General features: G+C 55.0%; 177 protein-coding genes, 1 tRNA gene and 3 pseudogenes (2 of these 181 only partly in view). 83 read left to right on the forward strand and 98 right to left on the reverse strand.

What is annotated here, in order from left to right; genetic code table 11:
• Positions 1-846, reverse strand: the beginning of a protein-coding gene (locus tag BLT38_RS10850; RefSeq protein WP_156785092.1) for an SLBB domain-containing protein. The gene continues 3273 nt to the left of window position 1, outside the view; the window shows 846 of its 4119 coding nt (coding positions 1-846); the start codon lies at positions 844-846; the stop codon falls past the left edge of the window.
• 301 nt (positions 847-1147) lie between these two features.
• Here BLT38_RS10850 and BLT38_RS10855 point away from each other — a divergent pair, with 301 nt between their 5' ends.
• Together BLT38_RS10855 and BLT38_RS20785 are read left to right on the forward strand one after the other, a co-directional pair.
• Positions 1148-2092, forward strand: coding sequence for a hypothetical protein (locus BLT38_RS10855; protein ID WP_083345189.1), 945 nt, complete (start codon positions 1148-1150; stop codon positions 2090-2092).
• Positions 2093-2368 (forward strand): c-type cytochrome, encoded by a 276-nt coding sequence (locus BLT38_RS20785; RefSeq protein ID WP_156785093.1) that lies wholly within the window; start codon positions 2093-2095, stop codon positions 2366-2368.
• A 5-nt stretch (positions 2369-2373) separates the two neighbouring features.
• On the opposite strand, the gene BLT38_RS10865 is transcribed toward BLT38_RS20785, so the two are convergent.
• The 5 genes from BLT38_RS10865 to BLT38_RS10885 form a co-directional block, all read right to left on the reverse strand.
• Positions 2374-3048: a hypothetical protein gene (locus BLT38_RS10865; RefSeq protein WP_083345190.1), complete on the reverse strand. Its 675-nt coding sequence runs from the start codon at positions 3046-3048 to the stop codon at positions 2374-2376.
• Positions 3048-4499 (reverse strand): hypothetical protein, encoded by a 1452-nt coding sequence (locus BLT38_RS10870; protein ID WP_231966423.1) that lies wholly within the window; start codon positions 4497-4499, stop codon positions 3048-3050. Before BLT38_RS10870 ends, BLT38_RS10865 begins: the two co-directional genes overlap by 1 nt.
• On the reverse strand, positions 4496-6187 hold the full coding sequence (locus BLT38_RS10875; protein ID WP_083345192.1) for an ATP-binding protein: 1692 nt from the start codon (positions 6185-6187) through the stop codon (positions 4496-4498). The genes BLT38_RS10870 and BLT38_RS10875 overlap by 4 nt, the downstream gene beginning before the upstream one ends.
• 107 nt (positions 6188-6294) lie before the next feature.
• Positions 6295-7032, reverse strand: coding sequence for a response regulator transcription factor (locus BLT38_RS10880; RefSeq protein ID WP_331711374.1), 738 nt, complete (start codon positions 7030-7032; stop codon positions 6295-6297).
• Positions 7033-7222: 190 nt separating this feature from the next.
• Positions 7223-8287 (reverse strand): LacI family DNA-binding transcriptional regulator, encoded by a 1065-nt coding sequence (locus tag BLT38_RS10885; RefSeq protein ID WP_231966425.1) that lies wholly within the window; start codon positions 8285-8287, stop codon positions 7223-7225.
• Between the two features lie 401 nt (positions 8288-8688).
• Between BLT38_RS10885 and BLT38_RS10890 the strand changes: the two genes are divergently transcribed.
• The 5 genes from BLT38_RS10890 (at position 8689) to BLT38_RS10910 (ending at position 17200) form a co-directional block, all read left to right on the forward strand.
• Positions 8689-11949 carry a TonB-dependent receptor gene (locus BLT38_RS10890; protein ID WP_172838228.1) on the forward strand — a complete coding sequence of 1087 codons (3261 nt, stop codon included), beginning with the start codon at positions 8689-8691 and terminating at the stop codon, positions 11947-11949.
• A 52-nt stretch (positions 11950-12001) separates the two neighbouring features.
• Positions 12002-13111, forward strand: coding sequence for a GRP family sugar transporter (locus BLT38_RS10895; RefSeq protein WP_231966882.1), 1110 nt, complete (start codon positions 12002-12004; stop codon positions 13109-13111).
• A gap of 34 nt (positions 13112-13145) precedes the next feature.
• Complete coding sequence (gene rbsK / locus BLT38_RS10900) at positions 13146-14096, forward strand: ribokinase (RefSeq protein ID WP_083345195.1); 951 nt, start codon at positions 13146-13148, stop codon at positions 14094-14096.
• 235 nt (positions 14097-14331) lie between these two features.
• On the forward strand, positions 14332-16413 hold the full coding sequence (locus BLT38_RS10905; RefSeq protein ID WP_231966427.1) for a formylglycine-generating enzyme family protein: 2082 nt from the start codon (positions 14332-14334) through the stop codon (positions 16411-16413).
• Between the two features lie 298 nt (positions 16414-16711).
• Positions 16712-17200 (forward strand): cupin domain-containing protein, encoded by a 489-nt coding sequence (locus BLT38_RS10910; RefSeq protein WP_083345197.1) that lies wholly within the window; start codon positions 16712-16714, stop codon positions 17198-17200.
• 55 nt (positions 17201-17255) lie between these two features.
• Here BLT38_RS10910 and BLT38_RS10915 read toward each other — a convergent pair whose 3' ends face one another.
• The 3 genes from BLT38_RS10915 to BLT38_RS10925 all read right to left on the reverse strand — a co-directional run bounded on the left by BLT38_RS10915 (position 17256) and on the right by BLT38_RS10925 (position 21121).
• Positions 17256-18623, reverse strand: a complete 1368-nt coding sequence (locus tag BLT38_RS10915) for an NAD-dependent succinate-semialdehyde dehydrogenase (RefSeq protein WP_083345198.1) — start codon at positions 18621-18623, stop codon at positions 17256-17258.
• 156 nt (positions 18624-18779) lie between these two features.
• Positions 18780-20657, reverse strand: a complete 1878-nt coding sequence (locus tag BLT38_RS10920) for a hypothetical protein (RefSeq protein ID WP_083345199.1) — start codon at positions 20655-20657, stop codon at positions 18780-18782.
• Complete coding sequence (locus tag BLT38_RS10925) at positions 20657-21121, reverse strand: hypothetical protein (RefSeq protein ID WP_083345200.1); 465 nt, start codon at positions 21119-21121, stop codon at positions 20657-20659. The genes BLT38_RS10920 and BLT38_RS10925 overlap by 1 nt, the downstream gene beginning before the upstream one ends.
• A 528-nt stretch (positions 21122-21649) precedes the next feature.
• Here BLT38_RS10925 and BLT38_RS10930 point away from each other — a divergent pair.
• Positions 21650-22627: a hypothetical protein gene (locus BLT38_RS10930; protein WP_156785094.1), complete on the forward strand. Its 978-nt coding sequence runs from the start codon at positions 21650-21652 to the stop codon at positions 22625-22627.
• Between the two features lie 76 nt (positions 22628-22703).
• Here the strand turns inward: BLT38_RS10930 and BLT38_RS10935 are convergent, their stop codons facing one another.
• From BLT38_RS10935 to BLT38_RS10975, 9 genes are all read right to left on the reverse strand, one after another.
• Positions 22704-24092 carry a PP2C family protein-serine/threonine phosphatase gene (locus BLT38_RS10935; protein ID WP_083345202.1) on the reverse strand — a complete coding sequence of 463 codons (1389 nt, stop codon included), beginning with the start codon at positions 24090-24092 and terminating at the stop codon, positions 22704-22706.
• Between the two features lie 160 nt (positions 24093-24252).
• A complete protein-coding gene (locus BLT38_RS10940) occupies positions 24253-25230 on the reverse strand; it encodes a phospholipase D-like domain-containing protein (protein ID WP_083345203.1) in 978 nt (325 codons plus the stop codon).
• The gene (locus BLT38_RS10945) at positions 25215-27053 is read right to left on the reverse strand and encodes an ABC transporter ATP-binding protein (RefSeq protein ID WP_083347048.1); all 1839 of its coding nucleotides are present in this window, start codon (positions 27051-27053) and stop codon (positions 25215-25217) included. Before BLT38_RS10945 ends, BLT38_RS10940 begins: the two co-directional genes overlap by 16 nt.
• Positions 27054-27345: 292 nt before the next feature.
• On the reverse strand, positions 27346-27966 hold the full coding sequence (locus BLT38_RS10950) for a response regulator transcription factor (protein ID WP_083345204.1): 621 nt from the start codon (positions 27964-27966) through the stop codon (positions 27346-27348).
• Positions 27963-29060: a sensor histidine kinase gene (locus tag BLT38_RS10955; protein ID WP_083345205.1), complete on the reverse strand. Its 1098-nt coding sequence runs from the start codon at positions 29058-29060 to the stop codon at positions 27963-27965. Before BLT38_RS10955 ends, BLT38_RS10950 begins: the two co-directional genes overlap by 4 nt.
• 11 nt (positions 29061-29071) lie before the next feature.
• Positions 29072-29872 carry an ABC transporter permease gene (locus BLT38_RS10960; RefSeq protein WP_083345206.1) on the reverse strand — a complete coding sequence of 267 codons (801 nt, stop codon included), beginning with the start codon at positions 29870-29872 and terminating at the stop codon, positions 29072-29074.
• A gap of 11 nt (positions 29873-29883) precedes the next feature.
• Positions 29884-30807, reverse strand: a complete 924-nt coding sequence (locus BLT38_RS10965; RefSeq protein WP_083345207.1) for an ABC transporter ATP-binding protein — start codon at positions 30805-30807, stop codon at positions 29884-29886.
• 195 nt (positions 30808-31002) lie between these two features.
• Positions 31003-32529 (reverse strand): PQQ-binding-like beta-propeller repeat protein, encoded by a 1527-nt coding sequence (locus tag BLT38_RS10970; protein WP_083345208.1) that lies wholly within the window; start codon positions 32527-32529, stop codon positions 31003-31005.
• Positions 32526-34121: a PQQ-binding-like beta-propeller repeat protein gene (locus BLT38_RS10975; protein WP_197674881.1), complete on the reverse strand. Its 1596-nt coding sequence runs from the start codon at positions 34119-34121 to the stop codon at positions 32526-32528. The genes BLT38_RS10970 and BLT38_RS10975 overlap by 4 nt, the downstream gene beginning before the upstream one ends.
• Positions 34122-34432: 311 nt before the next feature.
• Between BLT38_RS10975 and BLT38_RS10980 the strand changes: the two genes are divergently transcribed.
• Positions 34433-34912: a helix-hairpin-helix domain-containing protein gene (locus tag BLT38_RS10980; protein WP_083345209.1), complete on the forward strand. Its 480-nt coding sequence runs from the start codon at positions 34433-34435 to the stop codon at positions 34910-34912.
• A gap of 89 nt (positions 34913-35001) precedes the next feature.
• Here BLT38_RS10980 and BLT38_RS10985 read toward each other — a convergent pair whose 3' ends face one another.
• The 3 genes from BLT38_RS10985 to BLT38_RS10995 all read right to left on the reverse strand — a co-directional run bounded on the left by BLT38_RS10985 (position 35002) and on the right by BLT38_RS10995 (position 41270).
• Positions 35002-37539: a hypothetical protein gene (locus BLT38_RS10985; protein ID WP_156785095.1), complete on the reverse strand. Its 2538-nt coding sequence runs from the start codon at positions 37537-37539 to the stop codon at positions 35002-35004.
• A gap of 511 nt (positions 37540-38050) precedes the next feature.
• The gene (locus tag BLT38_RS10990; RefSeq protein ID WP_083345211.1) at positions 38051-40651 is read right to left on the reverse strand and encodes a serine/threonine-protein kinase; all 2601 of its coding nucleotides are present in this window, start codon (positions 40649-40651) and stop codon (positions 38051-38053) included.
• Positions 40644-41270, reverse strand: a complete 627-nt coding sequence (locus tag BLT38_RS10995; protein ID WP_172838229.1) for an ECF-type sigma factor — start codon at positions 41268-41270, stop codon at positions 40644-40646. The genes BLT38_RS10990 and BLT38_RS10995 overlap by 8 nt, the downstream gene beginning before the upstream one ends.
• 146 nt (positions 41271-41416) lie before the next feature.
• Between BLT38_RS10995 and BLT38_RS11000 the strand changes: the two genes are divergently transcribed.
• Both BLT38_RS11000 and BLT38_RS11005 read left to right on the forward strand, forming a co-directional pair.
• On the forward strand, positions 41417-42022 hold the full coding sequence (locus BLT38_RS11000; RefSeq protein WP_083345213.1) for a hypothetical protein: 606 nt from the start codon (positions 41417-41419) through the stop codon (positions 42020-42022).
• A gap of 433 nt (positions 42023-42455) precedes the next feature.
• Positions 42456-44240, forward strand: coding sequence for a hypothetical protein (locus BLT38_RS11005; RefSeq protein ID WP_156785096.1), 1785 nt, complete (start codon positions 42456-42458; stop codon positions 44238-44240).
• 502 nt (positions 44241-44742) lie between these two features.
• On the opposite strand, the gene nqrF is transcribed toward BLT38_RS11005, so the two are convergent.
• The 7 genes from nqrF to BLT38_RS11040 all read right to left on the reverse strand — a co-directional run bounded on the left by nqrF (position 44743) and on the right by BLT38_RS11040 (position 53062).
• The gene (gene nqrF, locus BLT38_RS11010) at positions 44743-47019 is read right to left on the reverse strand and encodes an NADH:ubiquinone reductase (Na(+)-transporting) subunit F (protein WP_083345215.1); all 2277 of its coding nucleotides are present in this window, start codon (positions 47017-47019) and stop codon (positions 44743-44745) included.
• Positions 47016-47876, reverse strand: coding sequence for a sugar phosphate isomerase/epimerase family protein (locus BLT38_RS11015; protein WP_083345216.1), 861 nt, complete (start codon positions 47874-47876; stop codon positions 47016-47018). Before BLT38_RS11015 ends, nqrF begins: the two co-directional genes overlap by 4 nt.
• Before the next feature lie 78 nt (positions 47877-47954).
• Complete coding sequence (locus BLT38_RS11020) at positions 47955-48854, reverse strand: LysR family transcriptional regulator (protein ID WP_172838230.1); 900 nt, start codon at positions 48852-48854, stop codon at positions 47955-47957.
• Entirely contained in the window at positions 48851-50092 is a 1242-nt protein-coding gene (locus tag BLT38_RS11025) for an MFS transporter (RefSeq protein ID WP_172838231.1), read from the reverse strand. The genes BLT38_RS11020 and BLT38_RS11025 overlap by 4 nt, the downstream gene beginning before the upstream one ends.
• Before the next feature lie 68 nt (positions 50093-50160).
• Positions 50161-51009: a sugar phosphate isomerase/epimerase family protein gene (locus BLT38_RS11030; protein ID WP_083345219.1), complete on the reverse strand. Its 849-nt coding sequence runs from the start codon at positions 51007-51009 to the stop codon at positions 50161-50163.
• Positions 51002-52321: a Gfo/Idh/MocA family protein gene (locus BLT38_RS11035; protein ID WP_083345220.1), complete on the reverse strand. Its 1320-nt coding sequence runs from the start codon at positions 52319-52321 to the stop codon at positions 51002-51004. The genes BLT38_RS11030 and BLT38_RS11035 overlap by 8 nt, the downstream gene beginning before the upstream one ends.
• 9 nt (positions 52322-52330) lie before the next feature.
• On the reverse strand, positions 52331-53062 hold the full coding sequence (locus tag BLT38_RS11040) for a 3-keto-disaccharide hydrolase (protein ID WP_083345221.1): 732 nt from the start codon (positions 53060-53062) through the stop codon (positions 52331-52333).
• 348 nt (positions 53063-53410) lie between these two features.
• Between BLT38_RS11040 and BLT38_RS11045 the strand changes: the two genes are divergently transcribed.
• The 6 genes from BLT38_RS11045 (at position 53411) to BLT38_RS11070 (ending at position 62325) form a co-directional block, all read left to right on the forward strand.
• Positions 53411-54001, forward strand: a complete 591-nt coding sequence (locus tag BLT38_RS11045; RefSeq protein WP_083345222.1) for an ECF-type sigma factor — start codon at positions 53411-53413, stop codon at positions 53999-54001.
• A gap of 69 nt (positions 54002-54070) precedes the next feature.
• Entirely contained in the window at positions 54071-56797 is a 2727-nt protein-coding gene (locus tag BLT38_RS11050; RefSeq protein WP_083345223.1) for a serine/threonine protein kinase, read from the forward strand.
• A 132-nt stretch (positions 56798-56929) separates the two neighbouring features.
• A complete protein-coding gene (locus BLT38_RS11055; RefSeq protein WP_083345224.1) occupies positions 56930-60478 on the forward strand; it encodes a choice-of-anchor tandem repeat GloVer-containing protein in 3549 nt (1182 codons plus the stop codon).
• Between the two features lie 523 nt (positions 60479-61001).
• On the forward strand, positions 61002-61376 hold the full coding sequence (locus BLT38_RS20520; RefSeq protein ID WP_156785097.1) for a hypothetical protein: 375 nt from the start codon (positions 61002-61004) through the stop codon (positions 61374-61376).
• Positions 61373-61768 (forward strand): hypothetical protein, encoded by a 396-nt coding sequence (locus BLT38_RS11065; RefSeq protein WP_156785098.1) that lies wholly within the window; start codon positions 61373-61375, stop codon positions 61766-61768. Before BLT38_RS20520 ends, BLT38_RS11065 begins: the two co-directional genes overlap by 4 nt.
• Positions 61769-61818: 50 nt before the next feature.
• Positions 61819-62325 carry a hypothetical protein gene (locus BLT38_RS11070; RefSeq protein WP_083345227.1) on the forward strand — a complete coding sequence of 169 codons (507 nt, stop codon included), beginning with the start codon at positions 61819-61821 and terminating at the stop codon, positions 62323-62325.
• Between the two features lie 309 nt (positions 62326-62634).
• On the opposite strand, the gene BLT38_RS11075 is transcribed toward BLT38_RS11070, so the two are convergent.
• Complete coding sequence (locus BLT38_RS11075; protein ID WP_083345228.1) at positions 62635-63687, reverse strand: YncE family protein; 1053 nt, start codon at positions 63685-63687, stop codon at positions 62635-62637.
• 185 nt (positions 63688-63872) lie between these two features.
• On the opposite strand from BLT38_RS11075, the gene BLT38_RS11080 reads away from it, so the two are divergent.
• The 3 genes from BLT38_RS11080 to BLT38_RS11090 are packed head-to-tail and all read left to right on the forward strand — an operon-like array spanning position 63873 to position 68548.
• Positions 63873-64547, forward strand: a complete 675-nt coding sequence (locus BLT38_RS11080; RefSeq protein WP_083345229.1) for a response regulator transcription factor — start codon at positions 63873-63875, stop codon at positions 64545-64547.
• Positions 64544-65962 carry a sensor histidine kinase gene (locus tag BLT38_RS11085; protein WP_172838232.1) on the forward strand — a complete coding sequence of 473 codons (1419 nt, stop codon included), beginning with the start codon at positions 64544-64546 and terminating at the stop codon, positions 65960-65962. The genes BLT38_RS11080 and BLT38_RS11085 overlap by 4 nt, the downstream gene beginning before the upstream one ends.
• 18 nt (positions 65963-65980) lie before the next feature.
• Positions 65981-68548, forward strand: a complete 2568-nt coding sequence (locus BLT38_RS11090) for a TonB-dependent receptor (protein WP_083345231.1) — start codon at positions 65981-65983, stop codon at positions 68546-68548.
• A gap of 105 nt (positions 68549-68653) precedes the next feature.
• Here BLT38_RS11090 and BLT38_RS11095 read toward each other — a convergent pair whose 3' ends face one another.
• The 8 genes and pseudogenes from BLT38_RS11095 to BLT38_RS11125 all read right to left on the reverse strand — a co-directional run bounded on the left by BLT38_RS11095 (position 68654) and on the right by BLT38_RS11125 (position 80419).
• Positions 68654-71113 carry a TonB-dependent receptor gene (locus tag BLT38_RS11095; RefSeq protein ID WP_231966429.1) on the reverse strand — a complete coding sequence of 820 codons (2460 nt, stop codon included), beginning with the start codon at positions 71111-71113 and terminating at the stop codon, positions 68654-68656.
• 226 nt (positions 71114-71339) lie between these two features.
• The gene (locus BLT38_RS11100; RefSeq protein WP_083345233.1) at positions 71340-72101 is read right to left on the reverse strand and encodes a phosphatase PAP2 family protein; all 762 of its coding nucleotides are present in this window, start codon (positions 72099-72101) and stop codon (positions 71340-71342) included.
• A gap of 69 nt (positions 72102-72170) precedes the next feature.
• Positions 72171-75200, reverse strand: a complete 3030-nt coding sequence (locus BLT38_RS11105; protein ID WP_083345234.1) for a TonB-dependent receptor — start codon at positions 75198-75200, stop codon at positions 72171-72173.
• A gap of 113 nt (positions 75201-75313) precedes the next feature.
• Positions 75314-77014, reverse strand: coding sequence for a pyrroloquinoline quinone-dependent dehydrogenase (locus BLT38_RS11110; RefSeq protein WP_231966430.1), 1701 nt, complete (start codon positions 77012-77014; stop codon positions 75314-75316).
• Between the two features lie 39 nt (positions 77015-77053).
• A pseudogene (locus tag BLT38_RS21180) lies at positions 77054-77317 on the reverse strand (c-type cytochrome); the annotation flags it as partial.
• A 6-nt stretch (positions 77318-77323) separates the two neighbouring features.
• Entirely contained in the window at positions 77324-78493 is a 1170-nt protein-coding gene (locus BLT38_RS11115; RefSeq protein ID WP_083345236.1) for an FG-GAP repeat domain-containing protein, read from the reverse strand.
• Positions 78494-78536: 43 nt separating this feature from the next.
• The gene (locus BLT38_RS11120; protein WP_083345237.1) at positions 78537-79376 is read right to left on the reverse strand and encodes a ThuA domain-containing protein; all 840 of its coding nucleotides are present in this window, start codon (positions 79374-79376) and stop codon (positions 78537-78539) included.
• 143 nt (positions 79377-79519) lie between these two features.
• Positions 79520-80419 carry a sugar phosphate isomerase/epimerase family protein gene (locus BLT38_RS11125; protein ID WP_172838233.1) on the reverse strand — a complete coding sequence of 300 codons (900 nt, stop codon included), beginning with the start codon at positions 80417-80419 and terminating at the stop codon, positions 79520-79522.
• Between the two features lie 121 nt (positions 80420-80540).
• Between BLT38_RS11125 and BLT38_RS11130 the strand changes: the two genes are divergently transcribed.
• The 3 genes from BLT38_RS11130 (at position 80541) to BLT38_RS11140 (ending at position 84756) form a co-directional block, all read left to right on the forward strand.
• Positions 80541-81218 carry a response regulator transcription factor gene (locus tag BLT38_RS11130; protein WP_083345239.1) on the forward strand — a complete coding sequence of 226 codons (678 nt, stop codon included), beginning with the start codon at positions 80541-80543 and terminating at the stop codon, positions 81216-81218.
• A gap of 413 nt (positions 81219-81631) precedes the next feature.
• Positions 81632-82609: a sensor histidine kinase gene (locus BLT38_RS11135; protein ID WP_172838235.1), complete on the forward strand. Its 978-nt coding sequence runs from the start codon at positions 81632-81634 to the stop codon at positions 82607-82609.
• A gap of 65 nt (positions 82610-82674) precedes the next feature.
• Entirely contained in the window at positions 82675-84756 is a 2082-nt protein-coding gene (locus BLT38_RS11140) for a PQQ-binding-like beta-propeller repeat protein (RefSeq protein ID WP_156785101.1), read from the forward strand.
• Between the two features lie 151 nt (positions 84757-84907).
• Here BLT38_RS11140 and BLT38_RS11145 read toward each other — a convergent pair whose 3' ends face one another.
• From BLT38_RS11145 to BLT38_RS11170, 6 genes are all read right to left on the reverse strand, one after another.
• Entirely contained in the window at positions 84908-85450 is a 543-nt protein-coding gene (locus BLT38_RS11145; RefSeq protein WP_172838236.1) for an acid phosphatase, read from the reverse strand.
• Between the two features lie 172 nt (positions 85451-85622).
• Complete coding sequence (locus BLT38_RS11150) at positions 85623-86663, reverse strand: YncE family protein (protein WP_231966431.1); 1041 nt, start codon at positions 86661-86663, stop codon at positions 85623-85625.
• 18 nt (positions 86664-86681) lie between these two features.
• Positions 86682-89732, reverse strand: coding sequence for a TonB-dependent receptor (locus tag BLT38_RS11155; RefSeq protein WP_083345244.1), 3051 nt, complete (start codon positions 89730-89732; stop codon positions 86682-86684).
• Positions 89733-89817: 85 nt separating this feature from the next.
• A complete protein-coding gene (locus tag BLT38_RS11160; RefSeq protein WP_083345245.1) occupies positions 89818-91284 on the reverse strand; it encodes a YncE family protein in 1467 nt (488 codons plus the stop codon).
• 165 nt (positions 91285-91449) lie between these two features.
• Positions 91450-92865: a sensor histidine kinase gene (locus BLT38_RS11165; RefSeq protein WP_231966432.1), complete on the reverse strand. Its 1416-nt coding sequence runs from the start codon at positions 92863-92865 to the stop codon at positions 91450-91452.
• A gap of 2 nt (positions 92866-92867) precedes the next feature.
• The gene (locus tag BLT38_RS11170; RefSeq protein WP_083347050.1) at positions 92868-93545 is read right to left on the reverse strand and encodes a response regulator transcription factor; all 678 of its coding nucleotides are present in this window, start codon (positions 93543-93545) and stop codon (positions 92868-92870) included.
• 766 nt (positions 93546-94311) lie between these two features.
• Between BLT38_RS11170 and BLT38_RS20965 the strand changes: the two genes are divergently transcribed.
• The 3 genes from BLT38_RS20965 to BLT38_RS11190 all read left to right on the forward strand — a co-directional run bounded on the left by BLT38_RS20965 (position 94312) and on the right by BLT38_RS11190 (position 96853).
• Entirely contained in the window at positions 94312-94554 is a 243-nt protein-coding gene (locus BLT38_RS20965; RefSeq protein WP_331711423.1) for a DUF417 family protein, read from the forward strand.
• Between the two features lie 475 nt (positions 94555-95029).
• The gene (locus tag BLT38_RS11185) at positions 95030-95851 is read left to right on the forward strand and encodes a helix-turn-helix domain-containing protein (RefSeq protein ID WP_197674882.1); all 822 of its coding nucleotides are present in this window, start codon (positions 95030-95032) and stop codon (positions 95849-95851) included.
• Positions 95852-95950: 99 nt separating this feature from the next.
• Entirely contained in the window at positions 95951-96853 is a 903-nt protein-coding gene (locus BLT38_RS11190) for an NAD(P)H-binding protein (RefSeq protein WP_083345248.1), read from the forward strand.
• Positions 96854-96868: 15 nt separating this feature from the next.
• On the opposite strand, the gene BLT38_RS11195 is transcribed toward BLT38_RS11190, so the two are convergent.
• Positions 96869-97696, reverse strand: a complete 828-nt coding sequence (locus tag BLT38_RS11195; RefSeq protein WP_231966433.1) for a hypothetical protein — start codon at positions 97694-97696, stop codon at positions 96869-96871.
• Between the two features lie 116 nt (positions 97697-97812).
• Here BLT38_RS11195 and BLT38_RS11200 point away from each other — a divergent pair, with 116 nt between their 5' ends.
• Positions 97813-99273: a PLP-dependent aminotransferase family protein gene (locus BLT38_RS11200; RefSeq protein ID WP_083345250.1), complete on the forward strand. Its 1461-nt coding sequence runs from the start codon at positions 97813-97815 to the stop codon at positions 99271-99273.
• 197 nt (positions 99274-99470) lie between these two features.
• Here BLT38_RS11200 and BLT38_RS11205 read toward each other — a convergent pair whose 3' ends face one another.
• Entirely contained in the window at positions 99471-103673 is a 4203-nt protein-coding gene (locus BLT38_RS11205; RefSeq protein ID WP_083345251.1) for an Ig-like domain-containing protein, read from the reverse strand.
• Between the two features lie 216 nt (positions 103674-103889).
• Between BLT38_RS11205 and BLT38_RS21185 the strand changes: the two are divergent.
• The 4 genes and pseudogenes from BLT38_RS21185 to BLT38_RS11220 all read left to right on the forward strand — a co-directional run.
• A pseudogene (locus BLT38_RS21185) lies at positions 103890-104057 on the forward strand (two-component regulator propeller domain-containing protein); the annotation flags it as partial.
• Between the two features lie 12 nt (positions 104058-104069).
• Positions 104070-106862 carry a ligand-binding sensor domain-containing protein gene (locus tag BLT38_RS11210; protein WP_231966434.1) on the forward strand — a complete coding sequence of 931 codons (2793 nt, stop codon included), beginning with the start codon at positions 104070-104072 and terminating at the stop codon, positions 106860-106862.
• A gap of 180 nt (positions 106863-107042) precedes the next feature.
• Positions 107043-107390 carry a response regulator transcription factor gene (locus tag BLT38_RS11215; protein WP_172838238.1) on the forward strand — a complete coding sequence of 116 codons (348 nt, stop codon included), beginning with the start codon at positions 107043-107045 and terminating at the stop codon, positions 107388-107390.
• A gap of 85 nt (positions 107391-107475) precedes the next feature.
• Positions 107476-108120, forward strand: a complete 645-nt coding sequence (locus BLT38_RS11220; protein ID WP_083345254.1) for a response regulator transcription factor — start codon at positions 107476-107478, stop codon at positions 108118-108120.
• Between the two features lie 194 nt (positions 108121-108314).
• Here BLT38_RS11220 and BLT38_RS11225 read toward each other — a convergent pair whose 3' ends face one another.
• On the reverse strand, positions 108315-112481 hold the full coding sequence (locus tag BLT38_RS11225) for an Ig-like domain-containing protein (protein WP_172838239.1): 4167 nt from the start codon (positions 112479-112481) through the stop codon (positions 108315-108317).
• A 101-nt stretch (positions 112482-112582) separates the two neighbouring features.
• Positions 112583-113692: an alpha/beta hydrolase family protein gene (locus tag BLT38_RS11230; RefSeq protein ID WP_172838240.1), complete on the reverse strand. Its 1110-nt coding sequence runs from the start codon at positions 113690-113692 to the stop codon at positions 112583-112585.
• A 274-nt stretch (positions 113693-113966) separates the two neighbouring features.
• Between BLT38_RS11230 and BLT38_RS11235 the strand changes: the two genes are divergently transcribed.
• Both BLT38_RS11235 and BLT38_RS11240 read left to right on the forward strand, forming a co-directional pair.
• Positions 113967-115739 (forward strand): winged helix-turn-helix domain-containing protein, encoded by a 1773-nt coding sequence (locus tag BLT38_RS11235; protein ID WP_083345257.1) that lies wholly within the window; start codon positions 113967-113969, stop codon positions 115737-115739.
• Between the two features lie 800 nt (positions 115740-116539).
• The gene (locus BLT38_RS11240) at positions 116540-119386 is read left to right on the forward strand and encodes a sensor histidine kinase (protein ID WP_083345258.1); all 2847 of its coding nucleotides are present in this window, start codon (positions 116540-116542) and stop codon (positions 119384-119386) included.
• 68 nt (positions 119387-119454) lie between these two features.
• Here the strand turns inward: BLT38_RS11240 and BLT38_RS11245 are convergent, their stop codons facing one another.
• Together BLT38_RS11245 and BLT38_RS11250 are read right to left on the reverse strand one after the other, a co-directional pair.
• The gene (locus BLT38_RS11245) at positions 119455-120942 is read right to left on the reverse strand and encodes an FAD-dependent monooxygenase (RefSeq protein ID WP_083347051.1); all 1488 of its coding nucleotides are present in this window, start codon (positions 120940-120942) and stop codon (positions 119455-119457) included.
• A 363-nt stretch (positions 120943-121305) separates the two neighbouring features.
• A complete protein-coding gene (locus BLT38_RS11250; protein ID WP_231966884.1) occupies positions 121306-121704 on the reverse strand; it encodes a winged helix-turn-helix transcriptional regulator in 399 nt (132 codons plus the stop codon).
• A 109-nt stretch (positions 121705-121813) separates the two neighbouring features.
• Here BLT38_RS11250 and BLT38_RS11255 point away from each other — a divergent pair, with 109 nt between their 5' ends.
• On the forward strand, positions 121814-123106 hold the full coding sequence (locus tag BLT38_RS11255; protein ID WP_269456813.1) for an MFS transporter: 1293 nt from the start codon (positions 121814-121816) through the stop codon (positions 123104-123106).
• A gap of 386 nt (positions 123107-123492) precedes the next feature.
• On the opposite strand, the gene BLT38_RS11260 is transcribed toward BLT38_RS11255, so the two are convergent.
• Together BLT38_RS11260 and BLT38_RS11265 are read right to left on the reverse strand one after the other, a co-directional pair.
• Positions 123493-124392: a hypothetical protein gene (locus tag BLT38_RS11260; protein WP_083345260.1), complete on the reverse strand. Its 900-nt coding sequence runs from the start codon at positions 124390-124392 to the stop codon at positions 123493-123495.
• Between the two features lie 375 nt (positions 124393-124767).
• The gene (locus BLT38_RS11265; RefSeq protein WP_083345261.1) at positions 124768-126999 is read right to left on the reverse strand and encodes a helix-turn-helix domain-containing protein; all 2232 of its coding nucleotides are present in this window, start codon (positions 126997-126999) and stop codon (positions 124768-124770) included.
• Positions 127000-127177: 178 nt separating this feature from the next.
• Between BLT38_RS11265 and BLT38_RS11270 the strand changes: the two genes are divergently transcribed.
• Both BLT38_RS11270 and BLT38_RS11275 read left to right on the forward strand, forming a co-directional pair.
• Complete coding sequence (locus tag BLT38_RS11270; RefSeq protein ID WP_083345262.1) at positions 127178-127576, forward strand: hypothetical protein; 399 nt, start codon at positions 127178-127180, stop codon at positions 127574-127576.
• Between the two features lie 616 nt (positions 127577-128192).
• A pseudogene (locus BLT38_RS11275) lies at positions 128193-128510 on the forward strand (tyrosine-type recombinase/integrase); the annotation flags it as partial.
• 46 nt (positions 128511-128556) lie between these two features.
• On the opposite strand, the gene BLT38_RS11280 reads toward BLT38_RS11275, so the two are convergent.
• The 5 genes from BLT38_RS11280 to BLT38_RS11300 all read right to left on the reverse strand — a co-directional run bounded on the left by BLT38_RS11280 (position 128557) and on the right by BLT38_RS11300 (position 132977).
• Positions 128557-128631 (reverse strand) — tRNA-Asn (locus tag BLT38_RS11280).
• Positions 128632-128738: 107 nt separating this feature from the next.
• Positions 128739-129488, reverse strand: coding sequence for a CAP domain-containing protein (locus BLT38_RS11285; protein WP_156785104.1), 750 nt, complete (start codon positions 129486-129488; stop codon positions 128739-128741).
• Positions 129472-130434: a GDP-L-fucose synthase family protein gene (locus BLT38_RS11290; protein ID WP_083347053.1), complete on the reverse strand. Its 963-nt coding sequence runs from the start codon at positions 130432-130434 to the stop codon at positions 129472-129474. The genes BLT38_RS11285 and BLT38_RS11290 overlap by 17 nt, the downstream gene beginning before the upstream one ends.
• Positions 130435-130445: 11 nt before the next feature.
• On the reverse strand, positions 130446-131534 hold the full coding sequence (gene gmd, locus BLT38_RS11295) for a GDP-mannose 4,6-dehydratase (RefSeq protein WP_197674972.1): 1089 nt from the start codon (positions 131532-131534) through the stop codon (positions 130446-130448).
• Positions 131535-131591: 57 nt separating this feature from the next.
• On the reverse strand, positions 131592-132977 hold the full coding sequence (locus BLT38_RS11300; protein WP_083345266.1) for a glycosyltransferase WbuB: 1386 nt from the start codon (positions 132975-132977) through the stop codon (positions 131592-131594).
• A 190-nt stretch (positions 132978-133167) separates the two neighbouring features.
• On the opposite strand from BLT38_RS11300, the gene BLT38_RS11305 reads away from it, so the two are divergent.
• Positions 133168-133974: an ABC transporter permease gene (locus BLT38_RS11305; protein ID WP_083345267.1), complete on the forward strand. Its 807-nt coding sequence runs from the start codon at positions 133168-133170 to the stop codon at positions 133972-133974.
• Between the two features lie 167 nt (positions 133975-134141).
• On the opposite strand, the gene thrB is transcribed toward BLT38_RS11305, so the two are convergent.
• Entirely contained in the window at positions 134142-135038 is an 897-nt protein-coding gene (thrB, locus tag BLT38_RS11310) for a homoserine kinase (protein ID WP_083345268.1), read from the reverse strand.
• A gap of 2 nt (positions 135039-135040) precedes the next feature.
• Positions 135041-136390 (reverse strand): threonine synthase, encoded by a 1350-nt coding sequence (thrC, locus tag BLT38_RS11315; protein ID WP_083345269.1) that lies wholly within the window; start codon positions 136388-136390, stop codon positions 135041-135043.
• Positions 136391-136413: 23 nt separating this feature from the next.
• On the opposite strand from thrC, the gene modA reads away from it, so the two are divergent.
• Complete coding sequence (modA, locus tag BLT38_RS11320; RefSeq protein ID WP_083347054.1) at positions 136414-137199, forward strand: molybdate ABC transporter substrate-binding protein; 786 nt, start codon at positions 136414-136416, stop codon at positions 137197-137199.
• Positions 137200-137203: 4 nt separating this feature from the next.
• On the opposite strand, the gene BLT38_RS11325 is transcribed toward modA, so the two are convergent.
• Positions 137204-137932 carry a TIGR03435 family protein gene (locus BLT38_RS11325; RefSeq protein ID WP_083345270.1) on the reverse strand — a complete coding sequence of 243 codons (729 nt, stop codon included), beginning with the start codon at positions 137930-137932 and terminating at the stop codon, positions 137204-137206.
• A gap of 59 nt (positions 137933-137991) precedes the next feature.
• Between BLT38_RS11325 and modB the strand changes: the two genes are divergently transcribed.
• Both modB and BLT38_RS11335 read left to right on the forward strand, forming a co-directional pair.
• The gene (gene modB, locus BLT38_RS11330) at positions 137992-138660 is read left to right on the forward strand and encodes a molybdate ABC transporter permease subunit (RefSeq protein WP_083345271.1); all 669 of its coding nucleotides are present in this window, start codon (positions 137992-137994) and stop codon (positions 138658-138660) included.
• 31 nt (positions 138661-138691) lie between these two features.
• Positions 138692-139351, forward strand: a complete 660-nt coding sequence (locus tag BLT38_RS11335) for an ATP-binding cassette domain-containing protein (protein WP_419865774.1) — start codon at positions 138692-138694, stop codon at positions 139349-139351.
• Here BLT38_RS11335 and BLT38_RS11340 read toward each other — a convergent pair.
• Positions 139326-140351: a family 43 glycosylhydrolase gene (locus BLT38_RS11340; protein WP_083345273.1), complete on the reverse strand. Its 1026-nt coding sequence runs from the start codon at positions 140349-140351 to the stop codon at positions 139326-139328. The two genes, BLT38_RS11335 and BLT38_RS11340, sit on opposite strands and share 26 nt — an antisense overlap.
• Before the next feature lie 47 nt (positions 140352-140398).
• Positions 140399-141508 (reverse strand): UDP-N-acetylmuramate dehydrogenase, encoded by a 1110-nt coding sequence (locus BLT38_RS11345; RefSeq protein WP_331711376.1) that lies wholly within the window; start codon positions 141506-141508, stop codon positions 140399-140401.
• Between the two features lie 42 nt (positions 141509-141550).
• On the opposite strand from BLT38_RS11345, the gene BLT38_RS11350 reads away from it, so the two are divergent.
• The 4 genes from BLT38_RS11350 to BLT38_RS11365 all read left to right on the forward strand — a co-directional run bounded on the left by BLT38_RS11350 (position 141551) and on the right by BLT38_RS11365 (position 145042).
• A complete protein-coding gene (locus BLT38_RS11350) occupies positions 141551-141976 on the forward strand; it encodes a BrxA/BrxB family bacilliredoxin (protein ID WP_083345274.1) in 426 nt (141 codons plus the stop codon).
• Positions 141977-142083: 107 nt separating this feature from the next.
• Entirely contained in the window at positions 142084-142287 is a 204-nt protein-coding gene (locus BLT38_RS11355; RefSeq protein ID WP_083345275.1) for a helix-turn-helix domain-containing protein, read from the forward strand.
• A gap of 49 nt (positions 142288-142336) precedes the next feature.
• Positions 142337-144136, forward strand: a complete 1800-nt coding sequence (locus BLT38_RS11360; protein WP_083345276.1) for a DUF885 domain-containing protein — start codon at positions 142337-142339, stop codon at positions 144134-144136.
• 84 nt (positions 144137-144220) lie between these two features.
• A complete protein-coding gene (locus BLT38_RS11365; protein WP_083345277.1) occupies positions 144221-145042 on the forward strand; it encodes a sugar phosphate isomerase/epimerase family protein in 822 nt (273 codons plus the stop codon).
• 10 nt (positions 145043-145052) lie between these two features.
• On the opposite strand, the gene recO is transcribed toward BLT38_RS11365, so the two are convergent.
• The 12 genes from recO to BLT38_RS11425 all read right to left on the reverse strand — a co-directional run bounded on the left by recO (position 145053) and on the right by BLT38_RS11425 (position 157344).
• Complete coding sequence (gene recO / locus BLT38_RS11370; protein ID WP_083345278.1) at positions 145053-145796, reverse strand: DNA repair protein RecO; 744 nt, start codon at positions 145794-145796, stop codon at positions 145053-145055.
• A 72-nt stretch (positions 145797-145868) separates the two neighbouring features.
• Entirely contained in the window at positions 145869-146129 is a 261-nt protein-coding gene (locus tag BLT38_RS11375; protein WP_047488873.1) for a 4Fe-4S dicluster domain-containing protein, read from the reverse strand.
• 128 nt (positions 146130-146257) lie between these two features.
• The gene (locus BLT38_RS11380) at positions 146258-147157 is read right to left on the reverse strand and encodes an inositol monophosphatase family protein (RefSeq protein WP_083345279.1); all 900 of its coding nucleotides are present in this window, start codon (positions 147155-147157) and stop codon (positions 146258-146260) included.
• Between the two features lie 17 nt (positions 147158-147174).
• Positions 147175-148098 (reverse strand): VWA domain-containing protein, encoded by a 924-nt coding sequence (locus BLT38_RS11385; protein ID WP_231966436.1) that lies wholly within the window; start codon positions 148096-148098, stop codon positions 147175-147177.
• Positions 148099-148170: 72 nt separating this feature from the next.
• Positions 148171-148926 (reverse strand): molybdenum cofactor biosynthesis protein, encoded by a 756-nt coding sequence (locus BLT38_RS11390; protein WP_231966438.1) that lies wholly within the window; start codon positions 148924-148926, stop codon positions 148171-148173.
• A complete protein-coding gene (gene pcaD / locus BLT38_RS11395) occupies positions 148902-149654 on the reverse strand; it encodes a 3-oxoadipate enol-lactonase (RefSeq protein ID WP_083345281.1) in 753 nt (250 codons plus the stop codon). The genes BLT38_RS11390 and pcaD overlap by 25 nt, the downstream gene beginning before the upstream one ends.
• On the reverse strand, positions 149651-151351 hold the full coding sequence (locus BLT38_RS11400) for a hypothetical protein (protein ID WP_172838241.1): 1701 nt from the start codon (positions 151349-151351) through the stop codon (positions 149651-149653). The genes pcaD and BLT38_RS11400 overlap by 4 nt, the downstream gene beginning before the upstream one ends.
• Positions 151352-151554: 203 nt before the next feature.
• Complete coding sequence (locus BLT38_RS11405; RefSeq protein ID WP_083345283.1) at positions 151555-151971, reverse strand: energy transducer TonB; 417 nt, start codon at positions 151969-151971, stop codon at positions 151555-151557.
• Between the two features lie 245 nt (positions 151972-152216).
• Positions 152217-154262, reverse strand: a complete 2046-nt coding sequence (locus tag BLT38_RS11410; RefSeq protein ID WP_083345284.1) for a CocE/NonD family hydrolase — start codon at positions 154260-154262, stop codon at positions 152217-152219.
• A gap of 83 nt (positions 154263-154345) precedes the next feature.
• Positions 154346-155317, reverse strand: coding sequence for an ABC transporter ATP-binding protein (locus tag BLT38_RS11415; protein ID WP_083345285.1), 972 nt, complete (start codon positions 155315-155317; stop codon positions 154346-154348).
• Between the two features lie 3 nt (positions 155318-155320).
• Positions 155321-155980, reverse strand: coding sequence for a molybdenum cofactor guanylyltransferase (gene mobA, locus BLT38_RS11420; protein ID WP_083345286.1), 660 nt, complete (start codon positions 155978-155980; stop codon positions 155321-155323).
• Positions 155977-157344 (reverse strand): dipeptidase, encoded by a 1368-nt coding sequence (locus BLT38_RS11425; protein ID WP_083345287.1) that lies wholly within the window; start codon positions 157342-157344, stop codon positions 155977-155979. Before BLT38_RS11425 ends, mobA begins: the two co-directional genes overlap by 4 nt.
• Before the next feature lie 69 nt (positions 157345-157413).
• On the opposite strand from BLT38_RS11425, the gene BLT38_RS11430 reads away from it, so the two are divergent.
• Entirely contained in the window at positions 157414-158196 is a 783-nt protein-coding gene (locus BLT38_RS11430; protein WP_083345288.1) for a class I SAM-dependent methyltransferase, read from the forward strand.
• Positions 158197-158329: 133 nt separating this feature from the next.
• Positions 158330-159502: a trans-sulfuration enzyme family protein gene (locus BLT38_RS11435; RefSeq protein WP_156785105.1), complete on the forward strand. Its 1173-nt coding sequence runs from the start codon at positions 158330-158332 to the stop codon at positions 159500-159502.
• Positions 159503-159511: 9 nt separating this feature from the next.
• Here the strand turns inward: BLT38_RS11435 and BLT38_RS11440 are convergent, their stop codons facing one another.
• Positions 159512-160111, reverse strand: a complete 600-nt coding sequence (locus tag BLT38_RS11440) for a TetR/AcrR family transcriptional regulator (protein WP_172838242.1) — start codon at positions 160109-160111, stop codon at positions 159512-159514.
• Positions 160112-160183: 72 nt separating this feature from the next.
• Between BLT38_RS11440 and BLT38_RS11445 the strand changes: the two genes are divergently transcribed.
• The 4 genes from BLT38_RS11445 (at position 160184) to BLT38_RS11460 (ending at position 164814) form a co-directional block, all read left to right on the forward strand.
• Complete coding sequence (locus BLT38_RS11445; protein WP_172838243.1) at positions 160184-161605, forward strand: TolC family protein; 1422 nt, start codon at positions 160184-160186, stop codon at positions 161603-161605.
• Positions 161602-161850, forward strand: coding sequence for a YtcA family lipoprotein (locus BLT38_RS11450; protein WP_083345292.1), 249 nt, complete (start codon positions 161602-161604; stop codon positions 161848-161850). Before BLT38_RS11445 ends, BLT38_RS11450 begins: the two co-directional genes overlap by 4 nt.
• An 11-nt stretch (positions 161851-161861) precedes the next feature.
• The gene (locus BLT38_RS11455; protein WP_083345293.1) at positions 161862-163043 is read left to right on the forward strand and encodes a biotin/lipoyl-binding protein; all 1182 of its coding nucleotides are present in this window, start codon (positions 161862-161864) and stop codon (positions 163041-163043) included.
• 70 nt (positions 163044-163113) lie between these two features.
• Positions 163114-164814, forward strand: a complete 1701-nt coding sequence (locus tag BLT38_RS11460; RefSeq protein WP_172838244.1) for an FUSC family protein — start codon at positions 163114-163116, stop codon at positions 164812-164814.
• Here BLT38_RS11460 and BLT38_RS11465 read toward each other — a convergent pair.
• Both BLT38_RS11465 and BLT38_RS11470 read right to left on the reverse strand, forming a co-directional pair.
• Entirely contained in the window at positions 164811-165761 is a 951-nt protein-coding gene (locus BLT38_RS11465; RefSeq protein WP_083345295.1) for a carbohydrate kinase family protein, read from the reverse strand. The two genes, BLT38_RS11460 and BLT38_RS11465, sit on opposite strands and share 4 nt — an antisense overlap.
• Positions 165761-166966 carry an SIS domain-containing protein gene (locus BLT38_RS11470; RefSeq protein ID WP_083345296.1) on the reverse strand — a complete coding sequence of 402 codons (1206 nt, stop codon included), beginning with the start codon at positions 166964-166966 and terminating at the stop codon, positions 165761-165763. Before BLT38_RS11470 ends, BLT38_RS11465 begins: the two co-directional genes overlap by 1 nt.
• A 164-nt stretch (positions 166967-167130) precedes the next feature.
• Between BLT38_RS11470 and BLT38_RS11475 the strand changes: the two genes are divergently transcribed.
• Entirely contained in the window at positions 167131-168180 is a 1050-nt protein-coding gene (locus BLT38_RS11475; RefSeq protein ID WP_083345297.1) for an amidohydrolase family protein, read from the forward strand.
• Here the strand turns inward: BLT38_RS11475 and BLT38_RS11480 are convergent, their stop codons facing one another.
• Genes BLT38_RS11480 through rfbF form a run of 3 tightly spaced genes read right to left on the reverse strand, consistent with a single transcriptional unit; the run spans position 168181 to position 171301 of the window.
• A complete protein-coding gene (locus BLT38_RS11480) occupies positions 168181-169362 on the reverse strand; it encodes a diphosphate--fructose-6-phosphate 1-phosphotransferase (protein ID WP_172838245.1) in 1182 nt (393 codons plus the stop codon).
• A 48-nt stretch (positions 169363-169410) separates the two neighbouring features.
• Positions 169411-170487, reverse strand: coding sequence for a CDP-glucose 4,6-dehydratase (rfbG, locus tag BLT38_RS11485; protein WP_083345299.1), 1077 nt, complete (start codon positions 170485-170487; stop codon positions 169411-169413).
• A 43-nt stretch (positions 170488-170530) separates the two neighbouring features.
• Positions 170531-171301 carry a glucose-1-phosphate cytidylyltransferase gene (gene rfbF, locus BLT38_RS11490; RefSeq protein ID WP_083345300.1) on the reverse strand — a complete coding sequence of 257 codons (771 nt, stop codon included), beginning with the start codon at positions 171299-171301 and terminating at the stop codon, positions 170531-170533.
• Between the two features lie 48 nt (positions 171302-171349).
• Between rfbF and rfbH the strand changes: the two genes are divergently transcribed.
• Positions 171350-172690 (forward strand): lipopolysaccharide biosynthesis protein RfbH, encoded by a 1341-nt coding sequence (gene rfbH / locus BLT38_RS11495; protein WP_083345301.1) that lies wholly within the window; start codon positions 171350-171352, stop codon positions 172688-172690.
• Between the two features lie 66 nt (positions 172691-172756).
• Here rfbH and BLT38_RS11500 read toward each other — a convergent pair whose 3' ends face one another.
• From BLT38_RS11500 to BLT38_RS11510, 3 genes are all read right to left on the reverse strand, one after another.
• Positions 172757-173740 carry a glycosyltransferase family 2 protein gene (locus BLT38_RS11500; protein WP_083345302.1) on the reverse strand — a complete coding sequence of 328 codons (984 nt, stop codon included), beginning with the start codon at positions 173738-173740 and terminating at the stop codon, positions 172757-172759.
• Positions 173740-174648: an NAD-dependent epimerase/dehydratase family protein gene (locus BLT38_RS11505; RefSeq protein WP_269456814.1), complete on the reverse strand. Its 909-nt coding sequence runs from the start codon at positions 174646-174648 to the stop codon at positions 173740-173742. Before BLT38_RS11505 ends, BLT38_RS11500 begins: the two co-directional genes overlap by 1 nt.
• Before the next feature lie 74 nt (positions 174649-174722).
• On the reverse strand, positions 174723-175211 hold the full coding sequence (locus tag BLT38_RS11510) for a GtrA family protein (protein WP_172838246.1): 489 nt from the start codon (positions 175209-175211) through the stop codon (positions 174723-174725).
• A 278-nt stretch (positions 175212-175489) separates the two neighbouring features.
• Between BLT38_RS11510 and BLT38_RS11515 the strand changes: the two genes are divergently transcribed.
• From BLT38_RS11515 to BLT38_RS11530, 4 genes are all read left to right on the forward strand, one after another.
• Positions 175490-176344, forward strand: a complete 855-nt coding sequence (locus BLT38_RS11515) for an RNA polymerase sigma factor (RefSeq protein ID WP_083345305.1) — start codon at positions 175490-175492, stop codon at positions 176342-176344.
• A 27-nt stretch (positions 176345-176371) separates the two neighbouring features.
• Positions 176372-176776, forward strand: coding sequence for a hypothetical protein (locus BLT38_RS11520; protein WP_083345306.1), 405 nt, complete (start codon positions 176372-176374; stop codon positions 176774-176776).
• 54 nt (positions 176777-176830) lie between these two features.
• Positions 176831-177601: a DUF3106 domain-containing protein gene (locus BLT38_RS11525; RefSeq protein ID WP_083345307.1), complete on the forward strand. Its 771-nt coding sequence runs from the start codon at positions 176831-176833 to the stop codon at positions 177599-177601.
• Positions 177602-177851: 250 nt separating this feature from the next.
• Complete coding sequence (locus BLT38_RS11530; RefSeq protein ID WP_172838247.1) at positions 177852-179144, forward strand: TlpA disulfide reductase family protein; 1293 nt, start codon at positions 177852-177854, stop codon at positions 179142-179144.
• Between the two features lies 1 nt (position 179145).
• On the opposite strand, the gene BLT38_RS11535 is transcribed toward BLT38_RS11530, so the two are convergent.
• Entirely contained in the window at positions 179146-179616 is a 471-nt protein-coding gene (locus tag BLT38_RS11535; protein ID WP_172838248.1) for a flavin reductase family protein, read from the reverse strand.
• A 209-nt stretch (positions 179617-179825) separates the two neighbouring features.
• Here BLT38_RS11535 and BLT38_RS11540 point away from each other — a divergent pair, with 209 nt between their 5' ends.
• The 4 genes from BLT38_RS11540 to BLT38_RS11555 all read left to right on the forward strand — a co-directional run bounded on the left by BLT38_RS11540 (position 179826) and on the right by BLT38_RS11555 (position 184175).
• Positions 179826-180290, forward strand: coding sequence for a MarR family winged helix-turn-helix transcriptional regulator (locus BLT38_RS11540; RefSeq protein WP_083345310.1), 465 nt, complete (start codon positions 179826-179828; stop codon positions 180288-180290).
• 149 nt (positions 180291-180439) lie between these two features.
• Entirely contained in the window at positions 180440-181432 is a 993-nt protein-coding gene (locus tag BLT38_RS11545; RefSeq protein WP_172838249.1) for a glycosyltransferase, read from the forward strand.
• Positions 181429-183174, forward strand: coding sequence for an ArnT family glycosyltransferase (locus BLT38_RS11550; protein ID WP_083345312.1), 1746 nt, complete (start codon positions 181429-181431; stop codon positions 183172-183174). Before BLT38_RS11545 ends, BLT38_RS11550 begins: the two co-directional genes overlap by 4 nt.
• A gap of 32 nt (positions 183175-183206) precedes the next feature.
• Entirely contained in the window at positions 183207-184175 is a 969-nt protein-coding gene (locus tag BLT38_RS11555) for a segregation/condensation protein A (protein ID WP_083347057.1), read from the forward strand.
• 12 nt (positions 184176-184187) lie between these two features.
• Here BLT38_RS11555 and BLT38_RS11560 read toward each other — a convergent pair whose 3' ends face one another.
• Both BLT38_RS11560 and BLT38_RS11565 read right to left on the reverse strand, forming a co-directional pair.
• On the reverse strand, positions 184188-184700 hold the full coding sequence (locus BLT38_RS11560; RefSeq protein WP_083345313.1) for a cytochrome P460 family protein: 513 nt from the start codon (positions 184698-184700) through the stop codon (positions 184188-184190).
• Between the two features lie 57 nt (positions 184701-184757).
• Entirely contained in the window at positions 184758-185279 is a 522-nt protein-coding gene (locus tag BLT38_RS11565; protein ID WP_083345314.1) for an O-acetyl-ADP-ribose deacetylase, read from the reverse strand.
• 95 nt (positions 185280-185374) lie between these two features.
• Here BLT38_RS11565 and scpB point away from each other — a divergent pair, with 95 nt between their 5' ends.
• Positions 185375-186619, forward strand: coding sequence for an SMC-Scp complex subunit ScpB (gene scpB, locus BLT38_RS11570; protein WP_083345315.1), 1245 nt, complete (start codon positions 185375-185377; stop codon positions 186617-186619).
• A gap of 8 nt (positions 186620-186627) precedes the next feature.
• Here the strand turns inward: scpB and adhP are convergent, their stop codons facing one another.
• The gene (adhP, locus tag BLT38_RS11575) at positions 186628-187662 is read right to left on the reverse strand and encodes an alcohol dehydrogenase AdhP (protein ID WP_083347058.1); all 1035 of its coding nucleotides are present in this window, start codon (positions 187660-187662) and stop codon (positions 186628-186630) included.
• A gap of 100 nt (positions 187663-187762) precedes the next feature.
• Here adhP and BLT38_RS11580 point away from each other — a divergent pair, with 100 nt between their 5' ends.
• Both BLT38_RS11580 and BLT38_RS11585 read left to right on the forward strand, forming a co-directional pair.
• The gene (locus BLT38_RS11580; protein ID WP_083345316.1) at positions 187763-188713 is read left to right on the forward strand and encodes a pseudouridine synthase; all 951 of its coding nucleotides are present in this window, start codon (positions 187763-187765) and stop codon (positions 188711-188713) included.
• 143 nt (positions 188714-188856) lie between these two features.
• Positions 188857-189705, forward strand: a complete 849-nt coding sequence (locus BLT38_RS11585; protein WP_083347059.1) for an aldo/keto reductase — start codon at positions 188857-188859, stop codon at positions 189703-189705.
• Positions 189706-189774: 69 nt separating this feature from the next.
• Here BLT38_RS11585 and BLT38_RS11590 read toward each other — a convergent pair whose 3' ends face one another.
• Positions 189775-190749 (reverse strand): SDR family NAD(P)-dependent oxidoreductase, encoded by a 975-nt coding sequence (locus BLT38_RS11590; RefSeq protein WP_083345317.1) that lies wholly within the window; start codon positions 190747-190749, stop codon positions 189775-189777.
• Between the two features lie 138 nt (positions 190750-190887).
• On the opposite strand from BLT38_RS11590, the gene BLT38_RS11595 reads away from it, so the two are divergent.
• A complete protein-coding gene (locus BLT38_RS11595) occupies positions 190888-191469 on the forward strand; it encodes a TetR/AcrR family transcriptional regulator (RefSeq protein ID WP_083345318.1) in 582 nt (193 codons plus the stop codon).
• Between the two features lie 12 nt (positions 191470-191481).
• Here BLT38_RS11595 and BLT38_RS11600 read toward each other — a convergent pair whose 3' ends face one another.
• The gene (locus BLT38_RS11600) at positions 191482-192378 is read right to left on the reverse strand and encodes an AraC family transcriptional regulator (RefSeq protein ID WP_083345319.1); all 897 of its coding nucleotides are present in this window, start codon (positions 192376-192378) and stop codon (positions 191482-191484) included.
• Positions 192379-192482: 104 nt separating this feature from the next.
• Between BLT38_RS11600 and BLT38_RS20525 the strand changes: the two genes are divergently transcribed.
• Positions 192483-192653 (forward strand): hypothetical protein, encoded by a 171-nt coding sequence (locus BLT38_RS20525; RefSeq protein ID WP_156785107.1) that lies wholly within the window; start codon positions 192483-192485, stop codon positions 192651-192653.
• Between the two features lie 6 nt (positions 192654-192659).
• On the opposite strand, the gene BLT38_RS11605 is transcribed toward BLT38_RS20525, so the two are convergent.
• The gene (locus BLT38_RS11605) at positions 192660-195284 is read right to left on the reverse strand and encodes an ABC transporter permease (RefSeq protein WP_083345320.1); all 2625 of its coding nucleotides are present in this window, start codon (positions 195282-195284) and stop codon (positions 192660-192662) included.
• Between the two features lie 9 nt (positions 195285-195293).
• Complete coding sequence (locus BLT38_RS11610; RefSeq protein WP_083345321.1) at positions 195294-195638, reverse strand: PadR family transcriptional regulator; 345 nt, start codon at positions 195636-195638, stop codon at positions 195294-195296.
• Between the two features lie 141 nt (positions 195639-195779).
• Between BLT38_RS11610 and BLT38_RS11615 the strand changes: the two genes are divergently transcribed.
• From BLT38_RS11615 to moeB, 4 genes are all read left to right on the forward strand, one after another.
• The gene (locus BLT38_RS11615) at positions 195780-196685 is read left to right on the forward strand and encodes a pyridoxamine 5'-phosphate oxidase family protein (RefSeq protein ID WP_156785108.1); all 906 of its coding nucleotides are present in this window, start codon (positions 195780-195782) and stop codon (positions 196683-196685) included.
• 99 nt (positions 196686-196784) lie between these two features.
• Positions 196785-198440 carry a CTP synthase gene (locus tag BLT38_RS11620; protein ID WP_083345323.1) on the forward strand — a complete coding sequence of 552 codons (1656 nt, stop codon included), beginning with the start codon at positions 196785-196787 and terminating at the stop codon, positions 198438-198440.
• Positions 198441-198545: 105 nt separating this feature from the next.
• A complete protein-coding gene (locus tag BLT38_RS11625; protein WP_083345324.1) occupies positions 198546-198974 on the forward strand; it encodes a Mov34/MPN/PAD-1 family protein in 429 nt (142 codons plus the stop codon).
• 62 nt (positions 198975-199036) lie between these two features.
• On the forward strand, positions 199037-200530 hold the full coding sequence (gene moeB / locus BLT38_RS11630; protein WP_083345325.1) for a molybdopterin-synthase adenylyltransferase MoeB: 1494 nt from the start codon (positions 199037-199039) through the stop codon (positions 200528-200530).
• Between the two features lie 57 nt (positions 200531-200587).
• On the opposite strand, the gene BLT38_RS11635 is transcribed toward moeB, so the two are convergent.
• Entirely contained in the window at positions 200588-200977 is a 390-nt protein-coding gene (locus BLT38_RS11635; RefSeq protein WP_083345326.1) for a nuclear transport factor 2 family protein, read from the reverse strand.
• A gap of 3 nt (positions 200978-200980) precedes the next feature.
• On the reverse strand, positions 200981-201445 hold the full coding sequence (locus BLT38_RS11640; RefSeq protein ID WP_083345327.1) for a nuclear transport factor 2 family protein: 465 nt from the start codon (positions 201443-201445) through the stop codon (positions 200981-200983).
• Positions 201446-201541: 96 nt separating this feature from the next.
• On the opposite strand from BLT38_RS11640, the gene BLT38_RS11645 reads away from it, so the two are divergent.
• Positions 201542-201994: a sulfur reduction protein DsrE gene (locus tag BLT38_RS11645; protein ID WP_083345328.1), complete on the forward strand. Its 453-nt coding sequence runs from the start codon at positions 201542-201544 to the stop codon at positions 201992-201994.
• 70 nt (positions 201995-202064) lie between these two features.
• Here BLT38_RS11645 and BLT38_RS11650 read toward each other — a convergent pair whose 3' ends face one another.
• Positions 202065-203354 (reverse strand): ectonucleotide pyrophosphatase/phosphodiesterase, encoded by a 1290-nt coding sequence (locus BLT38_RS11650; protein ID WP_083345329.1) that lies wholly within the window; start codon positions 203352-203354, stop codon positions 202065-202067.
• Positions 203355-203416: 62 nt separating this feature from the next.
• Positions 203417-203821, reverse strand: coding sequence for an L-rhamnose mutarotase (locus tag BLT38_RS11655; RefSeq protein WP_231966441.1), 405 nt, complete (start codon positions 203819-203821; stop codon positions 203417-203419).
• A gap of 26 nt (positions 203822-203847) precedes the next feature.
• Here BLT38_RS11655 and BLT38_RS11660 point away from each other — a divergent pair, with 26 nt between their 5' ends.
• From BLT38_RS11660 to BLT38_RS11680, 5 genes are all read left to right on the forward strand, one after another.
• Entirely contained in the window at positions 203848-204702 is an 855-nt protein-coding gene (locus BLT38_RS11660; RefSeq protein WP_083345330.1) for an amidohydrolase family protein, read from the forward strand.
• Between the two features lie 54 nt (positions 204703-204756).
• Positions 204757-206091, forward strand: a complete 1335-nt coding sequence (fucP, locus tag BLT38_RS11665) for an L-fucose:H+ symporter permease (protein ID WP_083345331.1) — start codon at positions 204757-204759, stop codon at positions 206089-206091.
• 63 nt (positions 206092-206154) lie between these two features.
• A complete protein-coding gene (locus BLT38_RS11670) occupies positions 206155-207468 on the forward strand; it encodes an L-fuconate dehydratase (protein ID WP_083345332.1) in 1314 nt (437 codons plus the stop codon).
• A gap of 17 nt (positions 207469-207485) precedes the next feature.
• On the forward strand, positions 207486-208247 hold the full coding sequence (locus BLT38_RS11675; protein WP_083345333.1) for an SDR family NAD(P)-dependent oxidoreductase: 762 nt from the start codon (positions 207486-207488) through the stop codon (positions 208245-208247).
• A 28-nt stretch (positions 208248-208275) separates the two neighbouring features.
• Entirely contained in the window at positions 208276-209076 is an 801-nt protein-coding gene (locus BLT38_RS11680; protein WP_083345334.1) for an SDR family oxidoreductase, read from the forward strand.
• Here the strand turns inward: BLT38_RS11680 and BLT38_RS11685 are convergent.
• On the reverse strand, positions 209073-209996 hold the full coding sequence (locus tag BLT38_RS11685; protein ID WP_083345335.1) for a LysR family transcriptional regulator: 924 nt from the start codon (positions 209994-209996) through the stop codon (positions 209073-209075). The two genes, BLT38_RS11680 and BLT38_RS11685, sit on opposite strands and share 4 nt — an antisense overlap.
• Before the next feature lie 182 nt (positions 209997-210178).
• On the opposite strand from BLT38_RS11685, the gene katG reads away from it, so the two are divergent.
• The 7 genes from katG (at position 210179) to BLT38_RS11720 (ending at position 224262) form a co-directional block, all read left to right on the forward strand.
• The gene (katG, locus tag BLT38_RS11690; RefSeq protein ID WP_083345336.1) at positions 210179-212464 is read left to right on the forward strand and encodes a catalase/peroxidase HPI; all 2286 of its coding nucleotides are present in this window, start codon (positions 210179-210181) and stop codon (positions 212462-212464) included.
• Between the two features lie 111 nt (positions 212465-212575).
• Positions 212576-213604, forward strand: a complete 1029-nt coding sequence (locus BLT38_RS11695) for a LacI family DNA-binding transcriptional regulator (protein ID WP_083345337.1) — start codon at positions 212576-212578, stop codon at positions 213602-213604.
• 167 nt (positions 213605-213771) lie between these two features.
• Complete coding sequence (locus BLT38_RS11700) at positions 213772-214980, forward strand: MFS transporter (protein WP_172838250.1); 1209 nt, start codon at positions 213772-213774, stop codon at positions 214978-214980.
• Positions 214977-217271: an FAD-dependent oxidoreductase gene (locus BLT38_RS11705; RefSeq protein ID WP_083345339.1), complete on the forward strand. Its 2295-nt coding sequence runs from the start codon at positions 214977-214979 to the stop codon at positions 217269-217271. Before BLT38_RS11700 ends, BLT38_RS11705 begins: the two co-directional genes overlap by 4 nt.
• Before the next feature lie 188 nt (positions 217272-217459).
• Positions 217460-218887, forward strand: a complete 1428-nt coding sequence (locus tag BLT38_RS11710) for a hypothetical protein (protein ID WP_083345340.1) — start codon at positions 217460-217462, stop codon at positions 218885-218887.
• 44 nt (positions 218888-218931) lie between these two features.
• Entirely contained in the window at positions 218932-222462 is a 3531-nt protein-coding gene (locus tag BLT38_RS11715; protein WP_083345341.1) for a carboxypeptidase-like regulatory domain-containing protein, read from the forward strand.
• A 93-nt stretch (positions 222463-222555) separates the two neighbouring features.
• On the forward strand, positions 222556-224262 hold the full coding sequence (locus BLT38_RS11720; protein ID WP_083345342.1) for a glycoside hydrolase family 2 protein: 1707 nt from the start codon (positions 222556-222558) through the stop codon (positions 224260-224262).
• Here the strand turns inward: BLT38_RS11720 and BLT38_RS11725 are convergent.
• Both BLT38_RS11725 and BLT38_RS11730 read right to left on the reverse strand, forming a co-directional pair.
• Complete coding sequence (locus BLT38_RS11725) at positions 224243-225493, reverse strand: MFS transporter (RefSeq protein ID WP_156785109.1); 1251 nt, start codon at positions 225491-225493, stop codon at positions 224243-224245. The genes BLT38_RS11720 and BLT38_RS11725 overlap by 20 nt on opposite strands.
• Before the next feature lie 21 nt (positions 225494-225514).
• The gene (locus BLT38_RS11730; protein WP_083345344.1) at positions 225515-227818 is read right to left on the reverse strand and encodes an FAD-dependent oxidoreductase; all 2304 of its coding nucleotides are present in this window, start codon (positions 227816-227818) and stop codon (positions 225515-225517) included.
• Positions 227819-227958: 140 nt separating this feature from the next.
• Between BLT38_RS11730 and BLT38_RS11735 the strand changes: the two genes are divergently transcribed.
• On the forward strand, positions 227959-230157 hold the full coding sequence (locus BLT38_RS11735) for a TIM-barrel domain-containing protein (RefSeq protein WP_172838251.1): 2199 nt from the start codon (positions 227959-227961) through the stop codon (positions 230155-230157).
• A 47-nt stretch (positions 230158-230204) separates the two neighbouring features.
• Here BLT38_RS11735 and BLT38_RS11740 read toward each other — a convergent pair whose 3' ends face one another.
• Positions 230205-230686, reverse strand: the final stretch of a protein-coding gene (locus BLT38_RS11740; protein WP_083345346.1) for an HAD family hydrolase. 520 nt of this gene lie beyond the right edge of the window; the window shows 482 of its 1002 coding nt (coding positions 521-1002); its start codon lies off the right edge, out of view — the gene reads right to left on this strand; the stop codon is at positions 230205-230207.

Here is a 230686-nt window from a genome sequence, read left to right on the forward strand (position 1 = left end):
TCGTTCATGCTCGCGAGCCACCGTGTGCCGGCGAAATTCCAATAGATGCGCTACGCGAAAGAATTCTGAATGAATGTGCTTGAATAGATGCAAACCTTGTCCTAGATAAAGATCAGCAGGATGTAACACGGGCATGTCCACATCCTGAAAGCGCTCCCAACGAATGCGAGGCAACAATGGATGCGCAGCATCACGAGCTTCTACATGTAGCTCAACGATGCGTGCGGCTATTGGCTGATATTGATCTCGCCAGCCCAGGACAGCGCTTTCATTTGCCTTAAATTCCCAGCTTCGGCCACTTACCGCGCGCAGATGATAACCACGTACTTCGAGAAGTTGCTTTGCTTGGAGAATGTCATCCTCAGCAACCAGAAAGTCCAGGTCTATCTGCGAACGCAACTCCATTCGCGGGACCGAAAGAGGCACCAAAGAAAAGCCTTTGAGCGTTGCGTAACAGACGTGTCCACGCTGAAACGCAGAATGTATGGCGCACGACTCTGTCGCCAACTCTTTCATGCGCTGCACATTGTCCCGAAGATTACGCTGCCAACGCGATTGAATCTCTGCCGGAAGAAATGTTTCCGCTCCCTGCTGGGCCATGGCATCGTGCAGGCTCAGTGCGATACCACCCACATCAAGCCAGCGCAGATGCTGTTTCCATCGCCGCGGCTCCCAGGTCAGTAGTGTTCCCATGTTTTTCGCCGGGTCGCAGATGGCGTTCAACAACGCTAACCGCTGCTGCTGAACCGCAGACTGTGGCCGGTCCGTAGTCTGTCGACGCGCGCCTGGACGCTCGGCCGCCAGTGAAACGGAGAGATCACGATCTATCTGGGAAGGTGCTTGCATCACGAACCAGAGAGTAGGTCACACGGTCCCCGATGCTTGTCATGTGGCTGTCAGGTAAATGTCATCGCATTGTTGCCATCTGGAAAGGCGCAATGACATCTCCGTGACGTTATGACATCACGCGTTTTCTCTCTTCAGTGACAAGGTGCTTACAAACACCTGACGGCTTTGGGACATACATCATGGCCAGGGTCGCTACCGTATCACCATGCAATGGACGAAATGGCACAGCCTCGTTTCCCCTGTCGCGGTACTTTTGCTTGCGTCATGTGCAGGTTCACTGCATGCGCAGGAAACACCCTTGATCTCAGGTGGAATGGGTTTCTTCAGCAGTACGAATGGTGGAAACACAACCTATCTTCCGCTGATCGAACCGCTCATCATGGCGCCTCTCGGTAAGAGAGTTCAGATTGAATCACGCGCCGCCATCGGTGAGGACTTCTTTCACACGCCGGGGACACAAGGTTATGACCACTCCCACTTCGCGTCCTTCACGTATGCGCAGGCAGACATCTTCCTGAACAAGCACATGACGTTGGTCGCAGGTGATTACCTTATCCCTTTCGGCACATACAACGAACGCTTGTCTCCTCTTTGGATCGGCAATTTTCAAAGCGGGCCGTTGATTGGCAGCCTTGGCAACATGGGCTCCGGTTCAGGCCTAGGTGGGCAGTTGCGCGGCTCCGCGGTCTCGCGAAAGAAGTATTCCATTGATTACGCCGCGTACTACTCTGCGCGCTCAGGCAATGAACAATTCACCGCGCAGCGTGCCTTTGGAGGACGATCCAGCCTCTATCTGCCTGAGAAGCGTCTTGAAATTGGCATCAGCTATGGCAGAGTGCTACAGGGGACGCATGAGAACTTCTACGGCGGACATTTGTGGTGGGAGCCGGCGAACACGGACTTCCGCATGCGCGGCGAATTTGCTCGTGGACATCACGCGCAGGGCTATTGGGTTGAGTTTGATTATCGCGCCAGACGTCTCGCGCAGATTTCGCCATGGCTTGGTGGATTTGAGCCAGTGTTCCGCATGCAGCAGACATGGCGGCGCGACACGATCGTGAGTGACACGCTTCCCTTCAAAAACACCAATCGCGCTGACTTTGGCCTGGACTATAACCTGCCACACAACGCACGCATCATCAGTAGCTATTCACGTCAGTTCGCATACCAGGGCAACGTCAACATCTGGCAGACGGGAATTGTGTATCGCTTCCTGTTTCCCGCCTGGAAAGGAAAGAAATAGATGAGAACGCTTGCACTTGCAACCATAGCTGTACTGGCTTCCACCGCGGTTGGTCAGACTCCTACACAGACCAAAGCGCCGACTCAGGCAGCGGTGCATAAGGCTCCGAAGGTCAATGAGGGCCAGCGCGTCTTTGAGCAGAACTGCTCACGGTGCCACAATCCTCCGGATGGATTTTCGCCTCGTATTTCCAGCACTGTTGTGCGTCACATGCGGGTACGCGCAAACCTCAGTGAGGAAGACGCGAAAGCACTGATGAAGTTCTTTCACCCCTAACGCATTTAATAGGACGGATGAGATGCATCGTAGGGCTTGCCAAACTTATTCAGATGGTTCTGCGGTTCCTCCCGCTGGCCAGTCTCAATATCTCCCAGGTTTGTGCTGCCCTGCGATACGTGTATGCGGCGCGGAGGCTTTTCTCCGCGCCGTCCCTCCACCCATGCATGCAATTCGTAGTCGCCTTCGGGAACATCGGCGATGTGAAAGTTGTTACTCGCATCCGCGACCGCATAGTACGGAGTTACCAGCGACAGCACCACCGCGCTCATGTCTGGATGGATATTGCAGAAGATATAAGAGATCCCCTCACGGGTGAACGCAACAGTCCGCGTCGATCCCGCCTCATAAAGTCCAAGATCAAAACGACGACCGTCAAACATCGAAAACACGTTATGGAAAAACGGATCAGCGTTCGGAAAACTCACCGTACTGCCCACCGGAACCACCAACAAATGCGGATGAAACATCTTGTTCTTCTGCAGCAACGTAAAGTTGCTGGAAGGAGGAAAGTCCACTTTCCCCTGTAACGGCTTGAGCCAGATGGCAGCTGGAGGAATGCGTTCCTTCCCATTGCCGTTCCCTGATTGCACAAGTCGCGCCGTCACCTCAGCAGCAGTTACGAGGCGCGCAGAAAAAAGCATCCCCCACAAACAGATTGCGTACAGGAGAGTCTTCATCAGAAGCGGTACCCCGCTGCCAGACCAATCGCGTCCGAAAGACGCAACACATTGTTGACATAGTTCGTCCACAGCCTGCGGTACTCAAGCGAGAACTCTAAATACTTGCTTGGAGACACGATCACATTTCCGAATGCACCGCGGTTTTTAGACAGTCCTGTGTAGGTCGTTGATCCTGCCAGCGAGGAACGGATGTCCGCAGCGAATGGGTTGTCTATGCCATATCCTGCGTTGAATTGCAGACGTTCGGCCGGACGGAACTTGAACTGCGCCCATCCGCCAACATCATTCAGTGCTTGCGCAGCGTCGTCCGTGCCTGTTGGATAAAAGTAGTCCACGTAGCCGCCGCCCCCCAAACCGCCAAGGCCTGCGCCTCGATAAACATTCGAAGTAAGCTGCATGCGACGTCCTAAAGGAAGCCGAAGATCACCGCTGATGGCCCACGCATTAAAGCGATACCCTTCGGAAGTCCGATGCGGACTGAAGTATCCACCAACACCAACTGCTGCGCCCTCATCCTGTTGCCCTGCAGCATATCCTATGCGTCCTTCCAGGCCCGGCCAGCGGCTGCGTTCCGCTCGCGTTACCGTCGCTGTGGATGTGGCATTTGGCAATAGCGGATCCTGCACATCAAGGAACGCTCCCGCAATTTCAAGGCGCTGCGAGGACTTCAGCGAGATGCTCTGTCGCACTCCAATCTGCGGATTCCACGTCCACAGATCGCCACTCCATGACAAGTTCGGTTGCGCCGTGGACACAAGGGATGTGGGAATATTCGGCGCTAGTAGCGAGCGGTCTTGCGCGAAGAACGCTTCCGTCTTATCCCACACCAGGGAAGCATGAGCCGTCCGTAGACGCAGGATGCCTGAAGCTCCGTAGGTCTGCTGTGATCCGTTCGCAAAAAAGTCAATGCGCAGGTCTGCATGGCTTGTTGCACCCAGCAAGTGCGGTCCGGTCGCGTCAAAACCGAGGATTGTTTGACGCACGGAGAAACCGGTGTTGCCATCGCCATTCAGTGCGTATGTTGGGTCAATTGCATCATCGACTCGATGCGTATTAATGAAGCCGTTGAAGAGGATTAGACCGGTCAGGCGCAGTGGATACTTTGATTCTGTCTCCACCTTGGTCTGTTCATGCGTCGCGATTTGCGACTCCGCAATTGCCTGCCGCTCCTGGATCTCCTCTGTCGTCTGAGCGACGGGTGGCTGAGCCACCTGCGATGGGCTGGCTACTGCTTCCGTAGGCCGATTACCCAACTCTTTCTGCAATGCGTCAATCTGCTGTTGCAGTTCCAGCAATTGTTGCTGGTATGCCTTCATCTGCGATTGAACCTGCGTCACCGCGGTGCTCAAACGCTTCAGCCGCTGTTCTGGCGTCTCCGGTGTTTGCGCCGGAAGCATTCGTCCCAGCACTAGCGTGGCAAGTATCGGCATTGTCCATGCGTGCTTCATAGGATCACCAGGTCATCCATATGCGTTTGTGAAACCGAACCTTGCGCGCGGCGGTGCAACGTCAAACGAAAGATCGTCTCGCCAGGACGACTGCTCACTAACTCAACACAGCCATCATGCTCCTGGGCCACACTGTGTGCCAGGGTAAGACCAAGACCAGTTCCCTTCTGTTTTCCTTTGCTCACAAAGGGATCAAAGAGACTGTGGCGAATTCCGTCCGGAACGCCGGGTCCAGAATCCTGCACCGTTACGGCGATCGTATCCTGCAGGCCGGTAATAGAGATCACTACGACGTGTGCGTCTGCACCTTCGGCTGCAGCCTGACTTGCATTCAGCAGCAGGTTATAAATTGCGCGTTCCACCTGGCGGGCATCGATGTCTGCGGTGGTATCTTCGCTCACTTCCGACATCTTGAACGTGACTCGCTCTGCATCCGGATGCGATCGCACAAGCAATATCGCCCGCTCTACCACCGAAGCAACCGATGCCGGACTGCGCCGAAGTGAAGATCCCGTGTTGCCAAAGAGAAGAAGGGCGTCCAGCATATCCGTCGTACCATTCACTGCAAGGCGAATCTCCTCAAACAATTCCGCTCGTTCTTCGGGAGGCATTGTGGGAGAAGCGAGGAACTCTGAGTTGGCATAGATCGCGGCTAGATAGTGACGCAAATCGTGCGACACGGAATTTGCCATGCGCCCGATGGTAGCCAACCGTTCTGCTTCCAGCAGCGCTGTGTTCTTCCTCTGAATTTCCTCTCGCATCTCCGCTAATGTGGCACTGAGGAAGCGCACTTCTCGGGGGCCACCTGAAGGCAGCACGTAGTCGCGATTCCCTTCTGCAAAGGCCTGCACCGCAGAAGCCAATCTTTCCAACGGTGCGGTGACGCTGCGTGCAAGCAGCAGCATCAGAACACAGCCCACGCCAATCGAAAGCAGACCCGCGAACAAAATTACACTGCGGATTTCAGCCTCAGCACGATCCACGGCAACGAGCGATTTCAACACCACCAGATGTACGGGCACGTCCGCTCGAGACGAAAGATCGCTGCTGGCAGCCAGATAACGCTGTCCGTTGAGCTGCAAAAGCACCGGCGCTGTTCCCTGGGAGGTCTCCACAGGAAGCAGCGCATTCTGCTGCACATTCGGGAGCGTACTTGCAGCCACCCGGTGATCCACCAGGAAAATGGCCTCGGCACCTGCGCCGCGCCCCACTTCCTGCAGCAGTTCATGATCGATTCGGTAGCCACCAATCACATAACCAAGAAGAGTGCCGCTTTCCTTCGCTCCGAAATAGATGGGCGTCACTGCAAACTCAAACAAGTTGCCGCCAGATGTTAGGTAATGCTTGCCAGGGGCAAACAATACCTTCTGCAAGGAAGCGCTCAACTCGTCGTGTTCGTTCTGTACCGTGGAGTAGGTCGCCAGTACGCGACCATCCTGGTCGGCTAGTGCGAACAAATCGTTGCCACTCAACTTCCAGAAGTCTCTCGCCCCATCCGAGATCGTGATCGTGTCACGCGCAATCATCAGGGCGCGAAGCGTGGGAAGTGCCGCCAACAGCGTGTTCTCACGTTGCAAAGCTGCTCGTTGCCGGGCCTGCAGATCCTGAAATGTCTGAATGGAGTGCTGCAGGTCCGTTTGCAGCGTTTCCTTTGCATGTTCCCGGAGGCGGCCTCGAACGACCAACATGCTTAACAGCAACGTGGCCGCAACAATGCACGCTACTGATATTTGCAATAGCAGCCGTGTGCGGATTCCGGAAGTATGTCTGTCCGAAGGCAAGGGTGAGCGCTACCTTATGGAACAAACTTATACCCTGCGCCATGCACCGTGCGCAGGTATCGCGGCTCTGCCGCATCCGGCTCCAACTTCTGTCGAAGCTTCAGGAGCTTGTTGTCCACGGTACGTGTTGTCGGGTACGAGTTATAACCCCAGACCTCGTTCAATAGCTCTTCACGGCTCAGCACGCGTTCCGGATTGGCGATAAAGTAGCGCAGTAGCTTGAACTCATGCGCGGTTAGCGTAATGGGAACGCCGTTCCGCTTCGCGCTCATCTTGCTGAAGTCCACCTCGCAATCGCCAAAGGAATACGTGGCCACCTTCGGAGTTTTCTGCATGCGACGCATAGCGGCTTGCACCCGCGCCATCAGTTCGCGCGGGCTGAACGGTTTGGTCACATAATCGTCTGCACCAAGCTCCAACAAGAGCACCTTGTCCGCTACTTCCCCGATCGCGCTGACAATCACCACCGGCGTCTCTGGACGCTCAGACTTCAGCATGCGGCACAGGTCGCGTCCAAAAATGTTGGGCAGCATCAGGTCCAGAACCACAGCGGCCGGTCGCGTCGCGCGAAATGTGTCCAACCCGGACTGGCCGTCGCCACACACGCTCACGGAATAGCCACTCTCACGAAATAGCCGATACAGGATCTTCTGCATCCGCACATCATCTTCCACCACCAGAATCTGTGCCTCCGGTCCCATCGACAGGACACCGGGGTTGCGGTCGGACGAGGTTTGAGCCATGGTCTGCATTATTCCCACATTGTCATACCAAAACAGGGCATAAATCGTGGATTTTCGGCCATCGTGACAAAGTAATGACTTTTGGGACACGAAAACGGGACTTTGTCAGCGCAAACAAGGCTTCAGATGCCAGGCTTTAAACCTAAACAGGGTGGAAGGATAACGGATCGTTGAAGCCGAAGGCAGCCGCTTTGGCTCCTCAGGTTCGCTTTCGTTTCGTTCCGCGTTTCACCGTCGGCGCACTCGCCTGCAGTGCCTGAGACGGGGGCGCCACCGAATGTCTTAGTTTCAACAACGTCTCGAGAACAATATGCTTTGCGGGACCATCGTCGCCTTGTCTGCGATCTAGCAATAGACGAGCAGCAGTTGTGCCAAGCTGATACCCCGATTGCGACACCGAAGACAGCGATGGATTCGTTGTCTCGCCCAGATCCAGATCGTCGAAACCGATGATGGAAATATCCTCAGGACAGCGAAGGCCCGACTCGCGAACGGCGAGCAGGACGCCCAAGGCAATCATGTCGTTGCCGGCAAAGATCGCTGTCGGACGTGGGATCAAACGCAATAGAACTTGAGTCTTCGAATATCCCCCCTGCTTGTCGAAGCTTGTCTCTTGAGCGTATTCCGGGGCAAGCGACAGTTTCGCCTCTTTCATTGCTCGTTTGAAGCCTTCGAGACGCTCCTTCGCATTGGTGAGGTGCAATGGTCCTGTGATCGTTGCAAGCTGGGTGTGTCCAAGCTGAATTAAATGCCGCGTCGCGTTATACGCGCCGGTCTTGTTATCCGCGGTGACACTGTCTCCACTCCAATGCTTGGGGAGTCGATCAATGCAAACGACACCTGTGCCCGCGCGTCGATAGGACTCGGCCTGCGCCGTGAGATCGCTGAAATTCGATGGGATCACGATGAGGCCGGTCGGCAGGTAAGTCCGCAATTCGTTCAGGTGGACGATCTCTTTGGAGTGATCGTTGTCGGTGTTGCAGAGGATAAGACGATATCCATTTGAGAACGCCACATCCTCGGCACCGCGAACAACCGAAGGGAAAAACGGGTTCGTGATGTCAGGAATAATCATCCCGATCATGTTGGTCGTATCGCGCCGCAAGCCACGCGCCAACTGGCTGGGTTGATATCCGGCCTCCTGTACTGCTTCAAGCACCCGTGTGCGCTTCGGCTCGCGCACTTTGGCGGAATTGTTGAGCACATTCGAAACCGTGCCCAAGGAAACGCCTGCCCTCTTAGCGATCTCATGCATGTTGGCCATTGGCGCTTTTCTCCGTTAAACCTCAAAAGTCTACTTGAAAGAACTACGATCCTACACCCTGGCTATTGGCTCTATTTGAAACATTTCAGCCATTTTCAAAGCACTGCCGCAAACCTTTTCCGGGCTGTTACACCACATTTCTTCAGTGCTCACAATAGTTTTAGATTATCTGAAAATTACATCTTGACAACGACCTCCAGAGAGCTGTAGTTTCTCGCCTGTCTTTTTGAAACCTTTCAAAATCATCGCGAAATAGATGCTTCGTCTTGTTTTCAGAAAGGAAACTCGCAGCGCCCAGGAGGTTGCACATGTATTTGCTACGACATCGGGGGCTACCGCCCACATCAGTTCTCGCTATACCGCTATTCGCTATTGCCGCGACTTGTGCAGGAAATTTTGCGATGGCGCAGGCTACGAATGCTCAGATTGGAGGACGCGTCATGGATCAAACTGGCGCCGTGGTTCCCAATACAAGCATCGTTGTCCTGAATGTAGGCACTGGCTTGGAACGCACAGTCACAACCTCATCTCTGGGTGAATACACCATCCCTTCCCTTCCTGTGGGCACGTATAAATTGACGGCCACTTCGGCAGGATTCAAGAGCTACGCTCAATCCGGTATCACTCTTGAGAACGGACAGAGTGCCCGACTCGATGTCACTTTGGAAATTGGAAGCACGAACGCAACGGTCGAAGTTACATCATCAGTCGTGCAGGTGGACACGAGTTCAGCGGCTATCCGTACTGAGATCGATAGCACGCAGATCAAAGAGCTTCCGCTCAATACGCGTAATACGCTACAACTCATCACTCTTGTGCCTGGTGTGGGCAGTGCTTCCCTTCCCGCCGCGGTGATCAACCAGCGTAACGGGCCCACATTCAGCGTGAATGGAAGCCGCGTGAACGGCAGCCAAGTCTCACTCGATGGCGCCATCTTAGTAACCGGTCTTTACAATCGCCCAGCGAATCTGACGAACCCCGACTCCATTGGCGAATTTTCGCTGCTCACGAATAGCTACGGCGCTGAATTTGGACACGCATCGGGTGGCGCATTTGTTGCGGTGAGCAAGGCGGGCACTAATACTTTCCATGGATCTGCATGGGAGTTCCTGCGCAACGATGCGCTCAACGCAAGAAACTGGTTCGCGCCTCCTCCGGCTGCGAAACCGATCTTGAAACAAAATCAATTTGGCGTTGCAGGCGGCGGACGAATCCTGAAGGACAAAGCCTTCTTCTTCGGAACCTATGAGGGATTGCGGATTCATCAGGTCACTCTCGAAAACCTCGCCACGATAACGCCTGCTCAACGCAATGGAGACTTCAGCTCTGTTGCAACGCAGCTTCACGATCCTTACAACACGACATGCAACACAAGCGGTAGTTTGCCGGGTACTGGAACTACTGCATGTAATTACACCGCCGCCAATGGATATCCGGGGAGAAATCTAATTCCTCAAAATGAGTGGGACACAATGTCGGTGAACTTCATGAACACCTACATCCCCGCTCCAACTCTGCAGCCTTCTGGACTGTGGGCTTATACGGACCAGGTTCCAACACCGACGAGCGGCAATCAGTACACCGTCAGGGGAGATTATCGCCTGACGAAGAACGATCAGATGTACGTTCGTTACTTCCACATGGCTACTTCCGCTGTAACTGGACCGCCTTATTCATCCATCATTTCTTCTAAGTACTACGACAACTTTACGAATACCAACTGGGGCACCACGGTTAGAGACACACACACGTTCACGCCTAACCTGATTGGCGACTTCGGATTTTCAGATACGAATCTCAACACCGTCGGGACCCCCGAGGGACTCATCGTGACGGGTTCGCAGATGGGAGCCAAATACAACACCGGCGGATACAACGTATCGCCGCAAGTGTCAGTATCTGGCGTGACAAGCTTTGGCTCTGGCAATCCGTGGTATGAAAACACGGCGTTGAAGCAAGCCGATGCGAAGCTTTCCTGGGTGAAAGGAAGACACCTATGGCAGTTCGGTGCGATGGGCCTTCGTGAAGCGGAACACATCGAATGGACCAGCACAAACTCTGCAGGCAACCCGACCTTTAGCGGTGTCCAGACGGGAAACAATTGGGCTGATTATCTAATTGGTAAGCCCATCAGCTTCGGACAGTACACCCCCTATTACGGCAACGAGCATTCGGTGGAATCAGGATTCTATGGTCAAGACACATACAAAGTATCGTCACGACTGACACTGAATCTTGGCCTGCGGTGGGATCTCTTCTATCCTTGGGTGGAGTTTAACCATAACTCTCCTACCGTTACGTTTGATCCCAGCTTCCATTCCACACGATTCCCAACCGCGCCTCCGGGACTTGCGTTTCCTGGCGATCCGGGGATTCCGCCTGGAACCATCTTCATGGACAAGGGTGACTTCGCTCCACGGCTTGGGTTTGCCTACGACGTCTTCGGTGATGGCAAGACATCGGTGCGTGGCGGCTATGGCATCTTTTATAACGCGCCCGGAGCCATCACAATGGCGAATGAAATTGAGGCTCCGCCATTCGAGACTCAGCTAATTTTCACACCAAACACTTTCACCGATCCCTACGGAGGGACGGGTTACACCAATCCATTCCCATACCCTTACCTCAACCCCGGACCGAATCCGCTTTGGCCATTTCCGGCGCAGTTTTACTCACCTGATCCGCATATCAAGAATGCGTTCACGCAGCAGTACAACTTCAACGTACAGCGTGAATTTCCGAAGGACCTGATGGTGCAGGTCGGCTATGTAGGAAGCCACGGAGACCGGTTGTGGAATGGAAACCAGGCAAATGCGGCACCGTACTCTGCAGGCGGAACTGCAGCGAACGCACAGTCGCGGCGTCCTTTCTTGCCGCAGTATTATGCCGGCATTACACGGATCTCCAACTTGGGATCCTCCAACTACAACTCTCTGCAAGTGACCGCACGAAAGCGCTTCTCAGAGGGTTACACCATGCAATTCGCGTACACATTCGCGAAGTCCCTCGATTCGGGATCTGTTGCCGATGCTGATGGTGGAACCGCGCAAAATCCAGCCAGCCCCATTCTCGGCGAATATGCTCGGTCCGACTTCAACCAGAAGCATCTGCTACGCGTGAACGGCGTATGGAATCTCCCGAAGTTTGAGAACTTGGGCGTTGCGAAGTATGTCGTGGGTGGGTGGATGCTCTCAGGAATTGTCGCCTACAGCAGTGGAACTCCCTTCTCTGTGAGCACTGGCTCTTCGGCACCATGGCTAGGCGGGGGCCGAGACATGGGAGCTCTACGCCTAAACACAACGGGCATCAATCCCTGCGCAGGATGCGGAGGAAAAGACTCGTGGGCTCGAACCGGATATTTCAATACCGCCGCCTACGCTTCACCACTCCTCGCTCCCTATACGTACGGAACCTTTGGCAATAGCGGACGCAATAGCCTTACGGGACCTTCGTTATTCGATACCGACATGAGCCTTGCGAAGAACTTTTCGTTCTTACCCCGCGAAGGTTCGAAGATTCAATTCCGTGCTGATGTCTTCAATCTGTTCAACAACGTGCCTTTCAACAACCCAACAACTTCGTTAGCTTCGTCTGTCTTCGGAAAGATCACTTCCGCTGGAAATGCAAGGCAGATTCAGCTTGCGCTACGGTTAGATTTCTAATCTCTGACCATGTCTGATGCCGGGGAGGAGTGACGTTTGAAACTGGTTCGTGATGTCGCGGGATGGCAGCTATCCCAGTGGGCTGAAAGCATTCAAACCAGTCGCAAACGGATACTCTTACCCGGCAGAAGAATTGACTTTATCCGCCTCATTGAAAAGGAAGCGTTCAATGTATCAGCCTGAAACATACGGAATTGCACTTCTGTTCATGATCCTTAGCATGCTGTGCTGGGGATCATGGGCAAACTCGATGAAACTTTGCCCTGGTTACAGATTCCAGCTGTTTTACTGGGACTACGTCATCGGGCTGATCGCTGGAGCAGTCGTGTGGGGCGTGACTTTCGGAAGTCATGGAGCCGCAGGACGGCCGTTCTTTTCTGATGTAGCTCACGCCGGGCCGCACTCGATTCTTCTCGCTATGGCGGGTGGTGCCATATTCAACATTGCCAACCTATTGCTTGTCGCAGCGATCGACATCGCGGGACTCGCCGTGGCGTTTCCAGTTGGCATTGGTCTGGCATTGATCGTAGGTGCCGTAAGTACCTACGTCATTTCGCCTAAGGGAAACCCTCTTCTTTTATTTATCGGTATTGCTCTAGTAACGGCGGCAATCGTATTCGATGCCATCGCCTATAGGTTGCGCGAGACCGAGCACGCAGCTATGAGCCGTCGCGGCATCATCATTAGCTTGATCGCAGGGCTCTTGATGGGAACCTTTTATCCCTTCGTTTCAAAAGCGATGACGGTAGAAGATGCTTCAGGGCCTTACGCTGCGCTTCTCTTCTTCGCACTTGGCGTTGCTATCTGCGCTATCCCTGTGAACTATTTCTTTATGCGCTTTCCGCTTGATGGCCGGGAGCCCGCATCGATGCGAGGTTATTGGCAGGCAAGCGGTTCGTGGCACCTATGGGGTGTTCTCGGAGGAGTCATCTGGTGCACAGGCGCAATGGCCAATTTTGTAGCTTCGCGCGCCAACATTGTTGGACCTACGGTTTCTTATTCCATTGGACAGGGCGCCACCATGATCTCCGCCTGCTGGGGAGTGTTCGTCTGGCATGAATTCCGTACAGCTCCTGCACGTTCCAAAACCATTCTGAGATGGATGTTTGTGTTTTTCCTTTGCGGCTTGACGGCGGTTGCCTGCGCTCCGCTGTTTTCGTAAACCCCTTCATCGTTATTTTTTGAGGAGAGACACAATGTCGGCGCAAAAGCCTATTGTCGTGGTCGGCAGTATCAATACCGACCTGGTCGCGGTGACAAAACGAATGCCAGCTACAGGGGAGACGGTCATTGCATCCGACTTTCAAACCCACTCAGGAGGCAAAGGCGCGAATCAGGCCGTAGCTGTTGCACGGCTTGGATATCCAGTGCGACTCATAGGGCGACTGGGGAACGATGCGTTCGGTGATGAGTTGCGAACCCAGTTGCAAGACGCAGGTGTTGACATAACGGGTGTCTCGACGAGTGACAGTGTTTCTGGCGTTGCCTTAATCGTTGTTTCAGAAAGCGGCGATAACAGCATTCTGATAGCCCCAGGGGCAAATTCTAAAGTGACGCCAGCGGACCTTGACGCGAATATCTCCATCTTGCGAGGTGCGGGCATCGTCCTTACGCAGCTTGAAATACCTCTTGAAACGGTTGATCATCTGGCACGCATCTGCGCACGGGAGAATGTGCCTTTGATTCTTGATCCCGCTCCCGCGCTGGAATTGCCGCCGGATATCTTCCAACACATCGCATGGTTGACGCCCAACCAGACAGAGGCGGCTTTCTATCTGGGGGATGACGATTCCAAATCAAGTTCACTTCCACCTGCGGAAACAGCGAAAGTGTTTCTATCCAAGGGCTGCCACGGAGTTGTGTTGAAGATGGGAGCGAATGGAAGCTATCTGTCATCACAGGATGGCATTAACAAACAGGTTCCCGCGTTTCCAGCCAAAGCGGTGGATACCACAGCAGCGGGAGATGCGTTCAATGCGGGCTTCGCCACAGCGCTCATGCTGGGAAAGTCTCCTTTGGAGAGTGCAAGTTTTGCGGCTGCGGTTGCTGCTATCTCTGTGACGCGAAGAGGCGCTCAGCCCTCAATGCCCAGCATGGATGAGGTAGAGGCATTCATGGAAGCCGCAAGTGGCTTAGCCCAGCATTAGTTCTCTTTTGAATCACGCCAATGCTGCGATCCTCTTCTTTCGCACCGGCCAATAAACATCTTGAACCCATCTGCACGAAAGGAACTACGACATGAAAGCTCAACTTCGAACGATGTGGAGTGCCGCAGGTCTCTCTCTTCTTGCTGTTCTCTGCTCTGCCCAAGGCAATGCCCAGTTTGGAAATCCTCAAGGCCAGCTCATTCTCGCTCCACAATGTTTGGCGGGAGGGCCAATCATGCGGCCTGGGGCTACTGCATGTACTCCATCCACGCATCGGGATTGGCTTGCCGATAACATTCATTGGCGCACGGAACGCCGCATTCGTATCGGCTACGACGGATCGCGATACGGTCTGCCTCAGCTGCAATGGGCGCAGCACAGCTTTATCCAGCCTCAGATGATGGTGCATGACCGCTATTTGTACGATCCCGTCACGGGCAAATACACCGTCGATCGTTATCTTGATGACTTGCAGAAGCGTTATGGCGGCATTGATGCGGTGCTCGTCTGGGCGGTCTATCCAAACGTAGGCATCGACGACCGGAATCAACACGACATCACGCGCACAATGCCCGGTGGCACGGAAGGTCTGAAGCAGATGGTTGCAGACTTTCACAAACGCGGCGTGAAAGTTCTGTTTCCCATGATGATGTGGGATCAGGGGACGAGAGATCCGGGAACGGATTGGCCAACAGCCTTTGCACAATTCATGAAAGAGATCGATGCCGACGGCGTAAACGGTGACACGCAAGATGGCGTTCCGCTGGCGTTCTCACTTGCTGCTGAGAAGGCTGGACATCCTTTGGCGTTTGAACCGGAAAACGGGCCCAGCGACGAAGGTCTTGCATGGAACGTGCTGACATGGGGCCAATACCAGTACACATTTGCTCCCGGCGTCGACAGATACAGGTGGCTGGAACCGCGGCATCAGGTGAACATTCAGGGGCGGTGGGATCGCGATAAAACGAACGCTTTGCAGTACGCCTTCTTTAACGGTGAAGGCTGGGAAAGTTGGGAGAATGTCTGGGGTATCTGGAACGGAGTAACTCCGCGAGATGCTGAGGCAACGCGCCGCGTAGCAACGATTGAGCGCGCCGTAGCTCCGTATTTCGCGAGCGATGGATGGGAGCCGTACTATCCGACGTTGCGCTACGGTGTCTTTGCAAGCCGCTGGCCGCTGGCGGATCAGACCGTGTGGACCATCGTGAACCGTAATGAATATAACGTCGATGGAAATCAGATGACCATGCCCCATAAGCAAGGCATGCGCTACTTCGATCTCTATCACGGCGTAGAACTCAAGCCTGAAATTAAGGGCGATCAGGCGGTTCTTTCTTTCTCGACTGAAGCCCACGGCTACGGAGCGATCGCCACTACTAACGGAGAGTTGGATCCCAAGCTAAAAGAGCTGATGGGAAAGATGAAGGAGATGACTGCCAAGCCATTGTCCAGCTATTCGCACGAGTGGCACTTCCTGCCACAACAGATGGTGGAGATCGCATCTTCAACGCGCGCTTCCTCTGCACCCGAAGGAATGGTTCGCATCGACGGTGCTGACTATCTCTTCCGCGTACAAGGAATCGAGATTGAAGGCAGCGATGATGTTGGCGTTGATGTTCAGTACGGATGGGAAGATAGCCCACGCCGTTTTCATGAACACCCCATGCAGATCAAACCATTCTTCATGGACAAGTATCCGGTGACCAATGCGGAGTTCAAGAAGTTCATGGATGCCACGCATTATCAACCCAAAGACAGCCTCAATTTCCTGAAGGATTGGAAGAACGGTTCCTATCCCGAAGGATGGGCTAATAAGCCGGTCACTTGGGTATCGATGGAAGATGCTCGTGAATATGCCAAGTGGGCCGGCAAACGACTCCCACATGAGTGGGAGTGGCAGTACGCTGCGCAAGGCAATGATGGCCGCACATTTCCATGGGGCAACTGCGATTGGCTTGGAGGAGCGCGTGGCGGAGGTCCACTTGGCTGCCCTGCAGATCCTAAGGCCCTTGCGCCTGCCCTGGATAGCGGTCGCACACTGCCGCCTCCCAGCGATGTCGATTCACATCCTCAAGGAGCAAGCCCTTTCGGCGTGATGGATATGGTGGGCAACGTATGGCAGTGGACTGACGAGTATCAGGATGATCACACCCGCGCCGCTATTATTCGCGGCGGTAGCCACTATCGCGCAGCGGGTTCGCTCTGGTACTTCCCCGAAGCATACAGAAACGATCAGCATGGAAAGCTACTGTTAATGGCTCCAAGCATTGACCGTTCAGGCACGCTCGGCTTCCGCTGTGTGAAGGACGCACAGTGAAATAAACGCGAGCAAATCCTGATGCTCTACACAGTGAGCAGCTACTCGCTGGTAGGGAGTAGCTATAGAGCTGGATTTGAAGATGTTCTTCCGAAAGACCACAACTGGCCGTCGCAGGTCTACAAGACTGCGGCGGCCAGTTGTAGCTTTGGGCGAATTCTGGGCCTGTTCGATTTGTGCACTTCCACACGTTCCCTCGTGTAGCGCCCGCTATGTTTTCTGTACGCCCGAAAAGATAGCCTTTCTTCAGATTCAGTCTGCATAGTCTTACAATCGCAATTCCGGAGAATCAGCATCTATGGTTTCGATATCGTCCAGTGTCAATCTAGAAACCGCACCCGCGTACTGGTTTCTTAACTCTCTTCATCTTCTCTTGGCTCTAAATGAAACGGAAGAGGGTGCTTATTCTCTACTCCATCTCACCGCTCCACCTCAGTTCGAAACGCCCTACCACCTTCATCACGATGAAGACGAAGCGTTCTACATTCTTGACGGTGAGGTGACAGTCATTCGAGACGGAGAAGAGATCGTGGCTGGACCTGGAAGCTACATCTTCCTACCTCGCGGCGTACCCCACGGATTCAAGAGCAGCAGCGACAAAGATTCACACGTACTCATCCATGCAATTCCGGGCGGCAAGGTCGGGTTTGTCGCGATGATGCTAGCGATGGCCACCCCAATTCAAGATCGCCACAAATTGCCTGAGCCCACGCCCTCGGACTTCAAAAGGCTTGCAGAACTTTGTGAGCAGAACAAGATCAGCATCCTCGGTCCCCTTCCCAGCTGAAGGGAAACCGCTTCTAACAAGACCAAGCTTGGATCATGATGTCGTTGACGCGTGCCTAGTGCGAATACAGCACCGTCTTGGCATTCATGAATTCGTGCAGTCCCAATGAACCTAACTCTCGCCCATGACCTGACCGCTTGATGCCTCCGAAGGAAACCTCAGGCATAGACACCAAGATTTGATTGAACGCAGTCATCCCGGCTTCTATCTCACGAGCAAAACGTCCCTGTTCCGCAAAATCATTCGTCCACACCGAAGACCCGAGACCGTACGGAACATCATTCGCGATCTCAATTGCCTCATCAATATTTTCCGCTTTCAGGACAATTGCTATAGGTCCAAAGATCTCTTCTCGCATGAGAGAACTGTTGGTTGGCAAATCTACCAAAACTCCAGCAGATAGATAGGCCCCCCTGCCCTCAAGAACTTCGCCACCTACGAGGAGTCGCGCCCCCTCCTGCTTCGCTTTCTCAATCTGTTTCAAGATAAGATCGCGTTGCGCAAGGCTTGAAAGCGGCCCCATGTCAGTGTCCGGCTTCAGAGGGTCACCAGCCTTGACTGCTTTCATCGCGGAGACAAATCTCTCCAAGAACTCGTCATAGATATCCGCATGCACAATCATCCGCTTGCCACAGATGCAGGACTGACCAGTGTTTTGAATTCGCGCCTTCACTGCCTGGGGGACAGCTTCGTCAAGATTCGCAGAGGGCATTACGATGAAAGGGTCGGACCCACCTAGTTCAAGGACAACTTTTTTCAGCGCTCCACCAGCTTGAGCCCCTACCGCACAACCTGCTCTTTCGCTCCCAGTAAGAGTCACTGCTGCGACGCGATCGTCAGCGATCAAATCTGGAATCACTGATAGCTGAATTGGAAGATTCTGGAAAACTCCAGTCGGTGCCCCGGCCGTTTGAACCACCTCCTCAAGGAGTGCTGCGCAACCTTGAACATTAGGCGCATGCTTCAGCAACCCTACGTTGCCGGCCATAATTGTCGGAGCAATGAAACGGGCAACCTGCCAATAGGGGAAGTTCCAGGGCATGATCGCGAGTATGGCTCCGAGGGGAAGCCAGATTGTCTCAGCGGTCTTCCCGCTCGGTAATTTCGTTGTTGTGCTCTGCAGTAGTTCAACACCGTGTTGAGCGTAGTACCGAAATACAGCGGCACATTTTTCCGCTTCGGCAATCGCGGATGAGTAGGTCTTGCCCATCTCCGTCGTTGCCATCGCTGCCAGGCGATGCTTATTTGTCTCGAAATTGTCTGCAATCCTGGTGAGTAGTTCCTGCCGCTCCGTCATCAAGGATGTTCGCCAGGATTCGAAGGCAGAGGAAGCCAGCACAAGACGGTTCTCCAGTTCCACCAAATCGATTTCTTCGTACATTGCCACTTCGACGCCGGTAGCGGGATTGATGCTTGTGAACATGTTTCTCCTCTTCACACTTCGTCAAGATGGCTTTCGTAAATGCTGGCGTTGATCGTAGTTCGGATTTTATCTAGCTGGTTGAAGAAGTTATCCAAATTGTTAAGCGACTCGCACTCATCAAGACGTGCGAGTCGATTAATGGTACTCACACAGGAATCAATGGGTCACTGTGGTCTGCTGAGTGTTTTCGAACATTAGCAAGCTCATCGCATTGCCATCCAACTCAATCGCCATTACACGGTTTTTATCAATCGGGTAGTACGCGTACCCACTGGACATGATTAACGAGAGGGAGTTCAATCCGGTCAGTTGGAACAATCCTGAAGAGCTTTCTGTTCCAGTCACTCCAGTGTTGGAGTACGTATCGAACGGGGTTGGAGCAAAGCTCAAGAGATTCTGGTCCTGTGATGTGTAGTCGGTAAAGCCGCTTACATTGTCATTGCTGATAGTGACTGGGCCCACAGCTCCGAATGGTTGTTCGTACGTGGGACCATTCAAGAAGCCGACACCTGAGAGCGCATAAGTTCCCTCATAGTCGCTCAGACCGTTCTGCGCAAATGCCAGCCCGCTGGTTTCCTGAATGCTGTCCGCACCAATCTCCACTGCATTGCCGCTTCCGTCTAGGTAGAGAATGAACGTGAAGGTTGCGTTTGAAAATGCGTCCGGCACAATGTTGCTCACCACAACGCGACCTAAAGGGCTCACCGTGTATGCTGCGCCGGAGTAGATACCCCGTCCTGTGTTCGTAAGGTCATTCACAACCAGATGACCTGAGACCGAGCCGTCGCTGGCGAAGGTGTGATAACCACCGAACGTCACGGGGCCGTTGACATCTTGTCCGATCGTGCCATGTGCATAGGTCGTGTTGGCAACACTGGCCGTACTGAATTGGCCAGCATTTGATCCTTGCGCAAGCATGGTTCCACCGAGGTCTGCGTTCAAGCTGTCCGACTGGCTTTCCAGCACTTGAATTGTCTTGCCATCGAGTACATAACCGGTCAGTACGAAAGGCTTCACAACGCTCGAGTTCGGTGTCAGGCTGATCGAGATTCGTCCGTATTGATCAGGAGTGCTGACTGTGCCCGACGTAAAGCTCTGTCCTAACAGGACAAATGCACTTCCAGTGTTCTGGTTATCATTCGCATCGTTGAAATCGAAGATGCTGACGGTCGTATTGAGCACTCCGTTGTTGAAGTTCAAAATGCCGCCGACACTGAGCTGATTCTCATCCGAGGTGGAATCGACACCAGTCGTTGCAAATGCATATCCGCCAGTGGGTGTTGCCGTACTCGTTTGAAGATCCATCGATCCCGTTGCCGCGCCAAAGCTATCGAACTCTGACAGGATGAATCGTGTTGCTGAAACCTGAGTACCGCGCAATGTCAGAACACCGTTCACACCGATGTTTGGATCGGATGTAGCCAATACAAACTGCGTGTTGCCGTTAGTGAAGGTGATGCTCGAGCTCGCAGGAATTAATGGGTTTGAGCCGAGATTGTTGGAATCTGTATAGTCTTCCTCGCCACCTACGATCGCGCCGCTTTTGACTGTCAGGGCTCCGCCTACGTAGTAGGACATGTTGTTATCTTGCCCGGATAGGTGATAGACGTATGTGCCGTCAGCGATCTTCGGTGTGGATGGTGCTGCAATCGCTACGGTTGCACTAGCGGACTTGGTCTTATCCGTCACCGAAGTTGCCGTAATGGTTACCGTGGAAGCCGAAGGAACAGCACCCGGTGCAGAATACGTGGTCGATGCACCGTTTGTAGTGGTGGTCGGATTGAAGCTGCCACAGGATGAACTTCCACAACTTACGCTCCAGCTTACGCCGCCGTTTGCTGCGTCATTATTCACTGAAGCTGCAACGCCAGCGGTTCCGCCTGTCACCAATGACGATGGTGGAGCAGTCACAAATACCACATTAATCGGATTGGTTGGCGAGGGACCCGAGCCAGAACCGCCGGCGCTGCACCCTGCAAGTATGACGGCAGCAGCAGACGCAAATGCGACATGGAGTATCTTATTGAGATTCATTAGAGCGCTCCATTCTGCACGGACTGCGCCTGAGTGCGAATCTTTGTCCGGTGACGAAGAACGACGCCCCGGTCATTGCGAATCGTGAATGTTTCGTTATTCAAAACGAGCTGCTTGGCAAAGAGGTAGTTCTTGCCGTTTACGGTTTCCATCTTGCCCGTAACCTGCAGCTTGTTGCCTACAGAAATTTCGCGAATCGCCTTGGGAGCGTAGGGTCCCGCAGCAACGTCCAGTTGACCTTGAGCGGTACCCAGAATCAGGTGCAAACCTGCGGGACTGCCGGTCACGCCGTTGTTTATCACCTCTGTGACAAACGCCGTGGCGGTTACGTCGTTACCTGGTGTAGATGCGGCCCAATGTCCCGCAAATCTTCCGGTGTTATTACCGGTAGCAGAGCTTTGCGCAACGACACACATCGCGCAGAAAACCCATGCAATCAAAGCAAAAGCAACTCTCAGCTTCATGGTTAGAGCCTCTTCAGGAATATCGGGCTCAGATCAAGAAGTCACACTCGAAGAGCCCCAGCGAACAACACTGAGACTAAGCAAGAGAGATGCTCAAAGACATAGAGGTCATTACACGGTGTGACTGTGTGGTACTACATAGATCGCTGCCTGCGCCGGGTAGGGCCATTGAAAATATGAGAACCCATAGATGCGAGGGAGTTCTTGACCTAACTAATTTTCAATTTTTTCGATATGCATCGTCGCCATCTCTGCGGAACCACCACAACCGGAGTTTCAGCAGTTGCAGTTCAGAGGAAATTGAGTCTCCAGAATGCGGTCGAAACGCCCAACGGAACAATCTGACGGTGGTGACAAGAAAGCATTCCATCTTTGATGGGATCAGGTATCCCGCCAAAGTTCTCATATCCGTTCCGATGACACCGCGCAACAACTGGTGGCGATCAATAGATCATGGGCAAGGTCATATTTTTTCAAGCAGTACTGCCCAACTCCTAAGCTAAGATGTCCAGCACGAGGTTTGTCGCGATGAAGTTTGATGAACTTACAAAATCTGTCATCGCTCTTTGGAGCTTTCTTGCTTATCCCATAGGCGAGATCCTCGCTTTGAGCGGGATAGCTAGGGTTGTTTGGGGCCCTGGTCCGTTTCAACGGCTTAGCGGCTTTATAACAACCCATGCGTCCGTTGTGAACAATCCCCCGATGCACGCAATGATGGACACATATGGGATAACGAAATTGCTCCCAATTGTCTCTCTTGTGATCATCACCCTTTCCCTTTACCTCTTTAGTAGAGTCATTGCGACGACGATGAATATGCTTCCGCCGCAATTTTTGACTCGCTCACCACATATCCTCCAGGCCGTCGATGATGAAACGAAGTCGTTCCTGTGGATTGGGCTGCGCGCTAACGGAATCCATGAGCTTGAGTCACAGGTAGGCATTGTCGTAGAAGAAGCAAGAGCAAAGAAGAGCTGGATCGTCGAACAATATCTTACCTGGCCTGAGAAGCGTTTGGACGCAGCTCATTTCAGGTTCAGCTTCCTCAAGCTTCTAATTCTTTGGACTCTTATATGCGTTGTGTTTTCCCGACCGATGGCCGACGTACAACACACCCATGTTGGTTCAGCCCTCATGATCGTTACTGCTCTTCTCCTAGCCCTGATCACGCAGTTTCTGTTGATCATTCAGTATTCGGAGATGGCTTTGGCGGCAAAATTTCGAGTTGCAAGAGCATTGCTACAAAGCAAAGAAGACTTCGGGCCACCAGAGCTCTCCGCTATTCGAGAAAAGCAGACAGAAGTGGTTCTTGAATCCACCTTCGACCGCTGGTGGGGTTTCACCTACTTTGGCGACGGCATCATCTCCCATTGGAAGAACCGCAGGGAGCGGATTCACTGGGGGAAAGAGTATCAGGACACCGTAAGGAAACAACGACTCGCCAAGATCAAAGCTGCAGCGAACGTTCAGCAAGCTGAAAGTATAGATAAAGACTTCTCTCCTTAGGATCAGTCTGCGAGACTCGACGTGAACCGGAGAATCCAAATAAAGAGAACCTTGATCCTCCGAACCGTGACCTTCTCTATGCGGCAAGTGGCACGCGCTTGATGACTACAGCAGTCAGATCGTCCATCTGTTTTGTGCCTGCGGCGAAGTCTCTCACCGCATGATAGAGCTCAGCGATGATCTCTTCTGGAGCGAGATGACGCGCCTTGCGAACTGCGTGCTCTAGGCGCTCCAACCCGAACTGCTCACCTGATGCGTCTTCCCACTCGAAGAAGCCATCCGTAGCCAGCACTACCATATCCCCTTCATCCAGATGCAGCACGATGGGTTCGGCGGAGTTCAACTCTGGCAGTAGGCCGAGCGGAATCGCCTGCGCACCGAATTGGGCAAAGGTGTCTTGCGCCGATGAGTAAACGAACAACGGCCCATGCCCTGCCGATAGCAGTTCAACCTTCGCCTCCTCAGTCGAGCACACTGCCGCCACAAACGTCGCAAACTTTCCGGCTGGAAGGTCTTCGCCGAAGAAGCGATTGATGTGCTGCATGGCGTGCCCTACATCCGCATGTATGTCGAAACTTGATCGCGCATAAGCACGGCATAACGATGCGAGCAACGCAGGGCCTATTCCGTGCCCCGTCACATCCGCCAAAGTCACGACGACGCGTCCATCGCGTAGCGGCGTCCAGTCGAAGTAGTCGCCACCCGTTGCATCCGCTGGAAGGTTCCACCCACTGATCTCAAGTCCATTCACGGTCGGTCGTATCCGCGGTAACAGTGACTGTTGAATGGATCGCGCGATCTCCAGGTCATGTTCCACCTGCTTTAGCTGCCTCTCGACTTCTGCCTCATGCAATGCGGCTTCTACATGACTCCGGACCTCGCTGCTTACCATGCCGGCAATGAAGCCGCTTGCAAGTAGCACGGCTGCATAGAAAATTACGGCGGTCTCCGCAGCCGTATGTGCACGCAGCTCTTGTAAGTTGAGCCGCCACCCCAGATAACAGGCGCTCGCCAAAAAGCCGCATGCAGCTATGAAACCAAGCACCCGAGAGACCAGCGGATTGAGGCGTAGTACAGACAGCATGATGAGTGGAAACAATGCGAGCACCCAAGGTGTCGCCACAGCCCTATAGTCGACCGCCAGCAATGGACTGGAGAAGTAGGCCACGCCCAAAACCGGCACCGCGACCTCAGCCAGTATGTTGAACCACAGCAACCAATCCGAAAGATCCTGGCCCGTTTCAAGCGCCCTACCGACCTTGTGGAGTATCCACAACTCGTAAGCCACTACAACCAATAGAAACACCGCTCCCCATGGGCTCATGTGGGAGCTGAAGACTAGGACCCTCGCTATGATGGCGATGGCGAATATCAACAAAAAAGCAGTTACGCCGAGGATGCGGCGACGCTCACTGGCGAGAAGCGCTGTACGAAAAGCCCGCGATGCGATCTGCAGATCGTTCATGATCCCACTTATCTTGTGGATAGGCTTTGAAGATATTGTTCAGAGGAAAGATAAATCGACGGCGACGCATAGTAAAGAACAAAGCTCGGGCTTGTACTTTCGATGCATTTTCTAGAATGGTCCGGTTAATACTGACGTTGTGATCTCGCTCCTGCGATGACTAGAGTGCGAGGGATTCCTTCACATCATCATCCACCCCGCTCAGCTCTGCCAGCAGGCCCTTGTCGGATAGATCCATCGGCTTAGAGTTAGCCCAGTCGTGATGAAGCACGGATTCGATGCGTGTTACCAACGGTTTATCGTCAAGTGCAATGGCAAGTTCGCGGCGGCTGTCAAAGCTGCCTGGAGCCAGATTGATGGAACCGATGATGGCTCGCTTGCCGTCGGCGAGCAACAATTTGGCATGTAGTTTGAGATGACGCATCCGATGAACTTTCACACCGACATCATGCAAGATACGCAGACCGCTTACGCCTTCGACCAGCTTGTCTTTCTTAAGCGTGTGGGGGGCGCGAGCCATCAAATGAATCTTTACCCCGCGCTGCGAGGCGCGTACGAGGTGTTCGATGATAACGGGGTCCTGGTAGCGTTCGTTTTGCAACCACAAGGAATGCTTCGCGTCGTCAATGAGCTGCGCGAGTCGCTCGCGGCCATTGCCCACGCACCAGATTAAGCGCGAGCGGTCCCCTGCGAGAAATTCCGTCCGATGCCAGTCTGCCTCAAAACATTCGATGATTTCTGCAACCTCGTGACGATGGTGCGTTACCACAGCATAGTCGCGCGTGACGGTGAGGTTCTTCGTCTGCCAGTTCAACGATTCTACGAACGCTACCTCATCGTCTATGACCATGGACTTCTCATGAGTCAGGTCGTATGCAGGATTGCTATCAATAACATTCACTCCAGCATCAACGAGCATCTTTCTAGAAGCCTCGTTCTCTTTTTGCCCATTGCGGCGCGACGGGTTGAGCATGATGCGCACTTTTACTCCACGGCGATGTGCAGCAATTGTGCTGGCAAGTAGCTGCGGATCCGAGAAGATGAACATCTTGATACGAATGGAACTGCGAGCGCCTGCGATGGCATCAAGGATCGGCTGTGCGGAGTCATCGGGTAAAACAACTAGGGTACGGGACATTCGATATTCCTCGTCTGATCGATAGGAGACGATATCTCCGTTGCGGTTTCTGATGCCGCGTTGAACTGTACGTGATACAGCCCAGCATAGATACCGTTCCGGGATAATAACTCTTCGTGCGTTCCGCTTTCTGCGATAACGCCATTCGCAAGCACAAGGATCAGGTTGGCGTTGCGGATCGTGCTGAGTCGGTGTGCGATGGCGATAACGGTCTTGTCGCGCATGAGCTTCTCAAGCCCGTCGATGACGAGCTTTTCCGATTCCGTATCGAGCGCCGCGGTGGGTTCATCGAGCAACAGGATCGGGTTACGACGGATCATGACACGGGCGATACCGATGCGCTGGCGCTGGCCGCCCGAGAGTGTCGAGCCGCGTTCGCCGACAACAGTGTCATAGCCAAGTGGCATGCGCGTGATGAACTCATCCGCATTGGCAAGCTTCGCGGCCTCAATGGCATCATCACGCGTTGCTCCTGGGTGGCCGAAGAGGATATTGTCGAGAATCGTTCCTCGAAAGAGAATCGTCTCCTGCATAACGTAGCCGATTTGATTGCGGAGCCATGCGAGCTTGTACTTACGCACATCTTCACCATCGACGAGTAGCTCGCCCGAGCTAACGTCATAAAAGCGCGGCAACAGGCTCATCAACGTGGACTTGCCGCTGCCGGTCATGCCGACAACGCCGACAAAGTCGCCCGGCTTGATCGTGACGGAAACGTCCGACAGGACCTTTGTTTCCGCGTCATAGCCAAACGCCACGTGACGCATCTCAATCTCGCCGCGTAAGGATTCCGGCTCTATGCCATTTGGGTCATCGGGGATAGAGCCGTCTGCATCCAGAATGGCGCGCACACGCTCTGTACCAACAGAGACCTGTGCGATGGCGTTTGTGGTTGTTGCGAGATCCTTCACTGGCTTGAAGAAACGGCTGAGATAGGCAAGATAGACGGTGAGCGAGCCGATGCTCATTGAACCAGCGAGAATGAGGGCCGAACCGCGCCACAGAACAAGAGCAGTGCAGGCGGCGACAGTAATGCTTACCACCGGCGACAAGAGCGACTTTACGCTGCGAGCTTTCAACGCCGCATTGACTGCGGATTGGCTGACATCGGCAAGCATGCGTTCCTCGGTCTTTTCCTGACCGAAGGCCTCCACCACCTGCATGGATTGAAGGCCCTCCTGCACAACGGAGACAATCTCACTTTGCTGTTTGCGGACCTCGTGCGTAGCCGCCTTGACGGATTTCTTGAAACGAGAGACGAACAGCAGAAGGAACGGTGTGACCGCCAGCGCAATAAGCGTGAAATCCCAGTTCAGCCAGAACATAAGTCCAAGCATGCATACGATCGTGAGCATGTCGACCAGGATGTTCAGCGTTTGTGAAGATGCAAACCCCTGGATTGTCTGGATGTCCGTGGTAAGTGTGCTCAGGATGGAGCCCGTCTCGTGCGTACTGTAATAGCCGAGCGAAAGCCGCTGTAAGTGCGTATAGACCTTCAGTCGAAGGTCATACGCAACCCACTGACCAACGCTTTCGGTGTAGTAGTTATCGATGTAGGAAGCGACACTGCCGAGGATCGCGATCACAACAAACAAGATGGCGATAACGGCCGCGAAATGCATTGGATCGCCATGCGCGAAATGGTCGTACATGAACCTGGAAATGCCGGTCGGCTGGCCATGCTTTTTCACCACATCGTCGAGGATGATCTTCAACGGCCACGGCGCTGCCAGGCTCATGCCCGCTTCCACCAGCATGGCAAGGAAGATGACACACAGCGTGCGGCGGTAGGGTTGGATCAGGGCTCGGATGAACTTCAGCATGGTGCTTCCAGTTCCTTGGTTGACGTTATCGCTTTTGTCTGTGACTTCGCCGGGGAGACCCTCGGATAACAGCGTCAATCCCCGTCACAAACGAGTAACTCAAATCTTCTTCCGATAGTAGGGATTTTTAGGCGATAACTCCACGGAAAAGATATTGCGATCCGACTTAAGATCGCCCTCGCCATGTGTGATGGATTGATCGAACGGCTCCGCAGCACCAAGGACCAACTAACTGAACCCCGCCCCTGCTGGGTCACGAGCCGACAAATCGGATGCATTTGGGGGAAGCAGCTTACAACCACCCACGGGTGCGGGCGATGCGGGCGGCGTCAGTCCGATTGGCGGCGCCCAATTTGGCGATGGCTTCCGAGAGGTAGTTACGCACGGTTCCTTCGGACAGATGTAGCTCTGCGGCAATATCGGCAGAACTACGGCCATCGCCCGCTCTCTGCAGAATCTGCCGCTCGCGATCGGAGAGTGGATCTGCATCTGCGGACCATGCTTCAGCCGCGAGTGCGGGATCGACCGCACGCAGACCCGAGTGGACCCGACGGATGGCTTCAGCAAGTTCCGACGCAGGACGGTCTTTGAGCAGGTAGCCTCGTGCACCGGCGTCGAGAGCGCGGCGGAGATAGCCGGGACGCGCGAAGGTGGTGAGGATGATAACGCGGGATTGCGAGCCTGTGTCTTTCAGATGAGCTGCAAGTTCGAGACCAGTCATCTGCGGCATCTCAATGTCGGTGACAACGATGTCGGGATGGTGCTCGCGTTCGAGGCGTTGCGCTTCGCGGCCGTCGGCTGCCTGAGCTACGACGTGAATATCTCCTTCCAGTTCGAGGAGAGCAGCGAGGGCTCCGCGGAGCATCGTTTGATCTTCGGCAATTAGAACGCAGATGGTGTTTTCAGTCTTCATTGGGGAAGTTGTAGTTCGAGACGCGTACCGGTATCGCGGCTAAGAAGAAGTTGGCCGCCAAGTGACTCCACTCGTTCTCGCATGCCGCGAAGGCCATTACCTTCGCGCGCTTCAGCGTGTTGGCCGTCGTCTTCAATGATGAAGCGGCGCTGGCCGTTGCTGGTGACAAAGCGCAGGCGGCAGGTGTGTGCATGGGCATGTCGAACGATGTTGGTAACGGCTTCACGTAACGCCAATGCAAGGACGCTTTCTTCGGTTGCAGTGAGTTTGGTTTCCGTGGAATCGGCGGCTTCTACATGAAGTGTGACTCCTGCCGTGTTGAGGGTCTTGCGGGCGGCTTCAATCTCCGCGGCCAGGCCGCGGGCGCGATAGCCTCCAATGGCTTCTCGCACTTCGGCTAAGGCAGTACGAGCGGTGCGTTCCACCTCAGTGATTTCTTCCGTGGCGCGCTGCGGATTGGTGGCGATCAAGCGTCCAGCTAGTTCACTTTTCAACACGATGAGTGAGAGCGTGTGACCAAGAACATCGTGCAGATCGCGCGCGATGCGTTCGCGTTCTGCGACGGCGGCAAGTGCTTCAATCTCTTCCTGCGCCATGCGAAGTTTCACGTTGGACTTGCGCTGCTTGGCGAAGAAATAATTGCTGCCGCCTACGATGAGTGTGAGGAGTGAACCCATCCAGCCGCTGATTGGGGAGACACGCCAGCCGATAGAGTGCAGCCAGTAGGTCTCGGCAAGCATAATGACGCACTCAAGAGCAACGAAGCCGAAGGTCAGGTAGGCGTTGTCGCAAACGAAAGGAAGAAAGGCAGCCGCGTAGATGAAAAAGGTGATGCCACCTGAGTTCCACGGCAGTGTGATGAGGCCGAGGGAGAAGATGATAGCCACCATCGCATAGCGTAGCTTCTGATCGCATGTGATTGCGTAGCGGTAGAAGGCGACAAGGAAGACCAGAAAGACGGCGAGTGTTCCGAGCCAGAGACGAAAGCTGGGGTTGAAAACAGGATCGATGAAAATAAAGGCGCTGTAGGCTATCCACACGAAGGTGGCTGCCTTATTGTCCATCGTTGGTCGCTTGGTCTTCTGATCTTCCATGTGGATTCCGGTTATGCATTGTCTGCGCGGCGCTGATAGGCGAGCCAGGTGATGCCAAGCATGATAAGCGTAAAGCCTAAAAGTCCGAGGATGTGCGTCATAAATGTGCCCTCTGACGGTGCGCCGAGCGTTGCGTACATCATCTGAGCAAGATGATACGTGGGGAAGACGGGCGCAATCACTTGCAGCGCGTGCGGCAGGAATTTGAGCGGTACCCAAAGGCCAGAGAGAAAACTCATGGGCAGGTAAACAAGGTTGGCAATGCCACCTGCTGCTGTCGGTGGAACAAGGAATGCCAGAGCCAGGCCGAGGCAGGAGAAAGGAACTGCGGCAAGCGCGGCAATGCCCATGATCCGCAGGTATTCCGAGAGCGTGATATGAACGTGACCGAAAGCGATGCCGAGAATGGTGAGGATGGACACGATGATCAGCGAGAAGGCCACGGCCATGCATCCTTTGGAGAGTACGTAGGCGAGTGGAGGCATGGGGCTTGCCTGCTTGAGTTCAAGCCAGCCTGCAGAGCGATCGAGTGCAACGCCCACGCCAATGCCAAAGATGGCTGCACCGAGCGACCCGAAGATGGAATAGCCGCCGAGCAGGTACTTGGTAACGTCGACTGCCCCAATGGTCTGATTGCGATTCATCATGAGGCCGAAGAGGCAATAAAACATGATGGGAAAGCCGACTGCCGAAAGCGAGAAGGCACGTGTGCGGAGAGCCCGCAGGACTTCGTACCGAATCTCCGTAAGAAAGACACGGAAGGCGCTTGGCGCAGATGCAGAGACGATGGGTAATGTAGCGGTGGTGGACATGGCTGGCTCCGTTAGTTGTGCGAGGTGAGGGCAAGGAAAGCGTCTTCCAGCGCGGGGCTTTCGACTTCAAGCGCGCTGAGGGATTGATCAAGCGCGAGCATTTCGCGCAGAGTGTCTTCGGGCTGCTCGCTGGTGATTTCAGTGAGTGAGCCAACGCGAACCACGGCGACGACGCCAGGCATCGCTTGCAGATGATCCGCGGTGAGGGTCGTGTTGCAGCGAATGATCTTAACGCTCTTTGCTGTAGTGGAACGGCTGCCGCTGCCCATCGACTTCACTTCGGCAGGTGTTCCTTCACAGATAACCTTGCCCTTGTTGATGACGATGATGCGATGCGCGAGAGCGTCTGCCTCTTCCAGATAATGCGTGGTGAGCAGTACAGTTTTACCGCGTGCGGCAAGCGCGCGAATCTCTGCCCACATGGTGCGGCGAGATTCGATGTCGAGGCCGACGGTGGGCTCGTCGAGGAAGATAAGATCGGGATCGCCTGCAAGTGCAATGGCGAAGAGGACACGCTGCTTCTGTCCGCCGGAAAGTTGGCCGAAGAAGCGGTCCTCAATACCCTCGAGTCCCGCTGCCTTCACTAAGGCGGCGTAAGACGCGGGGTTGGGGTAGTAGCCACGAAATATGTTGACGTGTTCGCGAACGCGCAGCATCTCAGGAGCGCGGCCTACTTGCAACATCACGCCAGTCCGAAGGCGTGTGTGCGGATCACGCGGGTCTGCACCGAAGATCCCAACGCTACCGGAGGTGGGCGCGGTGAGGCCCATCATGAGCTTGACGGCGGTAGACTTCCCCGCGCCGTTGGGGCCAAGCAGAGCGATGATTTCCCCTCTGTGCAGATCAAGCGAGAGGCCATCGAGCGCGGTAACGCCGTTCTTGTAGCGCTTGGTGATGTTGTTTAGTGATGCGACGGTTTCCACTGCAACAGGCATTGGGGACTCCTCAGAAACGTCCTGACTACGAGACTGAGTATGGAAGCCCTGCGGCAGTGATTTGAGTGCAGTGTGTCAGGAATCGGTTATGACGTTTGTCATGCTGGGAGGGCAGTTGATGAGAGGACCGGTGATCGGCAATGATCGAACCTCGATGAGTGCATTCGGTAACGCACTCATCGAGGTTCGTTTTAGCTACTGGTGCGGCTCCGGGTGGCCGAACGTATAGAGCGTGTTGTCGAAGGTTGGGATGAACAACTCACTTTCGTTAAAAGCCATTTGCCCCGTACTCACAAAAGAGGTCATTGCACCTCCGCTATCCCACAAAGGCTTTCCAGTGAGCGCGTCCAGAGCGTAAAGGGTCGCATGTGTACCCTTCGTTGGAGGCTTTCCGTTCGTATGGCTTCGATCCGCCCCCGTAGCAAGTGCGAACACAACACCGCCAACGACGATAGGCCGTCCTGGCGACGCCATGTCCGCGGACTTCCAAACTTCGGTGAGCGTTGGCTTGCCGCCCTCTTCTGCCATTTTGTAGGCGTGGACTGCGCCGCTGTTCTTTGTGATATCGGTAGCCAAAAGCCAGTGCGCGCCCTTTTCATCGTCGAAGGTGGCAAGTGCGGTTGGCGTGAAGCTCGTAGTGATCGAAATGGGCGTTGAGGCTCCTCCAGACGCATCCAGCAACACAATGCTTCCACTTTTCGTTCCCGCAGCCACCCACTCCGCGGTTTTCCCAGTGATAACAACCGGCGTCGAAGACAATGGCACGTCAGCGACCTTTGTACTTTCAAGCATCTTGGGTTTAAGGGCGAAGAGTGCGGAGTCGGTGGAGACAAACAGGGTTCCCTCTTTATTGAAGGCAGGGGCGCCTAGAATGTTTCCACCTTGAGACTTCCAGGTACCTTCTGGAGTCATGTCCTTCGTCTTTACATCAAGCGCATACATCGTGTTCGGCGAAGAGCCACAACCCGGCATAGTGGCGGCGTAGAGCGTATCCTGCACCACAATCAAGTCAGATGGCGCACTTCCCGGTGGAAGAAATGCAACGGGCTTGAACACTTCTTTACCGGAGTCAAACGTAATTGCATGGGCCATGCCATCACTGGTAACGAGGAATATCGGCACAGAGAAACGGATGCCCGGCGGAAGTTGCTGCGCGGGAGCAGCAACTCGTTGACCTGGACCTCCGGCGCCTAACTGACCACCCATCGCAGCAGAGAGTGGTATGCCTTCGTGCGGTTTGCCAGTAACCGTGTGATACCCAACCGAGGGACGAGGCATGCGTGGCGGAATGGGTGTCAAAGAGGACAGCTTGCCAATCGATGAGCCCCACGATGCGCACGTCGGCGCCTTGGAGGCCGTTCCATAGTGCTTGCTCCAGAAAGGAACTCCGAGATCGTAGTCCACGGTGTAGATCGAATCAGGACCGCCAACTACAGTCAGGGCTTTGAAGCCGCGATAACCGATATACGTTGAGATCAAGATCGGCTCGGCTGCCTTCCCTGCCGTATTGTCCATCGTGACCTTCCATAACAACTTGAATGCGTCAGGCTTCACCATCTTCGCGGGCGTGACCTGTGGATCGGAGCGAACCCAGGATGTTCTTTGTGGGTCTCCGGCAGAAGTGGTCCAATCCGGCCCGCCACGTTGTGCACTAGCGGAGGATGCCATTAGTGTTACGGCGATAATGCCGATCGTTGGAAGAGAGATTCTGGTCACGTTCATTGGCCGACTCCAAACGCATAGACGTTGCCGTCGTAGGTGGGTAGATACACCTTGCCGTTTGCGGCAGATATGCCACTGAAATGACTCCACCCCGTTATCTGATTGCCACTCGTCCAGAGTTGCTTTCCGGTCGTAGCATCAAGTGCTAGCAGCACGGCATGACGTCCACCAGCGATACGCATCGTAGACTGTGCCGATACAGGACCGGCAGCAGGCACCGGCGGTTGTGGTTCCGGAGTTTCGTTCCAGGCGCGATCGATGTGAGATTGCCGCGTGTCCTCGCCGCTGCCGTAGACGAACATTACCCCGTTGGCGATGAGGGCTTCATCGGCCATGTCAATGTCGACCGACAGCCATTGCGGAGCGAGCGCCCACTTGCCATCTCGCTCTTCAACTTTGAAGGCTGCCACACCACCATTCGTCGGGCGACTGAATTCCTTAGGCGCATGGAATCGCTTGGAGACTGGACCGTTGAATGGCACCGCAATCCAAGGAACACCTGCCGAGTCCTTCCAAACACTCAGGGCTCCCCAAACTCCCGTTCCTGCGTAGTTCGGCTCATCATTGCAGATCAGACCGGTATCCGCGAGATCGGTGCGATGGTCATCGCCACCGAAGTTGTCCCGATCAAGCAACCAGACACGGCATTCTTTACTGGTGCCGATCAGAAGCTTCTTGCCTTTGTATTCAAATGCGACCGGAGTAGTGTTCACATCCAGGTCGCGCTTAAAAAGAAATGCGGCGTTCGGAGGCGAGAAATAATCCGTCAGTTTTAACTCGCCCTTGCCATCAATCTGAGCGGCAACGATCCCATTACCGAGACGACCATTTTCCGCATCCCACAGCCCGTCACCTGTCCCCATGTAGACGACACCTTCTGGACTCACAGGCGTTCCGCGGCGTCCCCAAAGTCCGCCACCGCTCGGCAGAAACAGGCTGGTGACGTGTGTATCAAGGTTGTAGGAATAAATGCCATTGATGAGGCCCCCACATCCCTGCGCGGTGCTCGTGTAGATAACATTTTTGAAAATGTTCAGGGCATAGGGCTTGCCGTTGGGTGGCATAAACTTCTCAACCGGTTCAGCATCCGTTCCATCGGCCGGATTGATCGTATGCAGCCGACCATCCCAGGAGATGGCGTAGACCTTGTAGGTTCCTGGTCCAGTCTTCAGCATGGCAGGAACCGCCGTCTGACCACCGGGGCACAGAGTGGCAGCAGGACGCCCGCCCGTCGGATTAGGACTCTTGAAGTTGATATGCCATAAGGTCTGACCATTCTTGGCATCCAGTCCAAACAAGTCATCGGAAGCACCAGCAAAAATGGCAACTTCCTTCTTCCCCGCAGGTGTATCCACGCTGTCTGCAATCAAAGGCGGAAAGAGGTTCGTCATTTCATGTGGCTTGCTGTCCAAATGGACCTTCCAAACCAGCTTCATGCCGCTGACGTTGGTCAGATTGAAGGACTTGTCATCCTTAAGCCAACCCGTTCGGGAGCTATCGACGCCCTCAGTCAAGTAATCAACAGACCATGCCGCGCTAAATGTCGCTAGCAACATTGCCCCCACTGCTAAGAACTTCTTACGGTGCTCCATAACGAAGCCTCCTTCGGTCCCTTACCGAGCCCATCTGTGTGCTTCCAGCCCGATATTTTGAGACGTTTCATCTACTCAATAAAGCGAACATCTACAACGGTTCCCACGACGGTACAGGGTGGGTGATAGAGATGCTTTTAAGAGGAGCTTATCGTCGCGCCGCCAAACTACAGCCAGCGAGATAAAACCGTCAAGTCGTAAATTAAGTGGGGCCAAGATGGCGCGGCCCGTGGTTTCATCGATCTCCCCCGCACATGCGAAACAAGACTCCTTGAGAATTTCTATGCGCAATTGCTAGAATTCCCCGCATTATGACCAACCACACGGCCCGCGTTGTTCGACGTTGCGCATACCTCGGATTTGTATTTTTCCTGACGGGCGCTCACGCGCAACAGATGGCCGACGGTCCTGATAAGGACCTCTTCGTGAAAACTTGTTCCAAGTGCCATGAGATTGAACGAGTCCTCTCGAAGCGCCAGGACAAGAGCGGCTGGCAGGACACCGTCACCAAGATGCAGGGGTATGGCTTGGTCGCAGACGACTCTGATCTGAAACGTATCATCGACTATCTGGCGGTTAATCTACCAGCAGAAACGATGCTCAAACTCAACATCAACACAGCGACTCGAATCGATTTCGAGTCGACGCTATCTGTAAAACGATCTGTCGCCATAGCCATCATCGAGTATCGAGATAAGAATGGTGGCTTCAAGTCCGTGGAAGAGCTAAAGAAGGTGCCCGGCGTAGATGCCGACGTGGTGGACGCAAAGAAAAACGGGCTTACCCTCTAGGTGAATAAGTCCATTTCATCGCGAAGCTTATCACGCCCGGTGCGGGAACCAAACGTAGCCTTCGCCTCCACCGCGGTTGTGAATAAGCTTCACTGCAGCTGCGGAGCTGGCGGCGCGGATGCGGGTGACGCAGCTGCATGCGCCGGTGATGGCAGCTTGATCATCGCGACCGCATTGGGATCGTCTCTCAACTTCAGGTACAGCGTCGCACCATCGGAAGGCGTCGGTACCGCAAGCTCACCCTGCGCATAGCCTGTTGGCACATCCGCTGTTTTGGCAAAGTCTTTGCCCGCTCCAAACGTCTGCACCAGGAATAGATTCTTACCATCCACTGTGCACGTCGGTGCATCAGCACCCGTGCATTTCACATCGCTGATCTCCGGTGTACGCACCAGAACACCCAGTCGTATCCAATCGCCCGTGGTCCCATCCGCTGTTATTGGCCGAATCGCGAGTGGCCCGAATGCTGACTGCCCAAATGCTTTTAGCGGATCCAGGGTCGCAATCGCTGTGTGCTGATCCTGTAGCACCAGGTTGTTCTCTGCGAGCGACAAAGTCGTCTTAAAGCTCTCCTTATCGGTTGCCACCTCAATCTTCTGCGTGGAGGGAAACGCATCCTTCGTCGTGACCACGAATGTGAGCTTGCCATGGAGTGGAATTTCATCCTTGCCACTCAGCATCACTGGTAGCGTTCCGCCTTCCTGCGCCGGAGTCGCATTCATCGACACCAGCGTCAGTCCCGGCCTCGCTTCTGACGCCGCCACCTTCACTGGCAACACGCGTCCATCCTTCAGCTTCGCCTTCGCCTCCTCGCCATCCTTCGGCGTCACGCCTGCTTTCGCCTCCAGATGCATCGTCGCGTCATTGCTGCCCGCGGTTGGCGTAAACGTCTGCCCATCTAACTCCAGCGAAACCACACTGCCCAGCCCCTTGCCCGTAAGCTCCGCCGTCTGATCACCCGCATGAATCCTGATGGCATCCAGCCGAATCTCCGCGTTATACGCCGTCAGTGGCACGCGTTCCTCATTGGCATCACCAAACTGCTTAATCCCCAGCGAATATCCGCCCGGTTCCACATTCTTCAGCGATACATTCAGCGCCAGCGTATTCTTCTGCGGCTTGCCGCCATCGCCCTTTGCTTGCTCGTACTTCACATCCACATCTTTGGCGTCCTTCGCTCCCTGCGCAGGGTTCAGTGCGATGTGCTCCACGCAAGCAGTTCCATTTCCAGTGAGAGTCAGCTTGCTGTCCTGGCCTGCCATCAACTGTGGATTTCCAACCACCTTCCAGTCCTTGCCATTCACTTGCTGCAGCGTCACAGTGGGTCCCTGAAAATGATCAAATCCCCAGAACCCCGTGATCGTTCCTGTGATCGTCAGGTCTGTGTCCGAACCCAGCTTGCCTTCCAGCTTGATCGCGTCATTCGCACTCGTATCATCCAGTGGTCTCCGTGTACTCTGCGCGGCCAACACCAACCCGCCCTGCTCGGCATCGGCCTGTAGCGGAAGATCCATAGCATCGCCTGTACGATTCAGGTGCAGCACCAGGTCGCGCGCCAGTGCCGTCGAATATACCAACGGAGCACCTTCAATCTGCATCACCATCTTCGGATTCTTCAAACACGGAACCACATCCGTATTCGTCACCTTTAATGGAGGCAGCTTCGCAGCCTGTACAGCAGGCAGCGCAATCACAACCACCGATTTCGGATTAATGAATGACACCGGTGCGTTGAGCTTCAGATTCAGTGCCGTACCATCTGGAGTCGCAAGTGCAGGGATGTACTGATACTGTGCCGTACGCAACGAACTCACAATGTGAATCGCATCCATCACCACACCCACATACGCGGAATACAACCCCGCGCCCGCCTGCGGTGTATAGGAAGCATTGGCTGCCAAATCCTGTGCGGTGCCTGATGAAATTGTCTCCGTCACGCCCATCGAGTGCCCATCGTTCAGCAGCAACGGAGCCGTACCTTGAGTCAGACACGTCACCTGTTGCGACACCGGCTGTTTGAAGCAATCTGGATTCGGCTTCAGTCCCAGTGTCGTCGCCAGCTTCGATGACTGATCTGAAATCACCTTGGCGTCTTTCGAATCCACCTTCTTCATCGCGTCCAGATAACGCTGTACTCGCTGCTGCTCAAACGATGCCTCATTCAGCTCAGCATCCGCGCGAATAAACAGCCCAGGACGCCCGCGCACCGCACCACGCAGCGTCTTAAAATCCCCGCCCGTCTCGGGTGCAATAAACATCAACGCCTGCTCCGCGCCCTCCGGCACAACAATGGTCGTGCCTTCCCGCGTCTTCTTGTCCCAGGTGTCAATCTCGTGGAACCAATCCTCAGGCGGCTCATTGGTGGTTCCGCGCAGAAACGCAACGATCAGCAATAGATGATTCGACTGTGTCGAAGGCAGATCGGCTTTGACGAAGAGTTTGTCGCCCGCCTGAAGATTCGGCACCTGTGCAATTGGCAGCGTTACACTTCCACGCTGCACATGCACATCCACCTTAGGGCCAGCCAGATCGAACTTCACAGGATCGTCTGCCCACGAGCGCGTAAGCACTCCTCCCAAAACCATCAATCCAGCTGTGAGGCAAGCCACACGAATCGCACGCTTCATTGCCATCTACCCTGAGTCAGTTACTCGACATTAGTAGATGCCCGTAATTCCGCCGCCGTTGTGCCGCCGTTGCACGTCGAAACTTGGCCCGATGGTTCTGTAATTCTTGTGAATGTGAGGGATGCACCCTCCAGCAACTTTTGGCAATATAACTTGCCCAGCCGCAGCCTCGTCCTAATGCCTGGCAAAGGTTCGCAATCTGGACGCGTACGTTGGAATCTTCGGCTGCCAAACCGGCCATGCAAACTCCATAAATTCTTGGGGTGTCCAAGGGGATATCATTCCATCGCTTCAGAAGGATTTGTCGGAACTGGCAAATCTCTATCTGTTAATGCGCGAAAAGCATCAAAATGCCTTCACATGAACTCAGAAAAATGATTGAAAAGAGGAAAAGGATAAGAGTTCGGATGGTTTTGCGAATCGCACTGGATAAGGCATACGGACAGCCGCGAGTGCTAGCGACTCAAGAATTTTCGTCTTTTACCGATCCCGGCGGCGAAACGTTTGCTGCTCAATCGCGAAAAGATCTTCCCTTTTCAGGCTGACCAGTCTCGCTGTAGATGAGTGCAAGATCGTGGCGTGCTCCCTTGACGAAGCCGGATGACGGGGATTGTTGCCTGCTAACGATCGTATATCCCGCAAGAGTGTGCGGCTCAGCGTCACGATAGCGATGTTCTGCGATAAAGACGCGGCCCAGCTTGATCTGCGCGATTCCAATGTTGATATTGTCCGCGGAAAGCGACTTCTCGTAGTTGTGGATGACTTCCTCAAAAAGGTGTTCCGGCTCGGCGTAGCGATTTTCGTGAAGTAGTACTCCCGCCAGATTGGAAACAGCGATGGCTACCCGATAGTCGTTCGCGCCGTAGGCCAAGCGGTAGATATCGGCCGTTCGCCTATAGTCATCCTCGGCAACCTGAAAGTGTTTCTTGTAGCCTTCGACCCCAGCCAATGAATTCAATACGAACGCAACGTGTGGACTTGTGTCTCCATATACGGTTTCTTGAGTATGTAGAGCTTTCTTGAGAAGCGTTTCAGCCTCAAGGTAATTGTTTTCGTAAATCAGGGTGCTAGCCAGAGAAGTCTCGACGACTGCCGTCTTAGGGTTGTCTTCTCCATACCAGGTTTGATCGATATGGAGGGCCTGACGTCCATGTCCCTCAGCGTCACCATATCGTCCCCACATCTCCTCCACTTGGCTAAGATTCTGCAGGTCTTCTGCAATTCTCGGATGGTTCGCCGGATACCACCCACTATCAAGCTTTAAAAGCCGATTGGTTATTGCCGCTGCCTGCGTATAGTGGCCAAGATATAGATGTGCCGTCGAAAGGTTAGAGAGCGTGTTGGACAGTTCAGAGGCTGACTGTTGGGGTGCCTCTAACGCTGCAGCTTGCTCCAGCGCTTCGACCGCCAGAGTATATTTGCCACGGTTGACGAGTACCTGTCCAAGAGCCGTGAGCGCTCTTGCCTGCGCCGCAGCTTGCAGGGGACTTTTGCCGCTGACCAGGTTGAGGGCCCGGCGAACAAGTTGTTCAGCTTCATCCGGCTTGCCCCGTTCTGAGCGTAGGAGCCCTTGAACCATCAATGTTTCCGCCAGCGCGACGTCATCAGTTTCGGATTGTTGAAGCGATAGCGCAGACTGCAACATAGCTTCGGCGCGGTCTAATTTGCCGAGCTTCATGTACATGGTGCCGAGTGTGTAGTAAAGCTCAGCCTGCACGGCTGGCTCTGTGCTGAGGGTATGAGCTGCCGGAGAACCTCTGTCCAGTAGCGTGACGACCTTAAGGTCTTGTCCTGGTCCGGCTTCCTTGTCGTCGCCTTCAAACAGATTGAAGATAAAGCGCTGTATTTGTTGAGCCCGTTCCGCTTGGACAAGAGCTGCCGTGCGAGCTCGAGCGAGACGCCAAGTAAAGAAAGCTGTCGATCCCACGATCAGTATCAGGGCAGCGCCTGCGGCCAAAACTGCATTGCGATTACGTCGAATAAATTTCTTTGCCCGGTAGAGTGCGCCTTCCGGACGTGCCTCCAACGGTTCCGCGTACGTGTAGTGATCGATGTCGCGGATGAGTGCCTCGACCGACGGGTACCGTTGAGAGGGATCTGCATGAACAGCTTTGAGGCAGAGCAAATCGAGATCGGCCCACGCGTCTCTGCCAAACCCCGCGACAGCTGATGGGTATGGAGTAGAGTTCTTTTTCAGAACAGAGACGATTGACGACGGATGTGTAATCGTCGTTCCCTCAGCGGTACCGGCCGACTCAGGAAACGAAACCCCTGTCAGCATTTCGTAGAAGATGACCCCTAGGGAATAGATATCGTTGGAGGCCGCGACAATTCCCTGCTCTTTCCATTCGGGAGCGGCGTATCGCAGCGACATGAATCGAAGTTGCGGTGCAGTCGCTTGGCCATCATCGTTCACGCTCTGCAGCTCCCGGGAAATGCCAAAGTCAAGGAGCTTGGGGGTTCCATCGGGCTGAACAAGGATATTGGAGGGCTTGAGGTCCCGATGAACAATCAGCTGCTGGTGGGCGTGTAGCACTGCTTCGCAGATACGCCGGAAGAGTTCAATCAACTCAAGAGGAGTACGGGCATCTTGGCGACAGTAGGAGGTGAATGAAATTCCTCTCACATACTCCATTACCAGCCACGGGGTCCCATCGGACAAAGTCCCCGCGTCATACATGTGCGCTATATATGGATGATTGAGTTTCGCCAGATTTCGGACCTCGCTAGCAAATCGTTCGCGCCGGACTGGCGAGAGCGCAGCGTGCAGGAGAAATTTCATAGCGACTTCATTGCCCGCATCGGTTCGTTCCGCAAGCCAGACAACTCCCATGCCTCCCTCGCCCAGATATTCCTTAAGCTGATAGGGGCCGATCAATAGAGAATTGTTGAGGTCGGATGAGGCGTCAAAGATTTCAGCCACCACTTGCTGAATGTCTGTATTGAGAAGAGCGTCCTGATTCCCATCCGAGGAAAGCATGGAAACAGCCTGTTCGAATAACTCGAAATCATTTCCGCACGCATGGAGCAGGTAGTCGCGCCGTTCTGCCGCCTGGAGATCCACGGCGGTGAGAAAAACAGTCTGAAGGCGGTCCCAACGGACTTTATCCATCGAGTTCAGCGCTCGAACTGCCGCCAACAGCCAAACTAAGCCATGCTTTGGCTACTCTCCAGTCCCTCTCTATAGAGGATTCAGACAAGTTGAGGCTCGTGGCCGCTTCGGGTACGCTCATTCCCAGAAAGTAACGGCACTCGACAACCGTCGCCTGGCGAGGATTCCACTGTTGGAGCTTTGTGAGTGCCCGGTCAAGATCAAGCAGTTGAACGGAGCGAGGGTAGGTGCGCCCTGAAAGGTCATCCAACTCCGTGAAAATGATCTCGCCTGAGCCACCTCGTTTGAGTGCGTGACGCTTTCTTGCGCCATCGACGAGAACCTGCCGCATGGCATGAGCCGCCAAGGCGATGAACTCTGGTTGAGGAAGCGCCGCGAGTCCTCCTGAGTCCTTAAGCTTCAGCCAGGCTTCATGTACCAGAGTGCCAGTGCGCTGAGTGGCGCCCGGGTCTCTTCTGCGGATCGAGGAAGCTACCCGCCAGAGCTTTTCATAAAGCTCACTAAAGAGATCATCCAGCTCGCGGCGCCCCATGGCTGCATGTCCCTCTGATTGCGATGTACTGCCCTCTTCGAGGTTTTCTGCCGACACAGTGAAGGGTTTTGTCTCCGGATCACGCATTACCATATGTAACCCAAAACAGATTTAAGGATTGCCGGATTGTACCAAGTGATCCGGGGAGAAATCTTTAATTTCGTCGCGCTCCATCTGTCGACGAGATAAACGCACCTGCTTTAACCAAACCTCTTCTTCCACTAAGGATAAAAATGACCAGACAATTTAAATTCGTCGATCATCTTTCAAATACCTGCACCGTTGTGGCAGGGACCATCGTTCTGACACTTTCCATCGTGAGTGCAACCGGCAATGCCCAGACGGCTCCCAAAATACAAGAACCTGAATATGCAAATTCCTTCTTCCGGAGTGAGGCAGATGGGACGTTGATCCCCTTGGAGCGCAAACCCGTAACCATCGGAATGAAGACAAAGGCGCTTGGATTCGGCGGCGCGGATGCAACGTACCAAATTCAGGAAGAGCATTCACCAGTTCGGGTGAAGGCGGGCACGCCTTTGAATCTTGTGGTGCGGCTTGAAAAGCAGGATGTCGACCCTGCAACGCAGGTTCTTCTTTACACTCTGAAAATCGAAAAGGGACAGCGCAAGCTTCTGATCAATGGCGTCGGAGCCTTTGGCATTCACTCTAAAAGTGACCTAGCGACCAAACAATCGCAGTTGACCTTTCTGAAATACGGTCAGGCGTCTCTGAAGATTGAGCCCCAGACTCCCCTGTCTCCTGGGGAGTATGCCGTTGTGGTGCAGTCGCAGAATCCGCAAATAACCGCATACTGCTTCGGCGTCGATGCTGCAAACTGAAGCAGTTTCGATCCGGTGATCATCCTGACTCCCACACAGCAATCGTGTGCGAGTTAAGAATCTTTCCAGTCACCGCGGCTGAAATTGAAAACGCGGTAGGTGCTCCCAATTTTGGGAATCTTCGATCATCGGATTTCAAGCAACAGCTAACTTTAATGAGTCCGAAGATGAACAGAAAAGAGACGAGGGGATGAAGGCATTTTGTGACGAAGATATGGCACAATCTGCGGCATGGTTTCCAAACATCTTGCCAATTGGAGATGTTCTTATGTCGATTTTGGTAGCACTGAAGTTGTTTTCCCGGATCGCTCTTGGTTCTCTTGATAGCGTTCTATCGACACGAAAAGCAATCCGGCTTCGACACGGTGTTTCGCGTCCCATGTATCGGAAGGCTGGACTCGCGCTGGTCGTCGTGCTTCTAGCAGGCGGCGCTATGGATATCGTGGCGCAGAGTTCCTATAACCAGATCACTGGTCCGCGGAACGAGGATCACCCGACCTGGCATGATCTTCCATCCATCGAATGGCAAGACGGAAGCTGGTACGCCACTGCCTCGGGAAATGAAGCCAGGATCATTCTGGGTGAACACGACGGAGCCAAGGATTGCCAGAGCTTTGGCTGCGTGGGTGAGGCTCCACGGCATTCTCGAACCTTTCTCAGCCACGCTGTTACTGGGAAATATGTTCTCTACCAATTTTTGGACAACCCACCCGGTGGCCCCGTAGTCACCATCAATACTGAAGAGAAGTGGATTCGGATCGGTCGCAACGACCGCCAAAGACAACCGCTAACTGACGAGTTGAAAACACAGTACAAATACCTTCTGGACGAAGGCGAGAAGATACTCCAGGAAGCAGCAAGACAGTACGCCGAGAAGAGCTTCAAGGTCGCGATTGCGAACCCGCTGCCTGCGACGCATACGGTTACTAAGGCTGGCCCTGCCCCCAACAACCCGCCAATGACGAAGGCGGCCTCGAATCCGCCAGTCAGAGGCACTGCGGATAGAGAAACTCAGATCCAGACAAACTCCGAACCACCTGCAATGGCTGCTTCCAACGGCGCCGTGCATTGGTTGAAAAAAGATGTCGACGATTTCCGTCTGGGCCCTACGACAACATTAACCGCTGCATCCTCGGTAGGAGGTGGATTCAATTTAACCGCCAAGTGTCTTGTCTACAAAAAGCAATTTTTGGCAATGGGAACTATCTCTGTGTCAGGCATACCCATCGAAATTCAACTACTCAACCCGCGTGTTCAATATGCGCTCTACGATGAACCCGGAAGTATCGATGCAAAGATCACACCTTTCTTTGGTACCGCAAATGTCACTGGCACTGTCACTCAAGGACACAAAGCATCTGAGGCATGGATAAGAATCGACACGAATCCGGCGAAGAAGAATGGATACGGAGATTCCCGGAAGATTGTTGTGGCATTCCCCGGCATGCCCCAATTTGACGATCCAACTATGCAGAAAAACTATGAAAAATCGAGGAAAGACCTTGGGGAACTAGGGAGCTTCTTTGACCCTCTTACCCAGGCCAACCAAACTCTCTACTTCCTCCCTGATCTTGAAAAGGCTTCTACACTGCGCATTCAGCTTTCGCTTACAGACGGAAATCAGCCCATTCTGTCAGCCGATCTGAATGACCCGATTCTCCGAGAATTTGTTCTGGACTGTTCCACCAGAAAAGATAAAGCGACGCGGGATGCGGAGATGAAAGCAGCACTCGATAGAGAGGCTGCGGAGAAGGCGAAAGAGGCCGAGCGAGAGGCCGCCGTGAAAGCAAAGCAAGCCGAGCTCCAGAAACGGCAAGCACAGGCATTCTTCCGTGGAACAGCAGCGGATTTCGACAAGAGGCTGCCACAGGCGGTTGCCGCTGCAATCCAGCGGGAAGGAATCACGGGATATGACTACTCGAAAGAAACGAGCAAGTTGATCAAGATCATGAATGCGTGCGAAGCACCCCCGGATAACCCGGATAAGTCAAAGCTGCGCAACATCTCCGATCTATCAAATGGCATAGTGCCCAATGGGCAGATGCACATGAGGGTGAACATCAACGCTCATAATGTCGACTACGACAAACGTGACCAAGATCAGCGAAAGTATTTCGAAAAGAAAGGGATTATTCATCCTGAAGAAAAGGTGCAATGCGAATTTACAGTCGACTTCGGATACAACCTCATCCTGACTGGAAGAATTGAGAAGCGCTGATCCGCCCCCCCTACGCCGACTTGTCGCAAATAATGAACACTCGTTGCGTGCCCTATCGATTTTGCACCAACCGCCGAATCTCGCGATGAGATCTGTAACTGCAGAGCCTTATTTTGTCTGTGGGGCTGGCAACGGCGACACGTCCCAGCGAATAGGGTATGGAGCAAGCCCGGCTTCAGCTAAGTCTCTACCCAATGTCGACCGGCTCCAACGGAAATCTTGGATCTGTGATGGTCTTCACCCGTCAATGCGCTGCGGCAGCTGGAACGAGTTGATCCTCGAAAAGGCCCAGGTTGTGGAATTGAAAATTTTTCGGCGGTCTTGGCGTAGAGGGGACAGCCGAAGTACTTAACGTGTCGCCTCACCTGTCATGCGCGACTGGAAGATGGCTTGAGCGTGGCTCATGACGGAACTCAGCGCCTAGCTAGAGGCGCTACAGGACTAGGCAATCATATAGATATCCCATCGATGTATCTGAAGAGCGCGTCTAGAGGCAGATGTATCAAAATTCATCAAAAGTGATATTCGGAGCTGGAACACGGAACTCTGCCAACATCTTCAATGTTGCTTTCATCATCATCGGTGGTCCACATAAGTAGTACTCAATGGCCGCTGGTTGCTCGTGTGTTTGAAGATAGTGCTCTCGCACGACATCATGGATAAAACCATGAAGCCCCTTCCACTCTTCCCCATCCACCGGCGACGATAATGCCGGAAGAAACCTGAAGTTGGAATGCATCTTCTCCAAGCCACGGAAGTAGTCTTCGTAAAACATTTCCTGCCGTGATCGCGCACCGTACCAGAAACTGATGCGGCGTGGTGACCGCTCAGTTTCCAACAAATGTGAGAGATGGGCACGAAGGGGAGCCATACCAGCACCACCACCGATGTACACCATTTCTTTCAACGTGGGTCGAATATGAAAGTCGCCAAAAGGCCCTGTTGCATCCACGGTGTCGCCAGGCCGCAGGCTGAACAAATAGCTTGAACCAATACCCGGACTGCATGCCTGTCCTGGCGGCGGTGTTGCAATGCGGACATTAAAACGCAGTTCCTTTTCAAGCGATGGGTTGCTGGCAACGGAATAGTTGTTGCGACGCTCGATGCCATTCCGATTCGACACAACGTGATCAAACACATGCTGCGCGCGCCACACACTCGCGTAAGGTTCCGCCACATCAAACTCCGAAAAACGGATCTCGTCGTACGCCGGAATATGAATCTGTAAGTAATCACCAGGAGAAAATTTCTGCATGCTCACGGGAGACTCTGGGACCAGAACAAGTTCTTTAATGAACGTGGCAGCGTTCTGATTGCTCACAACTCGAAGTCGCAGCATATCTTCGTCGCGACCTTTTGCTTGATCGGTCTCTGCGACATGAATATGAATAAACCCATCGCGCTCTTCTGACGTATATTTGGCGGTCCCGCGGCAGATCGGTGCTCGTGCCGGAGATCCGTCCTGCAGGTGAAACCGTCCGTTGTGTTTTGGACATTCAACAATATTGCCCTTCACCAGCCCGCCCGCCAGATGTACGTTGCCATGCGTACACATGCCATCAAGAACATGCACGCGGCCCTGCTCGTCACGGCATACAGCAAACGTCTTGCGCCCATAATCAAAGCGGATCACATCATCGCGCATTACATCTGTCGAGGCACAAGCTGCTATCCAGCCATCCTGACCTGTGTCCGCACTCGCGCGGTCATGCGTACAGACAGCTATCACCTTTCGTTCAGGAAGTACTCGTTTCACATGAAACGCGGGGTCGCTCATCTGCCTCCACACCGCTGGCACAATCTCTCTCCAAGCCCTGTAAAGACTGGGATAAGGCGGAGGACAGTCACTCTGAATGAGCGCGTGCAGCCGCGGCAGTTGATGAAACGGCACCAGTGGATACATGTGGTGCTCAATGTGGTAGTTCATGTTCCAGTACAGGAATCGGTTCAGTGGATTCATATATACCGTCCTGCAATTCAGACGGTGATCCAATACATTTTCCGCAAGGCCAGCGTGCTGGGTAACGCTGTACATCACCATCAACCATGCTCCGAAGAAGTTCACAAACCCAATCAGAAACAACGGCAATAGAGAATGTAGTGTGACTGCGAAGGCAATCACTGCGATATACATCGCCAGATGAATGCGAGCCGTTCGGTACACCGTCCCAAACTCAGAAGCCGGAATGAACGTCTTCTCATCCTCTGACATTCGACCAACCGCATGCCGGATGATCGATACAAAGTATTTTGAATACGCGCCAAACGATACGAACTTCTTCAGAATGGCCACAGGATCCGGCGGTCGGGGAACGCTGATCTCAGGATCGCGGCCGACGATAATCGTGTCGCTGTGATGGCGCGTATGGCTCCAGCGCCACACAGTCGCTTCTCGCAGCACCATGAACGACGACACTTGGTACAGCACATTGTTCATCCAGTCGGTACGAAATGCTGTGCCATGTCCGGACTCATGCCAACGCGAATCGGAAGACCCTGCATAAAGCGCGGCGTATGCCAGATATGGAAGGATTGCCCACCATGTACCCCACAAGCGATACGTGAGATATGCCAAGCCTCCAATCATTCCGAACCACAACAACGAATCTCGTAGCGCCGGCCCATCCCGTCGCTCTAGTAGAGCGCGAAGCTCGTCACGCGGAACTGGGCTCTGATACCAGTCAGCTTCCGCGAGGCCTCTTTCAATAGCCAGCTTTGCGTTCACACCGGTCAGACTGTAATCCAAGTGTGGCTTCGGCGATGACACCATCGTGCTCATGCCATCTCTCGTTTCTGCGCAGCATCCCATGCTTCACGCGCGAGGCGGACAAGCTCGTTGGTCTGGCCGCTGCGAGAAAATGTTTCAGCACAATCCTCATCAAGATATGCGTATGGAGGCGGTCCCAACTCCGGCTCAAATATCAGCACAGCATCCTGCGGAGCATCGCTTAACCACGCGGCCATCGCTTGTTGCCATATGCTCTTTGTGAAGCCCACCGCATCGACATGTGCAGTCGAAACCTGTATCTGCTGCCCATTCGAGATGCGCCCATGGATCAACTTAGTAGCCTGCAAAAGCGGAGCCAGTGCAGCATAAAATTCTGTTGCGTTGCCGCCTAGCGTCTCACCCGCAACCAGGTAGTGAGAAACATCCAATGCAATTCGGACGTGCGGACGTTGTTGCATGAGCATGCGTGTGCGATGTAAGTCCTGCGTAAGCCGTCCACGATGTGTCTCCAACACCAGGGGGAGATTGAATCGCTCCGACAAGGCATAGGCTTCATCCACCATCCGTAACGCATCTTCATCTTTAAGATAGGCATGACCAAGATGGAGATTCATCGCAACTGCGCCAAGTTCGACGGCGCGCTGGAAAAATACCGTTGCCTCTTGCACCGTGGAGGCCCATCCTTGCGCGATCAAAGTAAGCGGCATGCGTTTCAGGATGGAACGGAGCGGCGCCATGCGCTCGTCTCGCAAGCCGGCTTCCAAATACTCAAACCCGGATGCACAGGCTCGTTCAAGCGATTCTTCAATGGACTGCTCTCGCTCCTGCAGTGCCCAGTAGGACTGCGCGAAGGCTAAACGAGGAGAGGCCTGGTTCGCATTGCGGAAAAGATATCGCTGATGTGCCACGACATTAGCCTAGTATTCAAGGCTGATTGAGAAAACCAGATAATCTCTATCTTTCGCATTGGGAAAATCAATAAGCGTTTAACTGCCAGATTCAGCGCAAAATCGCTGTATCCGCTGCGCCAAACGTCGTGTAGCAGGCGGCTGTGCTTCCCATTGCAGACAGGCGAGCAGTAACTCCCGATGCATCGGGAATCCGCGCACCTTCTTCGCACAGAGCCCTTTTCCCGCAGCACCGGCAACACAACAATCCGGCAACAACGCAACTCCCATGCCAGCGAGCACAACGCTCTTCACAGCTTCCATGTTCTCCATCTCCATGGCAATCCGCGGCTTAATCTGCATCTGGTCCAGATAGTGTTGTTGCACGGTTCTCATCGCTGTTCCGGGTAGATGTGAAATGAACGGCAAACCGTCAAGATCGCGAGGCGCAAGTATCTGCTTCGTGCTGAGTGGATGAGTCTCCGGCAGGACCACAACAAGATTTTCCTGAAGCAGTGGAACCGTCTGAACCTGAGACAGAGCTGCCGAAGGACTCATCACAACAGCAAGATCAAGCGTCTGGTCCAAAAGTCCCCGAAGCAACACTTCTGTTGTGGCAGTGCTTACCTGAATTTCAATCTGCGAGTACTTTTCACGATAGTCACGCAACACATTCGGCAACACATACACCAGTGTCGTTGCGCCAACACCAAATCGAATGGTTCCTCGCTGCGTCGTGGAATATTCGCGGACAGCGAGTTCCGCATTCTTCATCTCTGAGAGGATCCGCTCCGCATACGCAAGCAGTACCTTCCCAGCAGGCGACAGCGAGACGCGACGTGTGCCACGGATAAACAATACGCAGCCGAGCTCCGCCTCCAACTGCTTAATGTGAAGCGAGATGGTCGACTGCGAAAGAAGCAGCGAGCGACCTGCCTCAGTAAACGAACCAGAGGCGGCTACCGCCTGAAAGACACGCAGATGATGAAAATCGGTCACGCCGGATACTCTACCGCTTTTTTCACCGTCAGAATATGGAAGACAAGCAATGCGACCGCATACGCCATACCAGCTACTAAAAAGACGACTGTGTAATCGCCATGCGATGCCTGCAGCATCCATCCAGTGAACTTCTGAAACACTACGCCGCCAAACGCACCTGCCGCGCCTGCAATCCCAACCGAAGATGACAGCGTTGCCGCGGGAAAGCAATCTGCATTCGCGGCAAACAGGTTCGCCGCCCAAGCCTGATGGGCCGCCGTAAGCACACTGAACAATGCCACGATCTCAGTAAGTGTTTGCAGTCTGGTTGCCAACATCAATAGCAAGGCACAAGCTGCGCACACTGCCAGAATGGCTTTTCGCGCAGACAACACATCCCAACCTCGACGGATCAGGTAGCCTGCACTCCATCCCCCCACAAGGGCACCCAGAGACGACACACAATAAATGACCGCCAACGGTACACCAATCTCTGCTACAGAAAGCTGAAACCTTTGTTGAAGAAACTTCGGCAACCAGAAAAGGTAAAGCCACCACACCGGATCCGTCATGGCCTTCACCAAAATGAACGCCCACATCACACGGAGCTTCAACAAATCGCTCCAGCGCGCACTTGTGGACGCCTCTACAATCGCTACCGACCGTGAAGTTCCCCCGCCGCCCAGCCGTAACAAGCGTTGATATGGAAACGCCAACCACAACAACAACCACACAAACCCAAGCGCACCAACACCCCAAAATGCATAGCGCCAGGAGTGATATCGGTACAGGATGAAAGCAATGAAACCAGGCGCAGCAAGTGCTGCCAGGTTCGAACCAGAATTGAAGATACCTGTCGCAAGCGCGCGTTCTTCCGGCTCAAACCATTCTGAAATGGCACGGATAGCTGCAGGAAAATTTCCACTCTCTGCAAATCCCAGACAGAGTCTTGCAAAGAAAAACCCTATGACACTGCCTGCTACGGAGTGCGAGATCGCAGCCAGTGTCCACAAAAACACAAAGATCGCATAGCCAGCCTTTGTGCCGATCCAGTCCACGATTCGTCCGGCAACAATGTAGCCAATGCCATACGCCAGCGTGAATGCCAACACAATGTTGCCGTAGCTCTCTTCACTCCACTTAAATTCAAGATCAAGCGTATGCGCCAGAATGCCAAGCGCAGAGCGATCCATGTAATTGATGCCCGTGGCCAGAAACAACAGGCCCACAACCAGCCATCGATAACGATTCTTCACAGACTCTTCGGGAGACGCACTCTCCATCAAAACGTATTCTCCCTATCCTGCAGCCATCCGCAATTGTTTCAGCCTTCGCGATATCCCAATTCGGCAATCAACTTCCTCATATAAGCAAAGCTCTTCAGCGTATCCGGCATGGGGTCGTTCTCGTGGTTCTCCAGCTCAAGGTCAACATAGTAGGGGTACTCGATCTCTGCCAGCGCTCGGAATATCTGCCGCGTAGGCATCACACCGTCGCCCATCGCAACGGCCTCTGCCTTCTCGTCTGCCGACGTTAGGTCACGCACATGCAGGTCAAACAACCGCTTCCCCGCCATTCGTATCGCAGCAACTGGATCCACGCCAATGCGCAGCGTATGTCCCACGTCTATGCAATATCCAATGCGATGATCCAGCGGCTCAATTGCCTTCTGCACATCAAAAGGAGATGGCCACTCGATATCGTGCGGACCGTGATTATGCAGCCCCATGCGGATGTCATACTCCTTTACAAACCGCTCTACCCGCGGCAACACAGCATGTGTCGGAGCTCCTACGAAACTCTTCACGCCAGCGGCCCTCAGATACTCAAACTTGGGCCGAACATCCTCATCGGTATCCACGCGAAAGTAAATCGCACCCGCGTCCGTCAGCTGTATCCCTGCCTCACGATAGTGCGCTGCAAGCCGCGGTACATCTGCTAACGGAGTCATGGGCAGGTGTATGTCCTTGACGTTCAGGTACGGACACTTCAGCTGATGCATGAACTGAATCACCTGGTCTGGTCCAAACTTACGAAAGCCGTAACTGCAAACTCCAAGGCGAATCACAGGCTTACCAGTTGCTGCTGCCATCCGGCCATATGTAAGACTTCCTGCCGCAAGTGCGCCCATCTTCAAGACATCACGACGAGTCATACCGGTATCGTTAGACATGCGCCCACTCCCCGCGTGCAATAGGTGCGGCCAACAGGCTGTTGGCGCGGTTACTATTTACGAACAATTCTGTCTCAGGATTCCAATGCAGCTTCTCACCGGTCTGACAAGCAATCAGTCCGATCTGCGAAATGCTGATATCGCGATGTCCCGTCTCAATCGGAATCATTGTCGGACGGTGCTCGCGTATCGCAGCAATGAAATCATTCTTATCCCATAGATTCTGCGAGAAATTCTCCTCGCCCTTCTCTGGTTCCAGCGTTACGAGTTCTGGCTTGCTGCTTGTCATCACGCCAGGATAGTTTTCTATCTTCAACCATGCCTCGCTGCCGTGATAGGTAATGGACGGGATGCTTGTGGGAGTCTGTTCGCAAGTCATTTCAAGGTCATTGGCATACCGGTAGGTCACCTTAAAATTAATCATGGTATCCCACAAGGCATTCGGAAATTCGCCGTGCCCTTCAACCTCAACTGGGCCAGAATCCTCTGACCGATTAGCCCACTGCACCATGTCAAAATAATGCGCGCCCCAGTTGCTGATCATCCCTTGCGCATAGGTATTGAGACGCATCCAGTTGGGCCGCATCTTCGTCTGTTGACGATCATGCACACGCTTCTCGGTGTATGGCACCACAGGCGCAGGGCCAAGCCACATCTGGTAATCCAATTCAGACGGCACAGGCATATCCGGAGCATCCACAACTGGAGTCGGATCAGACGGGAAAGTAATCTCTATCCTTTGCAGCTTGCCAATATGTCCATTGCGGATTAGTTCCACCGCATGGTTCTGCTTCCGTACACTACGAAACTCACTATCTGTACGAGCAACCACTCCCGATGCCTTCACGACATCGGCAAGTGCGCGCCCTTGCTGCACACTTAGGCTCAAAGGCTTTTCCAGAGCGAAGTTCTTCTTCGCCTTAGCAGCCATTGTGCCCATGGTCGTATGCCAATGGTCCGGCACTGAAATCATCAAGGCATCCACATCCTTGTGATGAATCACATCGCGAAAATCCGCCGTTTGCGTGCAGCCGTTATAGCTGCTCTTACCATCGCGCTTTGCATAAAACTCATTCACAAACTTCTGTGCTTCTGCCATACGCCAGCGGTCTGTATCGCATACCGTCACCACCTGCACGCCCGGCACAGCGAGCATCTGTGGCAGGTTAGAACCAAATGCCTGCCGTCCTGTACCAATAAAGCCTACGTTGATGCGGCCACTCGGCCCTTGAGCTCCAAGAACACGCGAAGGCACAATGGCTGCGGAAGCAGCATACGCAGCGGAATGCATAAGAAATGTTCGACGATCCATGGCGTCTCCTTACGGCAATTGCTTCAGCTTCAAGTTGCGAAACGCAACATTATGGCCGTGGTCCTGCAAAAGGATGTGCCCGGAATGAATCGCTGCAAAATTGGGATAAGCGTGGAATTTGCTTTTCGCAACGCCTTCCTGAAACGCTGCCGACGTGCGTTCTACGTCAATCACTTTCTTCCCATCCAGCCAATGTTCGATATGGTTTCCGCGCACGCGAATACGAGACGTATGCCACATCCCCACTGACGTATCACCCTTGTTTGGTGCCACAACGTCATAGATAGCCGCAGTCTTCTTCGTCGGGTCAAGAGGCTTGCCCATGTAGATGTAGTGCGCGTCGTCAATGATCTGGTACTCGTATCCAGGTTGCGATCCCTGCGGTTTAGGCTGACGCTCTTCCACGAAATACTTCACACCACTGTTGCCGCCCGCTCCAAGCTTCCAGTCAAAGACCATTTCGAAGTTCGAGTAGGTCTTCCGCGTAACAATATCGCCACCATCGCCCGCCTCCATACCCGCCGAGAACTCGCCACGTAACTCTCCATCATGAATCGCCCACCCATGCGACGGCAGTGCATCCATGTAGGCACCACGCCACTGCGACAACTGCTTACCATCGAACAATAACGTCCAGCCGTCTTTCTTCTCGGCGTCCGTAAGTGTGTTGGCGGCTTGCGCCATCATGACCGTGGATGTGGCCAGCATCAGCATGGCCCATAGGGCCCGTCGAAACATCATTCATCATCTCCATCGCCCTCTCCATTCACTCTCGGAAAACCTGTAGCATCGAAGGCACGCGAATTCTACCCGCCTCAGCAACGATTGACGAAGTTCGAAATCCTCATCCTGGCTATCGACATTCTCAATAGATCCAAACGGCAACAATTCTGACGCTTGAGCCGAGCCGCATCCCTGGCTATTTCGCGAAACATTGCTCTGATAACAGACGTCCCTAGAGTTGTTCGATCGAGCCGAGGGCGCACAAATCCTAGGGTGTCGGAATGGATAGAACAAACTTTCGATGAATCGGCCCGGATTTAAAGGTAGATTGAATCATCACCAGAAGTCGTTTGCAGGTTGGGCTGAATGAAGGCAGTACAGGGCGAGATTACGCAACTGCTCATCAAGTGGAAAGATGGCGAACCTCAGGCATTTGAAGAGTTGATGCCGCTGGTTTATCCGCACCTCCGAGAAGTCGCGGCGGCTTATATTCGGCGCGAACGGACACCTGGATTGATGCAGGCGACAGCGCTGGTTCACGAGCTCTATTTGAGGTTGTTGAGTGAGAATCGGGCGGCGTTGGAAGACCGTGTGCATTTCTACACGTTTTCCGCCAAGGTTATGCGCCTCATTCTGATTGACCATGCCAGAGGTAACAAAGCTCAACGTCGCGGAGGTGGTCTGCAACATGTGCCATTGAGTGATGACATGCTCTGGGTGGATGTCGGTAGTCCAGAGATTCTCCAACTCTCCATCGCGTTAGAGGAACTGCAGCTGGTGGATGCTTACAAAGTACAGCTCGTCGAGTTGCGGTTCTTTCTCGGTTGCACAGCAGAAGAGACGGCAAGCTTGTTGCAGGTGTCAAAGGCGACGGTTGATCGCGATCTGCGCTTTGTGAAGGCATGGTTGTATCGCCGTCTATATCCGGAGAACGTAACGGCCCCAGTCTCGAAGTGATTCACTGTTGTACCGTTTTACGCAGACTGCAATGTAGAGCTTGTAGAAAATGCTTCACATAAGAGGCCAATGGATAATTCTGCCGAGTGGTTGCTGCGCACGGAAACGATCTTCCACGAAATCATCGGAATTGGCGAGCCAGAACGTAGCACTGTTCTTGAGGAGCGCTGCGGCGACGATGCCGCCCTGCTTAAAGAAATACGCTCGTTGGTGATCGCCTACGAGGCAGAAGAGTGCTACCAGAGAGAGGCTGCTGAGGCAGAACAACCGGTCGCAGGTGAGCCGCACAGAATTGGCCCATACGCCATGGATAAGCTCCTGGGTCGAGGCGGCATGGGTGCCGTGTATCTGGCTCATCGGGTAGATGGCCAGTTCCAGCAACAAGTCGCTATCAAGATAATCGACTTGCCCCTTGCAACCGATCTCTTCCGCGACAGATTTCGCACGGAACGCCAGATACTTGCTGGCCTGTCCCACCCGTATATTGCGCGCTTGCTGGATGGAGGCGTGAGTCCGGATGGTGAGCTGTACCTTGCGATGGAGTACATCGAAGGCGTTTCGATCACGCAATACTGCGAAGCGCATTCGCTGAACGTCAGTCAAAGACTCGCGCTGTTTCACAAGGTCTGCGAGGCGGTTCAGTACGCGCATCAGAACCTGATTGTGCATCGCGACCTGAAACCAGACAACATCCTGGTGGACGCTGATGGCCACCCGCATCTGCTGGATTTCGGCACGGCCAAGATCCTGACGCCATTGGCGAACACTGAGAGAGATCTGACGCAGGCCGGATTTCAGACGTTTACCCCGCGCTACGCCAGCCCGGAGCAGGTGCTGGGACAACCCATCACGATTGCTTCCGACATCTATTCTCTTGGTGTTCTACTTTACATTCTGCTCACCGGCGTTCCTCCCTATGAACTAAATGAATTCAGCACGGAAGAGATGGTGCGAGTGATCTGTGGGCATGAGCCACGGAGGCCCAGCGCGGTCGGCACTTTGGGCAAGCTCGATGCGGATGTAGACAGTATCGTCTTGAAGGCGCTGCGCAAGGAACCACAAGAACGCTATGCGACGGTGGACCAGATGGCCGCGGATGTGCAGGCGTATCTGGAACAAAGACCTGTCCAGGCTCGACGTGGAAACAGAAGCTATCTTGTAGGTAAGTTCGTCCGTCGCAATAAGCTTGCAATTGGAGCGGCCAGTCTGCTGTTTGCTAGCGTGATCGCGGGCGTTGCGGGAGTGGCATGGCAGTCTCGCAACGCCAATATGCAACGCCGCAAGGCAGAATCTCGATCTGAGGATCTGCGCCAGCTCAGCGCCAGTCTCTTGTCTGAATTGGATGATGCAATCAAGGAACTGCCAGGATCAACGTCCGCACAAAAGCTGCTGGTAACACGTGTGTTGGAGCATCTTGATCGTATGTCAGCGGATGGCGCCGACGACCAGTTGACGCAGCTCGATGTGGCAGATGGCTACACGAGGATCGGCAATCTACAGGGCAATCAGTATGACCAGAACATCGGCGATGCCGTAGGTGGCCTTGCAAGTCTTGATAAGGCCGTGGTGATTACGGAAAAGCTCAAGACGTTGCATCCCAATGATCCGGCTGTGCAGCATGCCTACGGATTGGCAGAGCAGTCACGAGGAGAGGTCCTGTTCGGTATGGGACGTCTTAAGGAATCAGTTGAGTCCCTACGTCGTGCCAGCACGACCTTTGGCGATCTGGCGCTTGCACCCAAAGCGACATCGTTGCAGATGAGCGAAGCTGCGACTGCTTATGGTGGGTTGGGAGACGTGTTGGGACAAACAGGGCGCTTAAGTCTGGGAGATTCACAGGGTGCTCGGGACGCCTATCGTGCTTCGCTTCGCTTTCAACAGAGCGCTCTTCAGGCTGATCCGCACTCTGCGCGTGCGCGACGCAGCCTTCCCATTTCGATGATGAAGATTGGCAACACAGAATTTGACCGCGATCCGTGGGTAGCCAAGGAGCAATACCAAGCCAGCCTGCAGGCAATGGAGAACTATCCTGCCGAGTTGAAAAAGGGGTTTGCCTACACGCGTACGTACGGAGGAATCGCACGCAAGTATGCAGCGGCACAGGCGGAAACCGGCGACTATGCTGGCTCTATCAAGACAATCGAAACATACCGGCCCGCGATGGCTGCGTACGTTAAGGCCGACCCGACAGATGATCGAGCCCTGGCGGACCTGAATGCCTTCATGGAAAATGAAGCCGGTTCCTACGAATCGCTGATGAATCCGTTGCTCAATCCGGTCGATGCAAATCGCCCAGAGTATCGAGCACATGCGATTGCTCTATTGGAACAAACGGATGTGAACTACTCGATTTTGATGAAGCGGAACCCGCATGACGAAACATCGAAGGGAGCTCAGGCAGATGTCCAAGTGCGCCTCGGCGTGCTGGAGCAGGCAAATGGACAGCGGGCGCAAGGGGCAGCCAAAGTAGAGCAAGGCCTGGGAACATTGCATGAGTTGGTGCAGCCTGCCAACGCTCCTGTGTTCCTTCTGGATCAGATTTCTACGGATCTGCTTCGGATCAAGCCCCTTTCACAACCAGATCCGCAGGCGGAGATTCAGTACGCGCTGCGAGCCGTTGCACTGAACGGGCAGAAGCCGATATATCGTCTCACTCTGGCGCAGTCCTATCGCTCTGTCGGCGATGTGGACAAGGCACATGACGCTGCTCGGGCAGGTTTGTCACTGCTCGCTCCGGCACGCCCAGGCGAAGGAACGACGCGCACCCGGCGTCTTCTGGAAGCTGAATTGAAGTAGCCAGTCTCAACGGGAAAATAATCTCGAAAAAATTCGAAAGCGGTGAGTCATTGTTTGGCTTGCTTCCGCACCTCTCAGTAGCCGACGCATAGCAGTTTCTGCAAGAGCGGCGAGAACTCCAAGAGGTGCTCCATGCTTTCTGCCCGGGTCCGTCCCACTTTCCATGCCATCGTTCTCTCAATTGGTCTTCTCATCAGCCTCTTTGTGCTGAGCCTGCCGGCGTATGCACAGCCGAAGTTGACCACGCTTTCTTCCAATCTGAACGACACCTGGGAAGGTGCTATTCAGGCCAGCGATGGCAACTTCTACACCACGTCCATCATCACCATGCGGGTCTCAACGCCCTATTCCTGCGAAGACAATCCTGCCGACACCTGCAGCTACATCACCAAGATCAAGCCCGATGGCACAGCCACCATCTTCCACACCTTTCATGAGGTAGACGGCCAGAACAACGTAGACGGCATGTCGCCGAACCCCATCATTGAAGCCAGCGATGGCAACTTCTATGGCTCTGCGCTGATCGGCGGCGCTGGAGGCATCGGCACGATCTTCAAGATCACTCCTGCAGGAACCTTCAGCGTGATCTTTACGTTTACTCACGCGTATACGAACGGTATTGAAACCAGCCTTCCGTATGGGGGTTATCCTGGTCCGCTCGTCGAAGGCAGTGACGGTTTCCTTTATGGCACAACGCAAATTGGTGGCCCGGTCGGCACTGACTACGGAACGATCTTTAAGGTAAGCAAGACGGGCGCAATGACCGTTCTTCATGAGTTTCCGGGCTCCCGAGTAGGCGATGCCCGCAATTTCCCTGACGGCCTGCTTCCCATCTCGCTCATCCAGGGCGCGGACGGAAACTTCTACGGCACCACACTGCAGTCTCCCCAGGATTCCAAAGGAAACTTCCTCGGTCTGGGTACTATATTCTCCATCTCCTCCACAGGATCCTTCACCACTCTGCACAACCTGGCCATTGATGGCAGCGAGGGGACACAGCCCTTCGGCCCACTCACACAAGGCCCTGATGGCAGTTTTTACGGAACGAATAAGGCCTTCGGGTATACCGGTACGCCCGATGCCCAACTCCCTGCACCGCTTGATACCTACAAAACCAACGGCAACTTTTACAAGATCTCCAACACCGGCAATTTTCAGGTTCTGTACAACTTCACCGGTCAGGCTGACGGTCGAGACCCCAGCCCTTACCTCACCCTGGGTAGCGACGGAAACTTTTATGGCGCTACGCGCTATGCGGGCAGCAACACTGGCTGCGCCCCCTTCTCTGGTTGTGGCGTTCTGTTCCAGATGCAGCCTTCCGGTACGGAAACCGTGCTCTACAGCTTCCTCGGCACGAAGGACTCCGGCATCCCCTACGGTCCACTCGTACAAGCGAACGACGGCAGCTTCTATGGCACCAACGAACTCGGTCTCACCGGAACAGAGAACTACGTCCCTGGCTCGTTTTTCAATCTCGCTCTCAAGCCTGCTCTGAAGGGGCCCATCCAGATCACCTTCTCGCCCACCACTGTCAACGCGAATCAACCCGTCACCTTGAAGTGGTCGGTATCAAACGCCTACTCAACGACAGCTCAACAGTGCCACGCCTCAGTGCTCGGTATGCCTGCCGGGTCCGGCGCATGGAGTGGACCGCAGTATGGTGCAGCCACCAGCTCAGGCTTCGGTGGCAGTGCAACCCTCACCCCCACCCAGGAAGGCACGTATACCTATGTGCTCAACTGCGGTGGAACAGAAACGGGAACAGGAACGCTCGTCGTTGGCAATCTGCTCACGGTGCAGACGACGTCCTTACCCAGCGCGACTGTTGGCAATGCATACTCGCAGGCTCTTGCAGCTACAGGTGGAACACCGCCCTACACCTGGTCGCAACTCTCCGGCGTGATTCCTTCCGGTCTCTCCTTTGATCCCACGACCGGCGTTGTCTCCGGCACACCGGATCAGTTTGTTGACGCAAGCCTTTCGTTTCAGGTCAAAGACTCTGCATCCCAGCCCAACACGGCAAATGGCATCGTCACACTCTCGGTAAAGTCCGGACTCATCATTAACACCATCTCGCTACCCAAGGCTACGGTGGGCGTCAAGTACACGCAGGCCCTTTCAGCGTCCGGCGGTAAGGCTCCCTATAGCTGGTCGTTGCTGTCCGGCAAGCTGCCTGACGGTATCGTCTTCTCTCCCTCCAGCGGCGTCTTTTCCGGAACACCCACCACACCCGCCGCTGCTGGCTTCTCCGTTCAGGTCAAGGATTCCGAGGGCACACCCGCAATCGTCTCTGGCTCCGTCAGCCTCGATATCGTTCCACCCACCCTCGCCATCACCACGACGACCGTCCCCACCGCACAGGTCGGCAAGAATTACTCCGTTGTTCTAGGGACGACCGGCGGTACCGCCCCTTTCACCTGGAGCCTGACCAGCGGTACGCTGCCCAAAGGCATCGCTCTGAACGCTGCAAGCGGCATTCTAAGCGGTACGCCGCAACAGTTCGGCAACGCTACGATCTCGGTTAAAGTCACTGACTCCAGCACACCGCAGATGACTGACTCTGCAACTTACCCTCTCACAGTCATCTCAGGACTCGACATCACCGATACGACTGTTGGGGACGGAAAGGTGGGTACGCAGTACTCCGCGGGCCTGACGCCCACCGGTGGCACCCAGCCCTATAAATGGTCAATCATTAATGGCGCGCTTCCGGCAGGCCTTACTCTGAATGCCGACAGCGGCGTTATCTCCGGCACACCCACAACGCAACAGGTCTCCACCTTCACCATCCAAATCCTCGACAACGAAGGCACGCCAGCAGCTACGACCAAGACTTTCAACATCAATATTGCAGCGGCTGCACTGGCCGTCAGCACAACCACGCTCAGTTCTTCTGCGGTCTCTACAGCGGTTGGGCAAAGCGTTACTTTTACCGCTACGGTAAGCGCAACAACCGGCGTGCCCAATGGAGTGGTGACCTTCTACAACGGCAGCACACCTCTCGGCACAGGCAATCTGAACAACTCTGGCGTTGCCACCTTCACCACTACATTTACCAGCGCAGGCATCTTTCCTATCACCGCGGTCTACGCGGGAAATGGAACCTCAACGGGTAGTACTTCGGCAGTGTTATCAGAGACTGTCGTCGCCGTTGGCATCTCCGCTGCGTTCAGCCCTGACAGCCTGACAATCACCAGCGGAAGCTCAGGGACGCTCACCCTTACGCTTACACCTACAGGTGGTTACACCGGAACGGTGACCTTCTCCTGCGGCACGCTACCTGCACACGTCACCTGCTCCTTCGCTCCACCATCGGTGACCATAACGTCCAGCACGACAACTGCAACTGACACACTCACCATCAACACAGCATCAACTGCAACAACGGCAATGCTGGATCCCACCACGGGCCATCGAGGATCACGAGGAAGCAGTCTCCTCGCGCTAGCGCTGCTCTTGCCGTGCTCCATGTTTGCGCTCTTAAGGCCACGGACACGACGTCTGCTTCCGCGCCTGTTGATGCTGGCCGTTGTTTGCTGCGGGTTTGTTGCAATGACGGGGTTGTCCGGTTGCGGTTCAACCAGCCCTAATGCAAGCCCCGGAACATACACGGTTCCTGTGACGCTCACTTTGTCTAGTGCTTCCACTCAGACGATCAACGCCACCATCGTAGTGAAGTAAATCATTAGATACGAGTTGGCAGAACGGCTTCCGTTCTGCCAACTCGCTACCGCCAACCAAGCAAATAGGGCGGAACTTGCATCATGAATAAACGCCGACCGCAACGGGAAAGTCTCCCAAAGAGCCTTTGAGACAAGCGGAGCGAAATTTCATAAGGTTTATTATTCGATAGTGGACGCAGTAGGAATCGAATCAAAAAGATAGCGTACTTTCAACAACATACAGGGCAGCGGATGACACCCTAGACCAGAGCGTGCGGTACCGTTGCTTGCGGCGGACTTCATGCCACCGCGTATCCCGGACATTGCTTTCGAACGTATTGAAGTGCCTGCGCGTACTGAACAGCTCGCATCAACGATTCGGATCGACGCTCCGGCCGAAGTCACCGACGCCAGATGATCACACTTGGCGTTCAACAGAAGAAGCGTTCGATCCGAGGCACCGTGAGCGATTCCATCTCGGAAGCAAGGGATCAGGCCAAGAGCCAGCTCAAAGACCACCACTATGTCGACGTCGTAGAGAAATGGGCGATCAATTGCCCTACCATCCGCAGTTTCTATGGCGAAACACGCACTTCAACGCACCGCTGAGCCAGGACTCCTCCGCACCGGATGTCGTTCGACCTACGTACGACGTAGAGAAGCTGCACGGCATGCTGCCTGAGGGCACACTCCGGGCGAGTTTGATGACCTCGTTGTCCTCGGGTCGCGACCATCGTGGAGACGTAGTCGATGGTGTGATCACGCGGCCGTTTTTCTCTGCAGACAAAACTAAACTGATCGTGCCGGAAGGAGCGGTGCTGCACGGAAGGTGGTTCGTGCGAAGTCCGCGCGATGGTTTGGTCGCAATGGAAGTTTGCGTTTTACGTTCGCCTCTGTGGACATACCTGCTGCTGTGACCTCTAACGAAAACGCCGGATCCGCGCCGCAAGCGTTGGAGGTGCACGGACGGTTATCCGCTGCGGAGCCTTCGGAAGGCGAACACGTCACGATGGATGAGGAAGGACAGATCAAGGCCAGCGATGGTCCAGCCAAGTATGCCGAGTCACTGATCCTTGGCGCACTTGCGATCGCATCAGCCCCTGACGACCACGATCAAGGAACAAATGCTGGAATAGGCTCGTCGACTGTTGCTTCCAACGGATTTGGTCTCATTGCGCGCGTCGTCTCGCTTACGACATGCGACCGAAACATCGTCCAAGGATTTGCCTATTATGCGCTGGCAATCTGTCTACTTTCACTTCATTGCGCGCGGCCACCAGACCACGTTCCCACGTGGTACCGAGATTGAGGTTGCTTTGAGTAAGAGATAGGACGGAGCATTGCCATGAGATCTCCAGAATGAAACGCGAAACTCATCGCAAGCAGTTCCCGTTGGAGGATCCTATGAAGAAACTCGTCGTTCCCACCGTACTGATGCTGGCCAGCAGTGTTGCCTGCTACGCCGATGCGGACAAAAAGATCACGGAGGCGCAATTACCGGCTGCGGTTCGCGCCACAGCGCAGCGCGAAACCTCGGGCGCTATGGTGAAGGGCTATCTTACCGAAATAGAACGTGGCGCTCGAGTGTACGAAGTCGAGACCATGGTGTCGGGACATTCACGCGATCTGCAGATCAGCGCGGACGGAACATTAACAGAAGTCGAAGAAGAGGTTCCTTTCGACAGACTGAGTGCGAGTGTGAAGGCCGGACTGATGGCCAAGGCAAAAGATGCCAAGATCGTCAAAGTGGAGTCCCTGACAAAACGTGGCAAATTGGTTGCCTATGAAGGCTCGACGGTGAAGGGATCACATCATGGAGAGGTTCAGGTTGGCCCGGATGGCCAGCCCCTTAGCCACGAAGAATAGTGAATAGAGCAGGGGGGCTGTGGAGAGTTCCCATCTCTACACAGCCGCTTGATTCTCTTAGATCAGTGCGTCTCGTCATCGAGCCATCCGTCGAAGGTCTTTTCTCTAAAGCAATCAGTTGGTTCGCGTCGAACGCGAGGCTCCAAACCGGCTTTGTAGCCCCACGCATCGTTTGCTTGAATCCTCGATTGAGATCAACTCTAATTTCTGCGACGATCCTGCAAACGATGTATGGCTGACTTTAGCTTGAGAAGAATTCTCACCTGCAACGATCCGACACGAACGTTACGTTCGACACGATGTACTGGGTTATCGTTCAACAACCATCAGGGTGAATGTATCCGGTAACACTGGGCCTCTCTTGCCCCCCGCGGTCATGGGGCCAAACTTTGCCGACACCAAATAAACACGATGCTTCACTGGATCGACGCCAAGATTTCTGGAGCCGACCGGCGTCACAACACTTTGCACAGCGTGATAGGTATCTGGGCCATCCTGATGAAACACCGACAGAGTGCCGTCCGCATTGGACATGAAAATATCGCCTAAAGCCGGATCAAAACCACCACCATCAACTCCTTTTTCAATCGGCAAAGTCGTTATAACCTTCCCGGCAACGTAGTCAGACACAGCCATGACGCCGCTACGGCATCCGCTGAAAAGCCGATGATGTTTCGTATCGATCGCCATGGATACCGGGAGCTTGCATGTCCCCGTTGACCAGCGGCGCGTCACAGCCAGCTTGGCCGTGTCGACCTCTGCGATTTCGTTCTTATCCTCCAGGTTGACGTAGAGTTTGCCGTCTCCTGCGGCCGCACCGTACTCAGGCTTGCCACCAAGGGGTAGATTTTTTATAAGTGTTCCTTGCTTCGCGTCTATCACAGTCGTAGAATTCGCGTCGCCATTCAGGCTGAAGACTCGGCCAGAGACGTTGTCATACACAATCGCATCGGCATCGTCTGCAGCTGGAATCCGTTTCAGAATTGCGAGCGTTTTTGTGTCGAACATAACGACCGACTTGTCTTCACTGGACGTGAGGAAGCCGTGTCCCGTACCGGTTGCAATCGCCGTGCCGTGCGCTCCATGAATCTCTTTGATCTCGGCAGTGAGCTTGCCTGTCTCCTCGTCGACAACCATCACGCGATCCTCTCGCGCGATAAAGAGGCGATGACTCGAAGGATCAGGGATGATGTAGTCCCAACCACCAGTTCCACCCAGCACGTACGTATGACTCACATGGTAAGACGCGGGAGACTGCGCCAACAGACTTGCAGTCGTAGTCAGAATTGCGGCGAACAAGGGCATGGCACGCATCGGTGATTTACCTTCCAGATTATCTGCGCAGATCGTTCTGCGAATCATATGGTGGAGGTTACTCCTAAACGCTTAATGCATCCTTAAGGCATCGATTCTGCACCGGCCCGCAAACGTTCTTAAGACACCGTTAAGGTCGGGCGAGCGACTCTATCTTTGCTACGGCCTGCACGATGGATAGAAAGCGCCGTCCCCAGACAATCACCAGAATTCCGAGATACGGTCAAACTCAAATGTTGATTATGGTCGCCGAAGACGAAGAGGAACTCGCGCTGGTTCTGCGTCGGGGACTAACCGAACACAATCACACGGTAGCGTTGGCGATGGATGGTGAAGAGGCACTTCATTTGGCAGAAGTCCATGCTTATGACGCATTGATTCTCGATATCATGATGCCGATCCGCAACGGGCTGGAAGTGGCACGATCGCTTCGCCGCAAGATGATCGACACACCGATCCTCATGCTCACGGCAAGAGACAGCAACGAAGACATCGTTATGGGTCTGGACGCGGGCGCCGATGACTATCTGGTGAAACCATTTTCCATGAAGGTTCTGTTGGCTAGGCTTCGCGCCCTTTCCCGACGATCCGTGCAACCGCCCACAGATGTGTTAAGAGTGAGTGATCTCTCACTTGATCCGATTGCACATCACGTCATCAGCGGGGGGCATGCTGTCAGCATCACGCCTACGGAATATCGCATTCTGGAACACCTGATGCGTCGTGCGGGGCGCGTCGCCTCACGCGATTCCATCATCGACAGCGCCTGGGGTCCCGCGGAAGAGGTCGAATACAACACCGTAGACTCATACATCAAATCGCTTCGAGACAAGCTTGAACGTAACGGGCAGCAGCGTGTGATTCATACCGTGCGCGGTTACGGGTATGTGGTTCGGGAATGCGCGTGAAGAATTTCGCATTTCCGCGAACGCTGCGATTCCGTATCACTTTGTTAACCGCGCTATTACTTCTGGTCACATTTGCGTTGACCAGTGTATTTGTTCTGTACTCCGTGCGACACGCCTACGAAGAGACGGTGGACCTTGAACTTCGAGCACGATTTCAGGCGGCAAAAGAGACTCTTTCAGAAACGAAGACAAGAGTGGACTGGGCCGAGGTTCTAGAAGATCAGGAAGCACTGGGTCCAGCCGGCGCCTGGATGCAGATTAGCGATTCCAAGGGTCAGTTTCTCTATCGTTCCGACGCGCTTCGAGCCCTTCCTCCTCCGCAGCAGCAAAGTAAGTTTTCGGACAATGGTTCGCTGAGGACGGTTCGCATCAACCATCGATTGATGCGAGTCCTGACAGGTCCATTTGATGAAGCGATTGTGCAGATCGCGCTGCCGTTGAATGAGTTCTCGGAAATGGTGGAGAAGCTTGAATGGATGTTTATAACGACACTGCCTTTGATCCTGAGCCTGGCCATTCTCGGAGGGCATTGGTTAGGCGGACGCTCTCTTAAGCCAGTTGAAGATTTCGAAGCGACACTCGCGCGCATTACAACCTCAAACCTGTCGGAACGCTTGATTGTAGATGGTGCGGGAGATGAGCTAGAGCGCCTCGCAGCGACGGCGAACGAAATGTTGACTCGGTTGGAGGCTTCGTTCGACACCATCGCTCGTTTCACTGCCGATGCGTCGCATGAACTTAGAACGCCCGTTGCAATTGTCCAAACCACCGGCGAAGTCATCCTTATGGCCGACCGCACACCAGATGAACATCAGCAAGCTTGGCGAACGGTGTTGATGCAAACGGATCGCATGGGGCGCTTGATCGAGGATCTGCTCGTGCTTGCGCGCACGGATTGCAGAGAGCCCGAGACCTCATTTGAACCATTGGACCTGGGCACCTGCATAGCAGACGCAATACGTGACGTCCGTATTCTTGCGGAAACCGCTGAGATCACACTGACAGCAACATTGGTTACGCCATGCATTGTCATAGGAGACACTGACGCACTTCGTCGCGTGTTTCTGATCATCCTTGAAAACGCAGTCAAATACACGCCTGCTGGTGGCACAATCGAAGTTTCGATGAAGTGCAATCGCCGAGGTATCCAGGAGACAGCGATAGTTTCCATTCGGGATACTGGCATCGGTATCCACGAACAAGATCTTCCGCGTATTTTTGAGCGCTTTTACAGAGTATCGAGAGACCGTTCGCGTCGCACCGGAGGTGCCGGGCTTGGGCTCTCGATCGCGCAATCATTCATCCTGCGTCACAACGGAACCATTTCCGTTACCAGTGTCCCATTGCAGGGTTCTGTATTCGATATCGAATTGCCTCTAAGCAACAGTGCCGTCTTCACCGAATCTCCAGAATGAAACGCGAAACTAAACGCTATGCGCGTTTCAACACAACTTCTGGCATGGAGCCTTACTCTTCCCGTAATCTGCTCCGTCAGTGCACAACAAGCTGTTTCATTCCATGGCTCTGTTGTTGATTCCACCGATGCTGTGATTCCTGGTGCGACGATTCAAATCCTTGACGCTTCAGACAAGATCGTCGCTGAGACACACTCAGACTCTGCCGGCCATTTCGTGTTCCGTTCCTTGCCCTCTGGACGATACGACCTATCAGTTCCCGCATACAACACATTTGCCGCACTACGCACGCACCTGCGACTCGACGCCACGGTTGACGCATTTAAGATCACGCTCGCCGCGGAATCGATCACACAGGACGTGCAAGTCGTCGCGGAAGAGCCTCTCTCCGTCGACCCCGCAGCCAACACCGACACGGTAAAGGTCACCGGCGAGCAGTTGCGGAAAGCGCCCATTTTCGATCAAGATCCCATCGCCACCATGTCCGCGTTTCTCGACGACGCATCCGGTTCGTCCGGAGGTGTCACCATCATCGTGGACGGCGTGCAAGTTAAGAACCTTAACGTTTCCGCCTCTGCCATCCAGGAGATTCACATCAACAATGATCCCTATTCTCTGGAGTATCAACGCCCCGGCAGAGGGCGCATCGAGGTTCTCACCAAGCCCGGCTCAGCACAATTTCATGGCGAATTGAACTTCACCTTTCGTGATGCGGTATTCAACGCGAAAAATCATTTTGCAGTAGTAAAGCCACCGGAATCCCGCCGCATTTATGAAGGGCATTTGTCTGGCCCCGTGGGACATGGAAGGAAGACCAATTTCATTCTCTCCATGTCGCGACAGGAACAAGACACCGCGGCCATCGTCAACGCCATCGGACCCCATGGTGTGATTAACGAGAACGTCTCCACACCAAACCGGCGGCTAACAGCCTCTGGTGGAATCACGCACGACTTCTCGGAGAACAGTCGACTGAACATCCGCTACGCCACACGACTCAACACCAACCAGAACTTCGGTGTCGGAGGCCTGGTGCTCCCAGAGGCTGGCTATAACCGAGCGAACCGCGAGGACGATCTGTATCTCACGCATCGATGGATCGTCACTCCAAATCTTGTGAATCAGTTCCAAATGATGATCGAAAAGGACGAGGACAACAACGTCAGCACAACCATGGCACCATCCGTTGTCGTTAGTGGCGCCTTCACCGGTGGTGGCGCACAATCCGATCAGCATCTGACGGAAAACACCTTCCACTTAAACGATGTCGTCGCCTGGAGCCATGGCCGGCATTACATCACGGGTGCGATTCAACTACCGCAAGTCAGTCGGCGCGCTGTTGACGACCACACCAACCGGCTCGGCACGCTGCAGTACGCGTCTCTCAGTACGCTTGCGTCGAACAAACCGTATGTGTACACCGTTCAACGGGGCTTGGGTCGCACTGTGTACTGGATGAACGAATTCGGTGCGTACATCCAGGATCAGGTACGGCTGACCCCAAAGCTGCAGTTAACTGCAGGCCTCCGTTATGACCGTCAAAGCTTCCTCGGCGACAATAATAACTTCGCCCCACGATTTTCTGTTGCGTATGCTCCTGGCAATGGCCGCACCATTCTGCGTACAGGCAGTGGTGTGTTTTATGACTTCACCGGTGGTGACTTTCCTGCCACGGTAAGACTCCACGACGGGGTGAACCTGCGGCAGGTTCAGGTACAGAATCCGAACTTCCCTCTGCCGTCCGGCCCTGTGTTGGATGCCCTTCCAACCAACATCGCGCAATTCGCTCCGCATGTACGCAGCCCATATTCCTTCCAATATAGTGCTGGTGTTGAACGTCGCGTTGGGAAGAAAGGAAGGTTCAGCGCAGAGTATCGTGGCCTGACTCAGATCAAGTCGTTTCGGTCCGTCGACATCAATGCGCCTGTGCTTCCACCCAACGCACAGATTGGCATGGACTTTCCGCGTCCGGATTCCAGCTACGGTCGAATCCAGAGTGTGGAATCCAGCGGCCGAGCAATGCTGAACTCATTAGACCTCGGTTTTCGAGGAGAGATTGGTCAGTATTTCAGCGGGCAGGCCCAGTATGTGTTTGCACGCCTGATGAACAATAGCGGTGGCATCTCAATGTATCCGCAGGATCAGTACCACCCGAACCTTGAATGGGGGCGTGGGGATATGGATCGGCGACACAAATTCGACATGATCGGCAGACTGTTGCCAGACCGCTGGTACTCTCTCGGTGTTGCCGCAACGCTCTATTCCGGTCTTCCCTACACCGAAATTACGGGTAATGACGACTTCCATACGGGCCTTGGCAATGCTCGCCCCAGTGGTGTCGCGCGAAACACACTTCAGGCTGCAGCCACCATCAGTTTCGATGTGCTTTACAGCCATGACTTCAGGATTGGACGGCATTCCAAGGACAACGAAAAGTTTCTGAGTGCGGGGCTCTCTGCGTTCAACGTATTCAACTACTCCAACTATCAGAAATACGTCGGGACGCTCACCTCGTCAGCGTTTGGTCAGCCCACGTCGGCGCTGCCAGGACGTCAGCTTCAACTTTCACTGGGCTACCGTTTCTAAGATTCAATGCACGTCGGACGCTATTTGCTGTCCTGGATAGAGATTTATTCCCGCAATCGCCTAGTTAAATTGCTGATAAGTCGAACTCCATCCTCTGGCCATTTTTTAAAAACTAGCTCCCACGCCAAACTGCAGCCTTCGCGCCGGCATGGCGGTACTCGGCTGGGAAAAGAGAGAGGAACGGACATTACCCACAAACGAAGTGAATGACGTTGTGTTTGTCACGTTGAATGCATCCACGGAGAAATTCAGCTTCGTCTGGACATCGCCGTTTTTTAACTTCAATTCACGCTCTTTTGCCCAATGCAGATCAAGCGATGCCGTCCTGCTGCCCTGTAGCGTATTACGCGATATACCGTCAGGCCTCGCGTTGAGAAGGCCTGTGTTGTAACGATCGACACCAGCGGTCTCCGTATAGGGCAGCCCGGTATATAGTTTGACTGCCATGCCAAGATTCAGCCAATGATCCTTGTTAAACGCTCCCAGCAGATTGAACCGATGGCGTTGATCAAGATCGGAGCGTCCATATTCTCCGGCCATGGAGTACTGGTTTGCAGCAAACCAAGTGACGCCTCCCGTGTCGTTATTCGTATGGCTGAATGAATATTGGAGCATACCGGTAAACCATCTCCCGGCCTTCCCCTGAACTGTCAGATCTAATCCGTTGCCGATTTGTCGGCCTTCCGATTCGATCTGTCGAACAATGCCGAGCGAAGGGGTCGGGCGAACGGCGTACAGCGGAGGCAATGGTGCGTTGACGTTCCTTGAACGCAGGAGTGCTATTCCTTTTGTCCCACGATACGTTGCCGCGAAAGTGAGCCCTTTTAGCAATTGGCGTTCGAGCGTAAGACTGTAATTCAATGCATATGGCACCCGTCCACCTGGTTCCAAGGTGACCAAGTTTGTTGGGAACGAATTGATGTCAGCGTTCGCCGGATAGGGGTTGGGATATCCCGGATTGAGCAGCGTTACCGATCGGATCGTGACTCCGTTATATCTGTTCAGGTCGGCCTCGGGAGGCGCACCGCTGCGATCGAAAAAGACACCCACACCACCTCTGAGCACCGCTTTCTTGTCGTTGAATCCATAGGCGAACGATCCGCGTGGACCAAAGTCATTCCAAGCCTTGAAGTACGTCTGCCAATCGTAACGAACGCCAAATGAGACCTGGAGATTCTTGTTTACCTGCATTTGATCTTGAACGAAGGAGCCGAGTTCATTCATCCAAAAAATGGACTTCCCGGGGCCAGCTTGTTGGGTGAATGAGTAAGGCCGATTCGCTTGATAGTCGTTCAAGCTTGCGAAGCTAAATGTTCCGAGTCTATTCGTATCGTCGTGCCAAGCTCGACGGCTCAGGTTTGGGATGTTTACTCCAAAGGTGACGTAATGATGACCGTGAGCCCAACTCACCGTGTCATTGATCTTCAAATTGTTTTCGTTTTGAAGCGTGTCAGCCTGCGCTCCGCCACTGGTGAAGTTGCCGTCCACAATTAACTTTGGAGCGTTCGTCACACTGCGACTTGGACCGTAGTCCTGTTCGTAGAACAGTTGCATCTGGTTGATGAGAGTGGGAGTTACGATTATGCGCTGCGTGAAGATAACATCGTCTTCCCGCACTCTCTGATTGATGCCTGCTTCAGCAAGGACAAGACCGCCCACACCCTGATTGCGGGTGACGACGTCGCTGACGTTGTATTGCAGAGAGACACGATTAGCTTGCGAGAAGTCATGCGAGATACGGGCCGCAAACTCTGTATCGTGCATTGGCGTGGGGACGTTTGCGTCGAACACTCCCGTGGGCGTGATGGCGTGAACAATCGACTGGAGATTGTCCTCCTGTCGCGTACCTGACAACAAGAATGTTGTGTGACCGCCCGGTGCTCCTGGCCCGGTAATCGAGCCCTCATAAATACGCTTCTGTTCGAATGGCCTGGCAAGCGCAAAGTAGTTTTTTGCATCGGTTACCGAATCGCGGAAGGTGAAGTTCAGACTGCCGTGAATTCTGGGTGTTCCTGGCTTTGTGACAATATCAATCCGTCCGCGGCCCGGCTGTCTTGTTTCCACGCTGTACGGGTCACTGTTGATGCGGACTTCAGCGATCGCAGATGCCGACACTCCTGTAGTCTTCCGCTCAACACCATCAACCCTGATCGTCACTCCGCCTGTACCAACAGTTGTCTGATCGAGAAATGGTGTTAACGCTGCAACATAGTTCTGATCAAACACGGGAACCGATTGCAAGAGACTTGCATCGGCTTTGATTTGATCCCGGTTATCCGCGTTCTCCAGAGAGATCGCTTCCTGCTCGGGGGCGACCACAACTTCTTGCGTTACCGAATCGATCTTCAGTTGGATCGATATATTGATCGGAGAGCTGCCAACAGTAAGTGTGTGATCGTAAGCGGTGAATCCATTCGTCGCATTGATGTGAACGCGATAAACACCAGCCGGGATGTGATGCAGCTGGAAGTTCCCATTGCCATCAGAAGCCACAGAACGCGGATGCTGGTTCGAAGTGAAGACAACCATTGCACCGGATACATTGGCGCCATCGGGGTCTGACACATGTCCTGCAACATCCGCTTGGGAGAGAAGAGAAACTGGCAAGAGGAGCCAAACGGAGCCGGCCAATGCGTACTTACAGAAATGGGCTCTGAACTTCATGCGTGTAAGCGTATGCCGGGACACCTGAATTTCCCCTGAGGCGATGACAAGACTTCTACGATGTAAGGTGAAATTTCGGAGAGAAAAAGAAAGGCCAGCGTAGAAACGCTGGCCCGGAGAACGGATGCTATTTTGCGATCTGTGCGCGCTGCAGTTCTTGTCTTGCAGCTTCCAGCTCCGGCTTCAGAGCTTCATTGTGCAGCAGAAGGGTTCCGAGGGTCGTTCCCAGCACCTGGCCTGCAACAACGTCTGAGTGATAATGGTCGCCACAGACTTCGCGGCTATAGGCATAGTCACTTGAGCGAGCGAGGATTATCTGCGCCTTGTTGGGGATCAGCGCTGCCAGCACGACACCGAACGTGTAACTCATGGTGGCGTGACCACTAGGATAAGAGCGCAGCGGGCGTGCCTCAGGCTTGCGGTCGACATCATCGCATGTCCATTGTGAATAGGTGTCCCCAGGCATTGCTGCAGCAACAGGGAACTTTCGTTTGAAGTAGTCCTTTGCCTCGCTGGTTGCAACGGTCTGATCGTTCAGTACGTCCGCAAGCAACTTTGCTGTGGCTGGAAGTTTCTTCAGGTCGAAGTCAGCACCGATCGCAGACTGCCAAGGAGTTGGATCTTCATGATTCGCATCCCAATGTGCCTGATCGTATCGCTCTTTGGTCCTAGTTTGAATTGTGCGTTTCACCTCAGCCATCTCACGCTGCTGTGCTGCGGAACCGTCGGCAGCAGGGGGCGGAAGCAGTTGTGCTGGAATGGCATCTGAAGGCTTCAGAAAACGAAAAACTTTTGGAAGCGGCGGCTTCGAGGCGGGACTTTGGCCATGCATCACAAGGCCGGTCGATCCGGCAACAAGCACTGCAACTAGAACTTTGTTTAGATTCACTCTCTTCTCCGTTTGCGTGTGGTTAGACACAAGGGCCGCGCCCCATTGTTGCGGTCGCGGCCTTTGGCGTTAGTAATCGATGCGAAGGCTTAATTCGAGTTGACGGGGCGTTCCGCTTCCAGTCGGAACGGTGCTGAAAGCGCTGTTAATCAATCCAAAGTTGGCAGGCGCAATCTGCAGATTGTTTCCGGATCCAGTCGAAGTCAGAGCGACCACAGGGCTTCCATACTGCGCGACATTGAAGACGTTGAAGGCTTCCACGCGGAAAGACGTGCTCAGAGTCTCCCGAAGCTTGACCGTTTTTTGTAGCGCCATATCCGCCTGCCAATGCCCGGGTCCACGCACAAGGTTGCGGCCCGCATTACCCCAAGTACCATTGGCCGGCACAGCAAAGGCGGCTGGATTCAACCACTGTTTCGTGGATCGATTGGCAGGATAAAGTGGTACCCCTTGAACGCGATTCGGGCGCTGATTGCTATTGATCTGATCGGGGAGTGCCGTAGCCGAACGAGACAATGTCACGTTGAGAGGAAGACCTCCGCGAACGCTACCGATGCCAGCCATCTGCCATCCACCAACAAGTGCATTGACAAAGGATCCCGCATTGCCAAGGACAGCATGGCCGCGTCCGATGGGAAGTTGCCAGATCGCGCTTGCGGTCAAGTAGTGGCGCATATCGAACTGACTATTCGCTCGCTCACAACGAATGCAGCTTTGATTCTGCGGGCTGATGGCCTCGGCTCCGCCCACCGATCCATCGTCGATGGAATGCGCAAGCTGATAATTCGCGGAGATCAACAAGCCCGTGCGGTAATCCCGATGCACACCAAGCTCAAAGGCGTTATAAGCGCGAGTACCCTGCGTACGGTCCCATGTAAAGGTGGAATTGGTATAGCTTGCATACGGACGCTTCCCGGTCGAGGGGTTGATACCATTCGCAACCAGGTTGCTCCACAGACTGCTTCCCACGCTTCCGATATAGGAAGCTGTCATGGATGTGCCCTTGGCGAGCTGTTGCTGAACAGTGAGAGTCCATTCACTGATCTGAGCGTCCTTACGGTTGCGATCCTGCGCTGTAGGGCTAACGCTGAAAGCGGCATTGCCGAGGAAGGGATCAAGCGGAAAGCTGAGCCCAGGTGTCGTCGTCTGAGCCAGCGTGAAGCGTTGAGGGATGTTTCCTACGGCAGCTCCAAGATGACCGAACTGTCCCTGGCCATAGTAGATGCCTCCACCACCGCTGATGACTGTCTTGTTGTGGAAGACTGCTGGAGACCAAGAGACAGATAGGCGTGGGGCAAGGTTGTTACGATCGGGGAAATACCATGCGCTCCCTGCGGGACACAGAATATTCGCACACGTTGCAGGATCAACGACGACACCACGTCCAAGAACGTCATGATCCACACTCCAGAAATCGTAACGAAGACCTGCGGTAAGAATAAGATTCTGCTTCAGCTTGATGGTGTCCATGAAGTAGGCACCATATTCCGTCTGACGCTGCCCCGTCATGGCAGAAGCACCTTGAAAGGCATACGAATCCATCAGGTTCTGCTGAAAATTGTTCTCGTTGAGATAAGTTGCGGTGATAACGGGAATCTTGGGCGTGTTCTTGTTTTCCTGAATGCGTCGAACGCGTAAGCCACCCTTGAATACATTGTTCCCTTTCACGAAGGTTGTATCGTCCACCACGCTGTATGCGGTGTCGTATCGATCATCCGTAGGAGGCGTGGTCAGCGTTCCAAAGCCAGTAACCGCCACGTTGTAGGGCAGGGTTTGATCTCCACCTTCGCTGAATTCATCACGGTTGTAACCAATGCGAAAGTCTGTGAAGAGTTCTGAGGTGAAGTTGTGCGAAACGTCGATGATTGCATTGGGTGCCGTCAACGTATTGAATAGAGAGGAAAGCTGACCGGTGGGTGTGATTTCGATTCCATTCGGCGCAGTGGTTCGGAAATGGTCTGTGCTGTAGCGGCCAAAGATGTTGGTTCGGCTGCTCAGTTTGTAATCCAGACGAACCATACCAGCGTCTTCTTGCACTGGGTTTGTGCCGGCACCTGTGAAGGAGAGTGCATTGGGGTCGTTCGTCGGCGTTCCCGCGTTGATATAGGAATTGATGATGGTTGCAAGCGCAGGAGATTTTGCGATTACGGCAGTCCTGTATGCAGGCGTCGGAACGAGGCCTGTCACCTGCGCAGCAAGCACCTGGCGGTATGCTTCCCAATTCGCAAAGAAGAAGAGCTTCTTTTTCACAATCGGGCCTCCAAGGTTGGCGCCAAAGTTATTCAACCGCAACTTAGGAAGGCCCTTGTAGTTCCAGGGTCTCGCGTCGAAGACATCGTTGCGGAGATATTCCCAGGCAGATCCATGGAACCGATCTCCACCGGACTTGGTTACGATCTCAATCTGACCGCCCGCCGAACCACCCTGATCTGCGCTATACGCTGCGCTACTCGCCTTAAACTCTGAGATGGCTTCCACGGGTATCTGCAGACGCATATCGAGCTTCTCGAACTGGTGATTGATGCCCGATGCATCGACACCATCCATATGAAATCCGTTGTCTTCCTGGGACAGGCCCACAAAACGAATCTGGTCCTGCGTGCTGCCCGCTGCATCAATGGCTCCCGGAACGGTTGCTTCCAGACGCTCGAAGCTGCGTCCGTTCATCGGCAGTTCATTCAGCTGCGCGCCCTGAACCACACCACCAATCTCAGTGGAGACGCGATTGAGATCGTCTTCTTCTGTGCTGACCTGAATCACGGTGTCTTCTGCAGCGACCGTGAGCTTCGCATTCATCTCTCTTGTCTCACCGATCTGGAGAGCGAAGGAGCTGAACTGCACCGGATGGAAGCCGCTCTCAACGATGGTTTCCTTGTAGTCGCCTACGGGAAGAGAGTTGATGAGATAGACGCCGGCGCTGTTCGTCACAGACCTGTACGTCAGTCCGCTTGCCACCGAGGTCACTGTAACCACTGCGCCGCGTACGGAGCTGCCTTGCGCATCAGTGACGGTTCCCGTAAGTGTGGCACGATCCGTTTGGGCCATTGCCGGAGACAGACATATGAGAAAAGAAAAACCAGTAATTGCAAGGTTTCGCATGAGCGCTCCTGATGGATAGGTTCGGAGCGATTACAGCAAGCGGACCTAAAAGGAATCTAAGAAACGGCGCTTTGTGAAAGAACATTCACAAAGCGGGACATGTGTTTTGCGCATCAAGGCGTAAGTGTGAACACGAACACGCCGCTGACGCCAGAGAGAGCCACAAATTGCTTCCCACCGACCATGAACGTCATCGGAGACGCCTGCCAATCCTGGCCAACATAGATATGTTTCAAATCTCTACCGGTGCGCGCATCAAGAACGAGAAACGTTCCGCCAGGTCCACCTGCGAACACAAGCCCGCCAGCAGTCGAGAGTACGCCGCCGCGATTGTTCGTCGAGAGCGGCATCTCCCAAACTTTCTTCCCGGTATGGATGTCGAGTGCGCGTAAATAGCTCTCCGCATTCGATTGATTCGGAGCGACACCACCGTACCAACGATTGTCGACCAATGGCTCAGCTTGTTTCTTGTAGATGGCGCACCATTCATTGGCTCGCAGATAGAAGAGATTCGTCTGAGGGTTCCATGAACTCGAATACCAATTCGTTCCTCCACTCGATGCCGGGCAGATCACTCTTCCCGTCTCGCTTGACTCCGATGCATCGGTAAGAATTGGTCGGCCGGAGCGGTCATAGCCAGTTGCCCAAGTAGCCTTAACGAAAGGCTCCGCGAGTAACAACTCACCATTGACGCGATCGAGGACGAAGAAGAAGCCATTTCTATCTGCATGGATCAAAAGCTTCCGAGGCTTTCCGTGCCATGGTTGATCGACTAACAAGATGGGTTGTTCCGAGTCCCAGTCATGCGTGTCATGCGGTGTGAACTGGTAATGCCATTTCAACTCGCCCGTCTTGGCTGAAAGAGCAACAACGCTACTGGTGTAGAGATTGTCTCCCTTGCGTTCGTCGCCGTTGAAATCTGGGCACGGATTACCCGTTGTCCAATAGATAAGGTCGAGGTCCGCATCATAAGAGCCCGTCAACCATGTCGCACCGCATCCGTGTTCCAATGCACTTCCAATCCATGTCTCGGCAGCTTTCTCCCCGCGATTCGGAATGGAGTAAAAACGCCACACTCGCTCCCCGGTACTGGCTTTGTACGCCGAGACGAATCCACGTGCGCCTTCTTCTCCACCGGCCACTCCACTCACGACAAGATCCCCCACGACCAGAGGAGCCCCCGTGGCACTATATCCCGCAGCTACAGACCCCATTTCGACATCCCACAATTTGCGCCCATCCAGCCGGTCGAGCGCTAACAGGTGTGCGTTATCTGTGATCATGAAGACGGTATCCTTCCAGATAGCGACTCCACGATTCGTGCCGCGCCCTGCCTCGCTGACTAGCCCTGGTGTATGTGGCTGACGGTACATCCACAGTTGCTGCCCTGTGGTCGAGTCCAACGCGTATGCCTCATTCCAGCCGGTGATGTACATGACACCATCGACGACGACTGGCGTAGTTTCCAAGCGACTCGCATCAAATGGGAACAGCCAGGCGAGCGACATGCCGCCGACATTCTTTGTATTGATCTGGTTGAGAGTACTGTAGCGATTGCCAGAGTCATTGCCGTTGTAAGTTGTCCAATCACGCTTGGGGAGGATTGGCTTCTCCGTGTAGCGTTCTCCCTCACGTGACAGAAGATGATATTTCCCATCCGCAGTGAGTACTTGCGCAGAGTAGTCACTTTGGATGACGGTGCCATTGAGGCTTTTCCCATCTGCTAAACGAATGCTGCCGGGATGAGGTTCTGCAGGAGGTTTGCGTTTCCCCACCTTCATTGGAGCCTTACCCGTGTATCCAGCCGTGGACATCGCTGCATCCGAGCCAGCAAGTGTGCGTAAGTATGAAAGCAGCCGGTTTTGCTCATCCGCAGAGAAGTCAAAGCTTGGCATCCCCCGTTCAAGCCGACCATCATGTACCAGCGATTTAAGCTCTTGATCCGTGTGATAGCGAACGAAGCCTAACAAGGAAGGCGCTCGCCCGCCACCGCTACCATCTCCACCATGGCAGATGGAGCAATGTGACTCGAACATGGCCGCTGCCGAAGGCGCTGGTGATTGCGCAATGCATGAAGAAACAGACCAAAGGAGCAACAATCCTGCAACAAATCGCATGTGTACTTAGTGCCTGCTGGTGTTCGTAGAATTTGTTTGATTTTCAAAAAGAAAAAGTCCGGTCTTCCCGCCCATCACCAGATCCAGATCACCATCGCCATCCAAATCGGCGACTGCGATTTGCATTCCTGCGCTGATGCGTCCGCCATAATCAATGACGTGCTTGATCCATTCGATTGATCCATCCGCAGCCTTACGGTACTCGTACCAATAGATACCCAGCGGTTCCCTTTCGCCCGGGTCGCTGCCGTTGTGAGCCATATAGCGCTTACCAGTTACAAAGTCAGGTCTGCCATCGCCATTCAGATCCACCATCGTCATGGCATGCGCTTGAGACCACGTGTCATCAATGACGTGCTTCTGCCACTTGCCGCCGCCCATGTTTTCCATCCAGAACAATCCATAGTCATGGGCTACCGAAGTAACCAGGTCAACTCTTCCATCACCATTCACGTCAAGGGCGTAGATGTAACCGACGCTTTCAAGATTGAATTCCTGATGGAACGTCCAATTGGGCGTTCGAGGATCAGCGGGCGCTTCTAGCCATCCAAATGGCGTGATGATGTCGTTTCTGCCGTCACCGTTTAGATCGCCAACTCCAATGCCGTGGCCATAACTGCGGGTGCTGACAACGTGTTTCAAGACGCTCTCATTCGTGATCTCAAACCACGCGAGTGGATCGACCATCGTGTGGCCTCCCCACTGCGGTAGCACGGCGGGTGTCTTGCTGTTCTGGTCCAGGCTCACGAGAAAACTGAACTCAATACTGTGACCGGACTCGATGAGATGCTCTTTCCACTCACCTGTTTTTCCTTTTGGGTTTTCGTTCCACCAGATACGGTTTCCATGCGAAGCCGAGCTGACGACGTCGAGATATCCGTCATGATTGACGTCGACTAGAAGATCCGTCAGGTCTTCCGTCGCGTTGCGATAGTATTCGATCGACCGAAACGTATGCTTGATCCAACGGGGTCCCTCATACCAGTTTTCGCCGGAGACGATGTCTGGATGTCCGTCGTTATTCACGTCTCCCACGGCCGCAGTCTCGAATGCTCCAGGGTCAATCATTCTGCTGGTAAAGACGATTTCCGCAGAACGTCTCTCCGCCTGTATCGCAGATACGACTCCTAGTAACGCGGCAGCGAGCACCGCGATCAACTTCATTCGCTTCATCATCGCTCTCTTGATTTGTTTTCGTTTTGATCAGGTGTTTAGGGACTCAGTGCGATGCCTGCCTACCATTAGCGACTTCGGGCAACGGAGGTATTGATACGGCATTTGTTGCGGCCCATTCGGTGCCTCGAACAAACGTGGAAATGAAACCTGGTGTATGTACCGCGCGCATGTCATTGCCAAGCATTGTGGCAAAAACACGGCCACTTCCGTAGGCATGCGTCCACAACAGCGGTTCATCTCGCGAAGGGCTTCCTGGTTCCGGTGCTGGACTTCGTGGCTTCGCCACATATTGAGAATGGTCATCCCATCCCGTCGCCAGAATGTGCAGATCACCAAGTGGGACACAGTCGAGTCCTGCATAGAGCTCATCCGTCTTTGCCATGAAAGATGAAGCCATCCCTCGTGTTATCGGATGGTCCGAGTCTCGGATGTCTACCTTGTAATCATGAACTGGCGCATGGTAACTGGCACTTGTCTTCCATACACAACCAACTAACTGCCGGTACTCCGTCCAGTTCTGAAAGGATGCAGCCGAATGGTGATAGACCACCAACCCTTTCCCTGATCTGACGAAGTTCAGTAGCGCCTCTTTAGTGGAGTCGCTCCAATCCGGCACATTCAATTTCTCATCGGAATAGTCCAGAACAACCACATCATACGGACGCAGTGTCTCTTCACCCGCTCCTTTAAATTCCTCCGTGACACGCACCTCAAACTTCCCGGTGGCCTCGAGCAGCCCTTTGAGATACGGGCTCGTTTCGCGCCATGGATGCTTGTCCTGCCCAGTGACAATCAACACTTGAATGGCGTGGATCGTGGGTGCTGGTGTCTGCGCGACAACTGGCGAGCAGGAAATCAACAACAGGAACATCTTCCGCAGCATTCGCTGGTCTCCATGAACTCAACTGAGACAGTCCGTGTCAGAGGGCCGGCATCAGAAGTGCATTACAACAAGCGAATCTAAAAATAACCTTGGGAAATCTGCTCTATGAATAGAGATTCACACGAGCGCGTCATGGCTCACATTCAGAATGTGAGCCTTAGGTTCTCAGTCATATAGCGATACATGGCCTCATCGCCAGCCCCACTTTCTCCCATGACCCACCCCGTAAATCGACTTCGTTTCAGTTCCGCCACGATGCCAGCCAAATCGACATTGCCTTTGCCAAAGGCCACATCGCCCGCCTTCAGGACAGATCCATTCGGAGGCGTAGGCGAGAAATCCTTCAGATGCACAGCAACCAGGCGTTTCCGATACTTCTTGCAAGCTTCCACTGCATCCTCTCCGCCTGCGGCCAGATGCCCCACGTCCGCTACGAAGTGAACAAAACGTTCGTCGGTGGATTGCAGAACCTGCTCATACAGATGATGATTCACTTCCCTTTGTTCCGGGTGATACGCAAGCTTCACTCCCCATTGCTCAAAGACGTTCCGCGCCACTTCGTTCAGGTTCTTAATCCATGTCTTCAGGTCGATCTGACTGTATGCCGCTTCATCTGCCACTTCGTTGAGGATCGATGAAGGCGCAATCATATGTGTGATGTAGTGGCCTCCAATCTTCGACATAAACTCTCCCAACAACAGATGTTGCTGCCGAATTGCTTCCAACTCAGATTGTTTGTCCATATGGCTGTACTGCGCCAGGCCAGGCATACGGATTCCAAGAGCGGACATCCCTTCGCGAAGCTCGGGCAAGCGTCGCAGGTACGCTTCTGCAATCTGTGCACGAGTGTTGTTGAACTCGATGTCATGCACTCCAAGCGCAGCTACTTCATGTGCGTGATTCCAGAAGTCCTGCACTCCTGTCTCAACCGTGGTCTTGCCAAAGGGAACGAGCCCAACTTTGAACCGCGAGATGAGTTGTGTTTGCGGAACGAAAGATACCGCGAAAAGCGAGGCCTTTCGCAGGAATTCTCTTCTTGGCATGGGCTGCGTTGAAACGATCATTTCGGTACAACAACACATGAATTTAAGCTGAATCTAAAAAAATGGCCCTGTTACCGTTTTTTCACGTTCTGGGTTTGCGCTTCCTCTAACGTCTCGGCATATGCAGATTTTGGTTGTGGAAGATCGCCCTCGGATGGCGCGCCTCCTGGACCGTGCCCTGCGGCGGGACGGCCATACCGTCACTCTTGCCTTCGACGGTGAACAAGCTATGGAATATGGCCGGTCACCGCACCTGGACGTGATTCTCCTGGACGTTGCGCTTCCCGGGATCGACGGCTTCACCGTTCTAAACACTTTGCGCACGGAGCGATTGACGACGCCCACCATCATGCTTACCGCGCGTGATTCCATGGAAGACATTGTTCGTGGCCTGGACCTGGGAGCGGATGATTACTTAACCAAACCATTTTCGCTAGCGAATCTGCTAGCCAGAATCCGTGCAGTTTCACGCAGACGGCCTGTAATCCAGACAGAACGCCTGGAATTCCGAGACTTGGCACTTGACCGCTCGACACATCAGTTGTGCCGGTTGGGCCGATCAATGCCACTCAGTCGGATCGAATTCGCTCTGATGGAGAAACTCCTCCGCAACGCTGGCATGGTTGTTACGAAAGATGTGCTAGTGGAAGCGGCATGGGGACTCGGTGCCGATGTGAGTGACACATCGCTCTACGTCTACATGCGAGCGCTGCGCAACAAGATCGCTTCCGACGGCGAGCGGCAGCTTCTTCACACCATTCGCGGCGTCGGCTATACGCTTCGGCAAGCCCAAGTATGAAACGAAGAAGCTCGATCTCTCTGCGGTTGACCGTATGGTTTTCTACCGCGTTTGTTCTCGGCTTTCTCGTGTTTGGCGTTGCCATGTACTTGGAGCTTTCGTACTCTCTTGCCGCAGGCAGAGACAAGACCCTTCTTCACCGTGCGAACCGTGCCGTCACTCTACTCACTAACTGTCACGTAGGCAGCCCGCTGTGTGTGCAGAGATTTGATGATTTCGCCGCAGCCACTCCAGAAGGAAATCTGATTCACGTATTTGATGTAGACGGCAAACGGCTCTATCCGGTGGTGCAAGACCCATCCGATACCTTCCCATGGCCGTCTGGTGTCACGCCGCAAGATCGCCTCTTCTCCAAGGTCAAATATCAGAACGCGATCTTTCGTATGCTCTCCGAACCCGTAACCATTGGAACGGTGCACTATCGAATCGTTGTTGGTGGCCAACTCAACGACAACCGGGTGTTGGTCAATCAGTTCAAACATGGCCTTCTGTGGACAGCCCCCATCCTCTTGATCTTCTCTGCAGCCATCGGTTTTTTCCTGAGCACTCGCGCGCTCAGACCGGTTGCACGATTGATCGCATCCGTCCGTTTAATCAGCATCGGGAATCTTTCAAGAAGACTTCCCGCACTTCACTCCGGGGATGAACTTGAGGCATTGACAGAGACGTGTAATGAGATGCTGGCTCGATTGGAAACCGCGGTCGGGCAGATCACGCGATTTACCGCCGATGCCTCACATGAATTGAGAAGCCCCATCTCTTACATCTATACGCAATCGGAATATGCGCTCAAGAATCTTCCGCTTGAGGAAGAGAGTGCCGAATGTTTTTCCCAAATCTTGCGGGAGTGTGAAGAAGCCACTGCTCTTCTAAATGACATGCTTACACTTGCACGGTGTGATTCGGGCCATTCCGGTATGACCTTCACTCGCACGAACCTCAAAGGCATTCTGGATGACGTGTATCTAAGAGCTGCACCGCTCGCAAAAAGCAAGCAACAGAGTCTCACGCTCGAAGTGGATCGGCATGAACCTACCTGGATCATGGGCGATCCACCAAGTCTTCGCCGACTCTTCTGGATCCTGTTGGATAACGCAATCAAGTACACGCCGATTGACGGTGAGATCAGCATCCGTCTACGGACTGGCGGGAGTGAAGCGTGTGTCGATATTAAGGACAACGGGATTGGAATTCCGCAAGACGCGTTATCGAATATTTTCGGTCGTTTTTACCGCGTCGACAGAGCAAGAACGTTGGCTGAAGGCTCAGGTCTCGGCCTTTCAATCGCTAAGTGGATTTCTGACATCCATCGTGGCGATCTTTCAGTAAAGAGCTCCGAGAATATCGGATCCATCTTTCAAATCTCCTTCGGAACGACTAACGCAGGCTAATGACTTTTATTACTTTGAATTCTTTCTTTCGACGCTCTCTGTTACAGCAATGGAGCACTCTCGTCATGCTTGCTATCGCAGCTGGCATTCCCGCGCAGCAGCCCGGAACCACAAAGGACTGGGGCGCATATCAAGGGGGACCTGACTCCATCCACTATTCCAGGCTTACCCAGATTGATCGCACGAATGTCCAGACCCTTAAAGTTGCCTGGACATTCGATACAGGCGAAGTATCAAAATCGAAAAGGGAGTTTGAATCGAATCCACTCATCATCCACGGGGTTCTTTACGGCCTCAGTCCCTCAGTTAAAGTGTTCGCTTTGGATGCTGCCACCGGCAAGCAATTGTGGACGTTCGATCCGGCAGCGGGGACGAAAGAGATTGGAAGTACGCGAAATCGCGGCGTTACTTATTGGTCGGATGCGAGTGGAAAAGACAGTCGTATCTTCGTAACCTTCCGTCAGTATCTCTACGCCATTGAGGCCAAGACCGGAAAGCTCGTTGAGAGCTTTGGAGACAAAGGACGTGTCGATCTCAGAATCGGTCTCAGACACGAAGGAGAAGGCCTTTTTGTCACCATGTCGACTCCGGGCGTCATTTACAAAGACATGCTCATCTGCGGCAGTATGATCGCCGAACAACTTCCGGCATTCCCTGGGGACATTCGCGCTTTTGACGTACGCACAGGCAAGATCCGCTGGCAGTTCCACACCATTCCCCATCCGGGCGAATTTGGTTATGAAACCTGGCCTAAAGATGCATGGAGATACAGCGGCGCTGCGAACGACTGGGCAGGATTAAGTCTTGATCGCAAGCGAGGTATCGCTTACGTACCGCTTGGTTCTGCTGCTCCTGATTTCTACGGCGGCGACCGCGTAGGAAATAACCTGTTTGCAAATTCACTTGTGGCTCTCGATGCAAACACCGGGAAGCGTATCTGGCACTACCAGTTTGTTCATCACGACATCTGGGACAGGGATCTCAATGCACCGCCCGCGCTCGTCACAATCAAACGAAACGGCAAGGTCATTGACGCTGTCGCACAAACAACCAAAACTGGTCACGTTTTCGTCTTTGATCGTGTCACTGGAAAACCGCTGTTCCCGATTGAAGAGAAGCCCTATCCCAGCAGCACAATCCCCGGCGAGATTACGTCTCCTACCCAACCCTTGCCCATAGCTCCGCCAGCCTTTGCACGTCAGACCATGACGGAAAGGGACATCACCAACCGCACACCGGAAGCGCACGCTGCAGTTCTCCGGCAGTTCCAATCGGTTGTGAGCAATGGTCAATTCACTCCCCAGACCCTTCAAGGGACTGTTCTGTTTCCTGGATCGGATGGCGGCCAGGAATGGGGTGGGCCATCGTTTGATCCTGAAACTGGATTGCTCTACACAAACGCCAATGAAATGGCGTGGATTGTGAAGATCGCAAAGCGACCTCCACCGTCAGCTTCCAACAGCGGGAAAAGTCTTTACACCGCAAATTGCTCCGGCTGCCACAACGCCAACTTATCTGGCAATCCGCCGGACGTTCCAGCGCTGACTCGCCTGGATCAGCGGTTGACTAACCGTGAAGTAGTTACGCTGATCCGTGGCGGCAACGGACGAATGCCCGCGTTTCCTCAACTTAACGCGCTCGAGATGAATGCGATTGCGGAATATGTCCTCAAGGGTAACGACAACATCGTTAGCGCAACTTCATCCGCTTCGCAGCAGCGATACATGCTTGGCAGCTCAACTCGTTTTCTCGATCCTGATGGCTATCCTGCGATCACACCGCCCTGGGGAACTCTCACGGCGATCGATCTCAACAAGGGCACATTCGCCTGGCAAATTCCATTGGGAGAGTATCCGGAATTGGCTGCTAAAGGTTTGAAAAACACTGGATCCGAAAACTACGGCGGCGGTGTCGTCACTGCCGGTGGCCTTTTGTTTATCGGGGCAACGAACTATGACAAGAAGTTCCGAGCCTTCGACAAGGCGACCGGGAAGCTACTCTGGGAGACGACACTCCCCTTCGCTGGTAACGCAACTCCAGCCATCTATGAAGTCAACGGTAAAGAATATGTTGTGATTGCGGCGGGCGGCGGCAAGTCCGTCCATGACATTTCGGGAGGAGAGTATGTTGCCTTCGCTCTACCTTAACCAGTAAGAAGTGTACCGAGTCCACCAGCGCATCCTTACACTAATTTGCGGATGCGCTGGTGGAACGATACAGGGAGTGTATGTGGCATCTGGCGTTCCGTAACGCTGATCAGTGCCCGAACTCCAACCGGCGTAGTGCCGCTAACCCTACCTACAGTTTGTTCCGATTCCATTCCTGGCGAGCCGCTTGAACGTCATGTTGATAGCTGGGGTCATTCAGCATTGCACCGAAAAGTATGGCTGAGGCGATGCGGCTTGCCTCAACGTCGGATTGGTAGTGGACGCCGCAGACGAGACGATTGTGAGCATATTCATCTGCCCGCCTCAAGATTGCGTCATGCTTCTCCGGATCAATCTGGGCAAGGACGTAGGCGAAGAGATATCCCAGCATGGCATGACCGCTTGGATACGATGGCTCCTTGCTGAGTGCACACACGGGATGAACTCGATCCGATCGCACATAGGGACGCGGTCGAGCAAAGTGATGCTTCAGAGGTGGATCCACAATCTCCGAGTCGTTCTTGAGACGACGCGATAGCTGAGCCATTGCAGGCAGCCGTGCAGACGTGAAGTTTGGCCCCATAACATCGACGAAGATAAACATGTCTTCTTCTGTATCGTCCTGCTTGGCACGAAGCACATCTTGTTCAGTGCGCGCATCTTGGAACTTCAGGATCTCGACCAACTCCGCCATATCCTGAGGTGACCCTATTACTGGAGGCGGAGCAAGACTGAGATCAATGTGCAGTTGATCCGACCTGAAGTAAAACGGTGCTTTCCTCGCTTGCTGTTGAGCAGGCGAGGAAAGCACGGCAAGGAGCAAGGAAGCCGCAAGCATACGGTTTCTAACTGGAGACAAGTGACACCTACGGATTGACGCGATAGACAAGGAGAGCTGCGATGTCCACATCCGTCTTGGGATGGATAACGAAGAAACGATGTACCTGCGGAACGTAATAGGAGGTCTTTCCACCATTCGTGGGGATGTTTGCGATTGCGGTGTACGTGTTCGGATCGTCCTGGTGGAAGATCGATAGACCCTGTGTTCCGCTGACGTAGACACGCTTAAGTATTGGATCCCACGTCATGTCATCGTTGATATTGACGCAGTCCTGTTTCGAGACCACTTTGCCAGTGCTATCGAAGACGTAAAACAGACCAGGCTTTCTGCCGGCAACGAAAATGTGCTGCGACTCTTTGTCCATGGTCAGTGCTGTATTTCCACTCAATTCCGGCGTTGTCCATGTGTCAATCACCTTGCGTGCATTCAGGTCCACGACACCGATCTGTTTCTTATCCCGAATGTTTACGTAGAGGCGGTTGTGAGCCTTGTCCGCCACCATACTCTCCACGTTGTTCCCAGGAATTGCAATCGATCCGATCAGTTTGTTCTCATCGACGGAGAAGATCGAGATGACAGAATCAGGTAGGTTCGCCGAGACCCCACCGTTCCCGATGTAATACAGCCGATTCTCTGAATCAAAATAAGCAGCATCCGGAGAATCGCCCTTGCCTGTTGCTGAGCCGTCGACCAGCTGAATACGATCGAGGCGATGGAAGTCTTCGCCCGAGATGAGTACGAGAGAAGAATCTCCACCGTCACAGATCATCAGTTCGTCTTTGCTTGGCGCAAAGGCGATGGAGTGTGGCGTCTTGAATCCACCGATGCTCCGCAGATGCTCTCCGGTCCGGAGGTCGAACATCTCGATGGATTTGTGTATCTCAGCGGCGACGAAGAGATGGTTTCGCTTCACATCAACCGCGAAGTGATCAAAGTCGCCGACCACGTCTGGAAGGTAGGTCGTCCGTAGCAGTGTCAGCGGTTCCCGTTTGTCTGCTGCCGCATGAGCCGAGACAAAACAAGTCGTGAGCGCAAGAAGCGACAGAATAGCGTGCGTGAGTTTCATTGAATTCATCCTGATTCGTTAATAGTTGAGTCGGAGTGAGAACTCGAGAACGCGCGGCGTACCTGAGCCGACAAGTCCTGCAGAGTTGACGGGAGAAGTAATCAAGCCAAAGCTCTTGGGCACGCTCAGAGTTCGCACGCCACCTGTGGTGACTACGCTCAGAGCCGCGGATGGGCTTGCATACTGCGCTCGATTGAACATATTGAAGGCCTCGGCTCGAAAAAGGATGTTGCTCTTCTCCGTCGCATGGAATGACTTTTCGATTGCCGTGTCGTTCTGCCATAGAGCGGGGCCATTTGCGATGTTGCGCCCCGCAGTTCCCCAAGTCCCAATTGCAGGCAAGGCGAACGCCGCTGGATTGATCCACTGAGTAGTACTGCGATTCGGCAGATAGAGAGGTACGCCCGCGATACGATTCGGCCGTTGACTTTGGTTGTTGCCATCAGGCAATTCGCTGGCGGGCCGCGAGAGCGTTACGTTAATCGGAAATCCGGCGCGAGCGAAATAGAGCGTGTTGATCGACCAACCGCCGACAAGCAGATCCATAGCCTTGCTCGCGTTGTTTAGATAGGTTCTGCCGCGACCGAAAGGCAGATCGTAGACTGCGCTCACATTTCCACTATTGCGCGCATCAAAGTCGCTGCTTGCATATTCACATCGGAAGCAGGATAGATTCTGCGCCGCATCGCCATCGCCAGCACCAACTGAGCCGTCATTGAGCGCATGAGAGTACATGTAGTGACTACCAAAGAAGAGCCCATTGTGGAAGCGGCGCGACAGACTTACGACTACAGCATTGAATGTCGACATCCCCTGGTTGTACTTGGTATCAATCTGGCTGGGAAACTGCGGTAAAGGTCGTTTGTTCGTCGCTGGGTCGATCAGGTTTGTGTAGCTTCTGCGAAAGAGGTGCACACCATGCGAGCCCAGATAGGTCATGGTCAGTGCTGTCTGCCCAGGAAACGCTTGCTGCACCGAAGCCGTCCATTGCTCGACATAAGAATCCGGATGATGCAGTGCCATCGAGCGGGGCGTGAGCGCTAGTCCTGTCGAAGGCGTGAGCGCTGGGTCGACGGGATACGAGTATTGCACGAACGTACCGTTCGACTGAACACCGCTGGTCAGCAAGGTCGATGGTTCGTTGTTAACTGCAGGGCTATCTTCATCACCAAGCTGCACCTCGCCGTGATACACGCCAAATCCAGCACGAAAGACAGTATTCCCTTTCAATGCATCAGGCGAGTACGCAATCGATGCACGAGGATCGAAGCTTAGATAGTTCGGGTGATAGAAGAGTCCACCGAAACTGCAGTAGCCGCCGCACTCTGCAATGTCAAACGCGATGGCGCTGTTATGTACCTCATGAAATGGCGAGAAATAGTTGTAGCGCAAACCATAGCTGACGGTGAGGGCGCGCGTCGCCTTCCACTGATCCTGCGCATATCCAGCCACATGGGTCTTATGCATTCCCTTGTCCGGCAATGCTGCCGTCGTTTGGAAGGTGTTGAGTTGGTTGGCCTGAAATGCGCTCAAACTAAGAAAGGACGCCGTCCCATCAACAGAATTTTGTTCGTTGAAGAGGATGAACTCGACTTCAGCACCGAACTTCAGTGTGTGATTGGCCTTTGTCCATGTCACCGTTTCATTCACGGATTCAGATTGGCCGACTTGTTCTTTGCTGTAGTTCTCGTTGAGGGATGTGAGGCCGGTGATGGAGAAATTAAAAGGGAGACCGGTTTTCTGCGATTGGATGTAGACATTCCGATTGAACCCAAATTGCACTTCATTGATGGCGCGAGGGCTGATGACATGGGACTCTTCAAGCACAAAGTTCTGCAGTCGTGACTTTACGCTGACTGCTTGAGAGAGCGCATTCAATGCGCTTGTCGAGGCGCCGTCGTCAATGTTGTAACGGGCATATGCAGAATCGTTTCCAGTGAACCGATGGTCGATTCGAATCGTTCCTGCATTCTCGCTATTTGGACTTGGGACAACACCGATGTAGGTATATACATTTGGATCGGACGTAGGGGCCATACCTGCGGGGTATGCATTAACGATAGGAGCCAAAGAGGGTTGCGCCGCCGCAACGGTTGCACGAAAGGCGGGGCTGGGAACAAGCCCTGTCTGAGGGACGCCTCCTAAGTGCTGCTGAAAGCCTTCATAGTTTATGAAGAAGAAGGTGCGGTCCTTAATAATAGGACCGCCAATACTGGCTCCATACTGATTGAGCTGGAAGACAGGCCGCTTCGTCGATGACTTGAACGGACCCGCTGCATCGAAGTAATTATTGCGGAAATAATCAAATACGCTTCCGTGGAAGGCGTCTGTGCCTGTCTTCGAAATGAGGCTGACCTGAGCTCCCGCCGAACCGCCCGTGTCCGCGCCGTAGCCACCAGAGTCCACCTTGAACTCTGCTACCGCTTCGGTAGAAAACTGCAGGCGCAAAGCAGACTTCAATGAAGCGTGGAAGATGCCGCTAGCGTCCACACCATCAAGTCGGAAATTATTATCGTCTGTGCCATTGCCCGCGAAGCGGATGGAAGACTGTGCACCCGAACCAGAGTCAATGGCGCCGGGAGCCAACAATTCGAGATTCGTAAGATTGCGGCCATTCAAGGGGAGACGAGAAACCTGGACCGACTGGATTGTATCGCCCAAGGTCGCATCGCTCTTATTGAGTTGTGCGCCGTCACGGTCAGCTTCAACCGAAACCACCTCCGAAACGGTCCCAATTTGCATCGTTCCATTGACAGTACGAATGTCTCCCGAATGCAGGTCGAGGTCAGCGACACGCAGATCCTGGAATCCGGCCCCTTGGAAGACAACGGTGAAGCGTCCTATGGGCAAAGAAGAGACGACGTATTGACCATGGGCATTGGTAACAGTCTGACGTGTTTGATTAGTTCCTTCTTGCGTTATCGTCACACTCGCGTGTGACACTGCGGCGCCCGAGGAATCTGTGATCGTTCCGTTCAATTCGGCACGGTCGATCTGCGCAGTCATGGTGATGGGAGCCAAGAGTACTGCACTGAGAGCCAATACGCGGTATGAAGGCTTTGGAAACATGGACCTCTCCCTGTACGGGGTGGTTTTAGAAACGAAGGGTTACGCAGGCCAATCAGCCCGTAGTGTGAGTGCGAATTTCGGTGAGTTACCTAGACGATGTCACGAACAGGGACTGCAGGTCAGGAATCTGCGATGCAACTTCGGCCCGAATACGATCCGCTTGCTCTGCTGCTTCCTTTTCATTTCCAGCGGTCGTGCACGGAATTTCCATGACTAAAATTCCAATGTTGCGGTGTTGTGCATCGAACATCGGCATCTTCATGTTGTAGAACTGTCCGTCTTCAATTCGGGGGCCATAGATACCGCCCTCTTTCACTGCGGCAAAATCCCCTGGCGATGTATGGATTCCGAGACGCGTCTCGTTTCCATTCGCAATCAGAATCATGGTCTTCTGCCCGGGTGGAATGACATGCAATCCCATGCGGCGCAGTGTCGGATGAGCTGACAGTTCCTTCAGAACAATCTGTTCAGCGGCAGGAGCATCTACCGGCTCTTTCACATCCTTCGGAACAGCGCGCGGGGGAAAGGTGTTCGTTGGCTGAAAAACAAGAATATGAGCTGTCGACGTTGCACTCTTGGGAACGGCAACAAAGAGTTGATTTAACTCAGTCGACAGATATGCCGTACGGGCCCTTGCACCTGTCGGCTGGGCTCCACGGCTTTGATAGTGATCCAGATCGACCTGATCATAGATGTCCAACGAACCATCGGTGCTTGCATAGAGACGACGTGTAGCGGTCTCATAAATCAAGTCGTCTACACTGCTGTGAATAGGCAGGTTAGCCACCTGCTTGCCCGTATTGCTATCCAGCACTGCAATGTTCCCGCTACGGCAACCGACAAACAGCCTTTGGCGGGACTCATCAAGCGCCATGGCAACGTTCGTCTTGCAGTTCTGCAAAGGCCAACGCGCAACTTCGGTATTGCGATAGCGATCAAAAACGACAACTTCATTCGTCGCTTTGTCATTAACGTAGACACGTGGACGGTACGCGTCGAGAGCCATCGCTTCCAGCGTGTCGCCATTCACCTGAAGGTCTTGTACTTTCTCTGCCTTCACCGTATCGACAATGCTCAGCAATGAAAACTTCTTCCCGGCGTCTCCTCCGCCATTTACGGCATACATGAGCTTACGGGATGGGTCAAAACCCAATGCGTCCGCGTCCTTTTCAAGACTGATTCGTTTGATCAGTTTGTAGCTTTCACCGTCGTAAATGTCGAGCGATCCATCGCCACCATCAGTGACATATAAACGATCAGTTTCCGGGCGAAAGATCACATCGTGGGGGCGTTGCGATGCAATAGTACCCATCACACCACCACTTTTCAGATCAACAATCAAGACCTGCCTTACATCTTCCGCCGCAACAAACAGGCGGTTCCTCTTCACATCAACGGCTAAGTGATCAAAGCTTCCAGTTATTGATGCAGGCAGTTTGATTTCGCGAATCTGTTGAATCGGATCATTCGCACTCTTTGAAGGAGTTTGAGCAAACAACACATGAACACAAACAACTGCAAGTGCAGCGATTGAATAGAACCTGGAGGTCATAAGGTTTCCTAACTAATATCTCGATGGCTTGAGCCTATCTACTTCTGCCAGCGAATTTGTTAATCAGGGGTCAACGATCAGGCAATCCGTTCTCAGTAAATCTTCAGGTTGTGCGATGGTTGATTTGCTCGGGTAAACGTGGCTCTCTCGTCTCGTCGAGGTGACTCAAACGGTGGAAAAATTCAGACCTCTTGCCGGCGCTTGGGTATCGCTTGTATCGAACCACACGAGGAAACTCGACCCTTTTCCTCGCTGACTTTCAACAGAAATTCCTCCGCCATGTAGCTCTAGCAGGTTTCGTGCGATGGCAAGCCCCAAACCGCTTCCCCCGTCGCCAGGAGTACGTGCGGAATCAACACGATAGAAGCGATCAAAAATGCGGCTCTGATGTTCCGGCGCGATACCAATCCCTGTGTCTGTCACGCTAAGACAGCATCGATTATCCTCGCGCCATGTACCGACGGTGATGGAGCCACCTGTTGGGGTATAACGAATCGCGTTGTCGACCAGAATCATAAAGACACGTTCGGCAACCATTTGATTGCTCTGCACCGGAAGCGAGACCCCACTCTCATGGAGTACCAAATCAATGTGCTTCAAGGATGCCTGCTCTCTTGCTCGTGGAACGAGTGCTGACACAGAAGCACCTAAATCGAAGAGCTCTCGCTGCCCTGCATTTGCTTCTAAACCGCTTCGCGCGAGAGTCAGAAGATCAGCGATGAGTCGTGCCATCGAATCGCTCTCTTCCACGATGTTTGTGAGACCGCGTCGAATCCTGTTCCCATCCGCCAGATCCATCAGCAGAAGTTCTGCCGTGGACCGCACTACGGCTACTGGAGAACGCAGTTCATGTGACGCATCTGCAGTGAACTGTGCAACACGATCATAAGCCGACTCGATTCGATCCAGCATGGAATTTATCGTTTGGGATAGCTGGTCGAGTTCATCTCCATTGCCCTGCAGACTTAACCGCAGTTGAAGGTTGTGAGCATCGATCGTGCTTGCCGTGGCCGTGATGCGATCCACAGGAGTAAGGACGCGTCCGCTCATCCAATGTCCGCCAAGTGCAGCAAGTATGCCGGCTAGAGGCAGACATGCGGCAAGCAGGAGGGCCAGACGGTTAATCAGATTGCGATAGTCGGTTTGATCGACTGCAGCTTGCAATGAAAACTTGTAGGGTCCAATCTGTGCCATGCGACTAATGGTGCGAAACACATGACCATCACTTACTTGATTCCCTTTGTGGAGTTCTGCCGCGTAAGGCTGGAGATCGGATACGGGAGCCATTGCGTCAGGCTGGTAGACCAGAACACCATTGCCATCACGTACGCGGAACATTTTGCCGCGCGGCATCAGTGATGAGTGTTCGCGTAACTCTTCTCCGAGGTTATTCATTTCGTGTATCGCAAGCTTGTGATTGAGAAATGTCTCGATGCCATTGAGTCCCGAAGTCAACTCCGCATCTGCGGCCTTGCGCACTCCCCATGCGGCTGAAACGTACACGACGATACCCAGCACCAATACCGTTGCTGTAACAAGCGCCGCGTACCAAACTGTAAGCCGGAAACGGATGGTAGACACTTTCACAGCTGTCCCGCCGTGAGCTTATATCCAAAGCCCCGCACCGTCTGAATCAACTTTTGATCGTGTGCGGCATCTACCTTAAAACGAAGCTGCTTCATGAACGCGTCCAGAGTGTTGTTTTCTACCGTCGTCTCGTAACCCCACACCGCATTGATGATGGCATCTCTGCGTAAAACAACATTGGGATTTCGCATCAGGTATTCAAGCAACAAGTGTTCCGTCCGGGTTAGCGCAATGGGCACTCCGGACCGTGTTGCAATATGTGTCATGGGATCAAGGGAGAGATCGCCGATCTCGTAACAGAGGCTCTTAGAACCAGCACCTCTTCGAGCGAGTGCGCGGAGACGTGCGAACAGTTCTTCGAACGAGAATGGCTTTGTGAGATAGTCATCAACGCCGCTGTCTAGCCCATGCACCACGTCAGAGGTCGCATCTCGCGATGTCAACATCATGATGTGCGTCGAGATTTTACTTCTGCGAAGCTCTCGAGCAATGCTAAATCCATCGAGACCGGGTAGCATGGCGTCGAGCAAAATCAGCTCGAATGGATAATCGCGCCCGAGCGCTAACCCCTCCTGCCCCTCGAGAGCTGTCGTGACCCGATACGCTTGCTTCTCAAGCCCATCCCGCAAAATGGAGGACAACTTCGGGTCGTCCTCGATCACCAGAATTCGCATTGCAAGACCTCGTTTCCGGTCAGCATATTCAAGGAATCTGAACATTTCCTGAACGCAGTCTTTTCAGATGTTCTCAGATGCTTGTGAATGCTAGGTTTCGTTAGCGCAAACCGTACGAACCTAGAGCGATTTGAACAAATTGCGGTCGCCTCTCTTGGTTACGTCTGAATCGCGAAGATCGTATTCGGGCTCGGAGATCACCATCGGACCTTGCCTGAGGGACGAAAGACCGTTAAGGTTCCTTTCCGCAGCACGTGGAGATATCCCGTCGGTTCGTTCAGGTCGGGAGAAATCCCACAGTGCTTCCCTGAATAAAACATCCGTGCCGAGAGTGCGAACCGTTCAAAAAACGGCGCAAGAGGGCCATATCGAGACTATAAGGTATGCAAAAGACACTTAGGATCGATATCCGTATCGCATGATTTAGGCAGTTGCCTTCGGGCGTGCGAAGAAACAACTCCAAGGCGAACGGAAAGGAACAAGATTATGAATCAGTTAGGCGAGTCGGAAACAAAGTTGGAGGGTGGTTTGGTGCGGTTGACCGCTTGGGTTGAGGAGCGCAACATCGCTTTTCTGATCTGCAGCGTCGGCATGGCTGTAATGCTGCTTTGGGCAGGATCTTTCAAGATGACTCGGCCCCGGTGTTGAAGGCATCATTCCTCTGGTTTCTAACAGCCCACTGGTATGGTGGCATTTCAAGATCTTTGGACCTTATGTCGGATCAGACCTGATCGGTCTTACCGAATGGCTTTATGCAGTCCCGATCATCGCCGGTTACTTCAAACCGAAGGCGGGTATTCATGGCGGTCTTGTGGGTGTGGTTATGTTCTTCACGACCAGCACCATGCTCTTCAGCACTCCAGGTGCGCTCATTTCTGTACCAGGCATCTCCGGTATGCGGTACATGAGTTTTCTTGGCCTGTTTCTCTACAAGGACATCCTCGTTCTAGGTATCTCGTTTTACCTGATCGACTACTTCGGTAAGAAAGTAACCTCTCCTAACAAGTGAATCATGCGGTCGTCATCAAACGGGACGAAGCCGAGTTCGACAATTCCCGATTAGATCAGTACCACCACTCTCCCGTCACGGGATAGATTTGGCGCGCTTCACCATGATTGAAAGGAATCGAAGCGTGTTCGCCGGCATTGGAGAGGTCTCCCTCTGCGAGAGCGAACTTTCTCCCGCATGAATAGGGCGTCTGCCGAGCGGCAGACGCAGGCAGCTGCTGAAACCAGACGGTATCTCCAGCGAGATGGAGATACCGTTCGAGTTGGGTGTAAGCATCCATACATAAACCCAAATATCACGATAACGTTTTTATTGTTATCGTTATCTATCTTGTTACGGTCTCGCGCTGAAACGCCGTTAGTCCTTTATTTTCTTACTATGGGGATATAGTTACGCGCATCTTAAGCTTCTTGCGCAATTAGCCGTCGTCGGGAGATGACCAATCCAAATCGTTTGCTGGGGGCAAAGGAATCGTTTGGGGAGAAACGAGTCTGTTACCAAACTTGACCTAGTGAACTCCCAAGTGGCTTCGACACATTCACCTTTGCGTCATGTCCTTCCACAATCAGCTGTCACGATCGCTCCCATCCATGAAATTGCCCTTGTTCGCAGCGTGACAAGTGACGTCTTCGGGCTTCGTAGCCTTCTTATCAGCATCGGTGTCATTCCCGCCGGGATGGAAGGTTCTTGGGAGGACGACGCGGACTGTCAGATTCTGCGCCTGAGCTTCCAGCCCTCTCTCCTCGAAGAAGTTGCTGAGCAGATGGGGAGGAACTCCAGCAAGGTTGACCTCGCACCACGCTTTGCTCTTCGCGACACCCGTATCGAAGCGATAGGGTGGGCGATCAAAGAGGATCTGGAGGCGGATACTCCCGCCGATCCGCTTTATATCGAACTTCTGACGAACGCCTTGGCTGTGCGACTGGTTGAGTTAGCTTTCGACCGTGCTTCGCATGGAGAAAGGTCCCACACGCCACGACTATCTGCGCGTCAACTCCGCATTCTGATCGACTATATCGAGACCAACCTCGATCAGAGACTTCATCTGGCCGATCTCGAGTCAATTGCCGGTGTCGGCACGACCCGTCTGAAGACGCTCTTCCGCAATAGCACCGGAACACCCGTCCATCGCTATGTCATTGGTCGTCGCATTGAATACGCGCGAGCGATGTTATCCACGACGAAGATGCCCGCAAGTCAGATCGCCCTCGCGGCTGGATTTACGCACCAAAGTCACATGTCTTCGACGATGCGTCGTGTTCTCGGCCATGCTCCAAGCGAGATCCCTCACCCGTAGATGAAATCTGCCCGAAACTGCAAAACTGCGTCTGAATCTGCGCGATCCAAAGTGCCTTCGTTCTTTAGTCTCGCTGCATATCGAATGGAGGCTAGACGCATGTTTGCAATCATCGGGGCATCGGGAAACGTCGGACGTTCAACATCTTCAGCACTACGACAAGCGGGCATGCCTGTGCGAGCAATTGTTCGCGACTCGGCAAAGGGCGCTCCACTCAGAGAACTGGGGTGTGAAGTTGCTGTTGCCGACTTGCAGAACCCGGCTTCTCTCGAGAAGGCAATCTGCGATGCGGATACCGTGCAGGTCATCCTCCCACTGCGGCCTCTGGTGAAGGATCCAGCAGGAGACTTGTCCCTCTCGGGCACCAGCATCATCCACGCGCTCCGACAGACGCGTCCCAGTCGCGTGCTGGCCATTTCTGATTACGGGGCACACGTCTCCGAGAACATCGGCATGCCCAGCATCTTCCACGAATTCGAAAGCCTGCTTCACACGGTCGAAAGTTATAAGCTGATCCTCCGTTCCGCGGAACACATGCACAATTGGGGACGCGTAATCCCAGTGGCGCTCTCATCTGGAACTCTCCCGACCTTCCAAGATCCAATCGAGATGGTGCTGCCAACCATCTCAGCACAAGATCTCGGTCTCATCGCGGCCAGACTGCTCCTCCGACCTCAAAGTGGAAGTGATCTTGACATCGTCCACGCGGAAGGACCGCGCCGCTATAGCGCAAGTGATGTGGCGACAGCTCTGAGTGAGTTGTCAGGTCGCACGATCCATGCTCATGCCGTCCCTCGGTCACAATGGAAAAGTGCGTTCGAACAGTTGCCCACGAGCCTTGCCGATCTTCTGATCAAAGCGAACGATGCGAAAAACAAAGGCGGCCTAGTTGATGTTGAGCCGAATGCGGATGAGGTGATTTATGGCACGACCGAACTCATTGAAGCTCTAAAGCGGTTCACGAATTCGCCGCACAATTCGCAAAATCTGGGAAGACTCTGAACGCGTTGAATTTCTTTAAACGACTGCGCCGGAACGAGCCGTCGCCAACTGCTCTCTCGGTGTGAATCCCCTTTGCTGACTCCGACCCGCAAACTCCACAAAGACCAAGCATGCTCCAATTGCGGTGAGGTTGTAGATGGCTCCGCCCCATGCGCCCTGGCTGTGTGGGTTGGAAAAGGCCGGCGGTATCTCTACCGTGAACTCAAACAACAGGAGCATAAGAGCGAGCATTCTTGCTGCGAGCACGTCGCGAATTCTCGCAAGAATAGCGCAGCCTGCCAGCAGAAAAGCGATGCCAGTCAGTACAACAAAGAAAAGACCAAACGGCACCCAGTGCGGGACGAACCTCCCATAACCACGAGTATTGATAAGGTGCCCCATAGCGAAGGTGATGAGAGGCACGCCCAACATCCAACGAGTGATCGCCAGCGCGCTGCCCTTCGGGAGTGAACCGGGACGTGCCACGGCGTAGAGGACGGCAGCCGGGGCGGCCAGAAGGAGCTGCATGCCAGCACCTCCCAGACAGAAAACAAGAAGGTCGAATCGAACCCCCACCGCATGAGCCATTGCAGCGTAGCGCGATACCCACAAAAGGGCAAAGGCGATGTAGATGAGAGCGGACGCCGAGGCGCCAATCCACGCGGTTGGCCGCCGCAATAAGGCGATGCCGGCAGCAACTAACCAGATACCAGAAAGCACTGCCAGTACCGGTTCGCTAGTGAGGTGGCCGAGAGCCGCTATCGGTTGATGCGAGGCTTCGAATTTCAACCACACAATGTTCACGACCCCCGTTGCAATCGTTGCCGAACCATACAGCCAAACACCGACTCTCATCCTGTCCATCTTCATCTCCAACGAGCAAGCTGACCGACTGAAATCCATTTGCGCTGATAGTATGGGTTGCAATTGGTACTCTGGTAGAGCCAATTAGAAGAAATACTCTTAGACCAATCCCAGCCATGTCACGAATCGTCAGTTCGTTCGAGTTGAGTATTAAGAATCGTCCCCCTCATCAGGTGTTGACGAAGTGGCTTTACGAAGAGCTGCGCAACGCGATTCTAGAAGGCAGGCTTGAAGCTGGCGCCAGACTGCCAGCCTCGCGTGATTTCGCTCGACAATACGGACTGTCGCGCGGAACAGTCGTCAGCGTCTTCGAGCGCTTGCTGGACGAGGGCTACATATCTAGCAGAGTGGGAGTGGGTACTTGGATCAATCCGATCGCAGCGACTGTCCCACCTCATAAGCCGCAGACGTCGACGCCTCCCGCTTATGTTGGAAACGTTATCTCGTCGTATGTGCGACCAAAGCCCTACGTCGACCTTGTATGGAAAGCGGCGTGCCTTCCCTTCCGCGCGTCGGACCCGGCCGTTGCGGAATTCCCAGCCGAGATTTGGGGACGTATCGCCGCCAAGCGCTCTCGCAATTTCAGGTCATGGCTTGATACACCGGCAGATGGAAGTGGCTATCCACCACTGCGCGATGCCATCGCGCACTATTTGCGGACATCGCGTGGCGTGCGCTGCAGCTCGGATCAGATCGTGATTGTCTCTGGAATACAACAGGCACTCGATCTGTTGGCGCGCGTGCTTCTGAAGCGTGGGGATGCGGTATGGATGGAAGACCCTGGCTACTTTGGAGCGAGCATTGCGTTTAACAACGTCGGCGCAAGAATCATCGCCGTGCCGGTAGATGAAGATGGACTCTCGGTTGCTGCCGGCAAGAAACTTTCCCCGCATGCCAAGGGGGTTTATTTAACACCGGCCCATCAGTTTCCCTTAGGAGTAACGATGTCTTTAGAGAGACGAATCGCCCTACTCCAATGGGCCTCTCGTACCGGCGCTTTCGTAATCGAGGACGACTATGACAGCGAATACAGGTTCCGGGGTCAGCCAGTACCCGCGTTGCAAAGCCTGGATGAAAATTCAAACGTCATTCTCATCGGATCGTTCAGCAAGACATTGTTCCCATCGTTACGTGTGGGCTATGTCGTCTTGCCTCCGTCGCTCGTAAATTACTTCATGGCCTTCCGCTTTCAAACAGATTTCCGCAATGCGAGTTTTGATCAGGCGGTGCTCTGCGACTTCATCGTGGACGGACATCTCGCGCGTCATCTGCGCAAAATGCGTGATCTGTATGCGGGCCGCCTTGAGGCATTGATCGAAGGCGGCAATAGATACCTCGGCGGGCTGCTTGAAATCTCAAACGTTAGGGCTGGACTCTACACGGTGGGATTCCTAGACAATGGGATGACATCGCGACAGGCAGAAAAAGCAGCTGCTGCGCGAGGAGTTGAGGCCATCGGGATCGACCGCTACACGTTGAAACGTCCCGACCCGAAGGGTGTGCTGCTGGGATTTGCTGCCCATCATGAGACCGCGATTCGAAAAGCACTCATTCAACTCGCTAGAGCGTGGAGTTGATCAAGAATAGGACTTTAAGACCTGTTCGGATGTAGTCTTCGTCAATCTCAATCGATCAGAAAATTATCCCTTGTGTAGGGGTCTACATCACCGCTTCTATTACCTTTTCGAACACAATGATCGCGGATCTCCTGTAATCACAAAAGGCAAAAACCGACACGGCGGACACACCGCGTCGGCTTGCCATTCCGAAACCGCTATTGGATGTTGACGCTAATCCCCATGCTTCGGGAGACAGATCCCACGCTCGCATTGACAGTGATTGTTTTCAATCCCGTTTCTCGCGTTGTGGTTGGCGTTGAGCTCATCGAACTGCCAGCACAGCCGGTGAGAGTCACAGTGGCTAGACAGATTGCGATAATCGCAACAACCAGACGCCGCGATGAGTTGCGATCGAATCCGGCACAGCAACCCAATCCCAAGATCGGAAGGAAGAGCAATGCCATGGAGGTCTGGCTGGTTGGGCTGGCTGAGCTAGGCCCGATCTGCACCGTTGCATTCACGCTACCGTCAGCAGCCAGATTCAATGATTGCGAGTCGAAGCTGCATGCCAATCCTGCCGGAAGTCCCGTGCATGAGAGCACAACGTTACCCGCTAATCCAGCCACCGAATTGATCTGCATCGATACAGGAGCTGAGGTGGAGGTGTAGGTGGCATTCATACTTGTGCTGGCCATCGAGATCAAGATGTCAGCACTTTCTGAATACACTGTGTAGGTGGCTGGTTGAGCGCTGGAGCCCTCGTAGCCTGAGCCAGGCGCATAGTCTGCCTGAATCTGATGCTTGCCCAGAGCGAGGCCACCCGGCACCGTCCATGTTGCTGTGCCACCCGTACCAATCGCGGGATTGCCGACGACAGCACCGTCAACTGAGATGTAGACACTGCCAGACGTGACTGGTTGACCACCCGTCATCACCTGAGCTGTGAATGCGGCGTCATGACCGAGTACTCCACTGGAAGGGCTCGTTACTGATGTCGTTGTGAGAAGTTTTTTCCCAGCGCCACCATTTCCACCAGGAGCTGACCCGAGGAGTCCTCCGCTGACGTCGCCCGGCCATGCATTGTGATCGCTTGCATCGCAAATGCTGCCATTGCCCCAGCCAGAGGGGTTACTGGCACTGGCATCATACGTAACACTAGCCATCGGTCCATTTACGGAGAACATCTGGTACATGGGGACGTTCAGTTGGTTCGGCGCAAACAAGTTATTTGCGAGATCAGAGTCGATCACAGTAATGTTCACACTCTGAGAACCCGCCTTGGACGCTACACCGTCTATCACCGCGAAGTCGTAAAAACCCTCGTCCTGGCCAAATGGTTGTTCTGTGCCGCCGGGCGAGAAATAGGCGACGCTTTGATATTGCGAGAGTTGTCCAATACCTGAACCAGGAGGCTGATTCGCAGTGAGGTAAAAGGCATTGCAGGAGTCGGCTTCATCGTGATCCTGTATTGACCCCACGGTAGGTTGAGAAAATGCTCCCGAAGAAGCACCGGCCCACTCGACTCCTCTCCAATAGTGAAGGTTATAGACCGTGGGAAGCAGGGCGAAGTAGAAACCCCTTGCCGATGCACTCGTCATGCCGTTAATCGCTGCAACCTGCTGCACCTGGTTGGGCGCAAAGAAGGTTGAATCGTTTGTTGTGGTGGTGCGGGGTCCGATGATGCTCAGACGTCCCCAATCCGCCGTGATGTTGTCAACTGTGCTGTCGAAGCCGGCAAGGAGGGGGCTCTGTAAATCCGCCGTTGCAAGTTGGCCAACCGTTGTAGTCAGTTGTGCAAACGGCTGGGGAGATGAAGAAATCACAGTGTTCTTGCTGGATATGCTGCCTCCGCTACCTATGGTGCTGATGATTGCACCTAAGGCATTGCCAAGGGAAGTCAGGTATTTGGCATCCTTCCAATTTTGGCTATTTGCATCGAATATTGGAGTCAGTTCGCCGAAGCCTTCCACATTGGCTGCAATCGACAATAGGCCACCGAACGAGCCCAAAAGCGATTGCCAACTAAACGTAACGTTCTTGGTTGCGATCTCCTGAGCGTTGAGATTCCCCATGCCGCTACCTTCTACGGTATTTGCGGCGGCACTCAGCGCCAATCCCACATTTGCGTTTCCGGCCGCCACGATATCCTTCATATTCGCGGAACCGGTCACCAGGTACTGTAAGGTGTTGGTCAAATAGATCACTTCGAGGGACAACTGGGCCTTCACTGCGTTGAAGTCAGCCGAGGTGAACGATGATGATGCACTATCGCCTGTCGCGGTAAAAGTACAGGTTGAACCGTCACTTGCGGTGCAGCCGAAGGTGTTCCACGCACCCACGCCAGGAAATTGCAGATTCGCTGGGTCCATCGTGTGATAGTCGATGGAAGTATTGACGGATCCTGTGAAGAAGTAATGGAGGTCATCCACATGCGGCCCTTGGATTGTCTTCACGTAGTAACCACCCAACAGCCAGTGGCTTATAAAGCGGTAGGCAGCCTGCTGTCCGGCTAGAGAGGATGCATTTGGCAGAAGCACGGTACCACTGTTCGACGGCCACTCCACTGGCTGCTGATAGGAAGCCATACTCAACAGGAAATCTGAGTCGCTGATACCTCCCTTAGCGTTGAACAGGCCCTGTTGCTCTGCGGAATTTTGGGCGGGCAGGTAATAACCGTTCGAATTCCGTTGCAAAGTGCCATGCAGCACGCCCATCTGCCCGGTAAACGCAGTCGATAATTCCGCAGTTGCCCCGGTGAGCGCGTTTCCGCCCCCCTGATACCCGACAAAAGCATAGTTATCCTGATTCGTGTAGGTCGGTCCGGCGATTGCATACGGCGTGCCGCCCCAACCGTTAAGAGCTGCAGTAAATGCCTTGAAACCCGTATACGTTGCGGCGCCGGACCAGCCGCCATTCGTTACCGTCTGTTGCTGTGAGTTCGACCCCACACTGCCAATCGATTGCAGGATGAGCAGTTTGTTGTAGGGAACGGCATTGATCGCTGCAGCCAAGGCAGACCATTCTCCATCGATATTTTGGCCACCAATTCCAACTTGAAAGAATTGTCCACAGTTGGTCACGACACGAGCTGAGTTGGAAGGGATATCGGTTCCACCCGAGCAACTTTGGTATGCAGGCATGGGGTTTTCACGGTCTAGGGTGAGCATCCATATGCCGTTTTGGTTGGGGGGTGCAATCGCGGGAAGGATAAGTTGTGTTTCGGTATTTGGAGAGGCAAAGATAGCTTGATCTGTAGGAACAGTCAGCCTAACCGTTGGTTGGGAGTTATATCCAGGATCGTTCGGTTCAATCGCGAACTCAATGATGTCTGATGACTGAAAGTTGTAATTGCCATTTGCATCCTCCAGCAATGACCCCGTCGCGTACGCCCCAACCGGTCCCCAGTTTTCATAAATAGAACCAGCCGCCGCACCTCCATACCCGATGATCATGTAGCTGCTGGGCATTGACTGGTTTGATGGATAGTTGGCCCAGTTTGTCCCTCCAATGGAGGTCATGTCCAATCCAGAGTCGAGCGCGCTGGCCCCAGCTCCCGTACCCACGATCACCAGATCGTTCGAGGTATAGTTTTTGCTTTTGACATAGCTGGTCACAGCCGCACCACCACCGCTGCTAAACCACTCAAAGTCTTCGTACGCCAGGGTCTGACGATTGACTGCAAGGAGAACATATTGGGCTTGGATTGTACCTGTCGTCGGGCCGCCGTACCCTACGCCATTGACAGCGAGCCAGGGGCCTGACCCGTTCCAGTTGCCTTTCATCAGCGTATCGAAACGCACCGACGGCGCCAGCCAGGCCGGACACATGGCGACCGGGTCGCAAACTGGATTGACCGGTACGTCGGGCTCCGCTTGGGAACGGACGACTCCCGCAGCATTTGCTGTGGCCATCATTTTCGGAGTTTGGGTAGCGTTGACACTCTTACGAGGAGCTCCGGTCATGGATCTCCAGCGACCACTCGCCATCCCACCTGAAGATGTCTTCACACTAACGTTCAGGACATTCTTCACAGTGCTGAGTCCGTCCGATGCGGAAACATAGCCCGAGGTGCCACGAAACCGGCTACTGACGTCACGGCCGTTGAGTGTGGCTGTGATCGTGTTCGTGTCAGCATCTGCCGGCAGGGTCAAGGAAAACTCCTGACCACCTCCAAGCATGACGCCTCCGTTCGCGGAGATCGCAATCGTGTTTGACTTTGCAGTTGAGCCTGCAGTGCCATTAACCACGTGAAAGTGCGTGCCCGAATAAACATCGCTAAACCGGGAAACTGGTTTGGGGGATAAACCGGATAGTGACCCGGTTGGGGTTAATTGAGCGTTCGCGAGTGGTGGCAAGCAAAGCCCCGCTACAGCCAAGAGGATCTTGGCAATGCCCCACTGGTTTAATTTATTGCGCATGATTCCTCTCCTGCTGTGTCGCTGAAATATCTAGGTATGCCATGCAGAAAGCTATGGCAGCCCTAACTGTAGCGGCGAGAAAGTGGCAGATAAATAGAGGTCAACACACGGTCGACATAAGAGAAAACACACTTATCGTCTATGTGAAATCACACGACTATAATCCCCGTAGACTAACTCCAGACCTTCTCATAACCCTCAATGCGTACCTTGAAAATGCTCTTCAGAGGTGTCGTTTCAATTCTGCTGGGGGCGGTCTTCCTACTCGTGCCGGCTTCGTGCACAGCGCAGATTGGATTTGAGGATTGGACCGTGGACAACGGTCTCCCGAGCAATGAAGTTCGAGGCGTTACGCAGACGCCAGATGGATATCTCTGGATCGCAACTCTGAATGGGTTGGCACGATTCGATGGGATACGCTTCACGATATTCAACAAGAGCAACTCACCCGGTATCATCTCCAACCGGTTCATCAACCTTGAGCAAAGCCGGGACGGTGACCTCTGGGTTGCATACGAGAGCGGCGGCCTATTGCGGTATCACGCAGGCAAGTTCAGAACTTACGATTCTCGAGATGGTATTCCTCACGGCGATGTGTCAACGATCACGACCGACGCTGGCGGTAATGTTTGGATTCTGTCCAGCGGTCAGGTAGCGCAATGGAATGCAAAGTCAGATCGGTTTGAGTTGTATCAGCCGCTCAGTGACCGTATCTATGGTCCTCTCATCTGGGACAGTACGGGCTTTGTAGCCTACGACAAGACCAAGGTTTACTGTTTCTCGAAAGGTCAATCGAGAGAATTTGCCTTACCTCCGCGACTCCAAGGCAAAGTGATTTCGACAGTCGGACTTGATCAGGAACATGTCGCGTGGCTGCGAATGCAAAGCGGCGAGATTGTCCGGCTAGCCTTGATCACTGATCATCCCAAACAAGTAGATAGCCTAGATGCCGTGATGTATCACGGCCCTGACGGGAAGTTATGGAACTTCCAACCAGCGCAAGACGTGATGCGATCCATTGATGCTCGGCGCGGTCGAGAATCGTCGAAGATAACCTTTCGATACAGCTATGCGGACCACCAAGGAAACTTGTGGCTCGCCACCGCGGGACAAGGTCTTTACCGCCTCCAGAGCCAAACGATCAGTACCTATTCCACAGAGCAGGGCCTCCTCGATCAAGATGCATACGCCATCTACCAGGATCGTGACGGGGCGTTGTGGATCGGCACGTGGCACAAAGGATTAAGCCGCTTCCAGAACGGTCATTTCAGCAATTTCACGTCAGCGAACGGGCTTCCAAAAGCTCTCGTGACGGCGATCTATCAAGAACGGAATGGACGGCTTTGGGTTGCCACTCATGGTGGTTTGGCGACGTTCCAGAATGGACGATTCTCTACGGAAGGTGTTCCGAACTTTTCGCAAAGCGTGGTGCTTTCGATTTATCAAGACCGAAGTGGGGCGCTTTGGTTCGGGGGAAGAACGGGCGCATTCAAGTTTGAGAACCACCGTATCGAACCATTCTCTAACGGCGGTGGCATCGCGTCAGTAGACGTTCACGTGATAACCGAAACACAAAATGGAGATCTTTGGTTTGGAGGAAGTAATGGCCTATTCCAACTTCACGACGGGAGGGTCATCCAATGGTCGGAAAAGAATGGTTTAGGAAGCAACAACGTCTGGTCGCTCTATCCTGATAAAGATGGAATCTTGTGGATCGGTACCTTTGATGGTGGACTGGCGCGACTCAAAGATGGGCGCATCACTCGTTACACCACATCCAACGGTCTTTTTGATGATGGCGTCTTTCAAATTCTGGACGACCATCGCGGCAACCTTTGGATGAGCTGCAGTCGAGGCATCTATCGGGTCGGGAAGAAAGAACTGGAAGAGATGGCAACCGGTTCGCGAACGACCATTTCCTCAATCTCCTATGGCCCCATAGATGGTCTTCGCGATAGTGAAATGAACGGCGGAATTTCCCCCGCAGGAACACGCGCAACTGACGGAAAGTTATGGTTTCCTACACAGGATGGCGTGGCTGTAGTGGATCCATCAAAGGTACGCGTCGACTCTCGACCCTCTCGAACCATTGTCGAATCTGCTCTCGTCGATCAGGCACCCGCTGATCTGAACGGGCCCATCACGATCTCTCCTTCCCAGTACAGTCTGCAAATCCAATACACCGCCCCGGATTTCCTAAGACCGACACTGATTCGTTTCCGTTACAAGCTTGAGGGCCTGGATCAGGATTGGACCGACGCCGGTTTCCATCGATCGGCTTCGTATAGTCATCTTCCTCCAGGCAACTATCGTTTCTTGGTTTCGGCGATGAGTCCGACCGGAACATGGTCTCAATCGAGTACTCCCCTTTCCATCTCTGTGTTGGCTCCCTTCTACAAGACTCGGTGGTTCGAAGCATTCGTAATTCTGTTCGCCGCTCTTGTGGCGTTTTCCATCTGGCGCTATCGACTCATGGAGCTCAAGGCCAGACACGCACTTCAAGTGGATTTTCTGCAGCAACTCATCACCTCACAAGAAGAGGAACGGAAGCGAATCTCGATGGAGCTTCATGACAGCCTGGGACAGAGGCTCGTGGTCATCAACAGCACCGCCAAACTGGCTCTTCGATTCAAGGAAGATCCCGCCAAGAGCAAAGACTCCGTGCTGGAGGAGATCAGCTCAGAAGCCATGGCTGGATTAGAAGACACACGCTCGATTGCCTATGATTTACGGCCCTCGCATCTCGATCGACTCGGGCTGACGCAAAGCATTGAATATCTGGTCGAAAAGACGGCTGATGCCGCCGGCATTCCGATCACGGTCCAGATGGACAATATCGATGACGTTGTACCGCTTGATCAATGGATTAACCTCTATCGCATCGTTCAAGAAGGACTCGGCAACATCATCAAGTATTCGTCTGCAAGCTCTGCGAGTGTTCGTGTCGACAGAATGACAGATCAGATCATCTTAAGGATTGAAGACGATGGCGTGGGCTTTTCAGTGGATCGCAACGTCAACAAGACTGGCCGAATCGGGATTGGACTGCGAGGAATGGCAGAAAGAGCAACATTGCTTGGCGGTAAGTTCGAAGTCAAATCTGCGCCAGGTCAAGGCACTACTCTGACGGCACTGATTCCGACGTCTCCCGCTGACAAAACAGAGACCCCAGAAGCGATTCGTAACTGAAAATTGCTTCGCACTTTGGCCTGTTCCGACCAGATTCTCGTGCGTTATCACACGATTCATCTGTGTGATTTCACACGGGTCCACCGTGTGGTGATAGCACGCCTCGGATCAGTGATTTCGTCGTCTAATTAATCGATGGAGTCTGCACACACACATCGTTCTCCCGAACGGCTAAAGATCATGATCGTTGAAGACAACGAAAAGGTGAGAGGCCTGATCCGGTACGCACTCAGTGGTGACTTCGAGTCGATTATTGAGTGTGCGGATGGCGCCGACGCGTTGGAAACATACATGGAACATCATCCGGATCTGGTCTTCATGGACATTCAGATGCCCCGGCTCGACGGTTTATCTGCGACAAGGCTGTTGAGGGAATACGACCCTTCAGCGAAAATACATATCCTCACGGATTACGACGAGGATGTGCTTGGGACTGTGGCTGAAGCAGTCGGTGCTTGCGGATATACATCCAAAGTAAATCTTCATGAACTCGGTATGATCGTCAGTCAATACGCGGATCGCATGTAGACTACGGTTCATTGTTCGCTGAGCGAATTTCGGCAGCGTCCCTGCAATAGCGGTATTCGACAACAGCTGTGAGGAGCAAACAACCGTGTCCGTTTCTGTTCGTGTTGTACTCGCGGATGACCACCCCATCGTACGCACGGGACTGCGGTTGGGCCTCGAAGCGACCAGCGGAATTGAGGTCGTCGGTGAGGCTTCTGATGGTGAGTCTGCACTATCGCAGATTCAGGCTCTTTCACCGGACGTTGCAATCCTCGATATCGACATGCCAAAGCTTGACGGATTAGGCGTCGCTCGCCAGATCCGCTCATTGGGCCTGCAAGTAAAGATCATCTTACTGACCTTGCATTCGGAAGCAATCTACCTGCGTGCTGCATTCGATGCTGGGGCTCACGGCTACATCCTCAAGGACAGCGGCTCCGAAGACATTGTTACCGCAATCCGAACTGTTCTCTCTGGTCAGCGATATATTGGGCCGAGCATGACCGAGCAGCTGATCAGCCTTCAAACCGGGGAAGAGACCATAGATAAACTCATGGCAAAGCTCACACCGGCCGAGCGCAACGTCATGAGATTAATCGCAGAGGGCAAGGCGAGTAAGGAGATCGGCGACGAGCTCGGCATCCACTATCGCACCGTCGACAATCATCGTACGAATATCTGCCGGAAGCTCAAGATCGAGGGAGCCAATTCGCTCCTTCGATTCGCTCTCCAACATAAAGCTGAGTTCTAAATCTTCGCAGCTGCCTTTCCTCCGCGGTTGTCTGAGAAACTTCTGACAGGTTAAGGCTAATTTAACGAAGACCATTCTTGAGAGGCCTTGCACCGTGCTTGAGGTGATGCATTCGCGCTGCGAAGCTTCTCGGAATCGTACAGCGAATTTCCTGTCCAGTGAAGCCTTACCCATGTCACAGGGTTACGGCGGTATTACTTGATCGTGACTATGAGGGGCGCACTGCTTGTCGTGGTTCCTACGGTGGCGTTCACCAGCACAGTCTTGGTGCCGGACTCGACGACAGAATTGCTTCCGCTGCTGCCGGAGCCTGAGCAACCGGAGAGAAACACCACCGAGGCAAGCAGCCACGCTGCCAACATGCCTGCCGCCCTGATTCGCCTGCGCGCCGGGAGCAGTAACATCACGAGCGCCGAAGAGAGTAGCGCAAGCAGACGCGAGTTTCCGACTCCTGAAGAAGTAACGCTTTGGGAGATGATCTTGACGTTGGTGCAGACGGAGGTATTCGCAGCTAACACGGCTGACGACGAATCGAAAACGCAAGACATGCCTATCGGCAAACCGGAGCAGGAATACTGCACCGTGCCTGTCATTCCGTACATGGAGGCGACGCTAACTGAGATGGGTGATGTGGTTACTCCATAGGTTGCAGTGAGTGTCCCCTGCGAGAGTACGACCGCGATGGCGGGTGAACTGGAATAGATGGTTAACGTAGCGACATCAGATTGTGACGGGTTATATGGCGTGACTACGGAGTACAACGCCTGGTAGGTGTGCTGACCGACCGTTGGCGTTATCGAGTAGGTTGCTACCCCTGTGGGGCTTACGGCAACGGTGGCGGCAACGGCCCCATCGACAACGAAGTAGACGCTGCCCCCGGTGACCGCACCGCCGCCAGTCGCTATGGTTACTTTTGCTGTAAGCGTGATCGCCTGACCAAGCACCGCAGATGCCGGAGCCTGGAGTGTTGTGGAGGTGTCCACACTTGTGGTGACGGGGTTGGTTGCTCCTACGCCGCCCGACCTGCTGCAAGAGATGCCAACATTGCGCGCGTCGGTAATCTGCGAGACCTGGAAACCGGTTGCGGTGTTCAGGGTTGTGTTGTTGTCCATGTCCTGCCATGCGCTTTGCATGGGACCGTACTGACTGACGAAGTCATTCAACGGGATAGCCAGACCACTCGAGGAGAACAACTGGGTGAGCAAATCTTCCGTAGGAACGGTGAACTTGGCGCCGTTCGCACCGAAGTTGGTTGTAACTTTCGGTGTGGCGATAGCCCAAACATCCACTGGGCAAGAGCTTTGGAACTGGACGGACGGCCAGATCTGCTGCCCAGGCGTGGGTGTCCATACAAAGCTGTAGGGCAGAGCGGTTACGCCACCGTTATTCGTCCCGCTAGCAAGATAGAACGGGTAATAAGTCTGCCCGAACTTCGGGCTGGTCCCGGCGGCAGGCTGGTTAGTGATTTTGCTGTCAATGTTGCTGCTATCAAGAGTGTCGATGCCCGCAACACCATGCCAACGTTGCACGCTGTACAGAGACGGCATAAGCGATAGGTAGTAGCTTCTCTCGGTTGCAAGATTGGTCGCGATGATCGCACCAAGTTGTGAAGTCTGATCGGGAGCGTAGAAGGTTGCGTTATCGCTGTCGGTGGTCATGGGGCCGATGGTGCTGAGACGCCCCCAGTCCGAGAGCAGGCTATCCGCCGTGAGATCGAAGCCTGTGCTGTATTGCTCCTGGAGTTGGCTCTGGGCCAGTGTCCCGATCGTGGTTGCGTAGGCTTGATATCGACTGCCATTCGAGGTGCTACCCACCTTGAGGCCACCGGTTACGGCTGCGGCTGTGGATAGCCCGCCGCCAATGGCGGATACGGTCTTGTTAATCCTGTTGGCAATGGCGGCGTCAACGAGTTCAAAGCTGCCATCTGAAGCGATAGCAGCGGAGATGCTGGCAACACCCGCAAACATGGAGAGCACATTGGCCATGTTCATCCTGACCGGTGTGGAGGCTGCAGGATGCAGCGAACCGGCAAGAACGTTAGCTGCGGCTGCGATGAGCGCGCTGCTGGCGCTGGAATCGCCGGAAGCCACCGCCTGTTTGAGATTCACCGGCCCAGTGACGAGATAGTTCAGGGCGTTGTAGAAGTCGACCAGTTCGGTATAGGTCTGCGACTGGACAGCAACGAAGTCCTCCCACGTGAAGGTGAGCTGCTGATTGGTGATCGGATCGGTCCATGTATAGGAATTGCTATTGCCACCCGGAAAGGTAAGTTGGCGTGGATCGTAATAGTGATAGTTGAGGTAGTTCGCGTTAGAGCCGGTGAAATAGTAGTGGAGATCGTCGAGATGACTGCCCGTAGCTCCAATAATGTATTTCTGCGTGATGAGCTCATAGCTGATGTAGCGGTAGGCTGCCTGCTGACCTGCGGCGCTGTTGGCATCGGGCATGGGTGTGTTGCTTAACGCAGGCCAACTCACCGGCTGCGACAGGCTCATCTTGCTGATGGTGAAGTCCGGTCCGGCCGCAGCGTCGTCGGCCGCATTCACTTGCTGCGATGGCTGGCTGGGCTGGAAAAGCCCGAACTGATTGCGCACCATGAGTGCATGCACGTAGCCGGTCTGAGCCGAGTCTGCATTAACGGTGGTCGATTCAACCGCAGAGCCGGTGAGTGGATTGCCCATGTCACTGGAAGTGATCAATGTGTAGACCTTCTTCACCGGTGTCACCCCCATTCCCCCCGTGCCTGTAAGGCCTTCTGTGTTGATGTACATCGGAGCGCGCGCCGATCCACCAATCAGTTCTAACGCATTCGCGAAGCTGTCAGAATTCGGCTCATACGTGCTGCTGAAGTAGTCCGTACCGACAGCCGGGCTGATGCCGTACGACATGAGGACCACAACGAAATAGCGGTTTGTGCGATTGAGGTCGTTGGCGAGAGCAGCGAGAGCTGCGGAACGGTTGGACTCGCCCAATGAATCACCGGTGGGATAGAGCACGCCGCAGTTCGTCCATACGCGTTCCGTGCCCTGTATCGTGCTTTTGCAGTCCGCCAGCGGCGTGCCAGTGCCGAGACTCGTGAGCGGGTAGAGCGAGCTGGAACCTGCATTGAGTGACGTCGGCGTGAGGGTTGTGCGGTCCAGAACCAGCAACCAATAACCACCGTTCGCCGCCGTTGTCGTGTTGGTTGTGGTCGCAAGCAGAACCGAGCCCGGCGCAGTGGTGTTATCGGGCATGACGTAGCGGTCATTGATGGCACCAGTGGAGGCCTTGTCCGCCGCGGTCATCTCAACCACGACGGACCCCGTGGTGCTGTTCGCGGCATTGACAACAGGCAGGTACGGATCGACGACAATCTCTCGCGCGTCTGAGGACTGGAAGTTGTAGTTGCTGCTCGTGTCCTGTTGCAAGAAACCATTGGCGCGGGGCCAGGGCTGGATGCTGAAGCTCTGCGTTGCGTAGTTCTCGTACGCGGAGCCTGCGGTAGTCCCACCGCTACCGATGGCCATGTAGCCCGTGGGGATGTGCTTGTCGCTCGTGTGGTCGACGCCGCCGATGGAAGCTGTGTTCAACTGCACATCCGAAGCGTTGCCACTGGTGGTGCCCACGATGGCGAGGTCTGCAGAGGTCAGCGTGCCGAGATATGTTTTGAGCGCCGCGCCGTTGCTGAAGCACTGCGGCGAGGATTCCGGCGCGGCAGTTTGTTCGACAAGGGTTTCGCGGTTCAAGACAACGGCGAAATACGTGCCGCTACATGTCGGCGTGTTGGATGAGGGATAGGTGGTTGAGCCCACTTGAATCCACGGATGTCCCGGCCCCTGCCAGCCTCCTGGCGTAAGCGTTTGAAAATAGACCGTAGGCGCGTTGAATGCGCTGCCACCATCGGGGGCAATCACGACTCCGTTGCTGCGCGCCGACACCATCGCCTTCACCCCGCCGCTTAATGCACCACTCGCTATCTCGAAGGGATAGCGAGTGCTGAGCACCTTGCCTCCGGAAACCTTGACCGAGGCGTAGAGCGTGTTTTGCCCTACGTGCGCGCTGCCTGCGTGCGACAGATCCGCCGTCATGCAACTGGTGGAACAGTTACTGAAGCTGAAGAGTTCACGCGCATCGACACCGTTGAGCGTGACATGAAGGTCATCGAGCGCGACACCGGCCGGCGAGGCGATTTGGACATTGGCCTCGCTGCCCTGAGAGGTAATCGTGAGCTGGGCCATCTGTGTGGTCGGAGCGTGTGGGGTGATAGCTGCCCCGATCGGAGCGGCTGTGACCTGCGCGCTTCCAGCACTCGTTGCAATCCACACGGCAAGGCAAAGCAGTATGCCGTTTCGAACACCAGCCATCGGCGCGAGCTTTCGCATTGGTCGTACTCCTCGAGTGAAAGAACAAAATCTGCAGAACGATCGATCCGTCATTCCGTAGCATTTCTGCCGGAGTACGAAATGCCTACAAGAAGCAGCTTTCAAATGAGGCCGAGTGTCTTGTCGAGCCAATCGAAAACTCGTTGGTGATAGAGCCTTCGCCCCAGTGCCTCGCAATGGCCGTTTGCACCTTCTGCCTCGCTGAATCGGATAAGAGTTTTCGGACAACGGAGCGCAGCAAATAAGGTGTCAGCTTGAACTCCCAGGGAATCCCCTTCTGCCGCGGTCAATAATGTGGGGCATTCGATTTGGCTGACGTAAGGACTCAACTCATAACGGCCAAGTTCGCAAATCAAATCGAAGAGTGATTCCACTCCATGTACCCAAAGACCTCGCTGCACAATCTTCCAGTGCATCATGGGGTCAGCTTCGGGTGAGCGAAGCTTCTCTTCCCATCGAGAAAATACAGAGCGATCAATCTCAGGGAAACGACGAATGGCTTCGTCAGATAGGCCGTACGGTTTGAGGTCGGGCTTCAGGTCCCACAACCCCGGGTCGGCAATCAAAGCCGCAATTCGCTTCTCGAACGCAGCAGCACGAGGCGCTAGATAGCCGCCAAAACTCCATCCCGCTAACACAATGCGGTCGGGGTCTACATCCGGGCAACTTATGAGGTAGTCGATAGCAGTCTGTACAACCGTTTCCCAATCGGGACGCATCGGCAACCCATCACGAATGAGACAGCGCCCTTGCCCTGGTCCATCGAGTAACAGGCAGTTGTAGTTTCTGCTCATCGCGGCAGGGCCATGAGCGAAGTACATCTCGTTGATGTTGCCGTCGTAACCATTGATGTGAAGAATCGTCGGTCTCCGCGTCGCGTGCGTATCGGGCTTAAGAAAGTAGGCCGGTAGCGACGCTCCTTCGAACGGAATATCGACAGGTTCAATCGGTGAGGGATTGAGTTTCGCTGCGCAGAGGAAGGATTCTGTTTCTTTTCCGAATGCATCCACCAGCCAGGGATCGACCGGCGAACCGAAGAGGGGAAAATAAGAAACCTGATAGTACGTTGAGGCTCGGAAGTATGCCTCTCTGGCACTCACTTTATGTCCCGCATCTTCACAGGTTCGGCCTATGGCGAACAAACGATCCGCAGTCTGCACCCACTCCCTATGCCAGTCTTCCCGTGAACCCGTATCGCCAATCCTATTCATGGTTGCGTAGCATTCACCGAGATCGGCCCCGCCGTAGGTAGTGCAAGAGAGCGCCCTAAGAGCGAAAGATTCCCACATAATGTTGTTACTAAGTACTGGCACACTTGCCTCCGGGCAGAGGCCCACTTCAAATCAGTCGGCCTTTAGAGAGTCTGCAGTGGAAGCATGCGAAGAGCCATAGATTGGTGCTGAACTTCGGCTGAACTCGTAAGCCTTATGCTTATAGTGATTTAGCCGCAACCATTACTCGTGTTTAAGCCGTTGGGAGAAGTGTTTGGACCGGATCGATGGATATCCTGGCTTGGACTCGCCCCGAGGAAACGCGCGCGGTTCAAAATCCGTGCGTTTCGGCCTGTTTGAGGTTGACCTCGAGCGAGAGGAAATACGACGCAACGGTATTCGTATCAAACTTCAGCAGCAACCCTTTGAAGTTCTTCGTTTGCTTCTGATGCGACACGGTCAGTTCGTTACGAGAGAAGATCTGCGACAGGCACTATGGCCAAGTGATCACTTTGTGGATTTTGAGCAAAGCATCAGCACCGCCGTTATGAAGCTGCGCCAGGCATTGCGTGAGAACGCCGGCTCCCCCATCTACATCGAAACGGTACCGCGCAAAGGTTATCGGTTTATCGCACCATTGCAGGATGCGTCTCATAGAGCGATCACAGCCATCGCAATTCTCCCTCTTCAGGATCTTTCCGCAACACCCGACAACGGTTACTTCGTGGACGGATTGACGGATTCGTTGATCACGGAGATGGCCGTCCGGTCGGGGTTGAGAGTCGTTCCTCGTCCGACCGCTCAACGATATCGAAACAGCTCGCTAAGCATGCGGGAGATCGCAAGAGAGCTCGAGGTTGAGGCAATCGTTGAGGGATCTGTGCTTCGTTCCGGCGATCGCATTCGGATCTCGGCTCGGCTGCTCCATGCGCTGGACGAAAGACATCTGTGGGCACAAACCTTCGAACGCGATCTAAAGGATGTCTTATTTCTCCAACGGGAACTCGTAAATTCCATTGTGAATCACGCATCTTTAGCCATAAGCCGGAACGCAGCTTCTCCTCAGCATGCGAGATCAATCCAACCTGCCGCTTATGAAGCCTTCTTGCGGGCGAATTTTCTGGTCTCTGTCCGTGCTCCCAAATCGCTCCTCAAGGCAATCGAAAACTACCAATCGGCAATCTCTATCGAACCAACCTGGGCAGCTCCCCATGCCGGTCTCGCAGAGGCGTACCGAATCCATGACTTCGCGAAGCACAAACCCTCTGCCGAAGTCGCCAGCCATATCATCCGCATGACAGAAACAGCGTTGCGTCTCGATCCTCACAATGCACAGGCTCAAGCCACTCTGGGAGCAGTACTCGCGATGAATGAATGGAAGTGGAAAGAGGGTGAAGATCGAATCAAGCTCGCTCTGCGCGCAACGGTGCAATCCTCATCGATGGAGCACCTGTACGCGGCGGTCCTGCTTACACAAGGACGACATGAGGAAGCCCTACTTCATAACGATATTGCGCTGTCTCTTGATCAATCGTCTTTGTATTTACGAAGCTATCGCGCCCAGATCCTTCTCTTTGCAAGGCGTTATCGAGAATCACTGAGCGAAAGTGAATGCATCCTGGAAGAAAACCCAACGTTCGCCATGGGGCTCGTAAACTATGGCGCGGTATTGTTGGAACTGAAAAGAACCGAGGAAGCCGTGTCGGTATTGGAGCGAGCCTTCACGAGTGCAGGCGTTCCTGTGGCGCTGTCAACTCTAGTCGAAGCGTACTGTCAATTGGGCAAGACAAATGAAGCACGTTCGGCCCTCAGCCAACTTTATGAAATAAAGAAGGCCACTGGTTGCTCTCCCGTGATACTTGCGTTAGCCCACCTAGCCTTGCGCGAAATCGATCAAGCCTTTGATCTCTTTCTTGAAGCGGCAAAAGAATCAGATATCCGACTGCCACTTATGCTCCAACTCGCTGTCGTTGACTGCATACGGAATGACCGACGTTACACAAAGATCACAGAAATGATCGGACTACCGGCTCTTCGAGTTTCTTAATCTGGCTTGAGCCCAAACGAAGGCAGCGCATCCCATAACGCGGAGACCGCTCGTGTCGGAAAACCACTGAAGGATTCATCCCGTCTATCTCCAGTTCATGGCCGCAAGGGATTGTGCCTTGCCTCTTCTCCACAAATCACCCGATCCGGTACCAAGTGAAACCGGTGCGGACGGTTTCTTGCTATGCAGGAACCTTGCTTGATCTGTGTTCTCCCACAACCTTCCCCTCTAGAGCTATCAAACTAGGTGGAATCTTTGTCGGAATCGGCGATCGCAACAGATCAGGCAGGCCGAACAGAACAGTGGTGTGTGGTTGGCTTTTGTAGTGGTACGGGATACAGTCGGAACGATTTCTACGCAAGAGGTCTCACTCTAGGCGTTCGCCAAGAAATCACGCCGACAGCTGGATGGAGCCTATGACCTTCTATCTCGAGTGGTTCGACGGGGACCACGCTAAGAATGCTCGGAAGAACAAAACAGTTACAGGCCGAGGCTCCGTTTCGCAGGTTCGAGTCAAGGACGATCACCGCGACTGGCAAGGGTTGTTTCGACCCAACCGGAAACAAGCCTCTGGGGCAGACCAAATTGAATCGAGCGGCCCCCCTCTGTCACCGCAGCTTTCTATCAGGCCGTAGAATGTTGGCAATCATTACCCAAGGGCCAGCGTGCGCGATCATTTCAGAACAACTCTCCGGAAAATTCTGACCACGGTCCTCTATGCAATTGCTACCATTTGTCTATTTTCTTCACAAAGTGGTTCAGCACAGTATCGGTTCACACAATGGACTCCGGATACGGGTTTGCCGCAGAGTGGTGTTCGCAGCATCATCCTTACTCCAGATGGGTATGTCTGGGTAGCCACCCTGAATGGCCTGGCACGCTTCGACGGTGTGCGATTTAAGGTGTATGACAAAAGCACCACGCCAGAGATGACTTCCAATCGGTTGATCGCGATGGTCGAAACTGCCAACGGAGATCTCTGGATCCAGAGCGATGATTACAACCTCTTACGCATACATCATGGAACGTTCCAGGCACTGGATGAGCACTACGGCATCACGCCTCGCGAAGTGAACGCAATCACTTTCGACGAGGGTAAGGTGTGGATTTTGTCTCAACATCGAGTGCTCGTCTGGAATGAGGATAAGCGGAGATTTGAGCGGGCAGAGTTCAGCACCGACGATTTTCAGTTCGAACCGCTTCGATGGCGTGGGACCGGTTTTTGGGCACAACGAGGCCAGCAGATCATTTGCTTCAATCGAGGCAAGCTTTTCACTTTTGCCATGCCCAAGGGCATCAAGCCATCCGAGATCCGCGGCGTTGTGATGAGTATCAATAATGATGCATGGATAGGTACCAACGACGGTCGCATGGGACGCCTCGGCGACAAACCCGCCAACCTCACTCGCGAATCGGTCAGCTTCACTTTTCCTGGTTTATCAGGGGAAGACTGGAAGGTTGAGGTGACCCCAGATCGGTTTGAGCGGCGTCTCCATCTGCCCATTGGTGGTATCGACCATGTATTTAATTTCAACGCCCTCAAGGCTGATAATGAGGGCAATCTCTGGGTCGGTACTGAAACCGAAGGGCTTTATCGAATTCAGCGCCAACAGATCAAGGTTCTTTCCGAACAAGAGGGACTCGCGAGCAATAATACGAATCCTGTGTTTCGTTCAATGTCGGGAGAAATTTGGGCCGGCAGCTCGCCCGGTGGCTTAAGCGAGATTCGAGATGGCAAGGTGGTTCACACCTTCGGAAGCGCAGACGGCATCCCCGGAACGATCTCCTCTTTGTTTGAAGACAAAGAGGGCGTTCTCTGGATTGGAACTCATTCAGGGATCCGCACACTTGTTCATGGAAAGATCAGGCAGCCCAACATTACCCTCGGTGACACAGGGGCGCCGTTGGTGATCCATCAGGCACCGGATGGTGCAATGCTTTTTGGCACGGAACGTGGCCTGACCTTCTACGACGGTAGGATGATGCGTCACCTTACCACTGCGGATGGGCTGGCCACCAATGATGTTCGGGTCGTCGTGACGGATCGCCAGGGAGGTCTTTGGATTGGCGGAAACGGTGGAGTCACGAATCTTCGCAACGGACATATCAATCGATGGACAGAAAGCGAAGGCCTTCCGAGCAACAACATCAGAACGATCTTCGAAGACACATACGGCGCAATTTGGGTCGGAACATACGACGGCGGCATCGCATGGTTTCGTGACGGAAAATGGGTGTCGTTCAATAAACGCCAAGGCCTCTTCGACAACGGCGCATTTCAGATTCTCGAAGACGAAAAAAGGCGCTTCTGGATCAGCTCGAACCATGGCATCTATCGGGTCGATCGCGATCAACTTGTTGCGGTAGCCGACAAGCGCGAACCGAGGGTTACGTCGTTTGCGTATGGACGCGCTGATGGCATGTTGAGTGCGGAATGCAATGCGGGAGGGTGGCCTTCGGGAGCGAAAGACGCAAACGGGCTCCTTTGGTTTCCGACACAGAGCGGTATCGCAATCGTCGATCCCAAAAAGATGCTTGGTGTTAGCCAGCCTCCGAGAGTTCACATTGATAGCGTCAGCATCGATGGCCTGGAGTCTACCGATAACGATTTGGTAAGGCTCAAACCTAGTCAGACGAGTCTGGAGATCCAGTACACCGCGCTCACTTATGCGAAGCCCGAACAGGTCAGCTTTCGGTATAAGTTGGATGGCGTGGACGACGACTGGCAGCAGGTCGGTCTTCGAAGGACAGCGTACTATTCCCATCTATTGCCGGGCGAGTACACGTTTCGAGTTGCTGCGCGAAATAGCGACGGCGTAAACAGTTTGAAAGATGCCGAGGTGGCCGTCAGCGTCGTTCCTTCCTTCTATCGACGCCGATGGTTTGTTGTGGTGTGCGTTCTCCTTGGCCTTTTAGCGATCGCATTCGCGTGGCGTCTTCGTGTAAAGCAATTGGAGCAGGCTCACATTCGTCAACAGACCTTCTCTCGCCAACTGATCGCGTCGCAAGAGGGTGAGCGTCGCAGAATTGCAGCGGAGCTTCATGACAGCCTCGGCCAACGCCTGATCATCATCAACAATCTCGCCCTGTTCCTACTCCGAGTGAAAGGGAAGGTGAAATCCGAAGAAGAAAAACGCGAGACGATCGAGGAGATTAGCGGAGAAGCAACCGCTGCCATGGAAGAGACGCGAGCGATCTCCTACGCTCTCCGCCCCTTCCAACTGGACAGACTCGGACTGACCCGGGCGATCGAGAGTCTCTGCAGAACCGTTGCAAAAGCCTCTGAGATTGAGGTTGAGAGAGATTTGGCGGATATCGACGATGCGTTTGCGGAAGACCTGCGGATCAACCTGTACCGAATCGTTCAAGAAGGACTGAATAACGTGGTCAAGCACTCAGGTGCCACTCACGCAGAGGTGAAGATTTATCGAGGTCCTCAGCAAGTGGTTTTGACGATTCGCGACAACGGCCGCGGAATCGCAGAGAAGCCGAAATCGTCGAACCCGGGCCAAGGAGGCTTCGGCATGACAGGTATGCGGGAACGTATCACGCTGCTCAATGGATCGTTTCATGTCGAGAGTAGCGCAACGACGGGTACCCTACTGACAATCCAACTCCCCGTTTTTGCAAACCAAACTAGCGTTTGAAAACTTCTTGCATTGGAGCCGCTGAGTCAGAGCAGGCGCGATATTGTTCAGACAACCGGACGACAGCTCTAAAGCCCAAGAAGATAGGCACCGACGGCCCCCGCATCGCCGCTTCTTGCACGCAATGCGACATAACCGTCTGGTCGCACCAACCATAAGCAACCTGAGTCAGATGTCGGTCGTAGCGTTGGTTCGAGAAGTCCGGCAAATTCTCCCATGATGCCTTTGTAGGCACCATCATCGGCAGCAGCGCACAACGCAAAGCGTGGAGTTGATCCGGTTCCAATGGCTGAGGTTTGCTCATGAACTGGCGCTCTTTCGCCCGGTGCGGGCCGGCTATGTTCAAACCCGCAGGATGTATTCAACGGACTATCTGGATATCCGACCGCAACTTCGGAAAGTACGCTCGCCATCATGTGCCGAACCGGAGCGAGTCCAAAAATCAACGAAGCAATATGATTCCGGAGCGACTGTTCGACTTCACCTCTCATCAATGCAACCTTCGTTGCTCTTCCTGTGGCCTCGAGCACAAGCTTGGCCACAGCGCTACGCTCAGCGCTGTAGCTCATGAGCAACGGTTCCGCATTGCATAGGCCGCGCGACACCAGCGCCAACTTCCACGCCAGATTGAAAGCATCATGCATGCCAGTGTTCATTCCCTGCCCACCCGCAGGGCTGTGTACATGCGCCGCGTCGCCTGCCAGGAACACACGCCCCTTGCGATAGTCAGCGACCTTGCGTTCATTGATGGTGAAGCTCGATAGCCAAACCGGATCGTCTGCCCTGAGCTCCTTCGATCCCCTGACATCGAGAATTTTCTGCACCTCTTCCAAGGTGGGATTGCCATGCACTCCAATACCATCTGATGCCGAAGCACCGACATCGGCAATGACGCGATAGCGCGTTCCCCCCAGTGGGAAGAGCGCGAGTATCCCTGCGGAGTGCCAGTGAATATTCACCGACGGTGGCCCGTCTATGCCACTAATGTGAACATCCGCAAGGATCCAGTCGTTGAGCAAAGTGCTTCCTTCAAACGTCATTCCTAGCCTGTGTCGCACAGTGCTGTGCGCACCATCGCATCCGATGAGCCATGAGAACTCAGCGTTTTCTGTGGCGCCGTCCGCGTATACCAAGTTGCAGCTAACACTGTCCGCGCGTTGCTCAAAGTCCTGCAATTCTGTTTCGCGTTCTACCTTGACGCCTAGTTCAGCTAGGTACTCTTCGAGGATTCTCTCTGTCTCGTTTTGCTGGATAAGCAGGACGAATTTAAATGGCGTATCGACGGTTGATAGATCGACCTGCGCAATCTGTTTCCCGCCCGCGAAGATGTTCGTGAACTCAACTTTGAGACCGGCCTGGATAAATCGATCTGTAACTCCGGGGCCCATCCGATCCAGCAGTTCTAGCGTACGGGACCAAATAACAATCGCCTTCGACTTATCTGTTCGCTGCGAATTCTTGTCCACAATACGAACGGATAGGCCATAACGTACAAGCTCGGCGGCCATCGTCAGACCAACTGGTCCCGCTCCTACAATCAATACATCCGTCTTCATATTCGTTTTCGCTTTCGTCCGGGCGGGACCACGCATGTTGAATCTGAAGAAAAGTTATCTTTCCTCACACGCAGAGAACATAGCGATGACTACACAGAGGAATGTGTGGAAGCGCACGCATGCCATTCTCAGTCAGCCGTAGGGCGTGAGGGAATCCCTGACGGTCCCGCGCTGCCCATCTGGCGCAAGCACGCCGGTAGGCAAAGCGGAGCTACCGACAACCACGAAACATGCTGTCGTCCTTATGGAGCGTGCGTGATTGGATGACCACTCAAAGCCGGACAGTTTCGAACACGGCATGCCGACTTATAGAGACCGCGCCTAACCGCATCCTCCTCGCAAGTTGTTGCCTGAAATCCATTCCTATCGAGGATCAGCCACTTTCTTCACGACGACGTCCTCTGGTACGAGAACTCGGCCCGCTTTTGTGCGAAGAGTCAGTGGACCGACAGGCTTTCCGGAAGCTCGTTCGAGCATGACCGAGTGCGCCTCATGACGAGAAAAAAGAAAGCTCTCGCCCCACTGCCGAAATCCGACGATAACGTGGAAAAGGGCTAGCCCCTTTTCCGTCAGTTCGTACTCTTGGTAAGCGCTCCCGTTCTCACCTGGTACAACCTCGAGCACACCTTCTTCAACGAGTGCGTGCAAGCGGCTTGCCAGTACACTCTTCGAGAGTCCGAGGTTTCTTTGGTATTCGCTGAAGCGCCGTATCCCGTCGAACGCATCCCGTACGATCAGCAGCGACCAGCGATCTCCGATCACTTCGAGCGACCGAGCAACCGGACAAGTCTCAGATCCAAATGCCTCTTGCCGTCTCAACTTTATCTCCGCAACTGGTTTGATTATCGAACCAGATCGAGCTAGGATTCAAGTGGTTCTACTTTCGAACCACTTGAAAAGGAGCTTTGCTTTGCGGAGTCGAAATCAAGCAATCGTCCAGACGCCAAGAACGGTTCTTCGCCTGTTTGCGATAGCGGCGGGTCTGAGTGTGGCAAATATCTATTGTGCACAGCCGATACTTGATTCGGTCGCACGCAGTTTCGGTTTCAATGAAGCCTCTGCTGGCTCGATCATCACCGTTACGCAGGCGGGTTATGCCTTAGGACTGATTTTCATCGTGCCGCTCGGCGATCTCATGAATCGTCGGAACCTGATCGTCAGGCAGCTTTTTCTGTCGGCCATTGCGCTCGCCGTCATTGGCTTGGCACATACGAAGGAACTACTACTGAGCGGGCTCTTTTTCGTCGGACTGTTGGCCGTAGTCGTTCAGGTACTGGTGGCTTTTTCCGCAACATTGGTGCCACCCGAAAAACGCGGCTCCGCAATTGGTACGGTCACGAGTGGTGTGGTTCTCGGCATATTGCTCGCTCGGACAGTCGCGGGGGTATTGAGCGACCTCGGAAGCTGGAGGTGCGTCTATCTCACATCCGCGGTGCTAATGCTCTGTCTGGCGTATGCATTGCACAAAACTCTACCGGATGTTCCGGGTGAGACGCGGAACTCTTACCCGCAACTCCTCGTTTCTACCGTCGGTCTGCTTCGAGACACACCTGTATTGCGCATACGTGCAGCCATTGCATTCTTTCTCTTCGCAGCGTTCAGCACCCTTTGGACATCCATGGTGCTGCCATTGACTACAGCGCTTCATCCGATGTCTCACACAGCCATTGGCTCCATCGGACTGGCAGGAGCGGCCGGTGCTATTGCGGCAGGACGTGCAGGCCGTTGGGCAGATGCCGGTCACGGCCAGCGCACAACAGGAATCGCGCTTGGGTTGCTGATCATTGCGTGGGCTTGTATTGCAAGCCTTCCGAGGACATTTCTACTTTTCCTCTTGGGCGTCATCCTATTGGACTTTGCGGTGCAGGCGGTCCATGTCACCAATCAGAGTTTGATCTTTACAGTTCGTCCCGAAGCCAAGAGCCGCTTGGTCGCCGTGTATATGCTCTTCTACTCTCTCGGCAGTGGAACAGGAGCCTGGGCTTCTACAAAAGCTTATGCCGCATATCAATGGAATGGTGTGAGCCTAGTTGGTGCTTTCTTCAGCGTCACAGCGCTCGTAATTTGGGCTATATCCAGGTGCCGCTTCGAAGGGATCAGCAATAAGAATCGCACAGGGAATCCCGAGCCACCTCAGTCCTCGCCGACACCTGTCTCGACGTGAAAGTAAAACGTCAGGAACTCTCCATGCCACCGACGATCACGATCGAATAAGCGAGGATTTGGTTTGTACCTGCTGCGTGTCGTGCTCAGCAATCGAGGAGCTGAAGTGATCGACCTGGCGAACACCGACCTCTTCAGCCGATTGTTCTCTTAACAATCAGGGATGCTTCACTCCAAAGCTGCACTCTCCGCCGACGCTGTGACAAATACGACTACGAAGCGGCTAACTTTGAAACTTGCACCAGACCCGCGGCTATCTAAAAGAGCTCCGTGATTGCATTCGCAATTCCCCTCTGAAACCGCTGCGCTGGAGAGTCTCCGGGTGGCAGATACCCGGTCTCACGGTTTGGTACGAAGGCGATTCTTGTATCAGAGGATACGTTGAGTTCAAAATGCGAAGCGCGCGCTCAAGACGACGTTATGGTCATAGCTATGCCAGGACGAGGTCGCGAATTGCATGCCAGCTCCCAACACAAGTCCCGTTCGGCTTTCTGGTTGATTCGGGAAAAACTTGATTCGACCAAGCAGAATTCCTGGAGTGATGAAGTTCTGAAGTCGGCCATCATTCGGCCCACCATGAAAGAAGCTTGCGTTGTCTTCGAGCTCCATGGTGATCAACTTCGCGGCTCGAAATTCAAGCACAGAATTGAAGTGCACTGTCCGCCCCTCTGCGGCCGCCTGCGAGGTGGGCAGCGTTCCGCCCAAAGAACTCAAGACGCTCCATCGGCGACCGAATCCTTTGCCAGCCAGGATCGTTGGGGTCACCGTTGCGTATTTGGCGCCGTTCCTGTGCTGGCCTGTTGGAAACGAAACGCCGAGCTGCGCGCTGACAATGTAGTTGCCCGTCGCTTCTGGTCGTGCCGCGATGCGGTATTTGTAGAGCAAGCCTACATCGCCCCACCCGTCGGATGCGGTCGCACTGTTGCGCTGGAAGTAGGGTGGAGGATAGATGTCCACTTGCATATTCGGCGCCGGGATCAGATTGAATCCCTTGCCTGCACCATAGCTCCACGTTGTCGTGCCTGCAGAAGTCAGCTGACGGGTAAAGTCGGAGCGATACACCTGCGCAATCATTGGAAATGGACTGACCAGCGGCACGGCCCAAGACGGTTGTTTTGCCTGAGTCGCTGTTGCCATGCTCGCCCATGCCTGCCAGAAACGTACGGCTTTGCTCTGTGTTTTGGGAGCTGCCTTGCTTTCGTCCGACACCGCGGTGTCGTCCTCATTACTCTGAGCCCAGAGCGCTGCGGTGGGAGACGCCCACGCCAAGAGACTCAATGCGATCATCGGAACAAGACTTTTGTAGAACAGTACGGCGACCTCCTAATTCTTCTTCTTTGACTATCGAGGTTCTAACCAAGTGAGCCGCTCTTGCTGGAATGATTCGGTGCTCGGTCGGCTCAACTCATAGCATTGGGTCTCAATTATGAACCATGAGGTTCACCCGTACTGGAATGGCTGCGAACGGCATTGCCGCTGAATCCAGAGAAGCGGACATGCCCACACAGTACGACATATTCTCTTCGCTGAAGAGAAACGCGCAAGCCAACCAGAGTTTGGGAACGTGTTGCGAAGGCTTGAACAAGAAAGATCTCCTTTCGTAACGCGATGATTTATGCCGCCCGTAGTACCCGCATCCACTGAAGAGGCAGGCGAATTCGTCTACATCAGGTCCAATCGATAAGTCAGCTTTCCCTCGCCTTCTGATACGAAGCCACACCGCGCGAAGCTATCGAGGACCCCGCTATCACGCGAGAAATCTGAGGTTGAGAGCCATATCACTGCACAATTGTTCTGTGCTTGAACCACATACTCGCCCGCGGACTCGTCTTGGTCATTTGCCGTGGAGACCGTTTTCTTTTCCGGAATAGCTCCAGCGGCTTCTTCTATCAAGTGACGCAGTAGATGGCGATGAATGCCGAGATCTCGTAGATACGGGGCAACGACTAGATTAGTGACCCTCAAGGTTGTTGATTCTTTGCTCTTCGATTTATTTCTGATGTCGGGGGGATAATCGGTTATTTCAGCTTCTATGCAACCTACCGTTTCGCCGAGATTGACCGCGACGTACACACGATTCTTCGCGGGATTAAGATCTTCTTGGCTCTTTGTTAACTTCTCTAACTTTCGTGAGCCCCCAGTGAGTTGTCGTTCACGCTCGATTCCGGTGCGCATCGCCATCAGCAATTCGCCGATATAGTCTCGCGTCTGATTATCTGAGTGAATTGGACGCGGAAACACTCGAATGATTGCGGTGACGCTGTCAACCTCGTCGCCTTCCTGCAAAACTCTTTGCAACGAAGTAACCAATGGCTCGAGTCCCGGCGAAGCATAATCGTTCAACTCGGGAAACTCGATCGTTGAAAGATCGAAATCTAACTCGCCGCTCAGTACGGCTGCGAGACGTTTCCAATCTCCGAAAATGACTGAGCCAACCTCGTCTTCCGTAAGAGTGTCAGTGATGTCGCTCGGATCCTTACCAAGAAGAATCTTGATGCTCAGGAGAACGCTCGTTCGCAACTGACGTCTATCTTCTGCATCGGAAACGACAATCTGGCGCCGTGCGCGGCTGAGTACCAACGCCCAAGGTTGCGTCTCCAATGAGTGGTTCTGTGGCCACCAACGACTTAGTTGGAGCGTGCGTCGTGCGTACAGCCGGGCCTGCTGCCTCTCAAGGTGAGCGACTGTACGCAATGCTCTTGACACCAATACGTCCTCTCGCCCTTTGCCAAGGTCTGCTCCGGCACGAGCCTTTTCGGTGAATTGAGACCGGGGGACCCGACGCAAATCCCCTATGTATACATTCGCGTCATTCTGAAGGCACCTGAGTGCGGACTGATAGAGCACGCGGTACAGTCGCACATAAAGACCTGCAATATACTCCGCATCGTAGAAAAGTCCCATGGAGAGTACCTGGCTGACGTAACGAAACTGCGCATAATCAGTGTGGCGCCGCATTCCAATCGCAAGAGCATAGGAAGGCAGAACCTTTCGTTTCATCGAACCTTGAACCCCACGATCAGTGGAGACCTGCATTACAAGTGCAGCATCTCCACCCATCGCTTCGACAACACTCATGGCCGTAAACTCATCACAAATGACCATCGGGCGTCCCACGTGGTCAGCAAGCGCATCTGCGATCTTCCCAGGATTCAGCGTTCTGACAAGCGTCATGGTTTTTTGGTTAAGAGGATTACGACTGTCTTTCCAATAGTCATCGCCGATCTCTCCTTCGATGGCAATGACGTTAAATTCGCGAGCTGGTGGAACCCACTCGAAAGCCAATTGGGCCCGCGCAATCTGCAAATCGTCCGAGTGTTCTCTTCGCACTACGCCAGCTATCGAGATGGTCACCGGCGTGTGCAGAAATTCGGCATGCCTCATGCGGCGAGCAGAGGCAAGTTGGATAATTAGGTCCGTCTTTCCAGCGCTGAGGAGGTCAAGTCGATGTTTGACGTTAAAGACGTCGCTTTCATCCTCGCCGCTGTCATCCACTATCTCCATCCGAATTCCGGCGAGCCCCAACAGGTGCTGAAGCAACTCCTCCATGAAGAGTTCACTTTCAGTAGAACTGCTGAAAGGGGGATATTCCACCGGACAAATACGGAGCGTTGCTCTAGGATCATCAATCGCGGACTCCAGAGGAGAACGGCTCTCTTGGTGTCTGCTCCACTCCGTCGCAGATAGACGCTTGAACTCCTTCTCAGCGGAGGGGTCGGACTCATTTACAAAAAGAACCCGAGCGAGCGATTCAACGGTTTCTGGTTTGACCGGACGACCCGCCTCGTACTTTCTGAGGGTTGCGGGACTGATGCTCGCCGCGCTGGCGACGGCCTCTATCGTCAAGCTCTGAGATTTTCTTAAGGCTTGTAATTTCCTGCCAAAAGTCTCCATTGCCGACTCCTTGACGCGACTATAGCAGCTAACATTTTTGTCTATTTTTAGACTTTTGGACTTTTTTCACAGTCTTTACATTTTTCTCTTGCACTCGACATTATGGCATGTGTCTACTACGAACTACCGGCCCAGTATTCAAGGGATCAACAGTCATTCCTTCAACCGGAGGTCTGTAATGTCGATTTACTTTTCCGCTGTGTTGCTGCTCATCCGTGCCACGCTGCAGTTCAACGCGGCACTCCACTTCCACACTCTGGCGTATCTGCTTACCGATCAAGAACTTGCGGCATGCACATATGCGACTGCTTTCGTCATCATGTCCATTGTCAATGCACTGGCCCGCAAGAATCTGCTGAAAATCTCGCGGCGCAATCGCATTACGTTGACGGTGGCATTTTTCGTTATGGTTGGTGCTGCGGACATCCTCTTTGCATTTGAGGTCTCGTCCGCGGTTGCAAAGCACGCAATGGCAGTTGGAATCTATCTCCACCACCTGCAGGGAACCTGCTTTGTCGCTACGTTGCTGTTGCTCGTTCTGTTCGAGATCGTTTCCGAAGCGCTCGAGACCGAATAAAGAGATGGCTTAAATTTGCGAACCGCTTTCAAAACCTAACGCTGGGTAGGCTTCTTTCCTTGCGATTGCGAACTTTGGCCAATCAATTCAATACCAGAAAGCTGGCGCGGAGAGTTCGTGTGATGGAAGATTCATCGTCGACCACCAGCACGCGTCGCCGCGCCGCCATTGTTTCGGTAGGCATGATTTCTCCTCGCGCACGGGGATATGTCTTCACCAGTTGCTGTGGCCAGCATTCCCTAGTACGCGTCCGTTCTGGTGATCAGAAGAAAAGCCGCCCCTATATCTGAACCCAGCGCCCATAAGAGTAGAGATCGCTTGTGATCTAACCAAATTGCGTAGAAGTCGGTATTGTGTCCGGGGCCGCGGCAACCAGGTGATTGAAGACATCAATGTGGTGGATGGCGTACGTGCGAATGGTGTGAACAACTGGAACATCAATATTTCGAAGTCAATGCCAATCAGAGACCGATTGACGTTTTGAAATGCGTCTCGAGGCGCTTTTGAAGAACGAGCTATATACACGTGCTGTCTCATGGTTCTCGGGCATGCGATGTAGCCTGTAACTGGCGATGACTTCAGCCACCGTGTCTCCGTTTCGTGGGAGTGGCGCGGAAAGAGCTCATTCCGTGAACCCGATGATTGGATCTTCGCCAGCCCAGTGGAGCTAGCCGGAAACCGTACTCCTATCATGCCGTTTGGCGAGATGGTACGTGCAGTAAAAGAAGCTGGCATCGGTCACGTCAGCACTCACTCCATGCGCCATACTTTTCGCTCATGGCTCGACGCAGTTTGGGCTGAGCCTTCTGCACAGCAAAAGATGATGCGTCATGCGGACATTCGGACGACGATGAACATTTACGGCGACGTGGTCACCCCGGAGGAAAGCTACGCAGCAAAAGCCGTCTCGAGAATGGCTTTTCAACAAACGTAGCGCTACCGTAGCGCACGGATCTAATCGGGTTCGTCTTAAGGAGTTATGGCTCCGCAGGTAGGACTCGAACCTACAACCCTTCGGTTAACAGCCGAATGCTCTGCCATTGAGCTACTGCGGATCAGGATGAACGAGGTGCCGGAGGGCGGGCTCCGGCTCAACTCGCATTCCCTTTATAACAAACAAGAGCGCTGAGGTCAAAGGACTCAACTCCCTCTTTCAGCCTGTTTAGGGATACAACACGACAGCGATGTTGTAAGTGGCAAAACTGGATTTGGTTTTCATGTCGCATGCGCCAACTGCTGCGCTGGAAAATCCACCTTGGGCAATGCGGCTGGTCAACTGCGGCGGTAAGTGGTTCAGATTCGTAGAGGTAAAGCGCATCACGAATGCCGGCCTATCTCCCGCGTATCCGGAAGATTGCCTGCATGTGGCGCGCGCGGCTTCACTGGGCGCCACGCTAGAGGCTCCTGCAGCGGATACAAGCTGGGCCACCTGTGTCTCCTGCTGAAGATAGGAGAGCGGCTGCACGTCGCGTGCGAAGTCTTCCACGCCCCACATCTGTCGTCCGGAGACAACCACGGAAATTCCGATGGAGTTCACCTCCGGATCAAGGATGTTGTCTCGATGACGTGGCGAGTTCATCAGCGCCGTATGCATCTCCAGAATTGAGCTGCTGGTAGCCACGTTTTCCGCAACGCGCGAGAACCGCGATCCGGAAGCAGCAGCGCGCTCTGCCAGTCCTGGCTCACCCTGAAACTGGTGAGAGATCGCCTGTGCAGACCGCATGCGCAACGCATGATCCTGCGCTGCATGAGTCAGGGTTGGATTCCATGTAACTGCCTGCAGACCTGCAGCAGCGCGTTCTTCATTGATAGCCTGAAACAAATACTGTTCTGCAACTGTGTGTTGTGCCGTAGCCACACGGCACAACATCACGAACATCCACAACAGAACGGTTCTAACCCGCCAGCTCACCTCGAACAGCCTCCCACGTACGTCGAATCCCCTCTTCCAGTTCGACGCGGTGCTTCCATCCAAGGCTGTGAATCAGTGAAACATCCATCAGCTTGCGCGGTGTGCCGTCTGGCTTCGAGGGGTCGAAGCGCAACACTCCCTTGAACCCCAAAACGCGCGCAACAGTTTCGGCCAGTTCGCGAATTGTCACGTCCTCGCCAGTGCCAATGTTGATTAACGGCGGTGTGTCTTCGCGCAGCAGCTTTGCATATTCATCCGCAGGCAGGTTCAACAGATACACGCATGCCTCTGCCAGATCGTCAGAATACAGCAGCTCGCGCTTCGGCGTACCGCTACCCCACACTTCCACCGCTTCCGAGCCGTCTTTGATGGCCTGCGCCGTCTTGCGAATCAACGCTGGCAGCACATGCGAATTCTTCAAATCGAAGTTGTCATTCGGCCCATAGAGATTGGTCGGCATAGCGGCTAAATACTTCGTGCCAAACTGCCGGTTGTATGACCAACACATCTCAATTCCCGCGATCTTCGCAAGCGCATACGCACGGTTTGTCGGTTCCAACGGTCCCGTCAACAGGCAGCTTTCGGGCATGGGCTGCGGCGCCATCTTTGGATAAATGCAACTCGATCCCAGGAACAACAGCCGATCGACGCCGGTTGCATAGCAGGCTTCAATCACGCTGTTCTGAATCTTCAGATTGTCGTGAATGAAGTCGGCGGGATAGGTGTTGTTGGCCAGAATGCCACCCACCTTCGCCGCCGCCAGAACCACAAACTTCGGCTTCGTCTCCTGAAAGAAGCTCAGAACGGTATCAGCATCCTGCAGGTCCAGTTCTGCACGTGATCGCGTCAGCACTTGCGTGTAGCCAAGTCGCTCCAGCTCGCGCACAATCGCTGAACCCACCAGACCATGATGCCCTGCAACAAAGATGGGTGCATCCTTCGGCATGTAGGCCATGACTAGGTCTCCCGCACGTTGAAGGGCTTGTAGCCGTGTTCTATCACCAGCGCATCGCGCTTCGCAGCCGAGTAGTCGGCTTCGATCATCTCGCGCACCAACTCATCGAAAGTTGTACGAGGCTCCCATCCCAGTTCACGCTTTGCTTTCGACGGATCACCGAGAAGCGTCTCCACTTCCGTAGGACGGAAGTAGCGCGGATCAACAGCGACAATCGTCTTGCCTGTAGCCTTATCGACAGCCTTCTCATCCACGCCGTTGCCAGACCATTCCAGGTCCATCTCCAGCAACTCAGCGCAACGTTTCACGAAGTCGCGCACGCTGTATTGCACGCCCGTAGCGATCACGAAGTCCTGCGGCTTCTTTTGCTGCAGCATGAGCCACTGCATCTCGATGTAGTCGCGTGCATGTCCCCAGTCGCGCTTAGCGTCCATGTTGCCTAGAAACAGCGTGTCCTGCAGGCCAGCCTTGATACGCGCCATGCCGCGTGTAATCTTGCGCGTTACAAATGTCTCACCACGCATGGGCGACTCATGATTGAACAAGATGCCGTTGCACGCATAGATGCCATAGGCTTCGCGATAATTCACTACGATCCAGTAGCCATACATCTTGGCCACCGCATACGGCGAACGCGGATAAAACGGCGTGGTTTCCTTTTGCGGAATCTCCTGTACCAGGCCGTAGAGTTCGCTGGTGCTGGCTTGATAAAACTTGGTTTTCTTTTCAAGTCCGAGGATTCGGATGGCTTCCAACAGACGCAACACACCAAGCGCGTCTGAATTTGCCGTGTACTCCGGCTCCTCAAACGAAACCGCAACATGTGACTGCGCCGCCAGGTTATAAATCTCGTCGGGTTGCACCTTTTGCACAATGTGGATCAGCGACGACGAATCCGTCATGTCGCCGTAGTGCAGGATGAAGTTGCGATGCTGCTGGTGCGGATCTTCGTAGATGTGATCGATACGTGCCGTATTGAAAAGTGACGTGCGACGCTTGATGCCGTGCACTTCGTAGCCCTTCTTCAGCAGAAACTCTGCGAGATAGGCGCCATCCTGTCCGGTTACACCGGTGATAAGAGCTTTTTTCAACGTCATCCCTTAATTTGCAATGTTTTTCGGTCTCTACGTGGACCATTCTTGTTAAGTCTACTCTGCTGGAATGGGAGGAGCTGGTGGCCGACGGCGACGACGACGGTTCACCAATGCGAAGCGGAACGGAGTCTGCGGCCGTTCAAACGGACGTCCGCGATATTCATTGACGGCGGAACGCAGGTCACGTTCGAACTGTTCCAAAACCTGTTCGCGTCCCAGATTCCGTACTGCATATTGACGCGCGTTTTCACCCATGCGCATCCGTTGCGTTGGATTCGCGGCGAGCATCTGAACAGCGTCCACCATCGCCTCTACATCTTCCGGTGGAACCACCACGCCGCAGGGAGAGCTACCGTCAACACCGCCCGAGATCACCGTTCCAAGCTGCGTATCTGTTGGTGAGGTTGCGATCGTTGCGCGCCCGCTGGATAACATGCCCGTCAGCTTTGACGGCATCACCAGGTCCGCCGCGCCCGCACGCTGCGGCAACAGATGGACGTCAGCACAATTCAGAAGCTCATTCAACGATTCCAGTGGCTGAAGCGGCAGCAAGGTCACGTTCGTCAGTCCGCGCACCATCTCTTCCAACTCAGCGCGAAAGGCTCCCTCACCACATAGAAGGAAATGGATGGACGTATCTTGACTCAACGCCGCAGCAACCTTGGGCAACAACTCAAGTCCTTGCTTGTTGCCCATGTTCCCGCTGTACAGGAACACCGTCTTCCCTTCCAGACCAAGCTCTGAGCGGAAACGGTTGGGTGCATCTGGCGCTTGTGGCTTTACCAGGTCGATATCTACCCAGTTAGGAAACAAAACAATACGTTCCGGTCGAACATCCTTCGTAAGCGAACGTTCCACCATACGCACAGAGATACTGGAAACGCGCTGAAACGCTTTTGAGAATGTCTTCTCCAGCAGCATGGCGAATGTATGGATCGGCCCCTTCTTCGGCAGCATACCCAGATCAAACGCTGCATCCACTTCAAAATCCTGCACATGCAGCCAAGCCGGCGTATGTGCCAGTCGCGATGCCAACAGTGCAAAGGGGGCGCAGAAAAATGTGGGTTCTACGGTCCAGATAATGTCCGGCGCACCCGCGCGGGATGCCATCACTTCACGCATCAGTACAGGGAAAGAACTCAATGCAAAAGAGAACAAGTGACGCACACGCTTGATCCCCGTTACCTTCTCGGGAACGTACAACGGACAGCGGAACACCAGTGGATCTCCGTGACCATCACCAGCCTCGCCGCCGCCCTCGCGGACGTATCCCCGTCCACGGTAGTCGTCTGCAATTTTCCAGGCAGGATAATACGGAGGCGCTGTCACCACTCGCACTCGATGGCCACGCGCAGCCAGCCACGCCGCCATTTCGCCAGTGTATTTTCCGATGCCGGTCAGTTCCGGGGCATAGTTCAGCCCGTAAATCAGGATGTCCAGATGGGGGCTCCTTCACAGCCTGTCAGATGAAGATATCGCCTCTCATCATAGCTTCCGGGCGTGCCCTTCTTCGTCACAGTCTAAGGAATTCTTCCCTTCTGCATCAGGAAAACTTGCGCTAAACCGTTTTCCCTCATGGCTTTCGAATCACCGGGTGACCATACTGCTGGTGCACAAGTACGATAGGTTCATGCGTTCTCCCATCGCCCTGACGGCGCTCGCGTTGCTGCTTCTCTTTGCGATCGCGGCCCTATTAGCGCCTTGGGCTGCGCCGTATGATCCTGCCGGATTACATCTGCAGCAGCGCCTCCTGTCCCCCGGCCACCACTTCCTGCTGGGCACCGACGAACTAGGGCGCGACATCTTTTCGCGCATTCTCTTTGGAGCGCGACTCTCTCTTGCAGTCGCCGTGACTGTTGTCAGTCTCTCGCTTTTACTGGGGCTCATCATCGGATCCATCGCCGGCTACTACGGCGGCTGGCGAGACACCATTCTGAACGTCTACGTAATGAACGCCTTCATGGCCATGCCGGGCATTCTTCTAGCCATCGCCTTCGTCGCCTTCCTTGGCCCTGGCCTCCGCAACGTGATTCTTGCACTTACCCTTTCCGGTTGGGTGAACTACGCGCGACTTGTCCGCGCACAAGTCATGTCTGCACGCGAACGAGAGTTTGTGGAAGCGGCGCGTTCTCTTGGAGCGGGCGATCTCCGCATTCTGCTTCGACACATCCTGCCCAATATCGTGCAGCCGGTCATCGTGCAAGCGGCTATCGGTATGGCAGGCGCGGTTCTTGCAGAAGCCACACTCAGCTTCCTTGGCCTGGGAGTGCCTCCACCAGCCGCAAGCTGGGGTTCTATGCTGAACGACGCGAGGGCGCATCTTTTCGATGCGCCACATATGGTCATTGCCCCAGCAGTCGCCGTAATGCTGTGTGTACTCGCGTTTTCATTCCTTGGGGACGCTCTGCGCGACTGGTCTGATCCGCGTACGCGCTGATCTCGTCACAAACCCTGGCAGAAATAAGAACGCCCGGATCTCATGCGAGATCGACGGGCGTCCGCAGACTAACCCTCCCCCAGGGTTGTCCACGAAATCAAAATTAGCACCTGAATCTATGTTTTGCAGCGCACTAAAGTAACAAAAAAGTAACCATCCGATTTTGGTTACATCAAATCGCGGAATATTTTGGTTTCCACGGCTTCGGCATTCATGCCGTTTTCACTGAGAATCTTCCCGACAGCTTCTTTCGCTGCGTCTTCGGACCCTGATTCAAGGATCAACAGGACCGATGGACCAGCGCCAGATAGAGCAACGCCCAGCACTCCGTGGTTACCCGCCATGGGCTGCAACAGGGGCAGCAGGGGGCACGCTGGCGAACGATAGGGCTGGTGCATCCTGTCCTCCATCGCAAGCGCCAGCAGGTCGCCACGCCCCTGCGCAAAGGCGGCTGTCAGCATCGCTACGCGCTGCACGTTGGCAATCGTGTCGGCCTTGGAATAGCTCTCTGGCAGCATGGCACGCGCCTTTTTCGTGGAAAGCGAGCTATCTGGCATCATCACCAGCAACGGCCAATCCACCGGCGGCTGGATGGACAACGCATCCACCTCACCCTCAGCAGTCATCAGCGACACAGTGAGCCCACCGAGCACACAAGCAGCTACGTTATCGGGATGCCCCTCGCGTAGCGAAGCCTCGGTCAGCACCTTGTGCTTCGACCACCCCAGACCACCAAAGTGCGAAGCGAGCATCACTCCCGCTACCAGAGCTGCAGCCGACGAACCGCAGCCCATGCCCAGCGGGATCTCGTTGTGCAGGTCCAAATGGAGCGGAACCGCTTCGATTCCCTGTCCGTCCAGAACGCTCCGGTAAGTTTCCAGCACCAAAGAATCGTCTACATCCCCGGTTTGGGCGGTATTACGACCTGTTGATGTTATGGAAAAACGATCGGCTTCTCGCGCCTCAATCTCAAGCGCGAAATCCATCGCCAAACCCAGTGCATCGAACCCCGGTCCCAGGTTGGCAGAGGTAGCAGGAAGCCGCAGTTTCAATACATCTGCCATGACTACAGAGAACCCGCCATCTCGGCTTCCAGCGCACGCATGACGGATGACTCGTTTGCATCCAGAACCAGCGGTGGCCTGCGATACGGTGCGGCTTCCGCCACATCCGTTGCCAGTAGATCCTTATGGAAGTCGATGGTGTACTCCGGGTCCTTCAGCGTATGACCGGTCAGCAATAGAACGACCCGCTCACCCGTCTGCACATGGCCCGACTTCAATAGCTTCTTCAAGCCAGCCAAAGTAACCGCTGAAGCTGGCTCGCAGCCAATGCCTTCCGCGCCAATCTGAGCCTTGGCAACCGCAATTTCATTCTCGTCAGCCTGCTCACACCATCCACCCGTCGCCTCAATCACACGAGCGGCCTTACGCCAGCTTGCAGGATTGCCAATGCGAATCGCAGTAGCGCGCGTGTCTGCAGTCACAGGGTGCAGTTGCTTCTCTTCATTCGTGAACCACTGGAACAGAGGATTGGCACCCGCAGCCTGGATCACGCTGATCTTGGGCACACGGTCGATAAAGCCAAGATGCTTCAACTCAGTAAAGCCCTTGCCCAGAGCCGAACCGTTGGCCAGATTGCCACCGGGAACGATTACGTGGTCCGGCACCTGCCAATCCAACTGTTCACAAATCTCAATCGCGGGCGTCTTCTGCCCTTCCAGGCGATACGGATTTACTGAGTTCAGCAGGTAGATAGGGTTCTTGCGGACAATCTCCGTCAGCAACTTTACGCAACCATCAAAATCCGTCTTCAACTGCACAGTAAGCGCGCCGTAGTCCATGGACTGTGACAGCTTGCCCCACGCAATCTTGCCTTCGGGGATGAACACAATCGCACGCAGTCCAGCGCGAGCAGCATACGCGGCCATCGCAGCCGACGTGTTGCCCGTCGATGCGCACGCCACCCACTTGTAGCCGCGCTCCGCAGCGACGGAAAGCGCGGTAGTCATACCGGTGTCCTTGAACGACCCAGTCGGATTCATGCCCTGATGCTTGGTAAGCAGGAAGTCCAGCCCCAGCAGTTTGGACGTGCGGGGCAGGTCGTACAGAGGTGTGTTCCCCTCACGCAGCGTTACTGCGTTGTTTTCGTCCTTCAGAATGGGCAACAGGTCGCGGTAGCGCCATACACCGCTGGCATCAATGGGCAACGTGGAATCGCGACGCTCTGCCCACAGATGGCGAAGTGCCTGCGCGTTCGGGCGGGGTGCGGCGGCATCGCCGCGCGTTTCACTCCACGAATACTCCACCTCGTAGAGTTCGCCAGTAGCCGGGTCGCGGAAATCACTGCTAACCGCATCGGGAGCAATCCGCTCGCCACTTCCAATGCATCGAAGCTGATGTGAGACAAATGACATGGATGACTCTAGGGTATCGCACCATGCATCGACTTCGCTTTTTCGCCGTATGGATCTTCGTTGCCGTCCTCTGCTCCACAACCTGCCTGCGCGCGCAGGACAAGGCTGCTTCGAAAGAAGTGATTGTGGCCGCCGCCGCTGATATGGAACCTGTATTAACTGCTTATTCACCGCTGTTTGAAAAGCAGACAGGGCTGAAACTCAAAATCAGCTACGCGTCCTCCGCCGCGGTGTTGCAACAGATTCAGAACGGCTCGCCCGCTGACATTTTCTTCTCTGCTGACTTCTTTTTCGCGGAACAAGCGGTCGCCTCCGGCCTGACAATGCAGAAGGCGCCAGCGCCCTATGCCAAGGGCATGCTGGGCATATGGACGCGCAATGATTCGCGCATCAAACCGCTCACAATCGATGTTCTATCGCGCAAAGACATTGGCCCCGTGGCTGTGGCCAATCCTGACAGAGCACCCTATGGACGCGCCGCAATCGCTGCTTTGAAGAAATTGAACGTATACGCCAACGTCTCTCCGCACATCGTGCAGGCGGACAGCGTTGCGCAGGCTGGGCAATTCGCTCTCAGCGGCAATGCGGAAGTCGCATTCATCTCACGGACCATGGCCGTCACATCCAAGTACAAAGACGCTGGGCAATTCGTACTGATTCCCTTCGGCCAGTATCCCGAAATCATCCAGACTGCCGTCATTCTGAAGAACGGCGCGAATCATGAAGGCGCACATCTGCTGCTGAATTTCATCCTCAGCGACAAGATTCAATCCGACCTGCAGACCAAGGGATTAGAGCGGGTGAACTAGGTCGTCAGTTCTCCGTCGGCGCGGTCACCTGATCGATGACCATCGTCTGAATGGTGACGTGGCGGCGCGTCATCTTCAATCCCAATTCGCCTTCGAAAGTCATGCGTAGCACCGCCTGCGGATCAGCATGGATCTCCGCAGCCTGGTCCACGTACGGGTGAAAGTCGAAACTGAAATCATATTTGCCTGGTAAGTGTGTTTCATCCACCATGGGCGCGCCCAACGGATCGGAAACATACGTCACAAAATCCTGTATGGTCCAATCCTTTGCGACCATGCCCATCGCTGAGTTCTGGTGCCACGGATCGCCATCCTGAGCGGCGGGCTTCATCTTCTTCAATCCCTGCGGCCCCACCGTCACCACGTAAGCGGAAGTCTCCTTCGTGCCGGGATGGAACTTCAGCCCGAACCGCTCAGCAAGTAGACCTTGAAGCAACTGCCGCATCCGGTCATCGTTCACAGATGCATCGGCCTTCGCCGTGATGTCATAGTGCTGCTTGTCCATGCCATCCATCTCGACAATTTGCGCGCGCTGCACGTGATACGCGTACTTGATGCAAGTGATAAGCGTCACGTCATGCATGCGCAGCGTACCGTGCGAGATCTCCGTCTCGCCGTCGCGCTCAAACTTCACGCTCTGATTGCTGGGCCGAATGGTGGCCACATCAAAGCTCTCCTGCGCCGAAGCACAGGTGCCGAAAAAAAAGAGCGCAATCACCATCAGCCGTGTCATACGCAACTCATACGCAATGCGGAACCTTCTGGTTCCATGAGAACGGTACACTCAAACGCGTGGACACAGCCGACCTGCTCCTGACGCTGGAACTGGCAGCCGTAACAACGGCGGTGCTGTTGCTCCTCGCCATCCCCCTGGCAGGCTGGATCGCCTTCGCCCACACGCGCCTGCGTTATGTCGCAGAAGCAATCGTCGCGCTGCCGCTGATCCTTCCGCCCACGGTGCTTGGCTTTTATCTTCTCGTCGGCCTGGGTCCAACAACAACGATAGGGCGAGCGATCACCAAACTCCTCGGGCATACACTCGCCTTCTCTTTTAGCGGTCTCGTCGTTGGCTCCATCCTCTACAGTCTGCCGTTCGCAGTGCAACCCATCGTCGCCGGTCTGCGAGCTGTTGATCCCACCTATCTTGAAACCGCTGCCACGCTCGGTGCTTCTCCGCGAAGCACCTTCGCGAGAATCGCACTGCCGCTTGCCAAGAGTTCGTTGCTAACCGCCGGGGTCCTCACGTTTACGCACACGGTTGGCGAATTCGGCGTCGTGCTGATGCTGGGTGGAAGCATCCCCGGTCGCACCCGCACGCTCTCAATCGCGCTTTACAACCTGGTAGAAAGCGGCGACTTCACCACCGCCAATACACTCGCGCTCACGCTGCTCGGCTTCTCCACCATCGCGTTGCTCCTACTCTACGCATTGCCGCTATTCCGGAGGCAGCAACGTGCCTGAGACTCCGCAGCTTCAAGTGCAATGCGACGCCATGATCGGATCCCTGCATATCAACGCAGACTTCACAACAACGCATCCATGGACTGTTCTCTTCGGACCATCCGGTTCCGGAAAATCTTCACTGCTGCGCTTCATCGCTGGCTTATGGAAACCACAGGAAAGCCACGTGATTCTTGGCGCAGACAACATCACAACAACACCTGTATACAAACGAAAGATCGCATTGGTAGCACAACAACCGGCGCTCTTCCCGCACATGACCGTGCGCGAGAACATCGCCTTTGGAACCGAAAGCAACCAGGCAGAATCCATCGCTCAAATGTTCGACCTGTTCGCGCTCAACGCTCTCGCGGATGCAAAGCCAGCTACGCTCTCCGGCGGCGAACGTCAGCGAGTCGCCATCGCTCGCGCACTTGCTTCCACACCGCGTCTTCTACTTCTAGATGAAGTCTTCACCGGCATGCACCGTACTCAACGCGACACGCTCATGCAGCAGGTTCGAAGTCACTGCGTTGCGCATAACATCGCCGTACTGGCCGTGACGCACGATCTCCCTGAAGCCCTGGAAGCCGATGAAGTCCTTCGCATCGAATCAGGCCACATTTCGGCGCAAGGCTCTCCTCATGCCGTGCTGTCAGAAGAATGCACAGCATGGATACAAGGCGTCACTTCGTTGAGGGAGAAGCTGTAGCCCCAGAAGAATCCGGGATGACATAAGGCCGTCCCTGCCGCCACCCGATCTCCACCTTTGACAGATGATAGGTTTTGCCACCATCGTCATTACCCTGAAAAAACAGAAACGTGCGATTGCCAACCTGCAACACACCAGGATGGCCTGACTCAGAACTGTTCCAACTTCCCTTCGCTCCATTCGTCAGCAGAGGCTCGTCGCTCAAGCGCGTGAAGTGAATGCCATCATGGCTGCGCGCCACGCCGATCTGTTGGGGCTCGTTATTCCATCCGCCCGCATAAAACAGGTAATAGAAACCATCATGCTCCACCACGGACGGCGCCTCGGTGCAGATGTGTTCCCACGGCAATTCCGGCGTGAGTGTGGGCAAATCCACGCTCACATCCGTCCAGTCGCCGCGCGTAAGCTTTGCATGTCTTGGAGCAGAAGCTGCGCCGATGATCTGTTTATGCATCTGCGGGTCGCGAGTCGCGAAGTACATCATGATGCGATCCGGCATTACCGTCACTTCCGCATCAATGGCACGTCCCACACTCCACGCCATCTTCGTCGGGTGATAGACGGGATTGGCGGCATCCTTCACAAACTGGACACCATCCACTGACGTTGCGTGACAGATGCTGTCCTTCGCTCCCTGCCCGTAGGTTTGGTAGAAGAGATGGACCACTCCGTCAATCACACGTGCGCCCGGCGCAGCAATGCCGTTCTTCTCAACCGCCTGTGTTTGCGGCAGCTCGCCCACCTTTACCCAGTGCAGTAGGTCTTTGCTTTCCGCAATGCCAACACCCCATCCGTTCACTTCCGCCGCATTGGGCGACTGATCCGGCACGCCCCCGGGGATCGAGTAATACATCAGGAAGCGGCCCTTGAACTCAATGACAGATGGGTCTTTCGCGAATGGGTGGTCGAGGCGCGTGCTGTCGGAGTAGTCCATCCGTGACTGCGCGCAGATCGAGATAGACACAACCCACAGAAGAAGGGTAAAAAAGCGAAACTTCATGATGGTGCGGAAGTATATCTAGCGCTGTATCCGAACGTCAGCAAGAGCTACGCAACGTTAACCGGCTCCTGCTCCAACTCAATCCCAAACTTCAGCCGCACTGTCGCGATAATCTGCTCACGCAGCGCAATGATGTCCGCAGCCGTGGCTTCTCCGCGATTGATCACGGCCAGCGTATGCCGCGATGAAATGCCCGCACGTCCCATCGCATAGCCGCGCACAAAGCCTGCCTGTTCCAGCAACCATGCAGCGGGCAGCTTGATCATGCCCTCACCGGCAGGCCAGTGCGGCACAGCATCCACACCAATTCCCGCAGCCTCTGAAACCTTCAGAAGGATTTCTTTTGGCACGATCGGATTGCGAAAGAACGAGCCCGCCGAACGCGAGTTGGGATCACCCGCATCCACCACCATGCCCTTGCCACGGCGAATCACACGCACAGCTTCCGCGACCTCTGCCAACGAAGGCTGAGGCTTCCCCTCAAAGTGCTTGCGCAGGTCAGCGTACTTCAGACACGGCGCACCGCCAGCACGCAGCCGGAAGTCCACACGCGTGACAATGTAGCGACCACGGTCCGTCGTATTGAAACGGCTAGTGCGATACGCAAATCCGCAAGCTTCATTGCTCAGATCGACATACTGTCCCGTGACTGTATCGAAGCAACGAACAGACACAATCGTCTCGCTGACTTCCTGGCCATACGCGCCCACATTCTGCACTGGGGTTCCGCCAACCGTCCCGGGAATTCCCGCCAGACACTCAATGCCCTGCAAACCCGCGTCTACGGTTTGCTGCACGAAATCATCCCAAACAACGCCGGCGCCCACGCGCAGTACATCGCCCTCACGCTCCACGCCGGTGATGGCCATCTGCAGCACCAACCCCGGAAATCCTTCATCGGAAACCAGCAGATTGCTCCCGCCGCCCAGCACAAACAGCGGAAGGGCTTCCTTGCGAGCAAACTCGCTCAGAATCAGTACCTCCCACTCGTTTTGGCAGCGATAGAACCGTGCCGCAGGCCCTCCAACTCCCAGCGTCGTCAATGGCGCAAGTGGGATTTCCTTCTGAATATCAATCTGCATCGGCATCCCTTTGAGGCTACCAGTCCGCGAATCCTGCAGCGCTCCGGCGCATCCAGTTAGAATCAATACAGACACGGCCGCGGACCTTCACCCCGCCTTGGCCCGGAGGAAACACACATGTACCCAGAGATTATGGTGATCCCGATGCGCGAGGAATTGACCCGCGCCGGTATTCAGGAAGCGCGCACCAGCGCGGAAGTCGATCAGGCGCTGGCACAGCCCGGAACCACCATGGTTGTTGTGAACAGCATCTGCGGATGCGCTGCGGGCAAGATGCGCCCCGGCGTTCGTATGGCCATGCAGCACGGCACCACCCCGGATCACAGCATTACCGTATTCGCTGGACAGGACCGCGAAGCCACGGAAAAGGCACGCGGCTACTTCGGCGGCCACCCGCCGACCTCGCCCGCCATCGCCATCCTGCGCGACGGCCAGTTGGTGTACCTGATGCAGCGTTCCGCCATTGAATCGGCCAACGCACCTGCCATTGCGCAGGAGCTGGCACGTGCATTCGATGTGCACTGCGCTAAGGCAACCGCGTAAGTTCCGCAGTACAAAGAAGTTCGAAAACGGGAAGGCTTCGGCCTTCCTGTTTTCTTTTGCCTCACCTTCTTACGCCTGCGGACGATAAGGTAAGTGTGAGCCCGCCGATGTTTCACCCCGTGCCCACGCCTGCCGTTGCGGATCGCGTTGACCTGCGATCGTGGCGGCTCGACCAGGTCGTACGCGGACACGTACTTGCCGTACTGCACCGTTGCGATGGGAACAAGCTGCGAGCGGCCGAGGTGCTCGGCATCAGCCGTTCCACGCTTTACCGCATGTTGGACTCATTCACCGTAATGGTGTCCACCTGAGGACAATCAGGGCCGCAGTGTCAGCGCAGAATCCGCTACACTGCGGCTCATGCGCTTTCTTCTTCCCCTCGCAGCAGCAGCCCTTTCTGTAACCCTGCCCATGCAGTCCATCGCACAGGCTCCGCGCGCCGCAGCCACCAGCGTGGCTGACCGTTCCCGCGCGTTGAACCGCCTGTTTGAGGACTACTGGCAGTGGACGCTGAAGCAGTCGCCGGAAACAGCCACATCTGTCGGCGACACCCGCTACAACGACCGCTGGAGCGACTACAGCGCCGCCGTCTTCAATGCCAATCTGCAGCATGAAGCCGAACTCATCGCACAGCTTGGCGCCATCGACACCAATGGCCTTCCTGAGCAGGAGCAGCTCTCTGCCACGCTCCTAATGAAGCAGTTCATTGACGATCAGGAAGGCGCACGCTTCAAGCCCTGGGAGATGCCGGTAAACCAGTTCGGCGGCCCACAACTCACCTTCCTGCAGATCATCAACATGATGCCCTTCGCCACCGTGAAGGACTATGACGACTACATCGCCCGCCTCAACGCCATCCCTGCCGTCTTCATGCAGGTGCAGGAATCCATGGACGCTGGCGTGCAGGACAGCCGCACGGTGCCCCAGATGCTTATGGAGAAGGCGCAAGCCCAGATCCAGAAGATTGCCGCAGCCAAGCCTGAAGAGAACGCGTTTGCGGGCCCACTGGCCAAGATGCCAGCCTCCATCTCAGCGGCTGACCAGAAGCGCATTCGCAAGGACGCAATGGATGCCATCACGCAGAAGGTTCTGCCCAGCTACGACCGCTTCGGTCGTTACCTGAAGGCGCAGTACATCCCCAAATGCCGCACCACGCTGGGTGCATCGGCGCTGCCTGACGGCAAGGCATATTACGAGTTCCAGATCCGTACCCTTACCACCACCAACCGCACCGCCGACCAGATTCATCAACTCGGCCTGGATGAGGTGAAGCGCGACGAAACCGAAATGCTCGCCATTGCGAAGAAGTTCAACTTCAATGATCTGAAGAGCTTCAACGACCATCTCAAGAACGATCCAAAGCAGCACCCCACTTCTGCAGAGCAGTTGCTGGATGCCTATAAGAAGCCGCTCGCCGCAATGCAGGCGAAGCTACCCGAACTCTTCGGTCGCCTGCCGAAGGCTCCGCTGGAAGTAAAGCCCACGCCTGACTTCCGCGCCGCCAACTCCGCACCGGCTGACTACGAACAGGGCACGCCAGACGGAAAGCGCCCCGGCGTCTTCAACGCCAACACCTACAACTTTGCAGGTCGCACCCTCTTCACCACGGAAGCCATCGCGTATCACGAAGGTATCCCCGGCCATCACCTGCAAATCTCCATCTCGCAGGAGCTAACCGGCATCCCCGAATTCCGCAAGGAAGGCGGCTACACCGCATACCAGGAAGGCTGGGGCCTCTACGCTGAACATCTGGGCAAGGACGCAGGCTTCTATCAGGACCCGCTTAGCGACTATGGTCGCCTGCAGGCTGACATCTGGCGCGCCATTCGTCTCGTTGTGGATACCGGCGTACACAGCAAGGGCTGGACACGTCAGCAGATGGTGGATTACTTCCACGAACACTCCGCTGTGGATGAACCATCGGTACAGGCTGAAGTTGACCGCTACATCGCATGGCCCGCACAGGCCCTCGCTTACAAGAGCGGCCAATTGAAGATTCTGGAACTGCGCGAACGTGCGAAACAGAAGTTGGGCGCAAAGTTCGACATCCGCAACTTCCACGATGAAGTCCTCGACTCTGGTGCGCTACCGCTCGACATTCTTGAGAAGCGTGTAGACACATGGATTGCAGCAGGCGGCCCACCGCAGCCCAAATCGTAGCTCCTATCGCAATTCCGCACTCCATCGAGTTCTCGAGGAGTGCGGAATTCTATTTAGTGGATGAATTAGGCAAGGACAGCCAACATGAAGCTCGGCATCATCAACAGCGCATTCAATCAAGTGGGCATGGACACGGTGACGGGTCTGGAGCACATCGCGCGCATTGGCTTCGATTGTGTCGACATCTTCACTGAAGCTATGACCATAACGCCGGAAGAGAGGCGTTCAATTGCTGATACGTGCGAACGCCGCGACCTGCCGATTGTCTCGCTGCCGGTCGTCGCGACGGGCTTGATTGACTTCAACGATCCCGTGCGCGAATTCCATGTAGAACGCTGTAAGAAGTTTCTGCAGCTTGCCTCAGATTTTCAGGCGAAAAATATCGTTCTGGTATTGGGCGAATACATCTGGCAGCGCGAGGTAATTCCGCCAGAAGACCAATGGCGATGGGCCATTGAGACATGCCGAATATTGGGTGACGATGCTGGAGCGAAGGGCTTGGATATCGCGCTAGAGCTTGAGCCTTTTCGATTGAGCCTGCTTAACAACGTAAGCGAAATGGCGCGGTTTCTTAGCGAATGTAATCATCCGCACGTTCGCGCCAATATCGACATTAGCCATCTTGTTCTTTCAGACTGCGGACCGGATTCGCTTTCCCAACTACAAGGAAAAGCGGTTCACGTTCACATCAGCGATTGCGACGGCAAGGTACACGGGGATCTGCCTCCGGGGCGCGGCGTGGTGAAGTTTCACCCCTATCTGCAAGCCATCAAGGAACAGGCGATCGATGGTGCGGTATCCATTGAGCTGGAGTACGCTCCCGATCCCGCCAACATTGTTGCCTGGGTGGAAGAAGCGTATCGCGAAACAGATCGCCTGATGCGATTGTGCGACCTGCGCTCCTAACGCGAGTCACTTACAACGTTGCCAGCACACGAGCACTTTTCAATCGCTCTTCCAGATGCCGTTCGAGCACACTCACCGCGAACCGCCGCAACTGCTGCAACGCGGCGCGTGAAAGCTCTCCCTCTTCAATCAACTGCGGCAAAGGTTCGCGGAAGATACGAGCGGCAGCAGCAATCGCCTCAGCAGGCAACAACACAGAGCCCTGAGGCCGCTTTCCTTCACTGAACACGCCATCCCTCAGCGGCGAGTAATACACCGCGCGATTCCGCAGGGACTCGCCACTCAAAGCACAACGCCCAAGGTCCGGCATCCACCCCAACAGTCGTGTAATCCAAAGCGCGAAGTATGTCGCGGAAACTGCCGTTGTCCCTCGCCGCAGCATTGGCGCAACCGCCGCGGCCAGACGAAACACATCATCCTCCGGCGCGTGGTCTGGCAGCGCGCCTTCCAGAATCTCCGCCAGAAAAGCCAGCCCCGCTGCACGCGTGTAGTCCACTGGATCCCGCAAGGGCGACCACACAATCTCCAGCCGTTCCAGCCGCACCACATCCTGCTTTGGCCGCTCTACCCACGCCGCCTGCACCTGCGTCATGGGCTCCAACGCCCCGCCGAAGCGCCGCCGCGACTTCATGGCATGCCGCGCCACGCCACGCACCACGCCCTGCTCGCGCGTGAAGAACGCAACCATCAGGTCTGCCTCAGCGAAAGGCCATGTGCGAAGGACTATCGCCTCGGATTGATGCGCGGTAGGCACTCATCTCATTGTGCCGCAAACGCAAAGACGCGCAGCCGAAGCTGCGCGTCTTGAAATGCTTGCAAAGAAAACTTAGCGACCGTAGTGGTCAGCAGCCTTCTGTGCGAAGTCAACCCACTTGTCGGGCAGATCGTCCGCTGCGTAAATCGCGCTCACCGGGCAAACCGGAACGCACGCGCCACAATCGATGCACTCTACCGGGTCGATGAAGAGCTGCTCGTTGCCGTCGTAGCCATCCTCGCCCTTCTTGGGGTGAATGCAATCTACCGGGCAGGCATCGGCGCAGGCCGTGTCCTTCGTGCCGATACAGGGTTCTGCGATGACGTATGCCATGGTGGGTGAATCCTTTCCAAACAACTAAAAATGTGGCCCGACGCTGTTCCCTCAAACAGGTTATTGGGCTTCGAAAAGATAATAACAGTTGTGGAAATCGGACTTTTGCGGACGGATATCCGCTCCCGCTACCGCTCCGCTGCTTCAGCCTCGTCCCGACGCTTCTTAAACTCTTCTGGTGTAGGGATTGGCGACACATTCCGTCCCGCAAACATGTCCGCAAAAAGCGTGCGCATCTCGGCCGCGATCAGGCCATTTGTCGCCAGCACCTCGTGCGAATCCAGCCGGAATCGCGATCCATCAAACCGCGTAATCTCGCCGCCAGCCTCGGTCACCAGCAGCGAACCCGCTGCCGTATCCCAGGGGTTCAGGTTGAACTCCCAGAAGCCCTCCAGCCGACCGCACGCCACATACGCCAGGTCGACTGCTGCAGCACCTGCGCGGCGCACGCCATGCGACCGCAGCGTGAACTCCTGGTAGAAGTGGATGTTCGGGCTCTCATGCCGTTTGCGCGAAGGAAAGCCTGTCGCAATCAGCGACTCCTGCAACATCTTTGTCGGCGCCACGTGAATTTTGTGGCCATTCAGATAGGCGCCCTTGCCCTTCTCGGCAATAAACAACTCATCGCGCAGCGGCTCGTAGATCACACCGGCAACGATCACGCCATCAGCATCCTGAGGCGTTCCCGCAGGCCGATGCTCAAGCCCCATGGATACACAGAAGTACGGAAATCCATGCGCGAAATTCGTGGTGCCATCCAGCGGGTCAATGTACCAGCGATACTCGCTGTCCAGTTGTTGTCGCGTTCCCTCTTCGCCAAACACGCCATGCTGCGGAAACACTGCTTTGAGGCGCTCACCAATCAGCTTTTCGCTGGCGCGGTCCGCCTCTGTGACGATATCGACATCGCCCTTGAACTCGGCTGTAACGCCGCGTTCGTAATAGCTCTTCAGCAATGCTCCTGCTTCACGGGCAATGGCGGCAGCGGGAACGGCAAACGGAAACTGGCTGGCATCAAGTTCTGGCATCGCCACCAGTCTACGCGTCAGCGAGCGTCTGCGTAGTAGCCGGTCTTGCTGCGCACGCTGAGGGTCTGCGCAGCGGTTGGATCATTCAACGTAACGCTGATCCTTCGAAGGCTGGAATCGTTACCCCGCTTCGGCGAGTAATACCCGATCAGGTATTGGTTTCGCAGATCATCCGACAGATGCGCAAACGCCGTCTTCAGATCTTCCTTTTCCGTCACGTAGAAGTACTTGCCACCCGTATCCTCGGCCATCTGGATCAGCGCGTGTTCGCCTGCCACATTGCGTCCCGCATCCGACAGAATCGGCATGATGATGATCGGATAGATCGCTGCACCGGCCCGCTGTGCCTCCGCAACCGCCTTCTGATAGCCGATTTCCTTGCGGATGGAGTTGTCACCACCATCCGTGACCAGCACCAGCACACGTCTGCGCGTCGCATCCGGCTTCGCTTCGGTCAGCCGCTCACTCGCAACGTAGATGGCGTCGTAAAGCGCCGTATCCTCGCCTTTATTGAGCCTCTTCAAGCCATCGTCGATGCGGCGCCAATCATTCGTGTAGGACACAACCTCAGTAGACTCATATGCGAACGAAATCAGGTCCATCTCGTCTTCCGGACGAAGCAATTGCTGCGCAAACTTCTTCGCGGCATCGCGTTCCGTACGAAACTGCGAGATGACGGAACCAGACGTATCTACCGCCATCACAATCGAAAGCGGCGTACTCGCCTCACGCTCAAAGATGGCAATCTTCTGCGTGCGCCCATCTTCCTTCACGGTGAAGTCATCCTGAGTCAGCCCGGAAACAGGCGCGCCATGCACATCCGCCACATTTACGGGAACATTCACCAGCCGCGTCTCCACACGGATCACCGGGGCGTCCTGCGCAAATACAGGCAAACCGATCAGGAGCAACGCAGGCAGCAGACAACGAAGACGCTTCACGAGAGGGAGAACTCCAAGGGCAACCATACACCCTGCTTCGTTGGACTTTGACGATCTTCCTGCGGTGAGCAGTTACACAGTGGGAACAATCGCTTCCGGAAATGGTTCGCCATCCACCCAGACTGCGCCATCTACAAAGTGTTCCTTCTTCCAGATGGGCACCTGCTTCTTGATGGTGTCAATCAGCCATCGGCAAGCCTCAAACGCAGCACCACGATGGGCGGAAGCCACGGCAATCAGGATGCTCGTTTCACCCACCTCAAGCCGTCCCAGCCGATGCACTACGGCCACATCGCGCACACCGAACTTCGCAATCGCCTCAGCTGCAAGCTGCTGCATCTGTGCGAGCGCCATTGCGTCATACGCCGAATACTCAAGAAACAGCGTCTGCCGTCCGCGGGTGTTATTACGCACAATGCCGTCAAAAACGGTGAACGCACCATCCTCATCGGCCTTAAGTGCATCGGTGATCTTCTTCGCGTCAATCACGTCATGTGTCAGTTCAATCGGGGAAGGTGCGCCACCACTCACTGGCGGCAACAGCGCCACTTCATCGTGCTTGGATAGCTCCTGTGAAGCCGTCGCATACTGCTGATTCACCGCAACGGCAATCTTCTCCCACAGCGGCCCAAGCTCCGGCGACAGCACGCGATAGTAGCGCACCAGGTCGCCGACATTTGTACCGGGAAATTGCTCCAGCACTTCCTCCGGCCCAAAATGATCGCGAAGCACACCGAAAAACAAAACACGCAACTGCATGTCATTCAGCATACGTGCATCCAGAACTCGGAAATGGGTACCAGCTATTGGAGAAAGTTGAGCAGGCATTGGTTGAAATTTTCTGTGGATTCCACGTTTGAAAGATGGGCGGCGGGCAGGGTGCGCTCTTGGCTGGTGGGAATTTGGCTTTGCAGGAACTGGGCGTCTGCGAGAGTGCAGACGGCGTCGTGATCGCCAGCAATGATCAGAGAAGGCGCAGTGATAGAGGCAATTTCATCGCGCAGATCGCAGGTGCGGAGCGCTTCGCAACAGGCAACGTAGCCTTCAGGATTGCACGCGAGCATGCCTTCACGGATGGAGGCCACGACCTCTACATGCGATGCGGCGAAAGGCTCAGTAAACCAGCGGGAGATAACCGTATCTGCGATGGAGGCCATGCCGTTGGCGCGGACTTCAGTGATGCGCTTTTGCCAGCCGTCTTCTGTACCTACTTTTGCTGCGGTATTGCAGAGAACAAGTTTCTCGATGCGATCCGGTGCATGAACACCAAGCCATTGGCCGATGACGCCGCCGAGCGAGATACCGCAAAAGTGCGTACTAGGAATGTTGTGGTAATCGAGGAGTTGCAACACATCATTGCCGAGATCGGCGATGGAGTATGGTCCCACCGGTGAAGGGCTACCGCCGTGGCCTCGCATGTCATAGCGCAGAACGCGGAAGTGCTGCGTTAACACCTGCATTTGCGGTTGCCACATCTGCATGCGTGCGCCGAGTGACGTAGAGAGCACGATGCATGGCGCATCGTGCTCTCCCACGAGTTCGTGATGAAGGATCATTTCGGCTGCGCGACCTGCCCTGCGGGCGGCTGAATGGATGTACTCGACGGCAATGGCGCTGCAGTCGTGCCCGGGCTTTGGGTTGCGGCTTTAGGTTTGCGTTTCGTGGTGCGGCGATGAGGACGCGATGTGGTTGCTGCTCCAGGTCTGCCGTACGATTCGCTGTGGTGTACGACCGCGCGCTCATTGATGGCGCGGCCTTCTTCATTGAAGGTGGAACCGACCGACAGGTAGATGTTCTGCACCTGTGCAATGCCGCCGTCCTTCACGCGCACCTGGATGCGCGAGGCGTCGATGCCCTTCTCCTGCGTGAGATAGAGCTTCACATTCACAGCGCGCTCTGCGGCCATTGCCGCGCGTTCACGCGATGTGTGGTCGCCCAGAACGACAAGAGTTGAGTCCTGCTGACGTTGCAGCGAGAGCGCCACATCATCAAGGCACGCCTTGCCTTCGTTGTCGACGCGCGCTGGACGGCGACGGTCGCGTTCGAAGGAGACCGAACACATATCGTTCTGCAATGGCAACGGTGCTAGGTTGGGGTCAGTTGTATAGGTCTCCTTGAGCGTGACCGGAATGGTGACGGAGGCGGAGGCCATCTGGCCGTGGTCGTCGCGCGCATTGCAGGTGACCGTGATGGTCGTGCTGCTGCTCGTGACGGTGTTGATATCGCGGGAGACCGGCGCGGTGATGGTGGCCGTGTTGCCGTTGACGTTCAGGCGACCGCTGGTGGAATTGAAAGCGTAGACGAGCGTGCGATTGTCCGGGCTCATTCCTGTAGCTGTGACCGTTGCCGTGGCGCCGGGCGCGATGCTGGTGGGTGAGGCGACGCAGCTTACCGTGGGCGGCTGTGGCTGACGAACGGAGAATGCGGCATCGCATTGCGCAGAGCGATGCTTGCCCTGGGTGACCAGACCAGTGACGTGATAGTCGCCCGCTGGCAGACCAGCGGTGTCAATAATGACACTGTCTGAACCTTCGCCGAGGATCATACCACCTGTCGTGTGCCACGTGTACTGCATGGGCTTCAGGACATCAAAGCCAAGGATCTGCGAATTGACGGAGACGCGCTCACCCGCGATGTTATCGACACGGTTGGCGGAGCAGCTCATCTGCGCCTGCATGTCAGCAGGGTGACGGCCGCCGAAACGGAAGACCAGACCGGTGCTGGCATTCAACGTGTTGTTCTTCGCTATGCCACCGGAGAGCCGGTCTGCGGAGGCCGGGCCAAAATCAACGTGGTTGTACTCGTAGTCGCCCTGGAAGAGGCGGACTGCGAGCCAGTCATGGTGATACGTCGGCACCCAATCCAGGCCCACACCCGCAGTGCCGTTCCAGCCATACTTGCGACCGTTGTTCGCAGGACCGCCGAGGAACGTGGAGCCGCCAAGCACGTGGAAGAAAGGTGTGAAGCGATGCGCGGAGGTTTGGAACTGAAGTCCGAGATCCATGTTCCCTTCTGGACCATGGACATCATCCACATGCGAGCCGAATTGCGCAGTCACACCAAGCCACGGGCGCAGAAAGTAAGTTGCACTGCCGATCGCGCCAAACTTCACATCAGGGAACGCGACGTTGTTGATCTTCGCGTCGATGGGATGCCAGTAGGAATAGCCCGTGTAAATCTGCACACGCGGCGTATCGAGTTCTCCAGGAGAAGACGGGCGTGCCTGTGCCGTGAGAGGAACCAGTGATATCACGCTGAAAAGCATCGAGGCCAAGAGACGAGAGAAAATGACGCGGGGGAACAATCCGGGCATGATGAATGCCACTATATCCCGCCATGAGCGGAATGTAAGTGCCCCGCATGGGTCTTTGGCCTACAAAAGCAAACAAGGTCATCCACGAATGGATAACCTTGCGATGTAGCAGACCTTGTGGCCTGCCCCTGAGGGAGCGATGTTTAGCGCAGTGCTACGTGCAGCGTGACAGGCACAGCAACCGGCTGACCGTCGAGCGTGCCTGCCTTATAACGAACCTTGCTAACAGCGTCAGAGACCTTAGCAGCGGTCACAGCATCGATCGGGGTAACAACCTTTACGTTCTCGGGAACACCAGCTTCGTTCACGGTGTACTGCACGGTGACGTCAGAAACGTGCGGCGTGTTCAGCGAACCAGCCAGCTTCACTTCCGTGAGGCGGATGGGAGCAACGATACCGCTGAAGATGCGCGGCTTGGCAGCGTTGATGGCGCTTGCCTGGAATGCGAACGCCGGAGCGTCTACAGAAGCAACCAGGTGAGAGATGCCAGAGTGAAGAGCCTGAGCGGGAGCAACAGCGGGAACGATAGCGAGAAGAGCGGCGGCGAGGACAGAGCGCATTGGGTGATCTCCTTATTTCGATCGGCTTGCGTTAACTGTTAATCGAGGCGTCCCTCGGTGTGTTCAACACCAAAATAAATCGAATAAGCAATCACTGTCAAACATTTTCTGGAATTATTTTATGCGCTCCAATAACAGCTTATTTTGCATGAGCTTAGCGGCTGAGTGCGGTTACCGATATGCAAACAGAGAGGCCGCCTTGCAAAAAGGCGGCCTCTCTGGATTAGGTTGCTTGTGCGTGCTGGTTAGTTCTTCAGATCGACTGGAACGACCGGGAGGCTGATGAAGGTGGCCTTCCCTGCTTCGTGGTAGACCTTCTGCGTGGCTTTCTCATAGTCCGAGGGCTGCGCATTGAAGATGTTTGGCACGTACTTCTGCGGGTTGCGATCGTAGAGCGGGAAGAGCGAGCTCTGGATCTGCACCATGATGCGATGGCCCGGCTGGAAGACGTGGTTCACGTTGGGCATGTCCCACTTGTACGTAAGCGCTTCGCCCGACTTCAGTGCTTCCGGCTTTTCAAAGCTGTTGCGATAGCGTCCGCGGAAGATGTCCATGGAGATGGGCAGCTCATAGCCATTCATCTCGCTGGTGTGGCCATCCGGGAAGACGTCAATCAGCTTCACGACCCAGTCGCTATCGGTGCCGCTGGTGCTGGCAACCAGGTTGACCTTGGGAACACCACTCACCCGGAGCGGCTCCTTCAGTACATCGCTGGTGTAGACAAGGACGTCAGGACGGCCATCAATGAAGCGCTGGTCGTGCAACAGCCACGTCTGCCATCCACTGTTCTCAATTGGGCGCGGCAAGAACGGGACAGGGTTTGCAGGGTCAGAGACGTACTCGTCAAACTTGCCTGCGGCGGTGGGTGCGTCAAAGCTCAGCTTACCGTTGGCGCCAAGGTAGAGCGGCTTGGGCTTCCAGTCGCAGCCGGACTCACAGGAGAGGGGCCACTTGGTTGGCGTGTCCCAACGATTTTCGCCCGTGTTGTAGATGTACACCGGCTTGATATCCGCCTTGGGCCCGTTCTCGCGCAGATACATGTTGAAGAACGGAAGCTGCACGTTGTCGCGGAACCAGGCGGTGGTGTCGCCATCCCAATACATGGGGCCGGTCTGCTTGCCTTCGCGGTTGACCTGCGAGTGGAACCATGGCCCCATTGCGAGGATGTTCATGGTGTTGGTCTTGTCCTTGGGCTCCCATGCGGCGTACGAGTGGTTCGCGCCGTACATGTCTTCCTGATCCCAGAGACCCTGCAGCCAGATAGTGGGGACGGTCAGGTCAGCCTTGCCGATGAGCTTGTCCAGCGCCTGCGACTGCCAGTAGGCGTCGTATGCGGGATGGTTTTCGACCATCTTCCAGAAGGGCAACTGTTCCTGCCCCTGCCAGCGAGCAAAGTCGCCAGCCGAACCGAGCTTGCGGAAATTTTCGTAGTCGTCGCTACCTTCGTGCGTCGCGCGTGCACCGGCTCCGCGAGCGGAGGTCTGCGAGACGAAGTAGTCCAGCATGCGCTGGCGGAAGGCGCCGTACTGGAACCAGTCATCGCCCATCCAGCCGTCAACCATGGGGCTTTCCGGGATGGCTGCCTTCAGCGCGGGATGCGGGTGAAGCAGCGCCATGACGACGGTGAATCCCTCATAGGACGAGCCGATCATTCCAACCCGACCGTTGGACTCTGGAACGTTCTTCACGAGCCAGTCAATGGTGTCATAGGCATCGGTTGTGTCATCTGCGCCGGTAGGATTCCACGGGCCAACGGGCGGCGGCGTCATCAGGTACACGCCTTCGGAGCCGTACTTACCGCGAACGTCCTGATAGATGCGGATATAGCCATCGCGCACGAAGACTTCATCGCTCAGGTTCAACTCGTCCACCATGTGCGAGGCTGGCGGCTTCACGGCTCCGGGTCCCGCAGGTCCACCTGCACCGGGACGGCGTCCTGCAGCAACCGGAGCAGCGGGCTCTGGTGTGCGCGCAGCGTGGGCGCGAGCCGCAGCGTTGTAGCAGGTACGCGTCATGAGCATGGGTGCGTTCTTCGCGCCCTTGGGGATCACGATGACCGTATAGAGCTTGGTGCCGTCGCGCATGGGAATCATGACAACGCGCTTTTCGTAGTCCAGCGGCAGCGGCGGCTGCTGCATGGGCGGTTCATGCCGAGGCGGCGTGAACGTGGGCGGGATCATGTTCTTGTCTGTGGGCCGCGTACCAAGCGGTTCCTGGGCAGAAAGAGTGGCAGCAGAAGCACTAACCAGAACGGCCAGCGTAGCCATGGCAAGACGGCGTGTAACGAGCATCGTAGACGTCCCCTGAGAATGTTTGAATATGCGGAATTATCGCAGGAGAACGAGATTTGGGATAGCGATTTACTGCGCCGATATCACTGCGGAAGGACAAGTTCGTCCATCGCCATAAACTCTTTCAGCACTGGATCATCGCTGTGTTCCAGCTCTTGCAGTGTTCCGAAGAAGCGCGCCGTGCCCTCATGCAGAAAAAGAACCCGATCTGCCAGCTTTTTTGCGAAACGCATGTCGTGTGTGACCACGATGCTGGTGAGGTGAAGCTGTCGCTTCAGGCGTTCGATCAGGTCGCCAAGGAGATGTGCGATCAGCGGATCGACCATGGTGGTGGGTTCGTCGTAAAGGATAGCCTCCGGCTGCGATGCGAGCGCTCGCGCAATAGCGACGGAGCGTTTCATGCCGGTGGAAAGGTCGCTGGGTAGCAGATCATCCATGCCCGCGACGCCAACCATCTCAAGCAGCCCCTTCACGATCTGGCGGATCTGCTCCTCATCGAGATCGTTCTTTTCGCGCAGCGGGAAAGCCACATTTTCGCCTACGGAGAAAGAGTCAAACAGTGCGCCGTTTTGAAAGACCATGGTGACCTTGCGGCGAACCTCGAGCATCTGGCGCTCGTTGAAACTGCAGATGTTTTCACCGGCAACGCGGATGGTTCCTTGGTCGGGCTTCAGAAAACCCATCAACATTTGCAAGGAAACAGACTTGCCCACGCCAGAGCGACCAAGGATGCAGAGCGTTTCTCCGGGGCGTACAAAGAAGCTGACATCTTCCAGCACCTTGAAGCTGCCGAAGGACTTGTAGACGTGCTCGAAGGCGATGTAGGGCTTGTTGCCCTCATCAATGTTGGTCTCGTTCTGCTCGGCTGCCTGCTCGAAGAACTCGCCTACCTCTTCGGCGACATCCTGCGAGACGGCCTCCACTAGCGGTTTGTTCAGATCTTCTTCGCTGGTGTTCTCCGCAGTCGCGTGGATGCCCTCGTGGTTCGGCTGCAACTCCTCGACGTGTTCCGCGGGCTCCTTTTGCGAGCCATTTTCCTGTGTGCCGTCTGCCATTTCTTATTCAGATGCGCGTTGCGGAAAAGCGTTCTCCGTGCGCAGCAACTCCTTCGCAGCCTCGAAATCGTCCGGCGTGTTTACGTTCGTGAACCAGATCGACGCCGTGAGTTCGTCTGTGATTTCTTCCGCGGGAAGAACACACATGCCCTGCGGGCAAACTGCTTCAGCGGCATCGCGCAGCACCGGCAACAGTGTACGTCGGCCTTGTTGCACAGCTTGCGTAACGACTTCGCGCGTCGAGCGATGCAGCAAAACAGGCAGAGGCTGCAGCTTTCCCGGCGCGTCAAAACAGGCTACGTTCGGTTTGCCGTTGCTGATGCCCCGGCTGACAAGTTCCCGCAACGCGGATGCAGGCAGAAGAGGCACATCCACTGGAACGATCAGCAACCACTCCTCACGCGCGTCGTGCAGCGCTGCATCAAGACCACTGAGTGGACCGCTGGCTGCAATACGATCGACGACAACGCGGCCATAGGGGGCGAGATATTCACCATGCGTTTCGCTGCCGCAAAGGATGGATACATCGCTGCACACCTGTTCCAGCTTGTGCAGGGTCATCTGCAGCAATGTGTAGCCGCTGATACGCAACAGGGATTTGTCGCGCCCCATGCGCGAACTCTGGCCACCGGCCAGCACGTAGCCGCTAATGTTTGGCTTCATTGGCCTGCGTGCACCAGGAAGCGCACGATCGATTCCGTGCCGCGATAGAAGTTGCTGATGTTGAACTTCTCATTCGGGGCGTGCAGGTTATCGTCTGGAAGACCGAAGCCCATCATCACCGTGGGCACATGCAACTGTCGGGCGAAGTCACCCACGACGGGGATGGAACCACCGCCCCGAACGAAGACTGTCTCCTTGCCGAAGACTTCGTGCATGGCTTCTGTTGCCGCATGGATGAAGGGATTATCCGTGCCGACGACGATAGGATCGCCCGAGTGGATCATGCGGATTTCTACGGAGACTCCGCGTGGAACGATGGTTGCAACGTAGTCCTGCAGTTTGCGAAAGGTGTCGGCCGGGGTCATACCAGGGACGAGACGTAGCGAAACCTTCGCCAATGCCTTTGCGGGGATCACTGTCTTTGCACCCGCACCGGTAAAGCCTCCGGGCATGCCGTGTACATCCAGCGTGGGTCGCGCCCAAGTACGTTCCAGCACGGAGTATCCGGGCTCGCCTGTGAGTTCACTACTACCAACTTCAGTTTCTCGATAATGCTCTTCATCAAACGGCAACGACTTCCATGCGGCGAGCTCCGCGTCCGTAGGCTTCTGAAGACCATCGTAGATGCCGGGAATCAAGATACGTCCGTCTGCATCCTTCAACTTTGCAATGATCTGCGAGAGCGCCACAAATGGATTCGGCGCAGCGCCACCGTACATGCCGCTGTGGAGATCCGTCTTTGAGCCATGCACCTCAATCTCGGTATAGATCATGCCGCGCAGGCCAACACACAATGTAGGCAGATCTGGCGCGAAGAGTTCCGTATCGCACACCAACGCAACGTCGCACTTCACTTCTTCAGGATGCGCGCGCAAAAATTCGGCGATGCCTTCACCACCGACCTCCTCTTCACCCTCAGCAAGCACGCGAACGTTCACAGGCAACGAACCGCTCTTAAGCAACGCCTCTAGCGCCTTCACCTGCATCCAGAGCTGGCCCTTGTCATCAACTGCGCCGCGGGCGTAGATATTGCCGTTGCGCTCCTCGGGCTCAAAGGGAGGCGACAGCCATTCATCGAGCGGATCTGGCGGCTGCACGTCATAGTGGCCGTAGCAAAGTACAGTTGGCTTCCCTGCAGCGTGCAGGTAGTCAGCGTAGACAAGCGGATGGCCAGCCGTTTCGATGAGCCGCACATTTTCCATGCCAATGCGCTTCAATTCGGCGGCCAAAAACTCCGCTGCGCGGCGCACATCGCCTGTGTTTTCTGGCAACGTGCTGATGGAAGGGATGCGCAGAAACTGCTTCAACTCGTCCAACGCATTGGCCTTATTTGCTTCGATAAATTGCAGCGCGGTATCCAGCATGCTTCTACGTCCTTCCAAATTTCTTATGTTTGTTGCGGCGAAACTGCACGCAGGCAAACAATCAGATGCATGGAAAGCACATCACAGACCGCACAGCAAACGCAAACAGGACAGACGTGGAATGCCAACCAGTATGCCGCCAACGGCCGTTTCGTGGCTGACCTTGCAAAGGATGTCGTCGCGCTGTTAGCTCCGCAATTGGGCGAACACATTCTGGATCTTGGCTGTGGTGACGGTGCGCTCACCGAGCAGATTGCGGCTTATGGAGCAGTTGTAACCGGATGCGATGCTTCAGCCTCTATGCTGGAATCGGCGAAGGCGCGTGGATTGAATGTCGTTCCCGCGGATATGCGTTCGCTGCCGTTTCAGGGTGAGTTTGACGCAGTATTTTCAAACGCAGCATTGCACTGGGTGACCGATCTGCCAGCAGTGGCGCAGAGCGTGCACCGGGCACTGAAGCCGGGCGGACGCTTTGTGGCGGAGATGGGCGGGTTGGGCAACATTGCGGCCATTCGAGTGGCACTGCAAGCCGTCATGACCCAATTTGGGATTGACGCGGAGAAGGATGCGGCTTCGCGATACCCATCCCGCGATGAGATGCGCGGCATTCTGGAAGATGGCGGGTTCCGCGTTACGAGCATTGAAATAATCCCCCGCCCCACGCTGCTGAAGAGTGGCATGGAGGAGTGGCTGAATACCTTCCGCAATGGCATTCTGAGCAAACTTTCAGAGGCGGATCGGCAATCTGCGGTCGACCAGACAGTCGCACTGCTTCGTCCGGCACTGTGCGATGCAGAGGGTGTTTGGTGGGGCGACTATGTTCGTCTGCGCTTCCATGCCGTTCGCGAATAACGGCCATGTGATTGAATAAAAAGAAAGCGGAATCGTTTTAGCGATCTCCCGCATCTTGCATGAAACGGCTGGCTCAGGCGAATTGCACACGCGCTGAATCTGTGCCCTTCGTTCCTACAAGGAGAGCCTCATCGTGTCAGACCGCCCAGATTTCGATCCATCCACGCTCGTCATCCACTCGAATCGCAGTTACGAGAAACAGTCGAACTCGATCCTGTTTCCGATTCATCAGACGGCGACGTATATCCACGAGAGTGTGGGTGTAACGAAGGGCTATGGCTACACACGCGGCGCAAACCCGACCGTAAACGCGCTTGAACAAGCGATTGCCGCCGTGGAAGGCACTGCCTCTGCACTCTGCTTCCGCTCTGGCATGTCTGCGATTACGACACTGTGTTTTGGATTGCTGAAAGCAGGCGATCACGTACTGCTATCCGATGTGATCTATGGCGGCACCGCTCGCCTGTTTCACCAGGTGCTCGGCCACTTTGGTGTGGCGTATGACTTTGTAGACACCGCTTCCGTGGAAGCAACAGAAAAAGCGATCCGCCCGGAGACACGTTTGCTTTTTCTGGAAACACCCGCAAACCCAACGCTGAAAATCAGCGATGTGCGTGCGCTTTCTGACATGGCGCATCGACACGAAAACATACTCGTGGCAGTCGACAATACGTTCCTGACGCCGCTGCTGCAGAACTGCCTGGAGTTGGGCGCGGATATCTCCATGATGTCCACTACCAAGTACATTGATGGCCACAATGCCACGCTGGGTGGATCGCTGGCGACGCATGATGAAGCCAATACCGAGCGTCTGCGGTTTGTGCGCAAGATCATTGGCAGCATCCAGGCACCGTTTGATTCTTGGCTAGCCCTGCAGGGCATCAAGACTCTGCCAGCGCGGCTTGCCATGCACTGCAACCATGCGATGCAGATCGCGGAGTGGTTGGAGAAACATGCGCATGTAGCCAGAGTGAATTACCCCGGCCTAGAGTCGTTCCCGCAGCATGCATTGGCGGCGAAGCAGCAGAAAGGCTTTGGCGGCATGATGTCGTTTGAGCTGAAGGCAACTACAGAACAGACGCTGCACTTTATTGAGGCGCTGAAGCTGTGCACATGCGCTGAGAGTCTGGGCAGCGTGGAGACACTGGTGACGCATCCCGCCACGGCGTCGCACTGCGATATGCCTCTGGAGGAGCGCGATCGACTTGGCATTACGGATCGCCTCATTCGTCTTTCGGTTGGGCTGGAGTCGCCAAAGGACCTGATCGCCGATCTCGAACAGGCGTTTAAAGCTATCTTCGGCTAACGCACCAAATTACTGATTCAGCAGAAGGCTCCAGATAGCCTCCACGTCTTCCACCGCACGCTGACGCGTTAGCTTGTAAGCGGTTGGATGCGCAAGCCACAATGCGGTTGTGCCATGGAGAACCTCCATCATGCGACGCAGCGTCGTCCTCACCTGCGTGAGCGGAGTTCCTGGTGGCAACGCCTCCCGTACAATTCCCGCAATGCCCTCCAGGAACTGCTGGCCCAGCTGTTCACGCGTGGCCACCACTTCCGGGTCAGCATGACGTACGAGAAAAATCAGCGAGTAGTGGTCAGGATACTGTTCCGCAAACTGCAGGACCGCCGCAATAAAACGTCGTAACTTTCGTGTGGCATCGGGCTCCGCTGCGATTTCGCCGTTGATACGCGTTGCGAATTTTGTATAAAGGTCCGCACAGATGTGTTGCACCAGTGCTTCCTTGTTCTCGAAATGGCGATACATTGCCATCTGAGAACACCCGGCCTCCTGCGCCACACGGCGCATGGAAAGCGCGTCGTAGCCACCCGAGGTGAAGAGATGAGATGCAGCCTGAACGATCTTCTGCTTTAGCGAGTCGGTTGCATGGTCCTGGCCGGATTCTTTTTTCATAACGAATTCAGTATACGCTGTACACATTATTTGTATACGGCGTATACTCATATCAAGTTTACGGTGTACACAATGAAACCTGACGTTTCCATTACGGGCCTTCTGATTGCAGCGGGTGCGCTGCTATGGTGTTCGGCACCGGCTGCGGCCCAACATCTCTCCTGCACCGCTGTAACGAACGTGCGAGATGCGGCACAATGCATCGGGAACGCGCCCGCGCTGCCGGTGCAGGAACTAAAGCACGACCATACCTACACACTTCCGGAGCTGATCGACCTGGCCGAAAGCAATAGCCCCGAGGGACGTATTGCCTGGGCACGGGCCAAGACAAGCCTGGAGCAGGCGGGAATTGCACGCGCTTCGTATCTTCCTGTGCTTGCATTCGCCGCCCAAGGCAGCGATGTACGTGCAATTGTCCCCTTTCCAAAACCGCTTGCGCCGCGCGGTTATGTGACGGTGGAACAACCTGTAGCAGCCGCGCAGATGGAACTGGAATATACCCTGCTGAATTTTGCACGAGGCCCGAAGCTGGAAGCAGCCAAGGCCACAGAGCTGGCTGGCGCACTGACGCTGAGCCGTACACATCAGCAGATTGCTTATAACGTAGCTACGCTGTATTACCGCGAGCAACTGGAAGCGGGGCGACTATCCGCTGCAAAAACAATCCTGCAGGATGCGGAGACGCTGCGCGATAACGCACAGTCACAGTTTGACAATGGACGCACGACGCTCCCTGATCTTCAGAATGCGCAGGCTGGCGTGGCGGAAGCAAGATTCTCTCTTGCTGCGGCGGAAGGCGCTGTGAAGAAGGCAAAGATTGCGCTTACGGAAGCTGTCGGCGTGGAGCCCTCAGCTGAAATTGAACTGCCCGTGCAAGCGGATGGTGTTTCTTCTGACGTCGTGGATTCGAAGGTGGAAGAGTTGATTCAGGCCGCGTGGAGTTCGCGCCCCGACCTGCTGGCGCGTGCACAGGCATTGAAACGCGCGCAACAGAACACTCGCGTGGCGCATGCTGCTTATCTTCCTTCGGCTCGACTTGCGGGCACGGGTGGGCAAACGGCAACGTGGCCCACTGCGGACTACGGGCAGCTTGGTTATGCCAACGTGACCACTTGGTCAGCAGCGGTGTCGTTGAAGTGGGAGATATTCAATGGCGCGCGCAAACATGAGGTTGCAGCATCGCTGGCAGAGCAACGCGCTGCAGCAGAAGAACAACGAGCGACGAAAGATCGTGTAACGCGCGAGGTCTGGCAGTCTTACGTGGATTATCAGACAGCTGAGGAACAGCAAAAGGCCGCGCAGAGTTTCCTATCCTCCTCACAAATCTCGTATGACTCTTCTCTGGACGCATTCCGTTATGGCGTGCGTTCGCTTGTAGATGTGGTGCAAGCTGAAAAGCAACTGGCACAGGCACGACTGGCCGTTGTGGATGCGAATGCACAGGTGGCGCTGAGCGCTGCTGCACTTAACTTTGCCGTGGGAGCCCGGCCATGAAGCGACTCACTCTCTTTGCAGCACTGTTTCTTGCCGGCTGCAGCCGCAACCCGAATGTAGAAATCGTGGGTTCGTACTTTCCCGGTTGGATGATTTCGCTGGTGATCGGTGTGGTGTTGACCATGCTGACGCATCTGCTGATTCGCAAGCGCTACCCCTCGCAGGAATTTGGACATCCAGCCCTGCTGTATCCCGCGCTGCTGACACTTTTCACATGCCTTCTCTGGCTTCTGCTTTTCGCATAAGGACACACGCCATGCCGGAATCAACATTTCCCGTTCGACGCATTGGATACTTCATTGCCGCTGCTGCTGTTATCGTGCTGCTGATTGCCATCTGGTCTGTTGACCGCAATCCGCGCACCGACGACGCGACGGTACGCGCTAATGCTATTGCCTTTGCTCCTGAAGTAGAGGGGCGACTCGTGGCTCTCAATGTTCTCGACAACCAGGCCGTTCACAAAGGCGATCTACTATTTCAGATTGACCCGCGCCCGTATGAATACGCTCTTCAGCAGGCTCGCTCCGAACAGGCTTCGCTGGAAGGCCAGATTGATGATGAGCGTAGGCGCATTGCCACGGAGAAATCTGCTGTGGGCACGGCGCAGGCTGGTGTCGCTGGCTCTCAGAGCAACATTTCCGCAGCAGAAGGTTCGGTGTTGGCAGCAAAGGCTGCCGTGGAACACGCGCGCGCTGCACAGCTTTCCGCCGATGCACAAATGAAGTACGCACAGAATGATCTGGATCGCATTGCACCGTTGCTGGAAAAGCACTATGTCACCACACAGCAGGTGGACCAAGCGCAGACTGCGGTTCGCGTGGCACAGGAAGCAAGTCATCAGGCTGCGTCGCAACTGCTACAAGCACAGGCGCAGGAGAAGATGGCTGAAGCGTCGAAGCAAGCCGCGGGCGCAAATCTGCAGGCGGCGCAATCCAAGGTGGGAGAGGCGCAGCATGCGGTCGACACGCTGGATACGCTGATTGCGCAGCGACCAGCGCGTGAGGCGAAAGTGCATCAGGCCGAACTGAATCTGGCTTGGACCAGTGTTCGTGCTCCGTTCGATGGTTATGTGACGAACATGAATATCTCACAGGGCGCGTATGCCCATGTGGGGACGCCGATCTTCACACTCATCGACACGGGAACTTGGTGGGTGTTGGCAAACTATCGCGAGTCGAAGCTGAAGCACGTTCGCGAAGGACAACACGTGGACGTGTATTTGATGGACCAACCCAGCCGTCGTTATGACGGTGTAGTGGATAGCGTGGGGCGCGGGGTGTTTCCGGAAGATGGCGGCGTGATTGGTGGACTCCCAAACGTCGATCGCACGTTGAACTGGGTGCATCTGTCCGCACGATTCCCTGTTCGTATTCGCGTCCTCAATCCCGATCCGAACGCATTCCGTATAGGCGCCACAGCCATCACAGTGGTTCGTTAATAAAACTATGAGCCGCTTCGAGCGAATCTTCAGCACTATCCGATCTGAATTGCAGTCATATCCCGGTCGCATGTCCGGATCGCTGCAGGACACGCTGTGCATGGTGACGGCGCTTGTACTTGCCGACACACTGCGTGTTCCGGGAATTGGGCTTGCTTTAGCGCTGATTCTATTGCTGCAACGCGAAAGTCCCGGAATAACGCTGCTTCATACGGTTCAGATGTTCGGCGGTGCAGCAACAGCGTCACTTGCGTGTTTTGTGTGGGTCCAGGTAACGGATGGGACAGAGGTCTTTCGTTTTATTGGTTTCCTGTTGCTGGTGTTTTTCGCTGGGTTCTGCATGACGGCGACACGAGTACCGCTGTTCTTCACCATCTTTGGGTTCTACGGATTTGTCGCACTTTCTGCGTGGGATACACATCACTCAGCAAATGCGATTGTGACTGCGACACTGTACAACCTCGCTTCACTGGCGTTGGCATTAGGGACGGCGAGCGCGGTGAACTTCCTGCTTCGAACCCGGCATCCCGCGGATGCTCTTGCTGAAGAACTGAGGAAGAGGATTCGGCTGCTCGCCAACTTTCACCGCGAGCAGGCAGTAATGCCGCGAAAGGCTGGCATGTCTGCCCTGCACCACCAGTTGGTGCAATATAGCCACGCGGGCGATCTAAAGCTGAACGAACTTTATGAAGAGGTCCGCAGCAGGTTTCCCAGACGCATGCCGCCCGGTGTTCACTTCCGCATTGGTGTGCTCGCACGTGCAATGGAACAGAGTATCCTTGCGGGCTTTGACTCAGACGCCAATGCTGCCGACGCTCATCTCCGCATTGCAGAACAGTGTGACTTCATCTTGGATCAGAATCTCAAGAGACCTGCTCCTCCGTCTGAAGACGCGCCAGAGCGCTTGCGCGGTATCTTTACAGAGCTAAACCTCTATTGCAGCGTGGCCCAGGAGGGTGTAACCATCCGTCACGATGCTCCTGCTCCTGCGAGAAGTTTTCGATTTTTTCACTCAGACGCCTTCACTTCACCCGACGCAGCTCTCTATGCCCTGAAGCTCACTCTAAGCGCGAGCATTTGCTATGTGATCTATAACGCGGTTGCATGGCCGGGGATTCTGACGTGCGTTGTGACTGTACTTTTTACGGGACTGACGTCAACAGGCGCCATGAAACAGAAGCAGCTTTATCGCTTGTTTGGGGCGGCTATTGGTGGCGCGCTGGCGATTCTTGTGGAGTCGCTACTCTTTCCCAACATGGACTCCGTCACTTCTCTGGTGTTGGTTACTGGTTCCGTTTGTCTTCTATCTGCATGGGTATCCCGCAGTCCTCGCATCGGCTATACGGGCGTGCAGATTGCGTTTGCATTCTTCATTACCGATCTTGCAGGGTTTGGTGCGGCCAGCCAGATTGCACCGGCACGCGATCGCGTGATTGGCATTGCGTTGGGCATTCTTGTGATGTGGTTTGTGTTTGACCAAATATGGCCGGTGCGTACATCACATGCGCTGGAGGCGATACGCAATCGTGTGGTTCACAATGCGAATGCAATGACCACATCCGCGAAGGCTTCCAAGATGGCTGCCATGCGCGCGGAGGTATCTGCTGACCTTGCGACCATGCAGACGCTGTTGCAATCTGCATGGTTTGATTTTGGTAAGGGATATCGCGAAGAGCTGGTACGCAGTAGCCGGTTGGGACGTGAAACCGAAGCGGCTGCAGCACGCTTCTACAGCAACATGCAGGAAGCGGTAGAGAGCCACCCAGGTTAATCCTTGACCAGGCCTCCGTGAGCTTCAAGGAAAGACTCGACCAAAACTTTGTCGCGGAAGGCTTCAGTACCGCCAGGACGCTGAGTTGATAACGCCCCACAGATGTTGCCGCAACGAGCAGCGGCCACGGGCGACATGTCACGAAGATAGCCGAACAGAAATCCTGTATTGAAGCTGTCGCCTGCGCCAACAGTATCAACCGGTGTGACTGGCACTGGTGCGATTTCCTGCACAACGCCAGCCGAACGAATAAGTGCTCCCCGGCTGCCACACTTCACTGCGACGAGCGGCACGATGTTTCCGAGTACGTCGATGGCTGCTTCTACTGACGTGGTTCGTGTCATACGGCAGGCTTCGTCTTCGTTGGGCATGAAGATATCAACGAGGGGAAGCACGGTATCCAGAAGTCCTTCCCAACGGTCGTCGGGGTCGTCATTTGTATCGAGAGAGACAGTCAGCCCCGCAGACTTCATGTTGCGAAAGAGTTCCGGCACATCCGGACGAAGCGCGGTTTGAAGATACAGCGAAGAGAGATGGAAGTGGCGCGCGCTGGCGAGGTAATCCGGATCAAGGTCAGCCAGCGACATCTTCGCCATGGTGCCCGGATAAGTAAGTGTGTGGCGCTCTTTACCGTGCGGCAACATCAGCGTCACGCCCGTGCTGCACGCATCGGTATGACGAACTCCGCCTAAGTCAACGTTTGCATCGTGCAAGCGTTGCAGAGCGATCTCGCCAAGAGCATCCGGGCCTACGAGCGTTGCCATGGTAACGGAGACACCAAGCGTGGAAAGATTGTGCGCAAGGATCGCTGACGAACTACCAAGTGTCATGGCAAAGTCGTCAGCAAGAAGTTCCCGCTCGCAGGGCATCATTTTGGGCAGACCGTAGAGCACGAGGTCGAGATTGATTTCACCTGCGATAGCTACATCAAAACGCTTTGTGCTCATTACGCTTGCTCCGCCGCTGCGCCATGAAGCTGAAATTTCTGTACGACGCGATTGATAACTCCGCCTTCAGAAGGCGCGTCTGGCTTCAAACCTTCGTGCAAGCAGCGATAGAACGCCAGCACCTGCCCTGCTACGACATAGAGCAACGAGTGGAACGCAACGGATGTCTGCGAAAAGACTTCGTTTTCAATCACGATGTCTTCCTTGTGAACCAAGTCTTGCGGAATTGAAGAGCCGATAAAAATTTTTGCTGCGCCCAACTCCTTCGCATTAAGTTCACGGATCAGGTCTTCTTCATATGCGCTAACCAACGGGTCTGACGAGAGGAAGCACACGATCAGAGCGTCTTTGTGAATTGCGCTCATGGGGCCGTGACGTAGCCCCAGATAAGTTTCCGCGACGGTCATGACACGGCCCGCAGTCATCTCCGTCATCTTCAATGCGGCTTCACGCGCTGCGCCGAATATGGCTGGATCTGCGAGGTAAAAGACGCGCGAGCAGGCTTGCAGGGATTGCGCATTAAAGTGGTCGAATGCTGTGGCCAGAATAGCTTCCGCCGCAGTAGCAAGTTTCTCTGCAGAGGATACATAGGCTTCCGTATCAGCATGCGATGCCATGCCGATGGCTGCCAGGACCATGTTCGTAAAGCTGCTGGTCATAACCAGGCTGCGATCGTTGGTGCGTGCATCCAACGTGAGAGCCTTTAGACGGCCATCGTGCGCGGCTGCCTTTGCAAGTTTGCCTTCTGCGTTGCAAGTGACCGCAAGCTGCCGTATCCGCATATCGTCATGCAGCATGGCCTGCAGAGCTCCAGCGCTCTCAGGGCTGTCGCCAGAACGCGCGAAATGAATCATCAACGCAGGCCTCGACTGCGGCAACACGGAAATGCCATCCGTCAACAGCGCACCGGAACCAATAGATTGTGCAGTTACGGGGAACAATCGTTGAAAGGCTGTGCGAGCGCATTCAGCGGCATACTCCGAGCTACCCGAACCTGTAAGGATGACAGCCTGTAGTCCATCAAGAATGGCGGCGTACTGTGGCAGCGCTGCTTTTACTCGGTTCGCGGTTTCACGCCATGTGTCGGGCTGTTGCAGTATCTCTCGCAACGTATCGCGCAGTCCGTCTTTCAGTTCTGCCTGCTGAAGTAGCTCTGTGATGGCTGTTGACTGGGACCACGAAGATGCGTTGTTGCCGGAAGACAATGCGATGACTCCAAGGGCGGGATGGGCTCGTTCAAACCACTGAGCCGCTCAGGAGCAAGGATAACGCAGCACGGCGTGGTCGACGTCGCGGCGTAGCGCATCTGCTGTTGTATCTGCTTTACTTACACTTGCCGCGACAGCAGGCTGGAGGACGGAGCGCATCCATGACGGAGCAGGACAAGTTTGTTGCATTGGTGAGTGCTACTGCGGAGGTTTCGCTGCCGCTGGGTGAGTTTCAGCCGAAGTCGGCTCTGGTGACGCCGGACAATACGCCTTTGATGCCGCGCTTTCCTGTGATCGATTATCACAATCACCTGGACTCCATGCAGCCTGAGGATGTGCTGCGCATCATGGATAGTTGCGGGGTGGAGCACGTCATCAACATCACAATGAAGGTTGGCGATGAAGCCATTGCCATCCTTGACCGTTACCACGCTGCATCTCCCCGCTTCTCCAGCATTGGATGGATGGATTGGTCTGATGTGCAACGCGATGATTTTGTACAGGTCACTGCGGATCGGCTGAAACGGCTTGTGGATCATGGCGTTGTCGGCATCAAGTTCTGGAAGGACATGGGGCTTACGATTCGCGGCAACAACGGCAATCTGTTGCGCATTGACGACGAACGATGGATCCCGATATTTGAAGAATGCGAAAAGCTGCAATTACCGGTTATGTTTCATACGGCTGACCCTACGGCGTTCTTTGACCCGATTGATCGCTTCAACGAACGTTATGAAGAGTTGGCGGCGCATCCAGATTGGGGCTTCAGCGATTCGCCAGTATCGAAGCGTGAGCTGTTGGAACAGCGTAATCGTGTGATTGCACGCCATCCCGGCATCACGTTTGTAGGCGCGCACTGTGCCGAAAGCAGCGAGGATCTGGCGTATCTGTGCGAACAGATGGATGCATTGCCGAACCTGATGGTGGACATCAGCGCGCGTGCTTCCGAACTGGGTCGGCAGCCCTTCCGTGCGCGTGAGTTCTTCCTAAAATACGCAGACCGCATCCTGTTTGGAAGCGACCTGCTACCGGAGACAGAGATGTATCGGCTGTATTACCGCATGCTGGAAACAGCGGATGAGTACTTCCCATATCCCTCGCACGCTTCGCGCCAGGGACGCTGGAACATCTACGGCCTGTCATTGCCGGATGATGTTCTGCGCAAGGTGTATCGGGAAAATGCGCTGAAGCTGTTGCCAAAGCTTTCGTAGTTATTGCATAGGGTTTCCGCTGAGTGATGCAGGATGTCGTTGCAGCGGCCCGACGATAGGACGTGCGTATTCGAGGAATGCATCGTTGACTGCGAGGCCATCGTGGCACAGCCACTCCTGAGGTATGGCACGGCGTGGTCCTGCGGCTTCTGTGAGCGGTAGCAATTCAAAGGCAGGATCACTACCGATGGATCGCAAAGAAACCATCGAACCGCTGGCGCCTGCAGCCAGTGCGCGAACACATTCGCGTCCGGTGAGTTCTGCATCAGCACGATCCTGAGCAGAGACATACGGCGAGGCAGACCGAGCAATCAGCCCTGGCTTTTCGCTGCGGCAGCGAAGGCCCAGATGCTCTGCCACCAAACCTGACAGATGCTGCGCGACTCCCCCGATCAGTGGACGCAACGGCGTCTTGCCGCCGGACGGCAAGACTTGCTCGAAGACCGGTGTGCCGTCGGCATAGCATGTTCCTTCGGACACGACGGCGACAGCCCATCCGATGCGCTTCACCGTTGAGTCGATGCGTTGCAGGAAGTCGTCCAGCACGAATGGGATTTCCGGAATGCAGACAACATGTGGCGCGTCGTCGGGATGTTGTTTTGCCAGCACGGAGGCTGCGGATAGCCATCCCACATCACGTCCCAACGTTTCCATGATGGAAACAGGCTGAGGAAGGGACTGCAGGTCCATGGAAAGATCGAGCAATGACTGCGCTACATATCGCGCGGCACTGCCGAAACCGGGGCAACGGTCAGTTGCGCGAATGTCATTATCGATAGTCTTCGGCGCACCCATCACCTGTAGCGAGAAGCCGCGTGACGCGCAGAACTCAAGGAAGAGTTGCGCGCCGCCCATGGTGCCGTTGCCGCCGAGAAAGATCATGCGGCCAATGCCATGCGCTTGGAGCACCTGGATACAACGATCAAGATCGTTCTCAGTTGGTTTAAAGCGCGATGTCCCCAACGCCGCTCCAGGACTGAGACGAATGCCTCCCAATAGATCTGTTGTGAGCGCAGTGAGATTGATCACATCGCCAGACGATAGGCCCTTCATGCCGAAGCGCGCACCGTAAATACTGCTGAAGCCAAGTTGTTGTGCCTCGCGCACGATGCCTGCAAGGCTGGCGTTGAATACAGCAGTAGGGCCGCCGCCCTGCACAATCATCAGACCATCGGAATGCATGGCTTCCATGCTACGACGCAAAATGGAGATGCGAACAGCCCACAGTTGTTATTGCAGAGCTTCGTACGATTCAATCTGCTGCAACGTATAGCGCTGCATGTCTTCGCCCGCTGAGTGAGCACGGAACCAATCCAGCGTCCAATCCAACGCATCTCCCAGATGCAGACGTGGTCGCCAACCGAGTTCTGCACGTGCACGACTGGAATCGAGTTTGAGATAACCCGCTTCATGCACGCCAGCGTCTTTGTCCAACACCCACTTCGCTCCGTTGGACCATGTCTTTGCGAGATGATCTGCAATCCATGACACCGGGCGAGCATCATCGTCACTGGGGCCGAAGTTATAGGCTGTCGCGTAGCGCGTGGCATCCGGTTGCAGGAGATGTTCGGCAAGGCGGATGTATCCCGCCAGTGGTTCCATCACGTGTTGCCAGGGGCGAATGGCATGAGGACGCCGGATGAGAACCGGCTCGCCTTTGAGGAAGCCTCGCACTAAGTCAGGGATCAAACGATCATCCGACCAATCGCCACCGCCGATAACATTTCCTGCGCGAGCGGTTGCGATTGCGACGTGATGCTCATTCCACTGCTCAACAGGAAAGTACGATTGGCGATATGCGGCGGACACAATCTCTGCGCACGCCTTCGAGCTTGAGTAGGGATCGTAGCCACCGAGCGGATCGGTTTCACGATAACCCCAATGCCATTCCTTGTTTTCGTAGCACTTATCTGTAGTCACAGATACGACAGCACGCACTGATGGGGTGCGACGCACTGCATCTAACAAACGCGCTGTACCGATCACATTAGTTTCATAAGTACCAATGGGATCGACATACGAAGCACGCACCAGCGGCTGCGCGGCGAGATGAAACACCACCTCCGGCTGAAACTCCGTGACGGCTTTTTCGAGTTGTTCACCATTGCGAATGTCGCCGCGTAGGTCTTCTACACGAGAAGGGATTTGTGCAGCTTCTAACAGGCTGGGATTCGTATAAGGATCGAGTGCATAGCCGCGCACATCGGCTCCAAGCTTGGTAAGCCAGAGCGCTAGCCATCCGCCCTTGAATCCAGTGTGGCCGGTCAAAAAGACACGGCGTCCTGTCCATTTGCTGCTTGCTGTCACAGATTCCCTTTCGCGTTGCAGTGCGCGGCTGTGTACGACTTACTTACCAGGTCTTCCAGGGAGCTTTACCTGATTGCCAGAGCTCTTCCAGATGCTGCTTATCACGCAGTGTATCCATCGCCTGCCAGAAACCGTGGTGGTAATAGGCACGCACTTGATCCTGCGCAACTAGCGTTTCAATCGGCTCGCGCTCAAACATCTGCGCATCATCGGTGACGGAATCCAGAGCAGACGGTTCCAGTACGAAGAAGCCGCCGTTGATCCAACCACCTTCGCCGGAAGGCTTTTCGTGGAATGCAGTGATCTGGGTTCCGTTCAAACCCAGTGCGCCAAAACGCGCAACGGGGCGCACTGTGGTTAGTGTGGCTAACTTTCCATGGCTCTTGTGAAATGCGATGGACGCCGTGATATCCACATCCGCAACGCCGTCTCCGTAAGTCATACAGAACGGCTCGTCGGGGTTGAGGTATTTTCTAACTCGCTTCAGTCTGCCACCGGTTCCTGTCGCATCTCCCGTGTCCACGAGAGTAACGCTCCATGGCTCAGCAACGGATGCATGTACTGTCATTTTGTTCTGCGATATATCAAACGTAACGTCTGATGTGTGCAGATAGTAGTTCGCGAAGAACTCTTTGATGACATATCCCTTGTATCCACAGCAGATGACAAAGTCATGAATGCCATGCTGTGAATAAATTTTCATAATGTGCCAAAGGATGGGACGCCCACCGATTTCAACCATCGGTTTGGGCCGCACAGAAGTTTCTTCCGCAAGACGGGTGCCTAATCCACCCGCAAGAATCACAGCTTTCATTTGGCCTCGATTTATGACGATCGTTGCGCATATTGTATCCTTGCCCTAATGTCCACGGAACAATCAGCATCTCTGCGCAACCAGATTCTCGATCTTGTTCAGCAGTACCACGCTGCTGCATTTCCAGCAAAGAAGTTCGTACCCGGAACTTCTAAGGTGCCTGTGTCCGGCAAAGTAATTCGTGCCGAAGATATGGTCGCTGCTGTCGATGCAACACTTGATGGATGGTTCACAACCGGTCGCTGGGCAAAGGACTTTGAACGCAAGCTTGCGCGATTCGTTGGCGTGCGCTCTGCGTCTTTTGTGAACTCCGGATCTTCTGCAAATCTTGTGGCGTTGAGTGCGCTGTGCTCTCCGCAACTTGGTGAACGGCAGCTGAAGCCCGGTGATGAAGTCATCACAGTAGCTGCAGGCTTCCCCACCACGGTTAACCCCATCATTCAGAATCGCCTTGTGCCTGTGTTTCTTGACGTCACAGTGCCCGGCTATGAAGTGGATACAACGCAATTGGAAGCGGCCTACAGCCCCAAGGTGAAGGCCGTGATGATTGCTCATACGCTGGGCAATGTCTTCGACCTGGATGCCGTCACCGCGTTCTGCAAGAAGTACAACTTGTGGCTCGTAGAAGATTGCTGTGATGCGCTGGGTGCAACTTGGCGCGGCCAAAAAGTCGGAACCTTTGGCGATATCGCAACAGTGAGTTTCTATCCCGCACATCACATCACCACGGGCGAAGGCGGCGCTGTTCTTACAGACAAGCCTGCTCTGCGCGTGTTAATTGAAAGCTGGCGCGACTGGGGTCGTGATTGCTGGTGCGAACCCGGTGTGGATAACACCTGCGGCAAGCGGTTCGATTGGCAACTAGGCACACTGCCTTGCGGCTACGATCACAAGTACACGTACTCCCACATTGGCTACAACTTAAAGGGTACGGACATGCAGGCGGCCCTTGGTGTTACGCAAATTGACAAGCTGCCTGAGTTCATTGCGCGTCGTAAAGAAAACTTCGCCTATCTGAAGGCAGCGTTACAGCCTGTTGCAGACAAGCTCATTCTTCCGGAGGCGTCTGAACATGCTGATCCAAGCTGGTTCGGATTCCCGATTGGTGTTCGAGAAAACGCAGGCTTCACGCGCGATCAATTGACACGCTATCTGGATTCCAAGGGAGTTCACACGCGTCTGATCTTTGCAGGCAATCTATTGCGGCAGCCTGCTTACGCGAACATTGAGCATCGCGTAATTGGCGATCTCAAGAACACCGACTTTGTGATGAACCAGACCTTCTGGATTGGAGTATTCCCGGGCCTATCCACTGCCATGCTTGACTATGTGGTGCAGAACATCCTGGACTACGTAACGCAAGAACAACCTGCTTTAAACGTACTTTAAGAGCGGAACAATAAGGGCATGGCTTAAGCCATGCCCTTATTGTTTACTTACTCAGATTGCGGTAACTCAGCGTTGGTCATCTCCACCCGCATCCACGCCAGATCCTATAACGGCGTTTTCGATAATCGTAAGTGGCTGTTTCTTTACCTGTCGATACATCCGGCCAAGATACTCGCCGATGATACCGAGCAGCATCGCGTTAATACTTAAGGATGCAAGGATGAGAGCTGCCAGCGTCGCGAAGCCCGCAGGCCATGTTGCGCCCGTGATGAATTTTGCTGCGATATAACCACCGATCGAAAGCAATGTCAGAAACGATACAGTCAATCCGAAGTATGTGGAGAGGCGCAGCGGCACGGTGGAATGGTTCAAGATGCCATCCAATGCAAGACTAATCAGCTTTGAGAAGCTGAATTTGCTTTCGCCACGTTCGCGCGCGTTGCGGCTATACGGAATGCCCACCTGCGTGAAGCCTAGCGTGGCAATAGTGCCTCGCAAATAGGGCTGCGCATCTTCATAGGTCTTGAGTAGATCGATGACACGGCGGCTGATAAGACGGAAATCGCCTGCATCCACTGGGATCTTGTCTTCACTCAGAAGATCGATCATGCGATAGAAGATGCCGCGCTGCACGTTGATAAACCACGACTCCTGACGCTTCACACGTACGCCGTAGACAACATCTGCACCGCGCTCCCACTCCTCAAGAAAGCGGCCGACCAGCTCTGGCGGATCCTGCAGGTCAACATCAAGTTGAATGGCCGCGTCGCCACGCGCACGAGCATAGCCCGTCATGATGGAACGTTGATAGCCGAAGTTACGCGAGAACCGATAGACGCTCACACGTGAGTCACGTTGCGCCAGAGCTCCGAGCAATAGAAAGGTCGCATCGGCACTGTGATTGTCCGTGAACACAAACTCAAACCGATAGCGGTCTTCCAGCGGCGCAATTGCGGCTGAGACTGCCTGATAGAACGGCTCGATGTTCATCTCTTCGTTAAACACCGGAACTACGAAAGAGATTAGGGGCTGCACTTTCGCTCCTTCCATCAGCGGGCTTTTTCCTCCTGCAGCATTGCTGCATTGCGTCCGTAACGAACCATGGCATCCAACACATCCACACGCGGCGACCAGCCGGGCAGAGCTTCGCCAACATACGGTTCAAACTTCTGATCTGCCGGATAGGGCAAGGCGCCCCACTTCAGGTTGAGCTGCAGACCGGCGGCTGCATTTAATGACTCCACTAACTCTCGAAGTGGAAGGGGATGCAATGAGTGTACTGAATAGTGCGTGCCCTCCAGCTTTTCCTCATGCAACAGCGAAGCAGCCTTTACGAATGCATCCACAACATCATCCACATGGACGAGGTGTATACGCTGCTCGCCCGGAGAGAGAGCGAAATCAGTTCCGGCGGAGCTCGTCAGCAGTCGACGCCATAGCTTCTGCCGAGTATCCGTTTCACCAAAGGTGTCGTACAAGATCAGTGTTGCTGCTGGAATCCGATACTTCCTGCGGTAGTACTGCAATAGTTCGTCAAACGCTTGCTTGGTGGCCGCGTAGAGCGTGTTGGGAAGACGCGAGCCGTCGGCGTCGAACTGCCAGTACGACCCAGCATTTACAAACACAGGAGACTTTCTGCACTGGGATGCGCCTTGCAATAGGCTCGCCCCCAGCGAGATGTTCGCTTCCAGCAGAGCACCAAGTCCGGATGCATCGCGCGGTTCTGCAACGACCGTTGCAAGATGGAAGATTGCCTCAGGCTCTATCTGCCGGACGAGTTCCGCCGCCTCAAGAGGCTGTCCGTGCAGCGAATGAATCTCAGCTCCCGGTGCTTCTCTTTCCAGGGAGTCATGGCTCCTGCCGGTGAATGCATGAACCGTTGTCCCTTCCGCCAGTAAACGACGTGTCAGGGCTAACCCCATGAATCCATTTGCCCCAGTGACTATAACCCTGCGCACACGACCGCCTTCCTTCGTGGATGTCTCACAAGTATGACAGGGCAAATTTTGCCGCTGTTAGAACTGGAAGGAAATTAGGAAAGTGCGCCTGTTGGCTCTAAAGGCTGGGTAGGCTCACCCGGAACGAACGAAAACTTCTTGTGTGCGACGTAAGTAAAGAGTGCCACACCCCCCATCACGATGGCACCGGCGAAATACGGCGCAACACCACGGACGGAGTGGACCATCATCAACAGCTTCGTCACCATCGGCAACAGAATCAGATTCGGGAGCGAAGCCGCGCCGTACACCATGAGGCAACGAAGCCACTCGCGAAGGTAGTTCCCTTTCGTCTTGAAGACGAAAAACTTATACGTGAGGAAAGAGAAGGTGACGCCGAGCGGCGTGGCCGTAATGGATGCAAGATCCACCGTCAGGTACAGCATGTGCTGAGGAAGGAAGTGTTTGTATACGGCCACAAAGGCTGCGTAGCAGCCATATCCGAACAGGGTGTTGCAGACGCCAACCAGGAGAAATCTTACGAATTCGCCGGACTGAAAGATACTGGTAATGCGTTCCTTCAAGATTCCCCTTGTCCCTTCGTCAGCGTGGCCTGATAAGCCGTTTGATGCAGAGATGCATCGACTAACGGCCATCTTCAGCGCTTATTAGAGCATCTGTGCGCAAAACGACGATGAACACACAAGTGTCTTCACTTCCTTAAGATGGAAGGAGGCGGCTTTTGCGTTCCGGCGCATCTTATTTCTGGAACTCGCGCGTACTCGCTTTTGCACTTTGCGAAAGTGCTGCAAACGGGTACAAACACAGGAGATGAGCGTGTCCACAAGGACCCGCATGAAACATGAATCGCAAGCAGAGCCCCCATCCCGGACAGGAAGAGCCAGAGAATGGCCACGATTTTCGTGGGTCTGAGGATTCGCTCGACGTAATCGAGCCGGAAGACGCTGCGGAAGAGATAGAAAATTCCCCGGAAGCGCAACAATCTGACCCCGATGGTGTCGGAGAAGATATGGGTACGCTGGCGCTGAATCCGGGAATGCTGGGCGGTGCGGAGGTCGATCAGGACGTCCGCGGTAAGGGTCTGGCGGCTGATCTGAACGCGGTAGCCACGGCTGGCAAGTCGTCTGAGACAGGCGATGCGGATGTAATGCTCCGGCTTAAGGCAGGCGAACTGGACTGCTTTGAGTACCTGATGAACAAGTATCGCCGCCCGATTGTTCACTTCATGTTCCGTATGGTGCATAACCAGGCAGTGGCGGAGGAGATGGCGCAGGAGGTGTTTCTGCGGGTGTATCGGGCCCGCGAAACCTATCGTGCCGAGGCCCGGTTCACGACGTGGCTGTATCGGATTGCCACGAACCTGGCGGTAAATTACGCACGCGACACGAAGAACGAGCGGACCGCTCCGACCGTCCACTTGGATGAGCCGGATCCGGAAACGGGCAGTATGCATGACGTGGCGGACGTAACGCCCAACGTGGAAGCCGACCTGCTGCGCGAGGAACGGATGAAGGCGATTAAGGCGCACGTTATGGCCTTGCCGGAACGCCAGCGCATGGCCGTGCTGATGCACAAGTACCAGGAAATGGACTACAAGCAGATTGGCGCAGTACTGAAGTTGAGCGAGTCTGCTACGAAATCTCTGCTGTTTCGCGCCTACCAGACACTGCGCGAGCGACTAAAAGAGTTTGTGTAACGTAAGTAAGGTTTGAGGGATATTGCGATGTTTTCTGCCAAGAAAAATTCGGTGAGCGATGAGCAGGCCATGAAGGAGATGATGGCCCTGTTAGACGACTGGCATGCTCCGGAGCCGTCGCCGTGGTTTGACGGCAAAATGATGGCGCGGTTCCGAGAGGAGACGCAACGACCGCCGGAGAGCCTGTTCGCGCGGCTGCGCGATCGCTGGCTCTTTGGCAACGGCAACTTTATGAAGCCGGTTATGGTGGGGTCGCTTGCCCTGCTGCTAGTGGGTGTAGGCGGCGGATACCTGGAGATGACACACCTCTCCACGCCGGATCGTCCCGCATCGGTTTCAGCGACCGTGCAGGATTTGCAGATTCTGGACAACAACGATCAGGCGATTCAGGGCATGAGCCAGTTGCTGGATGACGACTCTCCCCAGGGATAAAGCAGTACTTTTACTATTAGCTATAAACATCTGTAAAAACGGATATTGAAAGACATGAACTCGCGCTTCTCGATCACCACTTTCAAGCTGCGGCAGACTGCCGCCGCAGCCCTGTTTGTGGCGTTGGGAATGACCTGCATGGCGCAGGGAAACCGAAACCGCAATGCTCAAGGCGGCGGCGTTCCTCACCAACCGAACTTTGGTGGAGGCGGTGGTCATGTTCCGAATTACGGCGGTGGTGCACCTCACGCGCCGAATTATGGCGGCGGTTCGAACGTTCGCCCTGCGATGCCCCAGGGCGGACAACAGCAGATAAATGGTCGCCCCGGCGGTAACGGCTTTGCGGGACAGTCTGGTCAGGGTGCCGTGATCGGGCCGCAGAGGCCGCGTGGCGAACATCTGGACCAATGGATGCAGCAGCACCAGAACCTGAGTCCGCAGCAGCAGCAACGAGCCCTGCAGAAAGAGCCAGGGTTCAATCAACTGCCTCAGCAGACACAGCAGAGAATGACAGAACGCCTGAACCGACTGAACAGCATGTCGCCACAACAGCGGGAAAAGGTCATCCAGCGCGGTGAAGCGATGGAACGCCTGTCGCCGCAGCAGCGCGTGCAAGTACGCGGTGCCATGGGACAGCTAAGCGCTCTGCCTGAAGATCGTCGTCGTGCCGTGGCCCGCAGTTTCCGCGAACTCCGTGCCATGCCGCCGGAGCAGCAAAACCAGATGTTGAATTCGCCGCAGTACCATCAGCAATTCAGCGATCAGGAACGTGGCACGCTGGGCAATCTGCTGTCGGTCAGCCCCATGCTGCCGCAAAATCAGTAGGCTTGACCGTCGTTTGACCATGACTCCTTTTGACAGGTAAAATGGGTTTTGTGACAATCCTTGTCCAGACCTGTTGTTGCCGCCGCTGTTCGTAGCCGAGCGCGCTGGGTCACCTTTTTCCCCTTTCTTTTCATTACTCTGCGCCGACGCTACGCCCCGCACATGCGGAGTATGCGCGCTGGTCGCGATTCCTCCGTTGCATCGGGACATGCCGCTTGCGCATCCACTGTTTCCGGAGAGCACGACTACGATGACCACCAAGACATTCACCACCGCCCTGATCGCCGCAGCCCTGACGGCCTCCGTTGCCCTTGCGCAGCGTCCCGCTCGGCACTGGGCCGGAACAGCAGTGGTGACCAACAACGGCAACGACATTACAACGAATATCCCGCTGGAGCTGGATCTCTCTGCCCCCGCTAAGAATGGCTCCATCACCGGTACGTTCCTGAACGGTGACCAGCGCTCGCCTTCCAGCCGTGGCACGCTAAGCGGATCGCACCTGAAGCTGCAGTTCCACTCCTTTGCGCGCACCCTGGAAGGCGACATTCACGGCGACACCTTTACCGGCACGTTCGGCGGCGCACGCATCAAGAAGCCTTACACCGTAACCCTGCACCGCGATGCGGACGGCAAACCCGCAACGGTATTCGCTGCGGCGTCCAAGGCGACAGGATCGCCTAAAGGAACCACGATCAACGGCACCTGGGAGATTGCCCTGCCCAGCAAGAGCGACAAAGGCGAAGACGCATGGACGATGACCGTTGCCCCCTTCCGGGGCGATGGCGAGATCCGCGTCGTGATCCAGCGCATTGATGGTGATAGCGGCGCCCTGTTCGGTCGGTTTGACGAGGCTGCGGGCGAGTATCACGTGAGCCGTTTTGGTGACTTCGGCGCTACCGCTTACACCATCCGTCCGAATGCAGATGGCACATTGCAGGTGATCAACCCGCGCGATCCGAAAGAGAACAATGTGGCTCGCCGTCCGGACGAGGCTCGCAAAGAGAAGCTAGCACCACCTACGGAAGCTACCGAGCAGACGACACTGGTAAACCCGGCGGAACCGTTGCGCTTTCAAGGTCCAAATTTGACCGGACAGGTCGTTACCAGCACCGATCCTGAATTCAAAGGCAAGGTGGTGATTGCGGCCATTGGCGGAAGCTGGTGCCCGAACTGCCATGACGAAGCACCGTTACTGGTTGAGCTTTACAACAAGTATCACCAGCGTGGGTTGGAGATTGTTGATCTTTCGTTTGAGGAAGACGACCAGTTGAAGAACCCGGAACGTCTGCGTTCATTCGTAACGAAGTACAAGATTCCCTACACGGTTCTTCTGATGGGAACGCCCGATGACCTGAACGCAAAGCTGCCGCAGGGTAAGAATCTGAACGCGTGGCCCACCTCGTTCTTTATCGGCCGTGATGGTCTTGTGAAGCAGATCCATGCGGGATTTAGCGGACCCGCGACGGGACAAGCTTATGTCGATCTGCGCAAAGAGACCTTTGCGCTGGTAGAGAAGCTGTTGGCAGAACCCGCCGCACGCTAACTTAGTCGATCAGATCTTCAAGAGACACAGCATTTGCGAACGAGCCGTTGCGCCACAGCAGCGGCTCGTCGGCGTTTGGGGAGAAGCGAATGTCCTCTACAGCCCCGATGAAAACGGTGTGGGTTCCGTAATCAAGGGAAGCTTCTGATTTGCAGAAGAGAGTGACAACTGCATCAGCCAGGTATGGCACACAGGTATGGTGTGTCTCCCATTCACCAAGAGTGAAACGTTCCTCACCCTGAAGCTGACCACTGAACGGTGGCACCAGTGCAGTGTGAGTATTCGAGAGCAGATTCACGCTGAAGCGACCGCTGCGCTCAATGGCCTTCCATACGCCCGCTTCACGATTCACGCCAACAGCGAGTGATGGTGGGTTAGCGGCAACACTCATAACAGCAGTGGCCACCATGCCAGCACGTCCATCCTGATCGCCCGCGGCCACAATGGTTACCGTGGCCACTAGACGTCGCATGGCCTGCCGAAAGCCTTCTGTCAGCTCTTGGGATACGGGGAGGTCGGACCTTCGGTTTGCGTCAATCTCAGTCATTTCAAAGGGCGGGAACCGGCGATGGCACTTTTTACCGCCTAACGATTGCCATTGTAACGAGAAGCGATGTAGTGTGTTGTGGGTTCGGGAGTGTAGTTCCCTTTTCCCCGAACCTGTTGGGAGTTTTGCAGCACATGCGTAACATCACGCCTTCGGTACAAAAAACGGTCAAACTGGCCGCCGAACTTCGCCCCTCCATCCTCCGTCTTAGCCGTCATCTTCGCCGGGAGGCACTCCGCGGCGGAAGTTCGTCCGTGGATATGCAACTGTTGGGCACTCTTCGAGAGGAGCCCGGCCTTGGTGTATCAGAACTGGCTGAGATGGAACAGATGAGCCGTCCTGCTATGAGCGCCCACATCAAGCGGCTTATGCAGTTGGGTTATGTTCAGCGGGAAACCTCAAAGGGAGATGTGGATCGCCGCCGCGTTGGGCTATCCGTCACCCGCACCGGAACACAGTATCTTCGCGTCGTGAGTGAACGCCGTGCAGACTGGTTGGCAGAACGCCTCTCAGAGCTTGGGGCGGAGGAACGCACTGCATTGGATCGCGCAACGAAGTCGTTGAGGTTGATCCTGGAATCTGCGGGCGAACCGGTTTAAGAAGTCCACGCCGCCGGCCGCCGCCGAGGATGCGCTTCGCATTCTCGCTGCAAAGCTGTATCCCGGCGTAACGGTGTGGCTGAAAATTCATCACGCTTACGGCGGTTCTGCCGTTCTCGTCATGGCCATCGCGTATGATGAGGCCACGCATGACGATTGAAACCCCTAAACGCCTGCGCATCGTGATACCCGTCTTCAATGACTGGGAAAGCCTGAACATCCTGCTTCGCGAGCTGGACTCGGTAGCCCCTGCGCTGCCGTATCGCGTAGTGGTCTCAGCCGTAGACGATGGTTCGATTCAGAGTTCCGAAGGAACCCTGACGTCGATCGAGCATCTGCAGGCGTTGGACAAGGTAGAGATTGTACGGCTGTCCACCAACGTGGGCCATCAACGCGCAATCGCCTGCGGCCTCTGCCTGGCATGCGATACCGCGGATATGGACGCCGTTCTCATCATGGATTCCGATGGCGAAGACCCACCGCAGACGATTCCGGAGTTGCTGGCGGCTACCAACGGCAAGAAAGATTTCTGCGTAGTTGGAGCGCGGCGCAAGCGGTCGGAAAACTTTACGTTCCGCATGTCGTACATCATCTACAAGAACGTCTTTAAGGCAGTGACGGGCAAGCGGATTGGTCACGGCAATTTCTCGTTGCTCTCTTCTGGGTACGCTTCACGACTGGTGATGTTGCCGGACCTTTGGAACAACCTTGCAGCCGCCCTCATGCGTTCTCGTTTGCCGATTCAGCAGGTGTTCATTGATCGCGGAACGCGCTATGCCGGCAAGAGCAAGATGAATTTCACCTCGCTGATTGTTCATGGCTTCAGCGCCATCAGCGTATATGCGGATACGATTTTTGTACGGTTGCTGCTGGCAACACTGGTTGGAGCAGGCATCACCGTTGTGGCATCAACAACCGCGATCCTGTTGCGCTTGTTCGTGCCCGCGTATGCCACTCCTGGATGGGCTACGACCGTAACGTTCAGCCTGATCATCATTGTGTTGCAGGCGTTCTTTACTTCGCTGACTTCCTTGCTCAGCCTGCTGAATAACCGAGTACAACGGCTCATCCTGCCTATCGTGGACTACAAACCGTATGTGCGGACGGTGGAGACAATCTTCTCCCGCACGCCCTCTGCATGACGCGTCCGGACGCGGCCAGGAGCGGTCGCTGGGATGGTCTGATCTGCGGACTCATCGTCGTACTTGCAATTCTGCTCGATCACCCCTTCATTGAGATGGGGTTGATCGACGACTTCTCTTATATCCAAACAGCGTTCATCTACGCACGTACCGGCCACTTTGTTTACAACGGCTGGGCGACAGCGATGCTTGGTTGGCAAATTCCCTGGGGCGCGCTGTTCGTCAAAGTGTTCGGCTATCACGTGTGGCCGCTGCACCTGTCGAACCTGGTGCTGGCCGGCTTATGCATGCCACTGCTGCATAGCGTGATGCGCCGCTCGGGCCTGAACCGTTCCCATGCGATCTTTGCAACGCTGCTGACGGGCCTGTCGCCGATCTTTATTCCGCTGTCATCCACCTTTATGACAGATACGGGTGGCCTGCTCACCCTGACACTCTGCTGGTATGGATTACTGCGCGCGCTCGATAGCCACAGCGATCGCAGCGTGTATCTGTGGTTGGTAATCGCTACAGCAGCCAGCGTGATCGGTGGCACTGCTCGGCAAATCGTTTGGGTTGGCGCACTGACGATGATGCCCGCAGCAGCCTTGATGCTGCGCAAGCGCAAGGGCGTTGTAGCACTGGCAATCTCACTCTGGGTCGTCAGTGTTGCTTCCATCGTGTCCTGCCTGCGCTGGTTCAAACATCAGCCGCTATCGGTGCCAGAACCCATCATTCAGGGACACTTCGGTCTTCGATCGTTTCGCGAACTTGCCGGAACAGAACTCGCAGGATTCTTGTGCCTAATCATGCTGGCACTTCCCGTATTTGTAGCGGCCATTCCTCCGCGCTCGCAGTGGACCATGCGTGGTTGGGTGAAGCTTTCTGCAGCCACCGTAGTGGTCACGATGGTTTCGTTCTTCATCGCGTTTCACCTTATGGAGCATGGCTGGATGCCGTGGACGGGCGACGTGGTGGAACATCTTGGTGTATTTGACTATTCGGCAGGCTGGCTGCTGGGCGTCGAGCCAATGTTGTTCTCGCACACGGCTCGCATTGTGGGTTCGTTTCTCATCATTGGCATAGCCATTGCCGGAGCCGCTTCACTGTGGAATGCTCGCCGTCTCGAGACAACCGAGACTTCCTCAAAGGCAAGCTCGTGGCATTCGCAGATCATTTTGTTGGGAGGCCTGCTGGTCGGTTATCTCGGCTTGCTCGTGCCGCGCGCTATCTGGTTTCAGGTGCTGGATCGTTACCTGCTGCCACTGATTCCCGTAGCAGCACTGATTGTGCTCCGACTACATCAGGAACGCTTAGCAAAACGCATTCCCACGATGGCTTGGGCGACATTGGCCGTGTGGGGCATGTTTGCGGTTATGGGAACGCATGACTGGCTGGAGAGCCATCGCGCACGCTTGACCGCAGTGGCACGACTGGGCGATGCAGGTATCCCTCCGGAACACATCAATGCCGGATACGAATTCAACGGCATGACGCAGATCCGTCTGGCTGGCACAATCGTTGATCCGCGCGTAACGTTCCCGCCAGAGATGCATGTGGTGACACAGCCGGACTATCCGGCGGACCTGCCGAAGTCCTGCTACGGAATTTTCTATAAGAGCACTCCCATGGTGAAGCCGGAATTCTTCCTCGCTCACCAGGTCATCCCGTGCCTGGAACCCTCTTCGTTTGGGACAGTTCCGTACCGCACATGGCTGCCGCCGTATGGCCGGGAAATTCTCATCCTGCAACGAAGCCGCTGAATTCCGTACCCAGCTTTCCTCAGCCCAGAATGATGCCACCCAACGGGGTGGGCGATACTGATGTCGTGAGCGACACAACTGCAGAATTGGAACAGGAACAGCCCGTAGCGGCTGAGGAGCAGGCTGCCCCCGCAGCAGAGCCGCTGGTTCTGCAATCTCCGCCCGTGCCCGAGCCGCCTAAGCCGGCGAAGAAGAAAGAGCCTACGCCTTCGAAAGAAGAGGTTTCGCAGTCACCGTTCATGCTCACAGTGGGCAAGGTGTATGAGGGCCCGCTGGACCTGTTGCTGGACCTGATCCGTAAGCAGTCCATCGACATCTACGACATTCCGATTGCCAAGATCACCGCGCAGTTTCTGATGTACACGGAACAGATCAAGCAGACGGACGTGGACTCCGCTGGCGACTTCATCTACACCGCCTCCCTGCTGATTCACATCAAGAGCAAGATGCTGCTGCCGCGCGAAGCCTCTGGCATTGCGGCAGGCGAAATTGAAGATCCGCGTCGCGAACTCGTCGAACGTCTGCTGGAACACGAGCGCTTCAAGGCTGCTGCGCAGATGCTGATGCAGAAGCAGCAGATTGAAGACGCAACGTGGACGCAGCCGGGCATCAAGGAATTTAAAGAACAGGCCAGCGCGGAACGCGAGATTGCCGCGGATACGACTGACCTAGCGCGAGTGTTCCAAGAAATTCTGGATCGCCTGCGCAAACGCCCTGTGTTGAACGTGAACGAAGAGACGGTCACGGTGGCGCAAATGATTGAGTACACCAAACGTCGCCTGATGCTGGAAGACAAGCCCACCAGCCTGCGCCGCCTGCTGGCGAACACACATTCGCAACAGGCGCTGATCTGCATGTTCCTAGCGATGCTGGAACTTGTACGTCTACAGGCGATCATGCTGCGCCAGGGTGATAAGTTCGGCGACATCATGATCAAGAAGACCGACAACTTCGACGAAGTACTCGCGCACCAGGAACGCATGCGCGACGACTGGCGCTAATGGTTCGGCCTTCTATCGTGCATAGCGTGTGAAGAGATAATCGCGCGACTGCACCGCCTGATGGCAGTGAAAGCACTGGTTCACCGAGTCTTTCACGGAGTTCGATGCATTCGCGTCGGCAAACTGCGCATAGCCCCAGCCGCCGGTTGCTTTGAACTTCTCAGCATCTTTGATCATCAACTGGATGTTCGTTGGCGCTCCTGCGACGAAGGACTGCTCACGACCAAAGCTGCGGTTGTTTTCCTCAGAAGGCGTGTAGGCCCAGGCCACGCGCACGATCATGGCTCCGTCAGGAAATGTTTGCGCACCGCTGCGATACGCCGCTACCGCCGCATCGTTGCCCAGGATGGCACGGATGTCGTTCAACGCACCTGCTTCATGGGCGACAGAGATCAGCTTCCAATCACGGTAATCGCTGGGAAGGTTGATGGCCGGCGCGTCTGCACTCCGCGCATAGACGGCGGGCGAGAAAGAAACGCCGCCTATCAACATCAATCCGAACACCGCTGCCGTGACTCTCTTCATATCCACTTTCCTGTGTACTGCTCTTAGTTTGCCGGTTCGGCTTTGCAATGAACAGGTTCAACGAAGCAGATCGCAGTAGAGAGCGTGTGTCTCGTCGTTAAATGCACAGAAGATGACTTCCTCTACACCACTCTCGTCCAGTACTTCGTTTACCGTTGCCACGGCGATCCGCGCGGCACGATCTGGCGGAAAGCGATAGATGCCCGTGCTGATTGCGGGGAAAGCGATGGAACAAACGTCGTGTTCGCGAGCGAGTTCTATGCAACGGCGATAGCAGCTCGCGAGAAGCGAGTCAGCGCGGTCTTCGGCTGCTGACCCGCCACGCGCCACACTCCAAACCGGACCAACAGCATGGAAGATCCACTTTGCGGGCAGGCGAAATCCGGGAGTGGGAACTGCATCTCCCGTGGCGCAGCCACCAAATTTTGCCGTAGCCGCCAGCAATTCCTGAGCTCCTGCGGCACGGTGAATGGCTCCATCAACACCTCCACCGCCCTTAAGCTGCTGATTTGCGGCGTTTACGATCGCGTCTACCTGCAGGGTGGTGATGTCCGCCAGAATGCTGTCGAGCCTGCCCAAGGTCGTCCTCCCCTCCCCCTTGGATGCGCCAATGCAGGTACACTGCTTTGAGGCCGCTGTACGCAGTCGCCGAACCCTTTAAGCCCTGAGAACGAATGAGTCTTAAGTCGAAGATCGAAGCCGTCATCTACGCCTCGGAAGAGCCCGTTACTCTTGCCCAGCTTGTTGGTCTGCTGGCCGGTGAGGCGCAGGACGAACTGGATACCCTTGCCGCCGACCAGGCGACCCTGCCGCTGGATGAGGGCGACGCTGAGGTTTCCCCATCCGAAGGAATCACCGAAGAAGCCGCACTGGATGAGGCAATTGAGGCTGCTGAAGCGGTAGAAAGCACCTCCGACAGCGAAGCAAGCGCCGCCCCAGAAGAAGCCCCGGCCGCATCAGCGGAAGAGCCCGCCGAAGCTGCCCCGTCAGAGGAGCAGGCCTCGGAAGCGACGGAAGGCGCCTCTGCTTCGGATGAGCAGACAGCGGAAGCAGCAGAACCAGGAGCGGTTGATTCCGAGGAAGACAAACGCGTTCAGCGTGATCGCGAAAAGGCCGTGCGCGAACATATTCGTCGCGTGGTCGATTCGTTGATCCGCGAGTATGCCGAGAGCGACCGCGGTATCGAGATTCGCGAAGTGGCCAGCGGTTTCCGCATGGGCACCAAGCCGGAATACCACGACGCAGTGCGCGGCTTTGTGAAGAGCCTGAAGCCACCACTCAAGCTGACGCTTCCCGCGTTGGAGACACTGGCCGTTGTGGCCTACAAGCAGCCGGTAACGGCAGCGGAAATCTCTGAGATTCGTGGTGTGGATTCGGCTGGCGTGCTGGGCGGATTGATGACGCGTAAGCTGATCGCCACCGCCGGCCGCAAGCAGGTCATCGGCCGTCCCATGCTGTATAAGACCACGCGCGACTTCCTGCTGCGCTTTGGCCTGAAGGATGTGAACGAACTGCCCTCCATGGAAGAGTTCGAACGCATGGCAGGCGAGCTGGCCGAGCAGGAAGACCTGCCGATGGAATCAGCAGACGCCATCATCGAAGAAGCCAATGCACGCGGCGATGCGGAGATGCTCCGCGAAGCTGCCGAAGCTGACACCGAGCCTACGGCCACTGAAGAGGAAACTTCTGTTGCGGAGTCTGAGGAGCAGACGGAAGCGGCTTCAAGTGAAGATGAGACGACCGTCTCCGAGGACGGAGATCAGGCCGAAGTTGCTTCCAGCGAAGTCGAGAATGCTGTTGCGTCAGAGGAAGCGGAAGCACCAGCCTCAGTCGAAATCGTTGCAGAAGACATCGCAGTGGTTTCTGAAGAATCAGAACCTGCCGAAGTGAAACAGGACGGCGAAACACAGCCGTCCTGATCACCGGCTTACTCGGACGCAATCTCCATAACAATGCGGCCGTCGATTGTGCCTGCAATCATGCGATCGAAGATGCTGTTGATGTTTTCCAGCGCCTCAGTAGAGTAGGTGGATTTCACCAGTCCACGCGCGGCGAAATCGAGGCATTCGGCCATATCCATGCGCGTGCCCACAATGGAGCCGCGTAGCGTCTTCCGTTGCAACACCATGTCGAAGATGGACACGGGAAATTCGCCCGGCGGCAGCCCCACCAGCGACATGGTTCCCATTCGGCGCAGCAGGTTTACACCGAGGCTAAAAGCCGCCGGAGAAACCGCTGTGATCAGCGCGCCGTGGACACCGCCGCCGGTTGCGGCAATTACCTTTCCAGCAACTTCGGGTTCGTTGACGTCGACCGTGATCTCGGCTCCCAGCTTTTTCGCAAGGTCGAGTTTGTCCTGCGCCACGTCCAGGGCAACAATATGCATGCCCATGGCTTTGGCATATTGCACTGCCAGATGCCCAAGCCCTCCAATGCCGGAGATAGCCACCCACTGACCGGGTTTCACGTCCGTCTCTTTCAGCCCTTTGTAGACCGTCACACCCGCGCACAAGATCGGAGCAATAGGCGAAAACCCAATCTTTGGAGGCAGATGCGCTATATAACTGGGATTCACCAGAACGTACTCTGCAAAGCTACCGTTGACGGAGTAGCCGCTGTTCTTCTGGTACGGGCAGAGCGTCTCCCAGCCTTTGAGGCAGTATTCGCAGACACCGCAAGCGCTGTACAGCCAGGGAACGCCGACGCGATCGCCTTCGCGTAGGCCCTTTACTCCCGCTCCAACAGCGGCCACATATCCGGCTCCCTCATGACCGGGGATAAAGGGTACGGCAGGCTTCACGGGCCAGTCGCCGTTCGCAGCGTGCAGGTCCGTATGGCAGACGCCGGTGGACATCACCTTCAACAGAGCCTGCCCCGGTCCAACCGCTGGTACGGGAACCTCCTCCAAGCTGAGCGGACTGCCGAATTGCCGCACAGCTGCCGCTTTCATCGTCTTTGCCATGCCCATTTCCCTCCGTACTGCTCAACTTACGCCCACACGCACGAGAAGACTGTGACGGGAAGCACGAAACCATAAGAAAAACGGGCGATAATAGAACGTGATGAATAACGTACGTAAGACCGCCGTGAAGGCAGCCAGACCCGCCAAGAAATCCACCGCTCCCGTAAAAGAGGAACCGGTAGGGACTCGACTGCAAAAGATCCTCGCCGACGCCGGCATAGCCTCGCGCCGCAAAGCCGAAGAACTGATCCTTGAGGGCCGCGTTCAGGTGAATGGCGAAACCATCACCGAACTGGGCACGCGCGCCGACGCAGCAAAAGACCACATCCGCGTGGATGGAAAGCTGCTGCAAGGACCACAGGAACACCGCTATTTCATGGTGAACAAGCCGCGTGGCTATGTGACCACCATGAGCGATCCGGAACGCCGCGAGACGGTCGTTGACCTGTTGAAGGAGTCCGCACGACTTTCCGGAAAGAAGCTGGACACACGCCTCTATCCGGTTGGCCGACTGGATTACAACTCCGAAGGATTGCTGTTGATGACGAATGATGGCGATCTTGCCAATTCGCTCTCAAAAGCTGCGAACTCCGTCGAAAAGACCTACCTGGTGAAGGTTGCTGGACGCCCGACAGGAGAGGCTCTGGAACAGCTTCGCAGCGGCGTAATGATTGATCGCGGACGTCTCGCAGAGACGCGCGGCAATCGCCGTGACCGCGTTCTGACAGCCCCAGCAAAGGTGGAACTGGCGCGCGGTGGAGAAAATCCCTGGTACGAAGTGACGCTAACGGAAGGCCGCAATCGTCAGCTTCGCAAAATGTTTGAAGAGATCGGGCACCACGTGGAGAAGATTCGCCGCATTGGTTACGGCGCTCTGGTGCTGGATATTCCCACCGGAGAGTTCCGCGAACTGACGCCGGGTGAAGTGCAGGCGCTGGGCCGTGCTGCTGCAGGCAAGAAAGTAGAACGTAAGCATAAGCTTCCGGAAGCTGCCCGGTTGAAACAGCCAGGACAGAAGACTGGCAGCCGCGGCGCGCGTCCGCGTTTCTAAACACTCAAAACAGTCTTAACGATGTATATCGAACCCATCTGCTGCAGCATGAACAGGTGGGTTTTGATTTCTGCTTTGTAAAAAATTAAAAGCCACAATGCGCAACGCTGCACCCTTTGCTGCGAAGCGCCATCCAAGCGAACATGAGCATCCAGAAAACATTCCTTCTCGGTGGCGATCTTGAAATCAATCGCCTTGGTTATGGCGCAATGCGAATCACCGGTGACGGCATCTGGGGGCCTCCTAAGGATCACGACGGCGCCATCAAGGTGCTGAAGAAAGCCGTGGAACTGGGCGTGAACTTCATTGACACCGCCGACAGCTACGGCCCGTATGTGAGCGAAGATCTGATTGGCGAGGCGCTCGCACCATACAAGAAGGGTCTGGTTATCGCCACAAAGGCTGGACTGGCGCGCACTGGTCCGAACAAGTGGCTGCCGCTGGGACGGCCGGAGTATCTGGAGCAGGAGGTGCTGATGAGCCTGCGCCGCCTGAAGACCGACGTGATCGATCTGTGGCAGCTTCACCGCATCGATCCAAAGGTCCCGGTAGAAGAATCTCTGGCGCCCATTGTGGAACTTCAGAAGCAGGGCAAGATCAAGCACATTGGCCTATCGGAAGTGAAGCCGAACGAGATTGATCAGGCGCGCAAAGTGGCAACCATTGTCTCCGTGCAAAACGAGTACAACATTGCCGAGCGCAAGAGTGAAGACACGCTGAATTATTGCGAGAAGAACAACATCGCTTTCATTCCGTGGTTCCCTGTCGCATCCGGCAAGCTGGCGCAGGAAGGCGGCCCGCTGGATAAGGCAGCGAAGAAACATAGCGCCACTGTCTCGCAGCTTTCACTGGCATGGCTGCTGCATCGCAGCCCGGTGATCCTGCCGATTCCGGGAACAACGTCGATCGAACATCTTGAACAGAATGTGAAGTCGCAGGATGTGGAACTGAGTGATGCAGAGTGGAAAGAGTTGGAAGCCGCCGCGAAGTAAAACGAATCACGAAACTGGAAATAGAAAGGGCCGCTATCCGCGGCCCTTTTCTATGTATGAAGTAAGAGATTAGAAGCTTTCGCCAACCATCTCTTCGCTCTTTGTCCACAACGCCTTGGCACGTTCCGCATTCAGGGCATAGTGGCGAACACCCTCACTTACGGGAGTGATGACTACATCGTCATCGACCTCGCGGCTCACGTGGCAGTTCTCGCAGTACTTTCCTCCAACCTCTTCTCCGGAAGCGATCACTCCTGCCCATACGGACGTGGCCGAACCCTGCGGCACCGTCTTGAATTCGAACGGAGGCTGACCCTGATCCGCCAAAGCCTGGTTGACCGAGTCTAGAAGCTGCTGAAGTCCACCGTCGCCCATGTGACGAGCCAACTCTGTGTAGATTCCGCCCGGATGCACAGCAGTGGCACGCACCCCGCGATGCTTGTGACGACGATCAAACTCAACCGCAAACAGGATGTTAGCCGTCTTTGAACGTCCGTAGGCCGCGAAGGGCGCGTACTCCGTGTGATCGAAGTTCGGGTCTTCCAGATCAACATCCGAGAAGCGATGGCCGGAAGAAGCGAGGCTGACGAAACGTCCGCCATCCTTGATCAGCGGAGCAATGCGGTTCACCAGTACAAAGTGGCCGAGATGGTTGGTTCCGAACTGCATGTCGAAACCATCCTTGGTGCGCCACTGCGGCGTCGCCATGACACCTGCATTTGCGATCACCACATCGAACGATTCGCCACGAGCCAGCAAGGCATCGGCACACGCACGAACACTCGCCAGATCAGCAAGATCAAGCTCGACCAATTCAAACTGAGCACCACTTGCAGCAGCGGCCTCGCGAACCTCTGCGGTCGCGCCTTCCGCCTTCTTCAGGTCACGCGCAGCACCCACCACGTCGGCTCCGTGGGCCACAAGCGCGCGTGCGGTCTCCACACCCAGGCCGGCCGACACGCCCGTTACCAGGATTCGCTGGCCCTTCAGATTGACGCCGGCCAGCACCTCTTCTGTCGTGCTTTTCGCTCCAAATACGCTCATTTCTCCAATCCCCTGCCGTACCAAAACGGCGTGATGCAACAATGAAGTGCGGGTTGTCATGCTCCCGTAACCGGAGATATCCTCCGGTTCAATGGAATAGACGAAGCGGAGACACTCTCCGATTCAAAAAAGAAACGCGTGTCTAAGAAAGAATCGCAATACGCTCCCCGCAAACCGCGCGCCGACGCCAGCCGGAACCGTGAACGCATTCTTGCCGTTGCTCGCGATGCCTTCACCGCAGACAGCGTGAACGTAAGCCTGGACGAGATCGCGAAACAGGCCGAAGTGGGGCCGGGAACGCTTTATCGGCACTTCCCCACGCGCGACGATCTTCTTGAAGCCGTCTATCGCAGCGAGCTGCAAAAGCTATCGGACGCTCAACAAACGCTGGCCAAATCGCACACGCCCGTGGAAGCGCTTCGCGCGTGGATGCGCCTGTTTGTGGACTACATTGCTACAAAGCAGATCATTGCGCCTGCGCTGAACAACATTGTGGGTGGGCCATCCCGCATTTATGCCGATAGCGGCGCCATATTGACTGGTGCAATTGAATCGCTGGTGCGACGCGCTGTTGAGTCTGGCGACATCCGCCCGGATCTTGACCCGATGGATCTTCTCCGCGCGCTGGTTGGTGTTTCCAACGTAGCCTCAGCACCAAACTGGAAGAGCAGCGCCCATCGCCTGGTGGACATTCTCATTCTGGGTTCGCGCCAGCAGTAATCAACGCATGATTTAGTTCGCGCGTGACCAGTCCCCTGGAGTGACTCCAATGCGCTCGCGGAAGGCGCGCACAAAGTTTGTGGCGGAAGAGAAACCTGCGTCCTGCGCTACTTCTGCGACGGTTAGTTTTCCTAACTTCAGCAGCGTTTTTGCTCGTTCCATACGCCGTTCCAGAACATATTGGTGCGGCGTGATGCCGGTGCTTTCGCGGAAGAGTCGCGCAAAGTGAAATGGGCTGAGTTGCGCTTCCGCCGCAAGCTGCTCCAGACGTACATCCGTGTGGAGATGAAATTCAATCCATTCCAGAACTCGACGCAAACGTACCAGCGGGATGCCTCCGCGCAGGTCTTTCAGCGTGACCGATGAAGTGGCATGACGGCGCAGAAGAGTTTGAGCCAACGACATGCCGAGAAGTTCTCCGTAAAGCGATCCGGCAGGCCAGCCGGCCTCGGCTTCCCTTCCCATCTCGGCCAATAAGGCGCGTAGACCTTCATCGTGCAGATGCCATTGCATGGCGACGTGAGGTGAAGTGTTGAGGCCCGCTTCTTCTGCGGCCTTCTTCATAACCGCAGGAGTTACAGAGACAATTAATCGCTCGGAAGTGCCTTCCCATCGCAAACGATCTCTTGTGCCCTCCGGCAACAGGATCATGGAACCGGCACGCGGCTGCTCAATAGCATTGCGACCTTCGGACCACCATTCCATCTCGACATCGCCGCGCAGTTGCAGATGCATGCAGAGACTGCCGTGGTCGTGTTCAGGAACTTCTACAGAACCGACCGTATGCCGCTCAAGCACAATGCCCTTCCACGGCGAATCAGAGGAGGTGAGACGTGGCCGTCCTGTCAGCAGGGGTTCTTCCCTGCTGTTGCGGACCACAATCACTCGTTCTGTGGCGGGAGCAGCCATGCTTCTACTATGCGCCAAACGCGCACAGGATGCAGTTCACCGCAAGATTTGCATATTGCCCCACCCCAGCGCCGCTATACCGGATACAGCGAGGTGAACACACCATGGCAGACATCACGAAACAGCTCAGCGAAGGCTTCATTCTTACCGTTGGCATTACGCCCCCGGGAAAGAACCGCGAACGCACCGCGGCCCGCTACATTACCACCATGCTGGCGCTTACGGTAGCGGGTGCTGCGGCAATGTTCGCGTTCATCCTGTCGCGCGTGTTGTAGAGCGACTTATTCCGTACGCAGGGCTACCATCGGATCGACAGCGGCTGCACGACGCGCAGGTAGCCACGTTCCCACCACGGCGAGCAACGGCAACGTGCACATGACCAGCGCGAAGGTGACCGGGTCATACTGCGAGGTCTGGAACAACTGGCTCTTGGCGAACCCCGCTGCAACAAAGGCCAACGGCAGTCCCACTGCGATGCCAAGTGCGGCAAGACCGCAGGCTTGACGCAACACCATCCAGATCACGTCGCCGCGATCTGCGCCCAGCGCCATACGAACGCCAATCTCCTGCGTTCTGCGCGATGTGGCGAACGAGAACACGCCATAGATACCGATGAGGCAAAGCAGCAGAGCCGACGCCGCGAAGGTTCCAAACAACATTAGTGCGAAGCGCGGTCCCGCGTACCCGTAGCGCTCCAGCAACTGACGTAGGGCCATGGCATCCGTTACGGGTTGATCCTTGTCCATGGCGGCAACCACCTTACGCACGGGTTGCAGAAGATTTTCCGCAGGCAGGTTCGTTGCAATCACCAACGTATCCATCACAGGCGCAACCGTGTACGGAATGAACATGTGCGGATAGTTTTCGCGATAGCCGGGATGTATGGGCAGGTTTTGAATGATGCCTACGATGGTGAACGTGTTCTCTGTAAGCTCTTTGTCTGCGCGAGAAGCATCAACCATCTTGAATGTCTGACCAACAGCATTCCCCGCCGGGAAATAATGCGTCACAAAATCCTGTGTCACCACAGCATCATGCGCGTGCACTGATATCTCGCGTTCGTCGATGAAGTGGCCCTCCATCATGCGGAGACCGGACATTGCAAGGTATTCCGGCGTGACCATGTGGAGATTGCTGTAATCGTTCCGCTGAAATGGCTGGCTACCAAGCTGAATCCGGCTTCCATAACCCCACAGAAATGGCAGTTCTGCATCCAACGTGACGGCCTTCACACCAGGCACATTCTGTATCTGTTTCTGCAGCTCGCTGAAGAAGCGAATCTTGTCTTCATCCTTGGGATAACGCTGCGGAGACAGCGGCACCCGCATCATCAGCGTATGTTCCGGCTGGAAGAGAACCGGTACTTTCTCCACGGAGATCATGGAACGCATCATCAACCCGGCCAGTGTCATCAACGCGAGAGAAAGCGCAATCTCAGCTACCACAAAGCCATTTAGCAAACGTCTGTGCGCGTGGCTACCCGTGGAACGAACGCTGGTGAGGGCAGCGGCAAGTCGTGGATTTGCGCTGTGCCATGCGGGTGAAACACCGAACACCAGCACCGAGAACACAGCCATGCCGATGGACACGAGCAATACGGGCACATTTAGCGCAATCAATGCTTCATCAGGAATGGTGCCTTCGGGTACCAGATGCAACATGGCGTTGAGTCCGCCATAGGCGAAAAGAATCGCCATGGGAACAGAGATCGCCATCAGCAGGAGAGATTCCACGATGACCTGGCGGAACAACCGCAAACGTGATGCGCCGATGGCTGCTCGAAGTACAAACTCATGTTCGCGGCGTACAGCGCGAGCCAGCAGCAGGCTCGATACGTTTACGCATGCGATCAGGAGCAGAACAAGAACGGCTCCGAGTAACAGATACAGGGTCCCAGCAAGGCCCGACTGGAACATCTCGGCAAATGGCATCAGTCCACCAATGCGGAGATTCTTTGGATGACGATGCGGATCTTGCTTTACGAAATCATTGAAGAGAGGTTGCAGTTCGCCCGCAGCCTGCACATCGGTTACGCCGGGGCGAACACGCCCCACCAGCGTGAGTCGCGAATGGCCTTCAATCTCCTGCACGGGCGTAATTGCCACTGGAAGATAAACGTCGGCACCACGCCATAAGAAACGCGGCGGCATGACACCGATGACAGTGCGTGCATGGCCGTCCACCGTGATGACTTTTCCCACCACTGCCTGGCTCCCGCCAAAGTGAGAGAGCCAGTAGCGGTTGCTCAGAACCGCCACTTCTTCATGGTCCGCAGAAACATCCGCATCGTTCGGAGAGCGCCCCAACATGGGCTGCACGCCCAGCACATCAAACGTATTCGCCGTGATGTAGTTGCCACGGATCTGCTGAGCTTCCCCGTCGCCTGTCAGCGTAACGTTGCCAACAGTGGAGGCAGTCACGCCCTGAAAGATGTCCGTCTTCTGCTGAATCTCAAGAAACTCCGAGGGCGTGTAGTCGTCCCAGAAGCAGCGCGTGTCTTCTGGTGAACACAATCTCGGCGTTGCCAATTCCTTCACATCGCGATAGGGAAACGGATTAACCAGCACACCGTAGGCCACGCTAAATACGGCGGTCGCTGCGCCGATGCCGAGTGCAAGCATCAGGACAACAACAACCGTGATGCCTCGTGACTTCCAAAGCTGCCGTGCGGCGTAGCGAATATCCGCGAAAAACAACTCTACGCTCTGCCATTGCCATGCTTCGCGGCCACGCTGCTCCGTCAACAACACGTTGCCAAATTGCTTGCGCGCAGCATGCTCCGCGTCTTTGCGCGACATGCCTTCTTCCATCAGTTCGTCAATCTTCTCTTCCAGGTGCTCCTGTACAGAGACGGAGAGATCGTTATAGCGGCGACGACGCGAAAAGAGCTGACTGAGCCATCCCATGGTGAACTCCTAAGCCTTTACCACCGCAAGTACGCGGGTGATTCCTTCGAACATCTTTTCGAAGCTGGACTTCTCCTGCTCCAGCCGCTTCATGCCTGACTTTGTCAGTTGATAGATACGCGTGGGACGCCCCTTTGCGGAGACTCCCTCTTCCGCTTCCAGCCAGCCTTCGCGCAGCATCCGTTGAAGCGCAGGGTACAACGAACCTTCTTCGATCTGAAGCAGATCGTCAGAAACCTGCTGGATGTGTTTGACCAACGCGTAGCCATGCATTGGCTTGATGCGCAGCGAATGCAGGACCATCAGCTCCAACGCACCGGCGAAGAGGTCACGATGTTGAGGACTCTTTCCCATGTGCGGGAGTCTATACCGCGTATACCTATTTTGAAAATAGGTATATCGACGAAATTTCATTTTGTGACCGTTGGATTGGGTGTATTCCTATCGGTGGGCGGGGCTCGAATCCGGTGTCGTCGGGCCTGAATCTAATTAGCCGTGCACAGCCAATACCATTCCGGGGAACGCAAGGCGCAGCAATTGGCGGGCGAGCAGGACATCGCGGACGCGCGCGAAGGGATGGTGAGACCGGCCATTCCGCGGCAAGTGTTTGAGTGGCTGAGAGAGCAAACATTGCTTGCTGTCGCCACGATGGATGCTGCCGGCACCTTGTGGGCGACCGTCGTTCCCGGTAAGCCCGGATTCCTGCAACCCGATGCGAACGGTACCCATCTCTGGATCGAGCGCGCCATGCCACACGCCGTCCTCGCCGATCTGAAGAGTGGTGGCAACATTGGTCTGCTTGCAATCGACCTGAATAGCCGCCAGCGCATGCGTATCAACGGCACCGCCACGGCTTTGCCCGCCGGTCTCCACGTCAGCGTTCAGGAAGCGTTTTTTAATTGCCCCAAGTACATCACGCGGCGCACGGCACTACCTTCCGCTGCGAACAATGAAACAGCCGAACACGAAGGCTCGCGACTTCTTGGAGAGCATCTGCAACTGCTGAGCGAGACAGACGTGCTCTTCCTCGCAACGACTCATCCGGAACGCGGTCTGGACGTCTCGCACCGCGGAGGTGATCCGGGATTTGTTCAGCTTCTCCCTGACGGCCGCATCAGGTTGCCGGACTACACGGGGAACTCGCTGTTCAACAGCATTGGCAATCTTCTTGTTGATTCCAGAATCGCAATCGCGATTCCCAATCTACATAGCGGCAGCATCCTTCAAATCACCGGCACGGCGACCATTGCGTGGCACGATCGCGATGAAGACGACAGTACAGGCGGCACGCATCGCTTTGTGGACATCACGCCTATCGCATGGCGAACTGAGGAGGGAGGCCCTGTATCACGAGGCGCTTCAGAACTATCCCCCTTCAACCCACATCCGCATGCTGCTTAAGGCAAAGACGACCTCACATCACGCGGCCCGTTCTTGCTATACTTGATCGTGCACCCCACGCACGGCCAATCACGACAATTCAAAAAGAACGAGGCGGAGATGTCTGCGAAATACATCTTTGTAACCGGCGGCGTTGTGTCATCACTTGGTAAGGGGCTGGCTGCAGCTTCTATCGGGTGCCTGCTGGAAGCGCGCGGTCTGCGCGTAAACCTGATGAAGTTTGACCCGTATCTGAATGTGGATCCGGGTACTATGTCTCCCTTCCAGCACGGCGAAGTCTTTGTGACCGACGACGGCGCGGAAACCGACCTGGACATGGGTCATTACGAGCGCTTTACCCACGCGAAACTTTCTCGCGATAACAATCTGACCAGCGGACGCATCTACGAACAGGTCATCACCAAGGAGCGCCGCGGCGACTACCTGGGCAAGACCGTGCAGGTGATTCCGCACGTCACCAACGAAATCAAAAACGCCATGCGCAAAGTTGCCACCGACTGCGATGTGACCATCGTGGAAATCGGCGGCACTGTTGGCGATATTGAATCGCTTCCCTTCCTGGAAGCCATTCGCCAGATGCGCCAGGACCTGGGCCGTGACAACACGCTCTTCGTCCATGTGACGCTGGTGCCGTGGATTGCCGCTGCGCAGGAATTGAAGACCAAGCCGACGCAGCACTCCGTGAAGGAGATGTTGTCCATCGGTATCCAGCCGGACATTCTGCTGTGCCGCAGCGAACGCAACCTGCCCCGTGAAATGCGTGGCAAAATTGCTGCCTTCTGCAACGTGGAAGAGCGCGCTGTCATTGCCGCTCGCGACGTGGCCAGTATCTATGAACTGCCGCTGGCGTTTGAGGCAGAGCATGTTGATCAGCTTGTGCTGAGCTATCTGCGCATTGATGCCGGCGAAGCAGATATGACGAAGTGGCGCGAGCTGGTTCACAGGGCCTACCACCCGAAGGACGAAGTCCACATCGGTATCGTAGGCAAGTACGTCGAGTACGAGGACAGCTACAAGTCGCTGAAGGAAGCGTTGGTTCACGGCGCTCTGGATGCAAACCTGAAACTGAAGGTGACCTGGATCGAAGCCGAAGGGCTGGAGACCGACGACAAGAGCTACGAACAGCAGCTCGATACGTTTGACGGCATTCTGGTTCCTGGTGGATTCGGCAAGCGCGGTATTGAAGGCATGTTGAACGCCATCCGTTACGCACGCGAGAGCGAGACGCCGTACTTCGGCATCTGCTTGGGCATGCAGACGGCTTGCATTGAGTACGCGCGCAACGTTGCTGGGCTGAAGGACGCAAACTCGTCCGAGTTTGATCCCGCGACGCCGCACCGCATCATCTATAAGCTGCGCGAACTGACCGGCGTGGAAGAGATGGGCGGCACGATGCGCCTGGGTGCTTGGACGTGCGTGATGGAGCCGGATTCCAAGGCTGCACAGGCATACGGCACCACGGAGATCAGCGAGCGTCACCGCCATCGTTACGAGTTCAACCGGGAGTACGAGCCCATCCTCACCGGAGCGGGTTTGCGGCTGACCGGAACGACGCCGGACGCCACCTATGTTGAGATCGTGGAAATCCCCACGCACCCGTACTTTGTGGCCTGCCAGTTCCATCCGGAATTCAAATCGAAGCCGCTGGAGCCGCATCCGCTGTTCCGCGAATTCGTGAAGGCCAGCTACAAGAACCGTATGGGCCGTGGGCGGGCTCTCTCGCAGGAATCGCTCACCGGCATCGCGCAATCGTAATTTGCTTGAAACTGAGCCGCCGCGGCAAACCACGCCGCGGCGGTTTTGCGTGACGCAGAATGCTGCATCCTCAACGCACGTTGTACGATCAAAAGAGAGATACAGATGTTGAAGCTGAGCCAATCCGACTACGAAGCACTGCGCGCACATGGCGAAGAAACCTATCCGCACGAATGTTGCGGCATTCTTCTGGGCCATGCGGGCGAAGTGAACCAGGTGGTCGAGATTATGCGTGCGGGTAATACACGCACCGACTCCGCCCACAACCGCTATCACATTGCACCGCAGGAACTTATCAAGGCGCAGCGTGAGGGACGGAAGAAGGGACTGGACATCGTCGGCTTTTATCATTCGCACCCCGACCATCCGGCGCAGTGGTCCGTTACGGACTTTGCCGAAGCCCACTGGTTCGGATGTAGCTACGTCATCACGGCCGTAGCGCAGGGCAAGGCCGAGGTGACGAATGCATTCCTTCTGCGCGGCACCAGCGAAGAGGACAAGCAGTTTGAGGACGAAGAGATCGTCGTCGGCTAGTTCACTTCACCCGGACCACCCCGCTGCATCCAATGGCATGCAGTCGTAATCCAAAGGAAGTTATGACGATTCTGATTCCAACACCGCTGCGTGGATTTACGGACAACAAGTCCACCGTTGACGTAACCGCAGCCAATGTCAAAGAAGCTCTTGCCGCGCTGACTGAAGCGCATCCCGCCATTAAGGGTCACCTGTTCAACGCCGAAGGCAAGCTGCGCTCCTTCGTGAACGTTTATGTGAACGATGACGATATCCGCGATCTGCCGGGCAAGGATGAGACGACGCTGAATGCAGGCGACGAAATCTCCATCATTCCGTCCATCGCCGGTGGCGCACCCGCTATTGCGGAAGAAGCGATCGCAGAAGAACTGCCGACGCTGACCAACGAAGAGATTGCGCGCTACTCGCGCCACCTGATCCTTCCAGAAGTGGGCATGGATGGTCAGCGCAAGCTGAAGGCCGCGAAGGTGCTCTGCGTGGGCACGGGCGGACTGGGCGCGCCGCTGGCTCTGTATCTTGCAGCCGCGGGCGTAGGCACCATCGGCCTGGTTGATTTCGACGTAGTCGACGAGAGCAACCTGCAGCGCCAGATCATCCACTCGCAGTCCACTGTAGGCAAGCTTAAGGTCGACTCGGCAGAGCAGATGCTGAAGGGGCTGAACAAGAACATCAATGTTGTGAAGCACAACACGATGTTGACCTCTGCGAACGCCCTGGAAATCTTCAAGGAATACGACGTCATTGCCGACGGCACCGACAACTTCCAGACGCGTTACCTGGTGAACGATGCCTGCGTTCTGACGGGCAAGCCGAATGCGTATGGCTCCATCTTCCGCTTTGAAGGACAGGCATCTGTCTTCGCCACGGAAGAAGGCCCCTGCTACCGCTGCCTGTATCCCGAACCGCCACCGCCGGGACTGGTTCCCTCGTGCGCTGAAGGTGGCGTACTTGGCATTCTGCCCGGCCTTGTCGGCGTAATTCAGGCTACGGAAGTGATCAAGCTGATCCTTGGCATTGGCGAACCGCTCATCGGCCGCCTGCTGCTGGTGGATGCGCTGGGAATGAGCTTCCGCACGCTGAAGCTGCGTAAGAACCCGAACTGCCCCGCTTGCGGAACGCACGAGATCAAGGAGCTGATTGATTACAACCAGTTCTGCGGTGTCGCTGCCCCCACGGAAGTTGGTCCCCTGGAAGTGGCTTCCCATGGCGTTGTCACCGGCCTGGAAGACATCGACGGTATTCCGCAGATCAGCGTGGAAGAGCTGAAGGCAAAGCGCGAAGAAGGCAAGGCGTTCATCCTGGACGTGCGTGAACCCCATGAGGTTCAGATCGTCTCGATTGGCGCTCAGTTGATTCCCGTTGGAGAACTGGAACAGCGCGTCGGTGAGATTGCCTCGCACAAGAACGACGAAGTACTCGTTCATTGCCGGAGCGGCGCACGTTCGCAGAAGGCTTCGCTCATTCTGAAGAACGCGGGCTTCACGAACGTGAAGAACGTTGCGGGCGGCATTCTGGCGTGGGCCGATCGCATCGATCCGAGCTTGCCGAAGTACTAATCAGCTTCGATTCGAAGTAAGAAAGGGCGTCCGCTAAGGGCGCCCTTCTCATTGCTCTCAGGATGAATGTGTAAAGGCGCGTGATGGTGCGGAGGACACACCATCACCCAATTCCATCGCAGAAATCAGTCCATCGTGCAGTGTGAAAACATGCACCACTTCGCCGTTAAAAAGCAGATCACCGTACAAGCTCTTGACGACCTGATGCACGCGGACATGAACACTGCCGTCTTCCCGTTCAATCATCTCAACGGGTTCCACGTTAGGGTCGAACTCCTGCCATTGCCGCTTCCAGTAGGCACGAATTTCATCTTTTCCGACAACGAAACCGCCTTCGGAAGCCTTGGGCCAGCGCACGTCTGGCGTCATCAGCTCCAGGGCACCATCCACGTCGCGGCGATTGAACGCGGCGTACGCCTGCCTCAGAAGTTCGTTCGTCTCGGCCATGGACTACTTCCCGCCGCAGGTCTTCGTGCCGGTATCTGCAACGCTGGCGATCTTCCATGTGCCGTCGACACGCACCATGTTGAAGAGATCGGTGCCGCAGTGATCCACCTTACCGTCGACGAGGAAATCAAACGGCGCCCACACGACCGCGAGATCGTTGTCGATGCGAACCAGCGGATCGTGGATGCGTTCCTCAATCTTGGTTGTGCCCGGCTTGCCGACGCGCGCTGCAAAGTCCGTAAAGGTCATCTGCGCGGCTTTGCCGTCCCGCATCAAGACCATGGTTCCACCCGGCAAGGTGGGAGCGGCAATCGCCGCGGCATCCCGCTTCGCCATGCCATCAAACATGGCCTGGATGGGAGCCAGTATGGCCTGCTCGGCCGGCGTTTGAGCCAGGCTTAGAGCTGTCGGAAGGAGGGTTGCAACCACAACAGCCGGAATGAGGGAGCGTACGGGATGTGGGGTCATGCGCCCGATTCTACCCCTCGGAGGCATCGATCTTCCTCATGAATGTTCAAGATTCGATATGCTTGCAGAAACATCCACCACGAAGGGACTCGTTGCATGAAACGTATTGCCGCACTTACCGCTTCGATCATTCTTATGCCTGCGGCTGTTCTCGCGCAGCAGGCAGCCGCACCGGCTGCTCCGCCCGTACCGCCTACGCAGAAGGTTCTGATCCATGTCCACTCGAACGATCCCAAGGTGTGGCAGGCGTCGCTGGATAAGGCCAACAACATCATGTCCACAGCGCCCAAAGGCACTGCCGTGGTGGAGATTCTGGCTACGGGCGACGGCCTGAAGCTGGTGAACAAGGACATGCAGGGACTGAGCATCGTCACCGGGTCACTGGATAAAGACGTCAGCTTCGTTGCCTGCCACGCCTCCATGAAGGCAAACCACATGGAGATCAGCGAGCTTCACTCCGGCGTTGGCACCGTGCCATCGGGCGGCCGTGAAAAGGTCATGAAGAAGGCTGAAGGCTGGACCGTGCTGGACGAAACGGAAGCCAAGTAGTTCCCTCAGAATAGAAAATGCCCGGCAAGTCGCCGGGCATTTTCTATTTCGCACGAAATGTGTCCTATAGCTACTTTTCCAATGCGGGCAATAACGGCTTCAAGGTGCCGTCATTCGGAGCAGGCTTCAGATCCAACAGCTTCGCAACGAAGTCATACACATCCAGGTTGCTGAAAGAAGGCAGCTTCACGCCCTTGCGGATGTCTGGCCCTGTGGCCAAAAAGAAAGCCTTCATCTGCGGCATACGTGTCACGTCGTAACCGTGATCCGCGAGGTCTTCACGCGGGCTCGTGGCATGAGGATGCGCAATGTACGGGCCGTTGGGAACGACCACCGGATCGCCGTTACGTGGGTTGTCACGCAGGTGCAGATAGGCAGGCGTGTCTTTGCGACGGTACACGGTGAAACGCGGATCAGGATGCGCGCGAAACTGTTCAAACAGCGATTGCGCTTCCGTATCCGTCTTCGGATAGAAGGACCACTCGACGACCTTTGTATCTTTCAGATCGACATACTGGTCCCATTGAATCCAGTTGTTGTCGTTAAGAATCATCCCGTGGTCCGACACGATGATGAGGTCTATCGGTAATCCTGTCGCGTTCAGACGCGCACGCAGCTCGCCCATAAGCGAGTCCACAATATGAACTGCTTCATGTTCCTGCACGGAGTCCGGGCCATACCAGTGGCCTGCGTGATCAGCAGTGGGCATATAAAACGTGATCAGATGAGGCCGTTGCTCTGCGGGCAATTTCAACCACGCAATAACCTGTTCGATACCAACATGGCCGTCTAGCTGATCTTCAAACCTTGCGTAGTTGTTCGGACGATACCCAGCAATCTCAGCCTCAGAGCCCGGCCACATAAACGTTGCCGCACGCATGCCCTGCTTCTGCGCCAACGACCACAACGGCACGCCACCGTACCAGGTTCCATCACCGCTGGTTTTCGGATCCTTGTACTGGTAGGTCTCGTCGCGCGTGGGATCGTAAAAGCTGTTGCGCACGATGCCGTGATGCTCCGGCAGCAGCCCCGTCACAAGTGTCCAGTGATTCGGAAATGTCAACGAAGGATACGACGGCAACATGCCATCAGGAGCGGTCGCTCCCACCTTCACAAGGTCATCCAGATGCGGCGCACCGTGCAGCTTTGGGTAGTCGTAACGGAAACCGTCCAGCGACACCAGCACCACATAATGCTGCTTCATAGCGTGCGCATCGTTCGGTGCACCACCGGTATCCACGATGAGGTTCGGCATTGGATGGGCCGAACCGTACGCAGGGTGTTTGGCCTGCGCGGCAAGATTTGCGGTGGCCAGAGCAAGGACGGAAGCTGCGACAAGAGTGCGAAAGGCAGAAAACATGGGCTATTACCAGTGTAGCGATAGCGTTGCGCTAGGCCATTCTCTGAGGCTATGGGTCGGCCCTAGCTTGTTTGCAGATCGAAAATCTTTTCCATGGGGAGCCATTTCGCGCTGGCGTCGGCGCCGGGATCACTCTGCTGATACTTCGCCATCTCCGCCTCCCACCGCATGACCACGGGATTGGCGCGGTCCATCTCAGCTTTGCGCTCCATGGTGAAATCATCCGTGGTTTCCATGATCATGACCATGCGGTAGCCGTCGCGGAAGATCTGCATCCCAGTCACACCGGCGGCTCGGATGGACTCCAGAATCTCGGGCCACACAGCCGCGTGACGCTGCACATACTCTTCCATCAGCACAGGATCGGGCCGCATCTTCAACGTCAGGCAAAAGCGCTGCATCAGTACCTCGTCTTTCTTATACGTCTCAGTGTTTAACATTCGGCGAGCCTGCGGGACAATCGCCATGTTGAATTGCTATCCTCATCCTCCGCATGACGGAAACCGGTTTCTCGCAACGAATTGATAGCCACCACCACCTTTGGCATTACACGCCGGAGGAATACGGCTGGATTGGCGATGACATGGCTCCGCTGCGTCGCGATTTTCTTCTGGCTGATCTGCGGCGTGAACTAGCTGACGCAGGTGTGGAAGGCACTGTGGCCGTCCAGGCACGGCAGACGCTGGAAGAGACAGAATGGCTACTGGAGATTGCAAAGGCCGACGATTCGCCCGTTCGTGGCGTCGTAGGATGGCTTCCCGTCGCGAGCGTTCGGTTCCCTGCCGTACTGGAGACTTTTCGCAGCTCAAATCGCCTGTGCGGGTTGCGGCACATTGTGCAAGGGGAAAGGCCCGGCTTCCTGGATGGCGACGCCTTCAACCTAGGCATCGCGCACCTGCGGGAGACGGGGCTGGTTTACGACATCCTGATCTACGCACGCCAACTGGAAGAAGCCACACGCTTTGTAGATCGCCATCCCACGCAATCGTTTGTGCTGGATCACATCGCAAAGCCGGATATTCGCAATCAAGGTTTCGCCCCGTGGGCCCAAGGTTTTCGCGAACTTGCGCGACGCGAAAATGTTACGTGCAAACTCTCCGGAATGGTGACGGAGACCGACTGGAACCATTGGTCGTCCGCAGAACTGCATCCGTATTTTGAAACTGCGTTGGAATCGTTCGGACCGGACCGATTGATGATCGGCACAGACTGGCCAGTGCTTACCGTTGGCGGCACCTATTCCAACTGGTGGAAGACGGTAGAAGATTGGACAGCGGCTCTGAGCCATCAGGAACGCAACATGATTCTGGGTGGAACCGCTACGCGCGTTTACAACTTACGATCTTGAAAGCAGCGGCGCACGGCTGCACCGGTAACAGTTGATCACTTTCAGGGAGAAACCATGGCATTTGCAACTCAGCTTCCCGAATCACGACAGGACGACCCAAGCGGCGCACCGCTTCTGCCCGAAGGTGTATTGCGTACGTTTCTGCTGGTTGCGTTTGTCTTTTTGCTATGGGGCATTCCCAACAACCTGAACGATGTTCTGATCCGCCAGTTCATGAAGAGTTTTGAACTGAATCGGTTCCAAGCGGGACTGGTACAGTTTGCGTTCTATCTGGGTTACTTCCTGCTTGCGCTGCCTGCCGGTATCATCATGCGCCGCAAGGGCTACAAAGCTGGCTTTCTAACGGGACTTTGCCTGTTTGCTGCTGGCTGCCTCAGCTTCCCCTTCGCCGCAAATTCCGGCCAGTACAGTTACTTCCTTGCTGCGTTGTTTGTGATTGCCATGGGACTTTCGTTCCTTGAAACCGCAGCGAATCCGTTTATGGTGCAGCTGGGACCGACAGTAACATCAGAGCGCCGCCTGAACATTGCGCAAACATGCAATTCACTTGGCTCCATCCTTGGCGTCGTCGCAGGAAACCTGTTCATTTTCTCCGGCGTGGAGCTCACTCCACAGCAACGCGCTGCGATGCAGGCAGCAGGAACGTATGCGGATTATCTCCACAAAGAAACGCTGCGCATTGCCGCGCCTTATGTGGTGCTTGGCATACTTGCGCTTGTGTGGGCGGGATTGATCGCCGTCACAAAATTTCCCGCGTTCATCACACAGCGCGAACACACTGCCGAGGTAGCAGGAAAGCCTTCGGAGCTACTGCGCGAAAAGCATTTCCTCTTTTCGCTGCTGGCGCAGTTCATGTATGTAGGCGCACAGGTTGGATCGTGGAGCTACGTCATCCAGTACGCGCATGATTATGTTCACGCTGCCGAACGCACCGCAGGATGGATGCTGACAGGAACATTGATTGCCTTTGCTCTGGGACGCGTTCTGTCGTCGTACCTGATGCGCAGCATTCTTCCGAGCCGCTTGATGGCGATCTACGCGGGATGCAACATCGTGCTTCTGATCACGGCTATTGCGGTTCCGGGTTGGGCAGGCTTATCCGCTGTACTTGCAACCAGCTTCTTCATGTCGCTGATGTTCCCCACCATCTTCAGCCTTGGTTTGAAGGACCTTGGCCCAAACACCAACGTCGCCGCCTCGCTGTTGGTGATGATGATTGTGGGTGGTGCTGTGATGCCGCCGATCATGGGCTTGCTTGCCGAACATCTGCACTCCACGGCGCTCAGTTACCTGGTTCCGCTTGTGGGCTATGTTGTAACGCTCGCCTTTGCACTCTTTATGACTCGTTACCATCGCCGTCGTGAGGCGCTCTCCACCTTTGAGGTGTGAGTTTCCTCGCAGCATCGGTTGCATATACTTTCACTCAAAGCCTTCGCCGGAGAAAACTCAGTAATGGCCGCATCACCCAGGATCACGCGTTGTCGCACAGTCGATCTGCGATTCCCCACGTCACGTTTCAGCATCGGATCCGATGCCGTCAACAAAGACCCTGATTACTCCGCTGCATACTGCGTTCTGGAAACAGACAGCAGCGTGGAAGGTCATGGGCTTACGTTCACGCTGGGCCGTGGCACGGAATTGTGCGTGATGGCGATTGAATTTCTTTCGCGCTTCATCGTGGGTCGCACGCTGGAAGAAATCACGACCGATATGGGAGCCTTCGCGCGCGAACTAACAGGCGATACGCAATTCCGTTGGCTTGGTCCGGAAAAGGGCGTTATCCATCTTGCCGCTGCCGCGCTGGTAAATGCGATATGGGATCTGTGGGCACGAGTGGAGAACAAACCCGTGTGGCTGTTACTGGCCGAGATGACGCCAGAGCAGATTGTGAAGTGCATTGACTTCCGCTATATCGACGATGCCCTGTCACCCGAGGAAGCGCTCGCCATTCTTCGTCACAACGAACCAACGCGCGCGGAACGCATTGCTTTCCTGCGTGAAAAGGGTCTTCCCGCTTACACCACCAGTGTTGGCTGGTTTGGCTTTAGCGATGAGAAGATCCGGAGGCTCTGCAAGGAAGCACTTGCAGAAGGTTGGACACACTTCAAGCTGAAGGTGGGCGGTGATCCCGCAGATGATCTTCGCCGCGGCCTGCTGGTACGTGAAGAAATCGGCTGGGAAAATAAGCTGATGGTGGACGCGAACCAGAAGTGGGGCGTGCTAGAAGCCATCGACCGCACTACTGCGCTAAAGCCGCTGCAGCCGTGGTGGATGGAAGAACCTACCAGCCCCGATGACATCCTGGGCCATGCACGCATTCGTCGCGAAACAGGCGTTCGCATCGCCATCGGCGAACACTGCCACAGCAAGGTGATGTTTAAGCAATTGATGCAGGCTGGCTCTATTGATGTGTGCCAGATTGATAGCTGTCGCGTTGCCGGTGTGAATGAGAATCTTGCGATCATCCTGATGGCTGCCAAGTTCGGTATCCCGGTATGCCCACATGCCGGCGGTGTCGGCCTCTGCGAATACGTACAGCATCTGGCCGCTTTCGATTACATATGGGCATCTGCTTCGTTGAAGGATCGAGTGGTTGAGTTCGTCGATCACCTGCATGAACACTTCCTCGTTCCCACTCGCATTGAACGTGGCCGTTACATGCTTCCGGAAGCAGCGGGATACAGCATTGAAATCCGCAAGGAATCCCTGCAGGAATATGCCTTTCCACAGGGAACGTATTGGGCTTCTGCCTCCACCACCGCTTAAACACGTAGGGAGAGATCATGACATTGCAGGGAAAGCGCGCTCTGATCACAGGCGCAGCAAGCGGCATCGGCAGGGCGATTGCAGAGGCATTTGCAGCAGCAGGAGCGGAAGTCATTCTGCTGGACCTGAATCAGGATGCTGTCACAGCAACTTCGGACAGTATTGCGAAAGAGACAAACGCAACCTGCCATGCGATAGCCTGCGATGTTTCTGATGACGCAAGCGTCACTGCTGCCTTTGCGCAGGCAGGCGCGCTGGATATCGTGGTGAACAGTGCTGGCATCGCACACATCGGTACGGTTGTTGATACATCGGCAGACGACTTTGATCGCCTGTTCCGTGTAAATGTGCGTGGCACTTATCTGTGCATGCAAGCTGCTGTTCGCAACATGGAGACGCGTCGCGCCGGCGTCATTCTGAACATGGCATCCATTGCTGCGACATCAGGCATCAAGGATCGCTTCGCGTATTCCATGACAAAGGGCGCTGTGCTCTCCATGACGCTTTCTGCGGCCAAGGATTGCCTGCCGCTTGGGTTGCGCATCAACTGCATTTCACCGGCTCGCGTCCACACACCGTTTGTCGATGGTTTTTTAGCGAAGAACTATCCTGGCCGTGAAGAAGAGATGATGAAGACACTCTCCGCCGCGCAACCGATTGGCCGCATGGGAACGCCAGCAGAGATCGCACAACTCGCACTCTTTCTCTGTTCGGATGCATCCAGCTTCATCACGGGCACCGATGTTCTGATTGACGGTGGCTTTACCAACCTGCGATAGATAAACGGCAGATTTACGAGTACACGCAATGGACCTTGGACTGAAAGATAGCGTCATTCTTGTCACAGGCGGCGGCAGCGGCATTGGCCAGGCAATCACACGCGCCTGTCTTGCTGAAGGCGCACGTGTACTCATACTCAGCCGCATCTCGGAAGGGGTCGAGGAGTTCATACGGGAGATGCAGGACCATCATCTTCCCTGCGAACTTCGCGTAACGGAACTCGACGATCCAGAGCATTGCCGCAGCGCAGTGGAATATCTGCATGAACGGTACGGGCGCCTAGATGCGTTGGTGAACAATGCAGGTTTCAATGACGGAGTGGGGCTGGAGCACGGTTCGATTGACGGCTTTCAGCGTAGTTTGTCATTGAACCTGCTGCATTGCTATGCACTCGCTCACCATGCGGTACCGCTGTTAAAGACCAGCCGCGGCTCCATCCTGAATGTCGCCAGCAAAGTTGCTGTGACAGGGCAAGGCGGCACATCAGGCTATGCTGCGTCCAAAGGCGCATTGCTGGCGCTGACGCGTGAATGGGCCGCAGAGTTAATTCCCTTCGGTGTGCGCGTGAACTGCATCATTCCAGCTGAAGTCATGACGCCACAATATACAAAGTGGCTGCGTACGCTGGCCGATCCCGACGGCACGGTCGCACATATCGCAGCGCAAGTACCGCTAGAGCACCGCATGACACGCGTAGAAGAGATTGCATCGACTGCGGTTTTCCTGCTATCTCCCACGCAGTCAAGTCACACTACCGGACAACACATTCATGTCGATGGCGGCTATGTGCATCTGGACCGGATGCTCACGGTAAAAGCACTTCACTAGGAGATCACCGCTATGGATGAGTCAGCCTTTGCAGACCTCTTCCCTTGCGATGACTGCCTCACCATGCCGGCAAGAAATGCTCGCTGAACATGGCTGAAGCTGCGACCACGTAATACAGCGGCCACAATCGTGCGAGAGGCTCGCGGATCCATGATCTTCGCGTAATGACATGCAGCACTGCTATCAACCGCCATCTCCGGCACGATAGACACTCCGATCCCCGCTGCTACCATGCCGAGCAGGCTACTGAACTGGCCACTTTCAAACGCAATATTCGGCGTGATCCGCGCGTGTGTGCAGGCAGCGATGGTCAGATCGCGAAAACAGTGCCCATCACGCAGCATCACAAACGACTCACCGCGAAGCTCTTTCATAGTGAGACCTTTTTTGCGAGCAAGGAGATGCGTCTTCGGTAAGGCGGCAAAGAGTGGTTCGGTGTGAAGCGTGAATGTCTCCAGATCCTTGTGACGCAGCGGCAACGCGAGAATAGCGATGTCGATGGAGAGATCACGCAATCCATCAATCAGCACGGGTGTTGTCTCTTCCACAATGCGCAGCTTCGCCACCGGAAACTTCCGCGTAAAGTCTGCAGTGTAACCAGGCATCCGATACGGAGCGATGGTTGGAATAACGCCGACTGTGATCTTGCCCTGTGTGTCTGCCGACGTCTCCGCAACGCTGTTACGTGCTGCGTCAAGCTGCGACAGGATCGTTCTTGCATGCGGAAGAAATGCCTGCCCTGCTTCCGTAAGTCGCACGCGACGGCCAAGCCTATCAAATAACCTTGCTCCCAAGTCTTCTTCCAGCTTTTGAATCTGCTGCGATAGGGACGGTTGCGCAATATGGCAGGACTCCGCAGCGCGGCTGAAGCTACCTGTTTCCGCAACTGCGCAGGCGTATCGGAGCTGCTGTATTTCCATAGCTTTATTCTATGCCTCGCATGCGAATTATGTATTTCCCCTATCCATTGCCTCGGTGCTACATTCAATCTCGCTCAGCGGTGTGAGTCTTCGCCGTCACAAACAATTCATAATGCCGTGCGATGGTGCAGCCAGACCTTGCAAGGCACGCAGTTCTTCACAAGTAAGAAGAGGAGAAATATATGTCCAGCGAATCGAAGTGCCCGTTTCATCAGCCCGGCGCAGGCGCCCCCAGCCATCATGCAGCAGGCCAAGGCACATCCAACCAGGATTGGTGGCCCAATGCGCTGAAGCTTGGCATTCTCCATCAGCATTCCGAACTGTCCAACCCCATGGACAAAGATTTCAATTACAAGGACGCCTTCAACAGTCTTGATCTCGAAGCAGTGAAGAAGGACCTGCACGCCGTTATGACCACATCGCAGGACTGGTGGCCTGCCGATTTTGGCCACTATGGCCCACTGTTTATCCGCATGGCATGGCATAGTGCTGGCACCTATCGCATGGGCGATGGTCGCGGCGGTGCTGGACAAGGCCTCCAGCGTTTTGCTCCGCTGAATAGCTGGCCGGATAACGTAAGTCTGGACAAGGCACGTCGCCTACTTTGGCCAGTAAAGCAGAAGTATGGCAACAAGATTTCATGGGCTGACCTGCTCATCCTCACAGGCAATATCGCTTTGGAATCGATGGGCTTCAAGACCTTCGGCTTTGCCGGTGGCCGCTCCGATGTATGGGAGCCAGCGCAAGATGTTTACTGGGGTACTGAGACCACGTGGCTGGGTGGCGATCATCGCTATGCCAAGGGCGGCACAGCAACGCTGCCTGCAGATGCTCCGATCCACGAAACTGAGACAGACCGCACAGCCGAAGGCAAAAATGAGCGCCTACTGGAGAATCCGCTGGCGGCTGTTCAGATGGGCTTGATCTACGTAAATCCGGAAGGCCCGGACGGCAATCCTGATCCAATCGCTTCAGCTCATGACATCCGCGAAACGTTTGGCCGTATGCACATGAATGACGAGGAAACCGTTGCGCTGATTGCCGGTGGCCACACGTTCGGCAAAACGCATGGAGCGGGCCCAGCAGACAACGTTGGTCCGGAGCCGGAAGGTGCTCCGCTGGAAATGCAGGGTCTTGGTTGGCACAACAAGTTTGGCTCAGGAAAAGGCGCGGATGCCATCACCAGCGGCTTGGAAGTGACCTGGACAACCAAGCCAACGCAGTGGAGCAACGACTTCTTCACGCACCTATTTGAGTACGAATGGGAACTGACAAAGAGCCCAGCAGGCGCGCACCAGTGGAAGCCCAAGAACAACGGCGGTGCTGGCACCGTGCCTCATGCGTTTGATGCCTCGAAGAAGATCGAGCCCAGGATGCTGACGTCGGATCTGGCACTGCGTTTCGATCCCATCTACGAAAAGATTTCGCGCGATTACTACGAGAACCCTGACAAGCTTGCAGATGCATTCGCGCGTGCATGGTTCAAGCTGACGCATCGCGATATGGGTCCGAAGTCACGCTACCTGGGCCCAGACGTTCCTGCGGAAGAGTTGATCTGGCAGGATCCGATTCCCGCTCTGGATCACAAGGTCGTGGACGAAAACGATATCTCCGAAATCAAGAAGGCAGTTGCAGCTTCGGGCCTCACGATCCCTGAACTGGTATATACCGCATGGTCATCCGCTTCCTCCTTCCGTGGCTCGGATAAGCGCGGTGGCGCAAACGGCGCGCGTATCGCCCTGGAGCCGCAGAAGAACTGGGAAGTGAATCAGCCTGCGCAGCTTGCCAAAGTACTCGGCGTGCTGCAGGGCATCCAGAAAGACTTCAACGGCAAACTCACTGGCGGCAAGAAGATTTCATTGGCCGATCTAATCGTTCTCGCTGGAAGCGTGGGCGTGGAAAAGGGCGCAAAGAACGCAGGATTCGACATCACTGTTCCCTTCACTCCCGGCCGCATGGATACCACTCAGGAGAAGACGGACGTAGAGTCGTTCCGTGTACTGGAGCCTGTTGCTGATGGCTTCCGCAACTACGTAAAGGGCAAGTACAGCATTCCTTCCGAAGCCCTGTTCCTGGACAAGACGCAATTGCTGACTCTTACCGCTCCGGAGATGACGGTGCTTGTTGGAGGTATGCGTGCCTTGAACGCGAACTACGGCGCCACAAAACACGGCATCTTTACTTCGCGCAAGGAATCCCTCACGAACGACTTCTTCGTAAACCTGCTGGACATGAACAACGAGTGGAAGCCCACCTCGAGCGATGGAGAGTTGTTTGAGATTCGTGATCGTAAAACCGGTGCTGCAAAATGGACGGCAACACGCGCTGATCTTATCTTCGGTTCCAACTCGCAGCTTCGCGCACTGGCTGAGCTATACGGTTCCTCTGATGCGCAAGAGAAGTTCGTACACGACTTTGTCGCTGCGTGGACAAAGGTAATGAACCTGGACCGCTTTGACCTTGCATAAAGTAATCCCGATATAGCTGCAACAACAAACGCCCGCTCCTCTACCGTTATAGGTAAGGAACGGGCGTTTGCCGTTGTTCATTCCGTGTGGGATTACGGTAGGATTGGCTCCATGGCAGCTTCCCGGCTAAGTGATATCGCCAAACGCGCTGGTGTATCCATCGCAGCAGTCTCCATTGCACTGAACGACCGCAACACTACACGCGTAAGTGCCGCGAAGCGCGACCTGATCTACAAAATTGCTGAAGAGCTCTCCTATTCTCCTAACGAATTGGCCAAGGCGTTAGCTGAGAAGCGCAGCCGACTGCTGGGGCTTGTAGTTCCCATGCGCGATCCGATCTTCTTCAACCAATTCATCGCTCAGGCTCTCTCCGGGATTCAGTCCACGCTGATGCGGCGTGGCTATAACCTGCTGATCTTCTCGCCGTCGGGTAGGCCTGGTCGTACAACACGCGATCAGATATTGGAAAGCCGCTTCACGGATGGCTTACTGTTCATCAACACTCGTTCCTGTTCTGCACGCGATATCAACGAAACCATTCACGAGTTGAATGAGGCGAAGATTCGCTTCGCCATGATGAACAGCTACTACGGCCGCGCTCCTGTGAATTACGTTGGCGTGGACGATGCGGCAATTGGCGAAGCCGCAATTCGTTACTTAGTGCAGCGGGGCCATAAACGCATCGCATTTCTGAGCGGCGAAAGCACGCTGCCCACCCACATCCATCTGCTGCAGGGGCTGCGCAGGGCCATGATTGATTTTGGTCTGGAGCTAAAGCCTGAGCATATTGGCTGTACGCATTACGACCAGACACAGGCGTTCAGCATTATGGACGCTTGGTTCGCTCGCAAGAAGGATCGCCCAACCGCCATCTTTGCTGCCGACGACACTTTGCTAGTGCATATTTACGACTACATGGAAGCGCGGCGCCTGTCCGCTCCGGGCGATGTAGCCATTCTTGCGCGCGCCAACTCCGCAAATGCAGGCGGCTTGCGGCCACGTCCCACAGCTTTCTTTATTCCCGTATTCGAAATGGGACAGCTCGCAGCAGACATGGTGATTGACGCCATTGAAAAGCCTGAACGGCCACCACAGCGTGTTCTGCTCCCCTTCACGTTCTCTGCGGGAAACACGACCTAGTTTGGCCCCAAATAAAAGTGTTTGACATAGGCGGAAGCAGCTTGTTAGGTTAATCGACGTTAAACGGTTAACTTGTTATGAGCTCCCAAACTTCGTCTGATTCGGCTGTCAGCACCCCGCCGCCCCTCACGGGCGTTGAGACTGTTGCAAGCGGAAGAAAGACGACGTTGCACGCTGCACATACCAGTCCCCGACGATGGCTCTATGCCGGACTGCTACTGCTGGCGTCTGTGGTGAATTACATCGATCGGCAAACGTTGTCTGTACTCGCAGTGACGATGCAGCATGATCTGCACTTGACCGATGTGGATTATGGCCATGTTGTGCAGGCTTTCCTGCTGGCGTACATGGTGATGTATACCCTTTCCGGACGGCTCGTAGATCGTTTCGGGGCGCGCTGGACACAGGGTGTGTTTCTTTTGGTCTGGTCTGTGGCCGATGCATGCACAGGCTTCGCACGCGGTTTCTTCTCGCTTGCCACAAGCCGATTCGCTCTTGGCGCAGCCGAACCAGGGAATTACACTGCCTCCCTCCGCGCATCTGGGGATTGGTTCAACGAGCGCGAGCGCTCCATTGCAGTAGGCATCTACAGCATGGGCGGCACATTGGGTGCAGCTATCGCCGTCCCCATCGCCGCAGGCCTGGCAACAGCATTTGGATGGCGTTCTGCGTTCTTTGTCACCGGAGCGATTGGTGCTTTATTAGCGGCTGTTTGGATGCTGTTGTATCGCGACCCTGCGGTTCAGCGTGAACGCGCAGCATCAGTGCCTTGGCTCACGGTATTACGCCAGCCACATATCGCAGCGCTACTTATCACGCGCACTATGACCGACAGCGTTTGGTACTTCTTTCTGTTCTGGTCCGTGAAGTACATGCAGGATACGCATGGACTCACATTGAAAACAGTGGGTACTACGCTCTGGATTCTTTACGTTGCCGCGGACATAGGCTCTTTGCTTGGCGGATTTATCTCGGGAAAACTTGTGCCGCGTTTCGGTGCATTGCGTGCCCGCTTCGTCATCATGTTGCCTGTAGCGGCATGCATGTTTGCACTTTGCACCGTGCCGCATCTGCATAGCACCAGCGCCGCAATCACGGTACTTAGCGGGCTGGCGTTATGCCACATGGCATGGATGACGAATGCCACTGTGATGACGCTGGATCTGTTTCCGCGTTCCATGGCCACGACTGTACAAGGCATGATTGGCTCGGCAAGCGCCGCGGGCGGGTTGCTCACAGCGGCGGCCATTGGTTCAAGTATTCAGACACATGGCTATACGCCTGTGTTCTACGGGTTGTGCATATTGCATCCGCTCGCCGCCCTGCTGTTGTGGTGGCGCATTGGATCGCGTGCAGTTGTAGGAGGACAGGGATGAAGCAGCAGACAGAACAGTATGACGTGGTGGTGTGTGGTGGGGGTTTGGCAGGTGTATGTGCGGCCATTGCAGCGGCGCGTGGAGGCGCGGCAACATGCCTGGTGCAGGACAGGCCGGTGCTAGGCGGCAACAGCTCGTCTGAAGTTCGTGTCACACCGCATGGCGCTGCTGCTTTTCATGCGTACGCCCGCGAAACCGGCATTCTCTCAGAACTCTTAATTGAAGAGCGCGCACAAAACCACGAAGAGATTTTCGAGAATGGCTGGACCAACTCCGTGTGGGACATGGTGCAGTACGACCTGGTGCAGCGCACACCTAACCTGACACTGCATTTGAACACCACAGTGCTTGGCGTTGAGATGGATGGACGCACACTTAAGGCAGTGCGCTGCCGCATTGGCAATGCGGAAGTAGACCTTACGTTGGAAGCCAAGGTCTTCATCGATTGCACGGGTGATGGCATGGTTGCAGCCGAGGCGGGCTGCGAATGGCGCATGGGCAGCGAGGGCAAAGTCGAGTTCAACGAGCCCCACGCTCCTACCGTCGCCAACGGCGACATTATGGGAAACTCCATTCACTTTCGCGCGCGTGATATGGGGCGCCCTGTTCCCTTTAAACGGCCCGACTGGGCCATGCATTATGACGATGCACGGTTCTTCTATGACCAGGGACGTCTACCCAAAGAGATTCGCGGTGGTTATTGGTGGATTGAGATCGGTGTGCCATACGACACGATCCATCAAGCAGAAGAGATTCGTCATGAGCTTACGCGGCACACGTTAGGTGTGTGGGACTGGATCAAGAATCGCGATCCTAAAACGATGAACTTGGCGGAAAACTGGGCGCTGGATTGGATAGGTCAAGTTCCCGGAAAGCGCGAAAGCCGTCGCATCATGGGCCTCTATCTGATGAACGAATGGGATGCGATCCGCGCCACCGTTCACGAAGATGAGATCGCCTTCGGTGGTTGGTTCATTGACATCCATACACCGGGAGGGTTGCTGGCGCCTACCAGTGAGCCAGCAAGCGCGGAAGGCTATTCCGAAACAAGCGATTATGCCGCGCGCTCTTATGCTGGCCCTTATGGCATTCCTTTGCGGAGCCTTGTTTCGAAAGATGTCGATAACCTGATGATGGCAGGCCGCAACGTCAGTGCGACGCATTGTGCATTGGCTACCGTGCGCGTAATGGCGACAACCGCATTGATGGGACAGGCCGCCGGAGTAACAGCCGCGTTGGCGGCTCAACAGAACACTTCCCCCGCACACATTGCATCAACTCAATACCAACATGTGCAGCAGACTCTCCTTCGAGAGGGTTGCTTCCTGCCAAATATAAAGAATGAAGACACAGGCGACCTGGCTCAACGCGCCACAGTATCTGCATCAAGCGAAGCACGTTTCGCAGGCGTGGGCCCGGAAAGTCACGGCGCGCACGAAGGCCTCGCCTTCTGGCGCGATCAAGCTGTGCCTCTGCGCGAGGAGTTGCTGCAACGCCGTGGACAGTGGATCGCCTTAGGTGGAGAGAGGCTGCAAACGCTTCGCTTCTGTCTCTCGAATACAAGCGAAATACCGCAGCGTGTCTCAGTGAAGCTCATGGAAGTGCAGCACATCTGGGATTACCGCGTGGATGATGCAATGGAACTCTGCACAGGTGAAATCATCTTGTTTCCTGGGCCGAAACAGTGGATTGAGTGGCATGTCCCCGCAGATACAGCGCTTCAACAAGACTCTTACATCCGCGTAGACCTGCTGCCCAATCCTCACGTGCAATGGCATGTTGCAAACGCGGTGGAGCCGGGACATGTGTCTGCGTTTGAAATGTCGCCAGGCAAGATGCGCCGCTATTCAAGCGGTGTGACGCTCTCCATGCAGGTAGAACCGCCTCAAAGGTCGTACTCCCCCGCAAACGTTTTGAGTGGAGTAACGCGCCCGCATGCCACCACAAATCTGTGGCGATCGGATCCAGCACAACCGCTTCCACAGTGGCTGGAACTGGACTGGACAACACCACAAAACGTTTCGGAAATGATCCTGACTTTCCCCGGTCATCTACTGCGGGAATACCACGCCTACGCGCCGATGTATCGCGATCCGCAGTGTGTTCGCGATTACGACGTCCAAATTCACGATGGTGAAAATTGGCGCACTGTCTCCGAAGTTCGCGGTAACTATCAGCGAAGAAACGTAGTCGCATTCGCCGAACCGCTTCGCACAGATCGCATGCGCGTTGTAGTGCTTGCAACACATGGCGACCCTTCTGCAGCCATCTACGAAATTCGCCTGTACTAACAGCTATTCAAGCCCTATACGTAACCTTTTCCTTGAAAACAAAGCTGGCACGAGAAAAGGTCTTGACAATGCATTCACAGTTTTTCTAATCTCGCCGCCGTCTAGTTAATCGGTTAACCATGTCATTCGAAATTTCCCGAATCACATCTCGAATCGCGCAGCATCCATGCCGATCCATCGCGATACGCATGCTGTTTGCGGCTATTCCCGTCTGCGCTGTTGCGCAAAATCGAGGCGACTACACGCTGCGGTATGACCAGCCACATCAGGTGATTCGTGGGCTCGGATTCGAAATCCAAAGCGACTCCATCGCATCTGGCAATGCAGGGATGCCCGAAGAAGTGATCGCTGTTCCGCATGATCTAACGCCTGAAGAGAAGGTGCGCTTCGCAAAAGAGATGCTGCATGGCTTCCGTTATGCGCGGCTGGCGATGGGCCTTTATTTACGCGGCCTGGATGCAGAGCAGAAACACATTGTGGAGCGTTATCCAGGACAGATGGCTGACCTGAAACAGATGCAGGATCTATCTGGCATCCAGGGCTTTGATGTTGAGTACTGGTCACCCGCGCCGTATTGGAAGCAGAACAAAACTTATTATGGCGGCCCCATCGCTGCGCATGATCCGCAGTTTGTGGGGCAGTTCAGTGATGCGATGGTGCAGGACCTTCGCTATCTGCAATCTCACGGATTACATATCGCGCAATGGGGTCTTCAGAATGAGCCGGTGGTTGGCCACTTAAAGTCAAGTCCCGGCGCTGCCGCAGGCACGGATAAGGGGCAGTCGTACTCGACCTGCTTCTATTCTCCGGAGGACTATTACACCGTCCTTGCAGCCACCGCACCGAAGGTTCACGCACTGTTCCCTGCTGTGGAGATTCATGCACCAAGCTGGGATGGCCCTGCTGGCACATACGCTGCTGAGATTCGTAAAGACCCCGCGTTGTTGAAACAGATTGATGCTTGGACATGGCATCAGATTGGCCACAATTCGAACGACCAGATCACACTACGCGAGAAATATCTCGCAGGTGCAGAAGGTAAAGCGGTTTACCAAAACGAATTCGAGTATCAGTCCTGGGACAAGAACATGCCAGTTGATGCCTACTTCATGAACACAGGGCAAGCGCTGATGAACTGGATGACGTTTGAGGATTCGCCAGTCTGGTACTGGCTCCATGCGATGAAGCCTGTTTCGAATTTAGAAGCCACCGGATATGCGTTGGGGTTCTGGCGTCCTGACGGTGAGTTGAAGAACAACATTGCACCGGCGATTCAACCGGGGCATTGGGATTACAACCCGCACAGTTACAACGCAATCGCGGGATTTTTGAAGTACCTACCGTGGGATTCGACGCGGCTTGCCGTCGATGAGAGCGAAGTCCGTAATGACCAACGCATTCTCGTCTGGCGTTCGAAGAACGGCCGATTGGGCGTTGCTCTTTCCAATCGTGGCACTACACCGTTCCAGTTTCATCTGCATGGAATTCGTTCCGCCCAATTAAGCGGCCATCGTTACACCTTGCAGTCACGTGACGTTTCTCTTTCCAGCAAGAAAGTATCTACGGACCTCGTGATTACGGTTCCTCCGCAGAGCTTCGAGTTCTGGATTGGGTAAGTAGCAACACATAAAAGAACGCAGACCTATCCTGGGGTGAAGGTATGTTGAAGTCCTTGAGGCAAACGCAACTGGCACGAACAGCAGTGCTGGCTACGCCCATTTTCCTGTGTGCGCTTCCGCTCTATGCGCAGCAAGGAACGGGCAACATTTCTGGAACGGTGCACGATTCCAGCGGCGCCGTGGTTCCAAATGCCACTGTCGATATTGAAAATGTAGACCGTAACGACGTCATCCATCTGAAGACTAACGACGCAGGATTCTACAGTTCTCCGCCATTGAATCCAGGCAGCAACTACCGCGTTACAGTCACTCGGGATGGCTTCGGAAAATCAGTCATAAGCCACGTCATCGTAACTGTAGGACAGCGCGTGGATGAAGATGCCACACTGACCGTTGGTGGCGTAAACGATACGGTAGTAGTCGAAGCAACGCAGGCAGCCGCACTTGATACGACTTCTGCAACGCTAGGTGCCGTGATTGGAGAAAAATCCATTGAAGAATTGCCGCTGAATGGCCGCAACACGATCGCTCTCACGACGTTGACTCCGGGCGTTCGTATCAACACCACGGTGGCACAGTCCGGCTTTGCAAACCGCGGTACAAACCTTTCGGCAATCTCGATCAACGGTTCGCCCACTGGATCGAACTCTTACATTCTCGATGGTCAGAGCAATCTTTCCACGACGACTGGTGAAATCGCAGTCAATCCAACAGTGGATGCGATCCAGGAATTCAAGGTGCAAAGCGGCGTTTTCTCTGCTCAGTATGGCTTCACGCTGGGCGGGGTTGTGAATTTGGTTAGCCGCAGCGGCACGAATAGCATTCACGGTTCGGCCTATGAGTTTCTGCGAAACGACGTGTTCAACGCACGCAATTATTTTGCGCGCACCGGCGTGGTCGCAAAACCCGTGCTTCGTTACAACCAGTTCGGCGGAGCCATGGGCGCGCCAATTATCAGGAATAAGGCGTACATCTTCGGCAACTTCGAAACCTACCAGTTCAAGCAGGCATCGCCGCAATTCCTCAGTGTACCGACCGCCGCGCAACGAGCAGGTGACTTCAGCCAGTTGATCGATGCCAATGGCAACTTTATTCCGCTTTATAACCCGTACACCACTACAACGACGACCTCGGGCGGAAACACGGTCTACACGCGTCAGCGTTATGCGAACAATCAGATAACGAATCTCGATCCGGTTGCGGTCGCTTATCAGAACAACTTCTATCCGCTTCCGAATAACACACCGGCAACGGTTGCGCAGCAGCGCACCAACACAAACAACTACCTGTTTAACGCGCAGGGTTTGTCTCACATGTACAACGCACTCGCTCGTGTGGATTACCACCTGGGCGAGAAGGATACGCTCTTTGCACGCTTTGCCTACTATCAGAACTACACCAATGGTGGCACTGGCGGAGGTACTTACTATCCCAATCCAATCGTCGCCAACCGCTATGACACATACACTGCGGAAGAACTACTCATTGGTGATACACATGTCTTCTCTTCTTCTCTGATCAACGATCTTCGGCTCTCCATCGAGCGCCAGGAGTTCCCCTTCCAAGCAGCAAGCGCGGGCCAGAACTGGCCGCAGAAACTGGGACTTCCCTCAAACGTTCCCAACTTTGCAATTCCCACCGTGAGCAACGGACTACCTGGTTCCAATCAGACCATCGGCTATCGCGCCTACACGCTGCCGGAAGTTACAGACACGGTCAGCAAGGTCATCCAGCGTCATGCCCTTAGCTTCGGTTTCGACTGGCGTTACAACGCCGGTGCGAACCTACAACGCAACACACCATCCGGAAGCTTCAGCTTTGCAGCCAGTCTTACGCAAGACCCATCCGGAAAAGCTGCCGCCGCGGGAACAACGAATACTGGAAATACTTACGCAACGTTTCTTGCGGGCGCCGTTAGTTCGGCTGGCATCACAACAAATCTTGGCGAGTTAGACCGCGCGTTTAGCGTGTCTGGTTTCATCCAGGATGATTGGTCCGTATCCGATCGTCTGACGTTGAATCTTGGTCTGCGTTATGACTTTCAGCAGCAACCCTTTGAGCAGAACAACGGCTATAGCAATTTCAATCCGACGCTCAGCTCTGGTGGCTATACCGGCATCATGCAGTATGCGAATACCCCGGGTGTAGGTCGCAACTTCGTTCCGGAAAGCTATCGCGACTTTGGTCCGCGCTTTGGCTTCGCCTATCAGCTCACGGGCGATGGCAAGACTGTACTGCGTGGCGGCTTTGGCATCTACTATCCACTGTTCTTTAACTCCATCTATACCGGCCAGACAAATGGTTTCTCATCCACCAGCACCAACTACAGCGCAACGACCAATCAGGCTGCGTTCCAGTTCAAAAATGGATTCCCTTATGACCCACTGCAGCCCGGAGGCGCATCGTATGGTCCACTCGGCTTCCTCGGCCAGGCCGTGGGCTATCAAACACCAGGCGCGTGGAAGTCGCCTCAGTCACAGCAATACACATTGAGCGTGCAACGGCAGGTTCCGTACGATGTCGTATTACAAGCGACATATGTGGGCAATCACGGCGTTCATCTCCCAGCGGGTGGCTGGAACATCAATTCGCTGAATCCCAGCTACTTCTCCTTGGGTAAGACTTACTTGCAAACTCAGGTTGCCAACCCTTATTCCGGCAAGTTCGCAGGCTCACTCGGCGCTACAACGGTGTCGCGACAGACATTGCTCAACCCCTTCCCCTACTACTCGAACATCACGACGTACAACGCGCATGTGGGCAACCTGCACGCGGATTATCTGGAACTGTCAGCACAACGGCAGGCAAAGAATGGTCTCACCGTTCTCTTCGGATACACCATGGGCAAGCTTCTCACGGACAGTGTGAATTCACCGTTGGCATATCTGAATGGCCTTGCATCGAACAATGGCTATCAGAATCCCTACAACCGCTCTGCCGAATACTCGCTCGATCCGTCGGACGTTTCACAGCGCGCTACGGTCAGTGCACTCTACAACCTGCCTTTCGGTAAAGGACAACATTTTGATCTGCACAGCGGATTGTTAAACAGAGTAGTTGGCGGATTCCAGCTCAACCTGATCGGCGTTTTCCAAACGGGTACACCGCTCATCATCACGGGTGCAAACTCACAAGGGACTGCAACACGTCCGAACTATGTTCCGGGTGTGAGCGTGGTGAACAAGAACCAGAACATCAATGCATGGTTCAACACACTAGCCTTCCAGAATCCAGATGACTACACCTTTGGCAACGTTCCGCGCACTCTGCCTCATGTTCGTGGACCTGGAACCCAGAACTTCGATCTTTCCATCTTCAAAACAACAGATATCTATGGCCGCTTCAAACTGCAACTGCGAGCGGAAGCATTTAACTTCCTGAACCATCCGAACTTCGGTATGCCCGGAACCGGCTTCGGCGCTTCAACCAACCCGGTCGTCAACGGTAACGGCGTGAGCCCGGGTTGCGCTGTAGCTGGAGCGGGTGGCTGCAATACCAGCTCTTCCTTTGGTGTAATCAGTTCGGCTGCGGATGGACGGTCGCTGCAGCTTGCTGGCAAGATCATCTTCTAAGGATTGGAAGACCGCCTCCCCACTCTGCAGGATGGAGAATCCCTTCTCCGTCCTGCTTTTCTTTACGGAAGAACACACAGGAGACTCAAACAGATGAACTTCCTTCGCACCACCGCTGCTGCTGCACTTGCCTTGATGACATTTGCCAGCACGGCCTTTGCCGCGGAACGAATCTCATTGGATGGCAGCGGTTGGACTTTCAAAACGACACTGGATAATCCGGTTCCGGTAGAAGTTCCTCATTGTTGGACAGGCACGGAACGGTGGCGTCATTACATTGGCTCAGCACTTTATCAGCGCGACTTCGATGCACCATCCCTCAAGCCTGGTCAGGTTGTTCGTCTTCACTTCGATGCAGTGTATGACGTGGCAACCGTCTGGGTGAATGGCAAGCGTCTGGGAACACACGAAGGCGGTTACACAGCGTTTGAATACGATGTGACCTCACTCCTGAAGCCGGGCAAGAACCGCATTCTGGTGGAGACAAACAACACGCCCACCATCAGTTCTATTCCGGCATTGGCGACGGGCAATCCTTCATCAGCGAATAACAACGGCCGCATCACAGTTGTGGGGTGGCTTCCCTATGGCGGCATTGTGCGGCCGGTGAGCCTGCTGGTTACAGATGCAGTGTATCTCCGCAACATGAAGGTAGATACGAAACCAGATTTGAAGACAGGTGATGCCACCATCACTGTTCATGCGTGGGCTCACAACGGTAGCAACACCGATCACACAGCCGACGTTACAGGAACCGTAGCTGGGCTTGCCATGTCATTCCCTCACAAACGTATTGCCGCCAACAGCGACGAGGAACTCACCTGGACAGGCAAACTGTCGCACGCACACCTTTGGAGTGTCGCTGATCCTTTCCTCTATGAAGCGCATCTACAGACGGCCGGTGATGCGCTTGATGCAAAAGTTGGCGTGCGTGACATTCGCGTCGTTGGGACAGAACTGCAGCTCAACGGCAAAACTGTTCACTTATATGGAGCTAATCGTGTAGGTGAAGATCCACTGGATGGATTGATTGAATCGGATGCAACCATCGAACGGGATATGAGTGACATGCTCGCGTTGAACATGCGCATGATGCGCATCGCGCACTACCCGCAGCCCCCAGCGCTACTAGATTTCGCGGACAAGCACGGCATGTTGATCATTCCTGAAGCTGGCAACTGGAACATGAGTTCATGGCAGATGGCTGATCCTGATATTCGACAGCGCTTTCAAAAGCAACAGCAGGAGATGATCGAGCAGGAGTGGAATCATCCTTCCGTCATTGCGTGGAGCGTGGGCAATGAATACGAGGCGTACACAGAAGAAGGAAAGGCATGGACACGGGACATGCGAGCGTTCTCATTGAAGTTGGACCCAACGCGCCTGATCACGTTTGCGGATCGCTACACAGGCGATCCTGCAGTGAAGAAGGGTTCTGATGATGCAAGCCAGTATTGCGACTTCGTCTCGATCAACGTCTACGGTGATTATGCAAAGCGCTTTGACTACGCGCACCAGCTTTATCCCGACAAGCCAATCTTTGTAACTGAGTTTGGCAAGATGGGAGAACCGGGGTTGCACGATCCTAAACGTATTGCGGACATCACCGATGCCGTGAATGCAATGAAAGCGCGTCCGTGGATGGTTGGCGGTTCGCTGTGGACCTGGGCAGATTATCGGTCGTTCATTGGCGGCACACCGGACAACGGCATTCGCAGTTGGGGTGTGGTGGACTTCATGCGTCAGAAGCGTGATAGCTACCCGATAGTGCAGCAGTTGTTTAAGACGGAACTTCCGTAGCCACTTCAAGCTGCTGTGGCAGGTGACCTTCTTCCCTGCTGGTATACACCGGCCACAGCAGCGTAATGGCAATGGGGTGCAAGATAGCCATCAAGCAAAATACCGGCGTATAGCCGCCATGCATGACAAGATACCCAACCGCTTCACTGGAAAGCATCCCACCAAAGCCGCTGCCCATCGCGATCAGACCTGCCGCCTTGCCTAACTGCTGTTGCGAATACAGATCCACCAACACCGCTGTAAGCGTGGCCAGCCATCCCATATGCGCGAATGCGATCAGCGCGGCAATCAGGATGGACGAAAGCGTTCCAGGAACGAATGCTGCGAGCGGGCTCAAAGGAACAATGCAGGCTGCCACAAGCATGATGCGCCGATAGGCTAAGCCAGGGCGCAATCCAGAACGTATGAGATGGCCAGAAATCAAGCCGCCCATCAACGTACCGAGCCCACCGCCCGCATAGACAATCCATCCGACCTTCGCCACAGAACCCAATGGAAGGTGGCGCGCACTGAGAAGATACTTCGGGAACCAGAACAGCAGGAAGTACCAAACGGGATCTGTGATGCTACGCGCGATAAGAAGCTTCCATGTTGCGGAGCGCCGCAGCACGGCCATGGCACTAGCCTTTGCCGGCTGTTGCGACGCAGCACCTTCGTTGCTGCGATAGATCCAGAACCACACAGGAACGAGAAGTAAACCGGCAACGCCATCCATGAGGAAGATGGAACGCCATGGTAGATGCGTTGTGACTGCGGTGATGATCGGCAGCGCTACGATTGCACCGACTGTTGCGCCCATTGTGTAAATGGAGATCACCAGTGGTCGGCGCTTTTCATCGAAGGTTTCGCCGACAGCCTTTGGTGCAGCCACCCACAATCCCGGTTCACCAAGCCCCAAACAGAAACGGGCAAGGCCGAGAAGCCATGCCGTATGTACGAAAGCGGTCGCAGCTTCCGCAAGAGACCACCAACCTACAAAAAGCGCCATGGACCGACGCGTGCCGAGTCGGTCAGAGATGAAGCCTGAGATGCCATAAGCGATGGCAGAGGCAAAAAGGAAAAGGCTGACGATGTGAGCGTAGCCCTGGTCATTCAGATGCAACAGCGCCTGCATGCGCGGCGCGACAACGGAAAGACTCTGCCGATCGAAGTAGTTCACCAACGCGATCAGAAAGAGCCATACCACCAACTGCCACTGCCGCGCGCTCATCCGGCTATCCTGCTTCTCCACGGCGCTCTCCTGTTTTTACGATCAGTAGCAACGTACTTCAAAGATCGCCGGGATTGCATCACCATGCCCCAAAATACTTACGGTGAGCTCTCCAGTCGTGATTGGCTCTGCAAGATGGAATGTGTAGCGCGTCTGATGGTTCTCTTCCACATGAGTCAAGACTTTGTCTCCCGCACGAACCTCAAATGCGGTGACACACGCTGGCATCACACGCTCCGGATGCCCCATTAATACAGACTCCATTGGGTGATCAAAGTCCGTGTCGAAACTAACCACGATTTCACGAATGGTTTGGGATTCATCCCAGGTTAATTTCAATGTAGGTCGTGCATCGTTCTTCGCTGGCAGCCATGCATTCACACCGCTCCATGGGCGCGCAATTCCATTGCGCACGTTCTCTGCATGGAATAGATCAAGTGCTGGCTCAAATCGCATGGCCAGGTTGCGTGCTTGTGGCCTCCGCGTAGGGAGCCAGAATGCAAAGGTGTCTACGCCTGAACCTTCGGGCGGCGACTGAACCAAGCTCTTCGCAACTGCTTTATTCATCTTCTGGGCGAGAGTGAGAATGCCTGTCACCTGCTCGGTGCTCAAGGCAACAGACACATCTTCGTTGGTGTGCAGCATGACAAAGGCATGAGCCTCGCTGGACATGCTAGTAGAAAACGCGATCAGTGCGTCCTGTTCACCTTCCTTGAGTGCAACAGTCACTGTGTCCAGTTTCACGTCGGGAGTGGTATTGCCTTCACGGCTTCCGGTCCACAACTCACACCGGAGTTCTGTAGCCACCTTGGCGCGCACAAGCAACGTAAAACGCGGTACAGTACCTGCAGCCAACGGCATCAAAAGAGCCAAGGGTTGCGACAGCGTCTCCCACTCCCCAGAGGCTTCCAATTCCGCAAGTCTCAGGGTGGAGCTGGCCGTAATGTCTGCGCTCCACGCCTTGTCCTGTACGTCGTGCAAACGAACGCCGGGAATATGTTGTCCGTGTGCAAGGAGAGCCTGTTGCAGACGAGCTATGTGCGCTGGCGGTGTTAGGTCGCGCGGCAGGAGCTTCTCGTTCTTGCAGAACACTGCTGCCATGCCGACTGCCTGCGCATTATGCGCGCATGTTGCCATCACTCGCGTGGAACCAAAAGCGATGTGCGATGCCGAGAGAATGCGCCCTGTAAGAAATAGGTTCGGCACATTGCGGCTGTACATGGTGCGATACGGGATGGTGTAGACACCTTTGCTGTGCCACTGCGTGCAACCAGGCTGAGGGCTGTAGACACCATCCGGTGGATGCAGATCCACAGCCCACCCGCCGAAGCTGACTGCATCGTCGTGATGACGTTGTTCAATCACATCCTGCTGCGTCAGCATGTAGTCGCCCTCAAAGCGGCGGCTTTCGCGCTTGCCAGGGATGGTCCCCATCCATTCAAGCGTCAGTGTCTCTGCTTCTGGGAATTCACCTGAGTTCTTGATGTAATTCCAGACACCGTAAGCAACCTTCCATAGCTCGTACTTGATCTCTTCCGTTTCATACACCGTGTCGCGAGCGCCGCCATACTCCAGCCACCACAGACGGCATCCGGAGTCCGTCACGCGCAGTTCACGAAAACGCGGTATCGCAGTGATGTCCTTCAATGCGAATGCAGGGGGCACATACTTCACGGGCCTCCCAGTATCGCGGGTGTAAAAGTAGAGCGAATGCCCTAACAGCGAGTGATCCTCTGTTTCGGGAGCCAGCAACTCCCCGAACTCCGCGCGCGATTCCGCACCCACACGGAAGGCCGCACCGGCAAGAAATCCAAGGATGCCGTCACCAGATGCGTCGCAAAAGAGCGGCGCTGTGATGTTGTAGCGATTCTGGTTTTGACTGCAGAATGCACTCACACTTGTAATGCGACCTTCTCCGGCTTCTGTCTCGGCGGAATCCACTGCGGTGTTGAGCAGCAGTGTGATGTTGGATTCACGCAATGTCCATTCCAGCAGAATGGAATCAAAAACCACGGCATTCCCTTCCGGGTTGCGCCACATGTTCTCCACGAGAAACTCATCAATCACGCCGCCTTCGCGGGCCCAGCGATTGTTGTTGCCCATGTGGGAGGTCGCACCCAATACCCACAGCCGCACTTCGCTGGACGCATTTCCTCCAAGCACGGGGCGGTCTTGCACCAGTGCGGTTCGTACGCCCTGACGCGCAGCGGTAATCGCAGCGCAAACGCCAGAAAGTCCCCCGCCAACCACTACCAAATCAACGTCCAAGTTCTGCTGGCGCAATGTCCTTGGTCCAGTCGTCGTGCTGGCTCCAGTGGCGCCGATTGTGTCTTTCAGTTCATGCATACCGTCGTAATCCCGTCTGTTCGAGGAGGAAAAAGGGCTTGTCAAGCTAACGTCGAAGAGAGTACATGTTAAACGTTAAACCTGTAAAGAACCGGGCGGATTTTGATATCGTTTCATGGCCGCCTGTTGGAGGATTGATCTTGCTTCCTTTTCGTCCCTCGACGGCGATTATGGCTGTCGCCGTTCTACTTCCTTTCAGCGCCATCGCTCAGAGCAATATCCAGCTCTCTTCCTCCGGAATTGCCTTTCATGCGGAGCGTGCGGGTACGCGATTTTCGATTGACAGCAATGGCAGCAGAACGGTGACCGCTTCACCTACTGCGGGTATTTTGATCAACGGCAGTCCGTTGACATTGACGGATACCTGTACAGCCTCTCCATGCACTCTGCATGGCAAAACGGCTGTAGGAGAAGAGGCGACTGTCTCCGTTCGTATTGAGCCACACCACGTCGCGCTAACCGTGCATCCGGCTCATGAGGGAGCAGAGGTACGATTCGTCACCGCTGGCGCATCGCCTGCCTATGGATTGGCTGATCACGCAGTGGAGCAAAAGCAATTCTCAACGCTTGAGAACAAACAATTCAACACGGACGTGACGGGCTTTAAGGACGATATCTTCCTGTCTGGACAAGGCCTTACCCGGCTCGTGAGCAACTTCATCATCTATCCAAAGCAAGGATTTGCGGAACTCCTGATCGACCCGTATCGCAAGATTGTCCACACCAGCAGCAATGAGATTGTGCAGGGCGTGGAACACGCGCATGGCGACGTGCGCATGCACTATTTCTTCGGTGATCCGCATGCAATTTACGCTGCATATCTGGCTGCTCGGAACGCTGCTGGATATCGGGTCATGACGCCGAAGTATGCGGCATTCGGTGTGGGCTGGGAAGCGTTTGGCGCACTTGGTTGGGACACCAACCAGAAGACGGATACAGAGAGCATTGACCATTATCTGAAGGATGGCTTCCCTCTTCGTTGGATTGTGGTGGGTTCCGGCTTCTGGCCGGCACAACCCGAATCCATGCATGAGACCACGTCCTTCGGTTATTGGGATAAAGATAAGTATCCCGATCCGCGTGGGATGTTCCAGCATTTCAAAGACGAGGGCCTTGTATCCATGCTTGGCCTTCGCATCACCTTCATCACAACAGGTCCTTACTCCGATGAAGGCGCGAAGCATGGCTATTTCCTGAAAGATGCAAGCGGCAAGGCTGAATCCTTTACGGGTGGTTGGCCCAAGATGCCGTATTACCTTCTGGACTCACACAATCCTGCTGCACTGAATTGGTACATGGGATTGGTCAAGAAATGGCAGGACTACGGCGTGAGCGGGTGGAAGGAGGACTTCTATGGCTATGGGAAGTATCCTCTGCGCGATGACAAAGTGGATCCCACCAACGACCGACTGATGGCGCAGAATCAACTCATCATTGAACGCAATGGTTATCTTTCCTCGAATGGGGATCTGCACCGCATCAACGACTTCAACTACAACCAGGACCAGGATCGCGGTCCGGTAAATGCACTCGCGCTCGCCTATGCAGGATTTCCGCTGGTGTATCCGGATATCGTTGGTGGGACCTTCGGCGAGAGCCACTTCAACACGCAGCGCACACCACAGATGGAAACCTACATGATGCGCAATGCTATGTGGGCCTCTCTGCATAGCAGCATGGGCATGGGCGAACCGCCGTGGAGCTTCCGTCCTGAGGTTGCGAATGTGATGCGCAAAGCAGCGCAGCTACATGACCGCATCTCGCCTTACCTGTTTCAGTATGGGCGCCGCTTTGCGACGGATGGCTATCCGTGGACGATGACACCACTGCCCATTGCCTACCCAACTGACAGCGCCGTCTACGGACATGAGAATGCGACAGATCATCGCTATGAGTGGTTGATCGGCGAAGCATTGCTAGCGGCACCGTTGTACGGAAACGACTACGCGACAGCGACGACACGGGACATCTATCTTCCTGCGGGCGAATGGATGGACTTTGAGACGGGAACCATCTATCAGGGCAACCAGGTACTGCGCTCCTTTTCGCTGCCGGTGGAGAAGATTCCTCTCTTTGTTGGAGGCACTGGCATCACACTGGAGAAGCAAGACAACGACGTCTTCGCGTGCATCTACCCGATTGCTCTCAAAGGTTCGATTACGCTGTCATTACCCGATGATCCGCGTCCGATCCGCATGACGGTCGCCGCCTCCTTGAAGGGAGCGCGCAAGGTTGTGGTGAAGGATCATGCGGGGAAAGAGATTGCAGCTAGCAAGGCGGGATTTGCTTACCGTTTCCGCCCGGTAGCTGGTGAGTCCTATACCGTCACCTCTCATTGAAAATGAGACTGGGTAAGTAGATAGTGAATCTACTTACCCAGTTCACACTATTGTCCGGAGAATATCGACTTCCAATCTGATCTCATATCGATGACCGTCCAATGCTTTTCACCGGCCTCATCCAATGCTTTATCGAGAGTTCCCACCTTCGACTCTCGGTCATAGGCGTATTCCCGCACCGCATCGGTATGGTGAACTAACGCGCCAAACCGCAGGCCACTGCCAGCAGTGGTGTATTCCAACATTTGTTCGTCCCCATCAGAATTTCCGAAAGCAGCAATGGGGCGCCTGCCGATAAATCGACCGATGTTGACTGGCTTTCCAGGACCGTCGTTCATTGAGTCAAGCTGCGGTAAGCGCATAAGAGCGGCGCCGCCTCCGTTGTTCACGAACGCCGTCTTCATCTGCGTTCCAATGACACGTTCGCGGGGAATTCCGTAGGTCTTGTCTGTCCACGGGCGCATAAATTCCTGCTCACCACCAGAGACGATGTAGTTTGTAAAGCCATTCGCCTGCAGATAACGCAGTA

The sequence above is a fragment of the Terriglobus roseus genome (assembly GCF_900102185.1).
Lineage (GTDB): Bacteria > Acidobacteriota > Terriglobia > Terriglobales > Acidobacteriaceae > Terriglobus > Terriglobus roseus_A.

Coding starts and splice junctions, on each gene's coding strand:
- BLT38_RS11620 (WP_083345323.1), top strand. CDS start 196,785: ATGTCTGCGAAATACATCTTTGTAACCGGCGGCGTTGTGTCATCACTT.
- BLT38_RS10995 (WP_172838229.1), bottom strand. CDS start 41,270: ATGCGTGATCCGGAGACAAAACCCTTCACTGTGTCGGCAGAAAACCTC.
- BLT38_RS11605 (WP_083345320.1), bottom strand. CDS start 195,284: ATGGGATGGCTCAGTCAGCTCTTTTCGCGTCGTCGCCGCTATAACGAT.
- BLT38_RS10935 (WP_083345202.1), bottom strand. CDS start 24,092: ATGAACGATCTGCAGATCGCATCGCGGGCTTTTCGTACAGCGCTTCTC.
- BLT38_RS11080 (WP_083345229.1), top strand. CDS start 63,873: ATGTTGATTATGGTCGCCGAAGACGAAGAGGAACTCGCGCTGGTTCTG.
- BLT38_RS11430 (WP_083345288.1), top strand. CDS start 157,414: ATGGAAAGCACATCACAGACCGCACAGCAAACGCAAACAGGACAGACG.
- BLT38_RS11305 (WP_083345267.1), top strand. CDS start 133,168: ATGCGTTCTCCCATCGCCCTGACGGCGCTCGCGTTGCTGCTTCTCTTT.
- BLT38_RS11625 (WP_083345324.1), top strand. CDS start 198,546: ATGTTGAAGCTGAGCCAATCCGACTACGAAGCACTGCGCGCACATGGC.
- BLT38_RS11710 (WP_083345340.1), top strand. CDS start 217,460: ATGCTGTTTGCGGCTATTCCCGTCTGCGCTGTTGCGCAAAATCGAGGC.
- BLT38_RS11140 (WP_156785101.1), top strand. CDS start 82,675: ATGCTTGCTATCGCAGCTGGCATTCCCGCGCAGCAGCCCGGAACCACA.
- BLT38_RS11580 (WP_083345316.1), top strand. CDS start 187,763: ATGAATAACGTACGTAAGACCGCCGTGAAGGCAGCCAGACCCGCCAAG.
- BLT38_RS11610 (WP_083345321.1), bottom strand. CDS start 195,638: ATGGGAAAGAGTCCTCAACATCGTGACCTCTTCGCCGGTGCGTTGGAG.
- BLT38_RS10960 (WP_083345206.1), bottom strand. CDS start 29,872: ATGTCCACCACCGCTACATTACCCATCGTCTCTGCATCTGCGCCAAGC.
- rfbF (WP_083345300.1), bottom strand. CDS start 171,301: ATGAAAGCTGTGATTCTTGCGGGTGGATTAGGCACCCGTCTTGCGGAA.
- BLT38_RS10965 (WP_083345207.1), bottom strand. CDS start 30,807: ATGCCTGTTGCAGTGGAAACCGTCGCATCACTAAACAACATCACCAAG.
- BLT38_RS11045 (WP_083345222.1), top strand. CDS start 53,411: ATGAAGGCAGTACAGGGCGAGATTACGCAACTGCTCATCAAGTGGAAA.
- BLT38_RS11115 (WP_083345236.1), bottom strand. CDS start 78,493: ATGATGAAGCGAATGAAGTTGATCGCGGTGCTCGCTGCCGCGTTACTA.
- BLT38_RS11215 (WP_172838238.1), top strand. CDS start 107,043: ATGATCGTTGAAGACAACGAAAAGGTGAGAGGCCTGATCCGGTACGCA.
- BLT38_RS11685 (WP_083345335.1), bottom strand. CDS start 209,996: ATGGAAATACAGCAGCTCCGATACGCCTGCGCAGTTGCGGAAACAGGT.
- adhP (WP_083347058.1), bottom strand. CDS start 187,662: ATGGCAAAGACGATGAAAGCGGCAGCTGTGCGGCAATTCGGCAGTCCG.
- BLT38_RS11730 (WP_083345344.1), bottom strand. CDS start 227,818: ATGCATGAACTGAAAGACACAATCGGCGCCACTGGAGCCAGCACGACG.
- BLT38_RS11075 (WP_083345228.1), bottom strand. CDS start 63,687: ATGATTCGCAGAACGATCTGCGCAGATAATCTGGAAGGTAAATCACCG.
- BLT38_RS11405 (WP_083345283.1), bottom strand. CDS start 151,971: ATGCGCTCTGTCCTCGCCGCCGCTCTTCTCGCTATCGTTCCCGCTGTT.
- BLT38_RS11030 (WP_083345219.1), bottom strand. CDS start 51,009: ATGTCTAACGATACCGGTATGACTCGTCGTGATGTCTTGAAGATGGGC.
- rbsK (WP_083345195.1), top strand. CDS start 13,146: ATGTCGGCGCAAAAGCCTATTGTCGTGGTCGGCAGTATCAATACCGAC.
- BLT38_RS20525 (WP_156785107.1), top strand. CDS start 192,483: ATGGCAGACATCACGAAACAGCTCAGCGAAGGCTTCATTCTTACCGTT.
- BLT38_RS11195 (WP_231966433.1), bottom strand. CDS start 97,696: ATGGACAGGATGAGAGTCGGTGTTTGGCTGTATGGTTCGGCAACGATT.
- BLT38_RS11550 (WP_083345312.1), top strand. CDS start 181,429: ATGACGCGTCCGGACGCGGCCAGGAGCGGTCGCTGGGATGGTCTGATC.
- moeB (WP_083345325.1), top strand. CDS start 199,037: ATGACGATTCTGATTCCAACACCGCTGCGTGGATTTACGGACAACAAG.
- BLT38_RS11670 (WP_083345332.1), top strand. CDS start 206,155: ATGGCCGCATCACCCAGGATCACGCGTTGTCGCACAGTCGATCTGCGA.
- BLT38_RS11705 (WP_083345339.1), top strand. CDS start 214,977: ATGAAGCAGCAGACAGAACAGTATGACGTGGTGGTGTGTGGTGGGGGT.
- thrB (WP_083345268.1), bottom strand. CDS start 135,038: ATGGCAGATGTATTGAAACTGCGGCTTCCTGCTACCTCTGCCAACCTG.
- BLT38_RS11005 (WP_156785096.1), top strand. CDS start 42,456: ATGGATATCGTGGCGCAGAGTTCCTATAACCAGATCACTGGTCCGCGG.
- BLT38_RS11340 (WP_083345273.1), bottom strand. CDS start 140,351: ATGAAGTTTCGCTTTTTTACCCTTCTTCTGTGGGTTGTGTCTATCTCG.
- BLT38_RS11655 (WP_231966441.1), bottom strand. CDS start 203,821: ATGGCGATTGTCCCGCAGGCTCGCCGAATGTTAAACACTGAGACGTAT.
- BLT38_RS11515 (WP_083345305.1), top strand. CDS start 175,490: ATGAATCGCAAGCAGAGCCCCCATCCCGGACAGGAAGAGCCAGAGAAT.
- BLT38_RS11540 (WP_083345310.1), top strand. CDS start 179,826: ATGCGTAACATCACGCCTTCGGTACAAAAAACGGTCAAACTGGCCGCC.
- BLT38_RS11720 (WP_083345342.1), top strand. CDS start 222,556: ATGAACTTCCTTCGCACCACCGCTGCTGCTGCACTTGCCTTGATGACA.
- BLT38_RS20785 (WP_156785093.1), top strand. CDS start 2,093: ATGAGAACGCTTGCACTTGCAACCATAGCTGTACTGGCTTCCACCGCG.
- BLT38_RS11660 (WP_083345330.1), top strand. CDS start 203,848: ATGACGGAAACCGGTTTCTCGCAACGAATTGATAGCCACCACCACCTT.
- BLT38_RS11715 (WP_083345341.1), top strand. CDS start 218,932: ATGTTGAAGTCCTTGAGGCAAACGCAACTGGCACGAACAGCAGTGCTG.
- BLT38_RS11350 (WP_083345274.1), top strand. CDS start 141,551: ATGTACCCAGAGATTATGGTGATCCCGATGCGCGAGGAATTGACCCGC.
- BLT38_RS11390 (WP_231966438.1), bottom strand. CDS start 148,926: ATGCCTGCTCAACTTTCTCCAATAGCTGGTACCCATTTCCGAGTTCTG.
- BLT38_RS11090 (WP_083345231.1), top strand. CDS start 65,981: ATGCGCGTTTCAACACAACTTCTGGCATGGAGCCTTACTCTTCCCGTA.
- BLT38_RS10970 (WP_083345208.1), bottom strand. CDS start 32,529: ATGAACGTGACCAGAATCTCTCTTCCAACGATCGGCATTATCGCCGTA.
- BLT38_RS11245 (WP_083347051.1), bottom strand. CDS start 120,942: ATGAAGACGGATGTATTGATTGTAGGAGCGGGACCAGTTGGTCTGACG.
- BLT38_RS11170 (WP_083347050.1), bottom strand. CDS start 93,545: ATGCGAATTCTGGTGATCGAGGACGACCCGAAGTTGTCCTCCATTTTG.
- BLT38_RS11650 (WP_083345329.1), bottom strand. CDS start 203,354: ATGTTTTCTGCCTTTCGCACTCTTGTCGCAGCTTCCGTCCTTGCTCTG.
- BLT38_RS10975 (WP_197674881.1), bottom strand. CDS start 34,121: ATGGAGCACCGTAAGAAGTTCTTAGCAGTGGGGGCAATGTTGCTAGCG.
- BLT38_RS11265 (WP_083345261.1), bottom strand. CDS start 126,999: ATGGAGACTTTTGGCAGGAAATTACAAGCCTTAAGAAAATCTCAGAGC.
- BLT38_RS11460 (WP_172838244.1), top strand. CDS start 163,114: ATGTCCGGATCGCTGCAGGACACGCTGTGCATGGTGACGGCGCTTGTA.
- BLT38_RS11680 (WP_083345334.1), top strand. CDS start 208,276: ATGGACCTTGGACTGAAAGATAGCGTCATTCTTGTCACAGGCGGCGGC.
- rfbH (WP_083345301.1), top strand. CDS start 171,350: ATGTCCACGGAACAATCAGCATCTCTGCGCAACCAGATTCTCGATCTT.
- BLT38_RS11645 (WP_083345328.1), top strand. CDS start 201,542: ATGAAACGTATTGCCGCACTTACCGCTTCGATCATTCTTATGCCTGCG.
- BLT38_RS10950 (WP_083345204.1), bottom strand. CDS start 27,966: ATGAAGACTGAAAACACCATCTGCGTTCTAATTGCCGAAGATCAAACG.
- BLT38_RS10870 (WP_231966423.1), bottom strand. CDS start 4,499: ATGAAGCACGCATGGACAATGCCGATACTTGCCACGCTAGTGCTGGGA.
- BLT38_RS11555 (WP_083347057.1), top strand. CDS start 183,207: ATGCCACCCAACGGGGTGGGCGATACTGATGTCGTGAGCGACACAACT.
- nqrF (WP_083345215.1), bottom strand. CDS start 47,019: ATGAGCACGATGGTGTCATCGCCGAAGCCACACTTGGATTACAGTCTG.
- BLT38_RS10920 (WP_083345199.1), bottom strand. CDS start 20,657: ATGAATCTCAATAAGATACTCCATGTCGCATTTGCGTCTGCTGCTGCC.
- BLT38_RS11500 (WP_083345302.1), bottom strand. CDS start 173,740: ATGGAAGGAGCGAAAGTGCAGCCCCTAATCTCTTTCGTAGTTCCGGTG.
- scpB (WP_083345315.1), top strand. CDS start 185,375: ATGAGTCTTAAGTCGAAGATCGAAGCCGTCATCTACGCCTCGGAAGAG.
- BLT38_RS11120 (WP_083345237.1), bottom strand. CDS start 79,376: ATGCTGCGGAAGATGTTCCTGTTGTTGATTTCCTGCTCGCCAGTTGTC.
- BLT38_RS10985 (WP_156785095.1), bottom strand. CDS start 37,539: ATGAAGCGTGCGATTCGTGTGGCTTGCCTCACAGCTGGATTGATGGTT.
- BLT38_RS11360 (WP_083345276.1), top strand. CDS start 142,337: ATGCGCTTTCTTCTTCCCCTCGCAGCAGCAGCCCTTTCTGTAACCCTG.
- BLT38_RS11560 (WP_083345313.1), bottom strand. CDS start 184,700: ATGAAGAGAGTCACGGCAGCGGTGTTCGGATTGATGTTGATAGGCGGC.
- BLT38_RS10865 (WP_083345190.1), bottom strand. CDS start 3,048: ATGAAGACTCTCCTGTACGCAATCTGTTTGTGGGGGATGCTTTTTTCT.
- BLT38_RS11475 (WP_083345297.1), top strand. CDS start 167,131: ATGACGGAGCAGGACAAGTTTGTTGCATTGGTGAGTGCTACTGCGGAG.
- BLT38_RS11365 (WP_083345277.1), top strand. CDS start 144,221: ATGAAGCTCGGCATCATCAACAGCGCATTCAATCAAGTGGGCATGGAC.
- BLT38_RS11040 (WP_083345221.1), bottom strand. CDS start 53,062: ATGATGTTTCGACGGGCCCTATGGGCCATGCTGATGCTGGCCACATCC.
- BLT38_RS11520 (WP_083345306.1), top strand. CDS start 176,372: ATGTTTTCTGCCAAGAAAAATTCGGTGAGCGATGAGCAGGCCATGAAG.
- BLT38_RS11260 (WP_083345260.1), bottom strand. CDS start 124,392: ATGATCGCATTGAGTCTCTTGGCGTGGGCGTCTCCCACCGCAGCGCTC.
- BLT38_RS10980 (WP_083345209.1), top strand. CDS start 34,433: ATGACCAACCACACGGCCCGCGTTGTTCGACGTTGCGCATACCTCGGA.
- pcaD (WP_083345281.1), bottom strand. CDS start 149,654: ATGATCCTTCATCACGAACTCGTGGGAGAGCACGATGCGCCATGCATC.
- thrC (WP_083345269.1), bottom strand. CDS start 136,390: ATGTCATTTGTCTCACATCAGCTTCGATGCATTGGAAGTGGCGAGCGG.
- BLT38_RS11160 (WP_083345245.1), bottom strand. CDS start 91,284: ATGACCTCCAGGTTCTATTCAATCGCTGCACTTGCAGTTGTTTGTGTT.
- BLT38_RS11600 (WP_083345319.1), bottom strand. CDS start 192,378: ATGGCTGCTCCCGCCACAGAACGAGTGATTGTGGTCCGCAACAGCAGG.
- BLT38_RS10925 (WP_083345200.1), bottom strand. CDS start 21,121: ATGAAGCTGAGAGTTGCTTTTGCTTTGATTGCATGGGTTTTCTGCGCG.
- BLT38_RS11150 (WP_231966431.1), bottom strand. CDS start 86,663: ATGAAACTCACGCACGCTATTCTGTCGCTTCTTGCGCTCACGACTTGT.
- BLT38_RS11000 (WP_083345213.1), top strand. CDS start 41,417: ATGACCAGACAATTTAAATTCGTCGATCATCTTTCAAATACCTGCACC.
- BLT38_RS11110 (WP_231966430.1), bottom strand. CDS start 77,014: ATGTCCACGGCTGGATACACGGGTAAGGCTCCAATGAAGGTGGGGAAA.
- BLT38_RS11545 (WP_172838249.1), top strand. CDS start 180,440: ATGACGATTGAAACCCCTAAACGCCTGCGCATCGTGATACCCGTCTTC.
- BLT38_RS11225 (WP_172838239.1), bottom strand. CDS start 112,481: ATGCGAAAGCTCGCGCCGATGGCTGGTGTTCGAAACGGCATACTGCTT.
- BLT38_RS10945 (WP_083347048.1), bottom strand. CDS start 27,053: ATGCTGAAGTTCATCCGAGCCCTGATCCAACCCTACCGCCGCACGCTG.
- BLT38_RS10875 (WP_083345192.1), bottom strand. CDS start 6,187: ATGTTGGTCGTTCGAGGCCGCCTCCGGGAACATGCAAAGGAAACGCTG.
- BLT38_RS11380 (WP_083345279.1), bottom strand. CDS start 147,157: ATGCCAGAACTTGATGCCAGCCAGTTTCCGTTTGCCGTTCCCGCTGCC.
- BLT38_RS11035 (WP_083345220.1), bottom strand. CDS start 52,321: ATGGATCGTCGAACATTTCTTATGCATTCCGCTGCGTATGCTGCTTCC.
- BLT38_RS11675 (WP_083345333.1), top strand. CDS start 207,486: ATGACATTGCAGGGAAAGCGCGCTCTGATCACAGGCGCAGCAAGCGGC.
- BLT38_RS11270 (WP_083345262.1), top strand. CDS start 127,178: ATGTCGATTTACTTTTCCGCTGTGTTGCTGCTCATCCGTGCCACGCTG.
- BLT38_RS11635 (WP_083345326.1), bottom strand. CDS start 200,977: ATGGCCGAGACGAACGAACTTCTGAGGCAGGCGTACGCCGCGTTCAAT.
- BLT38_RS10955 (WP_083345205.1), bottom strand. CDS start 29,060: ATGGAAGATCAGAAGACCAAGCGACCAACGATGGACAATAAGGCAGCC.
- BLT38_RS10880 (WP_331711374.1), bottom strand. CDS start 7,032: ATGCAGACCATGGCTCAAACCTCGTCCGACCGCAACCCCGGTGTCCTG.
- BLT38_RS11695 (WP_083345337.1), top strand. CDS start 212,576: ATGGCAGCTTCCCGGCTAAGTGATATCGCCAAACGCGCTGGTGTATCC.
- BLT38_RS11535 (WP_172838248.1), bottom strand. CDS start 179,616: ATGCGACGTCTAGTGGCCACGGTAACCATTGTGGCCGCGGGCGATCAG.
- BLT38_RS11105 (WP_083345234.1), bottom strand. CDS start 75,200: ATGCGAAACCTTGCAATTACTGGTTTTTCTTTTCTCATATGTCTGTCT.
- mobA (WP_083345286.1), bottom strand. CDS start 155,980: ATGAAGCCAAACATTAGCGGCTACGTGCTGGCCGGTGGCCAGAGTTCG.
- BLT38_RS11590 (WP_083345317.1), bottom strand. CDS start 190,749: ATGAGCGTATTTGGAGCGAAAAGCACGACAGAAGAGGTGCTGGCCGGC.
- BLT38_RS11375 (WP_047488873.1), bottom strand. CDS start 146,129: ATGGCATACGTCATCGCAGAACCCTGTATCGGCACGAAGGACACGGCC.
- modA (WP_083347054.1), top strand. CDS start 136,414: ATGCATCGACTTCGCTTTTTCGCCGTATGGATCTTCGTTGCCGTCCTC.
- BLT38_RS10930 (WP_156785094.1), top strand. CDS start 21,650: ATGAAGTTTGATGAACTTACAAAATCTGTCATCGCTCTTTGGAGCTTT.
- BLT38_RS11450 (WP_083345292.1), top strand. CDS start 161,602: ATGAAGCGACTCACTCTCTTTGCAGCACTGTTTCTTGCCGGCTGCAGC.
- BLT38_RS11415 (WP_083345285.1), bottom strand. CDS start 155,317: ATGGCAGACGGCACACAGGAAAATGGCTCGCAAAAGGAGCCCGCGGAA.
- BLT38_RS11200 (WP_083345250.1), top strand. CDS start 97,813: ATGTCACGAATCGTCAGTTCGTTCGAGTTGAGTATTAAGAATCGTCCC.
- BLT38_RS11055 (WP_083345224.1), top strand. CDS start 56,930: ATGCTTTCTGCCCGGGTCCGTCCCACTTTCCATGCCATCGTTCTCTCA.
- BLT38_RS11335 (WP_419865774.1), top strand. CDS start 138,692: ATGATCGGATCCCTGCATATCAACGCAGACTTCACAACAACGCATCCA.
- fucP (WP_083345331.1), top strand. CDS start 204,757: ATGGCATTTGCAACTCAGCTTCCCGAATCACGACAGGACGACCCAAGC.
- BLT38_RS11325 (WP_083345270.1), bottom strand. CDS start 137,932: ATGACACGGCTGATGGTGATTGCGCTCTTTTTTTTCGGCACCTGTGCT.
- BLT38_RS11130 (WP_083345239.1), top strand. CDS start 80,541: ATGCAGATTTTGGTTGTGGAAGATCGCCCTCGGATGGCGCGCCTCCTG.
- BLT38_RS11455 (WP_083345293.1), top strand. CDS start 161,862: ATGCCGGAATCAACATTTCCCGTTCGACGCATTGGATACTTCATTGCC.
- katG (WP_083345336.1), top strand. CDS start 210,179: ATGTCCAGCGAATCGAAGTGCCCGTTTCATCAGCCCGGCGCAGGCGCC.
- BLT38_RS10910 (WP_083345197.1), top strand. CDS start 16,712: ATGGTTTCGATATCGTCCAGTGTCAATCTAGAAACCGCACCCGCGTAC.
- BLT38_RS11290 (WP_083347053.1), bottom strand. CDS start 130,434: ATGCCGAAGGATGCACCCATCTTTGTTGCAGGGCATCATGGTCTGGTG.
- BLT38_RS11425 (WP_083345287.1), bottom strand. CDS start 157,344: ATGCTGGATACCGCGCTGCAATTTATCGAAGCAAATAAGGCCAATGCG.
- BLT38_RS11480 (WP_172838245.1), bottom strand. CDS start 169,362: ATGCATTCCGATGGTCTGATGATTGTGCAGGGCGGCGGCCCTACTGCT.
- BLT38_RS10905 (WP_231966427.1), top strand. CDS start 14,332: ATGCGGCCTGGGGCTACTGCATGTACTCCATCCACGCATCGGGATTGG.
- BLT38_RS11525 (WP_083345307.1), top strand. CDS start 176,831: ATGAACTCGCGCTTCTCGATCACCACTTTCAAGCTGCGGCAGACTGCC.
- BLT38_RS11190 (WP_083345248.1), top strand. CDS start 95,951: ATGTTTGCAATCATCGGGGCATCGGGAAACGTCGGACGTTCAACATCT.
- BLT38_RS11440 (WP_172838242.1), bottom strand. CDS start 160,111: ATGAAAAAAGAATCCGGCCAGGACCATGCAACCGACTCGCTAAAGCAG.
- BLT38_RS10990 (WP_083345211.1), bottom strand. CDS start 40,651: ATGGATAAAGTCCGTTGGGACCGCCTTCAGACTGTTTTTCTCACCGCC.
- BLT38_RS20520 (WP_156785097.1), top strand. CDS start 61,002: ATGGGCGATCAATTGCCCTACCATCCGCAGTTTCTATGGCGAAACACG.
- BLT38_RS10915 (WP_083345198.1), bottom strand. CDS start 18,623: ATGTTCACAAGCATCAATCCCGCTACCGGCGTCGAAGTGGCAATGTAC.
- BLT38_RS11145 (WP_172838236.1), bottom strand. CDS start 85,450: ATGGCGGAGTTGGTCGAGATCCTGAAGTTCCAAGATGCGCGCACTGAA.
- BLT38_RS11355 (WP_083345275.1), top strand. CDS start 142,084: ATGTTTCACCCCGTGCCCACGCCTGCCGTTGCGGATCGCGTTGACCTG.
- BLT38_RS11530 (WP_172838247.1), top strand. CDS start 177,852: ATGACCACCAAGACATTCACCACCGCCCTGATCGCCGCAGCCCTGACG.
- BLT38_RS11155 (WP_083345244.1), bottom strand. CDS start 89,732: ATGTTTCCAAAGCCTTCATACCGCGTATTGGCTCTCAGTGCAGTACTC.
- BLT38_RS11230 (WP_172838240.1), bottom strand. CDS start 113,692: ATGAATAGGATTGGCGATACGGGTTCACGGGAAGACTGGCATAGGGAG.
- BLT38_RS11070 (WP_083345227.1), top strand. CDS start 61,819: ATGAAACGCGAAACTCATCGCAAGCAGTTCCCGTTGGAGGATCCTATG.
- BLT38_RS11445 (WP_172838243.1), top strand. CDS start 160,184: ATGAAACCTGACGTTTCCATTACGGGCCTTCTGATTGCAGCGGGTGCG.
- BLT38_RS11640 (WP_083345327.1), bottom strand. CDS start 201,445: ATGACCCCACATCCCGTACGCTCCCTCATTCCGGCTGTTGTGGTTGCA.
- BLT38_RS11410 (WP_083345284.1), bottom strand. CDS start 154,262: ATGCTCGTTACACGCCGTCTTGCCATGGCTACGCTGGCCGTTCTGGTT.
- BLT38_RS10895 (WP_231966882.1), top strand. CDS start 12,002: ATGTCGCGGGATGGCAGCTATCCCAGTGGGCTGAAAGCATTCAAACCA.
- BLT38_RS11125 (WP_172838233.1), bottom strand. CDS start 80,419: ATGCCAAGAAGAGAATTCCTGCGAAAGGCCTCGCTTTTCGCGGTATCT.
- BLT38_RS11050 (WP_083345223.1), top strand. CDS start 54,071: ATGGATAATTCTGCCGAGTGGTTGCTGCGCACGGAAACGATCTTCCAC.
- BLT38_RS11205 (WP_083345251.1), bottom strand. CDS start 103,673: ATGCGCAATAAATTAAACCAGTGGGGCATTGCCAAGATCCTCTTGGCT.
- BLT38_RS10890 (WP_172838228.1), top strand. CDS start 8,689: ATGGCGCAGGCTACGAATGCTCAGATTGGAGGACGCGTCATGGATCAA.
- BLT38_RS10940 (WP_083345203.1), bottom strand. CDS start 25,230: ATGTCCCGTACCCTAGTTGTTTTACCCGATGACTCCGCACAGCCGATC.
- BLT38_RS11585 (WP_083347059.1), top strand. CDS start 188,857: ATGAGCATCCAGAAAACATTCCTTCTCGGTGGCGATCTTGAAATCAAT.
- BLT38_RS10885 (WP_231966425.1), bottom strand. CDS start 8,287: ATGGCCAACATGCATGAGATCGCTAAGAGGGCAGGCGTTTCCTTGGGC.
- BLT38_RS11465 (WP_083345295.1), bottom strand. CDS start 165,761: ATGAGCACAAAGCGTTTTGATGTAGCTATCGCAGGTGAAATCAATCTC.